Genomic DNA, 230686 nt, shown 5'->3' with positions numbered 1-230686 from the left:
AGATCACCAAGCACCTGTCCCACAAAGGCATTCAGTTTTTCTTCATCAAATGTCTGCATTGCTTCCATCATGTTTCTTCCAATTAGGTAGAGATGTGAGGTTGTCCCTGAGGACATGGTTATGATGGGAGCATCGGCATTGTGGATGAATGATCATTCGTCCAGCGTTGATGACTGAAATACCTGAGTTCAGGAAATGGCTGGCGGAACCGAACGCTCACGACGCCAGGCGGCGGGCGATAACCCGACGGCACGCTTGAATGAACGGCTAAACGCCTCTTCGGATTCATATCCCACTTCACCAGCGATGGTTGCTATCTTGGCTTTGGATTCGACCAGCAAGTTGGAAGCGACCTGCATCCGCCAGCTTCTGAGGTATTGCATGGGGGGCTGTCCGACCAATTCCACGAATCTGTCCTGTAGCGCAGAGCGGGAGAGGCCCGCATAGTCCGAGAGCTTTTCCAGCGTCCAGGCGTCTGCCGGAGATTGGTGCATCAACCCCAGAACCCGACCAACATGACGATCACGCAGCCCCGCCAACCATCCGGTCTGGCTTTCCGGCATTTTGCCGAGATAAAACCGGATCAGGTCCACAAACATCATTTCGCTCATACGTTCAAGGACCACTTCACCACCGGGCCTCCTCGAACGCGATTGTGCTTCGACCAGTCTGGCAAGTTGCCCGGACCAGCTACCGTCAGTCAACTCATGGGCACGAGCATGCATCACTCTTGGTAATGCGGTCAGCAACGGGTTGAATGGCCCCTTGTCGCAACCCAGAAAACCACAGAGCAACGCAGCGCCAGAGGCGCTTTCCGGCCCTTCTGTTGATACTGTTGCAGGCCGAGCCCGAAAGTCGTCCTCCTGGCAGAGCATGAACGGCAATCCCGAACACTGTTTCAGCGTAGCAACCAGATATTCGAGATCCGGTTCCGCTCGCAGTCCCGGGATACTGGACATCACATGAGGATCGCCGTGAGGAAAGAGGATCACATCCCCTTCATTCATTTCAAACGGTGCCTCGCCTGTTATACCTGCCCAACAAGATCCCCTTAACACCACGTGATATTCCATCATGTGTTCGGACGCCGGCATCACGGCATGGGCGATCAGATGAGCGGCCGGTGCCTCAGTCACCCAGGCGCCGACACATTCGACGTGGAAAAATAATGCTCCGCGCAAACGGACACAGCGCAGCAAGCCGGAGAGCGTATCTTCATTCATGACGGCTGCACCGGTAGATGAGAAATAGTCCGGGTTGCTGAATCATCCCGGATACCGTTCTACTCAACTCTATTAAAGACGGGAAATCGCTGAATAACCAGAATCCTGTGAGATCCAGATTAGGGATGAATCCGAGATGACACCATGATTGAATTACCTTAATACTTGACCGCATGTCTGTAATTGGCCAAACACCGAGGGTCATATATGCTAGATATAGGCGTGCGAAAGGAGGAAACACTATGCGTTATATAGCTGCACTACTATTTGGTCTGTTCCTTGCCGGCACTGTGGCAGCTTCGCAGTGTCCCAGTCTCGTTGCCAAGGTGGATTCGAAACTGGAGTCCATGCAACAACTCGACAGTGAAACCGCCAATAACATCAAGGCACTCCGTGATCAGGGCCAGAGCCTGCACGAGCAGGGCAACCATGGTGAGTCAGTCAAGGTTCTGAAGGAAGCTCTTTCGATGTTCCCTGATAAATCCTGAGCTCGAAATATAGTGGCAAATGGTCCGCTCACCCTACCATCTGGGTGAGCGGTACCAAGAGGCCATCGATCAACCTCGACTTACAGTTTTAGCCGCTACACGCCGACGGAAGCAGCTTGGCTTTCAGATTCTGCCCAAAGCAAACCCAACTGATCTCGCCTTCGACAACTTCGGGTTCCAGAATGATGTACTGCGACTCTCCACTGGCATCAGTTCCCACCTCAATACCAATCAGGCCGTTTTCATAGATATCTATCTCATAACCCAACTCAGGATCCGACAGGGTTGGCTTCGTATACCCCAACTCTTCCATTGTGGTTGGCCATGCCTGGTTCTCATAACCATAGGCGGTGACCTGCTCCTGGACGGGCTGGGCCGCTGAATAGGCAGAGGAGTAGCGTGCCCGATCCTGATACTCCTGATAGGCCGGGATGGCAACCGCGGCAAGTATGCCGATGATGGCAATCGTCACGATCAGAGAGGCCGCACCGCCGGCTCCAGCCCCCACCCGAGGCACAAACATCGACAGGAACCAGGCAAAGCCGTGGCGGCGTGGATGGTTTATTTTCTTTCCCTGCGCCACGGCAACCGCGGTCGCCATTCGCTTGGTCAGCCAGGGATAATCGCCAGTCAGTTCGTTGAACGACATCCAGAACCCATTGGTCGTGGCAACCTGATTAATGTAGGCATCAACGTTGATTGTCTTCCAGCGCGTATCACCTGCCGCAATCGCGGCAATCGCAGCCTGGATGTCGCCTTCGGACCGGCAACAGGCAACCCCGTAACGGTCACACGTGTATTCTTCGGCACGGCGCAAGGCCGGACCGACAATGGGCAACAGCGACCCCGGCATCACGAAGGCACGCCACGAGAGGTGCTTACGGTGGATATGCCCGAGTTCATGCCCAATATAGAAATCGATCGCATCTGGTTGATCTTCCAGGGCATCGATGACATCCGTGAACAACACAACGAAATGCCGGCCAAGAAATTTTGTGGCTAGCGCATTAAAGAAGTCCGTGCGCAGCAGGTAGGCTTCAGGGATCTCCTTAACCCCGACCTTTTCACAGCTTCGAACGAGGCGCTCGTACAGGTCGGGATACTGATCCTGACTGATCCGGACACCAGACCCTTTCAGGTGAGAAATAAACGCCGAATGGGCAAACAGAAAAAACAGATAACCGAGGAGCAGATACAACAAGGCAATGCCCAGAGTGCCCACAATCAGAGCCAGCCAGAATATGGCGGAAAAGACCGCCACAATGAGTAACAATGGTTTTTCATTCTTATAAACCAGATCCATCCTTTTCCCTCAATTAGATGACGACAGGGTGACAGAGCCACAGGCTCCATGAACGACCGAATGAAAGCACGGGGCAACGAACATAAACGGTCCAGGGAACCAGGGTCATTGAGGTGCTTCCATGCAGTAGAACTGGGAAGTATAGGAATGGAGTACAGAGGCGTCTATCGGGATGTCTTGAACCTTGATCAAGTTCGCTTATCAATCAGTAAACACAGATGATTGGATGGGCTCATGGCATTTCAATATCATGAATAGGATGATTTTTATCAAAGTGCGAAAAAAGGGATATTGATCAAGTGACGACTGCCATTGTCGACAACAACACTGAGCCAACTGCTCCCGAAGAGTTTGAGTACATGGAGCTCGGTGACACCGAAATGAACGGTGCGTCAGCGCTCGCCAGCGAGACGGCTCTGGCCATCAACTATAACGGTATCAGTCATGCGGTGATGATGGTGTCGCCAGGACACTTCGAGGATTTTATCCGGGGGTTCAGTATCACCAGCGATATTGTTCATTCCCTGGATGAGATTTACGATATTCAGGTGACGAAGTCCGGTGATTCACACCTCGCCGAGGTGGAGATATCCAGCCGCGCTTTCTGGGCACTGAAGCGTTCACGCAGGCAATTGGCAGGAACCAGCGGCTGCGGAATCTGTGGCATGGAAGCCATTGACCAGGCTCTGCCGCAATTAACCGGACTTGCGCCTGTTCCTATCCCGGATGTTGATCTTTTCAGGGATCTTCGCAATCGAATCTCGGTTGCACAGGAGCTGGCCCAGTGTAGCGGCGCATTGCATGCTGCGATTTATATCGATACGGAAGGTCACGTCAGACTGTGTCGCGAAGACATTGGCCGCCACAATGCCCTGGACAAGCTCATCGGAGCAATGGTCCATGCCGGCCAGAATCCCCGTGACGGTTTTGTGGTGGTGACCAGTCGCTGTAGCCTGGAGCTCATTCACAAAGCGGTACGGGCACAAATCGGAACGCTCGTGAGCTTGTCCGCACCCACAGCCCTGACCGTTCAATGGGCCCGTCGATACGGCCTGAACCTGATTCATGTACCACATCGCAACGCCCCGAGAGTATACAGCCCTACCCGAGGCTGACAGATAACCCCAGTGCAGGAAGGGCCTGAAGGATTTTCCAGTCAGTCAACGGCTGACGTCGGAATCAAATTGTCCGGCGCTGCCCTCTCAAGCCTGATCGCGATGAATTTGGAGGTTGGCGTGAAGGTTCGATCACCATAACTGTCCAGTGGTACCAGGGGATTGGTTTCCGGGTAGTAGGCAGCGGCCTGTCCTACCGGTGTGTCATAGGCCACCAGCAGGAAGTTGGACACACGGCGCTTGCGCCCGTCATCCCAGAGTGAGACAAGATCCACCTTGTCACCCGGCTCAAAACCCAACCGACGTATATCTTCCTCATTCACGAATATCACATCACGCAGGCCAAATACGCCTCGGTAACGGTCATCCAACCCATACAGGGTCGTGTTGTATTGATCGTGTGAACGCATGGTCTGGAGAATCAGGTCCGGTTTATCCCCTCTCTTCAGCACGCCTTCATTGACCAGTGCCCCGGGCAGGACACTGGGCGTAAACCGGGCTGTTCCGATATCGGTTTGCCATAACCGCTGGGCTGCGGGGTTCGCCAGATGGAAACCACCCGGATGTTTCAGCTTTTCGTTGAAGTGCTCAAAACCCGGAATCGTATCAGCAATCAGGTCCCGTATACGGCTGTAATCCGCAACCGTGTGTTCCCAGTCAATGGGGTGGTTTCCAAGGGTCGCACTGGCCATGCCCGCAATGATGGCGGGTTCCGACCGGAGGTGTGGGGATCGCGGCTTGAGCTGCCCGTAGGAGATATGAACCATGCTGAAAGTGTCCTCGACGGTGACCCCCTGAGCGCCCTCCTTCTGCATGTCGATCTCGGTGCGTCCCAGGCACGGCAGTATCAGCGAATCCCGCCCTGTGACCAGGTGAGATCGATTGAGTTTGGTGGAGATATTAACGGTCAGATCGCAGTTGCGCAGCGCTTCGTGGGTGCGAGGACTGTCGGGGGTTGCCTGTGCAAAATTCCCTCCCAGGGCTATGAACACCTTTGACCGCTTTTCTTCCATGGCCTTGATTGCGAGCACGGTATTGTGACCATGCAGTCGTGGCACCTTAAACCGGAAACGCTGTTCCAGCGAGTCTAGCAGCCACTCTGGAGGCTGCTCATCAATGCCCATGGTACGGTCGCCCTGGACGTTGCTATGGCCCCGCACCGGGGACAGACCCGCACCGGGCTTGCCTATGTTTCCCCGCAGCAGCTGCAGGTTGATAATTTCCTGTACCGTCGGGACCGAATGGCGATGCTGCGTGATCCCCATTGCCCAGCACATGATGACGCGCTCAGCACGCCGATACATTTGTGCCGCCAGCTCCAGGTCGTCGATACTTAATCCCGACTGTTCCACGATGTGTTCCCAACTCGTCGCATCGACGACCGATAAATAGTCACCGAGGCCAGACGTGTGCTCATTTATGAAGTCATGATCGAACACCGGCGGTTGGCCCTGCTCTTTGGCTTCACGTTCCCAGGTTAGCAGGAACTTGGCGATACCCCGCATGACAGCCATATCGCCCCCCAGCGCGGGCCGGAAATAGGCCGTACTGGTAGGTTCCGAACCGCTGCTCAACATTTCCAGCGGGTGTTGCGGGTGCTGGAACCGCTCAAGGCCCCGTTCTTTTAGTGGATTGAGGCAAACCACCTGGGCACCACGCTGAACCGCTTCACGAAGCGGCTCCAGCATACGGGGATGGTTGGTACCCGGGTTCTGGCCGATCACGAAGATGGCATCCGCCTTCTCGAAATCTTCAAAGACAACGGTGCCCTTACCTGTCCCAATGCTGTCTGTCATCCCTATGCCACTGGCCTCATGGCACATGTTTGAGCAGTCGGGGAAGTTATTGGTGCCAAATGCACGAACAAATAACTGGTAGAGAAAAGCCGCCTCATTGCTTGCGCGGCCGGAGGTATAAAACTCCGCCTGATTCGGCGAATCCAGGCTTTGAAGATGGCGGGCAATCAGGCTGAATGCTTCGTCCCATGTCGTTTCGACGTAATGATCGGTGCTCGCATCGTATCGCATGGGATGCGTCAGCCTTCCCTGATACTCAAGCCAGTAATCCGTTTGACGGGCCAGGTCCGATACGCTGTGTCTGGCAAAGAACGCAGGATCGACGGAACGCCCTGACGCCTCCCAGTTCACGGCTTTGGCGCCATTCTCGCAGAACTTCACCAACCCATCCTCCGGAGACTCCCCCCAGGCGCAACCAGGGCAGTCAAAGCCGGTGTCTTGGTTCGTTTTCAGCATTGCCCGGATGTTCCTGACGGCATTATCGCTTTCCAACCAGCTTTTGGTGACGCTCTTCAGCGCCCCCCAGCCGGCAGCCGGGCCGTCGTAACTTTTTATGTGCTCGTTATCGCTCATCCGGGCTCCTGAGTTTTCCGCCAACGGTGCTCCTTTTATATTCCTTTTTAATCTCAGTATCTAATCGAAATAAGTGAATGAGTGATAAGGGCCATCTATCGTCACCGTTTGCTCATTCCTGGGGGATAGGTAAGAATCAGAACAAATGGGGAAGCGCTGGCTGGATTGGCGGCCCCCACGAACTATCGTCAGGTGCCCATGGATATCAAACAGCTCAAGTTTCTGATTGCTCTGGATAAAACTCGCCACTTCGGAAAGGCGGCGGAGCTTTGTCACGTTACCCAGCCGACCCTGTCAATGCGGCTGCGCGCCCTGGAAGATGAACTGAATCTTGTACTGGTTGCCCGTGGGCAACGCTTCGAAGGGTTTACTGAAGCCGGAGAGCGGGTGCTGGCCTGGGCCAGAACACTGATGACCGCCTATGACGGGCTACAGGCAGAAGCCGCGAACTGCAGGGGGCAGTTGGTGGGGAACCTGAGGCTGGGCATGGTTCCCCTTGCCAGCCTAAATCCCATGGAATTGGTGAAACCGCTGGCCCAACGGTATCCGGAGCTGTCCTTTGAGTTGCTGTCGATGAGTTCGGAGCAGATCATCGATGGATTAAGCCGTAATCAGCTCGATCTGGGCCTGTGTTACCTCGACCACATCAATATCGATCTTTTCGAGGTGATCGAACTGACCTCAACCGGTATGGGATTATTGTACGATGTGCGCTATTTCCAGTTCGATCAGCCGGAGTTGACGTGGGAATCCCTCAATGACCTTCCCTTGGGGATGCTGACCAGGGGCATGCACTATCGGCAATCCATCGCGTTCAACTTCAGAAGCCGCGGGCTTGATCCGCACCCCGTATTGGAAAGTAACTCCACATTTCAGCTGGTACAAGCGGTCAGTGCCGGTATCTGTTGCGCCGTCATGCCACTTCAAAGCGGGATGGAAGCGTTGCAAAACGACCTGCGCCTGATACCCATATCCGATGCTCGCACAGCGGCGCCCATGGGCATACTGATGCGCCGAACCGAGCCACGCTCGGCGTTGGCGGAAAAGTGCTTTGAGGAGGCTCGGTCAATTTTCGCCCCTGCAGACGCCTGAAACCACAGGGGCTGACTCCACTATTCCCGATCAGGTGCGGTACATTCGGACGCTGTCGGGTTGCTGCTGCAGCGAATCTTTGCCATCAACGCCAACATTTTCGGGTCATAGACGGTTGGCGCTCCGTTGGTGCCGTCCCTCATCTGAATCCGGTTCTGGCGAAACATTTCCTGATACCCCTCAACGTCTTCTTTAGATATCGAAATCCAGCTCTCATCGGGAATGGCTGATTCCTGTCCCCCTATCAACTCCATGGTCTGTGGGAACATAGACCAGGCGATGGTTCGGGCCTTTTGTGCGGTTTCGTCATCCAGCATGTCATCATGGACAATGAGCTGAACGGTTAACTGGGCCAACGCATAATCAACGATACCGCCGTTTGGCTCGATTCCCTTGTAGAGTTCCAGCGCTTCATACGCAAAGGCCGGCGCGTAGGCGGTGTCGACGGAGCCATTATTAAACTTTCCCGCAAAATTAGTGATATCGGAGGGAACCACGGTGGCCTTAACATAGTTCACCATGTGGATGGCGTCTTTCTGGTAATCCAGCGTCGCCATCCGTTTGCCGGCCAGCGCGGCGGCGGAATTGATACTGCGATCGTCGACGAACAGGTACCCTGCCCCGATCGGAAATATACCAAGCACCTCAAAGCCTCCGGATTTCATGAGCGGCGCTGCTTTAGGTTGGGCCAGCGTAGCCAGCATGGTTTTCAGGTCATCGTAGGTCGGCAGAGCGCCAACGGCACTGATGGACCCAGTGAAACGGTTGAAAGGTCTGGTTCGCAAATCCGTGGCTGCGACGGCATCGCATTGTCCTGCATTGAAATCACCCACTGCCACACCTTCATCGGTGTATGGCTTCAGTTTGAGGTCCAGACCAATGGACTTTGCTTCCAGCGAGAAGTCCTTCATCAGGTTATATACATCACCATTGGCGCCGATGACGTCAAACACACAAACAGAAAGCGTGTTAGCTGCGGCAAATGGGGCGACACACGATAAAGTCAGGGCACTGATAAATTTACGCATTTTTCCTTTCCTTTTCTTGTTTATGGACTTACTGGCTTGCATGCTTCATCAGAGCAGGAATCCCGCTTCTGGCATTGGCTTGCGCCGCAAGGATGCGTTCTTCCGACGAGGCATATTTTTCATCCCACTCCAGGACCTTTGGCGTCATGAGCTTGTGCCAGAGCGGCGGAATCATCGCGACCACAATGGTGGTGAGGTAGCCGCTGATCATCATGGGTGAATCTGGAAACGGCTTCAGATCCTGGTACGGCACCTCGCCCTGGGCGTGATGATGGGAATGGCGGGTCAGGTTAAACATGGTCCAGGAACTGATGCGCTTGTTGGTATTCCAGGAATGCCGTGGCTGCACCGGGGTTTCCGGGTGACGCACCATGCCGTAATGCTCCATATAGTTAACGATCTCGAGTAAGGCCTTGCCCCACAGAGCGCAGGCCACGAAATACACCATGGCGCCAACGCCTCCCATGGCGAAGGCAATAGCCACCAGCAGCGCGCTCATCAGATGCCCCCGGATCACGGCATTACGCCAGGACATTGCGGAATGACCTTTACGCCTGAGCCGGCGTTGCTCGATATTCCAGGCGCTGACGTTGCCTTTCAGGGTGGATGCCAAGACGTGGTGATAAACGTTTCGTCCGCGTGGGGCCGTCGCCGGGTCTTCGGTGGTCGACACGTAGCGGTGGTGCCCGTAGACGTGCTCAATCGAGAATATCGTGTCGAAACTGAAGGCCAGCAACCAGCGGCCAATCAGCATCGATACCGGGTCCCAGGTTCTGTGGGTCAGCTCATGGCCGGTAATGGTGCCGATGATTCCAATCATCAGTCCGGTCAGTACGACACCGGAGATGTGGTGAATAAAGGGCGTGGCATCGCGGGCCGCGATCGCATCGTAGCCCGTCAGTTCGGTGATCAGGGCGCCAAATCCGGCAATATCCGTTGCACTGAAACTCCAGACGGAAGCGAACACGATCAGGCACAGCAACGGCAGCGCCATCCACAGCTGTACGGTCAATATTGTGGGGTATCTGAATTCCGGTGTGGTGGTGTCATCACCGCAAAGGGCGTCACCGGCAATGTAGATCACCAATACCGCCAGCAGTCCCAGGCTGATCCAATGGCCGCCAGCCACCAGCGAAACGAAAGCCAGGAGACCAATGCCGTGAAAGAAAAAGAACTTCAGATAGTGGAATAACATCATCTTTCAACTCCCTAATAATTATGATTATTTGATCAGGCGGACAGAGCCGGGTCGGCAGCGTCCGGAAGGACATCCCGTGTGGTTGTAAATCGGTCGGCATGAATGTTTGTCCGCTTGACACCACCCTCAATAAGCCTGGCTTCGGCGGCATCGATCATGCCTGGCGGGCCACACAGATAGGCTTCCGATCCTTCCAATGAGAGCGCGGGGATGACGTCGGTCACCCGTCCGCGGGCTCCGGTCCAATCCGAACCGTCGTCCTCCCGGGATAAAACAGGTATGAACCTGAACTCTGAAGACCATTTGACTGCCAGATTCCGGATGTCCTCCAACCGGTACAGATCCTGTTGAGACCTGGCGCCAAACAACAACGTCACCGGCCTATGGCTCTGCCCTTCCATCGCATCCGTAAGGAGCGCCAGAATCGGAGCGAGACCGCTGCCGCCGGCAACCAGAATCATTGGCGCGTCCGATGGGCGTAACCAGAATCCCCCTGCCGGGCCATCCACCATGACGGTCTGGCCCAGTAAATCCCGGTCATTCACTTCCGTTGAGAACAGGCCGCCAGGTACTTTGCGAACGAAGAAGGAAAGCGTCGCATCCATCTGGCAAGGGGTGGCAAAAGAATAGCTCCGGGCCCGCCCCGGTAACGAGTCCAGGGACAGGTCCGCGTACTGGCCGGCTTTGTAGTTCAGCGTCTGATCGAGCTGTAGCTTGAGGTGCGTAATATCGTGGGTTAACCGTTCCTGCAGGACCACCCGTCCCGGCACGGTCTTACGCTGCTTTTGTGCCGTCAGGTCCACCGCAATGGTGACGTCGCTCGTCGGGACACTCTGGCAAGCGAGGATATAGCCCTGATCGAGCTCGTCGTCACTGAGGATATAGCCAATATCCGTCAGTTCTTTCACCGTCCCTTTGACCAGGCGACATTTGCAGGTCGCGCAGCCCCCGACACGACAACTGTGAGGGAAATCGATGTTCTCCCTCAGTGCCGCGTGCAGGATGGTTTCTTTCGGAAATACCCGGACCGCTTCACCATTGATCTCTGCGCAGTGCTCTTTCGGTGTGCTCTTCCTGAATAAAGAAAACATGATCTGCCCCCGTTTTTGGTTCGCACGGGATACATGCTAATGCGCCGCACCGAACATCGCGGGGTCATTTATTGACAGCCATGGGTGATAAATTGACAATCATCAAATGTCGAACTCGAAAATCACTCTGCCCAATCACTACATTCTCCAGATCATCAATATCGTCTCGGATCTTGGCATCCCGACAGAGGGCTGGCTGCGACATCTGGGAGTTGCCCCGAATGAGTCGGAGGAATCCCTGATCACCATGCCGTGGGCGACATTCCGGCAGTTGCTGTTGGACGCTGGCCGTTTCTGCAACGACAAAGCGTTGGGATTGCTGATCGGAGAACGGCTGCTGATCAATACCCACGGCATTCTCGGCTACGCAGCGTTAAGCAGTGGCACCACCCGGCAGGTGGTGGAGTTACTGGAGCGTTATCTGGTCCTCAGGACCGATATGGTAACTATGGAGTCCGTCCAAAAGGGTGATCGGCTATGGGTGAGTTTCTACGAGAACCGGCCGCTGGAGGACGTTCGACGACCGGTCACCGAAGCCATTGTCCTGGCGATTCGGAACATTCTGGACTTCACAACCATGGGGACCTGCAACATCAGCGAGGTCACCTTTCCTTTCGATGGTGATGAAAAGCTGGCGGAAGCGATGTTTCGCTGTCCGGTTGCCTACAACCAGGATGCAGCTGGCTTTTCCCTACCCCTGGCGACCATTGACCAACCCCTGAAACTCGCGAATACCGTCAGCTTTCAGGAAGGGCTGAAAGTCTGCCAGCAGGAACTGGAGAAGCTGTCCTCGGAACAAACCTGGGCTGTCCGCGTGCGTCGGATCATGCTGCAGAGCACCCATGGTTTCCCTTCCCTGGAAATGACCGCCAGGCGGTTTCATGTCACCCCTAGAACCCTCCACCGCCGCCTGATCGAGGAAGGCACATCGTACAGGGACATTCTTGAAGATGTCCGCCACCAACTCGCAATCCGGTATCTGGAAACGGGACAAATGACTGTTCAGGAAATCTCCTACGCATTGGGCTACTCGGATATCGCCAATTTCCGCAAAGCCTTCAAGCGCTGGGAGTCAGTGCCACCGTCTATGTATGGGGCTCGACTTTCCTCATAGCGCCATAGCGTCCGTCTTTGGTGCCAATGATCGGTGCCCTGGATTTTCGGATGATGAGCCACAGTCAACACCTTCGATAGGGGATGACCACTCGGTTGTCATTAAATAACCCCAAAGTGTCATTAAATAACCCATTTCCAGCCTCGAAGAGCCGGTACCATACGTGAAGACCGGCTCGGTCAGGGGATTTCAGGACCACGAGTCAACAAAACAACAACAAGGGCGCGAGCCAGGTTATTCACTCCTGGCGGTTACGCGGCGAAAACAGGAATGCTATGAGCAACTATGATTTTGACTACCTGATTATCGGTTCCGGTTTCGGCGGCAGTGTTTCAGCGCACCGGCTGGCAGAAAAGGGCTACTCAGTCGCTGTTATGGAAATGGGCAAGCGTTGGCGAGCCGAGGATTTTCCCGAATCCAACTGGAACGCTCGCCGTTTTTACTGGCGTCCCCGCCTTGGCCTGAAGGGGTTCTTCAACCTGCGCCCGTTTCGCCATGTGATGGTGATCTGTGGCAATGCCGTTGGCGGTGGCTCGATCACCTATGCCAACACGCTTCTTGTACCGCCGGAATCAATATGGGACGAAGGTACCTGGGCCGGTCTGTCAGACTGGAAAGAAGAGATGCCGGCGCACTTCGCTGAGGCCGAACGCATGCTCGGCGTGACCGAGAACGAATTGTTTGGCCCTGCCGATAATTTGTTGAAAGAGATGGCGGAGCTGGAGGGCGTTGGCGATACGTTCAAGCCCACGCGAGTGGCTACGTTCTTCCCTCCCCAGGGTGACCCCGGCGGCAAGACCTACCCCGACCCCTACTTCGGCGGCGAAGGTCCCGAGCGCGCTACCTGTACCGGTTGCGGTGGTTGCATGACCGGCTGTCGCTATAACGCCAAGAACACCCTGGACAAGAATTACCTGTACTTTGCCGAAAAGAATGGTGCCGAAGTATTCGAGGAAACCCGCGTGGTGGAGGTGCGCCCCCTCAACGGCCAGGCCGATGGCCGTGATGGCTACGAAGTCACTACCGAACGCTCCACCGCCCGATTCAACAAACAGCGTCGGACCTTTCGTGCTGGCCACGTCATTTTCTCTGCCTCGTCGCTGGGTACACAGGAGTTGCTGTTCAAGCTCAAACAGAACGGTTCCCTGCCGAATATTTCCGATGACCTGGGCAACCGTGTTCGGACCAACGCGGAATCCGTGCTCGGTATCCGCTTCCCTGGCAAGGAGGTCGACATGAGTCCCGGTGTCGCCATCGGCTCGGGCATCCATATTGACCAACACACCCACATTGAAGCGACCCGTTACGGCAATGGCCACGACCTGAACAGTACCCTGACCGCGCTGATGGTTGGTGGCGAAGGGCCCATGCGTATACTGCACTGGCTGTGGGCACTGTTGCGCCATCCGGTGACGTTTTTCCGCGCCGCCAATCCTTTTGGCTGGGCGCGACAGTCACTGATTTTCCTGGTCATGCAGACCGTGGACGCCTCACTGTCGATGCGGCTGAAACGCCGCTGGTACTGGCCTTTCAGCAAGCTCCTGTGCAGTGAAGGCGACCGGATTCCGACCAACATCCCGCAGGCCAACGAGTTTACGAAAAAGATGGCCTCGCATTTCAATGGCATCCCGTTCACCACGGCGACGGAGATTTTCTTCAACGTGCCCTTTACCGCTCACTGCATGGGCGGTTGTGCGATGGCGGATAGCCCTGAACACGGCGTAATCGACTCGCAAAACCGTGTTTTCAACTATCAGAATCTCTACGTCATTGACGGTTCAATGCTCGGCGCCAATCTTGGTGTAAACCCGAGCCTGACAATCACTGCACTGGCTGAACGTGCCATGAGTTTTATCCCCCCAAAGGAGGATTCCAATAATGGAAATGGTTAAACAAGACATCCCCACACTTGAGCTAACGGCCACCAATCCGGCGAACGGCCAGACGCTGGGCACCCTGCCCTACACGCCACCTCACCAGATTCCTGAAATGTTCAGGCAGGCAAGGGAGGCCCAGGCCATATGGGCCGAGAAGTCCTTTGCGCAGCGCCGCCAGCACATGAAGAAAATGCAGAACTATATCCGTGACAATGCCGACGAACTGGCCCGCATCGTCAGTGACAGCAACGGCAAGACACGCATGGATGCCCTGGCCACCGAGGTATTGCCCTGCCTGATGGCCTGTGACTGGTACGGCAAGCACGCCGCCGGGGTGCTGAAACCGGAATACCGGGGCCCTTCCAGTCTGCTCTGGATTGGCAAACGGTCGGAAATCCGTCACGAGCCCTTGGGGGTGGTGGGCATCGTCAGCCCTTGGAATTACCCGTTGTCGATTCCCTTCGGCGAGGTAGTCATGGGCCTGATGGCCGGTAATGCCATCATCCTGAAAGTGGCGGCCGCGACGCCACTGGTAGGCAAGGCCATTGAGGAAATCGTGGCTGCCGCCGACTTACCGGATGGCCTGTTCCATCACATCGTCGGCTCCGGCGGGCAGGTGTCCAGCGCCATGTTCGAAAACGGTATCGACAAGCTGTTTTTCACCGGCTCGGTCCCCACCGGCAAGCAGATCATGGCCCAGGCCGCCGCAACGCTGACCCCGGTCTCGCTGGAGCTTGGCGGCAAGGACCCGATGATTGTCCTGGACGATGCCGACCTGGAGCGAGCCGCCAATGGCGCCGCCTGGGCCGGCTACCAGAACGCCGGACAATCCTGTGGTGGGGTTGAGCGGGTCTATGTTCACGAATCCGTGTATCACCGGTTTGTCGAGCTGATGAAGGAGAAAACCGAGGCGTTGCGCCATGGCGTTCCCGATGACAAGTGCTCCGTGGATATCGGCGCAATGACCACCGCCAAACAACGCCAGTTCGTTGAAGGACAACTCGCCGAGGCTGTCAGGGACGGCGCCAGGATCGTGGCCCAATCCAGGGCTGTCAGCGATCAGGAAGGCGAATTTCATCCTGCCACCCTGGTGACGGACGTACATCACGATATGTCACTGATGCGTGAAGAAACCTTTGGGCCCGTGATACCGGTCATGTCGTTCAGGACTGAAGACGAAGCGGTAGCGCTGGCCAATGACTGCACGATGGCTCTGACTGCTTCCATCTGGACGCGCAACACCAATCGGGGAAAGAAACTGGCGGATCGAATTAACGGCGGCGTGGTGGCGATCAATGATCACCTTTACACCCACGGCATGTCTGATCTGCCCTGGGGTGGGCCCGGTGAGTCCGGGATTGGTCGTACCCACGGGCCGGAGGGGCTGATGGAGATGACCCGTCCCAAAGTGGTTAACTGGGACTGGCTGAAAGCCAAACGCAACCTCTGGTGGTATCCGCAAGACGAGGCCAGTAACAACGCCATCCACAATGCGTTGCACCTGGTGGCTCCCCGTTCGCCAGTCGATTTTGTACGGGCGAGCTTGCGTGTCATGCCGGCGATGATCCGTAAAATGTACTTCTGACGATTCCCCGTCTCGATGATTAACGGGACGGATCACAGCCTTTTCCTGATCCGTCCCTTGCTACGCCACCTGTATCTGGGGACCTTCCTCACTCAGTATTTCAGCCAATACCGAAATCGCCAGGCGGTGCGGATCTTTCATCGGGCCCACGAGCCCTATGGGACCACGAATTCGATCCAGGTCTGTGGCACTGTGTCCCAAATTCAGTAACGCCGACAGTCTGGCCTCATGAGTGCGATGACTGCCCATGGCGCCAATGTAAAACGCCCTGCTCGCCAGCGCCTTATCCAGTATCGGAATCTCATAGTCGTGATCGTGAAACATTGCGACAAACGCAGTTCTATTGTCCAGAAATGCCCCATCGAAGCTCCCAGGGCTGATAACTTGGGCCGCAATGCCCTGAGCTGTCAGCTGTGCCACTTCCTCCACTCCCGGCAGGTACATCTCCACTTCAAACCCCGAAGCATGTGCCATATGAGCCAAAGCTACGGGCTCGGTGCCTCTGCCGCAAATGGCGAGTTTTAATCGGGGCTGATATTGAATCCGTGGGTAAGGTTCAGTGAGATCCTCATGTTCGGGAAGAATGTCCCGGATATCGAGAGTAAAACTTTTTCGGCTTTGGAGGCAGGTTATGGCCTTATCCAGCCAGGATAAGGAAGGATTGGGAATGATAAGCAGAGTGACCGCACCACCGCAGGGCAGTTGGATATCCAGATAGTCACTGCCAGCGCCATAGCGAATATGTCTTATCTGATCCGCTTTCATGGCTTCCAGAGCCTGGGACACCACGTCCGATTCCAGACATCCGTTCGATAGCGACCCGACATATTCTCCGTCATCCCTCACCGCCAAAAGGGTCCCGGGAGATCGCGAAGCTGGCCCTTCCACCTCGACCAGAATCACCAGCGCACAAGAGGAATGGGTCGCCCAGGCGGTGGTGAGATACTCCAGTACGGAGAGAGGATCGCTAGTTATCTGTGGAAACATCGGTAAAGCAAACCTCCAGGCCTTCATGGTATGAACACGATGTAGCTGACATCGGTTCATTCTGCCATTCGATACCTCTTAATACACGCTGTAATGCCAAGGCCTTATACAGGCCTGTTCGCCATCACGACCCCGACCATTAGCAATGCTACGCCGCCCCATACAGCCCAGCCAAAAGATTCGTTAAAAAACAGAATCCCGAACAACAAACCCGCGGGCGTAATCACAAATCCAAGCTGGCTCAAAAAGGTGGGGGACGAGCGTTTCTGTAACTGAAAGAATCCTCGATACCCTATCGCTATTACCACAGACTGAAGGGCCAGGATTCCCCACAACGTGGGATCACCAACCAACAGAGTGGCAGCCTCCCCGGTATCAGGACGACAGCGAATATCATAATGCCACCACCCAGAAGCATGCCCGGGGCCAACTGTTCCGGAGAGGCGCCCCTTGACCACAGCCCCAGGTCACTGAATGCTCCCATCTGCTGGTGTTTGCAACCATGACGAATCTGGACGCGCCGTTGGTTGATCAATTCATACAACTGACCGCTTAATAACGGGGCGCCTCAAGGGTGTGGAGTACTTCAAACGAATCTATGAACTGGGATCGTTCACGGCAGCAGCGAACGAATTCCGTTGCTCGAACGCCGTGATCTCCAAGTACGTCAAGTTCCTGGAATCCTGGACCGGCGCCAAGCTGATTCTCCGCAACACCCGTACAATCAGCTTCACCGATGAGGAGCACCCATGTCTGATCTACAGCCTGAGTTCCGATGCTAACCGCTGGGAGTTTTCCTCCCTAACGGATGACACCGCCGTGCCGCTCTCGGTACCGGTTTCTACTGGGCCTTCAGAACCTCCAGAACGGTGTTTTCAGGCGCTGTTCAACAACCTCCGGCGGATAACCTGCGTCCATAAGCAGACGAGGCTCAGTGATGTGAACGAGGTGGAGGAAATTACGCTTCATTCTCCACCCTTTGTACAATAATGCAGCTTTTTTCATAGTAACCGTCCATTTCCAGGTAACGATAAAGGCAAACCGTCACCGGTTTAATTAGTTACCTATTTTATGAAAAAAGCCTTTCCGACCCCATACTTGGAAACCACTACGCCACTTGGCTACTGAGCCGGAAGACCTACCTGTTTGTACTTATCCCTGGCCGTTGGATTTCTTAACGAGTGTCTGGTAGAGGTCATCCTTGAGCTGTAGACGCTGCTGTTTCATCCGGTGCAGCTTGTCGTCACCTATCGGTGAGTCCCTAAGCTCCAGCCCTTCGATTTCCTGGTCCAGCGCGGTATACCTTTTAAAGTATTCCTGGAACTTCGGGTCATTCTTGTTCAACTCGTCGATCAAATCTCCATACTGGGGAAATTCGTTGTGAAGCTCGTGGTTCGAAATGCCCATTACCTCGTCTCCTTTTTCTCGCAGCGTGTTTATTCAGGATGCCATTCCTGCTCAGGATTTGTGAATAGCCCTGAAAGGCTCAAATCCGTCGCCCTACAAATCCGATTCCAAGCGCCCCAGACCCAGTGACGCCTTGAAGTTCTGGTATTCGTCCCGGTAAACAATTGCTCCCAGCGCCATCACCGCCTTGGTCGTCATGCGGTCAAAGCTCTCCCGTATCAACAAGGGAATATTTGGCTTCAGCCGCACGCTGGCGGTTTCAATCAATACGGCGCCCATCACCAACAGAGCATCAATCCTCCGGTTATTCCTGTCACCATCCATGATATGGCGCGCCAGTATCCTGGCATCCTCCAGTATTACCCGCTCTTCCTGGTTCAGGCTAGCGCCATCGAACCTCATGAAGCTCTGATAGCGTCGCGCCCTTTTGAGCATGAAGGATTCCTGTACGGCGGGGTCCGGTTCGTCCGCTGCCGGCCTGGTATTGAGAATACCGTGGAGCCGGAAGTCGACCTCTCCTGCCGCTCGCTTCTGCTCAAAGACATGCCTGATGTCGGCCCGGGCCACCTCGGATGTACTCTCCATGGCCTCTGCAATAACCGCATCAAAGGTGGTTTTCTCAACCATATCCAATACCCGGCGAATGGTATGAATGGCTTTCATGACATCCGGCCACAAGCGGGGGTCCGCTTCTTCCGGCTCGTCTGGCAGGCGATTCCCGATTGCCCGGGCGCTGAAAAACGCCTTCTCAACATCACGAATCGCAACACCGGATTCGTTGGCCACCCATCTGACGCCATAATCGTTGAGGTCTTCAATCAGGCTGGAGGTGAGGATTAGCAGGTAATACTTCATGCCGAGTGGAAGGTCTGTCATCAACACTCCTTCTCATCAGGGTTTCCTCTATAAAGGTATAGCTTATTATGGCCCGAGTACCAGCTCTATGGATTACGGCGTTCGCCTTTGACAAAACGCTAATAGCTAGGGCCCATCAATAGGGTATAGGATGATTAAAAGAACATGAGCATTGATCCGTTTACCCTGAGGAAGATTGAACATGACGTACGCGCGAATAGTCGGCACGGGCTCGTATCTGCCCCAGAATGTCATGACAAACAAAGACATGGAAAAGATTGTCGACACCAGCGACCAATGGATTCGTGAACGTACCGGAATTGAACAGCGACATATAGCCGTAGAAGGGGAAACCACCGTTGACCTCGCAGAAAAGGCATCAAGGCTCGCCATTGAAGCAGCCGGACTCACGCCCGAGGACATTGACCTGATCATTTTTGCCACCTCGACGCCGGACAAGATTTTCCCCAGCTCCGCGTGCATTCTCCAGGCCCGACTTGATATTCATGGCTGCCCTGCGTTCGATATCCAGGCGGTGTGTAGCGGGTTTGTCTATGCCCTTTCCGTGGCCGACAAGTTCATCAAGACTGGTGGCAGCAAAAAGGCCCTGGTGGTGGGAGCAGAACTGTTCTCCCGTATTCTGGATTGGGAAGACCGTGGTACCTGCGTCCTGTTTGGCGACGGTGCCGGCGCCGTGGTACTGGAAGCCAGCGAGGAGACCGGTATTCTCTCCACCCATATCCATGCCGACGGTCAATATGAAGAACTGCTGCATGTGCCCTACGGCATTGGCGATGGCTTTGATCAGGTGCGTGCCGGTAAAGGCCACGTCCACATGAAAGGCAATGAAGTCTTCAAGATTGCGGTGAATACACTCGGCAAGATTGTCGATGAAACCCTGGAAGCGAACCAGATGCAGAAATCGGATATCGACTGGCTGGTTCCCCATCAGGCAAACCTGCGCATTATCGCCGCCACAGCCAGGAAACTGAACATGTCGATGGACCAGGTGGTGGTCACCGTCAACGAACACGGTAACACCTCGGCTGCCTCGATTCCCCTCGCCCTGGACGTAGCCGTTCGCGACGGTCGCATCAAAAAGAACGAGGTCGTCCTGCTGGAAGCATTCGGCGGTGGCTTCACCTGGGGATCCGCCCTGCTCCGTTATTGATCGTTCTGACCACCCGGTTTGCACACATCAGCCATCCCTGTTCCCTTGTTGTCGCTATATACTCATTGGTAACAATGTAGTTAACAGCAAACAGGGTTCAGGTGATGACGAACAAGGCAAGTGCCAAGAAGCCATCGGTGATAATCATCGGAACCGGCTTCGGTGGTCTGTGTATGGCCATCCAGTTAAAACAGGCCGGTTACGACAGTTTCGTCATGCTGGAGAAAGCCGGGAACGTTGGCGGAACCTGGCGTGACAACACCTACCCGGGCGCCGCCTGTGACGTACAGTCACACTTCTATTCCTATTCCTTTGAGCCGAAGCACGACTGGTCCCGCAAGTTCGGGCTCCAGAAGGAGTTGCTGGGCTATATGGAAAGCTGCGTGGAGAAATACGGTCTCGGGAGTCATATCCAGTTTCACCAGGAAGTCACACGTGCCGCCTTTGATGAGGCCAGCAATACCTGGACCGTAACCACTCAGGATGGACAGCAGCGCATCGCTGATGTCGTCGTGTCCGCCACGGGGCAGCTGAACCAGCCTGCCTACCCCAATATCCAGGGCATGGACCGCTTCAAGGGTAAACTGTTCCATTCTGCGCGCTGGGATCATGATTATGATCTGACCGACAAGCGGGTAGCTGTCATCGGCACCGGAGCAAGCGCCATTCAGTTTGTGCCGGAAATCCTGAAACAGGTGAAGTCACTCAGCCTGTTCCAGCGTTCCGCTGCGTGGGTACTGCCCAAGGCCGACCGGCCATTCAAGGCCTGGGAACAGGCCTTGTTCAAATCCGTCCCCGCATGGGACCGGATCTATCGCTACATGATCTACTGGAAAAACGAGAGCCGCGCGCTGGCCTTCACCCGCTTCAGTGGTCTTCTGGAACTGTTTGCCAGGCAGGCCAGGAAAGAAGCCCGTAAGCATGTGACTGATCCGGACAAGCTCAAGCGCATCATTCCCGATTACAAGATTGGCTGTAAGCGGATTCTGATTTCCAACGACTGGTATCCGGCCATTAACCAGTCTCATCTGGATCTGGTGACCACGTCGATAGACCATATTGACGAGTCGGGCGTAGTGACCTCTGACGGCAAGCACCATGACGTCGATGCAATTATTCTGGGCACTGGCTTTGCAGCGTCAGAATTCCTGGCGCCGATGACCATCACCGGTCGTGACAATACCACCCTGAATGAGGCCTGGGCGAAAGGTGTCGAAGCCTACAAAGGGATTTCCGTCACCGGCTTCCCTAACCTGTTTGTGCTTTACGGCCCCAACACGAACCTGGCCCATAACTCCATCGTGTACATGCTGGAGTCACAGGTCCGTTACGTCATGAGTTGTCTCGACACCCTGGAAAAATATCCTGGATCGGCCATGGACGTGTTGCCCGAACGACAGAAGGCGTTTTCGGACGCCGTCCAGACCGGACTTGAAGACAGTGTCTGGAATGCCGGCTGCACCTCCTGGTATCTGGACAAGAACGGTCGCAACACCATCAACTGGCCAGGCTTCACCTTCAGCTACCGGCTCGCGACGCGCCGTGTGGACACCACCGATTACCAGCTGCTGTATCCCGCCGAAGCCCACTAACCAATCCAGCCCCCCCCAAAAGACTCCCGCACTGACCGGCGGGAGTTGACGTCTATCCATATTCATAGGATGATTGGTTCATCACTTTACCGGATCATAGACATGCCTCTTGTACCGATAAAAAAAGGCTCCCTTGTGGAAACGGCCATCGAGAGCCTCCGTACCGCGATAGAGCAAGGGCAATGGCCTATCGGCACCCGCCTGCCCGTGGAAGCAAACTTGTCCGAAGCGCTCGGCGTAAGCCGTAACACGGTTCGGGAGGCTGTGCGGGTGCTGGTGCACGTGGGCATGCTTGAGACTCGCCAGGGAGACGGCACCTACGTGCGTGCCACCAAAGACGCCGGGGAAACCCTGCGCCGTATTGCCCGGGCCCAACTGGGTGATCAACTGGAAGTGAGAATCATGCTGGAAACCGAAGCCTCCCGGCTTGCGGCCCGTCGACGCACGGAATCTGACCTGGTCGCCATGACCAAGGCGCTGGATGCCCGCGCCCGGGCCAGAGACAACCTGGCAGCTCGCATTCGCCACGATGAGGCGTTTCACCATGCCCTGGTCGCCGCGTCCCATAACCCAGCACTGACGGAGCTGTACGACTACTTCGCCCATGCTGTCTCCCGCACCATCGAGAGCACGGAAACCGAACCTGATCTGCCCGAGCCCTCCCAGGAAGATCATGAGTTACTCCTGGCAGCCATTCGCCGCCAGGATGAGGAGCAAGCGGAAACTCTGGCAAAAGCGCTTCTTAAGCCCAGCCTGGATACTTTAAGGGAGCGTCATTGATGAAGTTGAGGGTTGATGCATTCACTTTGCTGTTGCTGGGCGCCATTGTTCTGGCCTCTTTCCTGCCGGTTAAAGGCGAAGCGGCAGACCTGCTCGCCATGGTCGGTACACTCGCTGTTGCACTCTTGTTTTTCTTTCACGGAGCCGCACTGTCCCGTGAGCAGATTGTCGCAGGGGCCACACACTGGCGGCTGCACATACTGATCACCTCCCTCACCTTCGTATTCTTTCCCCTGGCCGTGCTCCCTATCAACAGCATCAGCGATATTGCCCCACAGTGGATGCCGCAAGATCTTGGCCTGGGTTTCCTCTACCTGGGTGTTCTGCCCTCGGCAGTGTCATCGTCCATCGCATACACCGCCATGGCGAGGGGCAATGTGCCGGCGGCCATTTGCAGTGCCGCAGCCTCCAATGTGTTCGGGATGATGTTGACACCGTTCCTGTTGTTACTGCTGGTCAGTACATCCGGTGGTGGCAACTTTTCGGTGGCCGAGGCGCTGAAGGACATTGCATTGCAACTGTTATTACCGTTTGCAGCCGGGCACGCCCTGAGGCCGGTACTGGGGGGATTCCTGGCCCGTAACGAGGGCCTGATGTCACGGTATGATCAGTGCGTTATCTGGATTATCGTGTACTCCGCGTTCTCCCATTCGGTGGAAAGCGGCCTCTGGCGGAACTTGCCGATCCCGGCCATTGTACTGGCTGTCGCGTTGTGTTTTGCCCTGCTCGGGTTCTTTATGGTGATGGCACGTTTCCTGGTAAGGCGCTTCGGATTCAGTCTGGAGGATGAAACGGCGGTGGTGTTCTGCGGATCCAAGAAGAGCCTGGCATCGGGGTTGCCCATGGCCAAGGTGCTGTTTTCGGGTCACCCCGGCTTCGGCATGATTGTGCTGCCGATCATGTGCTACAACCAGATTCAGGTAATTGTTGGGGCCATACTCGCCCAGAAGTATCGTGAAAAGATTGAGGCGGCCTCAGCCGCCGCCTCCCATGCCACCGAACAGGGTCGCCAGAACGGCTAGGCCGACAATCCAGCCAATCACCGCCGGCCAGAAGTTCACCATCTGAGGTGGCAGCTCTTCTGCCGCCTCCTGCTCCTGCGCCCCCCGTGCGGCCTCCTCTTCTTCCCGGTTTTTCCTGACCACTTCAGTCAGGCTGTACCAGTTAAACCACTCGCCCAGAAATCTGGCAACGGGGTCCGGAAAGCTTCCATTCTCCGCCATTGGCCGCACCTGGTGTTCCAGGGACAGGCCTATCTCACGCCTCAACCGGGGCTGATCCGCGGGAGGCTCTCCCAGGATTGCCTTCCAGATTTGTGGATCCTTGCTGCGTACGGAATCGTTCAACAGCGCATTCACCTGGATCACCACTTCGCGAACCACCTGTTGCTCATTGGCGTCCAACGGTTGCTCGTCGGGAGCGGGCTCTTCACGCTGCGACGGCCGTGGCTGCGCCAGAGGAGCCTCTTCCCGCCCCAGCGCTTCCCGGTACGCCTGTTTCAGGCGCTCGGCTTCCTCGCCTGTGGCAAATTTACTCTGCTGCTTATAGGCTGCTTCGATTTGCCGAGGATCGCGGGTCGGTTCAATACCTAGGATTTCCCAACATGTCATAGAGGTGTAACTCTCAAATCAGAGATTCATTAGAATATTGAGAGACAAATGCAGTGTCGTCACCTACGATACACAAAAGACTTTCAAGCACGACACTGACCATCCCGTACTCAGCCGATTATAAAACGACTGCCATGCCTGTTACGAATTCTGTTACCAAAACGTCACCCGGCCAGCACCGGTCCGCCGCGCCGTTGTTCTGGCTGCCCCTGATTTTTGCAGGCTCGGTGCTGGCTTCTCCCCTGACCCAGGCGGACGACCAGGAGCCCTCGACGGATTTCTCCGGACTGTCAGTCATTGAGCCACCTCTGCCGGAAGTTCTGACGACTACCCGACTCCGCCAGCCCAAACCCCGGGTGCCCGGTACCACCACCATTATTGAAGGCGATCTTATCAGGGATCTCGGGGTGATGAACCTTGTGGAGGTGTTCCGCCTGGTCCCGGGCATGACGGTTGCGGAAGTTGGCAGCAATAACCCGGTGACGAGCTACCACGGTACGGTACACTACGAGCAGCGCCGACTTCAGGTTCTGGTAGACGGTCGCACGTCCTATCGCGCCAGCCTCTCTGATACAGACTGGCATACCATACCCGTTCCGCTGGAGCTCATTGAACGGATTGAAGTCAGCCGTGGGCCTAACGCGGCGGCTGATGGCATCAATGCATTCCTGGGCACCATCAACATCATTACCCGCTCACCAGATGATACGGCGGGTGTCCAGCTCGGCGCAGTCTCCGGCTCCCGCGGCCATCTCCGAACTTTCGGTTCCGTTGGCGGTGCCAGCGATCCCTACAGTTGGCGGCTGGCCTATGAAAAACGCAAGTCCGATGGTTTTGACAAACAGGTAGATGATGATCAGTTTTTCCCCTTCCATGATGGGTTCGACATCAACACATTCAGTTATGACGGAGTTGTCCGCACCTCGGACAGCACTAATCTGGAACTGCGGGGTGGCGTTGTAGACGGAATCAACGAAGAAGACCTGAGGAAAAATGGCAAATTGGGAGCCACGGATAACCCGGACATCATCGTTGATGATTACTATCTGCAGGCGCGACTGAACGTGAGCACGTCTGAAAACCACTTCTTCCATTTCCAGGCCAACTATCAGAATTATCAGCGTCGCCAGCGTTGGCCTATGTGTATTTCCGGACCGGTGATCGACGATATCCTTGCCGGCAATTCCCCCGAGTTCGAATTTGAGCCAGGTGACTGTATGCCTGGAGACAGCCCGGCGCCCTTCATTGCTGATCTCAACGAAGACATCGAAGAGTCCCGCCTGGAGTTCGAGCTTCAGGACACCCTGTATTTCACGCCTGACATTAAACTGGTATCAGGGCTTGGGTACCGCAAAGATACCTATCGTTCCGAGACCTTCTTCAACGGCAGAGGTAATAATTATCAATCCCGGCTGTTTGCCAACCTGGAGTATACGCCGGTTGAATGGGTCACTTTCAACGCCGGTGGTAACTGGGAAAGCACCACAACCACCGATGAAAACTATCTTTCGCCCCGGGTTGCAGCCAACTTACTAATCACAGAGAACCAGGCCCTGAGATTCGTGTATTCTGAAGCCGTTCGCACCCCGGACGCTTTCGAGCAGACACCGGACTGGGGATACACGATCAGAAACGTACGCGCACCCTACGACTTTCTGGAAGGCGTAAGAGTTGACGTGGAAGACCTGGTTGATCCACGAACTTCAACGTTTGGGGAAGAACTTGAAGAAGAGCGTATAATTTCCCGGGAAATAAGCTATTTTGGCCAGTTCTTCGTAAACCAGGCTTTGCTATCCCTGGAAATTCGCTACTTCAACGATCATCTGACCGACATGATCAGCGGCGTCATCAATGAAGAAGAGTGGTTTATCGCCAACAATGTTGGCCTGGACCAGGAAGGCTTCGAGGTAGAATCGTCCATCGATTACGCCGACACCAAACTTCGCGCCACCTATGCCTATCTCGACCAGGATGGCCGTTATACTGGCGACCCAGAAAAACTTGACGCCGGCGATCAGGAATACGTGGTGGAGCTTCTTGGACGGTTGTCCGTGCGCCACTCCGGAAGTTTTGCCTGGATTCAGCAGTTACCTTTTAACCTTACATCGTCTGCGACATTCTACTGGGCGGACGAATTTCGGAGAGCGCATTTCGAGCGTGCGGATTTCAGGATTGCGCGTAGAATATTCGCCTCCAGCTACAGTTACGAACTGGCTTTTACCATGCAACACTATCTCAACAGGATTCCGGACCTGAGTCCGGATAACATTATTCAGAACCATAACCAGTTTTTTGTAGAAGCTGGTATCCGCTTCTGATTCAGCCAATGGAATGTACTGAACCCAGGATGGTATGAGAGCCAAAATTCAGTCAAACAACGCCTTTTGTACAGGCAGGATGCCAGTAAGCGCCGCTTTTTACCTGCTCTTTTTCAGCCTGCTGGTGCTCTCACGTCCGACATTCAGTCAAACACCCCCGACAACGGCTGTTTACATCGCAGGCACAGACAACAATGCCCCGTTAACACAGCACATGACCAGCCTGCTCCGAAACGAACTTGGCGACGGATTCAGCCTGCGGCCGTTCAAGGCCGGTCAGACTTCCCAGGATGAAAACAGCCTGATCGTTACCCTGGGACCTGAAGCCTTTACCCTTGTCCGCCAGGAAAGTCGCAACGTTCCGGTCCTTGCCCTGCTTGTGGATGAGCCTTTCATCAAAGATCACAGCAACGACCTCGGGGAACGGCGCCTGGGAGCGATTTTCTATGCGCCGCCACTGATTCGTCAGGCGGTAGCCGGTAAGGTCATCCTTCCGCACGCAACGCGGGTCTCCATGCTTGCCACACCTGACAGTGTGTCGTTATATCAACAATTAACAGAACAGCTTCCTGCTTTCGGTATGGAGGGCCAGGTTTTTGTTGTCAGCAGTAGCGACAAGCTCATCCCCACACTGATCCGGGCACTGGAGTATGGGGACTTTCTCCTCGCAGCACCCGACAGGAACATCTATAACCCGCAAACCATCAAGCATATCCTGTTAACGACCTACCGGCGAAACCGGATTGTCATCGGCCCGAGCCAGGCTTATGTCAAAGCAGGTGCGTTGGCCTCTACCTACGTTCCCCTGACGGTTGTCGCCGGGTTGGCCGCAGACCTCATCAATGAATATCAGATTTCAAACCGGTTTCCGCCACCGGTTTACCCGGAGGCATTCAGGCTGGAGGTCAACGAGCAGGTTGCCCGATCGCTGAATATTCCGCTTCCTTCCAGGCAGGAGCTTGCCGCAGAGATTAAAGCCAGGCTCTCCTCACCCATGGAGGGCTCCAATGACTGAGCCAGTACACAAGCCCGCGCCTCTTGTCAGAAAACTGATGATTCTGGGCGCAGCACCGGCCATCGTCATGTTTATTGTGCTTATGGCTTTCTTTACATCTGCGCGACTTGATGATGCCCGGAAAGATCTGGCAAACAGCAGTCAGATGCTTGCCAACAGCCTGGCTCCGGCGGTGGAATATGCGGTCGTTTCAGGCAATACCACAGCCTTGCAGCAGATTTTGACCCAATCCCTCCAACGGAGCCGGGCACAATGGATACGAGTATCCGACGTGATGGGGGACGAAGTTGGATTCGTGGCCAGCATCGATGATGAAGCCGTGAGCACCGATGCCACATTTGACATTTTTGAAGCCGAGATACTTCAACAGCCACTGGATCTGGGCGGTAGCCGTCAAACCGAATGGTTCGAACCGGATTACAGTTTCGGCAACGGAGCGCTGAGAGTTGGAACCGTCCAGGTGGGCGTCAGCAAGGAACAGCTTGCCGCACGGCGTAATGATATTCTCTGGACTTCCCTGGCGGTTGGCATTGCCTTGTTACTGTTCACCATGCTGATTGTGAAACAGACCTTGTCAGGCATATTGGCACCGATACGCAGGCTGTCTGATCGGGTGACAAGGCTTATAAACCTGGACTATAGCCAGGTGTCTGTCAGCAGGCATCACAACACTCGGGAAATCCAGGAACTGGAAGAAAATCTGAATGCCCTGGCCGCCCACCTCACAAACCTGGAAGAGTCCAGAGCTCATACACTGGCCGCCTCTGAAAGCGCCCGCGCCAAAGCCGAAGCCGCTAATCAGGCCAAGTCAGAGTTCCTGGCGACAATGAGTCACGAACTGCGCACCCCGCTGAACGGGGTGCTCGGCATGATAGAACTGATATCCGAAGACCCCCTGTCCTCCCGTCAAAAGGACTACTTGCTGACAGCCCGACAATCGACGGAGGATTTGCTGACAGTGATTGGAGATATACTCGATTACTCACGGGTCGATCGTGGTCAGTTGAAGTTGGAGAGCCGTGAGTTTGACCTTCGCCAACTACTCACAAACTGCACAGCCAGTTACAGGCTGCTGGCTGAACAACAGGGGCTCGAGTTGACACTGAGCTTCCGTGGTGACTGGCCGGAAAAACCGTATGTGGTCGGTGATGCCCCGCGGCTTCGGCAGATCCTCGCAGGGTTGACCGACAATGCCATCAAGTTTACCAGTGCCGGCTACGTCAATATCCAGGCAGGCTGGTTCTCTCTCGAAGAAAACTGCATGTTACTGAACTGTTCGGTCAGCGATTCCGGAGCGGGCATCCCAATCGATCGCCTGAATGATATTTTCAACTCCTTCGAGCAACTCGGCAGTGGTGATAACCGGGATTACGGTGGTACTGGCATAGGATTATCACTGGTTCAGAGACTGGTCGAATTAATGGGTGGCCATATTCATGTGGAGACCGATCCGGGTAAGGGGTCGTCATTCAGTTTTGAACTGCCGTTCGAGCTGAGTAACGTCGCCCCGCTACCCCGTTCAACCGGTCGTGAGATTAAAACCCCGGCCATTGAGAGCACCGTCGCAAAAGCGTTGGTGGTTGAAGACAACCCTGTTAACCAGAGAGTGGCCACCGCCCTTCTCAAACGTCTGGGATTCGAGACCGATGCCGCCAGTAACGGAAAGGAGGCGCTGGAGTTAGTCCAGACCAATCATCATGGCTATGATGTCATTCTGATGGATTGCCAGATGCCGATCATGGATGGTTATGAAACCACTCGGTGCATCCGCGAATGGGAGCAAAGCAACGGCCAGTGCGGTACACCGATCATCGCACTGACCGCGGACGCCCTGCCCGGCACGGAAGCCAATTGCCATAGTGCCGGTATGAATGATTACCTGTCCAAACCGGTTCGCAAGGAAAGCTTGAGGGCGGTGCTCAACCGCTGGGCGAAGCTCTGACCAGCGGCTGGGCAGGCGCATCGGATCAGGCGACCGGCTCACGCATGGTAACAAACTCTTCCGCAGAGGTCGGATGAATCCCCAGGGTGCTGTCAAACTGGGCCTTGGTTGCCCCCGCTTTCATGGCAACCGCGAGCCCCTGGGTAATTTCACCTGCGTCCGGCCCTACCATATGAGCGCCCAGGACCTTGTCACTCTCTTTGTCCACCACCAGCTTCATCAGACAACGCTCCTGCCGACCACTCAGGGTGTGCTTCATCGGCCGGAATTCCGAGCGATAGATGCTGACCTTGTGACCGGCTTCCCTGGCTTCAGCTTCAGTCAGCCCGACCGTTCCGATATTGGGCTGGCAGAAGACGGCGGTTGGAATACAGTTGTAGTCCATCTCGCCCTGACCATCGCCAAACAGGCGGCGGGACAAAACCATGGCCTGAGCCAGGGCCACCGGTGTTAGCTGAGGCGTACCGATAACATCACCCAATGCGGTAATGGAAGGAACAGAGGTCTGGAAATGGTCATCCACCGCCACATGGCCAGAATCACTCAGTTCGACGCCCAACGCCTCCAGTCCGAGCCCCTCAACAAGCGCACGGCGGCCAGTCGCCGCCATTACCAGGCCGGTGGTCAGATGAGTACCATCATTCAAGGTGATATCGTAGTGGTTTCCGTCACTTTCCACGGCTTCAATAGTGACACCAAACCGCAGATCAACGCCCTTCCTGCGCATTTCGTTGGCGGTAAACTCACGAACATCATCATCAAACCCACGAAGAAACAGTTCTCCCCGGTATAACAACGTGGTTTCAACACCAAGCCCGGCGAGGATCCCGGCAAACTCGACGGCAATATAGCCACCGCCCCAGACCACGGCCTGACGTGGCAGCTGTGGCAGGAAAAACATCTCATTGGAAGTAAGAATGCACTCTTTTCCCGGAATGTCGGGAATCACCGGCCAGCTGCCAGTCGCCACGGTGATATGCGCGGTGGTATAGCGTTGATCACCAACAACCACGGTATTGGCGTCAGCCAGCGTTGCCGTACCTTCGATGATCGTGACGCCGGCATTTTTCAGGAGACGACCGTAAATACCATTCAGCCGTTCAATCTCTGCATTCTTGTTGGCCACCAGCGTCGGCCAGTCAAAACTGACCTGGTCATGGGGGACGTTCCAGCCATAACCCGCGGCGTCTTCAAGATCCTCACTGACATGGGAACCATACACAAGCAACTTCTTCGGAACACACCCGACATTGACGCAGGTGCCACCAAGGTAGCGGGACTCGACAATCGCGACCCGGGCGCCCCGCTGAGCGGACATTCTTGCCAGCCGTACACCTCCCGAACCAGCGCCAATTACTATCAGATCGAAATCCTGGTTGTCAGACACAGCGTCTCCTGAACATTGTTAGGTCAATAACGTCAACCGGGCGCCGCCTGTTTTTCCGCAGGGCTTACTTCCCGGAACAAAACATGGTCCTCAAAGTCTCCCAGCCGGATTTTTCCGAGACTGCGAAACCCTTCGGACTCGTAAAATGGTAGATAGCGGCTATTACCAGTGTCCAGCACCAGACCACTGCCACGCGGATTATCCGCACACAGGCGCTCAACCGCGGCTAACAGCTTACGGCCGTAGCCCCGGTTCTGGTACTGGGGGTTCACCCCCATCAGCGGTAACTGATGGGCCAATGGCTGAGGCAACATTTCCGTTATCTTGTGGTGGTAGTCGAGGTAACGGCGCGTACAGGCAAAACCGGTCGTCAGAACCATCCGTATCCGCCAACTGATCTGATCGGCCAGATTCAGGCGCAATTCGGGCTCTCCAATGAATGCCACCGCAACCAGTGTATTATCCAGCATGACACCGATCGCTTCCTGATTCAGGTCCAGATACAGGTCAATCAGCTCCCGAATGGTGGCTCTTACCCTTTGTTCGTAACCGGGGCGCCGGTGATCAAACAGATACTGGAACGTTGGCTCACGAAGGTAAGCATGAAAAAGTATGGATTTCGCCTCATTGTGCGCACTCTCGTCGAGTCGGACGATCACCGGTTCCGGATTGTTTTTATTGTCTACGCCGTCACTCATCAGGTTTCTCCTGTTTACCCACCGCTCACATTCAAACCCTTTCCGGCTCAAGTGCTCAGATCGTAAGGGTTAGCCGTACCGATACAATGCCCGGGGCATCCTTTCTGTCCATCGCCGCCTGATCGATGACCACGCCATGATCGGTGCTCAAACTCTCCAGCCATGCTGCTACGTCGGCAAACGGCACATCTTCAAGCCAGACCCGGATCGCGCTATTGCCACTGGGCTCAAACCGTTGCAGGGACAACCCGGATTCACCAGCACTACGAGTGACCAGCGCCATAAGCGCGCGCCCATCCTGCGGCGCATTGGGCGCCGGGCTACCGGCTCCTTCACTGGCGGCGAGACGCTCAATATCAGACTGATTCGCCCGCATCCAGGCCAGCAGTTCTTCTGCGTTTTCCCGCGAACTTGCGGCCTGGTCGTGGAATCCGGTGATGGGGCGCCAGATCAGGAAATACAACAGCCCCAGAAACACCGCTATCGCCAGGACCGTCAGCGCCTGCTGGTCCCTGCGCGGGAGTTGGTCATACTGGGCGATAAGCTTGCCTACGGAAGGCTGATCTTTCAGTTTCGTCAGCATCGTCTCAACCTCCCGATACGGTCAGACGCCCGCGGGCGCCGGTGGATTCATTGACAACCGAACCGATCTCGGCTTCGAGCCCCTGCTTTGCCAAACCGTTGCGCAAGGCGCTCATGCGGTTGTAGGTATCCGCCCGGATGTCCACGACGAGCTCCCCCCGTGAGCGGCTGTAATTTATAGAATTAAAGGTCAGGGACTGGTTTTGCGGAACCTTGGTGTACTGATCACCGGTGTATTTCATCAAGGTAATGAAATCTGCAGCGGGTCCACCGGATCCGATTGAACGCAGTTGTCCCTCGATAACCCGGCGAACGTTGCCTGCATGGGTGCGGCGGTCGTCGGGGAACGCTTCGCGGTAGATCGTCATGGCTTGCGCGCGGGTTGTATCAGCCTGTTGCTGGTGATAGAAGCCCATTCCCAGCTCTACTCCCAGTTGAATGACAAACCAGACACTGGCAACCGCGATCAGGGGTTTCCATGCCCGCAAGGGACTCACCTGGCCACTGCTGACGCCGTAACCACCCTGACACAGGTTGATCGGGTGTGACAGATGGTGGTGATGGGCGTGTGCCAGCAATTCCAGCGGCATGAGCTCAATCACTTCCTGCTTCACCACAAGGCGGCCGGCGGAAAGAAGCTCACTGATCGCCGATTGTTGCTGTTCCAGCTCCTGTTCCGTACCGAAAATGGTCACCGGCATTTCTGCAACAACGTCTTCGGATGGCGGAGCCGCCAGGGTGTGGGCAAACATGCCAAGATTCCGTGACTGGATACTGAGCCACTCACCCCGGTCACTGATCAGCATGGCGTTTTCGCCGTCCAGGCAGACAGACCAGCCTCCATCAGTTTCTGGCAACAGGGCAGCATCGGGATAGATGGCATCCAGCCGGGCATGCTCCCAACCACTGAACAGATCCACCCAGTCCGACATTCGATCCCGGTCAATCGCGGCCACTCTGAATCCGCTCTCCGTCCTGCTTCCCAACGCCAAGTGTACGGTGTCAATATCCTGGGCAATTTGCTCCTCTACCGCATACGGCAGGGCCTGGAGTATGAAGCGGGTTTGCTTGGCAGGAATGTCAGCCACGCAGAACAACGCCTCGTCCCCGGGCACCAGACCAATCAACAGGACATTGTCCAGCGCATTCTGACCAAGGGTTTGTTCAATAAGATCGCGGGTATCCCCTCGCCCGTGGGCCTGAGTGTCACCACTGGCATCGTGGAGCACCCAGTCATAAAGCTGCGCTTCCGGTGTTTGCCCGGGGTCGGCAAAGGGTGGCAGAGGCCGGACGTAGAGGCGGTAAGACATGTCTATCCTTCTGAAATAGTGAAAGGCTCTTTGGTAATTCGGTTCTTTTGTCCGGTATCACGATCAACCGTCTGCAGCTCACCTTCCGGACTCCGGAAAACGGTGCTCACCAGATTCGCAACCCGGTCATCATAGGTAACACGCGAAACGACCTCAAAAAAACGGGTCTGCACGCCAAGTCCGGTGGCCTTCAACCCGAGGCCCGAAAATTCCGGCAAGGCAAGAAAATCCTGAACATTTTCAAACCGCTCTTCTTGTCTCTTCTCAAGAATAGACTCTGCCTGTGCCTGTGTCAGCTCCGCGTGCAGCGAACGCAGAACCGGGGCTGTTGCGGTATTCACGTTGATCCCGATACCAGTCACTGGCAGTGCTGTCACATGTGGCCTCAGGGCACGGTAAGCCTCTTCGGTCATTCCCTCAATAAGCCTGAGTTCGGTCACACTGACAAAAGGTTGATTGGCCGCCCTGAAACCGGGGTCCGCCATCAGATACTGTCCATCTTCCGCCCCATAGGCGCTCACCGTCTGGTCATCCGGGTCAATCCAGTCTATCAGGGCATCAACCAGGGTTTCGGGGATGTCCAGCACCACCAGCATCCGTGCAAGCTGATCCCGGACCAACGGATTCACCTGACCGTTGGCCGACACCAGATCGTTCAGGTTAATACGGCCACCAAGACCGTCAATCTGGACTTCGACCACACCGTTATCGTCCAGAGGCAAAACAGCGGAATTCGCAGCCCAAAATTCGTCCAGGCTGTCTACCATCAGGTTGTCTTCCTTGTCCTGTTCAAAGTCCCGGTACAGGATCTGTCGTGCGAAGGCTTCCGCACCAAGGGCAATGCTTTGTCCCTGCTGCTGAGCCAGATAATGCCCTGCCCGAAACACCCTTACGCTTTGCTGCTGCGTCATCCCTGTGGCCAGCATCACCACCAGGGCCATGGCCAGCAGGACCATAATCAACGCAACACCGCGTTGACGGGGCCGAAGGGTCACCGGGCGAAGCATTATTGGGGGTCTCCCAGGGCAGACGGGCCACTCTGATCTTGCTGGGTTTGGCCCTCGTTCTCTTCTTCGTTGTCAGTGTCCGAGTCCGCAGCGGCTTCGTTAACGGCATTCACCATTCCCTGGGCCTCGCTGGTGTCAAAATCGGGCATCGCGAATGTGCGCGTCAATTCGCCGAATCGCTCGTGTTCCAGGCTAATTTCTATACCCATAGGAAGTGGCAGGTCCGGCCGTGTCCCCGGGCTCAGGCTGGCCATCAACTCCTCGGTGGGCCAGCCATCGGTCCAGTTCCGCTGTTGATCAAGAAAACGGATCTCAAAGGAATTCACGTCTGACAAAAGCAGCACATCCTGACTGCTTTCCTCCTGGCCCTGATCCAGGGTGATCCAGTGCCGGCGACGGAGCTCCTCACCGGTGTACTCCCAGCCCGCTCGCTGCAGGGAACTCCGTCGCATTCCCAGAGGGTTCCGCCATCCCTGCCGGGTCAGGACCAGAGCAAAACTGTCTTCCCGGCTGGTCAGCGCTGGCTTGTAATCCCCGTACATATCCCGCACCGGACGATTAACAACCTGTGTCAGATCCCTTTCGAGCAGCAACATGGTGCGCTGCAACTGGTCAAACTCATCAGCCACCTCGTTCACCCGATCCCGGGACAAGACGACACCACTGAGAACCTGCCACACGCCCAGCCCGATGACCGCAGTGATCGTCACTGCAATCAGCACCTCCATCAGAGTGAAGCCCTTTTGCGACATCAATTCTCTCCAATGAAGGCAGACAGTGTATGAACAGGTAGCGGTTCGCTACCATCCCCCCTGAAACGGGCAACCGTCACCTCAATACGGCGCATGGTGGGCTCTTCAGTACCAAGAACGGCCGTGGTTACCTGCCAGCGGAAAGGGCCGTAATCCAGATCATCGGAGTTTTCGGAGATGCCGGGTAACTCTTCCTGAAGACGGAGTTCACTGATGCGGTTATCGGCAATCCACCCCGCCATGGTTTTATCGCGAATGCGCTCATAGCTGGCAATGTACTGACTGCCGACCTCGGCGGCGGCCGTAGCGATCAGCCCAAACACCAGCAGGGCCACCAGTACTTCAATCAGGGTAAAACCACGCTGATCGCTCACGGCTCGTCCCCATCACTGCCTGGACGGCGCCATTCCAGGGGAGACACACCATCCGAAGCGAGTACGTGCATGTAAGAACTGTCATTACCGATGGTGAATTCCACCTCGAATGGCGTGGTTTCACCGCTGGAGAAAAACACAATGTCCGGACGCAGCCGATCTTCTTCGGAGGCCAGCCTTGGCGTATCGCTCTCGATATACTCTGTCATCAACAGCCATTCAGGAAAACCGCGTTGCCGGAACATCCGTTCTCCTGACTCTTTCCACTCATTCGCCTGCTCGTCAAACGTCACGAACCGGAAGCCGTCTTCCTCCAGATCCAGGCCCAATTCCTTGTTATTCAGCACGGCCTGTTCCGAGGCAGTTTGCATCAACAGAAACATTTCGCGGACATGGTTTTCCAGTTCCCGCTGTTGAGACCCACCCCCCAGGTTCATCACCGCCAGGGCAGCCAGTAGCCCGACAACGATCAGTACTACCAATATTTCGATCAGCGTAAACCCGGAGACCGTTGCCCGCTTCCCCATCGTCTATTAGTCCCGAGTCTTCCAGACACTGATGTCGGCTGCATCGCCTTCACCACCTTCCTGACCATCAGACCCGTAGGAATAAAGATCGTAAGGCCCTTCTGTACCCGGGCTAACATACTGATAATCAGAACCCCAGGGATCTTCCGGAACATTCTTCAGGTACCCATCCGGATTCCAGTTCTTGGGTTCCGGGCTGCCGCTGGGCTTGCTGACCAGTGCCTCCAGCCCTTGCTGGGTCGACGGATAATGGCTGTTGTCCAGACGATAGAGATCCAGCGCGTTGGCGATGTTACTCAGTTGGGTTTCTGCCACCGTGACCTTGGCCTGATCGCTTCGTCCCATAATGTTCGGAGCAACAATCGCAACCAGCAGACCGAGAATGACCATAACCACCATGATCTCGATCAGGGTGAAACCACCTTGTTTGTGATGGTTGTCGCGTAGATTCCGGGTAATGTCTGGCTTCATAGTTAGACTCGTCATTTGTAAAGGCTCTCTTTCCATTGTCTGGGGAGTATGGCTTCTGAGGTCAGCCGACCAGATTGCTCATATTGAGTATCGGCAGCATGATGGCCAATACGATGATGAGGACCACCACGCCCATGAATAACAGCATCATCGGTTCGAAAAGACCGACTATCGCTGCAATTTTTGACTGCAGGGTGTTCTCCTGCATTTTCGCGGTGCGCTCCAGCATGCTGTCCAACTCACCACTCGCTTCACCACTGGCAATCATGTGAAGCATCATCGGCGGGAAATACCCCGTCTGATCCAGCGAGCGATGAAGCGCTCCACCCTCGCTGACTTTTCGGGCTGCGTCCCGCAGTTCCTGGCGCAGATAGTCGTTGGACAGAACCTCACCCGCAATTCGCATGGCGTCCACCAACGGCACACCGCTGGTGGTCAGGATACTGAGTGTGCTGGCATAACGGGCGGTGTTGACTCCCCGCACCATGCCGGACAACAGCGGCATGTTCAGCAGCCAACGGTGGAACTTTAGCCGGAAGGCGGGCTTACGCAAGGCCATCCGGAATCCGATGATACCAACAATGATCAGTATGAGGAGGTAGACACCAAAGTCGGCGAGAAATTCCGAAACCGCCAGCATGGCAACGGTCAGACCGGGCAGATCCTGCCCCTGTTTCACAAACACCTCGATGATGTCGGGAACCACGTAGGTGAGCAGGAACACCACAATGGCGATCGCCACCACACTCAGAATAATGGGATAAATCGCAGCAAGCTGGATTTTCTGGCGGGCCTCCTGCCTGGCTTCGGTGTAGTCCGCCAGCCGGTTCAGAACCAGGTCGAGGTGCCCCGCATGTTCACCTGCGGCAACGGTGGAGCGGTACAGTCGTGGAAATGCCCGCGGGAACTCCCCAAGACTGTCTGCCAAGCTGTAACCTTCCATAACTTTGGCACGAATGGCAATCAGCATACTGCGGATACGCGGTCGGGTGGACTGCTGTGCAGCCGCCGACAGGGCCTGCTCAACCGGAATACCGGATTGAATCAAGGTTGACAACTGTCGGGTGACCAGTGCCAGATCCGCAGCAGCCAGGCTCCCCCGGCTGCTGAGCGGGTTCCTTCCATGGGCCTGCTTTTCCGTCGACGGCGCCACTTCCAGCGGGGTCAGCCCGCGTTCCCTGAGTTGCTGTCTGACGGCCCGTGGGGCATCCGCCTCCAATACGCCCTGCTTTTGTTTGCCCCGGGCATCCAGGGCCTTGTAGTCAAATGCCGGCATGAGGTTATTGGCTCCGGTGGGTCACGCGCAGGACCTCTTCAACGGTGGTAACACCGTCCAGAATCTTCTGTACACCGTCAGCGTGGATACTGGGGCCGGACAGTCGGGCCTCATGTTCCAGATCCAACTCCCCTGCCCGTTTGTGGATGAGTGCACTGATTTCATCAGAGATCTCCACCACTTCATAAATACCGATTCGACCGCGATAACCCAGCTGATTGCAGTGCTCACAACCGGTCGCCCGGTAGATGGTTGGCGGGTTGGCCGCATCCTGCTGCAGAAACTCGCAATGTTCTTCAGTCGGCGTATAGGGTTCGCGACACTCCTTGCACAATACCCTCACCAGGCGCTGAGCCACGATACCCACCAGACTTGACGAAATCAGGAACGGCTCGATGCCCATATCCATCAAGCGGGTGATAGCACCGACGGCCGTGTTGGTGTGGAGAGTGGAGAGCACAAGGTGACCGGTCAGACTCGCCTGAACAGCAATCTCAGCAGTTTCCAGATCCCGGATCTCACCGATCATTACCACGTCCGGATCCTGACGCAGGATCGCCCGCAGCCCGCGGGCAAAGGTCATATCAACTTTGGTATTGACCTGGGTCTGACCGATACCCGGCAGGTTGTATTCAATCGGGTCCTCAACTGTAAGGATATTGCGACTGCGGTCGTTAATCTCCTGCAACGAAGCATACAGCGTGGTCGATTTACCGGAACCGGTGGGACCGGTCACCAGCAGGATCCCGTAAGGGCGGTAAATCAGTTTACGAAGAACCTTGAGATCCCGCCCGGCCATACCAAGGGATTCCAGGCGAATATTTCCGGCTTGCTTATCCAGCAAACGGAGCACCACACGCTCACCGCTTGAGGACGGCATGGTGGATACCCGGATGTCCACCTCCCGCCCGGCAACCCGCAAGGCAATACGGCCATCCTGAGGCACACGCTTCTCGGCGATATCCAGCTTCGCCATGACCTTGATACGGGAGACCAGCAGCGGTGCCAACGCCCGTTTTGGTTGCACCACTTCCCGCAACACGCCATCGACACGGAACCGGACTACCAGGCGTTTTTCGTAAGTTTCAATGTGGACATCCGAGGCGTTGGTTTTGACCGCTTCAGTAAGAATGGCATTGATCAGGCGAATAATCGGCGCGTCGTCTTCCTGCTCCAGCAGATCTTCCGTTTCCGGCACCGAGTCCGCCAGGGAAGCCAGATCCATGTCATCCCCGATGCCTTCCACCATCTGCATGGCTTCGGCGGAGTCGTTCTGGTAGGCCGCATTGAGGGCTGCATCAAAACGATCGGGATCAATGGTGGAGAACCGGGCTCGGCCACCACTGATACGGTTGGCCTCGGCCAGGGCCGAATGACTGGCTCCGGGACGTACCAGAATAACCGGCTCACCGTCTTCCTCGCGGGTCAATATCACGCCATTGCGTTTGGCGAAAGCGAAAGGAAGACGGCCCAGCGGAGAATCCTGCGGCTGAAGTTCGTGTTCTGTATCCAAGGTCGTCCTCGTTTTGTTGCCAGGCACGGATGCTTATTATCCGGAAACCCTTTTTATTCAATTAATTCAGAAAGGCTACCATAGGATATGGAACCGCTGAATAACTCTATACACTATACTGCCATTTAACCTTTGCAGTCTGATAACCTGTGATCTTTTTACAGGGTTGTAAATTCATTATCGGGATATCCAATGTCTTTTAATAACACCCGGTTACCCATGCTCCTGGCGCTTGCCGCCGTCGTGGCCATGATTGCCCTGACATCATGGCAGGCCTACCGCTTCTGGCAACAGGAATCCCAGCGGGGCAACCAGCAATTACGCACAGCCGCTGAGATGAAAGCGGTATCGGATGAGCAGCAAGTACCAGAGGTGACACTGGCCTCCCTGGACCTGTTTGGCGAAGCTGGAGAATCCACGGAAAATCAGCAAATCGACACTGAGAACCTTCCCGAAACCAACTTGCGACTGTTCCTGCGTGGCGTACTCGCCGCAGACGGCGATTTCCCGGGCAGCGCCCTGATTGAAGACGAAAAGAATCAGACCGAAGCCTATCTGGTCGGGGATGAACTGCCCGGAGACGCCAAACTGCGCTCGGTTCATGCCAACCGTGTCATCATCGAGCGTGGCGGAAAGCTGGAGAACCTGTACTTTCCGGAATCCGAAGACCAGACCGGGCTCGAGTTTGCCGCGGATAGTTCGACCACTCCCGAAACGCGGGGATCCGAACCCGCTGACTCTCCAACCAGGGCAACCCCCTCACCGGCTGCCGACGATCAGCGCAGAGAAGAAATCCGCCGCCGGCTTGAACAGCTCCGCGAACGCCTGCGGAACAACAACAGCTGAGGCCGATCATGCAAACGGCAGCCCGGACGTTTTGTCGCCGAAGCCTGCTGTTTCCCGTGTTGCTACTGGTGACCACTGTCGCAGCCTTTGAGCTCAGCGACCGTCTGATGAACTACGTACGGGAGGAGTTTGGCCAGGAGGCTCACAGTCGACTTGAAAACTGGCAAAACCTTCATCGCATGGCCGAAAACGCGCCCAGGGAGCGACAACTGGCCCTGGTGAACTCATTCTTCAACCGTGCCCGCTTCGTTACCGACATGGAACACTGGGGTGAGGAGGACTATTGGGCAACCCCGGTGGAACTGCTGACCACCAACGGTGGTGATTGTGAAGACTTCTCCATCGCCAAGTACCTGACCCTGAAATCCATGGGCGTGCCCGACGAAGAGCTCAGAATTGTCTATGTAAAGGCACTGGAACTGAACCAGGCCCATATGGTCCTTGCCTGGTACCCGGAACCGGACGCAGACCCACTGATCCTGGACAACCTGATCAACGAGATCAAGCCCGCATCACAACGAAGCGACCTCGAACCGGTCTACAGCTTCAATGGTGAAGGCCTGTGGCTGAACCGGTCCGGCGGAAGACAAAAGCGCGTGGGTGAAGCTGGTAAACTTCAACACTGGCAGGACATGAACAAGCGCCTGACCGAAGCACTGCGCTAATCCGACCTGTGTATTTTTCACCTTAATAGGCTATAATGTGAAAAATAGACATAGACGACGGAGGGCGTATGACCACCGTTTCAGACATAAAACAGCAAACCACCGACCGTGCACTGCTGGGCAAAGCCGTGGTCAATGCCGGCAAGGCCATGGGCCTGACCCAGACAGACGTGGCCGAGATTGTGGGTCGCAACCGCTCCGGCCTGGTCCGGGACGGCATCGATCCCTCCAGCAAGGCCGGCGAACTTGCCCTGCTTTTCATCCGCCTGTATCGCAGCGTGTATGCGCTTGTAGGTGGGGATGAGGAGGCCATGCGGCATTGGCTCAACACCGAAAACCGGTACTTCTCCGATGTACCCAGAGAGCTGGTTCGCAGTGCAGAAGGGCTGGTGCGGGTGCTTTATTACCTTGACGCCATGCGAGGCAAGATTTGAGCCTGCGCGATCGCATCGAGTCCAGCATCACCGTGGTGCAGGGTACGACCTACCGGGTGGTCGAATCCCAGGAAGAGATAGCCACCACGGAACTGGTGGCTAACATTCAGGAGCAGATGAGGCTTGAGGAACTTCTGGAGCAGAGCAAACCGCCGCGACCGGAAGGCACCGAAGGCCTCCACTATTTGTTGGCAACACCCTTTCGCTACCCTCCCCTGAAATACGGTTCGCGTTTTGGTCGCCCCTTCGAGAAAAGCCTGTTTTACGGGGCCATGACGGTTAATACCACCCTGGCAGAAGCCGCGTTCTATCGCTTTGTATTTATCAGCGATATGGTCGTACCCTACCCCAAGCCCCTGAAAACCCTCCATACCCTTTTTGCCACCCGGGTGCGCACCAGTCGCGGTGTTCGCCTGCAGGATAAGACCTGGGAAGATCTCCACGACGCGTTGACCAATCCCGCCAGCTACGATGCCTGCCAAAATCTCGGGACAACCATGAGGGAATCGGGAATCGAGGGGTTTCAGTTCCTGTCAGCCCGGGCACGCCAGGCCGGCCTCTATGAGTTGCCATACTCACCGGCAAAAGGCCTCGAAGGTGTCAACGCAGCGTTGTTTTCACCACGGGCACTGAAAGACAGGAAACCCAGGAGTCGCTATCGCCTGATTATGATGGCAGACCCGACCACCGTGACCATGAGCCTGACCAACGAAGAGGGCAGGAAAACTGCCTCAGCTTTCAGTCGGGACACCTTTCTGGTGGATGGCAGGCTGCCGTGCCCGGCGAGCTAGGAACCCGATCCGCGCTCGCATTGTGACAGTATCGGCGGGCCAAACGTGGTATATATGCTGCGACGTTGTTATTTCATTGCCCAGCCCACTCCAGGCCCTGCTCCAGATCAACTGACGATTAACCAGAAAGGTTTTATGAAAGTACCGAAGAGATTACAGCCCCTTGTCAATGACGGCATGGTGGACGAAGTGATGTACCAGCTTATGAGCGGTAAGGAAGCACAGGTTTATGTGGTGCGCTGCGGTGACCACCTGCGATGCGCCAAGGTGTTCAAGGAGGCGCAGAAGCGCAGCTTCAAGCAAGCCGTGGAATACCAGGAAGGCCGCAAAGTTCGGAACAGCCGACGCGCCAGGGCCATGAGCAAGAAAACACGCTATGGCCAGAAAGAGCAGGAAGATGCCTGGCTCAATGCCGAGGTCGATGCCTTGTACCGATTGGAATCGGCCGGCGTGCGGGTGCCCCAGCCTTTGGGATTTGTGGATGGCGTGCTGTTGATGGAAATGATCGCCGATGAGGACGGCAAAGCCGCACCACGACTCGATGACGTCACGCTTACGCCGGACCTCGCCCGGCTTTACCACGACCGGGTCATGACCGAGATTGTCCGCATGCTCGCCGCCGGCCTTATCCATGGCGACCTGTCCGAGTTCAATGTACTGGTGGATGCCCAGGGCCCGGTTATCATTGACCTGCCCCAGGCCGTCAACGCAGCGGGCAATAACAATGCCCAGCGCATGCTGCTGCGGGATGTCGATAACATGCGCCGCCACTTTGGCAAGTACGCACCGGACCTGCTGGCAACGGATTATGGCCAGGAGATCTGGGCACTCTACGAGGGCGGCGAACTAAGCCCTGACAGCAAGCTGACCGGCTGCTTCGAGCAGGACACCCACAGCGCGGATGTCGATGAACTCATGGCGGTAATCGATGCCGCGAAGCTGGAGGAGATGGAGCGGAAGGAAAGAGCGCAAATGGAAGAGGACGATTGAGCCGTTCGGGAAAACCACGAGCGCACAGGCATCCGCTGCCAACATAAACCTGCATTACGGGCTAATGTAATATCGGGTCAGAACAGGAAAAATTGGAGGCGCGGGTCGGAATCGAACCGGCGTACACGGAGTTGCAGTCCGCTGCATAACCACTCTGCCACCGCGCCGGGGAAAAGTCCGAAGGAATTTTAAGGACTTTCATGCTCTCAGGTGGGCTGTGAGAGACTGTGTTGACCTTTAAACCAGTTAAACTGGAAAAATTGGAGCGGGAAACGAGATTCGAACTCGCGACCCCAACCTTGGCAAGGTTGTGCTCTACCAACTGAGCTATTCCCGCTTGGTCAACGAGGGCGTATTCTACGGATTCGACCGTTTGCGTCAACCACTTTTTTCAACTTTTTGTTTTACCAGCGTTTTATGGATAATAATTGAGCAACTCCAGGGAGCACCATGACGTCAACATCTCCGTCGTCCAGTTCCGCCGGAACAACGTCCACGCCAAGCGTGTGTGGTGAAATTCTGGCAAACGGCAGCCAATTGACGATCCAGGGGGATTGGATACTCGATCATTACTCTGAGTTGCAGGCCAGGGTGAGCCGGATTCTGGGCACCCTTTCCTCCAGTACCCTGCAAGGTGACATATCCAGTCTGGGCCGTGTCGATACCGCTGGCGCAGCCCTGTTGGCGGAACTACTGGGGGCGCAGGCCCTGGCGGATCTGGCGGACACCGCCTCCGGGCTCACCAGGGAAAGGCGCGCCCTGCTCCATGCGGTGGCTACGGCCATGGGTAACCGGGGTGAGCCACAGCCACCCTCGTATAGCCCGGTGAAGGTGTTCCTGGCCGCTACCGGACAACGGGTAGAGGAACTGTACGACCTGCTCCGGCTTCTTGTCGCCTTCATCGGTGAAACCCTCGCCGTACTGGCCTACAACCTGCCGCGGCCTCGTCGCTGGCGGGTAACGTCCTTCGTCGCCTCGGTTCAGGATACCGGCCTCAACGCCCTGCCCATTGTGGCACTACTGACGTTCCTGGTGGGTGCGGTCGTGGCGTTTCTCGGTGCCACTGTGCTGGAAGCTTTCGGCGCCACCATCTACACCGTCAATCTGGTGGCCTTTTCCTTTCTGCGGGAATTCGGGGTGTTGCTGGCCGCAATCCTGCTGGCTGGCCGTACGGCAAGCTCCTTTACCGCCCACATTGGCGCCATGAAGGTTAACGAAGAGCTGGATGCCATTCGCACCCTTGGCCTCAGCCCAGTGGAGCTGCTGGTGCTCCCAAGGGTGTTGGCGATGATGATCAGCCTGCCTCTGCTGACCTTCGTCGGGATGATCTCCGGAATAGCGGGCGGTGCGGCGGTGTGCGCCCTGGTGCTGGATATTTCTCCCACCCAGTTCCTCGCCATTGTTGAGCAGGATATTGCCCTCAGGCACTTCCTGGTGGGACTCAGCAAGGCGCCAGTTTTTGCCTTCCTGATTGCCGTCATCGGCTGCCTCGAAGGATTCAAAGTTAACGGCAGTGCTCAATCCGTAGGCGAACACACCACTTCCAGCGTGGTGCAATCGATCTTCATGGTGATCCTGCTGGATTCGATCGCTGCGCTATTCTTCATGGAGATGGGCTGGTAAGCATGGAAGAGGAACGCATTCTGGTAGAAGTCAGAGGCTTGGGAAACCGGTTCGGCGCCCATGTCGTGCACGATGGCCTGGACCTGGATATCCGGCGCGGTGAGATTCTCGGTGTCGTTGGCGGGTCGGGCACTGGAAAATCCGTGCTGCTACGGAGCATTGTTGGCTTGCACCATCCCTCTTCGGGTGACATTCGGGTATTTGGTCAAAACCTATGGGCGTTGCCGGAGCGGGAGCGTTCCCGGACAGAACAGCGTTTTGGCATTCTGTTTCAGGGAGGCGCCCTGTTCACATCCCTGAACCTCAGGGAAAACATTGCCGTGCCCCTGATGGAGCACGCAGGCCTGACACGTCCCATGGCGGAACACCTGGCCCAGATGAAGCTGGCCCTGACGGGACTGCCACCCGAGGCCGCGCTTAAGTACCCGGCGGAACTGTCCGGCGGCATGGTCAAGCGTGCCGCCCTGGCGCGGGCCCTCGCCCTGGACCCGGAAATACTTTTCCTGGACGAGCCGACAGCCGGCCTGGACCCCATCGGTGCGGCGGCTTTTGACCGGTTGATCAAAACCTTGCGGGATGCGCTGGGACTGACGGTCTTCATGGTGACCCACGATCTGGATACGCTGTACAGCACCTGCGACCGGGTTGCGGTTTTGTCACAGAAAAAAGTACTGGTAGCCGATAGCCTTGAGGTGGTTGAAACGACCGATGATGCGTGGGTACGGGACTATTTTCACGGCCCCCGCGGTCGCGCAGCCGCTTACTCGGCAACAGGCGGGATTCAGGAGCAGTAACTATGGAACCCAAAGCTCACCATGTGATTATCGGACTGTTTACCGTGGTGACCGCCGCCGCGGCCCTGGTGTTTGCGCTCTGGCTGGGTAAGACAGCAACCGACCGGGAGTGGGCCTGGTATGAGATCGGATTTGATCACCCCGTCAGCGGTCTATCCAAGGGCAACCCGGTGCAATACAGTGGCGTGGAGGTCGGTGAAGTCATGGATCTGACCCTGGATCCCGACAACCCCAGTCACGTCCGGGTTCTGATCCGTGTTGACGACAACGTCAAGATACGTGAAAACACGCGGGTCGGCCTCGTGCTTGCCAATATTACCGGCAGCATGAGCGTGCGCTTCCGGGGCGGCACCAGTGACAGCCCTATCATTGAAGGCAGCCGCAACGACCCGCCACTGATCATGGCCGAACCATCGGTATTCACCTCACTGCTGGATAATGGCGAAGCACTGCTGAGCAAGGCCGAACGTTTGCTGACAAACGCCAATGCGCTGTTTTCTCCGGAAAACAGTGAGAACCTGACCACCATCCTGCGTAATACACGGACAGCCACCGATGGACTTATGGCCCGAAGGGACGAACTTGAAGATCTGATGGAGCGCATGAATGACGCCAGCGTGCGCGCGGCTGAGGCATCAGAACGGGTCACCGCGTTTGCCGATAATGCCGACAATCTGCTGCAGAATGAAGGCAAACAGACCCTGGCGGCGCTCAACAGTGCCATTGCCTCAATCCAGACCACGGCGACCCGAATTGAGCAGCTGACAGCCAATAACGAGGGCGCGCTGGATGAAGGCCTCCAGGGACTGGGCGAACTGTCCCCCGCACTTCGGGAACTGCGCAGTACGCTCAGGAACCTCAATCACTTCACCCGCCGTCTTGAGGACGACCCCACCAGCACGATCTGGAGCCGGGAAACCATTCAGGAGATACCGCAATGACAGCCCGTCTGATCGTCATAATGACCGCCATTGTAATGATTGGCATGACAACAGGGTGCACGGTCTTCCCTGATCACGAACCACCCCGGGTGATGGACATTCCGGCAACGGGACTGTCAGCACAAGACAGTGCACCGCCTCTGGATAAAACCCTGCGGGTCGACACACCCCAGGCCACAGAACCCTTCGACAGCTCGCGGATACTGACAAAGCCCGCGCCCCACGAATACCAGATTTATGGCGGCGTCCGCTGGCGCGATACCGCTCCGGTTCTTTTGCGTGAAATGATGATCGCTTCGATACGGCAGGACGGGCGCTTCCAGGGGGTGGTCAACGAAACCAGCCCCACCGGCAGCGACGTCACGCTCATCAGTGATCTTTATGGTTTTCACAGCGAATCCGGAAGCAACGGTGTTCAGGTGCTTGTTTCCCTGTATGCCCAACTCATGGACAACCGTTCGCGGACTACCCTTTGTACAAGAAATTTCAGGATAACGACCGACGCCAGCGGTGCAGATATCGATCAGGTGGTTAAGGCCTTTGGCCGTGGTAGCGAGGAACTGAGCCAGCAGTTACTTGGCTGGCTCAGCGAATGCCTGGGAGATTAGGACTCCTGTCTGGGGAACAGGTCCGGCCAGGCGGCCTGAAGATAAAGAATCATCGACCAGAACGTCAGTACCGCAGCAACGTATAATAATCCGACGCCGACCCAGGACCACAGAACACCTGGCGGAAAAGCCAGCAGGGTAATGATCGAGACCATCTGGGCCGTGGTTTTGATCTTGCCGATGTAGGAAACCGCAACGCTGGCACGACTGCCAATCTCGGCCATCCATTCACGCAAGGCGGAGATGACAATTTCCCGGCCAATAATGACCGTGGCCGGTATCGTCAGGATCAGGCTGGCGTGCTCTTCTATCAGCACAGTCAGGGCAACCGCCACCATCAACTTGTCGGCGACCGGGTCCAGGAACGCTCCAAAAGGTGTGCTCTGGTCAAGTTTTCTCGCCAGGTAGCCATCCAGCCAGTCGGTGACACCGGCAAGGGCAAAAATGGCCGCGCTGACCAGATAGCTCCATTGCACCGGCAGGTAAAAAATCACCACAAAGACCGGGATCATCACAATGCGGGATAGCGTCAGTACGTTCGGTAAATTCATGCTGTCCTTACTCGTCGTGCAATGCTGCGTAGATGGTTTCCGCCAGTGACTTGCTGATGCCCTGGACCTTGGCCATCTCATCAACGCTGGCTTTACGAAGTTCCTGTATGCCACCGAAGTAGCGAATGAGGTCCCGCCGGCGCTTCGGCCCCACACCCTCGATACCTTCCAGAGTCGACTGCCGGCGTTTCTTGTCCCGCCGGGCACGGTGGCCGGTAATGGCAAAGCGATGGGATTCATCCCGGATGTGTTGTATCAGGTGCAAGGCGGGTGAATCCGCCGGTACCCGAAACACATCCCCCGTCATCGCATCGATCAACTGCTCCATACCCGCCCGACGGGTCACGCCCTTGGCAACACCAATCAGCGGAATATCGGAAATACCCAGCTCATCAAAGACTTCCCGGGCAATATTCAATTGCCCCTTACCGCCGTCAATAAACACCAGGTCCGGACGCTTACCCTCTCCGGAGACCATCCGCTTATATCGGCGAGTCAACACCTGGCGCATGGCAGCGTAATCGTCGCCGGCGGTGACACCTTCAATGTTGTACAGCCGGTAGTCACTCTTAAGCGGCCCATTTTCATCGAAAACCACGCAAGATGCGACCGTGTTTTCGCCATGACTGTGGCTGATGTCGAAACATTCCATCCGTGACGGCGTCTCCGCCAGCTCCAGCATGTCCCGCAACGCCAGCAATCGACGATACACGGTTTCCTTACTGGCCAGATGGCTCAACAGGGTCTGGCGCGCATTGGTCACCGCCAGCTCCAGCCATTTACGACGCTCACCACGAACGTTGCGGCGGATGCGGGTGTCCCGGCCGGCCGACTCGCTCAGTGCCTGCGCCAGCAACGACTCGCCCTCGACCTCCACCGGGACCAGGATATCCTGGGGAATCTCCCTGCGGGTGTTGCCACCAAAATAGTACTGCCCCAGGAACGCACTCAGCAGCTCACCTTCCGACTGTTCTATCGAATAGCGGGGAAAGTAATCCTTGGTGCCCAGCACCCGACCACCGCGCACAATAATCACCACGATGCAGACGACACCGGCATCCTGGGCAATGGCAACCACATCGGCATCACCGCCCTCCCCGTCCACGGACTGCTGCTCCTGCACGTGACGGAGATGGTTAATCTGGTCGCGATAGGCGGCCGCTTTCTCGAATTCCAGGTTCTGTGAGGCTTTCTCCATCGCCTCCATCAGGTCGTGGATAATGGCGGGATTTTTCCCTTCCAGAAACATCGTGGCGTGGCGCACATCCTCGCGATAGTCTTCCGGAGATATGTATTCCACGCAAGGTGCCGTGCACCGATTGATCTGATACTGAAGACAGGGGCGGGTTCTGTTCCTGAAATAACTTTCACTACAAGACCTTATGCGGAAGACCTTTTGTAGAATATTAAGACTTTCCTTGACCGCTCCCGAGCTGGGAAACGGTCCGAACCAGGTACCGCCGCCTTTCTTCGTGCGCCCTCGGCGAAATGTCAGCGAGGGGTAGTCCTCATGGGATGACAGGTAGATATACGGGTAGGATTTATCGTCCCGAAGCAGGATATTGTAGGGTGGCCTCAGAGACTTGATGAGGTTCTGCTCCAGCAGCAGAGCCTCGGTCTCACTGCCGGTAATGGTCACCTCTATGGACGCTATCTTTGCCACCAGCGCTTCGGTCTTTGGCGCCAGACCAGACTTGCGGAAGTAGCTGCCTACACGCTTCCTCAGATTGCGGGCCTTGCCCACATAGAGCACCGAACCCCCTTCGTCGTACATTCGGTAGACGCCAGGTCGTTCGGTGAGCTGCTTCAGGAAACTTTGGGAGTCGAATTCAGACTTGGTCGGCATCAAGCAACCCGAGCCGTACCGCCATTAAAGCGAGCTCAACGTCACTGGAGATTTCCAGCTTCTCGAATATCCGGTAACGGTAACTGTTGACGGTTTTTGGACTGAGACAGAGCTTGTCGGAAATGTCCTGAACCTTCTGACAGTCCACGACCATCATGGCAATCTGCATTTCCCGCTCTGACAAGCGATCAAACAGGGAGAGAGCGCCGTCTTCACCGTTAAGATCGCCCCCCAGTTGCTTAAGCGCCATTTTCTGGGCAATCTCGGGGCTGATATAGCGCTGGCCGGAATGAGCCATACGGATAGCTCGCACCATTTCCTTGATATCAGCACCCTTGGTGATATAGGCCGACGCACCACTTTGCATCACACGCGTGGGATAGGGATCGTCGGCGCAGGCAGTCACGACAATGACCCGAATGCTGTCATCAATCCGCAGGATCCGGCGTGTTGCTTCCAGGCCACCGATACCGGGCATACGGATGTCCATCAGGACAATGTCCGGTGTTTGCTTGCGCACAAACTCAATGGCGTCCTCACCGGATGAGGCCTCGCCGATGACGTCTATGTCGGGGTTATCCGCCAGCATCCGGGTAATCCCGGAGCGCACCAGCTCATGGTCATCAACAACCAATACCCTGATCAAAACTCACCTCGCACACGGCTGCTGGTAAAAACAGCGGGATTGTACCGTTTAAAGAAACCCCGGGGTAGCTATTCCCGAGGATTCATGAAACATGAATAAACGCTCAAGCAGGAACACCCAGTCCGGCCGTGTTCTCCACCGGATCGAACCACACCACCAGATCCCCCCGCTTGACCGCGGATTTTACCCTGCCCCGCTCATCCATCGGGTTCTCTGTGTCATTCAGGCCGTGATAACGAGTGCAATATTCATCCACAAGTCCGTCTATCTGATCATCGGAGAGCAACTCCGTATCAACCACGAACTTTTCCTGCCTGGGGTCGGCCTGAGGGTACTGGCTGGCATCGTCGATCATGATTCCTCCCTTTCAAGGACTTATCATAAGGCCTGGGGAAGTCTCGGTGAAGGGTTGTTACTGTTAAGTTGTGCGAAACCTTGCAATTAATTGTCGCATCGACACGGACTCCTGACCGAGCGCCTCACTGATTTTCCGGGTGTTGTCCACGCTGCGACTCAGTGCATCGGCACTGTCGTCCAGAACCGCTGAGCGCCGGCCAACCCGCTGAATTTCTCCCCGCTGATGACAGACCGCAGCGTTAATCTCATCCGTTCGCGTTTGAAGGTCCTTGAAACGGGTACCCAGTTCGATCAGGTGATCCTTGAGGGCGTCAAGATTGTTCCGGTTGCTCATCCCGGCCTCCCTCATCTCAGCGAGCAGTCCGTCCACGTTGCCAACGCCTTGCACCAGATCCCGCACCCATTGACTGATTTGAGTGGTGGAATCGGCAGTGCGCCTGGAAAGCGTTCTCACCTCATCTGCAACAACCGCAAACCCCCGACCGTGCTCCCCTGCCCTGGCCGCCTCAATGGCGGCGTTCAGCGCCAGAAGGTTGGTTTGCTCCGCGATATCGGCGATGACACCGATGACCTGCTCAATCCTGACGGTTGAACCACCAAGTTCCTGAATGGCCGACGACACTCGTGCAATGACCTCGATGGCGTGCTCGGCCCCGCTTTCGCTTTGGCGGAGGCCTTCCTGAACACCCTCATTCGCCGTTGCCGCCTGGCGCACGGTATCGGCTGCATTGGCTGAAGCGGCTTCAATGGCCGTCGCCTGATCGGCAATGGCAGACATGGACTGACTGACGTCCGTGATCTGGGAGCGAGTGCGATCAGTAGAAGCCTGAACATCCCCAGCCTGGACATCCAGCGATGCCGAGCGATGGTCCAGACTGTCAGACGCCTTGCGTATGTCGCTGATAAAGCCTTCGAACTTCACCACCAGGCCACTCAAGGCCGCACTGACGCCAGCCACCTCGTCCCGCCCCGATACGGCAGGCACCTTCGTCAGGTCTGCCGTTGCTTCCATGAGATTCAGGTCACGCTCTATCCGCCGTAGCCTGATAATGACTGTTGCCCTCAACCACAGGGTCATCAAAAGCACTGCCAGCACAAACGTGACAGATCCCGCCACAAGATAGGCTTGCTGGGTTGCCAGAAAGGCCAGCAAATCCTGTGCGCCGGCGTCGATCTGCTTGCGGCTGGCCTCCCGACGATCAGCAATGGACTCAAGCATCGGCTCCAATGCCGGGAAAAGCTTGAAATCAACAACCTGCCCCACCCGATAATAGCTCTGCTCTTCAATCCCGGAAGACAGGTCAGCCAGCAGTGACTGCACTTTGGCAAATCGGTCACGGTTTTCTTTCGCCCAGGCTGCCAGCAAGGGGTTGGCGTCTATCGCGCTCCAGTGTTTTGCAAGCGACTGCTGAACAGACTGGAACTCATCATCGATCTCATCCCACAGCAACAATTGCGCCTTTACTTTGTACGCCAGGTCCTGAAGCCGTCGATGATCGGCTTCCAGGTCTTCCAGTAACCAGGATTCCGCCAGATTGTCCTTGATCAGTTGCTCCGATGCCTGCTCCGCCTTCGTGATGATGGCCCAGGACAGCAAACCCAGGCCAAGCACGGCAAAGACTGAGAGGCAGGAGAAAAACAGGATACGACTACGGACAGTTCTGAGCATGACAACTCCACATGCAGGCTTTGCGGTGGAGGTTATGCCAATTCCGTGACACTTTTATTGCAGCGGTGGCGCCCGCCAGTTACTGGCAGGCGGACTAGCCGGCCTGCCCTCGAGATTGGCCACCAGTCGTGAGTCTCTCAGCGCCGCTGTGCGATGCTTGACGACTCCCTTGTATTCAGGGCTTTCAATCATCGTCATGAACGCATCAATGGAGGGGTAACGAACCAGCAATACCTGATCCCAGGATTCATCCGGAGGTGCAATCAGCGACCCGACGCTGCGACCGGACCAGATCACCTCAGCCCCAACCGCACGAACACAGTCGGCAGCCTCCTGCATGTATAACGAATACGCCTCCCTTCCCGAACGGTCCGCAGACTCGTCCTCGTAGTCGGCGCGCTCGCGAAAACGCAACAGGTTCAACATGACGACCGGTTGATCCTTTGGCGTATTTGCCAGCACTTTCTGAAGTTGTTCCGGGGTCGGATTAACGGTTTCCATGAGTTTCCTTGATTCGTCAGGCTCTGAACTTTCGTTATATTTTGTAAATATCCGGCTAACTATAGCCCAGCATGCCCCTTCGAGACCAAAACCTTTCAATTACATTTCATTCAGCCTGAACATCCGCCTGGGCAGCACCATGGGATCTTGCCCGGATAATCTGTATGCTTGCTACCATTTTCTCGCCCGAGATCAGAAACATGACGCTCCTGGACATCTTTCGCCAAACTCTGGAAACCACCCTGCCTGTGTTCGCCATGGTGTTTATCGGGCTGGGATTGAGACGAGTTGGGTGGATCAATGGCGAATTCGTCAACACAGCCTCTGCCCTTGTATTCAAGGCCACCCTGCCAACCCTGGTCTTTCTCAGCATCATTCGCGCGGATCTGGAAACAGCCCTGAACGTTCACCTGCTGGGGTTCTTTCTGGCGGCGACACTGGCGAGCTTTGCCCTGGTGTGGGGCTGGGCAGTCTGGCGCGTGCCACGGGAGGACCGCGGCGTGTACGCCCAGGGCGCGTTCAGGGGTAACTGCGGCATTGTGGGGTTGGCCCTCGCCGCCAGCCTATACGGCGACTACGGGCTGTCCGCTGGCGGCATCCTGCTGGGCCTGGTGATTATCTCCTACAACGCACTTTCGGTGGTGGTCTTGCTGGCTTACCAACCCGGAAAGTCCGCCAGTTGGCGGCGCATTCTCAGGGACATTGTCCGCAACCCGCTTATTATTTCGGTCATCCTGGCCATTCCCTTTGCCTGGTGGGAGGTGTCCTTTCCGACCTGGGTTATGATCAGCGGAGACTACTTTGCGTCCCTGACACTGCCTCTGGCCCTGCTCTGTATCGGGGCGACCGTATCCCTCAGTGCCATACGCAGCGACAGCCGTGTTGCCATCAGCTCCAGCCTGATGAAAATGGTTACCCTCCCCGCTCTGTGCACCGGCGCAGCCTGGCTGTCAGGGTTTCGGGGCGCCGAGCTCGGCCTGATGTTTCTGTTCTTCGCCAGCCCCACGGCCGCAGCCAGTTTTGTTATGGTCAAGGCACTCGGTGGGAATGATCGGCTGGCCGCCAACATCATTGCGCTTACGACGTTGACGGCCAGTGTCACGATAACCCTGGGCGTGTTCCTGTTGCGGAGCCAGGGCATCATCTAGTCAGCAGAGGTGGTTTATGAATCACGGAAAACCTTACTCACAGGCGTGCGAAAACAACAAGCCGTTCATTCTTGAAAAACTGAGCCTGGTCTTCAACAAGCCAGGCACCATTCTCGAAGTGGGTACGGGAACCGGACAACATGCCGTTTATTTTGCCGAGCATAGTCAGCAGAGGTGGTTTATGAATCACGGAAAACCTTACTCACAGGCGTGCGAAAACAACAAGCCGTTCATTCTTGAAAAACTGAGCCTGGTCTTCAACAAGCCAGGCACCATTCTCGAAGTGGGTACGGGAACCGGACAACATGCCGTTTATTTTGCCGAGCATTTACCCCATCTGACCTGGCAACCGAGTGACCATCCGGATAATTACCAACTCTGCCTGCCCTGGCTTGAAGAGACCCGGCTGACCAACATCCGGGCCCCGGTGCCCCTCGACGTCGGTAATACCGATTGGCCGATACCGGATATACAGGGTGCTTTTTCCGCCAATACAGCACATATCATGGCCTGGGAGGAAGTCGAGGCCATGTTTTCCGGACTGGCCGGGCGATTACGTGAGGGGGATGCGTTCTGCCTCTACGGCCCTTTCAACTACCAGGGCACCTGGACCAGCGAAAGCAACCGGCAGTTTGACCACTACCTGAGGGCACGCAATGCGCACATGGGCATTCGTCATATCGAGGACATGCAAGAGATGGCGGCCCGTACTGGCCTGGCGCTGGAAAACGACTTTGACATGCCGGCCAATAACCGGTTCCTTGTGTGGCGTAAACGCTGATCAACGGATATCGGCCAGAATACCAAAGCCCCGACGGCAACCGCTCAGGTAGCCCCCGCCAAACAGGTTATAGTGATTCAGGTAGTGGTAGAGGTTGTAGACCTCCCGTTTTAGCGGGTAATCAGCGCTGCGGGGCCAGACCGAATCGTAAGCGCGGTAGAATGCAGCCCCAAAGCCACCGAACATTTCCGTCATCGCCACATCCGCTTCCCGGTCACCAAAATACACAGCCGGATCGATCAACCACGGAACTTCCCCGTCAAACAGGGCATTCCCGCTCCACAAATCACCGTGTAGCAGGCTGGGTTTTGCGCAGCGGGCATCCAGCCAGGCTTCCAGCTCAGTTGCGCTACTATCCAGAATGGCCTGAAACTCCTGGCGCACAGTTTCGTTTCGGATCAACTGCACTTGGTAGCCAAGCCGGTGCGTCACGAAGAAATGGCCCCAATGCTCAAAGCGGCCATTAATCTGTGGTGACAGGCCAATGTAGTTGTTGGCATCCAGGCCATAGAACGGCTGCGGTAACTGGTGCAGTCTGGCAAGCCCCTCCCCCAGCATTGCCAGAGTGGCATCGGATGAAGGCCCTGCCTTGACGGCCTCCATTTCCAACACCGAATCATCAACATGGAAGACCTCTGGCACGCGAATCCCCGGGAACGGGCCGGCAGCCTGCAGCCCGGAACGAAGTAACTCAAGCCCTTCCGATTCGCGGATCAGGGCGTCCGGATACCCTGAGTGATTGTGCTTTCGGTAAATCGCCATTTCCCCATTCCCGCTCTTGAGCTCTCCCAGCCAGGGCTTTACATTGATAGTCAGCGTACCACGCCACAAAAAACAGGAAAGACCATCATGTACAAGCGCTGGATAATGTTGGTTTCAGGTAAGGTTCAGGGTGTGTATTACCGCGCCTCCACCGAGGATGTGGCCAGGCGGCTACACCTCACCGGATACGCAAAGAATCTTCCTGACGGCCGGGTAGAAATTGTGGCGGAAGGCTTGCAGGAGGACCTTCAGGCGTTAAAAGATTGGTGCGAGGAAGGACCACCGGCAGCCAGAGTCACGAGAGTGGATGTTGCGGAGGCGCCGGCATCCGAGGAATTTCGGGAATTCAGGATAAAAAACTGAGGTACTGAAATAAAAACCCCAGCATTGCTGCTGGGGTTTTGTATTGGCGGAGAGGGAGGGATTATTCGGGCCTTCGGCCCTCACCCCTTCGGGGCCGTCGTCGCTTTGCTCCGACGTTCCTCAGCCTGCTTTGCAGGCTTCGGTCGAACCCGCGAGGGTTCTTCTTACCCTGCCAATCAGCCAATAAAAAACCCCAGCGATGCTGGGGTTTTGTATTGGCGGAGAGGGAGGGATTCGAACCCTCGAAACGCTATTAACGTTTACACACTTTCCAGGCGTGCGCCTTCAGCCACTCGGCCACCTCTCCAATAAACTGTTCCAAATCAGTGATGTCGTCACTCATTTGAGGGCGCAAACTCTAATGAATTTTCAGGCGTTTGGCAACTCTCTTTGGAAAAATCATGGAAAAAATTACACTGTAGGTTGAGATCGGTTAACGATTGAGCGCTTTCAGGGCTATCGTTACTGTAGGAACTGTAGTGGGAGGAACAACAGAGCCGCACCTCAGCCTCATACAAGGAGAACAACAATGCTGATGAAAGCCGACCAGTCCATCCTGATACTCATTGATCTGCAGGAAAAGTTGATGCCCTCGATTGCCTTCGGCGGAGACGTCATTAGCCAATGTACGACATTGGCCACCATCGCCGGCTTGCTGGAGGTGCCTGTCGTGGGAACGGAGCAACTCCCTGAAAAGCTCGGGCATACTGTCCCGGACGTTCGTGAGCTATGTGATCAGGTCGTTGAGAAATACCATTTCGACGCCTGCCCCGACGGGTTGATCGATCAGTTACCCGAGGGACGCCAACAAATCGTTATTGGTGGCTGTGAAACCCATGTTTGCATGATGCAGACCGCACTGAGCCTGGTGGATGCGGGATACAAGGTCTGGGCAGTTGCAGACGCCACAGGCTCCCGCGATGATCTGGACCGGGATATAGCCCTGGATCGCCTGCACCAGAGTGGCGCCAGGATTGTGACGGTGGAGATGGTGGCGTTCGAATGGCTGCGCCATTGCAAACACCCACGTTTTCGCGACATTCAGGGGTTGATCAAATAGCACCACACCCAATATCCACGACGTATTCCCAAAGGTGCATTCGCCGGTACCAGGGAATTGTGCTTAAATGAACCTGTCGCTATTGGATGCACTGACTGGTATCAGGAGTCGCAGGTTTTGGGCAGTATCAAAACAGCCGCACCGGCAATGCTGAACGACCTATACGGTGGCGCCATGAATCCGGACGGCTGGCCGATATTCCTCGAAAAGCTCGCCAGACTGTTCCATACGGGGACTGCTTCATTGAGGGTAACGGACATCCGTGACCCCGTGATTCACCGCTCTTTTACGGTGGGTTTCGATGACACAGTCAACGCCACCTATCACGACGGGGCCGCCCATTACGACCCATTCCGCATCCCGCTTTCTGAAGGCCCACTGGGCAGGATTCAAGTCAGCCACCAGATTATTGCGGATCGGGAATTTGAGCAAAGCTCACACTACCAGACCATTTTCCGGCCTAACGGCAATTTCTACGCCATGGGCGCACAGTTCGATCGGGGTCGACAATGCGCTATGCACATTGGCGTTCATCGCTCCCGGCGGGCGGGAGCTTTTACTCCGGACGAGCAGCAAACCCTTGAGTTTTTCTCACCACACCTGAAAAGAGCTGCGGAGCTGACGCGCCTGATCGGCGAGTTTGAATCAGCCCTCCAGCAGGCCCACGCCGCGCTCGACCGCCTGCCCTTTGGTATCTGGATTCTGGATCATCATTTACGCTGCCAGTGGCTGAATGAGGTTGCGGAAGAATGCGCGAGAACCCAGGCCTTTGGGCTGGGAGTTCACAAGAAAAAGCTCGCATTCAGCAACGAGAGCATGCATAACCAGTTGCGCGTCGCTGTCCGCCTACTCCAGGAAGGAACCAGTAACACCCAAAGCATTTCAATCTTCCCGGGAGGTGCCTCACTGGTTCTGGTTGACTACCGCCAAGGGCCATCGAATTTTGGCACCACTACATACGGTGGCAATACAATACTGGCCTTCCTTCTAGACCCGAATCGCCCCGTGACCCTGGATGCGAACCATCTGATGACGATCTATCGCCTGACCCCCGCAGAAATCAGACTGGCCGGGGAGCTGGTCAGAGGTCATGATCTCAAGGAGGCCAGCGCCAGCCTGAGCATTTCGATTCATACCGCGAGAACGCAACTCAAGTCGGTGATGCAGAAAACGCAGGTAACTCGCCAGGCCGACCTGGTTCGCTGCCTGCTTCTGGGCTCGGCCTCCCTGGCGCCGGAGCTGCGCCGTGCTTGAGAGGGACAATGACCGATGGCTATCGTGGTCTGACCACGGCCCCCGTGACGGCAAACCGGTATTTTTTCTCCACGGCATCCCCGGATCACGAGTGGTGCCCGCCGGTTTGGCAGCAAAAGCCAGCGCCGTTGGCCTTCGCCTGATTAGCCCTGAAAGACCGGGATACGGTGCTTCTACCCCCACCAGACACTATGGATTGGACGATCACACCGACGACCTTCTGTCCCTGGCAGATTTTCTCGAACTGGAGCGCTTTTCAGTGCTGGGATTTTCCGGCGGTGGGGTATTCGCTCTCGCCTGTGCGCTGGAGGCGACTGCCCGAATGGATAGCCTGGTGATTGTCGGAATGCCGGCCATTCCCTTGATGGAGGATCCTTTTTCCCACGGCGGGGAGCTGTCGGCAGGCACGTGGCGCCTCGGGCGGGATAATCCTGAAACTCTTCCAGCCCGCCTCGAGCCCCTTCTGGCCAGCGCCGAATCCCTCCGCGACGCCATGCACCAGGCCATGTCGGCCGATGACTTTGCTGTGCTCTCACAAGAGTCTTTACAGTCCGCCTATCTCGACGAAATCAGAGCAGCAACAGTACAGGGCCCCCGGATCGCAGCCCAATCATTTGCACGGGATATTGCCCTTATGGCGAAAGACTGGCCTTTCAAGACCGAGCAAATCAAGCATAAGGTCCATGTGGTTCACGGTATGCACGACAACCTGGTATTTCCCGAGCATGCCCGCTGTTTGGCAAGCCGTCTTCCCGACGGCGAACTCAGTTTGCTCGGCACAGCCGGCCACTATACCGCGCTGATCGCGCCGGATACCTTGCGGCTACTCAGCCAATAGTGCAATGCTGGCGCGCTATATTGGGCGCGGTATCTTGAGCACCTCACCAAAGGTGACGTATTCGCTGCCCCCGAGCCGGCCAATCGGATCAATGGCCGCGGCATCAAACACCAGGCGTCCCTTGTCGTCGTGCTTCGCGGCCTCATCAGCCACGTAGACATTCAGTATTTTGCCAAATACGAGGGTCTGTGGCGTCGGGCCGATTTCCTTTATGTCGTACAGCTCACAGGCCATCGCCACCCGACAATCCTTGAGCCTCGGTAGCTCGAATCCTTCAAAATCCGTCAACTCAAGATCCGTGTTGGCAAGTTCGGACTCGCCATGAGGCATGGTACGGGAGGTTTCCGTCATCGCCGGTGCCAGCTCCCGATGCGCTATATGGACCACGAAGCGTTTGCGCTGTTCGATGTTGACCCTGGTGTCCTTGAAAGCACCATCCGTCGGTTTTTTACCCACTGAGAACATCAACAACGGCGGGTTACTGGTAATCGGTGTGAAAAAAGAGAATGGCGCCAGGTTGTAGTCACCGTCCGGGTTTTCACTTAATACCCAGGCCACCGGGCGTGGGATCAGCGTCTGGGTCAGGATGTGATAGATGTTTTGCGGGGCCATACCCTCGAAATCGATATGCATCAGGCGCTCCTGTCAGATTAGTCGGTTGACGATTCAGGGGCGGTCGGTGCCCTGGAATGGATAAGCCAGACCGCCATCAAAATCGCATGCAGTATCAGCAATGGAATCGAAACCAGCAACAACCCGGCCCAGCCAACGGCCGTCAGGACCGCCCCCGCAGTGAGAGCAGCCGTCGCCTGGGAGCTGAAGACCATAAGATCGTTCAACCCCTGAACACGAAAACGTTCCTCGTCCCGATAGCCACTGGGCAACAAGGTAGTACCACCAACAAACAGGAAGTTCCAGCCGATTCCAAGCATAATCAACGCGAACAGATAGTGGTGGAAGGAAATACCACTGAATGCCAGTAGTACGCACCCCAGGTAGGCGAGCAACCCGACGGCCATCATCAGGGGAATACCCAGCCTCCTTGTCAGCCAGCCACTGATCAGTGACGGCAGGTACATGGCAACGATATGAATCTGGATCACCCGCTTGGCATCCTCCAGTTCATGGCCGGCCATCTCGGTCATACTGAGCGGGGTTGCCGTCATGATAAAGCTCATAACCGCGTAACCTATGGCGGCACCGCTAATGGCAGTCCAGACGACAGGGGCTCGCAGGATCGCCCTCAACGGGCGCCCTCCACCGGCCGGCGTCTCCCTGGTCAGCTCCCCCTTCGCCCGGTAGCCCAGAGCCAGCACAATCATCGCCAGAAACTGGACAGCGCCCAGGCTCAGCCACCCCTCAAGAAAGGGATGCTCCCCCTGCCCGGCGCTACCGACAAGCGCGATCTCCGGCCCCAGCCACGCCGCAATCAAACCACCCAGCAACACCCGGGCAGCCGCTGACCCGGCCATCTCCGGTTTGACGGATTCCATGGCGGCAAAACGGTACTGATGGACGACAGCAAGCCCCGCACCACCAACCACCGCAGCCAGACAAAGCAGAGGAAAACTGGATAACCAGGCGGATGCCCCGCCAATCATGCCTGCAAGCACGCCCGTCAATGCCCCCAGGAGCATCACTGGCTTACGGCCGATGCGCTCCATCAACCAGGTGGCCGGCTTGATGGCCAGCACCGTGCCGACCACCACCAGCCCGACGGGCAAGGTAGCCAGCTCCGGAGACGGCGCCAGGATACGGCCATGGATACTGCCGATGAAAACAATAAAGGGGGCCGTGCACATGGCCAGTGCCTGGGCGGCAACCAGTATCCAGACGTTTAGGGGCATGGGCGGGTTATTTCTTCCTGTAAATAATGCCCGGGTGGCACTGCACCATTTCGTACAGGTGGGGCAATCCATTGAGTGATTCCGACGCGCCCAGGATAAGATAGCCGCCCGGGTTCAGGGTAGCGTGGATACGCGTCAGGATGTCCTTTTTAAGTTCCGCGGAAAAATAGATCAACACGTTACGACACATGACAATGTCAAACTTGCCCAGCATGTACCGCTCCAGCAGGTTGAGTTCCTTGAACTCCACCATGCCCTTGATCTGAGGCCGTATCTGCCAGCCACCGTTCAGGGAGGGGGTGAAAAACTGTTTCTGGCGCTCCGGTGAAAGGCCACGCCCAATGGCGATCATCTCATATTCACCCCGGCGGGCTACTTCCAGCACACTTTTCGAGATATCGGTCGCTGTTATCTTTACATCCCGCAGCTTGCCCGGGCGTTGACGCCGGAACTCCTCAATGATCATCGCGACCGAGTAAGGCTCCTGTCCAGTGGAGCAGGCGGCAGACCAGATCCGCAATGGCTGCATCGTGTTTCGCTCGGCAAACTCTGGTAGCAGTTTTTCCTGGAGAATACGAAACGGGTGGTTGTCACGAAACCACAGCGTCTCGTTGGTGGTCATCGCATCAATGACCACCTCCTTGAGGCTACTGTGACTGGCACGATTGAGGCGGTTCAGGAGCTCCCCAAGGGTGCTGAACTGATGCTCCTCCAGGATGCGACGCAGACGGCTTTTCACCAGGTACTGCTTGTTATCACCAAGCAGAATGCCACATGCATCCTGCAGGAATGTCTTAAAAGCCTCGTATTCCTGTGGCGTAATATCCGCTTTCATTGAATCTCTGCGTCGGGTGAATCAGGACTGATCGCCGGCACTAGGCCCGATCAATGATCTCCATAACCTTTTCAGCCAGTTCGTCTGCACTGAACTTGGCCATGAACTCGTCAGCGCCCACCTTTTGAACCATGGCGGTGTTGAACACGCCACTCAGTGAGGTGTGAAGCATGATAAATGTATCCCGTAACGCCGGATCGTTCTTGCACCGTGTAACCAAAGTGTAGCCATCCATCTCCGGCATTTCGACATCGGAGATCACAAGGGACAGATGATCACTGGCCTTTGAACCATCTTCGGTGATTTTTTTCAGATAATCAAAAGCCTGCTTACCATCGTCCCGGGTGATGACTTCCATGCCGATGGCTGTCAGACACCGTTCCATCTGTCGTCTCGCGACGCTGGAATCATCCACCACCAGCACTGGCAGGTGCGCCTGCACACGCCCGGCACTTCGGGTCACCAACTCTTCGTTGACATCTTCCCTGAGCGGAGAAACTTCTGCAAGAATCTTTTCTACGTCGATGATTTCCACCAACTTGTCGTCAATCCTGGTTACCGCTGTCAGGTAAACTTCGGTCCCGGCACCCCTTGGGGGCGGCAAAATATCCTCCCAGTTCATGTTCACGATCTGGTCCACCCCCGTCACCATGAACCCCTGGGTTTTGCGATTGTATTCAGTGATGATGACAAAGCTGCTCGCCAACGCTTCCTTGGGTATACCCGGAAGCCCGATGGCCATGGCCAGGTCGATAACCGGAATGGTTTCTCCACGAATATGAGCCACACCCCGCACGACACTGCGGCTCCGGGGAATGGAGGACAGTTTCGGGCACTGCAGGACCTCTTTGACCTTGAAGACATTAATGCCATACATCTGCCTTCCCCGAAGGCGGAACAACAGGAGCTCCAGGCGATTCTGCCCTACCAGCTGCGTTCGCTGATTTACACTGTCGAGTACTCCTGCCATGACTTTATCTCCCGGGCCTGCCCGCCAATATGCCGGCATGCATTTTGCTGGTTAACTATTGAGAGCTATTGAAACTGGCACTTCGCCAGTATTTTGACTCATTGTTTGGGTTTAACGGCGGGCATGCCGAATCCTGAAGTGCTTAGGAGGCATCGCCTGAATAATGACAGCATAGGACAAACCGCTGCGTATGCGCACCACCATTTTTGTCGTCACACTGTTACTGTCTGCCGCAGGCCTTGCCCGTGCGGAAAGCACCACGGCCGAGCAGATCAAACATGCTGCCGACTCGTTTCTGGAGACTTTCGCAGAGCAACAGGCGAAAAAAGGGTTTGATGTCACACATAAAACCGGTCGACTGGACAGTCGGCTGGCCCTGGCAACCTGTGAGCAGCCGCTGGCAGTCAGCTTCAGTGGCGACCCCTGGCAATCCACCCATCCAACGCTTCAGGTCGCCTGCCAGGGTGAGCGCCCGTGGCGGATGTTCCTGAACGCCTCCGTGTCCATTCGTGGCGAAGGGTTGGTGGCTGCCCGCCCCCTGGCTCGCGGCGAACGCATCATGGCCAGCATGATCGCTGCGGAACCGGTCGTGCTGAACGCGACCCGCAAGGGCGTGATTACTGACATTGATCAATTGGTGGGCATGGAAATGCGTCGCGGCGTCAATGCCGGCACAATGATGACCCCTGACCTGCTCTCCGCGCCGGCGGCGGTCACCCGGGGAGATCATGTTATTATTACCGCACGCAAGGGCAGCTTTACTGTCAACTCACGGGGTAAGGCCATGGCCGATGCCGGCGTGGGTGACCAGGTAGTGGTTGAAAACCTGTCCTCGTCCCGAACGGTTAAAGCACTGGTCACCGCCCCGGGACAGGTAGAGATTCCAATGTAAGTCATCGAAACAACAAGTGTACGGCGTGCTTTTTCCGCAGGCGGCAAGATCTTGCCACCTCCCGCGAAACAAATGACGGATATGTAATCTTTTGTAGCTAAAATAGCCTAAAGCTTTCGAATCAACCGCCGATAAGCAAGTATAAAATTCGCGAACGCTGCCCTTGGGCAGCCTATTAGAGTAAGCAGGTACCGATATGTCAGTTGACTTTAATGGAATTGGCCCCGGCCAGGTCAACACTCACAGAACCACGGCCGACAAGTCTGGCTCCACACAAAGTACCCAGCCACAGGCGCCAGAGCAGGCCAAAACCCAGGCTCAGGGTGCGCGGGGGGAAAACGTTAACCTCAGCAGCCAGGCGAAGAACCTGAAACAGCTGGAACAGAAGCTGGGTGATTATCCAGAGATGGATGATGACCGCATTGAGCAGATCCGTGCGGCCCTGGCCGATGGTTCATACAAGATTGACGCTGAGAAACTGGCCCAGAAAATGCTTGAGATGGATGAAAGCATTTTCGGGTGAGTAAATCATGGCCGCAATCGATGAACTGAAAGACCTTCTTTCCCAGGATATCCGCCAACTGGAGTCGCTAGCGGACATTCTGGAGCAGGAAAAGTCCTGCCTCTCCTCTTCGGATATGCAGGCATTGCAAACGATAACGACCGAGAAGAATACGGTTCTCGATCAGATTCGTGCGCGCGCCAAGCAGAAAATCCACGTCCTGGTTGCCATGGGATACCGTCCCGAGGGCGGTGCGCCTTCCCGCTTCATTCGAAGCGCGGGGTTATCCGATCTGGCGGAGCTGTGGACACAAGCCAATGAACGACTGACGTTCTGCCAGGAAATTAACCGCAATAATGGTCGTGTCATCAGTCATATGCAGAAACGTTTGTCACGCCTGACGGATATCTTCCGCGGTGCCAGCGGCCAGCAGAAACTTTATGGCGCTCATGGCGAGCAAACCGGCGATTCTCAGAGAACCATTCTGGCCAGTGCCTGATCGGTCAGATCAGGCTCCGGAGCCCTGCCTTCCGTTTCATCTGGTGTAGATCGTCATTCGTGAATCCGGATCGAAGCGGATATCACTGATACTGACATTGCCAATGGGGGGCGTGTGCCCACCACTGACACGGATATTATCCATGCGGATCTCCTCGATTCGCTCGGGAAATGCCAGCGTAAGCCTGCCATTGTCACCAACATGGTGGCGAGGACCATCGTCGCGATAGTGAACCCCGGTTATCGTCAGATCGGAATCCAGGAAATTCAGCACTGGAACAAAGATATGGGCCGTCAGTTTGATCCCTTCGATGACATCCGGCTCCTCACCGGTATCACTTCCGCCTGAAACCATGGCCTCGACGGCAGCAATACGTTGAGCGAGCGTCTGATCCCCCTGCCCCGAGACCCCGGCCATATCCTCATCACTCAAGGGTGAAATCCCCTTACGCTGCTGCATTACCGGCCCTGACTCCGAAGAGGTGGCCTGGGAAGCACTTACCGCCGGGCTTGCCGCAAAACTCACCAGGGGCTGCAGCGGCAGAGTCACCATAGTAAACACAGCGGCAGCGTTGCGGAAACGAGCCTGTTGTCTCAGGACTCTGAAAAGCTCGCGTTCGGTGATCCACCCGGTCTGGATCAGTACTTCCCCGAGGCGCTGCCCGGTTTCCCTCTGCAAGCGCAACCCCTCGTCCAGCTGCCGGGTGGACAAATACCCCCGATTAACAAGCAGTCGGCCAAGCCGTGATTTTTCTTCAAATCCCTGACGGATATCCACTGACGCCCTCCATTCCATGAATACTGCAGCCGTACCACCCAACCCGCCGCACCTTTTGTTAAACAATCTTATGACAGGTTAGACGATCAATACCCGATCTGCATGGGGGAATACCCGTTACTGGCGGAATTTCTGTTAATATCCCGGCTGACTCGTATCTTTCGCTGCACGATTGCCAGCGCCGTCCACGGAGCAAACAAGGTGAACCCGAATCAGTCGACATTACCGGTAATCCCATCACTTTCCGTTACTCATCTCTTGCTGGTTTTATTGGCCTCACTGGCCATCAGCTTCCCGGTTTTGGCGGGTAGCGACACCGTGGATCAACCACTGCCCCAGGTGCGCATGGAAACCAGCGAAGGAGTCATTGAAATCATGCTGCGGCCAGACGTGGCGCCGAAAACCGTGGAAAACTTTCTCAGTTATGTGGACAGTGGTTTCTATGAGGGCACCATTTTCCATCGGGTTATCCCGGGATTCATGATTCAGGGCGGCGGCTTCGACCGCAACCTTGGTCGCAAGGACACCCGCACCCCCATTCCCAATGAGGCCAGCCCCACCCTGCGGAACCTCCGGGGTACGTTAGCCATGGCACGAACCAGTCAGCCACACTCGGCCACCTCGCAGTTTTTTATCAATGTGGTTGATAATCCGTACCTGAATGCGTCCGATAACCCCAGGAAATGGGGCTATGCGGTCTTTGGCAAAGTGACCGAAGGCATGGGCGTGGTGGATGCCATTGCCCGCAAGCAGACCGGCTATTCCAGTGGTATGGCGGATGTGCCGAACGACCCCATTATCATTCGCAGCATCACTGTTATCGATAGCGGCGACGCATCCGGGAAGTAATGGCAGAAGAGACTGTGCCGGCCATAGAGCCGGCTGACATTCGCTGGCAAGATGGGGTACCGGAGTCAAGACTGTTCGGCGATGTCTACTTCAACCGTGATAACGGGCTGGAAGAAACCCGGCATGTCTTTATCGGGCACAATCAGTTGCCGGAGCGCTTTGCCACCCTACCGGATCACGCGTCCTTTGTGATTGCGGAATCCGGCTTTGGTACCGGCCTGAACTTTCTTGCTGCATGGCAGGCCTGGCGCAACACGCCTGCCAGCCAAAGCACCATCCTGCACTTCGTTTCCGCCGAGCGATACCCCCTGACCAGGGATGATCTGACACGTGCACTGGCACTCTGGCCGGAGCTGCAGGATCTCGGCGACGAGCTGATCCGACACTATCCACCACTGGTAAGGGGTGTTCACCGTGTCTTGCTGGACGGCGGGCGGGTCCGGCTCACCCTGTATTTCGGAGACGTACTCGATGCGTGGCGGGAACTGGAGTTCACCGCCGATGCCTGGTTCCTCGATGGCTTTGCCCCTTCCCTGAACCCGGGCATGTGGCTGGATGATGCCATCCACCAGATCCGGCAACACAGCAAACCCGGGACCACCCTCGCTACCTTTACCGCCGTAGGGCGTATTCGTCGTGCCCTCGCGGACACCGGCTTTTCGATGACCAAGGTGGCCGGGTTCGGGCGCAAACGGGACATGCTCACCGGCGTAATTCCGGAATCCGCTTCCGAAACCGGGGTAACGGATGTCAGCAAGCCCGCCTCGATTGCCATTGTCGGTGCCGGAATCGCCGGCAGCTTGCTGGCTCGCAACCTTGCCGAGCGCGGCGTCGACGTCACCCTGGTTGACGGTGCCAACAAGGCGGGTACCGCAGCCTCCGGCAACCTGCAAGGCGCGCTTTATGTGAAGCTCGGGGTCGAGTTCAACGCTCAGACTCAGTTGGCGCTGACATCACTCCTGTTCAGTCAGCGCTTCTACGCGCCCTACCGGCACAATGGCTGGCATCCCACCGGTCTGTTGCAAATGGCCTGGGGCGAGCAGGAACAACAACGCCAGGAGCGTTTTCTCGACCGTAACCACTATCCACCAGAAGTGCTGGTACCCGTGGATGCGGCAGAGGCCAGCAGGCGGACCGGCGTTCCTGTTGCAACCGGCGGCCTCTGGTACGCCGACAGTGGTTGGCTTGAGCCAGCCGCCCTGTGCAGGACCCTGGCAGACCACCCCAACATTCGGCACTGTTTCGGCATGGAGGTTCAGAGACTTTCCAGACAGGAGGACGAGTGGGTAATCGCGGGCACCGGGCCAGACATCCATGTCGACAGGGTTATTCTCTGCTCCGGTCATCGGACACCGGAACTTGTTCCCCTCGAGGGCATGAGCGGCGCTTTCCGTTTCAAGGCGATACGGGGCCAGGTCAGTCATCTGCCCAAAGAGCGCATCCATGCGCCAGAGGCGGTGATTTGTGGCCCCAGGTATCTGAACCCCGCCCACCAGGGGATATGTGTAACCGGCGCCACCTTTGATCTCCATGACCTGTCGCCTCAGGAAAGCGCCAACAGCCATCGGGAAAACCTGAGAGAACTGAACGCCATGCTACCCGGACTCTGGAATAATGAGCCACCAGCCGACTCTGAAGCGAAAACCATTGAGGGTCGGGTCGGGTTTCGCTGCACCACCCATGACTACCAACCCGTGGCCGGGAGTCTCGACAACCTGGAAGGTGACAAGCTCAACGGGCTCTTTCTGTTTACCGGCCTGGGCAGCAAGGGCCTGACCTATGCGCCATTGCTGGCTGAATTTCTTGCGGATAAGCTTACCGGGCAGCCTGCGTGTTTGCCTCGTTCGTTGGAAAAACGGGTAAACCCGCATCGATGCTATAGAATGGAAGCGGCTAAGGCCCATTGACGAGCTTAAGGTTTCCGAACGCCGGCCGATAAGTATTTAAAGGGCGTTACGATCCCGGAGATATCCATGGCCATATTTGTCAGTGAACCCGGCAGACCCGTCGGAACCCGATTACCGGAAATATTCCGGGGGCGGCGCGTGGGTGACGTCACCGAAATGACCGAATCACACGCTATTAATACTGGCCACAGTGAAGTCACGGACGCAGAGTTCCAGCACGCGCAATACGCATCCGGCTTTCACCGTGCGATGGAGGAGTATGGCTCCGCCGCATACGATGAGCCCCGGGAACAACGCAGCTATCTTCCGGTTGCAACTATCTGTACCCAGACGCTCTATTCACTGCCGGCAACCGCCACCCTCTCCGAAGCTTTGACAATGATGGATGATAACGGTGTTCACCATCTGGTTATCACTGCCCAGGACAACGTTGCCGGACTCATCGACCTGCGCTGGCTGCTCGCCTGGCTACATGAACACAATGGCAATGCCATGAGCCACAGCATGATTCACATTGAGCTGCCGGCATTTCTGACAGCTTCACCGGAAACCGACGCCCATCAATTGGCCCGACTGATGCTGGCCCATCAGTTGAACGCAGCGCTGGTGGTGGATAAAAACGGCGCACCCACCGGAATTGTCACCAGCACCGACTATCTCAAGCTGTACGCCAATGCCGGTCGTCAGCAGGGTACGGTTTAAGGGTACGGTTTAATTCAGCCGCGTACCCTCACCCGAAAACAGGACGATCTTCCATTCACTCTCTGCCCCCACCGTCTCCCGCACTAAAGTGACGATCTCATCATCACGGTAGTTGGCCAGCGCAGCGATGTTCGCATCATCAATACCTGGCTGAACCCGCCAGATATCCCACGAGTCCGGATTCTCATCACCGTTGGTCGCAAAATCTGCCGGAGATATCCGCGCGAGAACAGGCTGCCGAATACCACTGTCCACAGCCTTATCGGCAAAAGCGCCGGTAGTGGCGCCCCCAGCAATCAGGTCTTCATCAAACGCCAGTAATGCGGCAAAAGTCTCCTTACCTGTCCGCGAACCATCAGCGTAGGAAAACGCGACATCCACTTCACCGGAGGAGGAATAACCGAGAACGAACCCGGTGGTGCCGGCCACCGGCTCGCCGTTAAGACGCTTCGTGTCATCGGAGTCATCAATGGTATACAAGCGGTCACTGTTTCCCAGCAACCAGAGGTTATCGACGCCATTAAGGCCATCCACGACCGCCTCGCTGCCATCGGTTCCACGCTGGTACACGTTAACAGTGATGTCAGCACCGGCGACACTATAGAAAAAGACGTCTGTAGAACCGGCACTGTTCTGGGTTGCTACCGCGCCCTCTGAAGCACCAAACAGGTAGGGGATGGCGTTCACTGTACTGCCGGACACCACGGTTTCATCCTGACTGGAACCTATCTGTCGAGTCCAGGCGAGCCTGGGGACCCGGTTATCACCGTCGATTTCGGTATCTATCCGCTGCAGGAAACTGTCGACACCGCCAGCCCGGGACTCCCCCGGCCACCGCCCACCGGTTTCCCCGGCAATCGCCACGAAGCCGCTATCCTTATTGATGCCAACCCAGCGGGGTACATCATCGGCCGACGTCCCCGTGCGAATGGTCCAGACTTCCGAGTACTCATTACCTGCGGCAGCAGCTGAGTCAAACCAGTACAGGCTCGCCACCATATCCATGCCGCCGTGGGAGGTGTGGCCAGGCATGTCGGTGCCAGCGCCGTACGCCACGACAAATTCGAAACGATCCACTCTGGTGCTGCCCTGCGTCACCTGGCGCTGGGCAAAGTGAATCACCGGGTGAGGCTTGTCCAGAACAGTTGCACCATCCGACACCGCCACCTCCTGTAACAGTGCCCCTTTCTGATTGAAGATGCGTACCAGTACCTGATCGTTATTGGCGTCGTCGTATCCAGCGACATACAGCCGCCCTTCATGCCCCACGGCCAGGTCGGTGGGGACGAATGCATCCTCGTCGTTGAGAATCAGCGGAGCAACCAGCTCATTGATATTGATCCGCAGTTCACCGTCCTCCGCGGTCCCGGCAAAGCCTGCACGACCGGCCTGGTAATCCTGGTCAACACCGAGTATCAGGAAACGATCCTCCATACCGGCATTGCTGTATTCCTCTTCATCAGGAATCTTCACCCGGAAGCGGACTCTCGCCACGTCCTCCGGGAACCGGAGCACATCGTTATCCTGCCAATTGCCGTCTTTGTCCTGGGTCTGAATACCATAGTCCCCGGTCTTGGCGAGGGAGTCCACAGTCTCTCCGAGCTTGACCCGAACCGTCCCTGCCCTATCGCCAGACAGCACGGCCACGTACTGTCGTTGTGTTCCCACGCTGAGCGCGTCGCGCTGCCGCCCGCCAACGGTTTCCAGGCGCACCGTCGGTTCGTTGTCATCAATATTCAGGGAAACTTCCATTCCGCTGTCCGAGGGCCCCAGGGACGCCAGACCGCTACGGACTTCGGTCAGGGTCAATTGCAGCGATTCACTGGCTTCCGGCAGGGTGTCATCCACAACTTCCAGGCGGATGTAACATTCGGTAATACCCGGCTCCAGTGTAATTACCCCTCTGGAATAGACGCCATACCCGTCCTGCTGGTAATTCAGATAGTCGGGTACCGGTAAGGCGCCTTCACTGCCGCTGCCAAGGGCCACGATGTCCTTGCCAATAACAGCCTCATCATGGTTGGCCTCACCTTCTTCGCAACGCTGATGTTCCGGATCAAATCCCTGGTCACAGACATCGGGATCAAAGTCGGAGGAGAGCTCAAAAGCCACGGCAACGCGGGTGACGGACGGCTGATCCAGCAGGACTCTGACCAGCACCGGATGGGTATCCGAGGTACGGACCTCGGTGTCGGTTACGGCTCCGTCACTATCGTAAAGATTAGCGGTATAGCTGTGTGCCCCGGTGTCACCCAGTTCCGGAGCCTCACACCGGTTATCGCTGGCTTCCGGGCTACCCGTGGATTGACCTTCCACGAAGGTGTCTGCATCCAGGGACAACGGGTTCCGCTTCACCTCGATACCAAACGGTTGCACCCCGGTCCGTTCGCCGTCAGTGGTGATCAGATTGATGTTTTCAATCTTGCCAAGATCCGCATCCCCGCGGTTACCTCCGCTGAGCCCCGGCACCCCCCTGATGATGACGCCCGGGCGGGCCTTGTTGCGGGTTTCTTCCAGGGCCAGCCAGGACGGTGCGTTGGTCAGGGAAAAATCCAGTATTCGCTCGCCACCATAGGCCCCGAAATTATAGTAATACTCCACCCCCAGGTAGGCTTCAGAGGGTGGAACACCCAGGACGGTGGGGTCATCAGCACTCTTTTCGGTTTTGCATCCGGTCGTGATCAATACCAGGAGCAACAACAGCCCCTGACCTCTGACCAGGGAGACAATGCGTGATAGCGAGTCGGCGCGCATGAAAAAGTCCGTTTCGAAGCGTTGTTATTATGGGTGTTCAGGCAGGACAACCGGTCCGCTTTACACACCGTTACAGAACAACGCCATGGTAATCAATTTGTACACGGGGGGATCTGCGCGAGTTCTCAGATTCACAGGCCGGGAGCCCTGCCGTGGATCCCGGCCTGATTGGCTATGCGCCGTGGGATTCCAGGAGGGCACGGAAACCGTCTTCATCCAGCACCCTGACCCCAAGGGACTCGGCCTTGGTCAGTTTGGAGCCGGCTGCCTCTCCGGCGACGACACACGCGGTCTTTTTGGAAACACTGCCGGCAACCTTGGCACCCAGTTTTTCCAGACGCTCTTTAGCCTCGTCCCGGGTCATCTCCGTGAGAGTGCCGGTTAACACCCAGGTTTCCCCCTGAAGCGGCCGCTCCTCCGCGGTGATCTCTTCAGTCTGCCACTGGACTCCCGCTTTTTTCAGGGAAGCAATGGTCTCCTGGTTGTGGGGCTGGTCGAAAAAGCTGCGAATGTGGCCGGCGACGATGGGCCCGACATCCGGAACCTGCTGGAGCGCTTCCTCGTCCGCTTCGCTGATCGCTTCCAGGGACCCAAAGTGGCTGGCCAGGGACTTTGCAGTTGCCTCCCCAACTTCGCGGATTCCCAACGCGTAGACAAAGCGCCAAAGCACTGGATGCCGTGATTTATCAATGGCCGCCAGCAAGTTGGCCGCGGACTTATCGCCCATGCGCTCCAACCCGGTGAGATCTTCCTTGGTCAGTCCATACAGGTCCGCCACGGTCTTTACCATGCCCCTGTCAACCAGTATGTCGATCCATTTATCCCCCAGACCTTCGATATCCAGGGCCTTGCGGGAGGCATAATGCCGGATCGCTTCCTTGCGCTGTGCGGGACAAAACAGGCCACCGGAGCAACGGGCCACGGCTTCGCCTTCGATCTGGATAACATCCGAATCGCAAACAGGACAGGTCTTTGGTAACTCTACCTCACGAGCGTCCTGCGGCCGTTTCTCCAAAACCACCTTGACGACCTGGGGAATGACATCACCGGCGCGCCGGATAAACACCGTGTCCCCGATCCGGGCGTCCAGGCGACGAATTTCATCCATATTGTGCAGGGTGGCATTGCTGACCGTCACACCACCCACAAAGACCGGTTTCAGGCGAGCCACCGGCGTCACCGCACCGGTCCGCCCGACCTGGAACTCCACATCCTCGATAACCGTAAGCTCTTCCTGGGCAGGAAATTTCTGGGCGATCGCCCAACGCGGCGCGCGGGAGACAAAACCCAATGCCTGCTGAAGCGCCAGGCTGTTGACCTTGAATACGATACCGTCAATTTCATAGGGCAACTCGCCACGTTTGTCCATCAGCGCCTGGTAGGCCGCCAGGCATTCGTCCGCGCCTGTAGCCTTACTCATTTCCGGGTTGATCCGGAAGCCCCACTGCCCGACCTGCTGCAGGCAATCCCAATGGGTGTCAGGCAATACCGATTCGTCGGTAACGGCAACACTGTACGCGCACATTTCCAGGGGCCGACGCGCGGTCACCGACGGTTTTTTCTGCCTGAGGCTGCCAGCTGCGGCATTACGCGGGTTGACGAAAGTTTTATCGCCCTGATTGGCCAGCGTCTCGTTCAACTTCTCGAACCCGGCTTTGGGCATGTACACCTCGCCCCGGACTTCCACCATTTCGGGCAGGTTACTGCCCCGAAGCTTCAGGGGCACGGACGGAATAGTACGGATGTTGGCTGTGATATCCTCGCCGGCGTAACCATCGCCCCGAGTGGCCGCCCGGGTGAGCACGCCCTTCTCGTAATGCAGGCTGACGGCCAGGCCGTCGAGCTTGGGTTCACAGACGTACTCGATCTCATCCCCGGTTTTAAGGCGGTCCCTCACCCGACGGTCAAAATCCCTTAGTTCTTCCTCGTTGAACGCGTTGTCCAGGGACAACATGGGTACCCGGTGCACCACCTCTTCAAAACTGGTCTCTACATTGGCACCGACCCTTCGGGTGGGCGAGTCATCGGTGACCAGCTCGGGGTGACTGGCCTCGAGTTCCTGGAGCTCCCGGAACAGCCGGTCGTATTCGGCATCCGGCACCTGGGGATCGTCCAGCACATAATAGCGATAGTTGTGCTCATCTATGATGTTGCGGAGTTCCTGTACCCGGTTTATGGTCTCGGGAGTCGCTGTGCTCATACCTGTAATCCCTTGGATCTACAAAAAAATACCCGGATTTTACCGGGTATTTTACTCTCATCGATAGCGGGAAGCGTCAGTGCCGCGGCGATCGTTGCTTGCGTTCAAACTCGCGGATGCGCTGACGGCAATGCTCGATGGTTTGTGGGGTCATCACACTGCGCCGCTCGTCTTTCAGCTCCCCGCCCATGTTACGAACCACGCACTGAGCGGTTTCGAGCATAAACTCAAAGGCCTGAAGCGCGTTGGACGGCCCCGGCATGCTCATGAAAAAGCTGATGCCCGGTGTCGACAGAGTCGGCATGTCCTGCGGCCGGAAGGTTCCCGGTTCTACCGCGCTGGCCACGCTGAACTGTACCGGACTGGTGGTGTCTGACTCTTCGTGACGATGGTAGATGTCCATGTCACCGTATTCCAGACCACAGGCTTCAAACAGTTCCTTCAGCACGCTGCCCTTAAAATCCTCGCCATTACGCGCCAGCACGTTAATGACGACAACTTCTCTCGCCTCCGGACGATTGGCTCCGGCCAGGGGTTGCCCCGAACGCTTCGGGGATTGATCACGCCGGGCAGTGTCCTCCTGCACCTCGCTGGTCACCGTGGGAGGCGGGCTGGCAACCGTTTGTTCTGATTGCTCCGCAGGCCGTGGCTCGCTGGCGATGCCCTCATCAGGTTCAGGCTCATCGTCATTCGCACCCCAACCGGTATCAGGCGCTTCATAATCATCACGCTTATCGGCCTGGAGTGCTGTGTCGTCCTCAGCGGCTTCCGATTGGGGCGGCTCTTCCTCCGCCACGGTCCTGTTAGCTTCATCACTGATGATCGGGCGCGTTGGCTTCTGCACCGGATTACCAAAACGACTTGGGCGCTCCCGCTTCAAGTAACCTCGCTCTTCGAGCGTGTCCCGGGAGATTGTACGGGCCCCGCCGTTCGGAAGCTCCGGGTTGTATTCCTCGTCCAGTGGCGATTCATCCAGGTCGTTGGCTCCCATACCTGACGAAATCGCCATGGATTCCTTGCGTGCCCGGCGCATTCGACGAAGACCGTCGATGACAATGCCGATGATAACCAGGGTACCTATGGCAATTAACCATTCCCTTAGTGACATAGTGATGCTGTCCTGTTTGCAGATCGGATATCGTTGCTACTCTAAGAAAAGCCTGTAATGAATACAACGCACAGGCGGGCCAGATGGCCGTTTTGTCATATTTGGCGGCATTCCGGCACCCTGACAACAGGTGCCTTACGCCTCCGCCAGGGCGGCCGCTTCGTCCACATCCACTGATACCAACCTCGAACAACCTGGTTCGTGCATGGTGACCCCCATCAACTGGTCCGCCATTTCCATGGCGATCTTGTTATGGGTAATGTAGATGAACTGAACCTGCTTTGACATCTCCTTCACCATATTGGCATAGCGGCCTACGTTGGCATCGTCCAGTGGTGCGTCCACCTCATCCAGCATACAGAACGGCGCCGGGTTGAGCTGGAAGATGGAAAACACCAGCGCGATCGCGGTCAGCGCCTTTTCACCACCGGAAAGCAGGTGAATGGTGCTGTTTTTCTTGCCAGGCGGCCTCGCCATGATGGCCACCCCGGTTTCCAGCAAATCTTCACCGGTCAGCTCAAGGTAGGCGTTTCCGCCCCCGAAGACTTTCGGGAACAAAGCCTGTAGCCCGCCGTTCACCTGATCAAATGTTTCCTTGAAGCGCTGTCGGGTTTCACGGTCAATCCGCCGGATTGCATTATCCAGCGTTTCCAGCGCTTCCATCAGGTCTTCGTGCTGACTGTCCAGATAGGTCTTCCGCTCACTCTGGACCTGGTATTCCTCAATGGCCGCCAGGTTGATGGCACCCAGCCGCTGGATCCGGTTACCAATCTTTTCCAGCTCATCCGCCCATGCCTGCTCCGTGGCATCTTCAGGTAGCTGCTCCAGCACCTCCTGCAACTTCACATCCAGCTCCTTGAGCTGTTCGATGTGGTTACCCGAACGGATTTCCAGTGCCTGGGATTCCATCTTCAGTTTTTCGAGCCGGGCGCGGATGTCCTGAACCTCATGCTCCGTGCGGCTTCGGCCCTGCTCCTTTGCCCGAACCTCACGATCGATTTCTTCCAGCGCATCCCTGGCAACACCCAGCTTCTCTTCTTCCGCCAGTCGCCGGTCCAGCAACCCTTCCAGTTGCATCTGCAGATCTTCCACCGGTTCTTCCACGCTTTCCCGGGATTCACGAAGAATCTCCAGCCGCTCCTCCAGCCGCTCTTTCTGCATTTGCATGCGGTCGATGGTCTGGCGCAAGCCATCCCGCTGACTGTTCAGGGACTGCAATTGTAACTGAAGCTGATGGGCCCGGTCCCGGTCATGGCGGGCCTCCTGGCGCAGATGATCCAGGTTTTCACGGAGCGAGTCCCGGCGTTCCAGCAGCTGTTCTTTCTCTTCGTCATTGTCTTCCGTGGATGCCAGGGCTTCCTGCCACTCTTCCCGGACTTCCTGAAGCTGTTCGAGTTGCTCTTCCAGATTCAGTGCCACGTCCTCAGCATCCTCCCGGATCCTCTGGAGGCGTGCGTCGATCTGTTCCGCCCTGGCCTTCAGGCCACTGATCTTCGAGGACAGCCCACCAAGCTCCCGTTCCGCATCGCTGAGACGGCCCTGGGCTTCATCCCGGTTGGCTTCTGCCCTTTCCGATTTTTCCTGAAGGCCTTCCAGTTCTTCATTGGCCTCCTGCAACAGCGCCTCAGCCTCACCCAGCTCTTCCGATAGCTGGCTCACTTTCTTTTGGCGTTCAATCACCCCCACCTGAGCGTTGTCGGAGTCCGGCATCAGAATCCAGTCCCGCGAAACCCACACTCCTTCCCGGGTAATGACGGACTCACCATGATTCAGGCTGTCCTGTCTGGCGAGCGCATCATCCAGCGCATCCGCGGTGTCTATGCCGGCCAAAAGTCCATGCACGGCTGCCGCTCCTGAAACCCGGGCGGCGAGTCCGGAGGACGGTTCCACACTCCGAGTTTCAGCATTGACCAGCGCCAGACCTTTGGGGGCGCCCGACATGGCGTGATGAAATGAGTCCATGCCCGCCACACTCACGCCCTGACTGAAACGGCTGATCACCTGCTCAACGGCAAACTCCCAGCCATTATCGATGGTGAGCTGCTGGGCGACCCTCGGTGCGGCTTCCAGCCCGAACTCGTGCAACCAGGATTGCAGCGCGTCATCCTGCCCGCCCATCTGCTCGTCCAGCATCGCCTGATGGGATTCCAGCGAGGCGCGAAGACTTTGCACCTTCTGGCGGTAGTCAGACACCGTCTGCTCGGCATCTTTCTGCTGCTGACGGACATCAAACAACTCGTCCTGAACCGCAGCGATCCGGTCAGCCGCCTCCTCACGCTGTAACTCGAGGGTTTCCTGCTGCTCCAGCAACTCGTCCAGTTCAGCGCGATCCAGCTGCCCTTCAAGCAAGTCCTGTTCATCCTTCAGGCGCTGCTGTCGGTTCTTGAGTTCGGTAATCGCATTCTCGAGCGAGTGTATCCTTGACTGAGCCAGTTCGGCCTGACGCCGGGCATCCGAAGAGCGGGAACTGAACTGTTCCCACGTCTGCTGCCATTCGCTCATGGCATCTTCTGCAAGCTGGAGCTTCTCCCCGGACTCCTCGGCACGCATGGCCAGTGCTTCCTGCTCCGGCTCAATCATGTCCAGCTCTTCCTGGATGCCGGACAATTTCTCTTCATCCTGCTCCAGTTCCCGCGCGAGTTCCCGCTGGTTGGCCATGGCCTGGTCCAGCTCGGTGGCAATCTGGCGGCCACGCTCACGCTGATGCTCCAGGCTTTGCTCAATACGGGCAATGTCGGCACCGGCCTCATAGTAACGTGCCTGAGCCCGGTTAAAATGCTCGGTCCGTTCCTGATGACTGTCCCGCAGGGATTCCAGTGACGTTTCCAGGTTGACCCGCTCAGTCAGGTACTTCTCGAGTTCCAGCTCGGTGTCACGAATTTTCGACCGCCAGGTCTGCAGATCGTTGTCCAGTGACTTCCAGCGCAGAACCGTCAGTTCCGCCTTTTTCTGACGCTCTTCCTGCTTATAAGCCTTGTATTTCTCAGCGGCAGCGGCCTGACGTTCCAGATGCTGCAACTGGCGACCGAGCTCTTCCCGGAGGTCGGTGAGGCGCTCCAGGTTTTCCTGGGTCCGGCGAATGCGGTTTTCCGTTTCCCGGCGCCTTTCCTTGTACTTGGAAATACCGGCAGCCTCCTCGATGTACACCCGCAGTTCTTCCGGTTTGGCCTCAATCAACCGGGAAATCATCCCCTGCTCAATTATCGCGTAACTTCGGGGCCCCAGGCCGGTCCCCAGGAACAGGTCGGTAATATCACGGCGGCGACATTTGGAGCCATTGAGAAAATATTCAGACTGACCTTCGCGGGAAACCCGACGGCGAACAGAAATCTCATTGAATTTGACAAATTCACCGGGGGCGGAGCCGTCGCTGTTGTCAAACACCAGCTCGATTGAAGCCTGCCCCACAGGCTTGCGGGCGCTGGAGCCATTGAAAATAACGTCGGTCATGGATTCGCCACGGAGATACTTGGCGGAACTTTCCCCCATCACCCAACGCACGGCGTCAATGATATTGGACTTGCCACACCCGTTAGGACCTACCACAGCCGTCATATTGGTGGGGAAAGGTACCGTGGTCGGATCGACAAAAGATTTGAAACCAGACAGCTTGATGGATTTCAGGCGCATATCAGGCGCTTGCCTCCTCCCTGAGTATTCTTAACACCTGGTTGCGTTGATGCTCGCCGAACCTGATGATCGCCGCCTCAACCCTGGCGGCATCCCCGCTGGCCGCGGCATCGGCCACATCGCTAAAGAAGCGACCGGTCTCTGCCAGTTCCCCACGAAAATGCTCAAGCGCAACGAAGTATGTCCGGCTGATAGCCGGCCGGAAGTTCTCCAGGGTTTCTTCCAGGAACGGATTGTCCACCAGGGTATAGGCGTAGCGCATTACACCGAAGCCAGCCTCAATCACCTGTTCGGCCGCATCGTCACCTGAAGAGTTGAGGGCGTCGGTGACGGCCTGGAGTTCCCGGGCATGACCCACAATGCTTGCCAGCTCCTGCCGTGACCAACGTTCCATCACCTTTCGGCCCAACATGCACAGCAGATCGATGTAGATATCGTAAAGGCTGTTAACAAGCTCAGGCGTCAGCCTGGAAACGACCGCACCGCGGCGGGGGAAGATCTCAATCAGGTGGCGGCGCTGGAGAATCAACAGCGCCTCACGAACGGAACCGCGACTGACATTCAGCTCGCCTGCCACCTTGAGTTCCTGCACTCGTTCTCCGGGTTTGAGATCACCCGTCATGATCCGCTGTCCCAGATGCTGGGCGATTTGTTCGGAAAGACTTTCGGGAGCCTGAAACCTCATAAAGTTGGTCGCTCACTTGCTGCAGACGGCACGATTTTAAGCGCAAAAGTTTACCACAGGGATTGGCTGACCCCATCCCCTTGCCGGACATTTCGACCACATCCCGAGAGTGGCAAACAATCGCCGGAATTCTGACACCCGACAAAAAACCAAAACCCGAATCTATAAATAATGTTAAATCAACCTCCTATCAAGTTGTATATAAAGATATTTATTTTTCTAGGTATAGTTCATGCCTGTTAATGGGAAACTCTTTACCAGGGCAGTACCCAGTGAAACATATACCGTCGATTGCCAAACCTGGACCACAGCCACAAAAACTTGCCGCCTTGCGACAGGCTCACCGGGATTGGAATGAGTCGCCTGACCCCATGACGCGACTGACCAGGAGACTCTCTACCACACTGTCCCTGGAGAATCAGTTGGCTATTATAACTGAGGAGATCGGCGGAACTGTTCCCTTCGACGCACTTCACTATCGTCACCATATTGGCGGAACTGACTTTGTGTATGCTTCTGGGATGGGTGGCCCTCACCAATGCGAGTACCGCCTGAATCTCGAGGGCGAGCACTATGGCACCCTGTCACTGAGACGCCGGCAAAAATTCACGGAACAGGAACTGGAAGCAATCGAGATGATGCTGGGAGCAGTCATTTGCCCGATCAGGAACGCTTGCCAATTTCTGGCCATTGAACACGCTGCGTTGACCGACTCCCTGACAGGCACTCCCAACAAGCGCGCCATGGATGCTGCCCTGAATCAGGCCTGTCAGCTGTCTGATCGACACGGTGACCAGTACTCGCTGATCCTCTGCGACCTGGACCACTTCAAGGCGATCAACGACAGCTACGGCCACGTTGTGGGTGACCACCTACTCAAATTGACAGCCAATGAACTGGAAAAAGCGGTACGCAGTTCTGACTCGGTGTACCGTTTCGGTGGTGAGGAGTTTGCGATACTTCTGCCACATACCGATGAGTTGGAAGCACGCGACGTGGCAAACCGAGTTCGCGATTATATTGGCGGCATTGTCGTTAATTGTGGGGACATTGACGTTTCAGTAACAGCTAGCTGCGGCGTGGCCATGCATCTGACCCACGAAACTTCGGAGCAATGGCTCGCACGCGCCGATGAAGCCCTGTATCGGGCAAAAGACCACGGCCGCGACTGCACCCGGGTCTTTGCCAGTATTAGCTAGCTTTTCTTAACGCTTCGTATTGGTTTGCGGGCCGGCTTCTTGCCCTGGCTTGCAGGTTTGGTTGAGCTCACATCCCATTTGCGCCCCCCGGTTTTTCGTGCCGGTCGGCCTGGTTGTTTCTTGCGCTTACGATCCAGTGCCGCCTGCTCGTTCGGGGTCTTGGCGGGGATGGCAACGGTCTCCAGGCCGACAGCCTTGCTGAGCGTATCGACTGCCTTCTGATCCAGCTCTTCCCATTTACCTACCGTCAGGCGACTCGGAAGAAACACCGGTCCATAGCGAACCCGCTTCAAGCGGCTGACCCTGACTCCCTGGGACTCCCACAAACGGCGAACTTCACGATTCCGTCCTTCCAGCAGAGTGACATGGAACCATCGGTTGATACCGCTACCGCCAGCCGGCGTGATATCGGTGAACTTGGCCATGCCGTCTTCCAGCAGCACGCCGTCCATCAGGCGCTGCAGCATCGCATCGTCCACTTCGCCAAATACCCGGACTGCGTATTCCCGGTCAATCTCACTGGATGGATGCATCAGCCGGTTGGCCAGCTCGCCATCGGTGGTGAACAGAACCAGCCCGGTGGTGTTGATATCCAGACGACCAATAGAAATCCAGCGATGATCCTTGAGCCTTGGCAAACTATCGAACACCGTTGGCCGTCCTTCCGGGTCACGGCGGGTGGTCACTTCCCCTTCCGGCTTGTTGTAGATCAGCACGCGGCGGACCACTTCCGCCCCGGAAGCCAGATCAAGGCGCTTGCCATCCAGTTCGATGCGATCGCTAATAGTCACCTTCTGGCCGGGCTCCGGCAGCTGACCGTTGACGGTCAAACGACCGGCCTCCACCCAACCTTCCACCTCGCGACGGGAACCTACGCCCGCCCTGGACAGCAGCTTCTGAATTCTTTCCGGACCACCAGCGGCGGCCATCGGTGTTTTACGGGGAGCGGAGGGTTTGCCTCCAGACTTACCGGGGCGCTCTGACGCCATGAACTTATCCTTTCAGTAGGCTGATGCGGGCCCAGGCCCGCGGCATCAGTGAAGTGTCTGATTCGATGGGGCGTCCTGCTCCGGCTCACCGGAACTGCCTTCCCCATCGCTGGCCGAAGATCCGGATTCAAACTCAATCTCCGCCTGCATATTCTTTTCTATTTCACGACCAATCTCTTCCAGATCCCGTACTTCCGACAACGGCGGCAACTGGTCCAGCCCCTGCAGGTTGAAGTAATCCAGGAACTGTCGCGTCGTAGCGTACATGGCGGGCCTGCCGGGTACATCCCGATGGCCAACCACCCTCACCCACTCGCGTTCCAGCAGGGTTCGCACAATGTTACTACTAACGGTAACCCCGCGAATATCCTCGATCTCACCCCGGGTGATCGGCTGACGATACGCAATCAGCGCCAGGGTTTCGAGCAAGGCCCGGGAGTACCGCTGGGGCTTTTCCTCAAACAACCGCCCCACCCAGGGAGCAAACTCCTCACGCACCTGCAGACGGTAACCACTGGCGACCTTTTTCAACTCAAACCCGCGGCCCTCACAAGCACTCTCGAGCAACACCAGGACATGCTCCATGACTTGTCGCGCAGGCCGCTCGTCTTCCGGGAAAAGTTCCCTCAGTTGATCAAATGACAGTGGTCTGCCCGCCGCCAGCAGCGCGGCTTCGATAATCGCCTGTATCTTTCTCAGGTTCTCTTCGTTCATGGAACTCGCGCTTTCGCTTAACTGGACGCTCTGGCCCTGACATGAATGGGACCAAGGACTTCCCCCTGGACAACCTCTATCAGCTGTTCCTTCACCAACTCCAGAGTCGCCAGGAAGGTCACAACCACACCCAAGCGACCTTCCTCCGGTGTAAACAGGCTTTCAAAGTTAACAAAGCGATCGTCCTGCAGTACCGAAAGGATAGCCGACATACGCTCCCGGGTAGACAGCCTCTCCCGCTCGACATGGTGGCTGGTGAACAGGTCTGCTCGCTTGAGCACGCCCTGTAGCGCCAGAAGCAGCTCTGAGAGCTCCACATCCGGATGCGGCTGGCTGGAGGGCAACCTCGGTAACGCAGCCGATCCGGCAAAGGTATCCCTTTCCTGACGCGGCAGCTGATCCAGGTCCTCCGCCGCTTTCTTGAAGCGTTCATACTGCTGCAACCGGCGGATCAGCTCCGCGCGAGGATCCACCTCTTCCTCGTCATCGCTTTCCTGCCGGGGCAGCAGCATTCGAGACTTTATTTCCGCCAGTGTAGCTGCCATCACCAGGTACTCTGCCGCGAGCTCAAACCGCATCGCTTCCACAGCACCGATGTAGTCCATGTATTGGCGGGTAATTTCGCTGACGTCGATATCGAGAATGTCCATGTTCTGGCGGCGGATCAGGTACAACAACAGATCCAGGGGCCCCTCAAAGGCTTCCAGAAACACCGCCAGCGCATCGGGTGGAATGTACAGGTCCCGCGGCAGGTCCACCACGGGTTTACCGGACACCAGAGCCAGAGGCACCTGCTCGGGGGTAGACGATGACGTCTCTTCTCCCGTTTCGGCCTGCGACGTGCCCACCGTGTCATCGGTCATACTCTCTCCCATCCGGCAGCGCTAACTCCGTTTCAACGGTAGTTCAGACCCATGGCGGTGCGAACTTCCTCCAGGGTATCCCTGGCAGCATCACGGGCCTGCTCACACCCCTCTTCAATAATGGACCGTACCAGATCCGGGTTACCTTCGTACTCCCTGGCACGTTCATGGAGCGGGCGCTGCTCCTCAATGATCGCATCAATAAGCGGCTTCTTGCAGTCCAGACAGCCAATCCCGGCACTTCGACAACCGGTTTGGACCCATTCCTGAGTATCCGCATCGGAGTAAATCTTGTGCATGCCCCACACCGGACACTTCTCGGGTTCCCCCGGATCGGTCCGACGGACCCGTTGGGGATCGGTCTGCATGGTGCGAACTTTCTTGGCAACCGAATCCTGATCCTCACGAAGGCCAATGTAATTGTTGTAGGACTTGGACATTTTCTGTCCGTCCAGGCCCGGCATCTTCGATTCCGGGGTCAGCAGCGGCTGGGGCTCCGGCAGAATCACCTTGCCACCACCTTCGATGTAACCGTACAGCCGCTCGCGATCGCCCAGGGAAATATTCTGCTGCTCTTTCAACAGTGCGCGGGCGGTCTCCAGGGCCTCCATATCGCCCTCTTCCTGATACCGCTTTTTGAGATTGCGGTACAGTTTGGCGTTCTTCTTGCCCATCTTCACGATGGCCCCTTCCGCCTGCTCCTCGAAGCCTGGCTCGCGACCGTAGATATGGTTAAAGCGACGGGCGACTTCACGGGTAATCTCCACGTGGGATACCTGATCGGCTCCAACCGGAACCTTGCCCGCCCGGTACATCAGGATATCCGCACTTTGCAGCAGCGGGTACCCCAGGAACCCGTAGGTCGCCAGATCCTTTTCCCGCAGCTTTTCCTGCTGGTCCTTGTAGGTGGGAATGCGCTCCAGCCACCCCAACGGCGTAATCATGGACAGCAACAGGTGCAGTTCTGCATGCTCCGGCACCCGCGACTGGATAAACATGGTGGACGATCCCGGGTTTACCCCGGCTGCCAGCCAGTCGATAACCATGTCCCAGACACTCTGCTCGATACCGGTGGTGTCTTCATAATCGGTGGTCAGGGCATGCCAGTCAGCGACGAAGAAGAAGCACTCATACTCATGCTGGAGTTTCACCCAGTTTTTCAGAACACCATGGTAGTGGCCAAGGTGAAGCTTGCCGGTTGGACGCATCCCGGACAAAACCCGTTGCTGGGAATCTACAGAACTCAAAGCATGAACTCCTTCTGGTGTTATGGAATCAGCCCATCTTAGTGCAGGCTGACCGGGCATTATAGTCTTATGTAACGCTGGCGTTAAGAAGCCTTTGAAAAACAGCCATCAAGCACAGGCCGTAAAACGAAAAAGCCCCCGGCGCCTTTCGGCAGACCCGGGGGCTTTTATCACCGGTGGTAACGACTTACCAGCCAGTTGCTTCCTTCAGTGCCTTGCCGATTTCGGCCAGGCTACGCACGGTTCTGACACCGGCGTCGTTCAGTGCGGCAAACTTCTCGTCCGCGGTACCCTTGCCACCGGAGATAATCGCACCGGCATGGCCCATACGCTTACCAGGAGGCGCAGTCACACCCGCGATGTAGGAAACCACCGGCTTGGTGACGTTTTCCTTGATGAAAGCTGCGGCTTCTTCCTCGGCGGTACCGCCGATCTCACCGATCATGACGATGGCCTCGGTCTGCGGGTCTTCCTGCAGCAGCTTGAGGATATCGATGAAGTTGGAGCCCGGAATCGGGTCACCACCAATACCGACACAGGTGGACTGACCGTAACCGAAATCGGTGGTCTGCTTGACCGCTTCGTAAGTCAGGGTGCCTGAACGGGATACGATGCCCACCTTGCCCGGCTTGTGGATGTGGCCCGGCATGATACCGATCTTGCACTCACCCGGCGTGATCACACCCGGGCAGTTCGGACCAATCATCCGTACACCCTTGTGATCCACATACTCTTTGGCGTAGAGCATGTCGATGGTCGGGATACCTTCGGTGATGCACACAATCAGCTGGATGCCAGCGTCTGCGGCTTCGATGATGGCGTCCTTACAGAACGGCGCCGGCACGTAGATAACCGTGGCTTCGGCACCGGTCTTTTCAACGGCTTCACGAACAGTGTTGAATACCGGCAGGCCCAGGTGCTCGGTTCCGCCCTTGCCCGGGCTCACACCGCCAACCATTTTGGTGCCGTACTCGATCGCCTGCTCAGAGTGGAAAGTGCCCTGTGCGCCGGTAAAGCCCTGGCAGATAACCTTGGTGTCTTTGTTGATCAGGATGCTCATTATTTACCCCCTGCAGCTTTAACGACTTGCTCTGCGGCATCCGCCAGACTGGTGGCGGCAATGATGTTCAGGCCACTGTCAGCGAGTACCTTGGTGCCGACTTCGGCATTGTTACCTTCAAGGCGAACAACCACGGGAACCTTGACACCCACTTCCTTGACCGCACCAATGATGCCTTCCGCAATCATGTCGCAACGCACGATGCCGCCAAAGATGTTGACCAGAACGGCCTGTACATTGTCATCGGACAGGATGATCTTGAACGCTTCGGAAACGCGCTCTTTGGTGGCGCCGCCACCAACGTCCAGGAAGTTGGCAGGCTGGCCGCCAGACAGCTTGATGATGTCCATGGTACCCATGGCCAGACCAGCGCCGTTTACCATGCAGCCGATGTTACCTTCCAGAGCCACGTAGTTGAGCTCCCACTTGGCTGCTTCGGCTTCACGGGAATCTTCCTGGGAAGGGTCGTGCATCTCGTGGATTTTCTTCTGACGGTACAGTGCGTTGCCGTCAACACCAATCTTGGCATCCAGGCAATGCAGGTCACCGGCCGGAGTAATGACCAGCGGGTTGATTTCAACCAGAGCCAGGTCGCAATCTTCGAACAGTTTGGCCAGGCCCAGGAAGATCTTGGTGAACTGACCGATCTGCTTGCCTTCCAGACCCAGCTTGAATGCCAGCTCACGACCCTGGTACGGCTGACCGCCGACCAGCGGATCGATCTCTGCCTTGAGAATCTTTTCCGGAGTCTCTTCGGCTACCTTCTCGATCTCGACACCGCCTTCGGTGGAGGCCATGAAGACAATACGACGGGTACCACGATCAACAACCGCACCCAAATACAGTTCCTGGTCGATATCGGTGAGGGATTCAACCAGAATCTTGCTGACCGGCTGACCGTTTTCGTCGGTCTGGTAGGTCACCAGGTTCTTGCCCAGCCAATGCTCGGCGAACTCGCGAATCTCGTCTTTGCTCTTTACCAGCTTGACACCGCCGGCCTTACCACGGCCACCTGCGTGTACCTGTGCCTTGACAACCCAGGCGTCACCACCGATCTCATCGGCAGCAGCGACGGCTTCTTTCGGAGTATCGCAGGCAATGCCCTTGGATACTGGCAGGCCATATTCAGCGAACAGCTGCTTGCCCTGATATTCATGCAAATTCATAGTTAATGTCCCGCTTTTTGATGGAGGATAACCACGTACGGAAATGAACCCGCCGGATCCTGTCGGATTTAGGCCGTAAATCCGACAACAACCTGGTGCGAATTCGGCCAGGTGTGCCGGGGATCGCCTCAGCACACCACTGACGCAGTCGGAAACCAACCGTTTTATGGTAGTGGGGCGCCGTCATTGGCGCCCCTGTTTCCTGCTCTGCGTTACTTCTTTTTGCGACGGTTGGCGATGTGAATCGCGCCGCCATCGACAGCCAGGGCTGCTTCATGCACAGACTCGGACAGAGTCGGGTGCGCAAAACAGGTCAGAGCCAGGTCTTCTGCACTGGAGCCAAACTCCATCGCAATCACGCCCTGCGCGACAATCTCGGATGCCTGGGGTCCCACAACGTGGAAGCCAAGGATGCGATCGGTCTTTTCGTCAGCGATAATCTTGACCAGGCCGGACGCCGCATTGGCGGCCATGGCACGGCCATTGGCGGCAAATGGGAAAGTCCCCACCTTGTAAGCCTCGCCTTCGGCCTTCAGGTCTTCTTCGGACTTACCAACCCAGGCCACTTCCGGTGCCGTATAGATGACGTTAGGAATGCAGTCGTAGTTGACCTGCGGCTTATGGCCAGCGATCCGTTCAGCGACCATGACCCCCTCTTCGGATGCCTTGTGTGCCAGCATCGGACCACGAACCACGTCACCAATCGCCCAGACACCCGGAGCTTCAGTCTTGCAGTTATCGTCCACGAAAATGAAGCCACGCTCATCCATCTTTACACCAGAGTCCTCTGACAACAGATTATCGGTGTAAGGGCGACGACCAACAGCCACGATCAGCTTGTCGAATTTCTTCTCTTGCTTGCCGTTCGAGTCTTCATAGGTCACGTTCACCAGCTTGCGCTTGACTTCAGCACCGGTCATGCGTGCACCCATGACAATATCCAGTCCCTGCTTCTTGAACTGCTTCTGCGCGTCCTTGGCAACCTGCTGATCAACTACCGGCAGGAATGTATCCTGGGCTTCGATCACAGTCACTTCCGATCCCAGACGGGACCATACACTGCCCAACTCAAGGCCAATAACGCCGGCACCAATGACGCCAAGACGCTTGGGTACTTCGGTGAACTCCAGTGCACCCTCGGAATCCACAATGTAATTACCGTCAAACGGTGCAGGCGGAATCTCGATCGGCTTGGAGCCGGTCGCCAGGATGACGTTGTCCGCCTCGTAAGTGGTGGTCTTGCCATCCTTGTCAGTGACTTCAACCTGCCGATTGGCCAGCAACTTACCGTGGCCATGAATGGAAGTTACACCGTTGGCCTTGAACAGACCGGCGATACCGCCGGTTAACTGCTTCACAATACCGCTCTTACGCTCCATCATCTTCGCGATGTCGATTTTGACATCTTTGGCGATGATGCCCTGCGTCTCGTAATCGTGGCTGGCTTCCTCAAATTTGTGGGAAATCTCCAGCAGCGCCTTGGAAGGAATACAGCCCACATTCAGACAGGTTCCACCAAGCACCTGGGCTTTGCCGTCCTCAGAGGTCCAGGACTCCACACACGCAGTCTTCAGGCCGAGCTGGGCGGCTTTGATAGCGGCTACGTAACCACCAGGGCCCGCACCAATCACAATGACGTCGTACTTATCAGACATATTTGATCCCGTTTTCCGATTCGTTAAGTGTCAGCTCAGATGTCCAGCAGGATACGCGCCGGGTCTTCAAGCATTTCCTTGATAGCCACCAGGAACTGCACGGCTTCCTTACCATCAATCATGCGATGGTCATAGGACAGCGCCAGATACATCATAGGCAGGATTTCAACTTTGCCATTGACCGCCATCGGGCGCTCCTGGATCTTGTGCATACCCAGGATTGCAGTTTGCGGCGGGTTCAGGATCGGCGTAGAGATCAGGGAGCCGAAAATGCCGCCATTGGTGATAGTAAAGGTGCCACCGGTCATCTCCTCGATGCCCAGCTTGCCGTCTTTGGCCTTGGTGCCGTACTCAACGATTTTCTTCTCAATATCCGCCAGGCCCAACGCATCGGCATCACGCACCACCGGCACCACCAGACCACGGTCTGTGGAGACGGCAACGCCAATATCCTGGTAACCGTGGTACACCATGTCATTACCATCAATGGAGGCGTTTACAGCGGGGAAACGCTTCAGAGCCTCGGTAGCGGCCTTGGTGAAGAAAGACATGAAACCAAGCTTGATGCCATGACGCTTCACAAAGGTATCCTGGTACTGCTTGCGCAGCTCCATGATCGGCGCCATGTTCACCTCGTTGAAGGTGGTCAGCATGGCCGCGTTCTGCTGGGCACTGACCAGACGCTTGGCAATGCTTGAACGCAGACGGGTCATTGGCACACGCTTTTCCGGACGCTCGCCGGCAGCCAGTTCCACCTGCGGCATTTCACCGGCTGGCTTTGCAGCTCCAGCAGATGCTGAAGACTTAGCGCTATCTACATGTTTCTGAACATCTTCTTTTGTTACGCGACCATCTTTTCCGGTACCTTTGACGGCATTCGGATCAACGTCATTCTCTTCGGCCAGTTTACGGGCCGCAGGGCTGAGAATCGCGTCACCGGACGGAGCCTCACTCTTGGCCTCTTCCTTGGGAGCCTCTTCTTTCTTGGTCTCGGCCGGCTTGGATTCGCCCGCTGCACCTTCCTTGAATTTGCCAATCACTTCACCGCTTTCCACGGTGTCGCCTTCACCTTTGACAACCTCTTCGATCACGCCATCTGCCGGCGCGACCACTTCAAGAACAACCTTGTCGGTTTCGATATCGACAATCAGTTCATCTCGGGAACAGGCTTCACCCGGCTGCTTGTGCCAGGTCGCGACGGTACCCTCTGCGACCGACTCTGGAAAAACGGGGGCTTTAATCTCAGTTGACATCTCGGATCCTTAGTTCGGTAGCTCGTCAGATTTGAAACGCGTCGTTAACCAGTTTCTTCTGCTCTTCAATGTGTACAGACATGTGTCCACACGCAGGAGCAGCAGAAGCATCACGACCGGCATACTGAAGATACAATTTCGGGTTCTTGCGGTGCAGCGCATTGCGCATATGGTGCTGGCTGCAGTACCAGGCGCCCTGATTCATCGGTTCTTCCTGACACCAGACTACGTGCTTGAGCTTGGGGTACAGGGCCAGAACTTCATCCAGGTCATCGCCCGGGAACGGATACAGCTGTTCAATACGAACAATCGCCACATCTTCCCGTTCGTCCGCCTTTTTCTTTTCAAGCAGATCGAAGTAAACCTTGCCGCTGCACAGGATCAGGCGGGTGATCTTCTTCGGATCGGACGGCTCTTTCTCCTGCAGCACGGTCTGGAACGTTCCGGAGGTCAGGTCGTCCAGATCGGAGGTAGCCTCTTTGTGACGCAGCAGGCTCTTCGGCGTAATCGCTACCAGCGGCTTGCGCAACGGACGCTTCACCTGGCGGCGAAGCATATGGAAGACCTGGGACGGCGTTGTTGGCACACATACCTGGATATTGTGCTCGGCGCACAATTGCAGGAAGCGCTCCAGGCGTGCGGAACTGTGCTCCGGCCCCTGCCCCTCATACCCGTGCGGCAACAGCAGAGTCAGGCCACACAGACGACCCCACTTGTGCTCCCCACTGGTCAGGAACTGGTCGATAACCACCTGGGCACCGTTGGCAAAGTCACCAAACTGGGCTTCCCAGACAACCAGACCATTGGGCGCCGTCGTGGCGTAGCCGTATTCGAACGCCATCACGGCTTCTTCCGACAGCAGTGAATCGTAGATTTCAAATTTCGGCTGATTCTCCCCCAGGTGCTCCAGGGCAATATGGGTCGAACCATCTTTCTGGTTGTGCAGTACCGCATGGCGGTGCGAGAAGGTCCCGCGCCCCACGTCCTGCCCGGTCAGACGAATCGGGTGCCCCTCATCCAGCAAGGTGGCGTAAGCCATAATCTCGCCATAACCCCAGTTGATGCCCAGGGCGCCGGCTGTCATTTTTTCGCGGTCGCTGATGATCTTGGACACCTGGCGCTGAACACTGAAACCTTCCGGAATATGAGTAAGTTTCTTACCCAGTTTCTGGATGGTTTTCAGTGCCACACTGGACTTGCACTTGGCGGTCCACTCATGGCCGAGGTAAGGCGTCCAGTCAACGTAGAGCTCTTTGTTGGGCTCCTTGACCAGGGACTTCACCACATGATCACCTTCATCCAGCGCATCACGGTAGTCCAGGTCCATCTGCTTGGCCTCATCTTCAGAGATGACGCCATCAGCAATCAACACGTCCGCGTAGAGCGCACGGGTGGTTTTCAGCTTGCGGATCTTTTCATACATGACCGGCTGGGTGGCCGCCGGCTCATCCGCCTCGTTATGTCCGCGGCGACGGTAGCAAACCAGATCAATCACCACGTCCCGCTTGAACTCATTGCGGTAGTCCATGGCCATCTGGGTAACAAACATGACCGCTTCCGGGTCATCCGCGTTGACATGGAGGATAGGCGCCTGAACCATCTTGGCGACATCGGTGCAGTATTCCGTCGACCGCGCATCTTCCTGTTTGCTGGTGGTGAAACCAACCTGGTTGTTGATCACGATATGGATCGTGCCGCCGATACCATAGCCACGGGTCTGGGACATCTGGAAGGTTTCCATCACCACACCCTGGCCGGCAAACGCCGCATCGCCGTGCATGATGATCGGAACCACCTGGGTACCATCGTTGTCGTTACGGCGGGTCTGACGAGCCCGAACAGAGCCCTCAACAACCGGAGACACAATCTCCAGATGGGAGGGGTTGAATGCCATGGCCAAATGAACTTCGCCACCCGGCGTCATCACGTTGGATGAGAAGCCCTGATGATACTTCACGTCGCCGGAGCCGGAATCGGCCAGTTTTTTGCCTTCGAACTCATCAAAGAGTTCTTTCGGGTTCTTGCCAAGAGTGTTCACCAGGACGTTCAGGCGGCCACGGTGAGCCATGCCCAGAACAATTTCCTTGGCACCGTATGAGCCGGCACGCTGAATCAGCTCATCAAGGCAGGGGATCAGGCTTTCGCCGCCCTCAAGACCAAAACGCTTGACGCCGGGGTAACGGGAGCCCAGATACTTCTCCAGACCTTCCGCGGCTGTCAGGCGCTCAAGAATATGCTTGCGGGTTTTCGCTTCGTACTCCGGCCGTGAGCGGACCGGTTCCATGCGCTGCTGAAACCAACGCTTGATTCGGGTGTCGACCACATGCATGTACTCGGCACCAACACTCTCACAGTACGTCTGGCGCAGACCCTTGATGATATCGCCGAGCTTCATGGTTTCGGAACCAAAGCTCAGGGACCCGGTCTGGAACTCCAGATCGTTGTCAGCTTCAGAAAGTTCGTGGAAGGCTGGGTCGAGATCTTCTACCGTGGGACGTTGCCATACGCCAAGCGGATCCAGCTTTGATTCCTGGTGACCCCGGAAACGAAAGGCATTAATCAGCTGAAGAACACGAATCTGCTTTTTATCAGCATCGGAGGTTGCGCTGGCCGGAACACCACTGGCCAGGAAACGCTGATTGCGGGAGATGTGTTCGAATTGTTCGCGGATGGAAGAGTGGACAATATCGCGACCTTTATAGCCGTCAACACTGGGAAGCTTGTCGAAGTAGCTGCGCCACTCTTCGGGAACGGCATTGGGGTCTGTCAGGTAGGTTTCAAAAAGCTGTTCAACATAGGCCAGATTTCCCCCCTGCAAGTGGGAAGTCTGCCATAACTGCTCCATTATGCTTTCGTGCATTTTGAATAGCTCACCTTGGGCTGGTGCGGGGGAGCTCAGTATGGTCGGCCAGGGGTAAATCTCAGTCAATACGGGTTTTTACGGGATCGACTTTGGCCACCACACCCAGCAAGGATGTTTTCCGTTCCCCGGTGGTTTTGTACTCAGCGAAACCGCGAGACAACCTTATAAGTTCCCGTCACGGCCCGCGTAGTGTGCACCCTGTTAAGACTTTTGACTATAAGCCTTTGGTTGAAGGCCCCGCGCCGTTGCGGGGCCTTCCGGATGCTAGCTGATCAGAACAGTATAGCGTTTGTTTTATTTTCTGCTTTTAAGTCGCCCGCTGGAGCAGAAGATTCCGGATATGGCCGATTGCCCTTGTGGGGTTCAGGCCTTTCGGACAAACGCTGACACAGTTCATGATGCCCCGACAGCGGAAGACGCTGAACGGGTCATCCAGATTTGCAAGACGCTCGGCCTGGGCAGTATCACGGCTGTCCGCCAGGAAGCGGTAGGCCTGAAGCAGGCCGGCCGGACCAACGAACTTGTCCGGGTTCCACCAGAACGACGGGCAAGCAGTGGAGCAGCAGGCACAGAGAATACACTCGTACAGGCCGTCCAGCTTCTCTCGGTCCTCCGGAGACTGCAGACGCTCAATGGCGGGTGCGGGCTGATCGTTCACAAGGTACGGCATGACCTTTTCGTACTGCTTGTAGAACAGACTCATGTCGACCACCAGGTCACGGATAACCGGGAGCCCTGGCAGCGGGCGAAGAACAAGCTTGTTTTTCTTGAGCACCTGGGACATGGGCGTGATGCACGCCAGACCATTCTTGCCATTCATATTCATGCCGTCAGAGCCACAAACACCCTCGCGGCAGGAACGACGATAGGCGATAGACGGATCCTTTTCCTTCAGCAGGTTCAGGACATCCAGGACCATCAGGTCCTTGCCTTCCGGAAGCTCCAGCTCCACGTCCTGCATATAGGGCGCGTTGTCAGTTTCCGGGTTATAACGATAAAGGCTTACCAACATTTTGTGCGTCCCCCTTAGTAAGTCCGGATCTTCGGCTGGAAGGTGTCGACGGTCTTCGGTGCGAAGTTTACGTCACGCTTGCCGACACGCTTCTCGAGCGGGAAGTACACGGAGTGCTTCAGCCAGTTCTCGTCATCACGCTCGGTGAAGTCGTTACGGGCGTGGGCACCACGACTTTCTTTACGCTCAAAGGCAGAGATAGCCGTCGCCAGGGCGACCTCATACAGATTGTCCAGCTCCAGTGCTTCGATGCGCGCGGTGTTGAACGCCTGACTGGTATCGGCCAGCTTGGTCTTGCGTACACGCTCACCGATAGCTTCAAGCTTCTTCAAGCCTTCTTCCATGCTGCTTCCGTCACGGAATACGCCGAAATACAACTGCATGCAGTTCTGCAGATCCTTGCGAACCTCGGCAACGCTCTCACCTTCGGAGGCGGAGTTCAGGCGATCCAGGCGAGCCATGGCACGCTTGATGTCTTCCTCGCTGGCACCGTCAACCTCAAAGCCACCGCGAAGCTGCTCTTCAATATGCAGACCCGCCGCACGACCGAAGACCACCAGATCCAGCAGGGAGTTACCACCCAGACGGTTGGCACCGTGCACAGACACACAAGCCGCCTCACCACAGGCAAACAGGCCGGGTATCGGCTTATCGTTGCCATTCTCGTCCTGGGTCAGTGCCTGACCACCGACGTTGGTCGGAATACCACCCATCATGTAGTGACAGGTCGGTACAACCGGAATCGGCTCTTTCACCGGATCCACGTGGGCGAAGGTGCGAGACAGCTCACAGATACCCGGCAGACGCAGATTCAGGGTTTCTTCACCCAGGTGATCCAGCTTCAGCAGTACATGGTCCTTGTCCGGACCACAGCCGCGGCCTTCAAGGATTTCGATTACCATGGAGCGGGCAACCACATCACGACCGGCCAGGTCTTTCGCGTTCGGAGCATAACGCTCCATGAAGCGCTCGCCTTCAGCATTGATCAGGTAACCGCCCTCACCCCGACAACCTTCCGTTACCAGCGTACCAGCACCGTGGATCCCGGTCGGGTGGAACTGCCACATTTCCATATCCTGCACCGGGTAGCCCGCGCGCAGCGCCATGCCAATACCGTCACCGGTGTTGATCAGGGCGTTGGTGGTGGACGCGTAGATACGACCGGCACCGCCAGTGGCGAGAACCGTTGCCTTACATTTGATGTAGGCCACTTCGCCGGTTTCGATTTCGATGGCGACAACACCAACGACTTCATCTTTGCTGTTCTTGACCAGATCAACGGCGTACCACTCGTTAAGGAACGTGGTGCCGCCTTTCAGGTTGGCCTGATAAAGTGTGTGCAGCAGCGCATGACCGGTACGGTCGGCCGCGGCACAGGTACGGGCAGCCTGACCACCCTTACCATAATCCTTGGACTGACCACCGAACGGGCGCTGGTAAATACGGCCCTGCTCGGTACGGGAAAACGGCAGCCCCATGTGCTCCAGCTCGAAAACGGCCTGAGGGCCTACCGAGCACATATACTCAATGGCATCCTGATCACCGATGTAGTCCGAGCCCTTGACGGTGTCATACATATGCCAGCGCCAGTCGTCGTTGGGATCGGCGCTTGCGATGGCGCAGGTGATACCACCCTGGGCAGACACCGTGTGGGAACGGGTCGGGAATACTTTCGTGATACACGCAGTGTTGACGCCTGACTCGGTAAGCTGCAGGGCGGCTCGCATACCGGCACCGCCACCACCGATAACAATCGCGTCGTAAGACATGGTCTTGATATTAGCCATTGATTAAAGCCCCCAAAGAATCTGAATGCCCCAGACCACATACACGAACATGGTCAGACCACAAACCGCCTGAACCAGAAAGCGCGGTGCCATGGCCTTGATGTAATCGGTTGTGACGGTCCAGAGCCCTACCCAGGCGTGGGCACCGATAGAAAGCAGCGCCATCAGGGTAAAGATGCGGAACCAGGTCTGTCCGAACAGTGCCGACCAGGTCTCATAATTTACGTCGCTGAACACCATAAAGCCCAGCAGGAACAGTGTGTAGAGCGCCAACACATAGGCCGTGACACGCTGGATCAACCAGTCATATACACCGCTACGCCCCAGATTCGTTACACTATTTACGCTGCCCATACCCAGACTCCTGCCAGAACGATGAGAATGACGGAAACCACAATCGTGATCTTCGCGGCGAGGCGGCCACTTTCAAGCTCTTCACCAATGCCCATATCCATCAACAGGTGTTTGATACCTGCCACCAGGTGGTAAAGCAGAGCAGACAAAATGCCCCAGATGATCAGCTTTGCAAGGAAGCTGTCCAGCAATTCATTGACGCGGCTGAAGCCCTCTTCCCCGGACAGGGAAAGCTGAAGTCCGTAAAGCAGGAACGCAACACCAACAAAAATGATGATGCCGCTGATACGGTGCAATATGGACGTAATGGCTGGCAGCGGAAAATGAAACTTGCCGAGATCGAGATTAACTGGTCGTTTGCTATTCACAGCGCTCTCACACTCTCTCTTGGTTCCACAATCGATCGAAGTGACCGGTGCGGATAGTTGGTATGTAAGGATCGGCGTGCTGATACGAAACCGGCACACGATTGGCTCAGGAGGGAGAATACACCCTACCCACCCGGCGCTACCGACGTTGGAAGGCGCCCAGGCAAGGTCTATCCCCGATTCCGGGCTACGGATTATAAGGAGTACCCCTGTTAATTACAAACACGCAACTCGCCCAAGCGCCTGTAATCAGCGGCCTCGCACCGGCTATAAGGATTATTGACAAAATCAATTCTGCCCGGAAAACAGCCTTATTCGTGTATTCCCTGATTTACACAGAATGTCAAATAAAGGTTTTTCCGCCCTCTTCCATTGACAAAAAAAGCCAACGCCCTATATTTTGCCGCCAGTTTTGCGATAATACGCGCCTTCTAGCGCATCCAAATACTGAAAAGCTGTCAAAGCTGATATATAGGAGAGCACCATGACCGACAGGAAAGCCACGCTCTCGGTGGGTGACAAGTCCATTGAGCTACCGGTTTACTCAGGCACCGTCGGCCCCGACGTTATCGACGTACGGAGTCTGGTCCAGGAAGGCGTATTCACCTACGATCCGGGTTTTGTATCCACAGCAGCCTGCGAATCCAAGATCACCTACATTGATGGGGCTAACGGTGTATTGCTGCACCGCGGCTACCCCATCGAGCAACTGGCGGAAAACTCCGATTACCTGGAAGTCTGCTACCTCCTGCTGAAAGGCGAACTGCCAACCGCGGAAGAAAACCGGAAGTTCCACGACACCATCAAAAACCACACCATGCTGCACGACCAAATGCGCAATTTCTTCCAGGGCTTCCGCCGGGATGCGCATCCGATGGCAATCATGTGCGGCGTCGTAGGTGCCTTGTCCGCGTTCTATCACGACCAGATGGACGTTACTGATGCCCATCAGCGTGAAATCACCGCGCACCGCCTGATCGCGAAGATGCCGACAATCGCTGCCTGGTGTTACAAGTACAGCATCGGCCAGCCGTTCATGTACCCGCGCAATGACCTCTCCTACTCCGAAAACTTCCTGCAGATGATGTTCGGCGTGCCTTGCGAAGAGTACAAGCCAAACCCGATCCTGGCGAAGGCCATGGACAAGATCTTCATCCTGCACGCTGATCACGAGCAGAACGCCTCAACCTCTACCGTGCGCCTGGCTGGCTCCACCGGCGCCAACCCATACGCCTGCATTGCCTCCGGCATTGCCGCCCTGTGGGGCCCGGCTCACGGCGGCGCCAACGAGGCCGTTCTGGACATGCTGGCAGAAATTGGTGACGAGAAAAACATCGAGAAGTTCATCGCCAAGGCCAAGGACAAGGATGACCCATTCCGCCTGATGGGCTTTGGTCACCGGGTATACAAGAACTTCGACCCGCGCGCCAAAGTCATGGCACAGACGGCACACGAAGTGCTGACCGAACTGGGCCTGGAAAACGATCCGCTACTGAAGATCGCCAAGCGCCTGGAAAAGATCGCGCTGGAAGACGAGTACTTCGTCCAGCGTAAACTGTACCCGAACGTGGACTTCTACTCCGGCCTGATCCTGAAGGCCATCGGTATCCCCACGTCCATGTTCACCGTCATCTTTGCCATGTCACGCACCATCGGCTGGTTCTCCCACTGGAACGAGATGGTGTCCGGCGACTACCGCATTGGTCGTCCACGCCAGCTGTATACCGGTCCCGAAAGCCGCGATTACGAGAAGAAGTAATCGCCCGGGAAACCGGAAAACCCGAAAAGGCCGCTGACTCAGCGGCCTTTTTTGTGTGTGGGGTACGGGGCCTGTGATAAGTTAACCCAGACACAACAACGTTCAGGAGAGGATGAATGACCACCACAGCCGTCTTTATCGGACTGGGCGTCATGGGTTACCCCATGGCCGGACACCTGGCAAATGCCGGATATAACGTCAGGGTTTGGAACCGAACCTTTTCCAGGGCCGAAGCCTGGGCAAAAGATCACTCAGGAGCCGCCTGCCAGTCCATTGCCGAAGCCGTCCAGAATGCCGACATCGTGCTGACATGCGTAGGAGCTGACAAGGACCTTCTGGCCGTCTATGAGGGCGGCGATGGCATCATTGCCAATGCCCCCGAAGGCGCGATCCTGGTGGACCACACCACCGCATCCGCAGGCATCGCTGAACAGCTCGCGCAATCCGCGAAAGCCAGAAACCAGGGCTTTATCGATGCACCGGTTTCCGGCGGTCAGCAAGGTGCGGAGAATGGCCAGCTCACCATTATGTGTGGTGGCGAGCCGGAGGTATTCGAACGGGCAAAGCCGATTCTGGAATGCTACTCTAGGGCCCTTAACCTGATGGGCCCTGCTGGCAGCGGCCAGAAAACCAAAATGGTCAACCAGATTGCCATTGCCGGCTTGGTGCAAGGCCTTTCTGAAGCCCTGCATTTCGCCGAGCAGGCCGAGCTTGATGTGCGCAAGGTGGTGGATGTGATTTCCAAGGGGGCGGCCCAGTCCTGGCAGATGGAAAACCGCTCCGGGACCATGATTGACGGCAAGTTCGATTATGGCTTTGCCGTAGACTGGATGCGCAAGGATCTTGGGATCTGCCTCGAGGAAGCCCGCCAGAACGGCGCCAAGCTGCCTGTAACGGCATTGGTGGACCAGTTCTATGGGGATGTCCAGGATATGGGAGGGCGCCGCTGGGATACCTCCTCGCTGATTCAGCGCTTGCGGAAGTCCCGATAGCCCCCCTCTCCCCAAACCCCTCTCCCGCGAGGGGAGAGGGGCTTTCCGGAGTTAGGCTTGAATTGGTGAGTAACCTCCCCTCTCCCCTCGCGGGAGAGGGGCCGGGGGAGAGGGGGAGAACTCCTACTTCTTCTCCTTCGGCTGCCACTTCCCGTTCACATACCACGCCGACCAGCCCGTCGCCTTGCCCTCTTTCTCGGACATGACGTACTGCTCCTTGCTCTTGCGGCTGTAGCGAATCACCGTTGGGTTGCCCTCGGGGTCACGCTCGGGCGCGTCCATCAGGTAATCGTATTTTGGGTCGATTTCCTTGCGATGCGGCTTGATTTCCATCACCAGCGGCGGCCGGGTTTCCCGGTTCTTCGGGAATTTGCTGGCAGCAAGGAACAGACCGGAGGCACCGTCCCGCAGCACGTAAGTATCATCCACCTTCTGGCACTGAAGTTCCGGCATCGGCACCGGATCCATCTTGGGCGGCGCCGGCTCGCCACTCTTGAGTAGCTTACGGGTATTCTTGCATTCAGTGTTGGTACAGCCGAAATACTTGCCGAAACGGCCGGTTTTCAACTGCATCTCGGAACCGCACTTGTCACATTCCAGTGTTGGGCCTTCATACCCCTTGATGCGGAAGGTGCCCTTCTCCACTTCGAAGCCGGAGCAGTCGGGGTTATTACCGCATACATGAAGTTTGCGGCTTTCATCCACCAGATAGCTGTCCATGGCCGTTCCGCATTTCGGGCAACGGCGTTTCTTGCGCAACAGGAGGGTTTCGCCCTCACCTTCCACGTCATCGTCGGCACTGACCACCTCATCCCCTGACACGAGGTTGATGGTGGTTTTGCAGCGCTCTTTCGGCGGCAGGGAATAACCGGAGCACCCCAGGAATACGCCGGTGCTGGCGACACGAATCTGCATCGGGCGACTGCAACTCGGGCACGGAATGTCCGTCTCCGTGGGCGTGTTGGCGCGCATGCCGCCTTCGTCACTGCCTTCGGCGGTCTCCAGTTGTTTGCGGAAACGGCCATAGAAGTCATTCAGTACTTTCTTCCAGTCCACTTCACCTTCGGCGATGTCATCCAGCTCATCTTCCATCTTCGCGGTGAAGTCGAAGTCCATCAGGTTCGGGAAGGACTCGGACAGGCGTTCGGTGACGATTTCCCCCATTTTCTCGGCGTAGAAACGACGGTTCTGCAGCCTGACGTAACCGCGGTCCTGAATGGTGGAAATGATGGAGGCGTAGGTGGATGGGCGACCAATCCCCTGCTTTTCCAGTTCCTTGACCAGACTCGCTTCCGTGTATCGCGGGGCCGGCTTGGTAAAGTGCTGGCTCGGCTCCAGTTTGGCCAGATCCAACGTCTCATCAACCTTGATATCCGGCAATGCCACATCTTCGTCTTTCTTCGATGACTGGGGCGCCGCCTTGAGGAAACCGTCAAACTTGATAATGCGGCCACGGGTACGCAGCTCATAGTCGCCGTTGGCCACTACGATTGAAGTGCTCAGGAACTCGGCGTCAGCCATCTGGCACGCGATAAACTGTCGCCAGATCAGATCGTAGAGCTTCTCAGCATCCTTCTCCAGGCCACTGATATCGGCGGGCCTGCGGCTCACCTCTGTCGGGCGAATGGCCTCGTGGGCCTCCTGAGCGCCTTCCTTGCTGCCATAGACCCTGGGCTTCTCCGGCAGGTAGCGGTCGCCGAACTGCTTCTTGATAAAATCCCGGCAACTGCCAACCGCATCCTGACTCAGGTTGGTCGAATCCGTCCGCATGTAGGTGATATAGCCAGCCTCATAGAGCCGCTGGGCCAGCATCATGGTTTTTTTGACGCTGAAGCCCATGCGGTTACTGGCCGCCTGCTGCAGCGTGGAGGTAATAAAAGGCGCTGACGGTCGGGACTTTGTCGGCTTGTCTTCGCGCTTGGCAACGTGGAACGAGCCGCCTTTCAGGCGATCAACATGCTCGTTGCTTTGCTGCTCGTTAACAGGGCGGTAGGGTTTGTCCTGATAACGGGTGACCTCAAAGCGTACTGGCTCTTTGGCCTGCCTGGCACCAAGATCCGCGTGCAATTGCCAGAATTCTTCCGGAATGAACTTGCGGATCTCGCGCTCACGCTCGACGATCAGGCGCACCGCCACGGACTGGACACGACCGGCCGACAACCCCCGGGCAATCTTGGCCCATAGCAGCGGCGACACCATATAGCCCACAACCCGGTCGAGGAAACGCCGGGCCTGCTGGGCATTGACGCGGTTATTGTCCAGGGCGCCTGGATCTTCAAACGCCGCCTGAATCGCGCGCTTGGTGATTTCGTTGAAGACAACGCGGCGGTACTTGTCAGAATCACCGCCAATGGTTTGCTGAAGGTGCCAGGCAATCGCCTCCCCTTCGCGGTCCAAATCCGTTGCCAGATAGATATGGTCCGCGGATTTCGCCAGGCGCTTGAGTTCACTGACGACCTTTTCCTTGCCCGGCAGAATCTCGTAGCGGGCGCTCCAGTCCTGGTCCGGGTCCACACCCATGCGGGCCACCAGCTGTTCCCGGGCCTTGCGCTTTTTGTGCGCGGCTTTTTCTTCCGGGCTCATCTTGCGCGTTGCCGCCGCCTGTTTCGCACGTTCTTTGGGATCTGACTGAGAGCCACTGCCGCTGACCGGAAGGTCACGAATATGCCCGACGCTCGACTTTACAATAAAGTCGGGGCCCAGATATTTGTTGATGGTCTTCGCTTTCGCTGGCGACTCGACAATAACGAGACTTTTACCCATATCGGAGATCTGTATCCTTGGCGATAATCGGTTAAAAAATCAGCAAACCGTAAACTCGCTGTAAAATCAGTCGGCTAGAAAACACTTATTAGCCGCCACATTGTATAGGTGCATTGTTTTACAGGGTCAAGAAAAGCAAGACAACCCATTCTTTCGTTTCCGCCCTGCTTTTTTTAAAGGAAGCACAAACAGGAAGGCCCGGCAATTGCCGGGCCTTCAGGACAGCGTTACCGATTCAGCCTACCGAATCAGAGACGCTCCCAGACTGTCGCGATGCCCTGACCCAGGCCGATACACATGGTGGATACACCAAGCTTACCGCCCTTGGCCTGCATGACGTTCAGCAGGGTTGTGGAGATACGCGCACCGGAGCAGCCCAGCGGATGGCCCAGGGCAATCGCGCCGCCGTTCAGGTTCACCTTCTCTTCCATCACGCCCAGCAGTTTCAGGTCTTTCAGGACCGGCAGGGACTGACCAGCGAAGGCTTCGTTCAGTTCCCAGAAGTCGATGTCCTCGACTTTCAGGCCTGCACGCTTCAGCGCCTTCTTGGTGGCCGGAACCGGACCGTAACCCATGATTGCGGGATCACAGCCGGCAACGGCCATGCTGCGGATCTTGGCAATCGGCTTCAGACCCAGCGCTTCAGCACGCTCTGCGGACATAAGCACCATGGCAGCGGCACCATCGGTCAACTGGGAAGAGGTACCTGCAGTCACGGTACCGTTCTTCGGATCGAACGCCGGCTTCAGCTGGCCCAGGGACTCAACGGTGGTCTCCGGACGAATGGTTTCGTCGTTCTCGATCAGCACCTTGAAGCCATTCTCGTCGTGACCCTCGATGGGCACGATTTCATTCTTGAAGCGGCCTTCAACAGTCGCTTCATGGGCCAGGCGGTGGGACCGCGCACCAAACTCGTCCTGCTGCGAACGAGTGATACCGTGCATCTTTGCCAGCATTTCCGCGGTCAGGCCCATCATGTTGGATGCCTTGGCGGAGTACTTGGATGCAGCCGGGTTGTGATCAAAACCGGCCGTCATGGGCACATGGCCCATGTGCTCAACGCCACCGATCACGAACACATCACCGTTACCGGTCTGAATTGCCTGGGCGGCTGTGTGAATCGCGGTCATCGCGGAACCACACAGACGGTTGACGGTCTGTGCCGCAGACTCGTGCGGGATACGGGTCAGCAGTGAAATCTGACGCGCCACGTTGAAGCCCTGCTCTTTGGTCTGGTTTACACAGCCCCAAATCACGTCTTCAACTTCTTTCGGGTCGAGCTTCGGGTTGCGCTCAAACAGTGCTTCAATCAGCGCGGCGGACAGAGTCTCGGCACGCACGTTTCGGAAGCAGCCGTTTTTGGCACGCCCCATCGGAGTCCGCACGCAATCGACGACGACAACGTCTCTCGGATTAAGGCTCATAGATCTTTCTCCGTTCGGAAATCTCGTTCAGGGTTAGCCAAAGAACTTTTCGCCAGTCTTGGCCATTTCACGCAGCTTCTCGGTCGGATGATACAGAGGACCAAGATCTGCAAACTTGTCTGCCAGTTCGACGAACTTGTCTACACCCATGTCGTCGATATAGCGCAGGGCACCACCACGGAACGGCGGGAAGCCGATACCGAAGATCAGACCCATATCAGCATCTGCCGGATCCTCGACAATGCCATCTTCCAGGCAGCGAACGGTTTCCAGACACAGAGGAATCATCATGCGGGCGATGATGTCTTCGTCGCTGAACTCGTTCTTACCCTGAACAACCGGCTCAAGCAGCTTGTAGACTTCTTCGTCGACAACCTTCTTCTGCTTGCCCTTGCGATCCAGTTCGTACTTGTAGAAGCCCTTGTCGTTCTTCTGTCCGTAACGGTTGTTCTCGAACATCACTTCCACGCCGGACTTGAAATCAGACTTCATGCGATCCGGGAAACCTTCTGCCATCACCTCGTCGGCGTGCTTGGCAGTGTCCATGCCAACTACGTCCAGCAGATAAGCGGGGCCCATCGGCCAGCCGAACTTTTCCATGACCTTGTCGACTTTCTGGAAGTCCGCGCCGTCACGCAGCAGGCCAGCGAAGCCACCGAAATACGGGAACAGTACACGGTTCACCAGGAAGCCCGGGCAATCGTTGACCACGATCGGGGTCTTGCCCATGGCCTTGGCGTAAGCCACGGTGGTCGCGATAGCACGATCACTGGTCTTGGAACCACGGATAACCTCAACCAGCGGCATCATGTGCACCGGGTTGAAGAAGTGCATGCCACAGAAGTTTTCCGGACGCTTCAGGTTCTTGGCCAGAAGATCGATGGAAATGGTGGAGGTGTTGGAGGTCAGGATGGCGTCATCACGAACCATCTCTTCAGTTTCGCGCAGAACCGCATCTTTCACTTTCGGGTTCTCAACAACCGCTTCAACAACCAGGTCTACGTTCTTGAAATCACCATAGTTCAGGGTCGGCGTAATGCTGTTGAGTACGTCGGCCATCTTGCCGGCGTCCATCTTGCCCTTGTCTACCCGCTTGGTCAGAAGCTTCTTGGCTTCCTTCAGGCCCAGGGCGATACCATCCTGGTTGATGTCCTTCATGATAATCGGCGTGCCTTTCAGTGCGGACTGATAAGCAACACCACCACCCATGATGCCGGCACCCAGTACAGCGGCCAGTTTCACGTCAGCGGCTTCCTTCTCCCAGGCGCTGGCTTTCTTCTTGAGCGCCTGGTCGTTCAGGAACAGGCCAACCAGGCAGGCCGCGACGTTGGTCTTGGCCATCTTGGCAAAGCCCTTGGCTTCCACCTCGATTGCCTTGTCACGGGTCATACCGGCGTGCTTCTGCATCACCTTGATGGCTTCCACCGGCGCCGGATAGTTCTTGCCGGCCTTGCCAGCAACGAACGCCTTGGAAATCTCGAACGCCATCATGCTTTCCATGGCATTGAGCTTGATCTTGCCCTTCTTCTCTTCGCGACGGGCCTCGTTGTTCAGCTTGCCTTCGTTGCACTGATTGATAATGGCAACAGCCGCTTCTACCAGCTTGTCGGCTTCTACAACGGCATCAACAGCGCCTACTTTCAGAGCAGCGTCAGCGCGATTTTCGGTGCCACCGCTGATCCACTCGATGGCATTGTCCACGCCCACCAGACGGGACAGACGCACGGTGCCGCCGAAGCCGGGGAAGATGCCAAGTTTGACCTCTGGCAGACCTACCTTGGCCTTCGGAGCCATAACACGGTAGTCAGTTGCCAGGCACATCTCGAAACCGCCACCCAGTGCGATACCGTTGATGGCGGTAACCGTCGGGAACGGCAGGTCTTCAATAGCGTTGAAAACTTCGTTGGCCTTAAGGTTGTTGGCAACGAGGTCTTCTTCGGAACCGGCAAACAGCTCGGTAAACTCGGTGATGTCAGCACCGACAATAAAGCTGTCCTTGGAGCTGGTTACCACCAGCCCTTTCAGATTCTTCTGGGATTTGAGTGCTTCAGCTGCGGCGCCCAGTTCTTCGATGGTGAGACGGTTGAACTTGTTGACTGACTCGCCCTGCAAGTCAAAGTTCAACTGAGCGATCCCGCCTTCGATCTCTTTAACCGTGATGGCTTTACCTTCGTAAATCATCAACTGATCTCCAGTCTGTGTTTGGAACTGCTTGCAGACTTCTCGCCATTTCAGATGGTGGCAAGCGCCTGCGGATGCAGCGAGATTTCGGTCACTGCCCGATAAATCGATTCAAAATTCATACAGTCGTTTGAATCGTGAGGGCACACGATGAAAAAAAACAGCTCGTTTGTCAATTTGTTTCTGGAAGAATCGGCGCAAAAGTCTTCAAAATCAGCGAAGGCACCGGAAAACTGGCGATTTGAATTCATTATTTTTCAGTGCGGTATATCCGTGTTTTAACAAAAACCGGAACTGCATCACGCAAATTTGGCAGCACTTTACATTTACCCGGGTAACAGGCTGTAAAACCGCTTGATCGGCTGGCTGAGTTACTTTACCTTCGGATCGAGACTTTAGTCTACAACAATAAAACACACGTACGGAGATCTATCCGATGACCGACGCTCGCCTTCGGGTACGCTCACTCGTTGCAGCCCTGATACTGCTCGCACTCACCTCTCTCACTGCACGAGCAGAAACCGGAGACGGATTTCTTTCCGACCTGCACAAATTCCGGGTAAGCAACTATCTTGCCCTGGATGCCTACTATCGTTTCAGCGCCAACGGCGACACCAACACCCTCAATGAAATCGTAGGCAATATTAACAACGCCAATACGTCGATGAACAACCTTGCCGACAGCACAGCGGGCGTTCTCAGCGATGAGGATATTGAAAAGCTGAACCGCGAATTCGATTCCTTCAAGAATCTGATGCGGGACAACATCAACGATGTGCGCAACACCGGCTATCCGGACCTGCGACTGGTTTCCGACATGGCTAACCAGGCGCTGACGATGAGCGAAATGGCAACGGAGTTTTACAACCTTTCCAGGGAAAGCAGCGAAACGTCCACCAATTCCCGTGTGGAAGCCGCCAGATCTGCAGCCATCACCCTCGCCCAGATGATGGCCAAATATTCTGCCCGGACCCACTCGACGGTATCGCAGACATTTCAGGGCTCCTCGACAGAGGAACCTCTGGATCAGCAAGCGCTCAGGTTTGACAACCTGCTGTCAGAAATTAACAGTGGTACCAGCAAGGGCGAGCTGAAAAGTACACTGGAGGACGTTACGTCCAAGTGGGAGTTCATCCGCGGTTCCTACATCAATTACAACGAGAACAATGTGTCTTTCGTGATTGATCGCTACTCCAAGGGCATTCTCCGCGGCCTGGACACAACCATCACACTGCTTCAGCAGAGCGCATGACCTGTCACGGGTACCGGCTGGCGAGAGTGCAGCCCGTACCCGTACATCCGGCATCCCGGCATGATCACCGCTTTTTGACCCCCATCAGTTCCGAACATCCGTTTTTCGACTATCCTGAAGTCATGGTTATGCTGTAAGAACCACTTGTTCATTAAGGAGCAATGCAATGTCGACCTATCAGAAGATGCTGGTGGCCATAGACCTGACAGAAGAAGCCCCGCAGGTTCTTAACAAGGCACAGGAAATCAGCAAGGCCCATGGTGCTGAACTGCTGCTGGTGCACGTCGTGGAACCCGTTGGCTATGCCTATGGCGGTGACATCCCGATGGATTTGACAGAGCTGCAGGATCAACTGGACAAGGCTGCCAGGGAGCAACTGGCTGCCTATGGTAACCAGTACGGTGTTACCAGCGACAATCAGGTGATAACGGTGGGCAGGCCGGAGTCCGAAATCCACAGACTGGCGAAAGAACAGAATGTTGATCTGATTATCGTTGGCAGCCATGGCCGCAAAGGCTTTCAGTTATTGCTGGGTTCAACCGCCAACGGTGTACTTCACGGCACCGAGTGCGATGTCCTCGCCGTCCGGATTCACTGACGGCTCCGCATACTGGGCCCCGGATTTTCCTGGCAGCCTGGTGACGTACAGGGTGGTGGAGTTTACCCTCCACCCTCCATCCTGCTTTCAAGTTTCCTTAACTGGCTTTCGAGGGAGAAGCTGACGCTCGACGCCATGGAAAAGAAGTTCAGCAACGCCTTCAGGTTGCTGTCCCCTTTGCATACCGAATGAATCCGTTGCCACAACGCCTGGTTTACCAGCTGCAAACGCTGGTTTCTTTCCACCAGTCCCTTGAGTTCCCAATCAGGTTCCCGATGATTGCGCCGGGCAAAATATTGCTGGAGCAGGTAATGGGAGACGCTTCTCATGATGAACTCATCGGTATTGGCAAACGGCAGGTGGTGAATCGCCATGGATTTGAGCTCCCCCAAAACCGGGCAGCCACTGGTTGCCATTTTCAGCCCGAGCAGGGACCGCAAGGCTTCCTCCAGGGAGGTGGATTTGGAATAGGTGCGGCGCTCATCGGTCACCGTTACCTCGACCTTCTGGTACGCTTCCTCCGCCTGGAAAGCGTTGACCACCGGCAGTATCTCCGTCGCTGCGGGACAATGGGGAGAGTCCGCCGGTTTCAGAGGACAGTTTGTACATTGGCAATGTTCAAGGCGAGCCCAGGACGGTATCGGAGAAACAACCTCGGCGGGCTGGTTTGTTACCTTGAACTCAACCTGCCGACCGTCCTGAAACCTGAAATTGTAATTAACGTTCATTGATTGGCCTGTTCTTCCAACTCCATCCACCGCTCGATTACCTGTTCCAGACGGGCTTCCTTGTCCGCCAACTCCGCCAGCGTAGCCGAGACTTCGTCCGGTGGGCCTGAATAGAATTCCGGATCAGAAATTCGCCCCTGAAGCGCAGCGACCTCCGCTTCCAAGGATTCAATCTGGCCCGGTAGTGCTTCAAGCTCAAGTTTAAGCTTGTAACTTAACTTTGTGGGTTTCGATTTTGTGGATTCCGCCACAGATGCGACATTTTGCCGGGGCGGCTCCACCGGTTTCGAGGTTTTTTCCGGCTTTTCCGGGCGAGCCGCTTTGCGTTCCGCCGGGAAAAAACCACCTTGACGGCGCCAGTCACTGTATCCACCCACATATTCCCTGACAGCTCCGGAACCATCCAGGAAAATGGTATCCGTTACCACGTTATCCAGGAATTCCCGGTCGTGACTGATGACGATAACAGTGCCCTTGAACTCCACCAACTGAGCTTCAAGCAATTCCAGGGTTTCCACGTCCAGATCGTTGGTTGGCTCATCAAGCACCAGAATATTGGCTGGCTTGCTGAACAACTTGGCGAGTAACAAACGCGCCCTCTCCCCCCGGAGAACACACTGACGGGTGATCTGGCTCGCTGGGGACTGAACAGGAACTCCTGGAGATAACCGAGAACGTGCTTGCTCTGGCCGTTAATCTCGATGAATTCACGCCCTTCGGAGAGGTTATCAAGGGCATTGCGCTCCAGATCCAGCTCACCCCGAAGCTGATCAAAATAGGCCACTTCAAGATTCGTACCCAGTCGAATCGAACCTTCCGTTGGCTTGAGGTTACCAAGCAGAAGTCTGACCAGCGTGGTCTTGCCGGTGCCGTTTTCCCCCACCAGACCGATCTTGTCACCACGGAGGACCGTCAGGTTCATATCCTTGATCACCGGGCTTCCGTCCGGGTAGTGGAATCCCGCCTCTTTCGCTTCGACAACCAGCTTGCCTGACCGGTCCGCATCTTCGACAACAAAGCTGGCGGTACCACCACGGACCCGACGTTGGCGATGTTCTTCCCGCATGGCTTTCAGAGCCCTGACCCGCCCCATGTTACGAGTTCTCCGAGCCTTGATGCCCTGCCGGATCCAGGCTTCCTCCTGTTTCAGGCGCTTGTCAAACAGCGCGTTCTGCCGTTCTTCTTCCTCTAGCGCCTTTTCTTTCAATTCCAGGTACTTGTCATAAGTCGCCGAAAAACTGACCAGTTTTCCCCGGTCCAGCTCCACAATCCGGGTCGCCATCTTGCGGATAAATGCCCGGTCGTGACTGACAAACAGGATGGCCCCGCGGAACTGTCCAAGCGCCTCCTCAAGCCAGGCAATCGCGGGCACATCCAGGTGGTTAGTCGGCTCGTCCAGCAACAGGATATCCGGTTCCGCTACCAGAGCCTTCGCCAGCAGCACCCGCCGCTGCCAGCCCCCGGAGAGAGTGTTCAGGGTCTGCTCAGGGTCAATGCTGTACTGCTCAAGAATGGTGTTAACCTTTTGATCCAACCGCCACCCGTCCAGGGCCTCCAGGCGCTCCTGAACCTTCATCATCTGATCCAGGCTTGCCTCATCCGCCTGCTGCGACAGGGTGTGAAAGCGCGCCAGCAATTCGCCGGTTTCAGGGAACGCGCTGGCGACCACCTCGTAGGCCGTACGATTGTCTTCCGCAGGCAGGTTCTGCGGCAATACCGCCAGCCTCGCCCCCTCGTCCAGACGCACGATGCCGCCCTCTGGAGTGACTTCCCCACTGACAATCCTGAGCAGCGTGGATTTACCCTCGCCGTTACGACCAAGCAGACACACCCGCTCCCCCGCTTCCATATTCAACGAGGCCTTATCCAGCAGCGGCTGCATACCAAAAGCCAGGGAAATGGCATCCAGCGATAACAATGGCACCGTGTTATTACTCCTTATTACCCGTGTTACTGATCAGTAGTTCTGTTGATGACCGGGTCGCCGACGCGAACAGTGCCCGGCCCCTCGTGAATGGCATTCATTCCAAAAATGACGCCGTCAACGGTGCGGCGATACTGCCCCAGGGTCCGCAACGGCTGTAGATCCGACCCTTTTACACCGGTATCCGGATCCACCGTGGTCATAACACATCGGGAACAGGGTTTAACGAGACTGAATTCCTGCTTGCCGATCAACAGCCGTCGCCAATCGTCCTCGCCCCACGCCGCGGCTCCCTCAATAACGATATTGGGACGGAAGCGGCGCATCTCCACCGGCTTTTCGAGCCGGCCATTCAATTCATCCAGGGAGGACAGATTGGTGACCAGAAACGGAAATCCATCCGCAAAGCTCACTCGGCGCTCTTCGGTGACCCGGCCAGCGTCCACTCTCCGAAAGGATGTATCCGGCATGTAGACAAAACGGAAATCAGCACCGCAGAAGCGGCTCAGGGCTTCCGAGGCCTCCGTCGTGCTGTATACGGCCTTGACCCAGTCACGCCAGACCAGCACCCGCGCCTCTTGCTCACCCGGGTGCAGCAGATATTCACCCTCGCCCGGGATGCTCACCCTAACACAATCCCCCTCAAGCGCCGTATGGACCCTGGCCAGCATCGGGTAGTCACGTTGCGTGACGAATCGCCGCTCGGAATCGACAATCATCCAGCGACGATCGTTGCGTGGTCCAAAGTCGTCCATATTGAAGGAACTGACAGGAATCCCGGCAAGGGACTTCACCGGATAGATATACAGGGAATGGACTCGCACAATGCCTCCCGCAGCCGCAAATACTTAAAGATCGGGCAAAGAGTATAACCGAGTTAAACCGGGAAACGACGAAATGCAGTGCCTGAAAACGAAGAAACCCGGCCGTTTTAATGGCCGGGTTTCCGGAATCTGGAGCGGGAAACGAGATTCGAACTCGCGACCCCAACCTTGGCAAGGTTGTGCTCTACCAACTGAGCTATTCCCGCTTATGGTTGCAGGCTTGATGCCGACAACGGAGGCGTATTCTACGGATTCGTTCGCGGGCGTCAACCACTTTTTGGCAAGTTTTTAACCCCGGCAACTCCGGGTGATCAGCTATTATCCAACCCGCCCTTTGCGACACCCGCAATCTGGCCAGCCTCGCAGTTCAGATACCCGGATGACTGCAGCCATTTCTGATCCGGATAGTATTTGAACACCAGTTGCCCGCCTTTCAGATTATCCACCACTTGCTGGATCACCTGCTGGTCAACCGCCGGGCAGCCGTGACTGCGCCCGATGCGACCGTAGTCACGAATCCAGTTGTCATTCACATAGTCCGCCCCGTGAATAACAATGGCACGTTGTCGCGCCAGGTCATTAATGCCGGGTTCCAGACCATCAAGCCGCAGGGAATAGCCGTGCTTGCCCCGGTAGGATTCACTGGCCTGGAACAGACCGATACTGGACTGGTGACTCCCCTCAATATTGGAGAAGGCAGTGGACTTCAGGTTTCCAGAATTCTTGCCATGGGCAACCAGATCCCGCAGCACCAGTTTGCCGCTGGTCAGATCGAAAATCCACAGACGCTCCTCACTGGATGGCAACGAGAAATCGATCACCGCCAGCCTGTCGGGCATATCTACCCCGTTCGACACTGCACAGGACGATGCATTCAAAGCCCGCTGCAGAACCTCAACATTCAGGTTTGGGGCCGCACTGGACAGTCGTGTCAGGAGTGAATGATCAAAGGATGTTGCAGAACCCTGCGTGGGAAGAAAAAGCGCCGTCACCAGCACAAGACCGAAACCAAAACGGCCAGCAATTCGATTTTTCAGCATTCGATAAACCCTGTCAGATCAGCTCAGCAAATAGCAAAACGGGTAAAAAGTCCGCGCCTGAGCCCAAGAGTCGGGCATTCTAACAGAGAAAACCGGGAGCTCCGTCAAGATGTACGAAATTTATACAAAACACCACAAATAGCGACGCCAGCCCCTACACCCCCAGAATCATGCAAATGATCCTGTGCACCGACGCCTCCAGGGTTCTTGCGTCCGCCACGCTCCGGTTCAACAAGGTGTCGTATCCCAGGCCCAGCACGACATTGACGAGCAGCGAAGCATCCCTTGCTGGCGCAGGCGAATCAAGCCGGTGGAGAATCTGTTCCAGGCCGGCTATCCAGGCACCGCGATAGCTCCGCGCCAGACCCGCAAGCCTCTCATCGCGCAACGATTCCATAAGGAATACCTGCTCCGCCAACACTTGCTCCCGGCGATCGGAGAACTGCTCTGTCAGATACGCCGTGGTAATCGCCGTCAGCCGTTTCGCCAGTTCGCAGCGACCTTTGCCGCCTCGCTTACGGGTCTCTTCAGGAATGTTGTCGAGCACCAGGTTAATGGTGTCGTAAAAGCGGCCAAGATCCTCCCGGGCCTTTTCCGCAAACAGCATGAAGGAATCACTGATCAGCTCATCGATGTCACGGAAATAGTAGGTGGTCGACGCCAGGGGAACTTTCGCTTCGCGTGCAACGGCCCGATGTTTGATTCCCCGCAAACCGTCCCGGGCCGCAATGCGCAAGGTGGCCTCAAGAATCTGTAGGCGACGGTGCTCACTTTTCGCCCGTGCAGTCTTACGGCCGCTGTAATTGATGGATTCCCGAAAAAACTGATCCTCGGGGAGTTCTGCAGATTTCCATAGTCGCAGAGCCTGTGCGTGCCCCATGGTTGCCACCTTGTTTCGTCGTCCTGACGCCCGGAACGAACCGGCCGTATGGAGGGATTACCCCGATTTTATTGTTACTTTTTGTAAATGGTGGCGGAAACCGGAGCCATAAACGTTGACGGAGTCGACATTTTTCACGGACACAGTGTGTTTGGGGTGTCGACGGCGGCCATTACTGACCGAAACGCCTGCCCTTCTTCAAATAATCCTCTTCCTCAGGGGTGGAAGGACGTTTAAGAACTGCATTGCGATGGGGGAAGCGGCCAAATTTACCAATAATATCGCGATGATCATGGGCCGCCTGAACGAAGCTCTCCATAAAATCGCCCAGGATCCCGCCCGCCGATGCCGCCAGCTGTTCGTAACACTCGACCGACAGGTCCTGATCCTCAAGGCGCTCGGAATGCTGCAACGGCATGTACAGAAAGGCTCTCTGTACCGCTGGCAACATCATGTCCTGACCTTTGTCCATGGCCTGTCTGGTCAGCGTTCTTGCCACCTTGTCATTGTCGTAAGCGAGAGCACTGCCTCGGTAGATATTCCGTGAGAACTGATCCAGCAGGATAATTTCTGCCAGCGAGCCCCCCGCCTGTTTCCTCCAGTGTGCAAGCCCGCTCTCGGATGCGAACAGCACAAGAGACAGAAAGCGGTAGCGGATTTCCTGGTCAAACCCGCGGTCGGAGCGGAACCAGCGATTACGATGAAAGCGGTCAGGCAACCCTTCCTCATCGAGTTCACCAAACCAGAAATCCAGAATGTCATTCCAATCGAACATATGAAGCTACACCCACACGCCAGTCACAGGCCCTATCCTGCTACACTTTATGACATTGGGGCCAGCACTGTTCACAGGAGAGATCATGCCCGGAGAACACCGTATTATTCTTCTTGCACACGGCAGCAGCGACAAGCGTTGGTGCGACACGTTCGAACAACTCGCCGCACCGACCGTCAATTCGGTTCCGGGATCCCGTATCGCCTATATGGAACTGGCCACGCCTTCGCTGGAGAAGGTGGTCGAACAGGGCGTTCAGGACGGTATCCGGAGCTTTACTGTCGTGCCTCTTTTTCTGGCCGCCGGACGCCACCTCCGAAAGGATGTACCGGCAATGATCCGCTCCCTTGAGGATAACCACGGTATTTCCATCCATCTTGCACCACCGATTGGAGAGAATCCTCAACTCGGTGAAGCCATTCGCGACGTGGTTACCCAGGGGCTTGCAAAATAAACGAGGCCGGCACTCAGGGCCGCGATAAGGGAGTTATCCAATGAGCCATCGTATTCTAGTCACCGGAGGTACCGGATTCATCGGCCAGGTACTGTGTCCGAAGCTGCTCGCCAAAGGCTATAAACTGACGGTACTGAGCCGCCAGAGCGAAGCGGACGTTCTGGCTGCCTGTGGCCGGGTGGAAGCCATTTCGGATCTGGACCTCCTGAAGGGCCACCCGGGTTTCGACAGCATTATCAACCTCGCCGGGGAAGGAATTGCTGACAAACGCTGGAGCCAGCAGCGGAAACAGGAGCTCAGGGACAGCCGCATCGGCCTGACCCGCCAACTGGTATCCGTGGTCAAAAGCTGGGACTCCGGGCCCAGCGTACTCGTATCCGGCTCAGCAGTCGGTTACTACGGCAATCAGGGCAGCACGCGGGTTAACGAGGATACCCCACCTAGCGATGAGTTTACCCATCGCCTTTGCAGGGACTGGGAAGCTGAAGCGGTCAAGCTTGAAGCCGAAGGGGTCCGTGTCTGCCTCTCGCGAACCGGTGTGGTCGCGGGCCCTGGAGGAGGCTTTCTCCAGCGCATGCTGTTACCGTTCCGCCTTGGCCTTGGTGGTCGCCTGGGTAGCGGAGATCAATACATGCCATGGGTTCATCGTGATGATGTCGTCGCCGCCCTTATTTTTATGCTGGAATCGGAGAATGCAACCGGCCCTTACAACGTGGTCAGCCCCAACCCGGTAACCAATCGCGAGTTCACTCGCTGCCTGGCCAGCGTCCTCAACAGGCCCGCCATTTTCCCGGTACCCGCCCCGGTCCTGAAGCTGGCGCTCGGTGAAATGTCGCGCCTCCTTCTGACCGGACAGCAGGCCATCCCGCAACGACTGATGCAGCAGGATTTCCAGTTTACCTATCCCGACCTGACAGGCGCGTTAGAGAACTGTGTCCGATGAACGCATTACCAACTCATCGTAATTTTTTAGAAAAACTGTTTGACAGCGAATTAAGCCTTACTTAATATACGCGCCACCTCGACGAGGCAAGTCAGTAAGAACGTTGCGTCCCCTTCGTCTAGTGGCCTAGGACTCCGCCCTTTCACGGCGGCAACAGGGGTTCGAACCCCCTAGGGGACGCCAATCTTACCGACGCTAAACAGTCTTTCCGGACTGATGAGCACCTACCTTTGCACTCTTTTCCCTGGAGCGCCTGGCATCTTTCATAACAAAGATCCCAACGCCCACAAAGAACGCCAATATCAACAGCACCGTTAAAATTCCGGCAATCACCACCGCGTCCATATACATAATCCGATCTCCACTAATCATTTCATCCGATTAGCCTCAGATTACGCTCAACACGCGAGTGTCTTATTGACCTGCATCAAACCAACGAATTCAACGCGGCTTTTTTGAAAGTCGGAACCGGACCACATTTCTCCCGAGCTTTCCTTTATCCGCAAAGCACTTGGGAACAACTGCTGCTATAGTCCTCAGGATAAGGAACCGTTCGTTTCACGAATATCTGGTCAGGGTGCTGAAGTAACGACATGCAAAAACTGTCGACGCGTCTCCAACGTTTTCGAACGGGATCTCCCCTGTCGTTCCGGCTACTTGCCTGGATACTTCTCTTTAGTTCCGCCTTCACACTGATTGCCTCCGCCATCCAACTTTATTCCGACTACCGAAAGGATCTTCAGCAAATCGATAACCGCATGCTCGTGGTGGAAACAGGCTACGCCTCCAGTCTCGCCCGCAGCCTGTGGGCCCTGGACCAGAAGCTGCTTCAGACCCAAATGGAAGGCATCCTCAGCCTACCGGACATTGTCCACCTGAGACTCCGTATTGAACCCGATTCGGAGCTGGTCATGGGAGAAATACCACCCGGCGCTCAAACAGAATCCCACAGCTTCGACCTCATTCATCGAGGTGACGAAATGTTCAAGCTCGGGGCATTGACGGTGACCGCCGATCTGGGCCGTGTGTATAACGAAATGAGACGTAAGGTCGGGGTTATCCTGGTGACCCAGTTCTTCAAGACATTTCTGGTTTCCATTCTGATTATCTGGATTTTCCAGCATTTCGTGGCTCGCCACCTGTCCACCATGGCGAACTATGCCCGTCATTTTTCCCTGACCAACCTCGCGGAACCACTCACCCTTGACCGACCGGACACACCGTTAAACCGTCGGGATGAACTTGCCCAGGTAACCGATGCCATCAACCAGATGCGTGAACGACTGAATGAAGATGTTGCCCGGCAACAGCGAGATGCCGCACAAATCCGCAAGTTTTCCAAGGCCATTGAACAAAGCCCGTCGTCAGTACTGATCTGTGACCGTCAGTGGAGGATTGAATTTGCCAACCAGAAATTCACCCAACTGACGGGCCACGATGCCAACGACATTATCGGTAAACACCCCGGCGCCATCTCCGACAACGCAATGGATCACCGGGAATCACGACACCTCTGGCAGTCCATTCGTCTGCAGGTTCAACGGGTCGGTGTCTGGCAGGGGGAAGTGAACAGCATACGCCGCAACGGTGAGCGATTCTGGGAACAGCTGATCGTAACCCCCATCAAGGACTCCAATGGCGAAGCAACGGGGTACCTGATCCTGGGTGAAGACATCAGCATCCGCAAACGTTATGAGCAGCAACTGCTACGCCAGGCCAACTATGACATCCTGACCGGACTGCCGAACCGAATGCTTGCCCTCGATCGCCTGAAGCTGGCGCTGGCTCAGGCCAGACGGGAAAACTCACTGGTTGGCGTGATGTTCCTGGACCTCGATAACTTCAAGCATATCAATGACACCATGGGGCACGATGCCGGCGACAATCTGCTGATCGAAGCAGCGCGCCGTATTTCCAGTTGCCTTCGCGGCACCAGCACCGTCGCCCGGCTCGGCGGTGATGAATTCCTGGTGATCCTGCCAGGGCTGACAGACGCCGATGCCACATCCCAGGTAGCGGAACGGATACTGAAGACGTTTGAACCTGCCTACCTTCTCGATAATCAGGAAGTCTTTGTCACGACCAGTATTGGCATCGCGATTTTCCCGACCGACTCCGATAACAGTGGCACGCTGCTACAACACGCTGACGCAGCAATGTACCAGGCCAAGCACAAAGGCAAGAGTTCCTATGCCCGCTTTGTACCGGAGATGACGGAAGTCTCCCACGACCGGCTTCAGATGGAATCGCGGATGCGCCGCGCACTGGAACAGAACGAATTCGAGCTCTACTTCCAGCCCATCGTCCGGACCGACACCGGCGCCCTGAGCTCGGCGGAAGCCCTGATTCGCTGGAACAATGCCAGCATGGGCATGGTCATGCCGGATCGCTTCATCCCCCTCGCTGAGGAAACCGGACTGATCATTCCGATCGGCGAATGGGTGCTCCACGAAGCCTGCAACCAGGCCATGAAATGGCATGAAATCACTGGCAACAAAGTCGGTGTCTCGGTTAACGTATCCCCTCGGCAGTTTCGGGACCCGGGTTTCAGCGCCACCGTCATGAAAGCGTTGGAAGCCAGCGGCCTGGAGGCCGAGTGTCTCGAACTGGAAATTACAGAGCGGTTGATACTCGACAACACTATTGAAACCGCAGAGATTCTGAAATACCTGGACCAGGCCGGAATCCGATTATCAGTGGATGATTTCGGCACGGGGTACTCTGCCCTGAGCTATCTCAAGAGCTACCCTTTCGACACCCTGAAAATTGACAAATCCTTTGTCCAGGATGTCCTCAGGGAGCAGGATGACGCATCCCTGGTCAGGGCCATTATTAACATGGCTCACAGCCTGGGCTTAAAGGTTATTGCAGAGGGGGTGGAAGAAGAGGCCCAGACCCATTTCCTGCAGCTCGAAGGTTGTGACTACTCCCAAGGCTATTTTTACAGTCGTCCGATGCCGGAAGAAGCATTTGAAAAATGGCTAAGTACCAACCATCGCGCTAAAGCCTGACACATACCAGAACGGACCACCCATGGAAGACACCATACTCGTTGTTAACTGCGGCAGCTCTTCCCTGAAAGTTGCATTGTTTGATATTAACCTCAGGCAGCTCACATCAGCCCTGGCCGAGAGAATCGGCAAAAGCGATGCCTTCGCCAGAATTACGGGACATTCCCGGGACATTCCACTGCAAAGTGGCGCTGGTCACCGGGACGCCCTTCAGGCCCTGGTGTCGGCCTTTCGTGAGCTCAGTCTGCTGACGTCGCCTCCCGTGGCCATTGGCCATCGCGTGGTGCACGGCGGCGAAACCTTCCGCGAGGCCGCACTGATAGACGATAGCGTCCGTCAGGCCATCGAGGATTGCGCAGGCCTGGCCCCGCTTCACAACCCGGTCAACCTCACGGGTATAGACGCCACCACCGAGCTGTTTCCGGATGTTCCTCAGGTGGCGGTGTTTGATACCGCCTTCCATCAGACGCTGCCACGGCACGCCTATCTCTACGCATTACCCTACCGGTTCTACCGCGACTGGGGTGTTCGCCGTTACGGCTTCCACGGCACCAGTCACAACTTCATGGCCACAGAAACGGCCCGCCTGCTGGGCAAGGCGCCGGGTGAAACCTCCATCATCTCGGCCCACCTTGGTAACGGCTGCAGTATTACCGCCATCCGTGACGGCATCAGTGTGGATACCAGCATGGGACTCACTCCCCTGGAAGGCTTGGTGATGGGCACCCGTAGCGGTGACATCGACCCCGGACTGTTTGAGTTCCTGGAAACCAAGGACATCAGCGCAGAAAGCCTCCACCGGATTCTCAACAACGAAAGCGGATTACTGGGGCTCTCGGAAAAAACCAATGATATGAGGACCCTCAGCGAACTGGCCGACCAGGGCCATGAACCCTCGATCGTGGCCATTGAGGTGTTCTGTTTTCGTCTGGCCCGTTACATCAGTGCCATGATGGCCTCCCTCCGGGAACTGGATGCCCTGGTCTTTACCGGAGGGATTGGGGAAAACAGCGCCATGGTCAGAGCAAAGACCCTCAGCCATCTACACCTGACCGGCTTCGCCATCGCCCCTTCCCTCAACCGGCAGCACGGAAATAAGACGGATGGTCGTATCAACCGGGAGGACAGCCGTTTCAAGGTGATGGTCATTCCCACCAACGAAGAACGGGTCATCGCCCGGGAAGCCCTCGAAACCAGCGGCACCGTGAGCCACAGCTGAATACTGCATCACCTGCAAGGATACCTGTATGGCAAAGAACCTGTTTATTGCGCCAACCTCCATGGATTCAGGCCTGACCTCCGTCTGCCTTGGCCTTCTCAGGGCTCTGGAGCGAGTGGGCGTCAGCGTCGGATTCTATAAGCCCTTCAGCCAGTCAGTTCATCAGGGAGAATCCCAGCATAACGCTGGCAAGGATCCCTCGGTGGCCTTTGTGCGGGCACGCAGCCATCTCGAACCGCCGGATCCCATGAGCCTGAGAGAAGCGCAGCAGTTACTGAACAAAGGCAAAGCCGACCTACTGATGGAAACCGTCGTCGGCGAATACCAGAAAGTCGCCAAGACCGTTGATGTCGTGATCATTGAAGGCCTGGTACCGGACCGGAGCGAAGCCTACATCGCCCGGCTGAACGTCGAGTTGGCACGCAACCTGGGGTCGGAAGTTGTGCTGGTGAGCACTCCGAAGAACTCAACGGCACAGGAGCTCGACGAAGAACTGGATTTCTCCTCACGCCTGTTTGCCAATCCTTCTGACCCCGATGTCATCGGCATCATCCTGAACAAGGTGGGCGAGCCCGAAAAATCGGAGTTTACACCCAGGGTCAACTCGGAAGCTGCCAACACCCCCATTGATTTCCAGAACGACTGCAAGGTGTTTGCAAATGGGCGATTCCGCCTGCTGGCCTGCATCCCGTGGCAACCGGAGCTGCTGGCCGTTCGGGTGTCGGACATCGCCAGGGAACTGCAGGTACCGGTACTGCATGAGGGCCAGATGCAGTCACGCAGGGTACAAAAGGTATCGGTTTGCGCACGTACCATCAGGAACATGATCGATACCCTGAAACCAGGCACGCTGATGGTCACTCCGGGTGACCGGGAAGACGTTATCGTGGCCACTGCAGTGGCGGCACTGAACGGCGTTCCCCTGGCGGGGCTGATGCTCACCGGCGACCTGATGCCCGATAATCGGGTGGTTGATCTGTGTAGAAGGGCCCTGGACACCGGACTTCCGGTACTGCGGGCGAAAACCAATACCTACGAGACCGCCCACCGCCTGGCCAACCTGTCAGCCGCCATTCCGATTGACGATCCCGATCGCATCGAGAAGGCGATGGAAGCCGTTGCTACCCGGGTGGATACCGACTGGCTCCAGGAACACCTGAAGGTTCAGCGCCAGAGCCGGCTTTCACCCCCGGCCTTCCGCTACCTGTTGTCCGAGCGTGCAAGGGCCGCCGCGAAACGCATTGTCCTGCCGGAAGGGAACGAGCCTAGAACCGTACAGGCGGCGATCATCTGCCACCAGCGAGGCCTGGCACGGTGCGCCCTTATTGGCAGCCCCGGCGAGGTCGCAAACGTCGCAAAATCCCTGGGGCTGAGCCTGCCCGAGGACATCGAGATCATCGATCCCGCCAAGGTTCGTGGCCAGTACATTCAACCCATGGTGGAACTGCGCAAACATAAGGGCCTCACCCCCGATATGGCCGAAGCCATGCTTGAGGATAATGTCGTGCTTGGCACCATGATGGTGGCCATGGATGAAGCCGATGGATTGGTGTCAGGTGCAGTCCACACCACCGCTAACACCGTGCGCCCTGCCCTACAGCTGATCAAGACCCATGATGAGGCCAAGGTAGTTTCATCCGTATTCTTCATGTTGCTGCCCCAGCAGGTCGTGGTCTATGGCGACTGCGCCATCAACCCGGACCCGAATGCCGAGGAGCTGGCAGACATTGCCATCCAGAGTGCCCAGTCAGCAGAAGCGTTCGGTATTGAGCCCGTCGTGGCGATGATCAGTTACAGCACCGGAGAATCCGGCAGCGGTCAGGACGTGGAGAAAGTGAGGGAAGCGACCCGCATTGCCCGGGAGCGTCGCCCGGACCTGCTGATCGACGGCCCGCTGCAATACGACGCGGCGGCCATCGACAGCGTGGGCAGGAGCAAGGCACCGGACAGCAAGGTAGCCGGTCGCGCAACGGTGTTTATCTTCCCGGATCTCAACACTGGCAATACCACCTACAAGGCGGTGCAACGCAGTGCGAACGTGGTCAGTATCGGCCCCATGCTTCAGGGTCTCAGGAAGCCGGTCAATGACCTGTCACGGGGCGCGTTGGTGGAGGACATTGTCTTTACCATTGCCATTACGGCGGTTCAGGCAAAGCAGGTCAAGAGTGCGGGGCTGGCTTGACCGCCCCGCCATCGTTTACCGTTTCTTGCTCTTCATTCGCTGTTTCTTCGGACGACGGCCGGCTTTCAGGTCGTTGTCTTTCTTGACCCGCTGACGCGGTGTCAGACGGTCAACCTTGCCAGCGAAAGGGTTCTCGCTGGAGCGGAACTCAAAGCGGATCGGGGACCCGGTGACATTAAGGACCTTACGGAAGGTATTTTCCAGGTAGCGCTTGTAGGAGCCGGGAAGCGCATCCGTCTGGTTGCCGTGGACCACAATCACTGGTGGATTCGAGCCCCCCTGGTGCCCATAACGCAACTTGATGCGCCGGCCCTGCACCATCGGCGGCTGATGCTGGGCAATGGCATCCTGAAGAATGGCGGTGAGCCGGTTGGTCGGCCATTTTGCCATCGCCGATTCGTAACAGGCCTGCACAGACTCATACATCACGCCAACACCTGAACCATGCAGCGCCGAGATGTAGTGCTTGTCGGCATAGTCGAGAAAGTCGAGCCGACGCCGGACCTGCTCCTTCACACGGGCACGCTCCTCCGGATCCATGCCATCCCATTTGTTGACCGCAATCACCAGTGACCGTCCCGCATCCAGCACAAACCCGATCAGGTGCAGATCCTGGTCCACCAGCCCTTCCCGCGCGTCAATGACCAGAATCACTACGTGGGCGTCTTCGATGGCCTGCAGCGTCTTGATAATGGAGAACTTCTCGACCACTTCACGGACATTCTTGCGGCGGCGAACCCCGGCGGTATCGATCAGCGTGTACTGACTGCCCTGACGTTCGTAAGGGATATAGACACTGTCCCGTGTGGTACCCGGCATGTCGTACACCACAACACGGTCTTCGCCCAGCATGCGGTTGACCAGGGTCGACTTACCCACATTCGGGCGCCCGACCACACCAATGCGGATGCCAGGATAGCGCTCGGCACGATCCTGCTCTTCCATCTCTTCCGCAGAGGGCAGCAAGCTTTCCAGCAGCGAACGAATGCCGCGGTTATGGGACGCGGCGATCAGGAACGTGGACTCGAAACCAAGACTGTAGAAATCAGCGGCGGCAATATCCGGGTCCTGACCGTCGGTTTTGTTGACGACCAGGTGCGCCCGCTTTCCGGTCTTACGGAGATGATTGGCAATCACCTCATCACCGCTGGTGAGGCCAGCACGGCCGTCCACCAGGAACAGCACAATGTCCGCTTCCTCAACCGCCTGAAGGGACTGGCGCGCCATTTCCGCATCTAGCCCTTGCTCATCATCACCGGTCAGACCGCCGGTATCAATGACGATAAACCGTTGGCCTTCATAGGTGCCTTCACCGTATTTACGGTCGCGGGTCAGCCCGGGGAAATCGGCAACCAGCGCATCCCGGGACCGCGTCATCTGATTGAAAAGCGTCGATTTACCGACATTGGGGCGGCCCACGAGGGCGATTACAGGAATCATATAGTTTCGCTACAAAAGAGTGACCGGGCCCTTATGGGCCCGGAGAAGGACGCGCTCAGTCGCGTTCCTTGAGTTCAAAAACGGTCATCTTACCGCTATTTCCATAAACCAGCAGATTACCGTTACGCAGCCGCTGGGCTGGCACGCGTAGTCCGTCATCGTCGAATTCCAACTGCCCCTGCAATGAACCGTCTTCGAGGGACATTATGTGAATGTACCCCTCGAAGTCACCAACAAGCAGATAGTCATCATAGACAACCGGCTGGGTAGTCTGGCGCCAGGACAGCCGGTCCTGAGTCCACAATTCGCGACGGTCCGAGCCGCGAAAGGCCTTGATATCACCATTCGCAGACGACACGTAGATGTTACCGGCGCCGATCATCGGAGAGTGCAGACTCGATGCCTCCCGACTCCAGATTTCGTCACCGTTGCGCAGGTTCACCAGCGCCAGCTTACCCTGATAGCCAACAACCAGCGCTGCGTTCTCCAGAATCAGCGGCTGACTGGTCACGTCCACCAGGCGCTCGAGTTCCGTACGACCTTGCGGCTGCCCCACTTCATATTGCCAGACTGGCTGGCCACTGTCCGAGGCCAGTGCCATTAACCTGCCGTTGGCAAAACCGGCCAATACCAGCTCGCTGCCAACCAGCGGCGGAGCCGCAGCCCGCATGGACAAGACCGGCACCACACTGTCGTACTGCCAGGCTTTTTCGCCGGTTTCCGTATTAAACGACAACACCTTGCCGTCCGTCGTCTGAACGACAACAATCGTACCATTGGACTGCGGTGTGGCCAGAACCTCATTTGGCAGGGAGGCCTCCCACATTACCTCCCCGTTTTCCCGGGACAGGGCCATCAGGCTGGCATCACGAGTCACCAGATAAAGCTGTTCCCGGTCACCGCCAACACCGGCGAATACCTGGGCATCCAGATCCTTGAACCAGACAACCTTTCCATTACCGGATTCGACTGCATACACCTCGCCGTTTGCCGAAGCGGCATACAGCAGCTCGCCCGTATTCAGCGGAGTCAGGTAGAGGAACTGGTCCCCATGGCCGTCGCCCACATCCATGGTCCACACCCGCTTCAGCTCAACGCTACCCTCTATATCGGGCACCGGTGCCGGTTCTTCAAACGGCTCATTGGTACTGCAGCCCACGATCAGCAACGGCAAAACCATCAGGGCAGTCAGGCGTGCAAGCGATGACCCACTAAACAAGCCGGGCATCAGGCACCCCCCTGTACACCGAGGTCGGACAGCTTCAGGTCCAGCACACCGCTACGACCCTGCCGGCTTTGTTCCCTGGCCGCCAGGTATGCTTCGCGGGCACCTTCACGGTCGCCCTTGGCCAACAGGATGTCGCCCTTGAGCTCGGAATAAATGGCGGCAAAGGACTCATTGTCACCGGCACCCTCAAGGGTACTCAGCGCCTTGTCGTACTCCTTCGCGGCAAACTGTGCCCGGGCCAGGCGACTACGGATAATAAACGACAGGCCACTGCCCTCCTCTACGTTCTCGCTGGCCCACTCCAGGGAGGCGATAGCGGCATCGGTGTCACCGTCTTCGAGCAGTTGCTGACGGGCAAGAATGAGCATGCCGTAAATTGCATAGGCACTGTCGGAAAACTCTTCCTGAAGTGTGCTTGCAACAAACGCCACCGTTTCACCACGCTGCTCATCAGACTGATCGCTGTAGGCGTTCAGCAGGTTAGCAAACTGGTTGGCGGCTTCAGTACGCTGCTGCGTCTGGTGGTTCTGCCAGGCCTGCCAGCCAAATACAATCGCCAGCGCTGCACCGATACCGATCAGAAGCGAACTGCCGTTCTTCTTCCACCAGTCCTTGATCGCCTGAATCTGTTCTTCCTCGGTACGCATTTCGGCCATGATGACTCCTGTAGTCAGCGTTTTTGTAGGTTCGCCCGGATACGCCGATCAGGCGCCCAGCAATTTATCCAGTGTATTGGCAAGTTCGGCCTGTTCCAGTTCCTGCTGTCCTTCATCGGAACGAAGTGGCTTCAGGCCAACGGTGCCGTTCGTAATTTCATTCTCGCCAAGAATAACCGCATAACGGGCCCCGCTACGATCGGCTTTCTTCATCTGACTTTTGAAGCTACCACCGCCGCAGTGGGTGACAATAATCTTGCCTGGCAGGGCAGCCCTCAGGGATTCTGACAGTCCCAGCGCCACCGGAACTGCCTGATCTCCCATGGCGGTCACGTAGACATCGGCATTGGCGTTGACGTGGTCGGGTATCAGCTCCAGGGTTTCCAACAGCAGGATCAACCGCTCAAGCCCCATTGCAAAGCCGACCGCAACGGTTGGCTTTCCGCCCAGCTGCTCAACCAGGCCGTCATAACGACCGCCGGCACAGACAGTGCCTTGCGCGCCCAGACTGTCGGTAATCCACTCAAAGACTGTCTTGCCGTAATAGTCCAGACCACGAACGAGTCGTGGATTTACGGTGTACGCAATGCCGGCTGCATCCAACAGCTCCCGCAGACGACGGAAGTGCTCCAGGGATTCCTCATCCAGGTAGTCATCCAGTTTCGGAGCTTCTTCCAGAAGCTTCTGGGTATCCGGGTTCTTGCTGTCCAGTATTCGTAAAGGGTTGCTCTCAAGGCGACGCTGGCTGTCAGCATCAAGCTGGTCATAATATCCGGAGAGATAGCCGACCAGGGCTTCACGATATTCCCTGCGGGCAGCCGAGGTGCCAATGGAATTAATTTCCAGCCGGGTGTGAGCGTCCAGGCCCAGCTCTTTCCAGAGTCGCGCGGTCAGGATCAGCAGCTCGGCATCAATATCCGGGCCACTCATTCCGAAGCATTCCACCCCAATCTGGTGAAACTGACGATAGCGCCCCTTCTGGGGACGCTCATGGCGAAACATCGGGCCGGTATACCAGAGCCGGCGAGTCTGGTTGAAAAGCAGACCGTGCTCTTCCGCCGCACGCACACAGCCGGCGGTACCTTCGGGACGAAGCGTCAGGCTGTCGCCATTGCGATCCTCAAAGGTGTACATTTCCTTTTCGACGATATCTGTTACTTCACCAATGGAACGCTTGAAAAGTTCCGTCTGCTCCACGATGGGCATACGGATTTCCTGGTAGCCATACCCGGAAAGAACCTCACGGACCTTGCCTTCAACAAACTGCCAAACGGGGGTCTGATCCGGCAGGATATCGTTCATCCCGCGAATTGCCTGAATCTTAGCCAAGTTAAACCCTTAATCTCGAATCATTGAATGGGACGGCAGCCGATTATTCACCGGATCGCGCGATAATCGCGTCTTCCTGTTCCTTGCGACGGGCGACCTCCTCGCGGATCAGACGCTCAAGATCCTCCGTCAGGGTCGAGTTATCCAGCTTCTGGTTAGGCTTGCCATCCATATAAAACAGGTTCTTGGGGCTACCACCCGTCAAACCGATATCCGCCACCTTTGCTTCACCGGGACCATTTACAATACAACCGATGATGGCCACATCCATGGAGGTATTCACATCCTCCAGGCGGGCTTCCAGGTCATTCATGGTCTGGATAACATCGAAGTTCTGGCGGGAGCAGCTAGGACAGGCAATAAAATTGATGCCGTGGCTACGCAGGCGGAGACTTTTCAGAATGTCGTAGCCAACTTTTATTTCCTGCACCGGATCAGCCGCCAGGGAAACACGAATCGTGTCACCAATGCCATCCATCAGCAGCATCCCAAGACCAATGGAAGATTTGACCGTACCGGAACGGAAACCACCGGCTTCGGTGATCCCAAGGTGCAACGGCTGTTCAATCTGCGAAGCGATCTTGCGATAAGCAGCCACCGTCATAAATACTTCAGACGCTTTGAGGCTTACCTTGAAGTCCTGGAAATCGTAACGGTCCAGGATGTCAATATGACGCATGGCGGATTCCACCAGCGCATCCGGCGTCGGCTCTCCGTACTTGCGTTGCAACGCCTTTTCCAGGGAGCCGGCATTAACACCGATGCGAATCGGGATATTGTGGTCCCGGGCGGCGCTGATGACAGCGCTCACCCGATCATCGCGACCGATATTGCCGGGGTTGATTCGCAGGCAATCAACGCCAAGCTCGGCGACCCTCAAGGCAATCTTGTAATCGAAGTGAATATCCGCCACCAGCGGCAGGGACACGCGGGAGCGAATCTGCCCAAACGCTTCGGCTGCTTCCATGCTGGGCACAGAAACCCGAACGATATCCGCGCCGGCATCCTGCAATGCCTGGATCTGCCCAACGGTGGCCTCCACATCGCAGGTATTGGTATTGGTCATGCTTTGAACAGCAATTGGCGCATCACCACCTACCGGCACATTACCCACCATGATCTGACGGGATTGACGTCTTTTAATCGGAGATTCCTGTTTCATCTCGTGTTAACCAACATTAGTGTGTTCGGTAATATCAGATTTCCAGCGTGAACTGGGCACGGTTATTCACCACCGGATAATCCGACAAATCAATCGGTTCGCCCTGAAAACGGATGTCGGCGACCGCGTTAACAGCACCAATCACCACGTTCAGTGGCATCTGTCCTGAGACATCTATGCGATCCCCCTCCCGCTGGAGGGAGCTCACCAGCCTGATGCCCGCAGCGTCGGTAACCCGAATCCAGCAGTCACTGGAAAACGAGACCTGGAGGCGACCGCGATCAATCCCGTCCGATTCCGGAGAGCTTTCTGCCACCGCCGGATCAACAGTACCGGTCACCACAGGTTCCCGGGCTTCCTCCGGCTCATCGACAGATTCCGCATCACCCACTCCGGTCACCGGCGTTTCGATTGTGGAAGCCTCTGGTTCCGAAACAGCGGACGTCTCTTCGATAACGTCGATCGCAGTCACATCATCCGGCTCGCCGACATCGGATTCCAGCGCTGACTGGTCCTGTTCCCCGCTAGCGATTCCGGTTTCACTATCGACAGCAGGCCCTTCCTCCGGTTCCTGAAGGGCACCGGTTTCCTGCGTCTCATTCGGTGTGGCTTCGCTGTCTCCCGGGCCGTCGTCGATAAAGCGGAACACCAGGTAGGCAGCCACCAGCAAGGCAATCAAAACAATCAGGATTTTCGCAATGCGCCGTTTCTGCCGCCGTCGGCGCTCGATATCGACCAGCGGATTTGCTTCCAGTGCCTGGGCCCTCTTGAGACGGAGAGGTTCCAGTTCCTTGTCGAGAACCGCAACCACCGAGTCGGCTTCCAGCCCCACCTGTTTTGCGTAGGCCCTGACGTAGCCTTTCAGAAACAGTTCGCTGTCAATCTGCTGATAATCGCCATCTTCTATTGCCTGAATAACGGCGGGCCGAAGATGCTGCACATCAGCAACATCCGATACACTGAGCCCTTTCTTTTCCCTGCCCTGCCTGAGCAGCTTGCCGGCCGATTCACCGACGGGTTGTTGAGCGCTTTCTTCACTAGTCATTAGAAATCAGCACCTTATATTGTTGGTATTCGACTGACTCCGGGAAGTTGTTCCTCAGTTGGAGAGCAAGGCTGGATTCCCGATCCCGCTCATCAAAATAGCGGGCGATCCGGATTCCGGTAAGCAGGCTTTCAGGAGAATGCCGGTACCTGGGATTCTGTTGCATGAGCCTGATCAAGCGGTCGTAATAACGAGAGGCAACTGAATAATCGCCTTCCTTTACCAGAGTCCGGGACAGTGCCAGCAAGGACTTTGCGTCCCCTCTCGACAATTCCACTGATCGACGGTAGGCAGCCACCGCAGCGTCATTGTTGTCCAGGCGCTCTTCGCTCATCCCCAGGTTAAAGAATACTGAGGCCCTGTCTTCATATTTGGTATCTTTTGACGCCGCCAGGAATTGATCACGAGCTTCCCCGAAACGCCGCTCACCATAGAGGAACGCTCCGTAATAGACCCGTCCCCGCGTGTAATCCTGGTCACTGGACAGCGCTTTACGGAACGATTCTTCAGCCAGTTTTGACTCACCGTCACTGTTCTGTAGTAGCGCCATGGCTGAGAGCGCCCCGGCGTTATCCGGTGACAGTTCAAGGGCCCGGTCCAAATGCTTTCTTGCACGCTCGAGATTGCCCTGACCAATGTACGCCGTTGCGAGCTGAACATAGTTGTGAACCGCTTTGTCGCGATCCTCTTCCCGGGAAAAACGACTGTCAGAAACCGTGACACAACCCGAGACAAGGAACATCACCAGTACAACGGTCATCACTGCTCGGACACGATTCACTGGAGTAAATGCCACGGCTCTGTATTCCTCACGTTGTCAGTTCGATTCAATACAATCAGGGGTTAACCTGCTGAACGGCTATGTAGCGCTGGCTCCGCTTGGTCCGATCCTCAACCTGCCCCACCAACTGGCCGCACGCGGCGTCAATATCGTCCCCGCGGGTGGTGCGCACGGTCGAGATATAACCAGCTTCGTTCAGGATGTTCTGAAAGCGCCGGGTAGCTGACATTTTCGGGCGGCGAAAGTCACTCTCGGGGAACGGATTGAACGGAATGAGGTTGATCTTGCAGGGCAGACCGCGAAGAATCTTCGCCAGTTCACGGGCGTGCTCAGGCTGATCATTCACTCCTTCGATCACCGTGTACTCAATAGTGGCTTTGCGCTTGTCCGGTAACCGGGCCAGGTACCGCTTTGTCGCTGCCAGCAATTCCGCGATCGGGTACTTTTTATTTAATGGCACCAGCTGGTTACGCAGCTCATCATTAGGGGCATGGAGCGAAATGGCCAGTGAAACATCCGTAACTTCCCCCAGGCGATCAAGGGCAGGCACCACACCAGAGGTGCTGACGGTCACCCGACGCTTGGATATCCCGTAAGCCAGGTCTTCCATCATCAGGTTCATTGCATCGACAACGTTGTCGAAGTTCAACAGCGGCTCCCCCATGCCCATCATCACCACGTTGGTGATGGGTCGGTCAGGACCCGGCTCGAAGGGCATGAAGGCCTTTCTGGCAACCCACACCTGTCCAATGATTTCGGCAGCGGTCAGGTTACGGTTGAAACCACGTTTACCGGTTGAGCAAAAGGTACAGTCCAGGCTGCAACCGATCTGGGAAGACACGCACAGGGTGCCGCGCTCGCCATCGGGAATGAGCACGGTTTCAACGCTGTTGCCATTGTCCATGCGCATGACCCATTTGCGGGTTCCGTCTTTGGAGGTTTCATCGTAAACCACCTCCGGCCCGCGAATCTCAGCCACTTCCTTGAGCTTTTCCCGCAGGACCTTGCTCATATTGGTCATTTGATCGAAGTCATCAGCGCCACGCTGGTGAATCCACTGCAACACCTGGGTGGCACGGAAACGCTTCTCCCCCAGGGTTTCAAAGAAAGCCTCCATCTTGGCTTTCGGCATCCCCAGCAGGTTGGTTTTTTCAGCGGCCGCAGTCATTTCATAACCTCGATCAGATAACCAATCCGAAACGGGGGAATCTCCCCCGCTTCGGCAGCAGAATCAACCGCGCGGGCAGATTTCGCTGTCATTGAAAAAGTACGCGATTTCGCGCTCTGCGGAAGCGGCAGAGTCGGAACCGTGTACGGCATTTGCGTCAATGGACGTCGCGAAGTCAGCACGGATGGTGCCGGCTTCGGCTTCTTTCGGGTTGGTCGCGCCCATCAGGTCGCGGTTCTTCAGGATGGCGCCTTCGCCTTCCAGAACCTGAACCACAGCCGGACCGGATGTCATGAAGGCAACCAGGTCGTTGAAGAAAGGACGTTCTTTGTGCTCGGCGTAGAAGCCCTCAGCCTGCTCCTGGGTCAGGTGCATCATCTTGGCGGCAATGATGTTGAGACCGGCCTTCTCAAAACGGGTGTAGATTTCACCGATCACGTTCTTTGCAACCGCGTCGGGCTTGATAATCGAGAGCGTGCGCTCGTTTGCCATGTCATTTCTCCAGTATGGGTTCAGGTTAAAAATTCAGGGTTGGGATTATACGCAGTCCGGAGGCTACTGCCTACCGCACGGAACGGAGACGCCCAACAACTTCAATGATTTGTGACGTCGCAAAGTCCACTTCTTCTTCAGTGGTGAAGCGCCCGAGCGAGAAACGCAGGGCGCGGTGGGCCTGCTCATCATCCAGACCGATGCCACGGAGTACAAACGAGGGCTCGATGGTCGCCGACGCGCAGGCCGATCCTGAGGACACGGCCAGTTCCCGCAAGCCAAGCATCAGGGACTCCGCGTCAACACCGGCAAACGATAGATTCATGATTCCCGGCACCCGCGCTTCGCCGCTGCCATTGAAAGACACGCCCTCCAGAGAGGAAAGCCCTTCCAGGAAACGGGACCTCAAGGCCTCCAGCCTTGCCATATCGTCATCCAGCAGATCGGCGGCCAGAGCAAACGCACTGCCCATGCCAACGATCTGATGGGTCGGCAAGGTTCCGGAGCGCATTCCCCTCTCGTGTCCGCCACCGTGGATCTGGGCTTCAATTTTCACGTCCGGTGAGCGACGGACATACAACGCCCCCACACCTTTGGGGCCATAGACCTTGTGACCGGACAGCGACAACAGATCCACCGGCATTTCCGAGACATCCACCGGCATCTTTCCGGCGGCCTGGGCCGCATCCACATGGAACAGTATCCCGCGCTGACGCAACAACCCCCCGATGGCCGCTATGTCAGTTACACAACCAAGCTCGTTGTTCACCATCATGAGGCTGACGAGTACGGTTTCCGGCCGGATGGCCTCCTCAACCTGCGCCGGGGCAATGCGGCCGTCCGGCTGTGGCTTCAGCCAGGTCACCTCAACGCCCTGCCCCTCAAGCCACTTGCAGGTATCCAGTACCGCTTTATGCTCGATCATCGACGTAATGACATGGGCGCCGGATTTCCCGGCCACCGCGCCCTTGATGGCAAGATTGTCAGACTCCGTCGCCCCGGAGGTCCATACAATTTCCCGGGGGTCCGCATGGATCAGTCCGGCGACCTGTTTACGGGCATTTTCAACGGCGGCTTCGGCCTGCCAGCCGTAGGCGTGGGAACGGGAGGCGGGATTTCCGAATACGCCATCCAGGGTCAGACATTTGACCATTTCTTCAGCAACAGCGGGATCAACGGGCGTCGTCGCCGCGTAATCCAGATAGACGGGCTTCTTCATAGTGGTATCAGATTAATTGGGTTCAGGCCGGCGTCTGCTCTGTCAGGCGCTCGGTGTTGATCGTCTGGGAGTCAGCATCCGACTGACGGCGATCCTGTCGATCCGCCACCATCTGGATTTCCCGTTTTTTCATCAGGTCAGCAAGACTGATCTCACTGAGGAATTGGTGGATCTGATCGCTCAGGTCCGACCACAGGTGGTGAGTCAGGCACTTCTCGCCATTCTGGCAATCGCCTTTGTTCCCACACCGCGTTGTGTCCAGGGACTCGCTGACCGCATCAACCACCTCGGCGATGAACACGGAGTCGGCACCGCGGCTCAGGCGATAACCTCCACCTGGCCCCCGGATACTGACAACCAGCTTGTGCCTGCGCAGACGGGAAAACAGCTGTTCAAGATACGAGAGGGAGATTTCCTGCCGGGCTGATATATCCGCAAGACTGACCGGCCCCTGATCCCCGTGAAGGGCCAGATCCAGCATCGCCGTCACGGCATAGCGGCCTTTGGTGGTCAGCTTCATAGTCTCAGCCCCGACAAGGGAATGAATCAGAATTCACAGCGCCGAGTATGAATTGACCCACCAAAACAGTCAAGTATTCACTTATCCTCAGGCCGGTCTTCCCGGACACAGTCAAAATCCTCTTCCTGCAACGGCGGCAACTCACCATTCTGGTATTCAATGTTAACCTTTCGCAACGCCTTGCACATGTTTTCAATACGGTCGTCCACAGCGTGCATATGGTCCAGCAAACTGCGCATGGCACGGGCGACAGGGTCCGGCATCTCTTCGGTTACACCATAGGCGTCGAAGCCCATACGCTCTTCCATTTCCTTACGGCGCACATCGTCGCCTTCCTCTTCGGGCTTACGTTTCACAATGATCCGGCCGGGAATGCCGACAACCGTGGCGCCCTCGGGAACCGCCTTGGTGACCACCGAGTTTGACCCCACTTTGGCGCCTGCACCTACCTCGAAGGGTCCGAGAATCTTGGCCCCGGCACCCACCACCACGCCGTTTCCGATCGTGGGGTGTCGCTTGCCTTTATTCCAGCTGGTTCCACCCAGGGTCACGCCCTGATACAGGGTGACATCATCACCAATGACGGCCGTCTCCCCGATCACCACCCCCATTCCATGGTCAATAAAGAACCGACGGCCAATCGTCGCCCCCGGGTGAATTTCAACCCCCGTGAGCCAGCGAGCAATGGTCGAGATGGTACGGGCCAGCCATTTCAGCCCCAGATTCCACAACCAGTGAGAAAGCCGGTGAAAAAGAAGCGCATGCAGCCCAGGGTAATTGGTCAGCACCTCGAAAGTATTTCTCGCGGCAGGGTCCCGATGGAACACGCTGCCAATATCTTCCCTTAATCGTTCAAACATGATTTTTATTCCTGGCCAGTGGCGGCTTCATCGGCCTTTGAAGCGATCCCGGAGGACGCGTTACCTGCCGACGATTTCTGCACCGCCGTCAAAATACCCCTGAGAATATTAATTTCCATCTGATCCAGTCTGGCCCTCTGAAACAGTCGACGCAAACGGGTCATCAATTGACGCGGGTTCTCCCGGCGGTGGAACTCGATATCGACGAGCACCTGTTCAAGGTGCCTGAAAAAACCTTCCACATCGTTCACCGGTGCGGGAGGCACATCCCAGCCAGCATCACCCGGTGCAGTCATGGCTTTTAGGTATGGGCTACCCTCACCTCCTTCAAGTCCTCGCAGGTAATGCATGCGCAATTCGTAGCAGACAACCTGAACGGCCATCGCCAGATTCAGGGAGCTGTATTCCGGATTGGACGGAATATGGATATGGAAGTGACAGCGCTGCAGCTCATCGTTGCTGAGCCCATGATTCTCGCGGCCAAACACCAGCGCAACCGGGCCTGCCGGTGCATGCTCCGAAGCCTTGGCGGCCGCATCAGGCGGCGCAATCACCGGCCAGGGCACCTTCCGCCCCCGGGCACTGGTACCCATCACCAGCACGCAATCGGCAATGGCCTCATCCAGTGACGACACCACATGGGCATTATCAAGCACATCGGACGCTCCGGAAGACCGCGCGTAAGATGCCTCGTCGGGAAAGGAAGCCGGATTGACCAGCCAGAGGTTGCCCAGCCCCATATTTTTCATGGCACGCGCCACCGCCCCGATGTTCCCCGAGTGGGAGGTTTCCACCAGGACAATCCGAATCTGATCCTGAGATGTGTCGGTGCCTTCCTGAGGAAGTGCAGGCTTATGCATGGGAAATGGTCTCTATCAATGGCTTGGGGTTGGCAATGATAGCAGATTTTCTCACCGCCTTGCCTCTTCGGACTTCCCGAAACCCTGCGCTATCCGTGACATTGCTGAGGCAAAAAACGTACAAGCGGGCTTTATTTTGCTATGATACGCGACCTTCACACACCCGGATAATGATCACTCAGATGCAACCAGCAATTAAAATGGCTCTGCGCGTAGCGCGTCAGGGGTCTGACTATCTGAAAGCACATTTCGAGCGCCAGGAACCCAGCGGCAAGGACGAATCCGACCGTCGCGGTCAACTGGAGCGTGTTGAAACGTCCATTTATGACAATTTCACGGAACAGCTCGAAAAAGCCTACAAAGACCATACCATCGCGCCCATGGGCGAATCCGACGCTAACGGCAGCGAAAAGAGCTGGCACATATTCCCGCTCCTGGGTCGTGACAATTTTCTTCGCGGCATTCCGGACTTTGCTCTGGCACTGGTCCAGAAAAAGAACAACCGGGCGGAAAATCTATTGCTGATCAACCCGATTACCGGAGAGGAATACTCCGCCAGCCGTGGCCACGGTGCCGCGCTGAACAGCCGTCGGGTACGCACCAGCGACATCAAGCATACCCAGCAGTCTGCCGTTTGCAGCAACCTCCTGGACCAGGCCCGCACCGGCGATGATCCCCTGCTCTGGGGTGAAATGGCCTCCGTAATCGCCAGGGAATCCAGCATGTTCCGCACCTCCGGATGCGTGGCACTGGACATTGCACGGGTTTCCGCAGGGCACCTGGACGCTGCCATCATTTTCAAACCGGAAGCAGCAGACCTGGACATTGGCGTCACCCTCGCCATGGAATCCGGCGCCCTGACCGGTGACTTCTCCGGTAACCCGTCTACCGGAAAGGCTCGCCAACTGGTCGTCGCCAACCCGAAGCTGTTCCGGGAAGTGCTGAAAGTCCTTCACCCGTTTCGTGGACGACTGCCCCGCTAGCCTCTGGCGGACTTCAGCCACAACCAAAAAAGCCGCAGCCTGTATTGGCTGCGGCTTTTTTGTGGGAGATGGACCCCGGTACTGGCTGCCTGTTGTTGGATTGCGGCCCTTTGGGCCTAATCCAACCTACTGGACTGGCCACCCCTACCGTAGGTCGGATTAGGCGAAGCCGTAATCCGACAACAGTTGAGCGGCCTTTACATACGGTTGAGCCACTCCGGCGGCTGCTCTTCCTCTTCCTCGCCAACAACCCCTTCCTTCGCGGGCACCATCAGGTCTTCACGAGATATGTTCAGGGCCATCAGCATATTGGCGGATACGTAGATGGATGAGTACGTACCAACAACCACGCCGATCATCAGGGCAATGGAGAAGTTGTTGATAGCTTCCCCGCCAAAGAAGTACAGCGCCAGCAACACCACCAACGTGGTACCAGAGGTGTTAATGGTACGGCTGATGGTCTGATGGATGGACTCGTTGATGATATACCAGGAATCCCCCTCCCTCAGCTTGCGGAAGTTCTCCCGGATACGGTCCGCCACCACGATGGTGTCGTTCAGCGAGTAGCCGATCACCGCAAGCAATGCCGCCAGCACCGACAGATCAAACGTCCACTGGAACAGGGAAAAGACGCCCAGCACGATGAGAACATCATGAGCCAGCGGTAATACAGAGGCAATCCCGAACTTGAACTGGAAACGCATGCCGACATAAATGAGCACCACGGCAAGCGCAATCAACAAGCCCAGCCCGCTGTCCTCTCTCAGTTCCTCACCAACCTGTGAGCCGACGAACTCCGAGCTGACAAGCTCAAGCTCGGCGCCGCCACTGGTCAAAGCACTAACCACTTCCCGGCCAAGCTTGTCGTTTCCGGATTCCCGCATCCGGATCAGCACCGTGGTGTCGGCACCAAAGTTCTGCACCACGAAATTGCTGTAGCCGGCCTCTGTCAACTGGCTCCGGACATCAGCCAGTGCCGGTGCCTGCTGATACTCCAGCTCAACCGACGTGCCTCCGGTAAAGTCCATGCCCAGGTTCAGCCCACGGGTGGCCAGGAGAGCGATAGAGATAATAATCAGTGTAATGGAGACAACGGAAGCAATCTTCCGTGCCCCCATAAAATCAATAGGCTGCTTCTGTGTATCAGACATTAGCCAGCTTCCCCCCGATCGACAACTTCCGAATCTTGCGACCACCGTATACGAAATTCACGATGCCGCGACTGACCATCAATCCCGAGAACATCGACGTGAGAATCCCCAGAGACAGAGTGACAGCGAAGCCTTTCACCGGGCCAGAGCCCATGGCAAACAGGATAACCGCCACCAGCAGCGTCGTGATGTTGGCATCGACGATGGACACAAAGGCCCGGGAGTAACCGGCGTTAATCGCAGACTGCGGGGGCACCCCGGTTTTCAGCTCTTCCCTGATGCGCTCGAAGATCAGCACGTTGGCATCCACCGCCATACCAACCGTCAGGACAATACCGGCAATGCCCGGCAGCGTCAGTGTCGCGGACAGGATCGACATGCAGGCAATCAGCATCATCAGGTTAAGAGTGAGAGCAACGTTGGCGATCAGGCCAAAGCCCCGGTAGTAGATCGCCATGTAGATCAATACCAGCGCAAAACCCAACGCAACGGACATCATGCCGGCGTCGATATTCTTCTGACCGAGGCTCGGACCAATTGTCCGCTCCTGCACAAAATACATCGGGGCCGCCAGAGAACCTGCCCGCAGCAGCAGGGCAAGTTCCGATGCCTCAGGAATGGAATCCAGACCGGTGATGCGGAAACTGCTGCCGAGAGCGGACTGAATCGTTGCGAGACTGATAATGCCCTTCTCAACGACCCGGTTCTCTACTGTCTGGACCTCACCATCGACCACTTTTTCTTCAGTCTCGGTGCGATATTCAATAAACAGAACCGCCATCCGACGCTTGATCGCATTGCGCGTTGCCCGATTCATCAGGTCACCGCCCACCGAATCCATGGTGATGTTTACCTGCGGTTGACCATTTTCATCAAACGCCTGCTGGGCATTGGATACATTGTTACCGGTTACGATAATTTCCCGCTCGAGACGAGCAGTACGCTGGGGCTGATCACGAAACGGGAAGACTTCGGTTTCGGAAGCCGGTGCATCCTGCCTTGCCTCCAGACGGAATTCCAGATTGGCAGTCGCCCCCAGAACACGTTTCGCCTGCGCGGTATCCTGAACCCCTGGCAGCTCCACGATGATACGATCCGCACCCTGACGCTGAACCAGAGGCTCGGCCACACCCAGTTCGTTGACACGGTTGCGGATGGTCGTCAGGTTCTGCTCCAGCGCATAGTCCTGAATCTCCTTTACTGTCTGCTCAGACAGGGATAGAACCAGCTTGAACTCGTCACCATCGGTCTGTTCGTCCAGCAGGAACTGGTTGTACTGATCACGAACCAGGTCAAAGGCTTCGCTGCGGGCACTCTCGTCACGGAAGCTCAGAATGATCTCCCGACCTTCGAGGTCACCACCACGGTAGCGAATTCGTTCCTCCCGAAGCTCTCGCTTGATCTGCCCCGACAAGGCTTCAAGACGCTGCTCCACCGCGGTTTCCATATCCACTTCCAGCAGGAAGTGAACACCGCCACGGAGGTCCAGGCCCAGCTTCATCGGGCCTGCCCCGAGGCTGCGTAACCAGTCCGGAGTGGAGGGCGCCATATTCAGGGCCACCAGATAATCCCTGCCCAGCGCGTTCTGCACAATCGGGCGCGCCTTGAGCTGATCGTCGCCATTCAGTACCCGGATCAACCCGTTGCGTTCCTGCAGACCGCTGCTTTTTATCTCAATCCCTTCAGACTGGAGGGCCTCAACCGCACGGTCGAGTATCCGTTCATTGATCTCGGTACTGCTCCTTGCACCGGTGATCTGTACGGCGTGATCGTCAGGAAACAGGTTGGGTAATGCATAGACAAACCCGATCACCAGGGCGATCAGGATAATCAGGTTTTTCCAGAGCGGGTACTTGTTCAGCATGGGGTTCCTATTAGCCAGCTCAGATATCTTTCAGGGTGCCTTTAGGCAGGGCAGCAGCGACCGCCACTTTCTGAACCTTGATCTCAACGTTGTCAGCAACTTCAACCACAATAAAGTCGTCAGTCACCTTGGTGATACGACCGGCAACACCGCCGGAGGTAACCACTTCATCACCCTTGTTCAGGCCGGACATCAGGGCCTTGTGCTCTTTTGCACGCTTGGACTGCGGACGCCAGATGAGGAAGTAGAAAATCAGGATGAAGCCGGCAAAGAAGATAACCTGCCCCATAACGCCCATGCCCGGGGCACCTGGATCCTGAGCCAGCGCCAGTGAAGGCATGATGGCGATGAGTGCGGCAACAAGCAGCTTGATCGATTTCATTCAATATCTCCGTCGTTTCAGATAACTGTTCAAATGTGAATTCGGCCTGCATTAATGAAGGTCGTCAGTCCGCCAGCGGCGGAACCGTCTCACCCCGGCGGGCGTAGAAGTCGCTGATAAAGTCCGACAATGTACCTGCTTCAATTGCGCCACGCAATCCAGCCATCAGGTTCTGGTAGAACCTCAGGTTGTGGATCGTATTCAACTGAGAACCAAGCATTTCTCCGCACTTATCGAGATGATGCAGATAACTTCTCGAAAAGTTCTGGCAGGTGTAACAGTCGCAGCGCTCGTCCAGGGGACCGGTATCGTGCCGGTTCTTCGCATTACGGATCTTTACGATGCCGGTGGAAGTAAACAGGTAACCATTACGGGCGTTCCGTGTCGGCATGACGCAGTCAAACATGTCTACGCCCCGACGAACCGCCTCGACGATATCCTCCGGGCGCCCCACCCCCATCAGATAACGGGGTTTGTCCTCCGGCATACGCGGCGGCAGGTGATCCAGGATGCGAATCATATCTTCCTTGGGCTCACCGACTGACAGGCCACCGATGGCGTAACCGTCAAAACCGATGCCGGTCAGTCCGTCCAGGGACCGATCCCGCAGCGACTCGTACATACCACCCTGAACGATGCCGAACAGTGCCGCCGGATTTCCCTCATGGGCCTGCTTGCTCCGCTCGGCCCAGCGCAGGGACATCTCCATGGATTCCCGCGCCTCCTTTTCTGTGGCGGGGTACGGCGTGCACTCATCGAAGATCATCACAATATCCGATCCCAGGTCGCGCTGGACCTGCATCGCGATCTCGGGATTGAGCTTGACCGGTGAGCCGTCAACCGGTGAACGGAAGGTCACCCCCTCCTCCGTGATCTTGCGCATTTCACCGAGACTGAAAACCTGGAACCCACCGGAATCCGTCAGGATCGGGCCGTGCCACTGGGTAAAATCATGGAGGTCTCCATGGGCTTTCACCACCTCGGTACCAGGCCGGTGCATCAGGTGAAAGGTATTACCAAGAATGATCTCGGCCCCGATCTCCTTGATATCCCTGGGCAACATTCCCTTGACGGTACCGTAGGTTCCAACCGGCATGAACGCCGGCGTCTCAATGGTTCCACGCGGAAACGTCAATCGGCCCCGGCGGGCACGGCCGTCTTCGCCGAGCTTTTCAAACGACATGAAGCAGGACTGGCTCACGATTTCACTCCGCTTTCCTGACTGGCATCCCCGGCATGCCCTTTCAGCATACCCAGGCTGGGCTCCTGGCCCGTAATAAACATGGCATCGCCATAGCTGAAGAAACGGTATTTCTCCCGCACAGCTTCGGCGTAGGCAGCCATGACATTGTTGTATCCGGCAAATGCGCTGACCAGCATAATCAGCGTGGACTCCGGCAAATGGAAATTGGTGACCATGGCATCCACGGCCTGAAAACGGTACCCCGGATGAATAAAGATGTCCGTTTCACCACGGAATGGCCGTAGTACCCCACCACGGGTGGCCGATTCGAGCGACCGTACCGAAGTCGTGCCCACAGCCACCACCCGACCGCCACGGGCACGGGTACGGTTGACGGCTTCAACAGTCTGCTCCGGCACATGGGCCACTTCACTGTGCATCACATGGTCTTCTATACGATCCACACGCACCGGCTGGAACGTGCCAGCGCCCACGTGAAGAGTTACCCAGGCAACATCCACACCCTGGGCTTTCAGGCGCTCCAGCATGGGTTCGTCAAAGTGGAGCCCTGCCGTCGGAGCTGCCACTGCGCCCGCCTCCCGGGCGTACACTGTCTGGTAACGCTCACGATCCGAAGACTCATCGGGACGATCCACATAGGGAGGCAACGGCATGTGACCGATGCGCTCCAATACATCCAGCACCGCCTCATCGCTGTCACAGAACAGGTGAAACAGCGCATCGTCCCGCCCTGTCATTCGTAGCACAGTGTCGTCTTCAAGCAGGACTTTCTGACCAGGCTTCAACGCCTTGGACGCCCTCACATGAGCCAGAATTTCGTGTTCACCCAGTACCCGCTCGACCAGCACTTCCACCTGACCGCCAGTTTCCTTGCGACCGAACAGGCGCGCGGGAATCACTCGCGTATCATTGAAGACCAGTAAGTCCCCGGGCTGGAGCAGGTCGGGTAAGTTAGTGAACTGAAGGTGCTCAATAGCCCCGGACAAGCCGTTCAGGCTCAACAGACGGGAGGCACTGCGCTCTTTGAGCGGATACCGGGCAATAAGTTCATCCGGCAGATCAAAGTGGAAATCGGAGACGTTCATCGAATGGACTGTTCACGACACCGCATCGAGCGGCTTGTAAGTGGTAGCGGCGGGCGGACTCGAACCGCCACGGGTTTTACCCCAACGGATTTTGAATCCGTCGTGTCTACCAATTTCACCACGCCGCCATCGGAGAGTGGTGGGGATTATACTGAGGTTTGCTCTGAAAGCAATAACAAGCGCCGGACTTCCTTGTACCGGCTAGCTTTTTACAAACGGTCGAACAGTGACAGCCGTGAAACCTGGGCAAATGACTGCTGCGCGGCCTGCAAGACAAAGCTCTGGAAACTCAGATTACTGATCGCTTCGGCATAATCCACATCCTGCAGTTGGGAGCGGATTTCATTACTGTAGACTGAAGAATCCGCCAGGAAATCCTGGGTAGACTCCACCGCGTTCATTCGCCCACCGAGTTCGGTCTGCTTCTTGATAATGCTTTCCTGGGCGTTATCCAGGTTGATCAGCGAATTGGCAATCAGGTCATCGTAGGCATCCTGGCCACCAGGTGCCGACTTATCGATGTTCTCCAGGCCATAGATCAGTTTCTCAATGGAGGTAAACACCGACTGTTTCTGAGCGGTCTTCAACGTGAACTCATCACCGATGGCAGCATCAAAGATCTCCACCTGGGCACCGGCCACCTCAAAACTCCCGCCACTGGTATACGCCGGGGGATCCACAACCAGAGGATCGTTGGTACGCCGGTTAAAGGCCTGCACCTCTAGACCGCCCGCACCGTCATCAACCATGGAGATCGAGATATCGTCCGGATACACCAGGTCGAATTCCGCCCGGTCCACCACCATTCCGGAGCTGATTCTTGCTCCGGAGGTATTGGATGACGATGCCTCCGCAAAGAAGGTCGGCTCGGCAGCCTGCACATCCACGTAGATGCCTTTACCGTGATCGCTGATCGGTACGGTGACGCCATCATCAATTTCCAGCACACGTTGGCCTTCATCTCCGCGATACACCCAATCACCAGACACGTTCTTGGTAAACGCCTGTTGATTGCCCTGAAAACCGCTGAAGATATATTCACCGGAGGCGTCTTTGGTATTGGCAATCGTGGCCAGCTGACCCAGACGCTCCTTCAATTCCGACGCGATGGAGGCGCGGTCATTCGGGCTCAGTGTACCGTTCCCGGCTTGCACCGTCAGTTCCCTCACCCGCTGAATCACGTCAATGGAACTGGCCAGGGCGCTCTCTTCCTGCTTGAGGCGATTGTCTGCAAGCTGGGCATTGCGCTGATAGGTATCCACACGCGCAAGCTCCTGATCAAGCTTGAGAATGCGAGCCGCAGCCACAGGATCATCGGAAGGCCGGTTCACCCGCTTGCCGGTGGATACTTGCTCCGAGGTTTTGTTCAGCCCAACGTTAAGATCCTGGAGGCGGTTAATGCCACCCGAGAAAACCTGCTGTGACGATATTCTGATCATCTCACCTCCCCCTGTTACCGGAAACTCTGCAACAGCGTCGTAAACAAATCCTGAGCCACACTCATGACCTGGGCCGAGGCGTTATAGGCAGCCTGGTACTGAATGAGCTTACCGGCTTCCTCGTCGAGGTTAACGCCCGACACCGATTCCCGCTGATTGGTGGACTGCTCCAACAAGGTCTGGCTGGCATCCTTGTCGAGCTGACTCTGGCGGGTTTTGACACCGACAGCCTCCACCACTCCGGCGTAGCCCTCGGTGAAACTCTGGGTACCGTTATTCATCGTGTTGGCGGTGCCCAACGCGGCCAGGAACTCGGCATTGCGGTTGTCGGACACACCGTTCTGGTTGAAATCGATGGTGAACACGTCACCCACTTCGGGATTGCCGGAAATCTCAAACTGGAAGCCCTGGTACTCCGCGCCGTCACTGGGGTCTTCACTGAACAGCTTGTTGGAAATCCCTTCCTGGTATGGCTTATCGGCAATGATCTCGCCACCGTTGTTGTCGAACACGCTGAACACCAGATTCCCGGCACCATCGTCCTCGAACTGGACTTCCAGTGGTCCGTTTGTCAGCTTCCCTTCAGTGCGGAAACCGGGTAGCAAGGCGTTGGTGAACGGATTACGGACATTCAGCATCTTGCCCTGATTGATCTGCGCCGTACCGCTGTTGCCCAGATCTGACTCGGCACGAACGGGGCTGGCGAAAGCCAGGTCTTCTTCCCGCTCCACTTCAAGGTCAAAGTTGGCGGCGGCGTGTCGCGTTGGCTGAATCAGATACTTGTCGCCAGCGTTAAAGGTGCCACCTTCGATGCGGATGTTGAACCCGGGCATGGAGATCTCGGAATTCACCGGGTCCGGCAGCCGCCCCTGATTCACGATCTTTCCCGTTTCGCTTTCGATCAGTTCGTAACTGCGGCCATCTCCACTGAACTGGAGGGACCAGCTTCCCGATTCCAGCAGGGAGCTATCGGTAATTTCGACGGCCAGTTGCGCATCCTTGGGCGGCAGGTTATTGGCATTCGCCACCACCCGGCCTTGCTGTGCCGCAATGTTGTTGATGTCGGTAAAGAACAGACCACCCAGCTCGCCTTCCAGATCCAGACCAATCTCGTGCTGGTGGTTCATGGTATCCGCGAGGGCAATAGCGACACGGCCCAATTCATCAAATGCCGGCCTCAGCGCCTCAGCCTCAAAGCGGCGTAACCCGCCAAGCTTGCCCCCGTTGATCTGCTCGTCCACCGCCAGGGTGCGACCACCATTAGTCAGGGTAAATTCCAGCGACGTTGGCTCGGAAGCACTCTCACGGGTACCGAACTCGGCGGCATTGCTGCCAACCACCAGGGCCAGGCCATTGTTCAATGCCACATTGACCTGACTGCCCTCGGCCTGGGTCACCTTGATACCGACCAGGTTCGACAGCTCCCTGAGCGCCTCGTCGCGCTTATCGAGCAATTCATTGGGCATCTTGCCCTGGGCAAGCCCCGGGGACTCGGAAATAGCCAGGTTCAGCTCGGCGATACTCTTCAACAGCGTGTTGGCGTCCTTCACGCCCTGTTGCATCTGGGTTTTCACAGACTCGCGCTGCTGAATGAACTCCTGGTTCAAAGCCTGGAACCGGTTCGCAACCTGCTGAGCCTCGCTCAGCACAAGCTGGCGTTGCGGCAACGAGGCCGGATCTTCCGCCGCGTTCTGCAGGCTGGCAAAGAAATTGTTCAGGGCGCTACTGAGTCCGGTGGTCTCTCCGCCAAGCAGGTTGTCCAGGCGGGACAGCTCGGAATTCAGCGTTTGCTGCTCACCGTTCAGTGTGGTGTCTTCACGCACTTGCTGGACCAGGAACTCATTGGCCAGCCGGCGGATGTTGGAGATGCTGACCCCACTGCCGATAGTGCCGGCCCCGGTTTGCTGCCCCGGCTGGGTGTCAAACTGGACTTCCTGCCGACTGTACCCCGGCGTGTTGGCGTTGGTGATGTTGTTACCAGTGGTATTCAGCGCCGCCTGGTGGCTAAGGATGCCTGTCAGACCAATATTAATCAGCCCTGCCATAACCGTTACTCCTCAGCCTCTGTGTTATTGTCCGGGGAGTCTGTATCCCCCATGGACAACGTCATCAGGGAATCGCCATTCATGATCCGGCGGATCTTGGCACCGTATTGCGGGTCGGTGGCGTAGCCGGCATCCTGCAGTTTCTGTGCAAAAACCTCAGGCTGATCGGCGGACGCCAGGACATCCCGATACCTTGGGTTGGATTCCAGGAACGACACATAGTCCCGGAAACTGGCTTCGTAGTCCGGGTAGGCGCGGAACGCTGCCCGCTCACTCATGGGCAGGCCCTCCCGGTATTCCGTCGTGGTGATGTCGACAGAATCGCCCTGCCAGCGTTGGTCCGCCTTGATACCAAACAGGTTGTAGCTGGGTGAGTCGCCCTTACCTTCGATCATGTGTTTGCCCCAACCGGTTTCCAGGGCCGCCTGGGCAATCATCACGCGCGGATCAATTCCACTCTCGGCAGCGACCCGTTCAGCAACCGGCAGTAACTCACGGACAAATTCATCAGGACTATCAAAGCGGCGCGGTAGCGGCGCCGCCTCACGCTCATTGGCAACACTGGTGGTCACTTCCGGCTCAGCGGTCGCCATCCGGTTCACTTCCCGGACCTGCTGCGGCAGCTCCCGGGACGGAACCGGAACGCTGCGATCGTAATCCGCTAGCGTGGCCTTATGGCTGGCGAGTTTTTCACCCCCGTCACTCATCCCGGGGATCTGCCGGCTGAGCTGGCGAACCAGCGCCTCGGCCAGACCCGTGCCGCCCTGCTGACCTGCCAGGGTCAGGCTCAACTGGTTGTCGAACATGTCACGGTAATGCTGGGACTCGTTACTGTTCAGGTAATTGTCTTCAGAGAACACGTCTCCGGCTTTGCGCATGGACTTCAGCATTTCACCAAGGAACAGGCTCTCGAACTGACGAGCCACCTCGGCCAGGGCCGCTTTCTTGTCGGTCCTTGCCTGGGCTTTCAGTTCATTGAGACCACTGAAGTCGGTGTAAACCCGGGCCTGTTGAACGCTGGAATCCTGCATCACGCCACCTAAATCACAATCAGCTCGGCACGCAGTGCGCCTGCCTGTTTCAGAGCTTCAAGAACGGCCATCACATCCCCTGGCGCTGCACCTACCTGGTTAACCGCCTGGACGATTTCGTTCAGGGTCACTGCCGGGCCGAACTGGAACATCCGCGCCGGGTCCTCGGTGACCGCAATCTGGGTATTCGGCTCGATAGCGGTTTCGCCACCGGCAAAGGGATTTGGCTGTACCACTTCCGGGTTCTCTTCAATGGTCACCGTCAGATTGCCATGGGTAACCGCCGCCGGGCTGACCTTGACGTTCTGACCCACCACAATGGTTCCGGTGCGGCTGTTGATCACCACCTTGGCGGCATCTTCGGCCGGATTCACTTCGATGTTTTCCAGAATCGACAGGAAGCTGACCCTCTGGTTAGTATCTCTCGGCGCCTTCACCGACACCGATGTGGCATCGTGGGCGTAGGCCATCCCAGGCCCCAGGGTGCCATTAATCGCTTCGACCACACGGCGCGCTGTGGTGAAGTCCGCACGCAGCAGGTTGAAAGTGATGGTGTCACCCTTGCTGAATGGGGAAAGCACCTCCCGCTCAATGGTGGCGCCATTGGGAATGCGACCGACCGACGGAACGTTCACCGTAATACGCGAGCCATCCTGGCCCTGGGCACCAAAGCCACCCACCACCAGACTGCCCTGGGCCATGGCGTAGATCTGGTCATCCGCACCCTTCAATGGCGTCATCAACAGGGTTCCGCCCCGCAGGCTGTCGGCATTACCAATAGAGGACACCGTAATATCCAGTTCCTGCCCCGGCTTGGCAAAAGGCGGCAGAGTGGCACTGACAGTCACCGCCGCCACGTTGGCCAGGTTCGGGTTAACCCCTTCCGGCAGCGTAATACCAAACTGAGTCATCATGTTGCGGAACGTCTGATTGGTGAATGGCGCCTTGTCGCCGGTGCCATCGAGACCCACCACCAGCCCGTAACCCACCAGTTGGTTATTCCGTACGCCCTTGATTCGGGCCAGATCCTTCAGGCGGTCCGCCAGCACTGGCGACGCCACAACGGAAAGCGCCAGCACAACAATCCAGAACCGAATCAGCCTCATAACGGCCACCACTCACTGTTAAAGAAACGGGCCAGCCAGCCCATCTGGTTCGCCTGATCGAAGTCACCAGTACCGCCATAGGCAAAACGGGCATTGGCGATACGGTTGGAGGCAACGGTGTTGTCCGGCGCAATATCCTGGGGACGAACAAGACCGGTCAGGCGGATGTATTCATCGCCGTTGGTCAGGGACAGCCATTTCTCCCCGCGAATGTGCAATACACCGTTGGGCAACACTTCCGTGACCGTAACCGTGATACTGCCCGCCAGGCTGTTGCTCTGATCCGCCTCCGCCTGGCCCTCAAAGTCACGCTCCTGGTTGATATCCGTCGCCACATTCAGGTTGGTCAGCCCCAGGATTGAAGGTTCCGGCAGGGACATTTCCTGGTCCTTGGTAATGCTGGTTTCCGCATTCTTGCTGGCCCGCGTGGACTCCTCGAGATTCACCGTCAGGACATCACCCACATTGAGCGCCACGGTATCCCCGTAGAGATTGTGATTACGGCTGCTCTGGAAGATGGCCCCGGATTCCGGGTCACGCTGCATCATCGCCTCGGCGCGAACCGGTGCGTAGGCCGGATCGTCCGGAACCGCCCTCGGACGACTCATGGCCGTGCATCCCTGCAGCACGATCAGCATACCGACCAGCGCCAGAGTGCCGGCCGGGGCTTTGCTACCTGTTATCGCGATGCGCTTCATGTCTTAATCCCCTCAGCTATCCGCTCAAATAGCGACGACCGGATCAGCCGATGTTGTTCGTAATAAACTGCAGCATCTGATCGGTGGCAGACACGACCTTGGAATTCATTTCGTAGGCACGCTGCGTGGTAATCATGCTCACCAGCTCTTCCACCACTTCAACGTTGGAAGCTTCAATAGCCCCCTGTTCAATGGTCCCGAGCCCGCCAATACCCGGCTCGCCTTCAGCCGGGTCACCACTGGCATTGGTTTCCTTGTACAGGTTGTTTCCAATCGCCTGGAGCCCCTGAGGGTTAATAAAGTCAACCAGTGTGATTTCCCCCAGATTCACCGGCGCGGCCTGGTCATCCACCACGGCGGTGACGGTACCGTCCTTGCCAATGGTGATATTGGTGGCGTTTTCGGGAACGTTGATGTTCGGCTCCAGCGTATATCCGTCCGGATTCACGATGTCACCGTCGGAGTTGAGCTGGAACTGGCCATCACGGGTGTAGGCAACCTGCCCGTCCGGTAACAGAACCTGCAGGAAACCACGGCCGTTAACCGCCATATCCAACGGCTGCTCGGTAACCTCCAGGTTGCCCTGGGAAAACTGCTTGGTGGTGCCGACAACACGCACACCAGTGCCGAGTTGAAGACCGGATGGCAGCTCGGAATTCTCGGTACTCATGCCGCCAGGCTGTCGATTCACCTGATACAGCAGATCCTGGAACACCGCACGGTCCCGCTTGAAGCCGGTGGTGTTGACGTTCGCCAGGTTGTTGGAAATCGTGGACATCTTGGTGTCCATCGCGCTTAAGCCGGTTTTACTGACCCAAAGTGCTGGATGCATGGTTTTACTCCTTGCCGGGGGATTCTGTCAGGCGGCCATGTTTTGCCGCTTTTTTACCCGTCCGGCGACTGATCCCAAGGTTTATCAGAGGTTCTGCAACAGGCGTGCCGAAGCCTCGGAATTCTCGTTTGCGGTGCTCATAACCTTCACCTGCATCTCGTACTGTCGCGACAACTGCAGGTTGGCGATCATTTCCTCAACGGCATTCACGTTGGAGCTTTCAAGAAAGCCGGAGGCCACGCGCATATTTCCATCCGGCGGTTCCGGGCCGTCCAGCGCCTGGTCCGGCTTGCGGCGCAAGTAGCCATCTTCGCCTTTCTCGAGGGCAGCGGGCGGAGGGTTCACCAGCTTCAGGCGATCCACTTCCACCAACTGGTCCGGTGGCCCACCCACGGGAACAATAGAAATGGTGCCGTCGGTACCGATCTGGACGTTATCAAAAGGCGGCAAGGCAACCGGGCCACCGTTCCCCATGACCATGTCACCGTTGGCATTGCGGACCAGCCCGTTCACATCAATCTGCAAACTACCGGACCGGGTAAAGACCTCTTCGCCCCGCTGGTTCTGCACCGCCAGCCAGCCGTCCCCTTCAACGGCGACATCCAGTTTGCGACCGGTTTCCATCAGCGCACCAGCGGACAGGTCTGTCCCCGGCCGTTCGGTCATGGCATAGGCGCGTGTCGGATGATGCTCACCAAACACCGGCATACTGCGGGCCTGGGCAAAGTCTTTCTTGAACCCTGTGGTACTGACGTTTGCCAGGTTATTGGCATGGGCACGCTGGGCCAGCATGTTCTGCTTGGCGCCAGACATTCCGATATATAGGGCTTTATCCATGGGAAAACTCCTGCCGGAATTTTGACTGTTACCAGTCTTCCTGCAGGAGTTGTGCCAGAATTGGGTTTTGCGGATTACCTCAGGTTGATGATGGTCTGGGTGACCGCATCGGAGGTTTCAATGGTCTTTGCGTTGGCCTGATAATTCCGCTGGGCAATGATCAGATTCACCAACTCGGCGGACAGGTCCACGTTGGAATCCTCTACCGAACTGGCCTTGATGGAACCCAGGGTTCCGGTATCCGGGGCGCCGATAATCGGCTGACCGGACTCGAAGGTCTCCACCCAGGTTGTCTCTCCTACCGGTGACAGGCCATCGGTATTGTTGAATGCCGCCAGGGCCACCTGCCCCAACGCCTTGGACTGGCCATTGGTGTAGCGTGCGAACAGCACACCCTGATCGGACACATCCAGACCGGACAAACGGCCCGTGGTGTAACCGTTCTGATTCTGGTCATTCACGCCAAAGGCGCTGCCGTATTGGGTGGTTTCGCTCAGGTCCACCACAAACGCAGACGTGGTGGGAGGATCAGGAATTGGCGTGACCACTTCCTCCCCCGGTGCAGGAGGGCCATCAGCGCCGTTGGGCAGTCCGTTCGCATCCTTCGGCACCCAGTCATCTACCACGATCTCACCGTTGGGGTCGCCATTGATCGATTGCAGTTCCCCATCCTGATTGAATCTGGCGGTGTAGGGCGTTTCATCGGTACCCGCAACCATCTCGCCGTCAATCTGCATGTAGATAGACCATTCACTCTGGCCCACACCATCACCCGGTGACGGCTCCTTCACGAAAAACTGGGTCAGTTCGTGGGAATTCCCCAAACTGTCGTAGATCGTGGTGGATGTGGCGTGGTTATACGTCCGCTGATCCAGTGGATTGAACTCGTTGGTAATCCGGGTTTCACCTGCGGCAAAGGCGGCCTCGAACGCACCGGTTCCGGCGGGATCCGTCAGCACCCCTGTAACCTCGCGCTCAGTGGTGACAAACAGGTTACCCCGCTCGGGAGCAGAGAATGACTGACTTCCGGCAGAGCCGGTAGTGTAAGCCATATCCACCGTAAACCCGCGGCTGTCGGTGATGGAAATATCATCACCAGTGTCGGAAACCTGCGCTTGCAGGGTATTCAGCTCCGAGTCATTGATGGCCGCGGCCAGCGAATCCAGATCGTTAATACCATCGCTGCCACGGAAGGTCACGTTGTCGCTGCCGTTCAGGGATATGGTCAACTCGAAGTCAGGGTCGGACAGGTCGCTGGCCAACTGGGCCATATCAAACTGCTCGGACAGATCAAACTGTGTCCTGGCGGAAGCGTTAACCCCCTTCTGGGACCCCAACAGTTCGGCCACATCGTTGGCCGGTTGCCCCGTGCCGATATCGATCAGCTGCGATGTGGTGCCATCGGAATACTCTATCTGGAACAGGTCACCATCGAGGTCCGCCACGTTCAGGTCCTCGCCCAGATCACGTATCCGGTTTTCCAGTACACTTTCCCTGGAATCCAGGTTGAGATCCGTACGTAGGTTGGTCGTGCGCCTGGGCGCCAGGTTGTCCGTCTCCACCTGCAGGTCGCCACGGATGCCGGACAGGTTACCGTCATCATCAGCGGTAAAGCCCTGCACACGCATGTTCTGGTTATTGGTTACGAATCCGTCCTTATCGATACCAAACTGGCCGGCACGGGAATAACGAATTTCCCCACCATTGTTCAGAACGAAGAAGCCATCACCGTTGATCGCCATATCCAGCCCGTTATCGGTGAAGCTGATATTGCCCTGCCCGAACGACTGCTTCACGTCCTGAACCCGTACGCCGTCACCCACCGGGTTGTTGCCGGAACTCAGGAAACCGCTGGCATAAAGGTCGCCAAACTGTGCACTGCTGCTTTTGAAACCAACGGTACTGGCATTGGCAATGTTATTACCGGTGACGTCCAGATCAACGGACGCTGCCCTCAAACCGCTAAGCCCTGTATTAAAAGCCATAATTCACCTCGTGGTTCCGCACCGGTAGATCAGTTAATTTGTTCGACATCCGACAGGGCAATGGAGCCCATACCCGACAGGTTCAGTGTGACCTTGCCGCCCTGACCGAGAGAGACACTGTCGACATTGGCACTCACCATCGTCGACAGCTGCTCCGTACCGCCGGGATAAGAACCCTCGGCAACAATGCGGTAAGGTCCGGGTGGCAAGGCATTGCCGTTACCATCTGTGCCGTCCCACTGGAAGGAGGCGACGCCGGCCTGGCTGGCACCAAGATCTATCTGACGAACCCGCTCACCGTTCTGGCTCTCAATGGAGACCCGCAGCCCGCCGGTGGAAGCCGGTACCTGGATTGTGCCGGTGATCTCGCCTTCGTTACCCAGTATGCCAATCTGTGATGGCGCCAGAACGGTCCGACCCACCATCGCCGACGCCTGCAGCGCCTGGGTGGAGCGGAACTGACTACCCAGCTCATCCACGCTCCGCGACACTCCCTGCATTTCCTCCAGGGAGCTGAACTGGGCAAGCTGGGAAATGAACTCACCGTTGTCCTGGGGTTCAAGCGGATTCTGGTTCTTCAGCTGGGCAATCATCAGCTCCATAAACTCGTTCTTGCCGAGCTCGCTGGTGCCGCCGCCGGCACTGCCCTGCTGGTGACGGAAATCGCCCAGCACATCGGAGACATTCGTCGGGTTAATTGCGCTCATCGGTCAGTCCTCGCCCGGTTACTGCTGCCCAAGTGTAAGAATGCGCTGCATCATGGATTTGGCCGTGTTCATAACGTCCACGTTCATCTGGAAGCTGCGGGAGGACGACATCATGTCGGCCATTTCCTCAACCACATTGACGTTGGGGTAGAACACATAGCCGTCCTCGTTGGCGGCGGGATGGTTCGGCTCATAGCGCATCTGCAGTTCCGCGTCGCTCTCAACTATGCCATCCACACGAACGCCCGCGCCGGGCCCCTCGTCACTTGCGAACGCCATCCCCTGCTGGTCAGGGTTCAGCATGGACTGCTGAATGGCCGCAAACACCGGCTTGCGGGCCCGGTAGGCTGTCTCAGTACTGGAACTGGCCGTTTCCGCATTGGCGATGTTGGACGCAGTGGTGTTCAACCGCAGCGACTGTGCGGTCATGCCGGAACCGGCAATATCAAAAATGTTACCCAGGGACATAATGCTGCTCCTCTAGCTGGTGTCTGCGCCCGGTTACTGGCCGGAGAGGGCTTTCTTCAGCCCCGAGAATTTACCGTCCAGGAACTGAAAACTCGCCTGGTAGTCCATGGCATTTCTCATGAACCGGCTCTGCTCCTGTTGCGTTTCCACGGTGTTGCCGTCAACGGAGGGCTGGTGCGGCACACGGTAGAGCAATTCGTTATCCTGGCCGCCGGGCGTGGTATCCATGTGAGCGTCGTGTGTCCGTTCCATGTTGAATCCACTGACGCTCTGTTGCGCCCGCTCCAGCATGGCGCGAAAGTCGACGTCCCTGGCCTTGAAGCCCGGGGTGTCCGCATTCGCCAGGTTATTCGCCAACACTTCACCACGCTTCACCCTTGCTTCCAGGGCGTGCTGGTGAATACCCAGTGCTTTGTCAAAGGAAATTGCCATACTGCCTCCCGAACCTTGTGCCCGGCCCTGCATTGGTTTGCCGGTTCACCTCTTTGCAGTGGATGAAGCAACGTCGATGCCAGTTTTAGGAAAGGCGCTAATTCAGGGGGCTGGAGAAGTATGTAGGGAGAAATAAACAATAAAACTCAGGCGTCAGCGAGCACAGTGATAGCAGAAGCGGCAATGGCTTTCCCCTCCCGGCCAACGAAGGCAAGGCAGATAGGCCCCATCGGAATTGTGAGGGTTCTGTATAACTGTTAACCTTTAGTCTTATGTCCGACTGTTAACAACTATAAAGAGCCGGTAGCAAAACCATGAGCGAACAAACCGACTTTCGGAACTTTTCTGAATTTTACCCGTACTATCTGGAAGAACACAGCGACGTTACCTGCCGGAGACTCCATTTCGTTGGCAGCCTTCTGGTCATCGTTGTTGCACTTTACGCCATTATAAGCGCCAAGCTGGCGTGGCTTCTGCTTTTGCCCGTGATTGGTTACGGATTTGCCTGGGTCGGCCACTTCTTCTTTGAGAAGAACCGCCCGGCCACATTCAAGTACCCGTGGTACAGCCTGATGGGCGACTGGGTCATGTTTCGCGACATCCTCATCGGAAGGATCCGATTCTGATATGATCAGCGCCCCCGTGGATCTGCGCAATGCCAGCAACAGTGCCGGCAAGTCCACGGCTGTGGATTCCCGGATGGATCCCGTCGCTATTCCGCCAATGCCGGATTATAACGGGCGCATCCTTGCCTACACCGCGACGGCCGCCATTATTGCCTCTGGCGTTTTCCAGGGCATTTTTCCCGACTGGATGCTGTGGCTGATTGCCGGAGCCCTGACCTGGCCCCACATCGCCCACCTTCTGAGCCGCCGCACCTTCCTCCGACATTCCCCACGTATCCGCCAGAAAATGCTGATTGTGGACTGTGTGATTGGCGGTGGCTTTATCGGCGCCATTGGCGTGGCCGCCATTCCATCGGTATCCGTTATGCTGATGCTGATGTTCAGCTGCCTGATCATCGGCGGCTTCCGGCAATGGGTGTTCGGGTCTGCATTCATGGCCGCCTCCCTGTTCATCGGGCTGGCCATTTTCGGCCCGGCCGAGAGCTTTCAGGCGCCACTGCTCACCAGCATCCTGTCACTACTGGCAACCGGCCTTTACATCTGCGTTACCGCCTTTTATTCCCACCAGCAGGCCCGGGCACTGATGATGGCGAAGACCCAGATCCAGAATCAGCGGGAGCAGTCCATCGCCCTCTCCCACAAATTATCCAAATACCTCTCACCCCAGGTCTGGCAATCGATCTTTACCGGTGAGCGGGACGTTCGCCTGGAAACCCAGCGCAAAAAACTGGCCATTTTCTTCTCGGACATCAAGGGATTCACCGAATTGTCCGAAGAAATGGAGCCGGAAGCGCTGACCGAACTGCTCAATCACTACTTCAATGGCATGTCTGAGGTGGCCCTGAAGTACGGCGGCACCATCGACAAGTTCGTCGGTGATTCGATCATGGTGTTCTTCGGTGACCCCACCAGCCGTGGGCAGCGGGAAGATGCCTTTGCCTGCGTGTCCATGGCCATTGAGATGCGCAAGCATATGAAGATCATGCGCCAGAAATGGCGGAGCCAGGGCATCAAGACCCCTCTGGAAATCCGTATGGGGATCAGCACCGGGTACACCACCGTTGGCAACTTCGGGGCGGAAAACCGAATGGATTACACCATCATCGGCAAGGAAGTGAACCTCGCCAGCCGGCTGGAGTCCCTGGCCGAACCGGGCGAAATCCTGGTGTCTTACGAAACTTTCTCGCTGATCAAGGACCGCATCATGTGCCGGGACAAGGGCGAGATTACGGTGAAAGGGTTCGGCAAACCAGTGCCCATCTATGAAGTGGTCGACTTCCGCCGCGACATGGGGCCAAACCGCAGCTTCCTGGAACACGAACACAGCGGGTTCGCCATGTACCTGGATTCCGAGAAGATCACCGAGCGGGAGCGCAAGTCGATCCTCGCCGCACTGGAAGACGCTGCCGACAGGTTACGACAGGAAGAGGAAATTCGCTGACCCCCTCCCCTTGATCATTACTGGCGAATCAGCCGGCTCCCGGAGCCATCCTTCGGATCGGTGCTGCGCCAGGGATTGATATCCAGACCGCCCCGGCGGGTATAGCGGGCACACACCATCAACGTTTCCGGTTTACATCTTGCCATGATGTCGGTAAACAGGGTCTCCACGCAGTGCTCATGGAAGTCCTGTTTCTGGCGAAAGCTGACGATGTAGCGAAGCAATCCCCTGCGATCCAGTTGCGGCCCGGTGTAACGAATCATCACCGTAGCCCAGTCGGGCTGGCCGGTGACCGGGCAATTGCTTTTCAGCAGATGCGAGCACAGGCTTTCCGATACGGTCTCGCCAGACGCCGTCAGGGATTCGGGTGCGTAGTCGTAGGTCACGTCGTCAACGGTTTCACCGTCAATCAGCTCATAACCTTGCGGTCGGCCCTCGGCCATGGCGCCCTCGTCGACGCTGCGCATGGTCACCTGCACCGCCGCGCCACTGCCACTGGACAGGTCCCGGGTGATCACTTCCGCAACCTGCTCGGGCGACGAAAACACCGCCTGGTTCAGGGAGTTGAGATACAGTTTCAGGGACTTGGATTCGATAATATTGGGCGAGGCGGCCGGAAAGCGGATTTCCGCCCACGCCACCGCCGGCACGCCATCAGCACGTAACCAGGACACTTCCCAGGCCTGCCAGAGATCCTCCCCGAACCAGGGCCAGCGCCCATCCGCCAAACCAATGCGGCGACGGTTTTCCTCCCGCGGCACGGGGAAAAGCAGGTCCGGATTATAGCGGTCCGGATACTCGCTGGATTTGCCCAGGGGGCATCATTGAGGGCCATGGTGTGTCCTGTTTAAACGGTCCTGAAACTCAGTGGCGAATGCCTTTGCCACGCTCGAGCATCCGTAAGGAAATTGCAGTCAGCAGCGCGATGAACACCAGGATCATACCCAGTGCCACATAGGGATTCACATCCGATACCCCAAGAATACCAAACCGGAAGGCATTCACCATGTACAGGATTGGGTTGATCATCGACACGGCCTGCCAGAAATCCGGCAACAGGTTGATGCTGTAGAACACCCCGCCCAGGTAGGTCAGCGGCGTGAGGACAAACGTCGGCACAATGGAAATATCATCAAACTTGGTGGCCAGCATGGCATTGATAAACCCGCCAAGGGCAAACAGCGCCGAGGTCAGGAACACCGTCAGCACCACCATCGGCAGGTTATGAATGTCCAGCCGCGTGAACGCCAGCGACAGCAGGGTTACTATCAGCCCGATCCCCAGACCACGGGCCATCCCGCCGCAAACATAGCCGGCCAGAATGATCCAGTTGGGTACCGGCGACACCAGCAACTCCTCGATGCTCCGCTGGAATTTCATTGAAAAGAACGACGACACCACATTGGCGTAGGAACTGGTGATCACCGCCATCATGATCAGCCCGGGCACAATGAAGGACATATAATCAAAGCCCCCCATATCACCAATCCTCGAACCGATCAGGTTACCGAAAATGATGAAATACAGCGTCATGGTGACTGCCGGCGGCAACAGGGTCTGCGGCCAGATCCGGGTGAAACGGCGGACTTCCCGAATCACGATGGTGTTGAATGCGGTGACCATGGCCTGGACCTTCATGCGGCACCTCCCTGGACTTCCCGGGCTTCCCGGGCATTCTCTTCCACCATGCGGATGAACAACTCCTCCAGACGGTTGGCCTTGGTGCGCATACTGACCACCTTGATCCCCCGTTGCTCCAGTTGCACAAAGACCTGATTCAGGCCCTGGCCCTTCTCGACCTCCACTTCCAGTGCACCTTCGTCACTCAGGCGGCACGGAAAGCCGTCCAGTGCCGGCACACCCTCAAGCGCGGTTTCCGTATCCAGCACAAAGGTTTCCACATGCAGCTGCTGCAACAGTTCACGCTTGCTGGTGTGCTTCAGGATCCGGCCATGATCAATAATCGCGATATTGCGACACAGCGCCTCAGCCTCTTCCAGGTAGTGGGTGGTCAGGATGATGGTAGTGCCCTGGCGGTTCATTTCCTCCAGGAACGTCCACATGGACCGCCGCAGTTCAATATCAACACCCGCCGTTGGCTCGTCCAGAATCAGCAGTTTCGGCTCGTGCACCAGGGCACGGGCAATCATCAGCCGGCGCTTCATACCGCCGGACAGCATCCGCGCCGGAGTATCTTTCTTGTCCCAGAGACCCAGCTTGCGCAGGTATTTTTCGGCCGACACCTTAGCCTGCTTCAGCGGAATACCGTAGTAACCCGCCTGGGTCGTGACAATGTCGAAGACCTTCTCAAACTGGTTGAAGTTGAACTCCTGGGGCACCACGCCAAGATGCAGCTTGGCGTCGGAGAGGTGGGTATCGATGTCATAGCCAAACACCCGCACCTTGCCACCGGTCTTGTTTACCAGGGAACACACGATCCCCAGCGTGGTCGACTTACCGGCGCCATTAGGTCCGAGCAGGGCGAAGAAATCCCCCTGCCTGACGTTCATGTCGATACCCTTGAGGGCGTGGAAACCATCACCGTAGGTTTTGGTCAGCCCCTCGATCTCCAGTGCGTTGGTCATAAACTACCCAGAATTGTGGCGTGTCGGGCAAACCTGCCCAGCCAAATGCATGATCGGTTAAACCAGAAGTCTTTTAAGTTGTGGCTACAACGGAATTTTCAAGTCAAGCCGGCGGATTCCCCGAAACCGGAAAAGGTTCAAACTGCGACGGGATTCCCGATATCCCCGGGCGCCCCTCCCTATAATGCCGGTTACAACAACTTACAAAAGGCCCGGCGAAGCCAGATGCTTCCGCCCGGCACGCCGCATGACGAAGGAATGCCTGCAACACCATGAGACCCGTTCCCCTTTTTCGATTGTCCCTGCCACTGATGGTCACGCTGTCCTTATCGGGCTGCCTCGGTGGCGACGGCGGAGGCAGCAGCGACGACACCCGAGCCGGTTCACTGACGTATAACGGCATCAGCGGTTTGCACTACACCACCGCCAGCCGCAGCGACCAGACCGACAGCGCCGGCCGGTTTCGCTACTATCCCGGTGAGCGCATCAGTTTCCGGATTGGCAACCTGCCCCTCGCCGCGGACGTTCCTGCCGGCGAATACCTTACCCCACTGGACTTCCTTGCCGATATCCGGGAAAGCCTGAACACCCCCGGTACCGATGACGAGGGGTTGTTAACACACCGGATCACCGAGCAGCAATCGCTGACCGATACCACGCTGCTCAATCTCACCCGCTTCCTGCTCGCACTGAACTGGAACGAAAGAATCACCGAGGGCAACGGCATCGAGATCCGTGACAGAGTGGTGCAGCAACTGAATGAAGCACTACCGGAGCTCTCCGCACCGATCGACTTCACCGTCAGTGAACCCGATTTCACCGCGCTGGGCGCATCCCCTTCCCCGGCCAACCAGTTGCTGGCGGCCATCTGTTTCTATCCGGAGGACGACGAACTCTGCCAGACACCGCCCAGCCAGGAGGAAATCAACAACGCCCCGCCCCGACCTGAGGATGAAGACCAGCGTGATCCCGAAGTGGACTACCAGGAAGACCTGCAAAGCAGACGTGACCGTATCCTGGAAGCCACCCGCAGCCTGGAGGATTTCGACACCGAGGCGGCCCAGGCCTACCTGACCCGGGAGCTCAACGCCATAACCACCGACATCGGCAACCGCTATTACCTGGATAACGAAACGGCCAACCATCCGGCCACCGATACCGGAATCAAGGACGTTAGCATTCGCCGTATCAACGGGGAAACCGACCTCGCCAATGTCGAGGCCATCAGTACACGTAACCAGGATGTGGTGGTTCATGCCTTCAGTTGGCAGACGGCAACGGTGGAATATTTTATTGCAGGCGATAGCGGGGGCGAATCGGAGGTGCTGGTCAACTTTCGCCCGCGGAACACCTATCGCTGGATAAGAAAAAGCCTCAGGGTCATCATCGACTGATCAACCCTGAGGCTTCCGGAAAGATCAGGAACCAACCAACCGGGACAGGTTCCAGCGCGATTCGGTTCCGGTGATATCATAATGCTCGGGGTTGAGCCCTTCCGTGCCATGGGGCAGGCACTCGGCAATCGACAGGGTTTCTTCTGGCCCCTTGCCTTCATTGAAGCTTGCCAAGTCGATGACTTTGGCCATTTTCAATGGCTCCTGATACTGATTCGTCATCACCATCACCTGCGGCCACAACCGACGCTCCGCGGAATGGGACACGACAATCCCCCGCTGCCCGTCATTGAGTTGCACCAGACTACCGGTGGGATAGATCCCGACAGCCTGAATGAACTGTTCGACCAGGTCGCCCTGGAACTCTATGTTGCGCATATCGTAAAGAAGGTTGACGGCTTTTGCCGGTGTCAGGGGCTCGGCATTGTCACGTGGGGTGATTGTGGTTTCGAAGAACTCGGCAAGCCCGCCAACCTTGGCCAGCAATGGAATCCGGTCGCCACGGACACCTTCCGGGAAACCCGAGCCGTTATGACGCTCGCGGTGCCCCTGGACAACGCTGACCACCGCGCGAGACACACCGGTGCCATCCAGCATCGCCACGCCCCGCTCAACGTACTTCCGGTAACGGGCAAACTCGTCGGCATCCAGTTTGCCTTCTCTCTGCAGTAACTCCCGGGGAAGATCTGTCTTGCCCACCTGCGAGAGCAGACACCCCAGGCCCAGATGGTTGAGCAGCCCCTCATTCAGGCCAAGATGACGACCACAGACCAGGGCCCATACGGCGGTATTCATGGCATGATGATAGAGGAAATCGTCGTGTTCCCGGGTACGGCTCAGCCACAACAAGGCATCGGGGTTGCGGATCACGCTGGCCACCATCCTGCGGGTAACCCTGGCCACTTCCCTCAGGTCTGGCGTTTCGTCGCGCCTGACGGCGGTGGCAACCCGGCTCAGGGCAGCTTCTGCATCGGTCAGCACCGTTGCCGAGGCCTTGAGTTCCTTTTTGAGGGTGGACGTGTTTTCGTACCGGACCGGATCCTTGATCTGCAATGGCGGCAGCTGGATCACTTCCCGGTTGTCACCATACTTGTTGTTGGTGCGCTTTCCGAACACCGGGCCTGACGGATTCACCGCATCAAGCTTGCCACGCACTTCCGCAACATCGATCACAACCCACTTGCAGTGGGAAACCACCGAGCGGATGTCATCCTGGGAACGAATGTGAAAGCCCTGAATAGGGAACGGTGTCTGGTGCCAGGGCCGGTCCAGATCGGATACGAACATGCCGATTTCCAGATCATGTACGGCGATTTTCTTTTGACGAACGCCCACGACGTACCCCTTTAATCAAAATTATCGATACTCACCATTCTGACGCAAGCAGCAGAAGAGTCCATTACATTTCTGTAGTCCAAAGTAACCAGAAAGCAACAGGGAGTAACGCTTGCTATCACGGGGAAACGAAATGTAGCAATGTGATGGAACTCACACTTCTGGTACAAATGTGTCAATCTGCGTCACAAATCGAGTCATCCATAACCGGAGGGCCCGCATCCAGTGCGCCGCGGGGAGATGTGCGGAGGTGGACCCTGTACGTCACTGACGACGGACGGAGGTAATCGGTTCCCTCCCGATCATCTCCCTCACCACGATGTGTCGCAACAGGCCATAGTGGGTATAGTAGGACGCACATCCGGTCAGACCGAATGGCAGGAACAAAAACCGTTTATTGATCCGCAAATTGCAAACCGAAGCCGTCATTGCTTTTGCGGACAACTTCCATCTCCAGCACCGGCGCCGGTACCGGCAACCCCTGGACCTGGACTTCCACTTTGTCGCCTATGGCCGGATCAAAAAACTCCCCGTCAACCACAATAAAGATACCGCCATCGGAAATATCCCGAGTCGAAAACAGGAACTCCCCGAAAACACCGTGGCGCACCTTCACCTTTGCACTCATCGCCGTACGACCATGCTCTCTGCGGTCATTCTCACCCATAGGCTGTGTATCCACCGGTTTATACATGGTTTTTAGTCTTTTCGAAGCATAGCACCATTCATCCTGAAAATTGCAATACTCAACTTGACACGACCATTAACACAAATGAGAATGGTTGACGTTTATAGTGCCGCAATCACAATAAGATAGCGGTCATCCCCCCTGGTTGAAAAAGGACGTCACACTATGCGAATGAAACTGGCTGCAGCCGCTACCATGGCACTCTCTGTCATGCCCCTGAGTGCTTCCGCAGATGGCGAAGTGAACATCTATTCCTACCGTCAGGCGTACCTGCTGGAACCCCTGCTCAACGCGTTTGAAAAGGAAACCGGTATCAAGGCCAACGTGGTCTTCGCCAAAAAAGGCCTGGCCGAGCGCCTGGAGCGTGAAGGTCGCAACAGCCCGGCAGATATCGTGATGACGGTCGATATCTCCCGCATCAACGATCTGGTCGAGCGTGACCTGGTTGCCAGCCTGGACAACGAAACCCTGGAAAACAACATTCCGGAAAACCTGCGTCACCCGGATGGCAAATGGTTTGCCCTGACCACCCGTGGCCGCCTGATCTTCGCCTCAAAGGACCGTGTTGAAGAGGGTGAAATCACCACCTACGAAGAACTGGCCGACGACAAGTGGGACAACCGCATCTGTACCCGTAGCGGCAAACACCCCTACAACATCGCCCTGATTTCCTCCATGATCGCCCACCACGGTGAAGAAGAAACCGAGAAGTGGCTGGAAGGCGTGAAAGACAACCTGGCCCGCAAGCCCCAGGGTGGCGACCGTGACCAGATCAAGGCCATCGCCGAAGGTGTGTGTGACATCGCCATTGGCAACAGCTACTACTACGGCAACATGCTGAACGACGAGAACCAGCGTCCGGCTGCCGAAGCCGTCCGCCTGGTGTTCCCCAATGCCGAGGGCCGCGGTACCCACGTCAACATCAGCGGTATCCAACTGACCAAGAGCGCGCCTAATCGCGACAATGCGATTAAGTTGATGGAATTCCTCTCCACCGAGGAAGCCCAGCGCATCTACGCCGAAGCGAACACCGAATACCCGGCCAACCCGAACGTCAGCCCGTCTGGCCAGGTGGCGGAATGGGGTGAGATTAACCCTGACCAGCTGTCATTGCAGGAAATTGCCAATAACCGCAATGCAGCCGTCAAACTGGTGGATCGGGTTGACTACGACAACCTGTAAGCCGGTCGTTGCCTGAAAAGGGTGGGCCTGGCCCACCCTTTTTTGTCTGCAGGGGCCATAAATCCCGTCAACAGGCCACACCAGTCATTGCAGGCGCAGCCGCAGGTGACTAGAATCGTGGCTCTTTTCAGGGGAGCAAAGGAACGACATGACCGAGGCAGGCACCAGCGGTGAAACCGGGCTAGGTCAGCCCCTGCTGGCAAAACGCACCTCAAAACGATGGCTGATATCCGCTGCCCTGACCACGGCGATCGTAGCACTCCCGGTTGTGTCGGTTCTCTTTCTGGCCCTGTTCCCTGAAGAGAACATCTGGCCTCACCTGCTGGAAACCACACTTCCCCGCTATCTGATCACCACCTTCAAGCTGATGCTCGGCGTGGCCGCTATCACCCTGGTGATCGGTCTGGCAACGGCGTGGGCGGTGACCATGTGCGAATTCCCCGGGCGCCGCTTTTTCGAATGGGCCATGTTGCTGCCCTTTGCCGTGCCCGCCTACGTTATCGCCTATGTGTACACCAGCCTGCTGGACTACGCAGGACCGGTCCAGAAAGCCTTGCGGGAAGTGTTTGGCTGGGAAAGCGCCAGGGACTACTGGTTCCCGGAAATCCGCACCCTGGAAGGCGCCACCCTGATGATCGGGCTGGTACTCTATCCCTACGTTTACCTGTTGGCCCGCGCTGCCTTTCTGGAGCAATCCCCGTCCCTGTTCGCCGTCAGCCGCAGCCTTGGGCATTCGGCCATCAGTACGTTTTTCCGGGTGGTGCTGCCCATCGCCCGCCCCGCCATCGCCGTAGGCCTGTCCCTGGTGCTGATGGAAACCCTCAACGATTTCGGCACCGTTGATTTCTTCGCCGTGCAGACCCTGACCGCCGGCCTGTTCGATACCTGGATGAACCTGGGCAACCTGGGTGGCGCGGCACAGATAGCCACCACCATGCTGGTCTTCGTGGTGATCCTGGTCACCCTTGAGCGCTACTCACGTCGCCGACAACAACAGTTCGCGGCGCGGGATAACCGGGACCCGATCCGTCGCTTTACCCTGTCCAGACCCCGGCAACTGATCTGCATCGCCGTGTGCGCATTGCCGGTCATTCTGGGCTTTGTGATTCCGGCCATCACCCTGGGGCAGTATGCCTGGGAATACTTTGACGAAAGCTGGAACTCCGAGTTTATCCGCAACACCCTGAACAGCCTGTTCCTGTCCGGTACCGCCGCGCTGACCACGCTGCTGATTGGTGTCACCCTCGCCTACAGCCGGCGCCTGCATGACACCCGGGGCATGCAGATCATGATGCGCCTCTCCAGCCTGGGCTATGCCATGCCCGGGGCGGTACTCGCCGTCGGTGTGATCATTCCCCTGGCTGGCTTCGACAACTGGCTGGACGGGCTGATGCGCGACACCTTCAACATCAGCACGGGTCTGCTGCTGAGCGGCTCTTCCTTTGCCCTGGTATTTGCCTACACGGTTCGCTTCCTGGCGGTGTCGGCGGGCAGCGTGGAAAGCGCGCTGCAGAAAATCACCCCCAGCATGGATATGGCGTCCCGCTCCCTGGGGCATTCACCCGGCAGCACACTGCTGCGGGTACACCTGCCCATGCTTCGAGGTACGCTGATTACCGCTGCGCTGGTGGTGTTTGTCGACTGCATGAAGGAGTTGCCGGCAACGCTGATCCTGCGGCCGTTCAATTTCGAGACCCTGGCCACCTACGTGTACCAGTTCGCCTCCGATGAACAGCTCGCCCACAGTGCGCTTCCGGCCTTGATTATCGTACTGGCGGGGATCATCCCCATCATTCTGATGAGCCGATCAATCTCCAACACCCGCAGCATTGCCTGACAGCCTGATGCCGGGAGTAGCGGAGCAGAAACGGTTACAGTACGGGGCGTGAGGCGGCGTCCTGGACCACGAAACGCCCCTGGAAGGTGGCGACCGGCGCGCCCTTCGGATCGGTGGTTGGTTCGCCGCAATAAACATCCGCATGCAAGGCTATGCGAGCCTTGCCGTGGCGTGCCAGACTCTTCCTGAACCGGTCCGGGATCTCTCCCCCGGGAAGGCGGCACAGGGCATAGAAGTCCTCCTCCACTGGCATCAGATAATCCATGCTTCCGCTCTGGACCATCACATTGCCTCTCAGGCCCATATCCGCAATCGCCAGCTCGACCAGCCCCCAGGCTGCGGTAACCGCTACGGAATAGACACTGCCACCGAACCCCGTGCCCTGATGGTTGTGGTTGGGCTCGAGCGGTGCACTGACCAACAGGGCATGGCCGTCATAGGAAATCACTTCGAGGCCAAGTGCCCGGGTCAGCGGAATGGATTCGTGGATGCGTTTCTGGAAACGGCCTAACTGAGTCATAGTCCCTCCTGGATTGTCCTCAGTTTATTACCTTGCAGCCGCCTGCCCTATGCGACTTACGTAGGCTTTTTGTGACCAATAATTAACAAGGCCCGGAACAATCCGGGCCTTGTGGTCAGCAGGTGCGGGCCGCCCGCACCTTAATGGCGGGGTTTACTGCCAGATTACCGGCTGGCGCTGGGCGTACCAGCTGTCCACCTTCTCCTGGTAGGCATCCTCCACCACGTTGCGCTTCAGTTTCAGCGTGGGCGTCAGGAAGCTGTTTTCGATGGACCATTCATCGCTGACAACGGTGATGAACGCCAGTTGCTCATGGGGATCCACGGTTTTATTCACTTCCTTGATCAGGTCCTGGAAGCTGGCTTCCAGCTCCTTGCGGAAGGCCTCATCCGCCAGTTTCGGGCGGGTTTCCTCGCCCAGCATCACCAGCGCGTGGGGCTGGGTCTGGTTGGCGCCGGAAACACACACCATCTCAATGGCATCGTGGGACATCAGGCGGTTTTCGATCGGTGCCGGGGCAATGTACTTGCCCTTGCTGGTCTTGAAGATTTCCTTGATGCGGCCTGTGATCTTGAGGCGGCCCATCTCGTCAATCTCACCCTTGTCACCGGTTTTCAGGAAACCGTCTTCGGTGAAGGTTTCGCGGGTTTTCTCTTCGTCCTTGTAGTAACCCATCATGGTGGCCGGACTCTTGATCAGGACCTCGCCCACGTCGCTGATCTTCACTTCCACACCGGGCGCTGCTTCGCCCACATAGCCGGTACGGGAACGACCGGGCTTGCTCATGTGGGAATAGGCAAAGTTCTCGGACATGCCGTAACCTTCCAGCAGCTCCAGGCCGAGGTTGCGGTACCAGTCCAGCACATCGTGGGACAACGGCGCGGAGCCACTGCCAGCCAGCTTCACCTTGTCCAGACCAAGCCCCTTGAGAATTTTCTTCTTAATCAGACCACTTACAACAGGAATCTTGAGCAGTCTGTCAAGTTTCTTCTTGGGCAGTTTCTGCAGCACACCGTGCTGGAATTTCACCCACAGCCGCGGTACGGACAGGAACAGTGTGGGCTGGGCGCGCTGGATATCCTGCACGAAGGTGTCCAGGGATTCCGCAAAGAACAGCTGGAACCCGGCATACAGAGACCCAAGCTCCACAAACGTACGCTCGAACACATGAGCCAGCGGCAGGTAGGACAGCATACGCTCGTCCGGCCCGACACCCAGTACCTGGGTACCACCAGTGGCGGCGAAGGCCATGTTGCCAAAGCTCAGCATCACCCCTTTCGGACGACCAGTACTGCCAGAGGTATAAACGATGGTCGCCAGTTCGTCCGCGTCCCGGGTGGTGTTTTCTTCCATCGGCGGGAACTTGGCCACCAGGTCATTCCAGGTTTCGTAATCGTTGGGCGGGCTCAGCGGGTAGGATACGCAGCGGACACTCTCGGGCACCCCCGGCTTCATCATGTCCCAGTCATCCAGCTTGCCGATGAACACCACCTCGCACTCACTGTGATCGAGGATGTAGCTGACAGTGTCCGCATTCAGCGTCGGGTACAGAGGTACGGAAATGTGGCCGGCCATCCAGATCGCCCAGTCGGACATGATCCAGTGTGCGCAGTTCTTGGAAATAATCCCCACCCGGCTCTTTTCCGGCAGGTCGAGAGACTTCAGGTAAGACGCCATGCGGCGGGCTTCATCAACGGCCCGTTTCCAGGTGTATTCCTCCACCTGACCGTTGCCCATAGGCTGCGTCATATAAAGGGAATTGGCCTTGGCCTTTTCCCAGTAATACACCATATCCAGAGGAAGTTTGTTTGTTGTGTCCATGGACCTTTCCTTGCCTTGCTTAAGGTTACTTAAGTTATTTGAGTTATTGGGATGACCTGTGTCCTGTGAGAGCCGGCCTCTTTGCGGGCTTATTAGACTTTCGTAGGGTATTTCAACACACCACCCTCCGTCAAAACGTGATGGCGGTAAAACTTCCCCTCCCCTACCCCGCATCCTGTTTCCGTGTGGTAAACTTGCGCCCCTTCAAAACTATGAATCACCGCTCAACACTCTCGGGAGAAAGGGCTTATGGCCAAGAAGACTCTGCGAACCCTGATTGGTGCAACCCTGCTGGCCGCAGCGGGACTGGCACAAGGCGACGAACCACGGGTGGTTGCCGTCACCCAGATTGTGGAACATCCGGCCCTGGATGCGGTTTACCAAGGGGTCAGGGATGAGCTGGCCGAAGAGGGATTCACCGAAGGCGAGAATCTCAAGATCATCCATGAGAGCGCCCAGGGCAATGCCGCCATTGCCTCCCAGATTGCCCGCAAATTCGTTGGCGAAGGCCCGGACGCAATCGTTGCCATCGCTACCCCGTCCGCCCAGACCATGGCGGCCGCGGCCCGTAACATCCCGGTGATATTTTCCGCGGTAACCGATCCGGTCGGCGCCAAACTGGTGAAGAGCCTGGAAGCCCCCGGCGCCAACATCACCGGCGTCACCGACATGCTGCCGATCGAGCGCCACATTGACCTGCTGGAACGCCTGGTACCGGACGCCAAGACCATTGGTACCGTCTATAACCCCGGCGAAGCCAACGCCGTTGCCCTGGTGGACTTGCTGGAAGAGCGCCTGCAAGCCCGTGGCCTGACCCTGGCCAAGGCGGCCGCCACCAAAACCTCCGAAGTGCTGGGCGCAGCCCGCTCGCTGGTGGGCAAGGCAGATGCCATCTACCTGACCACCGACAACACCGTGATCAGCGCCGCCGAAGCGGTGGTTTCCGTGGGTGAGCGCGCCAAGATTCCGGTATTCGCAGCGGATACTGCCACCGTCAGCCGTGGAGCCGTCGCTGCCCTCGGCTTTGATTACTACGACCACGGCCGCCAGACCGGCAACATGGTGGCGCGGGTGCTGAACGGCGCCAACCCCGGTGAAATGCCGGTTGAATCCGTCGATACACTGAACCTGTTTGTGAACCCCGCAGCAGCCGAGCGCATGGGCATTACCCTGTCCGACGATGTGCTCAACGATGCCCAGGAAATCGTCAAAAGCGATAAGTAACACCTGACTCAATACGGGCGGGCCTCACAAGGGCCCGCCCGTATTCTTTTACAGCGAATATTACCCATGCTCAGTGACATTGCTCTATACGGCGCCATAGAAACCGGTCTGATCTACGGTCTGGTCGCCTTCGGTATCTACCTCTCTTTCCGGGTCCTGGATTTTCCGGACCTGACCGTCGACGGCAGCTTCCCCCTCGGGGCGGCCGTTGCCGCCATGCTGATCCTTGCCGGCTGGAATCCCTGGATTGCCACCGGTGCCGCGATACTGGCCGGCATGGCCGCCGGTGCGGTCACCGCCCTGCTCAACGTCAAGCTGAATATCCTGAACCTGCTGGCGTCCATCCTCACCATGATCGCGCTCTACTCGGTGAACCTGCGCATCATGGGCCGCCCCAACGTGGCGCTGCTGACCGAGGAAACCGTGCTCACGCCCTGGTACGACCTGGGGCTGGCCTACCACCAGGTGCCGGTGGTGCTGTTCGTGATCGTGGTGCTGGTGTCCCTGATCCTGCTGTGGCGTTTCATGAAATCCGAAACCGGCCTGGCGATGCGCGCCACCGGCGCCAACGCCCGCATGGCGCGGGCCCAGGGTATCGCCACCGGCGGCATGATCGTCCTCGGCGTGGCCCTGTCCAACGGCCTGGTTGGCCTCGCGGGCGCCCTGTTTGCCCAGAGCCAGGGCGCGGCAGACGTCACCATGGGGGTTGGTGTGATTGTGATCGGCCTGGCGTCCCTGATTGGTGGCGAAGCGGTGATTACCCCCTCCACCGTGATTCGAGCGCTGATCGCCTGCGTGGCAGGCGCCATCATCTACCGGCTGGCCATCGCCTTCGCCCTGAACGCGGAGTTCCTCGGCCTGCAGTCCCAGGACCTGAACCTGATCACGGCGGTACTGGTTACCCTGGCGATCGTCCTTCCTGGCGTTCGCACCTCGGTCGCCGCAAAACTCACCCGCAACAAGGCCTGAGAGGTACAGCATGATTAGCGCAACGGATCTCAGACTGACGTTTGGCAAGGGCACGCCCCTGGAAAACCCCGCGTTGCGGGGCATGAGCCTGACCGTCAACCAGGGTGAGTTTGTCACGGTGATCGGCAGTAACGGCGCCGGCAAGTCCACCTTCCTCAACGCCCTCGCCGGTGAAGTGATGGTGGACAGCGGCAAGATCATTGTCGATAACCAGGACGTCACCAAACTGCCGACCCACAAACGCGCGGGCCGGGTGGCCCGGGTGTTCCAGGACCCGCTGGCCGGCACCTGCGAGGGCCTGACCATCGAGGAAAACCTGGCCCTGGCCATCAAACGCGGCCAGCGCCGTGGGCTGACCGCCGCCGTAAAGAAAGAATACATGGAACGGTTCCGTAACAGCCTGTCCTCCCTCAAGCTTGGGCTGGAGAACCGCCTGGGCGACAAGATGGGCCTGCTGTCCGGTGGTCAGCGCCAGGCCGTCAGCCTGCTAATGGCAAGCCTGACGCCCTCCGCCATCCTGCTGCTGGACGAGCACACCGCCGCGCTGGACCCGAAAACCGCCGCGTTCGTGCTGGAGCTCACCACCCAGATCATCGAAGAACAGAAACTCACCGCGCTGATGGTCACCCACAGCATGAAACAGGCGCTGGAAGTCGGTGACCGCACCGTGATGCTTCACCAGGGTGAAGTGGTGTTTGATATCGAAGGCGAGAAACGCCAAGGGCTGGAGGTCAAGGACCTGCTGGGACTGTTCGAAAAGCAACGGGGGCTGGAGATCGACGACGACAGCCTGCTGCTGGACTGATCCGACTCACCTCCGGAAACACAAAAGGCGGGACACACTCCCGCCTTTTGTGTTTTCACACTGCCGATCAGTGACCGTACACCCGCATGGCGGTGTCGGTGATCGCCAGATCGTCCACGAACACCTGACCAATCGACTGCTGACCAATAATCACCTCTTCGATCCCCACATCCGCACGGAACGATGGCATATCAATCGCCAGGGCCGAACCGCCGCCCGACAACCGCGCGCCATGGTAGATGAACAGATCCACCTCCGCGAACAGATCCAGCGGGCTGGAGAACGTCGGGTCGAAGTCGGCCCCGGTGATCTGCAGACCCCGCACGCCCATGGCCAGGAACGGCACATCGAAGTCCATGGTCTCAATGGCAAACGCAGTGCGCAGGCGCATCACGTCGGTGGCGGTATCCACATGCACCGATCCCCGTGCCATCAGACCTTCGGCATAAAAGTTGTCGACCAACCGGGTATAGTCACCGCTGCCATCGGTGGCCAGCAATTCCCACGCCCCGGTGGTCACCCGGAAATCCACGGCGGCAAAGTTGCTTGGCACAATGTTGATGGCGGCATCGCCATCGGCCAGCACATCGACATCAATGCGGATGTTGTCCAGACGATTATTGGCGGTGGGCCCGCCAATACCGGCAAAACCGAAGAAATCCGTCCGCTCCGCACCACCAATACTGATGTCGTTCACGGCGAACGCACCCTCATCGACGTACAGGAACCGATCGATATCAATCCTGGTTTCCAGCTCAATGGAGACACCCGACTGGCCGGTGATCTCCCCCATGGCGCTGTCATCCAGCAGTCGGATGTCAGCCAGCCCCATGGCGGGCAATGCAGAGATGCCCAGCGCAAGCACTGTAGGTTTCAGGCCTTTCATTATTCTGTTCCTTTTTATTCTGTTCCTTTTTATTTGGATCCTTTCATCGTCGTTATCACTTCCTGTGGGCCACTGCAGTATTCGACGCCACCCCACTACTCTAGCGACACGTCTACGGCGGGTACGTGCACCGGTCACAATTACCTGAGTTCGTGAACTACACGCCAATTTTTTTCGGGTATTTTTTAACCACAACATATTGTGCTTTGTAGGCCAAACGCCCAACCTGGCGATTTTCCGGGCAATTCCCCGGATTCAAGCCCTTATCCATTGATTTTCTTTGCCCCAGACACACAACCGATAGTTGTCTTCTTATTCACAGACCACTATATCCTGTTATACTCATTGAAAAGACACCCACATATAGGGTTTTGCGGGTAATTTTTGACCACCGCCCAAATAAGCCGCCCGGGGCGCCATGACTGCAGGCCGCAGCCACGGCCTTTCCCCGGAAAGCGACAAAAAGTCTGGCGAGGTCAACACCACATCTAGTGGTTTTGTGTAAAAAGAGCACAATCCGGCCAGGGCACGCAGCCTGGCCAGCAAAAATCAAAAAGTTCCAAAGGGGTATGGTTGTATTCGGGGTCACCGACAGCCATTTAATAAGACATACTGGAAGATTGAGGGTGGCAATGAACGCTAAAGCACAGGCAGTGGTAACAACAATTCCAATGCAGGAAGCTTCGCTTGATATCTGGAGCAGCAAGTACCAGCTCAAGACCAAGACCGGCGAACCTGTCGATAAGGACATCAACGCGACCTACGAACGCGTAGCGACTGCCCTTTCCCAGGTGGAAGCCAAGGCCAACCGCGCCAAGCACATGAAGGACTTTATCTGGGCCCTTCAACACGGCGCTATCCCGGCGGGGCGTATTACCTCCAACGCCGGTGCCGAGGCCCACAAACCGGCCACCTCCACCATCAACTGTACTGTGTCTGGCTCCATTCAGGATTCCATGAACGACATCCTGGAAAAGAACCACGAAGCCGGCCTGACCCTGAAAGCCGGCTGCGGCATCGGCTACGAATTCTCCACCCTGCGCCCCCGTGGCGCTTACGTTGCCGGCGCCGGTGCCACTACCTCCGGCCCGCTGTCGTTCATGGATATCTTCGACCGCATGTGCTTCACCGTGTCTTCCGCCGGTGGCCGCCGGGGCGCCCAGATGGCCACCTTCGACGTTCACCACCCGGACATCATCGACTTCATCCAGGCCAAGCGTGAAGACGGCCGCCTGCGCCAGTTCAACCTGTCGCTGCTGATCACCGAAGACTTCATCGAAGCCGTGCGCAACGGTGACGACTGGCACCTGTCCTTCCCGGTCACCGAGAAGGAAGTGGAGGAAGAAGGCCTGGACCTGAACGATCCGGAGCAGTTTGTCTACCGCGACTTCCCGATCCTGGACGGCTACGTGGTCAACGATGAAGGCAAGGTGGCGTGCCGTATCTACCGCACCCTGAAAGCCCAGTTCATCTGGGACACCATCATGACCAGCACCTACGACTACGCAGAGCCCGGCTTCATCCTGATCGACAAGGTCAACCAGATGAACAACAACTGGTTCTGCGAAGACATCCGTGCCACCAACCCCTGTGGCGAGCAGCCCCTGCCCCCGTACGGCAGCTGCCTGCTGGGCTCGGTGAACCTGACCAAGTTCGTGGACTACCCGTTCACCGACAAGGCCAGCTTCAACTATGAAAAGTACCGCAAGGTGGTGGGCATCTTCACCCGCATGCTGGACAACGTGGTGGAAATCAACGGCCTGCCGCTGGCCGAACAGCGCCACGAAATCACCTACAAGCGCCGCCACGGCATGGGCATCCTCGGTTTGGGTTCCACCCTTGCCATGCTGCGCATGCCCTACGGTTCTGAAGAATCCGTACAGTTCACCGAAGACGTGGTGCGCGAGATGGCCGTGGAAGGCTGGCGCCAGTCCCTGGCCCTGGCCGAAGAAAAAGGCCCGGCGCCGATCATGGACGACGAGTTCGAGATTACCCCCAAGATGCTGTCCAAGTGCCCGCAGCTGAGCGAAGACGGCTACAAGCTGGGCGACAAGCTCAAGGGCAAGGTCCTGCACGCCAAGTACAGCCGCTACATGCAGCAGATTGCCGGCGTGGAACCGGAACTGATCGAGAAACTGGCCGAGAAAGGTGGCCGCTTCACCCACCACACCTCCATCGCGCCGACCGGCACCATCAGCCTGTCACTGGCCAACAACGCCAGTAACGGCATTGAGCCGAGCTTCTCGCACCACTACGCCCGGAACATCATCCGCGAAGGTCGCAAGACCAAGGAAAAGGTAGACGTGTTCTCCTTCGAACTGCTGGCCTACCGCCACCTGGTCAACCCGGGCGCGATGCCGTTCTCCGAGGACGAAGACAAGAAGCTGCCCAGCTACTTCACCACCTCCGACGACGTCACGCCGACGCAGCACGTGGACATCCAGGCCGCGGCGCAGAAGTGGGTGGACTCGTCCATCTCCAAGACCGCCAACGTGCCCACGGACTTCGCCTACCCGGACTTCAAGGGCATCTACATGTACGCCTACGACAAGGGCCTGAAGGGTTGCACCACCTTCCGCTTCAACCCCGAGGCGTTCCAGGGTGTACTGGTCAAAGAGAAAGACCTGGAAAACACGCTGTATGAATTCACACTGGACGACGGCAGCAAGGTGACCCTGAAGGGCAACGAGCAGGTGGAGTACGACGGCGAGATCCACAACGCCGCCAACCTATTCGACGCGCTCAAAGAAGGCACCTACGGTAAATATTGATCCGGGAACCGACACAGGACAACGAACATGACAGTTAAAATCAGCAACAAAATCGTCGGCTACCGCGTAAAGAAAGCCGACCCCGAAGCCACCGAACACCAGGCACCGGTGCAGGCGGAAACCAAGCCCGTTGAGATGAACGAATACATCGAACGGCCGGACTTCCTGCTGGGCACCACCTACAAGATCAAACCGCCGGTGGCCGAGCACGCGATGTACATCACCATCAACGACATCCTGCTCAACGAAGGCACCGACCACGAAAGCCGGCAGCCGTACGAAGTGTTCATCAACTCCAAGTCGATGGAACACTTTCAGTGGGTTATCGCCCTCACCCGCGTTATCTCCGCGGTATTCCGCAAGGGTGGCGACGTGACCTTCCTGGTGGAAGAGCTGCGCAGCGTGTACGACCCCAACGGCGGCTACTTCAAGAAAGGCGGCGTCTTCATGCCGTCCCTGGTGGCTGAAATCGGCGCCGTGATCGAGAAACACCTGAAGGCCATCGGCCTGCTGGAAAACGAGGAAATGAGCGAAACCACCAAGCGCATCCTCGCCGAAAAGCGCGCCGAGTTCGAAGCCAGCCACACCACGGCCACGAACGACGAAAAAGCCAGCGACTACCCCGCCAACGCCACCATGTGTGGCAAGTGCAGCACCAAGGCGGTGATCGTGATGGACGGGTGTGCGACTTGCCTGTCTTGTGGCGATAGTAAGTGCGGTTGAGGTGATTGACCGGTGATTGATGGGAAGGCCTGGAGTGAAAGCTTCGGGCCTTTTTTGTTTTCGCTTAGATGTACTCGCCTGACCGTTTCGTTATTACGTGGCGACATTACGACAAAGCCAGGAACCCTGTTCGCAACATATTGAAATCTAGACTACTTTTAGACGTATGTTCTATATTTTTGCGTAATAACGACGCGCAATAATGCAGAAGTCACGTGTTTTGGAATAATGAAGCGTTCTGTTAAGTACGCTTTAGCCAATTAAATGGAGGTCGATCTCTTGCTTGAGAATATCGGACTCATCGTTGCTTCGCTCACCGCCATTTACGGGGTAAATGAGTGGAGAAGGGAGTTAAAGGGTCGCCGTGAATATGAGCTAGCCGAGGAAGTTCTTACTTTGGTGTATGACTGCAGGGAGCGTCTGCGGGCGATCCGCAGCCCGTTTTCTCACACCGGAGAAGGCTCAACGAGAAAGGCTGATGCTAATGAAACTCCAGAACAAACCGAGTTGCTTAACAGGGCCTACATTGTTTTTGAGCGTTACGAGCAGCACAGAGAGGTGTTTGCCAATCTGTTTGCGCTCCGCTATCGATTCATGGCTGTCTTTGGCCAGGAGTCTGCTAAACCTCTGGAGAATTTTAGAAAATCACTGAATGAGGTTTTCGTTTCAGCAAATATGCTGCCGACCTATTGGTTGCGTCAGGGCCGCGTTCAGATGGAGAAAGAAGAGTTTGAGCGTCACCTGAAAGAAATGCACGAGCACGAATCAGTATTCTGGGGCACCCTGTCAGAAAAAGATCATTTTAACGACAAGGTTGAGGGGTTCGTTTCTGAAATAGAGTCAGTATGTGCCATGATCATTCGCCCCCAACCATTTTGGCAAAAGTGCGGTAATTTTGTGACCAGACGAAACAATAGCTAACCAAACGCGTCACACAGATGTCCTTTTCTCCGCTTTGCCCCAAAAAGGCCCCCGGTTCGCTCTGCGTTAGCTTCTTTTGAGGGAGGTTCATGATTCTATACAAGTACATGTCCTTCGGTGCCGCGCGAAAGGTGATCGATACCCTATCGCTAGGATTTTCATGTCTTGAAGATTTGAACGACCCTTTTGAATGCACAGCCTTTGGTTTTAAAGATAGCGATGAGTCTATAAGCGCGAAAACCGCCACGGATGCTTGTAGAAACCGTTTCTCGAGAAAATACGGTGTCTTATCGTTGACTCGTCAGCCGTTAAACGCGCTTATGTGGTCGCATTATGGAGACTCTCACCAAGGGGTAGTCCTTGGGTTTGATTGTGATTCGGCCGGCTTTTCAAACCTGCAAAGCAATGTGATTCCAAGCCAGTATGGAGAGATGATCTACTCAGCTACGAAGCCGCACAAGGATCTACCCGTGATTGGCGAGCAGGAGCTAATGGATATTGGTGGTAGCCTTCGTTTTGACTCGAATGTCTTCAATCTAATCAAGAGAGCTTTTCTGTATAAGTCTCTCGAGTGGGCATACGAAGAAGAAGTCCGTATTGTAAAAAATATAGAAAATATCCCCATCGGTTATCACACAGATGGTGGGCGCTATCGTGAATGGAATAAGGTGACTGTCTCTGGTCGGCCTCTATACTGCTTTGATGTGCCGGAGAACTCGCTTAAAGAAATTTACTTGGGGCGACATTTATATAGAAATGTTACCAAAGGTGGCTCTGTTACCGATGAAGAGTTGAAAGGTGTGCTTCAGTCCTGGGGGAGAAAAGATATCAAGATGATGCAATGTGAACCCGATGTTCACTCTTGGAACCTCGTTGCAAAACCATCTATCAACAAAAGCTAACCAGTGCATGTTGGCGGACGCACCTACGCTAGCGCTCCGGCATGCCGCAAAGCCAGGGCGTTAAATTTTCTCCTGATTGGAGGGTAGATGAAATTCATTGATTGGATCGCAGTTTTGGGTGCTCTGGCATGGACGCCACACCTAATTGGCATGATTAAGACTTGGCTCACGAAATCAAGAATTCGTGTCCTTACCAATAGAGCGCCTGAAATTGGATTCACTACTCACGGGTCAATTCTTAATATCCGAATAGCGTTCGCTGTAGAAAACAAGGACATCGTAGTGTCTGATTTAAAAATCCGTTTGAAACATGAGAGCGGAGAGGAGCGAACTTTCGAGTGGCAAGGGATAACTCAGCATGTAGGAAAGATGACAACTCCGGATGCCGGAGTAATGCCATTCGAGAAAGAACAGTCCGTTCTGGCGATAAAACTGAACCAGAAAGAAATTGAAGAGAGGTTCATTCGGTGCCAAGAAGCCGTATATATTTCATCTAAGCAGCAGTATGAAGAAAGCGCGATAAAGAAAATGAGTTATTTAAAGTCTGAGAATAAGTATGACCCAGAGTCCTTTCTTAGAGAACAGGAAATGACCGAGCTATATAGCTTTAATAAGCATGCCTTTCCCTGGAAACAAGGAAAATACCGAGTATCAGTCGAAATCAAGTCTCCAGAAGAATTTGAGATTGTAGATAGCGAGATGGAGTTTCTTCTTAATCCGATAGATGTTGAGGAGCTATCAAAAAACAAGGACTTAATAGAAGGTGAGTACCGTAGGATGTTAATTGGGACAGAGAAAGCCGAGAAGGATGTCGTCTGGCAGTGGCGGTATCCAACACTTACAACAATTTAACCAGTGCAGGCGCGGCCCTATGTGTCAGCGTAGTTGTCCAGTTGGCAAGTCCGTCTAATTCCCAATCACTGGCGCAGACCACCATACTGGCTGAACCAATATTATAGGCATCAGCGCCAAAGCGATGCCCCAAAACACCACAGCCTTTGCCCTGCCCCGCTGGTGTCAGCAACGGTGCTAAAAGTCCGTAAATTGTCAGGATAGATTGTCCTCCCGACCCGCATGGCCTTTTCTTGAAGGTGACGAAACCTGGAAGGAAAAGGCTCATGCAAAGCCGAGAGGACTTTCTCATGATAAAGCAACTACGGGTACAAGGGGCACACATCGTGGACATTGCCCACCGGATTGGCTGTTCAGAACGCACGGTGCGCCGGTATCTGGCCCTGCCAGCACCACCGACCGGCAAGCCCAAAACGCGTCGCCCCAGCAAGCTGGATCCCTTCAAGCCCTTTATCGATCAGCAGTTGGCCAATGAGGTCTGGAACGCCGAGGTCATTTTCCAGCAGTTGCGGGAACAAGGGTACAGCGGCTCCTCGACACTGGTTCGCGAGTACATCCAGCCCAAGCGGCCCTTGCGAGCCAGTAAGCAAACGGTTCGATACGAGACGCAACCTGGCAAGCAGCTCCAGCACGACTGGGGCCAGATCCGGACCGAAGTCGGTGGTCGGATCTGTACCGTCAACATCGCCGTGAACGTGTTGGGTTACTCCCGATACCTTCACGTCTGGGCGGGACCGCGGCAGGATGCCGAACACACCTACGAGTCCCTGGTGCAGGCCTTCCGGTACTTTGATGGCGTCCCGGCCAGTGTTCTGGTGGATAACCAGAAGGCGGCGGTGGTGCGTCATGATCGTGATGGCAGGGTCACCTTCAATACCGGCTTCCTGGAACTGGCCAATCATTATGGGTTCGTTGCCAAGGCCTGCCGCCCTCAGCGCCCCAGAACCAAGGGCAAGACCGAGCGGATGGTGGGCTACGTAAAGCACCACTTCTTCCAGCGCTATCGAAGCTTCGACAGCTACGCGCACCTGAACCAGTTGCTGGAGCACTGGTTAACAACCTGTGCCCATCAACGCCTGCTGAGGCAATTCCAGCAAACGCCGCTGGATCGGTTCGAAACCGAGAAAGCCCAACTGCTGGCAAAACCGGCAACGGACTTCGACACTCGATACTACGATGTCCGCCACGTCAGTTGGGATGCCTACATCGATGTCCGGGGGAATCGGTACAGTGTACCCGCGCGGTGCTGTGGCCAGCAGGTCACGATCCGTATCAGCCTGGACGATGAACTGGCCGTCTACGACATCCGTGGCCAGGAAGTGGCCCGCCACCGACTCACGGATCGCAAGGACGGCTGGCAGGTCCTGGAGGATCACCATAGCTCCTTGTGGCACGACGTGATGCCGGTGCAGCACCGAAGCCTGGCGGTGTATGAGGAGGTACTCCAATGAACCTGGACCAACTCCTCGACCGGCTCAAGATGGATCACCTGCAAGCCACGCTGGATACTCTCTGTGAGCACGCCAGCAAGAAGGACCTGAACTACCGGGAATTCCTCGAACAGGCCCTGGCCCAGGAATGGGGTGGCCGCCACCAGAAAGGCCTGGATACCCGCCTGAAACAGGCCCGTCTGCCCTGGATCAAAACCCTGGAGCAGTTCGACTTCAGCTTCCAGCCGAGCATCGACCGCAAGCTGATCCGGGACCTATCCGGCCTGGGGTTCGTGGAGCGCAATGAGAACGTCATTCTGCTGGGCCCGCCCGGGGTGGGCAAAACCCACCTGGCCGTGGCCCTTGGCGTGAAGGCCGCAGAAGCCGGGCATCGCGTTCTGTTCATGACGCTGGATCGCCTGGTCAGCACCCTGATGAAAGCGCGGCAGGAAAACCGGTTGGACCGGCAGTTGCAGCAACTGAGTTACCCAAAGGTCCTGATCCTGGACGAGATCGGTTACCTGCCCATGACTCGGGAGGAGGCCAGCCTGTTCTTCCGGTTGATCAATCGTCGTTATGAGCGCGCCTGCACCATCCTGACGTCCAACAAAAGCTTTATGGACTGGGGCGAGGTGTTCGGGGACCAGGTCATTGCCACGGCGATACTGGATCGACTGCTGCATCACTCAACGACCCTGAACATCAAGGGCGAAAGCTACCGGTTGAAGGATAAACGGAAGGCGGGGCTCGTTCCCGGTACTACTCAACAACAGGAGGAATCTGACGACCCAGACACTCAAAAAACGGTCACTGAAAACTGATGAAAACCGGACAATCTAAACTGATAAAAAGCGGTCAAAACTCACTGTTGTTGACACTGGTAGTAATATGACGCAGCCCATAACAATGCACTGACAATCAAAACAATCAGGTATAAAAATACTGCGTAAACCCCGACACCCTCTCCAGCAACAATGAACCGGCTGAAGATATAAAAAATCCAGGCTTGCACGGCCGTAATTAGCAGCAACGCCGCCGGATATAGAGCTTTGCGTAGAATCAATGTAATCATTACCGCACTCCCACCTGGTAGAGCTCCTCGGCAAGCTTGCGCCGTCGTTCATTTCCAGCTTCAGAGGGTTCAGCGTAATAGAAATGCCCTTCTGAATCCGGCATCTGCATTGAGTTCTTCATTACCACCAGAAGTATCGCCAACGTCATCAGACTGTCTCGCCGGATTAAGCTACGCGATTTCGCCCTGACCGGAGACACGCCCACGCTGTGATGAGCGGCTGGTTCGCATGGTCCGTCAGATCCCCCGGTTCAGAATAACGGCCGTGCCGACTGGCTAGCCTTCCTGTTGATCCTGGTCTGGCGACTGAAAGCCTACAGTTCCTTGTGAGCTGGGCTTCTGTACGGTCCAGGACTGGAAAAAGTAGTATCTGCGGGTTAGTCTGAATGAAACCACAACAAGGAAGCTCCCCATGAAGGATATAATGAGGCCCATGTTCGCTGGTGCTGATGCACTCCGGCAACCAGACTCACCGCTCCGGCTCCTGCCCCTGAGTTACTTTATCCTTCATACGTCGCCCGATAGCAGTGGCCCTGGCGGCTTAGTCCAATAGACATTTAAAGGTCATCTGCGCACGACCATTAAATGCTTAGGTGTTAGAAGGCAAAAATGCATCCATCATTGAATGCTGAGTTTGATCCCCCTTCGTCTCTAACCCCAAAAAAGGTCATGGGACGAAATGAGTTGTGCTGGTGTGGGTCGGGCAAGAAGTGGAAGAAGTGTCACAGGGATAGGCATCTTCAGCAAGAAGTTCCGGTCGGAAAGCTAATGAAGGAGATGTATCAAAACCAAAAGCAAGGAACATGCCTCCACCCAGAAGCCTCTAAAGAATCATGTTCAAGTAAATTAATCAAAGCTCATACTATTCAAAGGGCGAGTGGTCTTAGTGCAATTTCCGAAAAAGGACACGTTATTTCGCCAAAAAAAGGATTTGAGAATATATTCAAGAATAATGGTCAGATTACTCCTGTTCCAATCGGGATAGGAAATGCGTCAACATTCATGGGTTTCTGTTCATACCATGACAATGCCCTATTTGAGCCGATAGAGAGTACTACGTTTACTCTAAATCATCAGGCTGCCTTTCTCTTAGCATTTCGCGCTCTTTCATATGAGTATCTGACAAAAATGAACTCGATTAAAACAATAGAAATACAGCGCAATTTCGACAAAGGGAAGGATTTTCAAGCGCAGGCCTACATTCAGAATTATCTTCATACACATCGTGCTGGAATCGAGAGAGGCATGAAGGAGCTGGAAGTATGGAAGACCAAATATGACAAGATGTTTTTGGATGAAAACTTCGAATCAATGCCACACTATGCAGTTGAGTTTGATGGAATACTACCTTTTGTATGCAGCGGAGGGTTTTATCCGGAGATTGATTTTGAAGGCAATACTCTACAAAGAATTTCTCGCGGTAATTTTGAGTTTGAGCACGTATGCGTAAATGTGTCGGTAGTTGGTGAAAGATCATTTTTGGCTTTTGGGTGGCATGGGGCTAATGATGGGCCAGCGCGGCAATTCGTCAAATCGTTTAGATCGTTAAAGAACACTGAAAAGGCAAATGCTTCCCTTATCCTGGCTGTTGAACAACTGGAAAACACATATTTCAATCCCACTTGGTGGGATATGCTAAGCAGTAGAAACAGAGAGCACCTTATACATAGAATGAGGTCCGGAATCGGGTTTAATGCAATAAGGTTGGAAAGTACGTTTCAGGATCTAGCCAAGATAATTTCTGGGTTCAATATTGTTAATGAAGTTGGAAGTATGTAGAAATTCCTTCTAACATCTATATAACCTCCCGGCGTCAAGGGACGCTGGACTTCCCCCAACGTTATGCCTCGGAGGGCGCAAATGATTCCTGAAAAAGTGTTCAAAGAAATAGTTGCTCGCGCCAAAAACCAGTGGCCTGACGATAAGGAAATGCAGAGATACTGCATTTCAGAAGAGAAAGAAGGTTACAATAAGCTTCAGAGCATTGATTTTGGTGATCTTGAAAATCTAAAGGATGAATTTATCAAGTCTGCGCTAGAAAGCTTTGAACACTGGACTGAAATCTTTGATTCGGTCGAATCTGAGCTTTCCGCCTATCGCGAATTTCTGGCATTTTCCGCTGATGGCGTGGCGCATGAGGTTATTGAAGAGTGGAAAGCAGAGGCCAAGGAAAAGTACGAGGACTATTACGCAGGGCAGCTTGAGTTCTTGGAGAATAAGTCACAAAAGCATGCATCAATTATCGCTACCCGACAGCAAATTGACCCGATAAAATCTTTGCTTATTGAGCTGGAGCAAATTGTCGGAAACGAGTGCTACAATGGAAACATTCAAAACTATGGAAGCTGGGGCGAACTTGAAAGTGAAGGTCGGCAGTTCCGATATCCGGTTAAGTTCTACTCAGGTTCGGAGGAAAGGAAAAGAAGGACTGTCTCACCAGATATTCCTAGCGAAGAGCTGATCACTGGATATTACGCCTTCGGGGCGAACGAACTAAACATTTACCGTGCCTTGTTCAAAGTCGTTTCGCATCTTCGAGAAAAATATGACCTCAAGGTGTAATTGGCATAGCAACACGCTCCTGCCGGGATTGATCTATGTACGAAAAAATAGTATTGATCGTCTTGGGCGCGGCCCTAGGAAAGGTGATTGACATTTACCTTCAAAGACGAAAGGTATCACATCTACAGACGGCGATCATAGAAGAGCTTGAAGACATCAAAGATCGATTGTTTTTAGTATGCAGAGCGTATGAAAGAGCAATCCAAATATTTGCGCTGGGCGGATTTTCTCCTGACCTTCCGCTTAAATTATCTAATCCTATGTTTAAAAAGCATTATTCGGATATCGCGATAAAATTAGGGGCCTCTCAAAGAAAATCCTTCTCCCTGATCGATTCATATGTCGATGCAATTAATGACGGGATCGCAAAGGTTGAGGCAGCCCATCCTGGGACAGCCGAAAACCTGTCTGAAGATATCTTGGATAGGTGGGGAGACTTGTTGAAAGGGCAATATCACAATGCGGCCACCGCCTATTGGCATGTAAATTATCATTTGTCCAACAAAGAGCTTCCGTACCTTGGCGACGAAGGGTCTGAGGTACACAAAGCATACCTAGCCCAATTGGAATCATCGGAAGACCATTTGAAAAAGTTAATTGAAGGAGCTCGGGGAAACTTAACCAGAGATGATTTCTAATAGATTTAACGAGCCAATGCTGGCCGACACAGCAAGCATCGGCCTTGTGAAAAACAGTACAGATCTATTTTTCTGAAAGGCATTCACTATACCCAATTCCGAAGCTATTGAAAGCCTACCAACACAGGAGGATTATAGAATTTACGCCATGTTCTGTCGCCCGACGGCCAAGCAGCGACAGAACTCCCCTCTGTCACCCTAGTAGTCCAGCTGGCAAGTCCGTCTAATTCCCAATCGCCGGCGCAGACCACCATACTGGCTGAACCAGTATTATAGGCATCAGCGCCAAAGCGATGCCCCAAAACACCACAGCCTTTGCCCTGCCCCGCTGGTAGTAATATGACGCAGCCCATAACAATGCACTGACAACCAAAACAATCAGATACAAAAAAACTGCGTAAACCCCAATACCCTCGCCAGCAACAATGAACCGGCTGAAGACATAAAAGATCCACGCTTGCACGGCCGTAATTACCAGCAACGCCGCCGGATACAGAGCTTTGCGTAGCATCGATGCATTCATTACCGCACTCCCACCCGGTAGAGCTCCTCGGCAAGCTTGCGCCGTCGTTCATTTCCAACTTCAGCGGGTTCAGCGTAATAGAAGTGCCCTTCTGAATCCGGCATCTGGCTCGCAAGTAACGGCAATTCCATGAAAAGCTCGATTACGCTCATTCCAGCGTAAATTGGGTCTCCATGTTCATCGATATCAATAACAACCACTTTGCGAATGTCCGTGATATCTCTCAGCATTCCCAGGAAAGACTGGCTAATCGGGCTGCCAATCAGGACAAGGTGATCAACAACAGTGCCCTGCCTCGCGTATTTGGCGGCTAATTGCGCTGCCACCACTGAGCCGTAGGAGTACCCTATCAAATTGAACTGACTGGCTGTCTGATTTGTGGCAACGCGCAGTAACATGGGAAAGCGCGGATCATAATCCCGGCCCAAAACTGACCCAACAGCCGCATCCATTGCTGTTCCGCCCGACCATTTGTCTCGGTCAACATACATCGCACTGTTGATACCCGCGTCCCTCATGGCCTTGACCATCGGCCTGACATAGGCCCCGTCCATGCCCGCTCCGGGAAAGAAGTATGTACCAGAGATTTGTTCGCCCGGCTGAGTACAGCACTCGCCTTTCAGCGGCCCATAATTCTGAGTGCGATCATCTGTTGTTACTTCAGCATTGAGTTCTTCATTACCACCAGAACTATCGCCAACGTCATCAGACCGTCCCGCTGCATTAAGCTGAGCGACTTCGCCCTGACCGGTCGCGTTCGTCTTCAACTCAGTGTGAGATGCCCTACTCTGCTGCGCTCCCACATCGTTGTTAGCATTTTGTCGGCTTTGTTCCATGTCAGTCGAGGGGACTATCGCCCCTTTGGCCTGAGCTTTCAAAGGGGCTGGAGAGAGGCCAGAAAAAGGTGCTGGCATATAGGTATCGCCGATAACAACACTACCACTGCCAATCGTAATCCCACCACATGTAATGGCGCCGCCTGTTACCGCAGCAGGAATTCCATTTATCAGCACAGTTGCGGACCCCGAGGCAATGGCCCGTGGGTGGGGAGGGTGTTTCGGTTTGGAGTGCGGTGCAAGTGGGTCTCCAACCCTGGCCACGGGTTTTCCATCTACAAGTACGTTGGCGGAACCCGCAATAACAGGGGTTGGCGGAAACCCCTGATGATCCGTTCCTTGATCACCCAGCAATACAATTTTTTTGCCACTCATGCCACTCTCCTTGGCTAAATATCCAGTTGTCCATCACTTGGTTGCCTTCCGGCAATAGGTAGGTGTAAACACTAGAGGAATTTTATCGGGTTTTCGAGCAGTTAGGGCTAGTTTCTCCCACTAATCACATGCGAGAACACCGGAGCTTGGTTTTCCACGAATGGAATCTCCGCCAGAAGAGCATCAGCCTGTTCGTCAAGGATACAGGGTACAGACTGGCGGGCGTGCCAATCGATTCCACAATAATGGCGGTGGGTGCTATGGTAAAAGTTCATGAACCTTCTCCCTTGTAGTGCTTGGTCGCCTTCCAGCTTTAGGGTCAACCGTTGGACTGGGGGAGGCTCTATCAGTATCAAATGCGGTCAACGGACGCTCCTGTCGTCACGCCGTTGCCGCTAACGTTCTAAATAGATTAACGAGGAGATTTCTTGATGCCAGAGAAATCGACGTTACGTAGGTTCGAGCGGCTCGCGACTAAGTTTTCCGACGATGAATTTATATGTTTTGGCTTGCCAGTCAAGAAGCCGACAAGTTTTCGATACAAAGTCAGTGCTAATGTAGCTGACGCGTCAAAGAATAATAATTACAACGAGATACTGCACGTGGAGATGCCGGGAGTTATTTCCTCCCCCGATGAATTTGAAGAATGTTGTTGTGATTTCGTTATCAACTGCCCTTATAAATCCAGTGACATTGAAGATGGATATCTCGGGTTTGGTATGTATGAAGCGGCAATTAATAGATTTTCGTTTTGGATAAGAATATCTTCTTATTCTACCGGAAATGTAGTTAATAAATGGAGCCTAGAAAATGCTTTAGGTTCTGATGTGACAACAATTTTTGGGAAAGAATTTTGGTCAGTAATTTCAGTTAAAACAGTAAACTTTAGGCTAGGTCACAGCGTGCTTTCTGACGGTGAGTTAGTGATTTTTGACATAATCGACGTAAGCTTTTAATTTATAAAAATTATTATTTCCATTCCAAATAGAATTGAAATTCTTCACGGTCTAGAGTCCTATGCGTTAGAGGTGACCGGGTCTCGTTCCGATACAAGGATCACTGGGATCATGAGCAGCATCCATTACAGTTCCGCCCGACCATTTGTCTCGGTCAACATACATCGCACTGTTTATACCCGCTTCCCTCATGGCCTTGACCATCGGCCTGACGTAGGCCCCGTCCATGCCCGCGCCGGGGAGGAAGTATGTACCCGAGATCTGTTTTCGCCCGGCTGAGTACCGCACTCGCCTTTCAGCGGCCCATAATTTTGAGTGCGATCATCTGTTGTTACTTCAGCATTGAGTCCTTCATTACTACCAGAAGTATCGCCAACGTCATCAGACCGTTTCTCCGGATTGAGCTGAGCGATTTCGCCCTGATCGGAGCCATGCCCAAGCTGTGATGAGGGTTTGGTTCGCATGGTCCGTCAGATCCTCCAGTTCAGAAAAGCGGCCGTGCCGACCGGCTAGCCTTCCTGTCGATCCTGATATGGAGGGTGAAAGCCTACAGTTCCTTGTGAGCTGGGCTTCTGTACGGTCCAGGACTGGAAAAAGCGGTATATGCGGGGTAGTCTGAATGAAACCACAACAAGGAACCGCCCCATGAAGGATATAACGAGGCCCAGGCTCGCGGATGCTGATGCACCCTGGCAGCCAGACTCACCGCTCCGGCTACTGCCCTCAAGTTACTTTATCCTTATTCGCCGCCTGATAGAGCGGCCCTGGCGGCTTAGTCCAACAGACATTTAAAGGTCATGCTGCGCACGACCTTTAAATGCTTAGGTGTTAAATTCTAGGAGTCAATAGTGACAGAGTGGTTGTCAAATTTCTTTCTGTCTAAGGTGAGAGCCAAAAATGCAGCAACATTGCTGTTGTGCATTGTAGGAGTCTTTGCTCTCTGGCCTTGGCTTAATAGACTCGCTATTGATCGAGATATCCCATCAGATTATATATTTCCTCTAGCTGTTCTGGGAATTCTGGCACTTTCATATTTATTAATTAGTGTTTCCGTCAAAGGATTTCGAATCCTTAAAGTTTTTAGGGGAAAATATAGTCGGAAAATAGAAGATAAAAAACAACAAGAAGAGTTCAGGGAAAAAGTCCGCGTATCTCTTCCAGCCTTGAATAAAGAAACCTTGGGCATACTGAAAGATCTCGGAGAATCGGAGCAAAAAATTGATATAAGACATAAGGGCGTTGTTTGGTTACTAAAAGAAAATTTGATAAAAAAGGTCCTACAAACATCCGCTACAGAGTTCGTGATTAAGATAGATCAAAATGTGAAAGAGTTATTATGTGAGTTTGAAGCTACAGAATTCACAAAAGTTGTCGAAGAGACGATCAACAATCTTCAAGAAAACCAACGATCATTTCTGGATTTATTTTGGAGCAAGGATGTTCCATATGGTACTCGAGACTCAGGAAAAATGATGCCTAATCAGGTCTACTCCGCAGGGTACGTCCTTGTCGATAAAGGGCTGATTCTGCTTTCTCGTATCACCGAAGGGCGGAACATCGAAGAAACATTTACATTACAAGACGAAGCTGAGTCATACATGAAGAGTCAAATTTATAGAACTCCACCTCAACGTAGGTCATTAATAATTTGCCCTAAATTTGTTAGAGGATCTGGCGCTTCTGGTGGAGGTGCAATTGGCAACATGCCCAGAAAAATTTAAGAATCGCAGTCAAGCCGACGGCTTTTTCGTTCCGCCTATGGCTCCACTACATAGCCGCGGTTGCTGCATGCGTTGAGGCTGTATAAAAAGTCCCGAGGTTTTGGGGGTGGCGCTCCTACGCGAAATCTGCGGAATATTTCGGAGAGAAATGCCCCAGAGTTCACGAAAAGGCGCTATTTGCAGCGCAAAAATTAAACAATTTGAGGCCATAGAAGGGCTCTGGAGTTTTTCTACAGCCTTGTATGGATAAGTCGTGATGAGAAAGAAGACGCCACGAAAGGCAAACGTGCATGATGTACGGCACTACCTCTCCTTAGGATTTAGAGATTACACAGCCGCACGTTTCCTATTACTCAATGATTTCCTCTTACAAGGCGCAACTCTTTCAAGTACTGCAGTAGAAAAGTACTTTAAAGCAATTTTTGCTACAAAAGGTCACCTTATACAGAGTCACCTGGATGATTATAAAAAATTTAAAAGCCTGTTCGGCAGGCTTGATATATCAATTTTCGAAAGGTTGGACGAAAATTATATAAAACTCCTCGGTGAAATTTATAAGCTTAGATATTACGATTCAGTGATCAACAAGGTGAGCTGTGGATTTTTCAAGTGGCAGGTAATCGGTGAGCTTGATTACACGATAGATTTAATTGACAAAACCTGTTATTCAGAATTATCAAAACCTGAAGTACCCACTCGCTACATGCAAAGTGTTAATAATAAGAATGAATATGTGTGGAAAGAAAACTATGTTTTGAATGGTCTGGGAAAGAAAGAGTATATGGAAAGAGTGACCGAGGGGGTGATTATTCACCTTTATAGAGGGAGGCATGAAGTGATAATTGAGCCCAACTCAATAATTCCTCACTATAATGGTCGCATCACTACAGTGAAAGATATCAACATCGATCCTATGGATTTGATGGACAAGTTAGTACAGCAATGAATATGGCGAAGACAGAACAGAGGATATGTAGGCGTTAACGGTAGAGAGCCTAACCAGTGGCTGCTGTCGGACGTGCACTTTCCCCACTTCAATAGACACGCACCGATAACTCCTCGAAAGGATCAAACCTATATCTGGGATCAAAACCAGAAAAAACGAAACCGATCTCTTTTTCCCATAAACGTAATCCGGAACCGCCCATGAACAAAACTTCAAAGGCACTGATAATCTGGCTAAACATACTCACCCTGGCCATCGCTAACGGCCTGTTTCGGGAGGTAGTGCTTCTGCCAGCGTTTAGGATTCCAGCTGCATTTGTAATGAGCGGTCTGCTGCTGTCAGCCCAGATTATTGGCGTGGCGTGAAAAAACCGGGACAGACCCATTTCACGGCTCCAACTCCTCGAAATAACCAACCATAATTAGTCCCTATCGAGCCGGACTCCACGTTGACCAGGAATAACGAATGAAAGGCCAATGCCTCTGCACAGCAGTCCAATTCGAGATCAAAGGCGATCTCCCCAACCTCTATCAATGCCACTGCTCCCTCTGCCGCAAGGCCACCGGATCTGCAGCCACCGCAGCCACCTTTGTCCAGCAGCAGAATTTCCGCTGGCTCTCAGGCCAGGACAGGATCACCTCGTTCCAGAAGCCAACCGGCTATCGCAGTGATTTCTGCTCCGTGTGCGGCAGCCCGGTTCCCAACCAGCTAAGAGGCACCGAGCTGGTCTGGATACCCTCCGGTTTGCTGGAGGAGGCTTTCGATGCGGCAGTGAATGTCCACCTTCATCTCGACTCGGCTGCATCGTGGGAGCGCGATTCTGAGACCTGCGTCCGGCTGGGCGCTGGCCCTGACAGCCTGAATGCTCTATACAAGGCTCTAAAGGAGAAAAACGGCTGAGCCCCACCGGTATGGGTGCGGGATAGCACCCCGGTAAAACAGGAAACTGGATGACAGGAGGTCACCCCCATGAAACGAATCGCGATCTGCTTTGACGGCACCTGGAACCGGCCGGAGGAAAACATCGGCGAGGACTTCCCCACCAACGTGTTGCAGTTTGCCCGCGCCATTCGGCCTGTGGATGGCAACGGGGTGGAACAGGTGGTTTTCTACGACTGGGGCATCGGCTCCTACCACGATGAGATTCGCGCCGGGGCCACGGGCTATGGTCTCGAAAAGAATGTGATGGATGGCTATCGCTTTCTGGTGCACAACTACGAGCCCGGCGATGATATCTTCCTGTTCGGGTTCAGCCGGGGCGCCTACACCGCCCGTAGCCTGTGCGGGATGATCAACAACTGCAGCATCCTGCGCAAGGAAAACGCCTACCTGATCGAAAGCGCCTTCAGGCTCTACAAAACCAGGAAATACAAAGCCAATGGCGATCACTCCATGGCCTGGAAGCGCAAACATTCCCTCGAGGAGCGCACGCCCATACGGTTTGTTGGCGTGTGGGATACGGTGGGCGCCCTGGGGCTGCCGTTCACCTTCTTTGGACTGATCAAGGATAAGGACCTGTTCTACGATCGCAAGATCGGCAGCAATATCCGGGTGGCACGGCACGCGCTCTCCCTCGATGAACAGCGGGAAGACTTCGAGCCGACACTGTGGGAGCCCAAGCCAGGGACCGATCTGGAGCAGGTCTGGTTTGCTGGCGTGCACTCGGACGTTGGCGGCGGCTACGGGCCGGACAAACAGGGCCAGATCCTGGCAGACATTCCCCTGCTCTGGATGGCGGAGGAAGCGGAAAATCACCAGCTGGTGTTCAATAACAATCTGCCAGACCAGACCCACGCCACCGCCGATCAGCACAACGAGTACAAGGGCAAATACAAGCTGCTGGGCAAACTCGTCCGGGAAATACCGGCGCCGGACAGCAACCGTACCTTTGTACATCCCAGTGTGAAAAAGCGGTATGAGAGTGGTTACCGCAGTGAGCCCATCGAGCGGTTCATCCAGAATCATGGCCAGTGGCCGCCTTTGTGGCCCGCTTAGGCCTGGCGAAGATCGCGACGGGTCCATGCCAATCACGGGGTCATGCTGCGCACGACCATTAAATGCTTAGGTGTTATGTCTTTGGGAGAAACAATCATGCGTGATTTCATAGCAATCGACTTCGAAACTGGAAATCCCCAGCGGGTGAGTGCTTGCGCCGTTGGCTATGCCCGCGTAGCCAACGGCGAGATTGTTGAGTCCAAATCTCACTTGGTAAGGCCAGTCGGCGGTCATGCGCCATTTCAATCTAAGATTCATGGCATCAAACACGAGCATACGGAAGCAAGGCCCGATTTTGGTGAGCTTTTCCCTGAGATTAGTGAGATCTTCCAAGCGCCCTTAGTAGCGCACAGCCGCTTTGACCAGCAGGTGCTCTCAGCTTTGTCTGAGCATTTCGGCTTGGGATTGCATTTTGAATACTTCGATACCAGTTCCTTGGCCAAAGAAGTGTTGCCAGACTTGAAGAACCACAAGCTCAAGACTCTGGCGAAACATTTCGGTCTGCCAAAGTTCCAGCATCACGATGCGCGTGAGGATGCAATCGCTTGCGCCAACATTTGTCTGAAGTTGCACGAGATGCTTGGCGGCGCTGAACCGCAAGAAACAGTCAGTGATGAACTATACGAGTTCAAAGGGCTAATTCGCGGCATCCTCGCCGACAACGAAGTCAACTACAAAGAAGCCTACGAGCTGTTGTACTGGCTGCAGGACCACCATCAAACAACCCAACAGTTCCCAGAGCTTTCCCTGGCAGTACGCCAGGTCCTTGAGGATGATGAGCTTGACCACATCGAAGCGGATTTGTTGAGGCGTATGCTGAACTCGGCGGCTAAGGAATTGAGTTAGGCGGCGTCAATCGCATATATAGGCACAGACATAATCGGGTGGCCGAGGGTATCTAACCCCCAGCCCCCACAACAACCTACACCGAAGCGTCGGACCGGCGGGTCCGCACAGGGCGTTTCACCGGGAATGGTGAAGTTTGATCCATCCATCACGCAGTGACACCAGACCTTCGGCTTTCAGGTAGTCATTCGACAGAGCCTGCTGAATGCGCAACGTCTTCGGATGCCAATGGATCTGGGTTCCCTTGAAGGTAAAGCCCAGGAATTTGCTTTCATTGGTTATGACCACCCGGCTCTTGGCCGTGTTGACCGTCAGTTTCAGGCGGTTCCCTGTTTCGCTCCATCTATTCCGGGAGTGCTGGACGCACCCTGAAGGCGACGACCTCGGCGGAGCTCCTGATACGGATGCAAAGTAAATCAATTGAAATCCGAGACAAATCTTTTTCATAACCCGACTGTGGGGCCACCCTATCACCCTCTGTCACTTATTCGTTGGGCCGCAGTTAGCATGCGTAGTAAATGCTGTACATGCGACTTACAACCTTGGCACCAGGACGAGAAATCGGGTCTACACTCAATGTCAGGAAGGGTTAGCTGTACCCGTACTGAATTTGAAAGGAGCCTGGCAATGTCGCGCTACATCTGGATACTTACACTGTCTATCCTCTCTTCGCCATTGCACGCAGAGTTCAATGTTAGCAAGGACTGGATGTGGGATGCCTCCGGTCAGGAGTTTGCGTACGCGGCGACCTCGACCGATGGCGGGCGCATCCTCGGGCAGTATTGTTATTACAATCAGGACTCCTGTGTTTACGTAGTCACCCTCGGGATCACCTGTGAGCAGGGTTCCGAGTACCCGGCACTCGTGAACAGCAACGTCGGGGCGATAGAGGTTCAACTGATCTGTGGCCATAAAGCCGCCACTGATGAAAATGCGTTTTTCATCAAGCCCTTCACAGAAATAGACAACGCCGTCAGACAGGCCTCCAATATCGGTTTTGCCATTGCTATGAAATCAGGCCGATTCAAGGTCACCCGGTTCTCACTGTCAGGCTCTACCTACGCCATCGAATCCATGCGGGAATCCGCCATGAATAAGAGTCGGTCAATACCTGAGAGATCCAACAGCATTGGCTCTGAACGCTACTTATAAGCTGACCTGACGATCCGAATCACATGAAGATTTTTCCCTTGTTCAGCAACACTTTGCCCTGATGGTCGACGCAGTAGGACATCCAGGCTACGGGCGTGCGAATTGATTCCACAACATTGTCAGTGGGTGCTATGTTAAAAGTCATAAGTCTTTTTTTTTTGCTTGTAGCGCTTGGTCGCCTTCCAATTAAGCGTGTAACCGAATGGTTCCTGAGAAGGCTAAATCAGCATCAAATTCAATAATATAGACAAACTCTCTCTGTACCTTATCTTATGGATATTGCAAGCGATGGATGCCTAGCTATGAAACTGAACCCTTCACTTATTGAAGTATTGGAATCTGCCTATGCCCCATGTCCCGCATTCTCGGGGCCATGTAAAGAAATGCGATGGAAGCCTTCCCATGGCCATGTTCCAAGAGGATTTCTCGGCGCCGCAGGCTCGCTCACCGAAATTGAACTGGTACTGGTATTTGCTGAGCCTGGTGATCCGCATGACGGAGAAACACACAACGGGCTAAGATCCGCCTATAGTTACGCCACCTACGCTTTTGAAACAGGCAAAGATCAATTCCATAGAAACGTTCGCGCTATTCTTGACTCCTGCTGGCCGGAGTTGTCGTTCGAAGAACAGATGAAAAAAGTGTGGATGACAGAATCAGTTTTATGTTCTGCCAAAAGAGAGTGCGGTTCTGTAAGTGCCGCAGCCACAGGCGAATGTGGCCGGCGGTATTTAATTAAACAGTTAGAGCTAATGCCGCATGCGTTGGTTGTAGCGCTTGGACGCAAAGCCCAAGATCGGTTGCGTTCAATCGGCTTCACAGATTATTTACCTGCTTCTGCTGTTGCACCACCTGGCTGCAATTTTTCTGGGGCACGAGAATCATGGGCCCGTATTCCCGTTGAGCTTCGGCGGAAATGATTCTACACCTTTCAACTGAACCGAAAAAGCTGGGATAGATCTATTTTCCCGAGGGGGGGGGGGGAATTATGAATCAAGGACCGTTAGTGTTGCTGGGTGTAGCACTGCTGGCATACTCATCAACTGTTATGAGGCATTATGCTATTGCGAGTTACAAACCAGAGCTTCGAGTCAATGTAAACCAGAGTATACTTGGTGGCTTACCCACACTAATAAGTTTCCTTCATATTCCAGTTTTTTTCTGGTTGCCAATTTTCCTCGTCATGCAAGAGGGCTTTAGTGGATTATTAGTATGGCTGGGATTTATGGTGGGGGCTTGGATCCTAACCAGCTTAACGGGAATTGTTGCTATTTTAGTTATACACTTTTGGCTGGCAACAATAGCGTCTGTCGTTGGTATTTATTTAACGGTTTCAACTTTATAAACACATAAGGGTTCTACCCCGTTACTTCGGACACTTCTAAAAAGAGGCCAAAAACCCGCTCGTAACGCCACGCAAAGCCATGATCGAAGCGTCAAAACCGCACCACAGCCGCTTCCAGTGGCGAAATGGCAGAGACATAAAAATCAGGAAGCAGGTGATGGAGGTGGCTCGAAAGTGAGTATCTCGACATTCACCCGTTAGGCGTCATATAAAGGAGAACATATGAGAGCTGCGCTAGTCATGATATTTTCAGGGATAGGTTATCTACTTAAATTTATTGGCGGCTTTGTCTCGGTCGGAATGTTTTTCTATGGCATATATACGTTATTTTTCAAATCCATCGCAGTTGGACTGATGTTAATCGGTGGTGCTGTAGTTGGAGGATGGATAGTCCAGATAATTTCTGGAATATTCATCGCGATAGGCGCTGGTGCAGCAACAATAGGGATTAAAGATGAGGAATAACCTACTATTGATATTTTTAGCATTGTGTATAATTTTGCCTTCAACGCAAGTCGATGCGCGTAAGGGGCTAGGATCACTTTTTAAGCTTGGTCGCGCAGCTAAAGCTATAAATGGTGCCAAGCACTACAATTCTGGAACCTTAACTGTAGAGCAACTCAAGACCTGTTTACTGCTCGAGAAAAAAGTAGGTTCTTCGGAAATTAATTTAAGTTCGAAGCGGGGAAATATTGAAAATAAAGTAGAAAAAATAAAGAAAATTGAACGTGAAATATCCACTGTAAAAAAGTATTTAGATATCAATCAAAGCGCTACATTTTACACGCAGCAGAAGGTCGATGAGTTCAATCTAAAAGTTGAAAGATACAACCAATTAATCCCAGCCTATAACAGAGAGTTAGAAACGTATAAAAGCTTGCAATCCATCTACAATAAATCGGTTGATCTTCACAATAAATTGGCAAATACTTTCCAAGTAAGCTGCGCTGGAAAACGTTATTATACAGATGATTTGGTTTCAGCCAAATCCGCATTGTCAAACTAGCGCCTACAAGCGCTGCACTCGGTAAAAGTCTTACGCTTCGCTCCAAAATTCCCGGTGAGCACGGCGTTAAATCAATACAACAACACGGAGGTTCCCCCTTGAAAACAATAGGTCTTATAGGCGGAATGAGCTGGGAATCAACTCAGACTTATTACCGGCTGATAAACCAGAAAGTCAGAGACGAACTCGGCGGGCTCCATTCGGCAAAGCTCGTTCTCTACAGCGTGAATTTTGCCGAGATCGAGGCATTGCAGCACCAGGGTGATTGGCAGGCGACAGCGGAGATACTTGGATCAGTCGGCCGGTCGGTTGAATCGGCAGGTGCTGATTTTCTGGTTCTCTGTACGAACACGATGCATAAAGTCGCCCCCCAGATTGAGCGAGCAGTGAGCATCCCCCTTCTTCACATCGCGGACGCCACGGCCAAGGTGCTCAAAAAGGACGGGGTAACCTGTGTAGGGCTGCTGGGGACAAGATTTACCATGGAGCAGACGTTCTACCTCGGTCGTCTCCAGGAGCATGGTATCCGGGTTGTTGTGCCAGATGGGCCCCAAAGAGAGCGTATTCATTCTGTGATTTACAATGAACTGTGCCGGGGTGTGGTCAAGCCTGATTCAAAAGCCGTGTATCTGGATGTCGTCGCCTCATTGGCTGAGCGCGGTGCTCAAGGGGTCATCCTGGGGTGCACGGAGATAGGTCTTTTGATCCAGGGCTCGGATACGAATGTCCCACTCTATGACACGACAGAAATACATGCCGAGCAGGCGGTTCAGCTTGCCTTGGGCAGGGTTTAATCAGCACCGAAATTCGAGACAGATTTTGTCCCAAACAATGTGGCCGTGAAACGCGCATGAACAAAGCCTCAAAAGCACTAATAATCTGGCTAAGCATACTCGCCCTGGCCATCGCCAACGGCCTGTTTCGGGAGGCTGTGCTTCTGCCAGCGTTTGGGATTCCCGCTGCATTTGTACTGAGCGGTCTGCTGCTTTCAGCCCTGATCATTGGCGTGGCGTGGGTATCGCTTCCCTGGTTACGCCTGCGCCGTCCTGGGCAACTCTGGCTGGTGGGTTTTGGCTGGCTGGCACTCACGCTTGCGTTCGAGTTTTCCTTTGGACTTGCACAGGGAAAGTCGTGGCCAGTGATACTTGAAGCCTACACCTTCAAGGATGGTAACCTCTGGCCAATCGTGCTTGCGGTGACCGCTTGTGCGCCGTTCATTGCAGCAAAGATCAGGCGCAAGGCCTAGGGCAGATCGAGGCAGGTCCATAATCCTATGATGCCAGAGCAGCCTTTCCAGTACCTCCGAGACAACCTTGGCCAGAGTCTTCTGGCCTCCCCTTTCCGGGCCCCATTGAAGGCCTGGGCACTGGTGCCGGTGTTTGCCATCATTGCGGTGTCGGTCGGTTTTGGGGCCGGGTTATTTCAGTTTGGGTGGCTGGACTCACCCCTCACGCCTTTGCTGCCCTTCCTTTTGTTTGTATTCCCTTCCTTTCTTGAAGAAGCCTTCTTCAGGGGTGTGCTTATCCCGCGAAACATATTGGATTCTGGCGTCGTAAAGGCCGCTTGGGCGGTGGGGATCAGCACGGTTGTCTTTGTGGTGTGGCACCCGCTCAATGCGCTGGCGTTTAATCCCACGGCCATTCCTCTGTTCCTGAACCCCTGGTTTCTGGTGATTACCTGCGCCTTGGGGGTCACCTGTGGCTATGGCTATGCCCTTTCCCGGTCTATCTGGGTGCCGGTGATCATTCATTGGGTTACAGTGACGGTTTGGGTGCTTTTTCTTGGCGGCAGAAATCTCATGCTGGAGCTGTAATTACTATGACGGAATCCAAACAGGTCACCGGCCTTTCACCAGACCACCTTACTCACATTGAAGGCCATCTTGACCGTTGCTATATCCAGCCGGGGAAATTGCCCGGCGCGCTCACTCTGGTGGCCCGGCGTGGGGAAATTGCCTATCTGAAGGCTCAGGGGCTGATGGATGTGGAGCGCAACAAGCCGGTTAGCCGGGATACGGTGTTCCGCATTTATTCGATGACCAAGCCGATTACGTCCATCGCGATGATGCAGCTTTATGAGCAGGGGCGGTTTTTGCTGGATGATCCGGTACACAAGTACATTCCGGCCTGGAAAAACCTGCGGGTCTACAACAGCGGTGTCTATCCCAACTTCCTCACCACACCCGCAACCAGCACCATGACCATTCGCGACCTGTTCACCCATATGTCAGGCCTGACCTACGGGTTCATGAACCGCACCAACGTGGACGCCGCCTACCGGGAGCTGAAGCTGGATGGCAGCCGGAATATGACACTGGAAGCGATGATCAGTCAGTTGGCGGAACTGCCGCTGGAGTTCTCACCGGGTACCGCCTGGAACTATTCGGTCAGCACGGATGTGCTGGGGTATCTGGTGCAGCTGCTGGCTGATCAGCCGTTTGATGAGTACCTGCGCGAGCATATCTTTGAGCCTTTGGCCATGCCCGACACCGGCTTCCAGGTTCGTGACGATCAGCTGGACCGTTTTGCCGCCTGCTATCAGTACGATCCGGTCGATCAGTTCACGCTGCTGGACGATCCGCACACGTCCCCTTTCCGGGAAAAAAGGAAGTTTGTCTCTGGCGGTGGCGGGCTGGTTTCCACCATTGACGATTATTTCCACTTTGCCCAGGCACTCTGTCAGGGCGGCGAGTTTGGCGGGCGGCGGATTATTGGCCGCAAGACGCTGGAATTCATGCGTCGCAATCATCTGCCCGGCAATCAGGACCTGCCCGGCCTCTCTGTCGGTCCGTTCAGTGAAACACCGTATGCCGGAAGCGGTTTCGGTCTGGGCTTTTCGGTAAAGACTGACGTCGCCAAATCCCAGATCAACGGATCGGTCGGCGAGTACGGTTGGGGTGGCCTGGCGAGCACCAACTTTTTTGTCGATCCCGTGGAGGAGCTGGTGGTGATTTTCATGACGCAGCTGATCCCCTCATCGACCTACCCGATCCGTCAGGAATTGCGGGCTATTGTGAATGGCGCGTTGGTGTAGCGGTTGCCAACCGGAAGCAGGGAGACCGAAACTGGTCCGGGGTTCTGGAGTGAGGCAGTCTAACCGTCGCTGCTCACTCGCAGCCCGGTGGTTTTAAAAGCGCGCAGGCCCCGGCCAACAGTAGAAACAGGGCGGCCGGCACATAGAGGAGCCCATAGCCGGACATGCCGACGGCAGACTGGCTGACCATCAACAAAGCACAGAATCCATACACGATGGGTCGAGTTCGAGTCCGCTTCATGGACCAAGCCAGCATGGCGATCATCAAGGGGATGACCAGAAACAGAAAAAATTCGACTTTGCCCCGCCATTCCAGCTGCAACCGTGCCGGCTCCGCCACACTCCGACTGTAGGCCGTGGTGCCATCGGCCAGTCGCTGTACCGATATTTGAATGGTTTCCGGTTGCCAACCGATATGGAAATACAGGGCAGAGGCCAGCACCGCCAGAATACTGGCAATTAGCGCCCCGTGCTCCAGGGAAGTTGGGCGAAATGGGCGTGGGTGAAATCTGAAAACGGCGATGCGTACCGTGGTAATAAGCATCAGGCCAAGCGCGGCGACCGCGCCGAAGCCCGCCAGGTACCACAACACCTCGATTAGAATCACCCCTGCACTGCCCCTACCGATTGCTCGTCAAAGATGCGGCTGCATTCCGGATATATAGCTATATAGCTACACGATGACAAAGGTCAATGGGTTCACCGTTCAATTGCAGCAGCCATCAAGGGAGCGATCTGTTCATCCGTCAGCGCCGGACTGACTTCCATCCGCCTTCAGGATCGTCACGCCGCTATGTTGGGCAACGGCGAACCACACTCACCATCAGCACCTGAAGTTGTCGCTTTTCAACAACCTTAGGGAGATGGACCAATGTCCCGCATGATTTTCGTCAATCTGACTGTAACCGACCTCGACGCGTCAATGAATTTCTAAACGACCCCTGGATTTGAGAACAATCCGCAATTCACTGACCGCCCTATCCCCGCTTCGACGTCCAGCGATGAGGTCGAGGAGATGTTCACGAAACGGCAAAAGCGCCTGAGTTCAGCACACGTTGTCTGAGATGACGCCGCTTGACCCAAACCGTCGCGGCATTTGGTCCCACAACCAGTTTTGCGTAATCGTCGGGGGGCAGTCTCAGCCAGGATTGAGGTTCGTAGTCTTCGCCGTCAACGGTGAGTGTGCCATCAACCACCAGCATTTCGAAGCCCCCGGGGTCGCCGATTCTGACCGACGCCCCGGGCGCTATGGTTTCTAGTTGAACCGTCTCCCGCTCATCTTCGAACAAGGGTGAGACGGCAACATCCGGCCTCTCGGGATCGGTTATGCGGCCGATTCTGTTGGTATCGATCCTGACGAAGGTGCGATCGTCAGGATCAAACTGGTGCAGCTTCACGAACATCAGGCAGCCCTGCTCTGCCCCGGGCGTATGGCGTGACGTCGGCGGGTTGCGCACGTAGGTTCCCGCCGGATAGTCGCCATGCTCGTCCTGGAAAACCCCATGCAGGATCAGGAACTCTTCACCGCCGTTATGGGTGTGGGGTGAGAATGCACTGCCCTTTGCGTAGCGCACCAGGGAGGTGGCTCGCGCCACCTCGTCTCCAATCCGGTCGAGCATCCGCCGGTCGACACCGGGCATGGGGGACGGAACCCAGTCCTGGCGCGCTCCGTGAACCACGGCGCGTTTGTTGAAATCCGCATTGATCAGCATCGGATGCCGTTTCCCCAACCGGTCGCGAAATACCGTCTATTCACGCGGAAGGCGGCCAGACGAAATCAGGCCGCAGCCCCGCATAAACGGGACGACCATCATCAGGAGGAGGCGCGCCCGTGGACTCGTCAAAAAACGCATGGTAAGTCGCGGGCAGGCTCTCTGGATCGTACCCCATAAGGTTCGGAACAATCGCGCGGATTCGTCTTTGCTTGTCATCCAGCATGATGGGTGTGCCACACGTTGCGCAGGTACACAGCTCGAGTGGTCCATCCGGATTCTGATCGTTGAAAGGTTGTCGGTCCAGGCCTTCCAGATTGTCCACTGTCAGGTCACGGTGGTTGAAGAAGACGACATGGGTCGACTCTTGCCCGGTGACACGTTTACAGACAGAACAGTGGCAGATGTGGTTGTCTATCGGATCATTACTTGAATGGCTGTGGATATGCTCACAACCCCCGGCATATTTCGTTGACATGGCTTGTTCCCCTCTATTTGAGGTTATACGCCGTGGATCCCAGAAAGGGATCCTGAGACTCAAAGTATGGAACCTTGCACGGTATGTCACAAGGTCCGTGACAACCCGCGTGCAAACCGGGACGGTCTATTTTTCTGAAAGGCACTCACTGGTTCAGCCCCGAAGCTATTGAAAGCGCCGCGACACGGGAGGATTATAGAATCTACGCCACGCTCTGTCGCCCGACGACAAGGCAGCGGCAGGGCTTTCGACCCTCTGTGAATGAAGGAGAGACACCATGGCCTTCGCACTGTCCACCATGACGGTAACCTGCCCTGACTTCGGTCCGGATGGCCAGCTTCACACACGGCATACAGGAGAAGGCGCCGACCTCTCACCCGCCTTGTCCTGGAGCGGTGCGCCCAAGGGAACCCAATCCTATGCGGTGATCTGTCACGACCCCGACGCTCCGCAGGTGAAAAACGGTTCCTACGGGTTTGTGCACTGGGTTTTGTACAACTTGCCAACCTCGACACCTTATCTGGATGAGGGCTCTGACAAGGGCACCCACGGTACCAACGACTTCGGCACCAGTGGCTATGGCGGCCCCATGCCTCCCAAGGGCCATGGCCGGCATCATTATTATTTCTGGGTGTTGGCCCTGGACGAGCAACTGGACCTGCCCCCCGGCCTTAGCCTGGGCGAGTTTCTCGAAGAGGTGGAGCCTCATTTGATGGGCATGAACCGGCTGGTGGGCGTCTTTCAGCGCGGCTGATGCGGACAACCGGCAAGGTGATCAGTCCCAGTCCGGCTTCTCGGCAAGCCGCTCCACCAGGAAATCCAACAAGGCGCGCAGCGTCGGCGGCATGTGCCGGCGGCTGCCATAGAGCGCATGGATGCCCAACTCCTGCGATTGGTACTCGGGCAACAGCTGCACCAGCGCCCGCGAGCGTAGCAGCGCGCTAACCGAGTAAAGTGGCTGCTGGCTGATACCCGCGCCCGCCAGCGTAGCTTCCAGCAGTACCATGGATTCGTTAGCGCTGAGGTTGCCGTTGACGGCGACAGCGAAGGGCTCGCCGTCGCGCTTGAACTTCCAGGTGCTGCGGCCGAAATAGGCGTAGCTCAGGCAATTGTGGTGCGCCAGATCCTCGGGCCGCTGCGGTGTGCCGTGGCGCTTGAGATAGGCCGGCGTGGCGCACACCGCCGAGCGGCATACGCCGAGTTGGCGGGCGATCACATTGGGGGCCAGTTGATTGGTAATACGCAGTGCCAGGTCGACCCGTGCCTCGACCAGATTGACCGCCTGACTGCCGATCAGCAGATCGATGCCGACCTGCGGATACAGGGCCATGAATTCGTTCAACGCATGCACCAGCCAGGCCTGGGCGAACGACTGGCTGCAGGCGATGCGCAGGTTGCCGCGCGGTGCAGTGTCACCGCTTGGGCTGATGCCCTGCATGGTTTCGGCCACCGCGAGCATTTCCCGGCACTGCGGCAACAGCTGTTCGCCGGTGCCGGTCAGGCTCAGCTTGCGTGTGCTGCGATGCAACAGACGCGCGCCAACCCAGGTTTCCAGCTCGCCGAGATAGCGCGAGACCATCGCCCGCGACATCTCCAGCGCCTCGGCAGCCGCAGTTTGGCTGCCCCTCTCCACTACTTCGACAAATACCCGGGTTGCTGTCAGCCGATCCATTATTCGCTCGATATACGCAATAAACATGCTCAGTTTAAGGGGTTTTTTGCAACAATTGAAGCCACTAAACTCCCTCCACCACTCAAGAAACGGAGGTCAGCATGTTCACTACCCATATCTTCCGCCAACTCGTCGCCGGCGCCGCTTTGCTCGTCAGTGCCTGCGCCGCCCTGGCACAACCGCTCAGCGTCGAGGTGTACAACCCCGGCGAAAGCGCCATCTTCCCGGTCACGTCGACATTGATCAGCGGTGAGCATGACGCGATCCTGGTCGATGCCCAGTTTTCCACCCGCGAGGCCCAAGAGTTGGTCGAGCGCATCCAGGCCAGTGGTAAAAACCTGACCACCATTTTTATCAGCCACGGCGACCCGGATTTTTACTTCGGCCTCGACACCCTGACCCGCGCCTACCCCGAGGCCAAGGTGCTGGCAACGCCAGAGACCGTCGCTTATATCGAGAAAAGCCACGCGCCCAAGCTGGCGTACTGGGGGCCGATCCTCAAGGACAGCGCCCCGGAGCGCACCGTGGTGCCGGAAGTCCTGCAAGGCGATAGCCTGACCCTGGAAGGGCAAAGCCTGCAGTTGATCGGCCACGATCCCAAGCACACCAGCCTGTGGATCCCCAGCATCAAAACCGTGGTCGGCGGGGTGCTCACCTACGCCAACATCCACCCCTGGATCGCCGATGCGCAGACCGTCGAGGCGCGCCAGTCCTGGCTCGAATCCCTCGACCAGCTCGAAGCCCTGAAACCGACCACGCTGATCCCCGGCCACTACCTGGGCAAGCCCAAGCTGAACCTGGACGACCTGCGCTTCACCCGCGACTACCTGCTGACTCTAGAAGCCGAATTGCCGAAAGCCAAGGACAGCGAAAGCCTGATCACGGCAATGAAAGCCAAGTACCCGGCGTTGCTCGACGCCAGCAGCCTCGAACTGAGCGCCAAGGTGCTCAAGGGCGAGATGCAGTGGCCGTGAAGCCAGGGAGGAAGTGCCGTCCGATCATGGTAGTCTGAGTACGAACTACTGGAACGGACCAAGGTACAACTGATGCGAAAGAACATTCTGATTACCGGTGCCAGCACCGGCCTCGGCGAAGGTATGGCGCGCGAGTGGGCCGCCAAGGGCTGCAACCTGGCGCTTTGTGCCCGGCGGGCCGATAAACTGGAAGCCCTGCAGCGGGAATTGCAGCAGGCCAACCCGGGCATTCGGGTGCTGGTTCGCGGTCTGGATGTGTGCGACTACGACCAGGTGTTCGAGGTGTTCCGTGGCTTTCGGGAGGAGCTGGGCAGGCTTGACCGGGTGGTGGTTAACGCGGGCACTGGCGGCTCCCAACCCATCGGCCGCGGGCATTTTGCCGCCAACCGGCATACTGCCGAAACCAACTTTATAGCGGCCATCGCTCAATGCGAAGCGGCCATGGAGATTTTCCGGGAGCAGAACAGCGGCCATCTGGTGCTGATGTCTTCGGTAAGCGGCGTTCGCGGTTTCCGTGGTCCCCTGAACGTGTACGCGGCCACCAAAGCCGCCGTGGCGTCTTTGGCGGAGGGCCTGCAATTGGATACCAGGGGCAAACCCATTAACGTCACCAATATCATGCCCGGCTACATTCTGACGGACATCAACCGCGACACCAGGAATGCGCCTTTCCGGGTCGACTTAGAAACCGGCGTCAAGGCGCTGGTGAAAGCCATCGAGTCCGAAAAACGCCGTGCCTATGTGCCCTGGTGGCCCTGGACACCGCTGAGCTATGTGTTGAAGTCCCTGCCCTTTGGACTATTTGCGAGGGCCATGTAACCGGTTCGGATCTTTTCGAAGAGTTAGGGACGTTGATGTTGATCCCTTGGGTTAATCCATTGAGGGCCGGGAACGGCGAAACTGCAGCACTCGTGCGCTTGTCGGCGCGGATGGTTCAGAGGGGCGTGGCTCAACAAGCAGGGCCTGTCGCAGGGCAATAAGCGAGTCGTACATCATGGCCTGGATATCCAACAGTGCCTTCGTGGGACTGCCGGCTACCCGGCGGCGGGCATCGATCACAAACTGAAGGCCCCGCAGCCGACGTTGATTGCACCCCGAACTGCGGCGAATACAGTCGTCAATCAATGTCGTGCGTAATATCTCGAAGCCTTCGGGGTCACGCTGGAGCAGATCCCTGAGTTCATCGAACGGGGGCACATCCATGACTATCCTCCTTTCCTGGATTCAGGTAGTCAGTGCGGCACCTTCTATAATTTAAGCTGCTGTAATCCGCGTTCGCCAGCCGGGAAACTGATGTACGATACCAATATAGGCGGACATTCATTCACAGATCGGAGAACGCTATGGCAGGTGGTTGGTCACGGGATGGCGCCGTTCAGGATCAGATCGACGCGAGCGTTGAAGACGAAGTGCAACGCGCGCGCAGCCAACTGGCCAGCGGTGAGAGCGCCACCCATTGCGACGAGTGTGACAGTGCTATTCCGGAGGCTCGCCGCAAGGCGATTCCCGGTGTTCGGCTTTGCATTGCGTGTCAGGCCGCGCTCGAAAAGCAGGAAACGCATTCAAGCGGCATTAATCGCCGGGGCAGCAAGGACAGTCAGCTCAGGTAATCTACTGCAATATGAGCCCGATGCGTCGGGTTGGTGCCAGAAAAGACCTGACCCCGCGTGAGCGTTTCCAGTTGTTTTCTCCATCAGTCCTTAACGCGGGCCTCGACGGCAAGGGCCGGTTTGAGGCTGCCGACCAACAGGGCACTCACGAGCGAACCCAGGGTAATCGCCAGCAGGTAGTGAAAGGGACGTTCGACCAGCGGGATGACAAAGATACCGCCATGGGGGGCAGGAAGCTGGCAGCCGAAGTACATCGATAGACCACCGGCCAGCGCCGAGCCGACAATGCAGGCGGGCAGCACCCGGAGCGGGTCGGCGGCGGCAAAAGGGATGGCGCCTTCGGTGATGAATGAGGCGCCGAGCACAAAACAGCTCTTTCCGGCGCGCCGCTCGTTGGCGCCAAAGCGGCTGCGAAACAGCAGCGTCGCCAACCCCATCGCCAGCGGTGGCACCATACCGCCGGCCATGACCGCAGCCTGGGGCAGATGGTTGCCTGCCGCGATAGCGGCGATGCCGAAGGTGTAGGCCGCCTTGTTGACCGGCCCGCCAAGGTCCACCGCCATCAGCCCACCCAGTAACGTGCCCAGCAGGACCAGGTTGCCGATGCCGAGAGACGCCAGCCAGTCCACCAGCGCGCTATTGATGGCGGCAAGCGGCATCAGTAGCAGGTACATCAATCCCCCAACCAGCAGCAGGCCGATCACCGGGTAGATCAGTACCGTCTCCACGCCCTGCAGGCTTCGTGGCATATTGCGGCAGAGATGGCTGACGGCCAGCATCAGATAGCCGCCCAGCAGGCCGGCGATCATGCCGCCGATAAAGCCGCCGCCGGACTGCACCGCTACAAAGCCGCCGACCATCGCCGGCATAAAGCCGGGCCGGTCGGCGATGCTCATGCCAATAAACGCGGCCAGAACCGGAACCATCAGGCCGAAGGCGCCTTCGCTGCCGCCGAGTGTCATCAGCGCGGTGGCCAGTGGATGGTGGTTCGGGCTGTCCGGGTCGAATGCATCGATACCGAACATGAATGAGATCGCGATCAGGATGCCGCCGCCGACGACGAACGGCAGCATATTCGAGACGCCGTTCATCAAGTGCTGGTAGATACCGGGCCTGGTCGTGGCTGGTCTGGGTGTGGCGCTGTCTCCGTCGCCGGAGTAGATAGTTGCGTCACCGCCCAGGGCCCTTTCCAGTAGCCCCTTCGGGTCGCGGATCGCATCCCGTACCGGCACCCTGATGAGTTTCTTGCCGGCAAAGCGATCCATATCGACGCGGGTATCGGAGGCGATAATGATCACTTCAGCGGCGGCGATTTCCTGCTCGGTCAGGCCATCCCGTTCGCCGATTGCGCCACGGGTCTCGACCCGGATCGGTATTTCCATCCGTTCGGCACAGACTTTCAACGCATCGGCTGCCATATAGGTGTGCGCAATGCCGGTCGGGCAGCCGGTAACTGCCAGCACCCTCGGCGGGGCGGCGGCCGCCACCGGAGCGGTGGTATCGGCACCAGCCTCGACGGCGTCGGCGGCCAGCAGCCCGATCAACTCGTTGGCGCTGCCCGCCTGCAGCAGGCTCTGAATATAGTGCGACTCCTGCATATGCCGGGTCAGCGAGGCGAGGATTTCGAGATGCTCCTCGGCCACCGACTCGGTTTCGGCAATCAGAAAGAAAATTCGGCTGGGCTGGTTGTCGAGCGAGCCGTATTCGACTCCGTCCGGAGCGATGCCCAGGGCGATTGCCGGCAATCGAACCGCGTCGGTGCGTGCATGGGGGATGGCGATGCCGTTCTCAAGTCCGGTTGGAAACGTTTGCTCACGCTTGAGAATCGCTTCCCTGAACGCCTTCGGATCGATCAGCTTGCCCGCTTTGGCCAGCACCTCGATCAGCTCATCGAGAATCTCGGACTTGGTGTGTCCATGCAGGCGCAGGCAGATCGTATCGACACTGATCAGGCTGGTGAACTCCATCGCCCTTACCGCGTTAGTATTTGTTTTGGGTTTATATGATTTTCTCAACTGTCATCATAATAGCATGCTGCGGCTCACCCCCCGCTCAAAGCCTGGAATATGTATACGGTTCCGCCATCCTGGACACGGTCACAGAGTGTCTTTCTATCGACCACAAGCGCTTTGTCGATGGCGAGATACACATGCCGACGCAGAGCGCCCTGGTCATCAAGCACGTAATCGGTGAAGCCCGGGGCAATTTCGTTCACGGCCTTCAGGACCTCCGAGACCGGGCCGGCCGGTACCCTGATCGTTCGGTTCTCCAACTGCGGAAAGTACCGGTACAGATGCGATGTCATTTCAACGGTCGTCATGATGTTCACCCAAATCGTACCGAATATACCGGCGGCAGATTGTTCCCTAGGCATTGCCAGGTTTCACCACGGTCTTCCGACAGGTAAACATTACCGGTGGTACTGCCAAAACACAGACAATCCCCCGATACGTCCAGGCCATGCCTCAGGACAACGTCGTAGGCGTTTTTTTGCGGCAGGCCCTGACGGAACGATTGCCAGGACTGGCCGCCATCGATTGTCCGGGCGACAAACAGGCCACCGTCAATCGCCATACGTTCTGAGTCCGCTCGCGCCGGAACAACCCAGGCGGTACGCCCGTCATTCGCATCCGCCGCGATGGGGAAACCGAAGTGCACGCCCATATCCGGCATACTGACTTTTCTCCAGTTCCGGGCGCCATCATCACTGTAAAAGACGCCACAGTGGTTCTGTTGCCAGAGATGGTCCGGCTGCCCGGGGCAACTGGTCACGAAATGTGGATCATGCCCCCACTCCGCAGTGGGGTCGGGCAAGTAGTCCATCAACATACCGCGATTGCGCCCCGTCCAGGTTCGGCATCCATCGGTAGTCTCAAGCACACCGGCGGAGGACACTGCCACATACAGGTGGTCCGGATTGCGAGGATCGACAATGATCGAATGGATACCGGGTTCAAACACGCCATAATCGATACTCGCCGGTGTGCCGCTCCATTGATTCACACCCGTTGCATCACCCGCGAACAGGTCGCCACCACGGGAGTCATGGTTCCACAGAGGGCGGTTGAGCTCCCAACTGTCACCGCCATCATCACTGACGAACAATCCACCGGGGATCGTACCGGCGTACAACCGACCGGGCTGACTGTCACTGCCGAATTCGATATTCCAGATCTTGTATACGGATGAGTCGGCATATTCGGGCTGGCCCGCTGGGGCCTCCGGGTCGAAATCGGGGGTAGGCAGGTATTGGACAATGTGGCGTGCGGCCCTGGGATACTTGACCGACGCCACTTCATCCCAGGTTTCACCGCCATCGCGCGAACGAGCCAGCTTTGGCCCCCAGTGGCCATGGTCCAGGGATGCCCACAGCGTGCCGCTACGTGGATCACGAACCGCGTAACAAACAGAAATGCCTGCATGCAGAATTGGACGAGCGCGCCAATCGGCATTGATGCGATCAAAGATGACAGTCCCCTTGCGGGTGCCCAACAGAATCAAGTCAGCCATACCGTCCCCCATAGATCAAGCATAGACCCTTAGGGCCAGGTTTGGGGGTCTCATGCCCTCGCCATCTATTTATGTCCGAGTTTGACTCAATCCCCACTCGTGGTTAACATCCGTTAACATGAGTTCAACCAAAGACATTATCCTGAACTGCGCGCGGGACCAGTTTCTCAGTGACGGCTACAAAGGCCTGTCCATGCGCAGGATCGCCGCGAAGGCCGATATCAGCGCCACCGCCATCTACCGGCACTTCAGCAATAAAGAAGAGCTGTTCCACTGTGTGCTGGAGAAGGGATTCAATACCTATACCCGCTACCTGACGCCGGCACTGGACGCCTCCACGGCGAAGGAACGTTTCCGGAAGACGCTGGCGTACACCCTTGCGTTTGTTCTGGAGCATCCGCGCTACTTCGAGCTGATCTTCGTGCGCTCAGACACCAAGGACCAACTTGTCCATCACGATGAATTGCGGACCAGGTCCAAGATGTCCTTCGACTTTTACACCGCCCGTATTCGTGAGTGCATGGACGAAGGCTATCTGAAGCAGGACGATCCCAGTGAGCTATCCGTACTGCTGTTGGCCACTTTTACCGGCTTCTTCTCACTGTACACATCCGGGGTACTGCCCCGGTCCCAGGGCGAGATCGAGGCCTTGTTCTGGCGTACCACCGAGCGCATCCTGACTGGCATTGCGGCCTAGCCGGTGGTTTTTATTTGCCCCTCAGTTAACGATCGTTAACAAGGACAACCTCAGCCAACAAAACCAAGCAATAGGAGCAGACCATGTACAAGCTCGATCCTTCCATTCAGTCACGCCATATCCACCTGGATGCGCCGGACTTCAACGTACATTACCTGGAGACTGGTGAGGCTCATCCCAGAGACGAGGTCATCCTGCTGCTGCACGGTTGGCCCACCTCGTCCTATCTGTACCGCCACATGATGGTGCCTCTGGCAGAGCATCACCGGGTGATCGCCCTGGACCTTCCCGGTTTTGGTGGTTCCGACAAGAACCCAGGCGACTCCTTCAGTTTTCGCTATCATGCCGACATTCTGCAGGCGTTCGTGGAACAACTGGGCATTACCAAAGTCCACCTGGTGGTCCACGACCTGGGCGGCCCCATCGGACTCTGGTGGGCCCAGCGACATCCGGCTCAGCTTGCCAGCTACGTCCTGCTGGACACCATCGTCTATCCCGACTTTTCCTGGGCGGTGAAACTGTTCGTGGGCATGACCCTGATGCCGGGTGTGCGGACCTGGTTCAGCAGCCGCTATGGCATCGCCTTCTCCATGAAACTGGGCCTTAAACACAAAAGACGACTCACCCGGGAGGCACTGGCCGGCTACCAGGCGCCTTACACCGGAACCGGCTATGACAAGGCGGCCCGAAAAGCCCTGCTGCGCAGCGCCCACCGCCTGCATGTGGACGGTTTCAAGGCTATTGCCGAGAGCCTGAAGGACATCCATCAGCCTGTCTGCCTGATATACGCTGACAATGACGTCATCCTGCCGGAGGTCGCCCAGACCATGCACCGGGTCGCGGCCGATGTGCCCCAAGCGGCGGTGCACCGGATTCCGGACTGCGGGCATTTCCTGCAGGAGGAAAAGCCCGAGGCGGTGACGGCGATCATGGCCAACTTCTACAACAGCCAATCCCCATCCAGCGAAGTCCGGCGATAACATAAGTTCGTTAGGCAGGTGTGGGTTTTGAAAATATAGCCGCATAATTTATTTACTTTTCAGAGGTAGTTGGCCATAACTTTCTAACGGGCGAAAAGAAATAAGGCGGTCAAGGAGGACAATCCATGATACTGAATATTCTTAGAGCGTTACCGCGCCTTGCCCTGGTTCTTTTGGTATTGGCGCCAATTGCCCTCACTGCAGGTTGCAGCCAAGGAGGAAGCGGAGAAGGCGGCGGGAGGGTCGGTGGCGACAGCGATAGCGCTCCCATTACCACACCCTCCGCGCCAACGATGTCTCTGACTCCCCAAACGGCAAAGATTTTTAATTTTACGTGGAGCGATGTCTCAACCGAAACCGAATACCGCCTGCTGGAAAACCCCGACGGCACTTCGGGCTACACTCCGGTGGCGACCCTTGCGGCCGATAGCACAAACCACGACTACACGGTCTTCCTGCCCGGGCGCATCAACGCCTCTTACATTCTTCAGGCCTGCAACGAAGTCGGCTGCGCTGACTCCGATGCCGAGTACGTGAGCGGCACACTCGCCGCTGCCGTGGGCTACGCCAAGGGCTCAAACACGGAGACAGGCGACGAGTTCGGCGCAACACTAGCGGTCTCTGCCGACGGCAACACCCTGGCTGTCGGTGTCAGTCATGAGGACAGTAATGCCACCGGCGTGGGCGGCGACCAGACTAACAACAGTGCCGGGGGCAGTGGCGCGGTCTATGTCTTCACCCGCAGCGACGGCGCCTGGTCCCAGCAGGCTTACGTCAAAGCCTCGAACACAGACCCGTTGGACGGGTTCGGCCAGGCGCTTGCCCTCTCCGCCGATGGTAATACCCTGGTGGTGGGGGCGGGCGATGAGAACAGCAGCGCCAACGGTGTGGACGGTGACCAGAGCGACAACAGTGCCGAGGACAGCGGCGCCGTTTATGTCTTCACCCGCAGCGACGGTACCTGGTCCCAGCAGGCTTACATCAAAGCCTCGAACACGGAATCGGGTGACTTGTTCGGCACAGCGCTCGCCCTCTCCGCCGATGGCAACACCCTGGCGGTAGGGGCTGTCAGTGAGGGCAGCAATGCCACCGGGGTAGACGGCGACCAAAACGACAACGGTGCCGGGGACAGTGGCGCGGTCTATGTCTTCACCCACAGCGACGGTATCTGGTCCCAGCAGGCTTACGTCAAAGCCTCGAACACGCAGACGGGTGACGAGTTCGGCACAGCGCTCGCCCTCTCCGCCGATGGCAACACCCTGGCGGTCGGGGCTTCTTTGGAAGATAGTAATGCCACCGGGGTGGGCGGCAACCAAGACGACAACAGTGCCGGGGACAGTGGTGCGATTTATGTCTTCACCCGCAGCGACGGCACCTGGTCCCAGCAGGCATACGTCAAAGCCTCGAACACCGACCCGTTGGACGGGTTCGGCCAGGCGCTCGCCCTCTCCGGGGATGGCAACACTCTGGCAGCAGGCGCTGTCCGTGAGCGCAGCAATGCCACTGGCGTGGAAGGCAACCAAAGCGACAACAGTGCCGGGAACAGCGGCGCCGTTTATGTCTTCATCCACAGCGACGGTATTTGGTCCCAACAGGCTTACGTCAAACCCTCGAACACGGAGTCAGGTGACATGTTCGGCGAAGCGCTCGCCCTCTCCGCCGATGGCAACTCCCTGGCGGTAGGGGCTGTCCGTGAGGACAACAATGCCACCGGCGTGGGCGGCTACCCACACGACAACAGTGCAGGAGACAGTGGTGCGGTCTTTGTCTTCACCCGTAGCGCCGGTACCTGGTCCCAACTGGCTTACGTCAAAGCCTCGAACACGGGCACGGGCGACGAGTTCGGCGCAGCGCTCGCCCTCTCTGCCGACGGCAACACCCTGGCAGTAGGGGCTACTTTGGAAGATAGTAACGCCACCGGTGTGGACGGCAACCAAAGTGACAACAGTGCCGCAAACAGTGGCGCGGTTTATCTCTACTGACAATGTTACTTCAGTGGTAATGACGGGGGCCGACGCTTTGGCAAAGCAGCCCCCATCGTCCAGCAAACCGACGTGGCAGCGAGAACAGCCAGCTTCGGTAACTCAACGCTTGCCCAGGCGCCCTATCATCGCCCGCACAAAGTCTCGCCGTGCCCGGCGCTGATCCCGCCTGACCTGTTCAAGATTAACGCCTCCCATTCCATTCCGATATCTGGGCGGTATGCCGCTCCCAGGAATGTTGTCGGCGCTCCGGTCTGAACCATCATCGTTCTCGCGGAAGGCTAACGGGTTGCGGGCGTGGAAATAGGTCATCTCTTGTGAAATCAACATGTCTCTGTCCTCCCGGCGCTGCACCTGGTAGCGAGGCGCCCTGGTTGTCTTGTGAGTTCAGGTACATGCTAATATTGTTCTAAACTGCAAACTATTCCCTACGAGTGATAACAGACTTTGCAAAAACGAACAGACAATCAACCCGAAAAATCTCCCGTCGCGGCGCAGAAAACGCGGAGCAATCTGGCTTGGAATGACTTTGAGCTGGTGCTCGCCATTGCCACTACCGGCTCCCTATCTGGCGCGTCAAGGGCATTGGGCGTGAGCCACGCCACGGTCTTCCGGCGGCTGGGTGATGTGGAACAGCGCCTGGGGGTGACTCTGTTTGAGAGAAGCCGGACCGGTTACCGGCCGACGCTGGCAGGGGAAGAGCTCGCTGACACCGCCAGGGTTATGGACGAGGCCGCCCTGGCCGCCGAACGTAAAGTGGCCGGCCGTGACCTGGAACCCAGCGGCGAGATCTGGACCACCACCACGGACTCGCTGCTGATGGGGGTGCTGGCGCCGCTGTTCACGCAGTTCCGGCATAAATACCCCGGTATCGTGCTGGACGTGGCGGTCTCCAACCAGTTATTCAACCTCACACGCCGGGAGGCGGACGTTGCCATCCGCCCGTCCAACCGCCCTCCGGAGAATCTGATCGGCCGGCCGCTGACCACTATCGGCCAGGCCGTCTATGGGCACAAAGACCTTGGCCTGACTCCGGGTACGCCCATTGAGACCCTCGCCAGCCAACCCTGGATTGGCGCCGGTCCACGGCTGCAGGACTCTTCCGTGGACCAGTGGATGGAGAATAACGCGTTGAAGCAGGCCTGCGTCTACCGTGTGGATACCCTGGTCAGTATTCTCAGCGCCATTCGTTCCCGCATGGGGCTGGCCGTGATCCCCTGTTATCTGGCGGACGAAGACCCCGACATTATCCAGCTCACCGACCCCATCCCCGAACTGGAATACGGCCTGTGGTTCCTGATGCACCCGGACCTGCGGGGTGTGGTGAGGATTCATGCGCTGATGGACTTTCTGACGGACGCCGTCCGGGCGCAGAAGGAGCGGCTGGCCGGTCGGCGTTTAAGTTAGTCTGTTTCGCCGGTACCGAGATTTACTGGGTGCAGTCGTTGCGGTTCTCCTCCACAAACCCCATAACGCTGTCGGCCGTCAGCTTGAACGTTGGTAATATGTCCATACCCGCGCTCTTCAGCGCCTTAGCGGCCCATTTGTTACTGGTATTGAGCAAGTGGTAACGGCCTTCGCCATCATAGAACTGGCTGTCACCGTAGATTCCGCGCTTGAGCGCAACCAGGTTGCCGTTTTCATCCTGAGTAAAGCTGTTGGACAGATATTGCTTCAGGGAATCGAGTTCTGCAGCGTTGAGGCAGGTATAAACAACGTCACTCGCGGGGAAAAACTTGTCGGGAGAAACCGGCAGTGCCACAACGTGCACCACGGTTCCAGGCGACCAGACGATCGCCTGGAGGGTCACGCCTGATGTGATCTCGCTGGTCTGGTAGAACCCCTTGTCACCCCACCCTAGTTCGTAATACTCGGCCCCTGAAAACCGCTCTTTGAGATCCGGAAGAGCACTGTTGAGTTCTTCATCTGCTAGTGCGAGCCCCACATGCCAGCCGTGGCTCACAACGTACAGCTTGATTGTGCGGGCACTGTCAGCCCCGGTATCCGGCTCAACGACATGGGGTTTTCCGGAGCATCCGTATAGGGCGAACAACACGACAAGTAGGCCAATTGTTTTCATCCTGATGCCCCATTCAATGAGACTGCAGTAACCTAGACTAACTTCAACCCATTCGCCAAAGCGAGGATTTATGCTCAAAGGAACCTGCCTCTGCGGTCAAATCCAATATGAATACACCGGCGAACTCGGCCCTATTGCCATGTGCCACTGCTCCCAGTGCCGGCGCGCCCAGGGCTCTGCTTATGGCACGAACAGCCCCATTCAGGCCTCTCATTTCCAGTTTGTCGCGGGTCGCGAGTTGATGAAGGAATTCGAATCAAAGCCCGGCAAAAAGCGGGCATTCTGCCGGGAGTGTGGTAGCCCACTGTATAGTCGTCTGGATTCAAAACCCGAGGCACTGCGGCTGCGAATCGGTACACTGACAACGCCCATAGCTGCTAAGCCCAGTTATCATATTTTTGCTGGCTCGGCGGCTGAGTGGTTTGAGTTCTCGGATGGTCTACCCCGATACACGGAGCTTGAGGACAGCCCACTATTGTAGCCTGGCCCGCCATCGTTCCCATTTGATGGGTTCTCTGTGAACAAACACGAGTACACTAACCCCTCCGGCATGAATCGCTGTCGCCCGGAGCTTTGCCGTGAATTTTCGCAACTACACAGAAGCCGATGCGGAACGCCTGGCAGGCGTGTTCACTTCATCCGTTCACTCGCTGGCAACGGCGGAATACGATGCCAGGCAGCGCGACGCCTGGGCGCCGATACCGCCAGACCTGGACGCATGGCGCCACCGCCTTGGTCAGCTTCACACAATTATCGCCGAGGAGAATGGCCAGTGCCTGGGGTTCCTGTCATACGAACCCGATGGGCACATTGAACTCCTCTACACCGCGCCGGATGCCGCGAGGAAAGGCGTGGCCTCGGCGTTGCTGGAGGAAGCGGCGAGGCAGTTGTCTGAAGGTTTTGGCGTTACCGATCTGTATACAGAAGCCAGCCTGGTGGCCGCACCTTTCTTTCTACGGCACGGCTTTGACACGATTGAAGAGCAAACGGTTTCCCGAAACGGAGTGAACTTTCGAAGATTTGCGATGCAACGGACATTATGAGTTCATAGCCTTATGCACATTCCATTCTGGCTAACCACCACCCTGCTCTTCCCGGTTCTTTGGAATAATCGGCATAACACCGGATCAAGCGGGGCCGTATACAGCGGCCCCAGCCGGGCTCAGTAATGGGCGATCGGGTCCGGCTGGCCGTCCGGATCGTCCAGGGCCGTGCCATCGCTATTGGGCGGACCGTACAGCAAGAGGCCGCACACATGGGGTGTCGCCATGGAGGTGCCGCTCATCTTGGTGGTGCCCCCACCCTTCTTGGTGGACAGCACGCTCACCCCGGGTGCCGCGAAATCCACCGGCGGATTGCCATAATTGGAGAACCCTGCGAAGACGTCGCTGCTGTCGATCGCCGACTGGGTAAACACGTTCATGTGTTCCACATGGGCCGGCTCGTAATCGCTGGCGTCCGCGCTGTCGTTACCGGCGGCAACGGCGAAGTAGATACCCTGTCCGGCCGCATTGGCCACCGCATCATGCAGGGACTGGAAGTGCCCGCTGGCTCCCAGGCTCATGTTCGCACAATCACCCACGGAGGCATGGGCCGCCACATAGTCGACCCCCGCCACCACGCCGTCCACCGTGCCGCTGCCGGAGTTGTCCAGCACCCGGATCGGGTGCACGGTGGCGCCCGCGGCCACACCCACCACATCGATGCTGTTGTCGATGGCCGCGATGGTACCGGCCACATGGGTGCCGTGCCCATGGCCGTCATCCGGCGAATTCTTGCCACGCAGGACGAAGTTGGCGCCGCTGCCCACGTTCAGGTCGGCGTGCTCCAGGTCGATGCCGGTGTCGATCACCCAGGCATGCAGGCTGGTGCCGTCTTTCGGGCCGCCCACGCGGGTAATGCCCCACGGCGTTACCTGTGTGGAGGACGTGTCGTCCCCACCCCCGCCGGCCCAGGGCGGTTTGGCGATGGCCCAGACGACACCGTTGGGCTCGTAATAGGCCACCAGGGGCGACTGCGCCAGCCGCGCCGCCGCTGGCGCCGGCAGGTGCGCAGAAAAGCCACGCAGGACGGTGGAGAAGGTGTGTCGGAGTTGGCCGCCCTCGGTCTGCACCAGCCGACGAGCCAAGGGCTCGACCTGGCCGACGGCGACACCGGTCTGGAATACGAAGATATAGCTGCTGCGCGCGTCTTCCAAGTTGGCACGCACCGGGTTCTCGCTTAAATCCGCTTGCGCCTGTGCCAAAGTACCTGTCAAGGCAAGCACAATGGCAATAAAGAGTTTACGTAAGGCCAACATCGTACCGCCCCTCCTACTACGGAATGTATGCGCTGTGTTGAAGTATAAGTCACCTGTTGCGACAGTATTAGATCGATTCGGTTGAAGCAGGCGAGGCTAAGATTCCCGATCAAAGTTTGAAGGGTGAAAAGCGGGCATTCCGCCGAGAGTGTGGTAGCTCACTATTATCGTCAGCTTCGGTTTATTGATAAGTCCGGTACACTGGCGAGAAAACCAACGAGAGCCCCATGCACATTCCATTCTGGCTAATCACCGCCCTGCTCTTCCCGGTCCTCCTGTATCAGGGCAAACGGGCGCGGAAGAATACGCCCCGGCTGACTGAGGCCCAGGGTTCTCCGTCTGGTCAGCACGGTGAGGGTGCGCTGGATTTCCGTCGTCTGGTCATCGGCGAATCCACGGCAGCCAGCGTGGGTGTATCCAGCCATGAGCTGGGTCTTGCAAGCCAGTTGGCACTGCAACTGCACGAGCGCACGGGCCGACATCCGAGTGACAAGGGCTACCGGGCTATTGCGGAGGTTCTCGCCGGTGACGACTGGATAGGAAGCTGATTCCAGGTACCTGGGTAATCAGGTGCAGTGCGCTCATTGTGTCAACATATTTAACAGCCCCACCATTGCAAGGTTACGTTCGGCTCTCCCCCACCCTGTTTTCAGGAAACTTCTTACCCTGTGGCGCCCAATTTGCCTGCTATTTTGTTTTGGCAGACGTGGCGGGTACTGACAGAGGGTTTGACCATGAGCTGGCTATCTACGACGACAGGCGTCCTGGCTCTGGCAGTCGCATTGCATGGTTGCAGTCCGTCGGGCTCCTCATCGGAGAGTTCAGGTGATGTTGCCGGCGATCAGTTGGTGACACTGGCAGGGCGTGCTGCCGTTGGCGCCCCAATCGCCAACGCACCGGTGGATGCACGATGTGAAGGCGGGAAAAGCTTTATCGAATCTGTAACCACTAATGATTCTGGTGGGTTTCTCGGGCAGGTAGAGTCGTCTGCTTTGCCTTGTGCCTTGCGGGTTACCGGCAACGGTGAGGATCGAATCCTGCACAGCTATGCCGATTCGGGAGATACCATCAACATTACCCCGTTCACCGACTTGATTATTGCCTTATCGGCGTCCATGGCGCCAATGGACTGGTTTGAACAGGATGAGTTTGCGTCGGCTGTAGGAAGCCTGAATCTGGCCAGGGTGGAGTTTCTGAACGCGCTACGGGAGGCAGGCTATAACCTGCCGGGCGACGGATTTGATCCATTTAATTCCAGCTTCCAGATCAACGATGCCGTGGACCAGCTGCTTGATACTTTTTCGGCCGCAGTGAGAAACATGCCCAATGTTGCGAGCTATCAGGCCTTTGTGGACCTGATTTCGAGCGGAAACCTTGAGGCCATTCCCGAGGCTCCAACAGAGTCGGAAGATGATGGGTCTGGCAGCGGCGATGAAGCTGGCGATGGCGGTGATAGCGGCACTGATACCGGCGGTGACAACGACGATGACCGTGATGATGACAATGATGATGAAGATGAAGATGACCGGGAAGGTCCGATTGACATCCTGTTTGGCTAATGGCCCTCAGGAAACGCGATAGGAAACGGATCACATTATCTAGGAAAAGGCAGGCGCGGCCTTTGGTTCCGAATTCGTTCCGTGACTTGCCATTGGATGTCTTGCTCGGGCTGGTAGCGGCAAAACAGCCCCGTCCGTACCGAATTGGACAGGTGACGGCCGAGCGTCGGGTGAACACTTTCGACACGGCGGATGGCATGGCGGATTCGCCATGTCACCGATGATCGGGTACGCTCCGCCAGATCCCCCATACGGCGACTACGGCCACCAATCCCCAGCGCTTTCGAGAGTTCTTCAACCAACCGGTCCAGCTCAGAACGTAGCGTTTCCGCGCGGCCCAGGTCGTTCGCGTCTTCTGCGTCGGCCGCTTCTTCCTGGAGTTCGCGAATCCGTTGCTGGATTTCCTGACGACCACGTTCGTCGAGCATTGCCTCGCTGCCGCCTTCGTCGTCGCGCCCTGCCAGGTCGAGGCAGTGAAACTCCTCCCCTGGTCGGGCCAGCAATCGCGCCAGGTCGTGCAAGCCTTTCAGGTCGGGAAGTGTCGCCTGTATACCGTCGAATTCAAAGCGCCAGCCACCACCCTCACGGAACAAGGCCGCTGAGGACGCCGCGGATCGGCGGATACCAGGCCCGGCTGCCCGACTCTGCAGGACAGTACCTCCGAGCAGACGACAGCTTTCAGTGACGAGCTCAATATCCTCTTCCCGGCGAAAAGGGTTATAAGCGATCAGCCATTCGAAAGCCTCTCCGGGCGCCGGATCTCGGCCATGGGTTATGCGGCGGCGAAACTCCGTCTCAAACAACGCGAGGAAACTCCGTGCTTTGTCCCATTGGCCGAGATGGGCGCAAGCCATGCCAGAGAACGCTGGAATGTCGATAATCATCACGCCGGCTGCCCGTTCAGCTGTCTGAAGCGCCGTCTCGAAATCACGCATGACGAAGCACGGAAAGGCGGCATAGGCGTAATAGTAATTGGGATGGTAGGGGTTGAGGCGCATGGCTTTTTCGGCGTGGGCCACCGCCGACTCGGGGCGCCCCAGATAAACCTCGGCCGGCACAAGCTGGATAAGCAGCTCCGCATCATTCGGAGCAAGTACGAGAGCCCGGTCGATGTACCATGACGCGCGGGCAAACTCGCGGCGATAAAGCAGGATGCGGCCCAGCACCAGATGCAGCCAGGGGTTGCGGTCATCAATCGCCAATGCCCGGTGTGCATAGTCGTAGGCCCGGCGTCCGATCTCCTCGAATTCCTGCCAGAAGTCGCAGCTCCACTCGTTAAACCAGGAGAGTGCCATGCCGCCCAGTGCAGGAGCGGATTGGGGATTGCGATCCAGGATCTTCTGAAAGAGGGCGCGAGCGTCCTCATCGGACTCCCGAGTCCCGTCCTTGAGGAGAGCGACGCCCCGCGCAACGAGTTCGAAATCCTCCAGCGTCTCCGGTGAACGTCTACGGCTTCGCCGCAGTACATCACCAAAGACCTGTGCCGAGAAGGTGGCCGCGAGGCGGGCTGCCACCTCGTCGATCATCGCCAGCGGGTTGTCAGCGTCGAGTTCGAGATTCTCATGCCAGACCTGAGTCGCGTCCACCCCCGCGACCAACGTGACCGAGGCCCTCAGGGCCTCCCCCAGTGCGAAGAGCCGTCCGGTTAGCACATAGTCCGCGCCGAGCCGGGCCGCTGCCTCGGTCTCCGGCAATTCACCTACCGCGGCGGCAGACTGCGCGGCGATTACCTCGATGCCGGCAAAGCGGGTCAGTTCGCCGATCAGGGCCTCTCCGACCATGGTGGCCAGCGAGGCGTTACCGGACGGCGCTCCGTCACTGCGGAAAGGCAGGACAGCGACAACCGGCGCTGGCCGGGAGGCTGCATGGTTCGAGCTCACGTTTCTGTGCCTCACATCGTAAGTGCACACCTCACGCCTTTGTAAGTGAAAGACGGCGAAAGTTCAACGCTGAAAACACTTCTCAGCTTTTGCCGCCTATGACCTTAACCCAAGCCAGAGGAGAACGATGACATGGCGAAATACCGACACCATCTACCGCAACTCGACGGCGGCCTGTTCGCTACCGACGGAGGGATCGAGACCACCCTTATTTTCCATGACGGGCAGGACCTGCCGTATTTCGCGGCGTTCCATCTGCTGAAGGATGAAGCGGGCACGCAGGTGCTGCGGAACTACTTCCGCCGGCACGCACAGATCGCACAGGCAAACGGCACCGGCTTTATTTTCGAAAGCGCCACCTGGCGCTCGAGCCCGGACTGGGGACACAAACTCGGCTACTCGGCTGCGGAGCTCGCTGATGCGAACCGAAAGGCGATCACCATGCTATTGGAGCTTCGCGACGAATTCGAAACTCCGGAAACACCCTGCGTTGTCAGCGGCTGCATCGGTCCGAGGGGCGACGGCTACGACCCCGGTGACGTCATGTCCGCCGAAGAAGCGCAGGCTTACCACGCGACTCAGGCACAAGTCTTCGCGGAGGCCGGCGCCGACATGATCACCGCAATCACAACAACGAACGTTCCCGAGGCCATCGGTATCACCCGCGCCGCGCAGGCCGAGGGCATGCCCGTGGTCATTTCCTTCACGGTGGAGACGGATGGCTGTCTGCCGACTGGCCAGAAGCTGGACGAGGCCATCGGACTTGTGGATCAGGCCACCGGCAACGGCCCGGCCTACTACATGATCAATTGTGCACATCCGAGCCATTTTGCGGGTGTTCTGAATGATGAGCCCTGGATGGAACGGCTACGCGGACTGCGTTGCAATGCCTCGAAGAAAAGTCACGCGGAGCTGGATGAGGCCGACGAACTGGACGCTGGTGACCCGCAGGAACTCGGTGCCGACTACCGGGCCCTGCTGCAGCGTTTCCCGCGGATCAACGTGGTAGGCGGTTGCTGTGGCACCGATCAGCGCCATATCCACCAGATCTGCGTGGCCTGCAAGGCTGCGGCGTAAATGTGCTATGACACTATCAGGCCCCGGCCGTTTACGGGGCGGGGCCTGATGTGGCCGGGATGGCCAGTCACCTGGAGAACCGGGCGAGAGCGACCCGGTTCTTGCCTCCGGAGATATCACTTATTCGAGTTGATTCCCCTGATTCCAGACGCCCCAAAGTACCATGATGGCAACCAACACCATCGCGACCGAGAGCGACATCAAGGCCAGGGTAATCAACCCTTCCTGCACAGCCGATCCTTCAAAGCCTGCGCCTGCTATGGGCATCATGGAGGCGCCTGCACCGATAAACCCGGCAGCCAGCGTAGCCAGCCAGTTGGTATAGGTGCCAAATACAGCAAGACCAAAGGTGATCCTTTCAGCAGTATGGCTCAGCCGAAGCTTCGGCCAGATCACCCCCAACACAATCAGGACCACGCCGTTCATGATGCCCTCAAGGTGGCTCGACAGCCCCATTCTGGCATTCTCCATTAACGGCAATAGAAACCCGGTCAACAGGCCCAAGAGAAACAGGATGATACCGAACTGGTACAGTCGGCGTTCGCGGTTGGCGACGGCCGGCAGCGATACGTTATTCATAAGTTACCCCCTGATTGGAGTCAGCGAAACCAGTCCCCCGACTCGCGTTTCACTCAATTTAGGAATACACTATGTATATTCAATATGAGAGATTATCCCTCGCCCACGCACCTGTCAATATTGAGTAAACAGCCTGTATGTCGATTAAATCCCCAAAACGGATCTACCGCAAAACCACCCGGGCAAAACAGGAAGAACAGACCCGGCGACGGATTACCGAAGCGGTCGTTGAATTGCACCGAACGGTCGGGCCAGCGCAGACAACCATCAGTGATATTGCAAACCTGGCGGGTGTCGGCCGCGTGACGGTGTACAAACACTTCCCGGATGACGCTGCGATGTTTCGCGCCTGCAGTGACCACTGGCTTGCCGATAACCCACCGCCGGATTTTACCCAGGCGCTCACTGAGCCCGATGAGTTAAAGCGTGCAGCTGCGGTATTCCGATTGCTTTATGACTACTACCGTCGTTCCTACGACATGATGGGAAAAGTGATGCGGGACGCGAAAACAATGCCCGCCCTGGCGGATGTGGTTGAAAACGGATGGATGAAACTGCTGCAAGGCCTTGAGGATGCATTGGTCCCAGCCGGGAAGAAAGGCGCCAGCGCGCAGCATTATCGGGCAACGCTTCGGGTGGCTATGGATATCAACACGTGGAGTACCATCTCCGGGATGGGTATTGATGACGAAACGGCAGCAGAGCTGGTGTGCCGTTGGTTGAAGGGATAATGACAATGCCTTAGGCGTTAACGAAACCAGCGGACAGTCGTCGGTTATCGCCGCTGGCATTCCCGGTTGGCAATTTTACCGACTATAGTTGTCACAGATGTCATCTGCCACTGATCAGCGCCTGCCTATATTCTGAATCCTCCATTAACACAACTGGAGGCAATACAATGAAACGATACGTCATTGAACGGGATCTGCCCGGCGTGGGCAACATGACTGGCGAGGAGCTGAAAGTCGCTGCGGCCACATCGAACGACGCACTCGCCAAGCTGGAGGGGAAAGCGCAGTGGGTTCAGTCTTTTGTCGCCGATGACAAGACATTCTGCATCTACCTGGCTGAAAACGAGGAAGCGGTGCAGGAACACGCACGTCTGAGCGGCTTCCCCGCCACTAAGGTGACGGAGGTCCACGGAACCATCGACCCAATGACCGCCCATCAGTAACCAGCAGGTGCCGCTCAGCCGGAAGCGCCGGCTGAGCGGCCCAGTGGTGGAAGGCCCATTCTAGGTTCACAGCATGGTGCCTAAGGACCAGATTGATAATCCGGCTGGCGGTCTGTTTGGTTTATAGGGACTTCAGCGATGAAACAACTTGACGTTACGATCCTGCTTTTGAACGACTGTTTTGTCTCGACCGCGCTGGCACCCATCGAAGTATTTCACTCCGCAGGTCGGTTGTGGAACGAGCTGACCAACAATACGATTGCCCCCCGGTTCCGGGTGACCGTGGCGTCGCTCGATGGCCTGGAGGTCGAGTCGCCCTACTCGGTGCGCCTGTCGCCCGAGGTATCGATCGAAAGCGTCAAACACGCAAATATTATTGTCGTGCCGGCGTCGGGGGTTAAGTTGGATGCCCAGTTCGCCCGTCACGCCGCCTTGTTTCCCTGGCTGCAAAGCTGGCACGATCGCGGAGCTTATATCGCGAGCATCTGCAGCGGAGCGGCGTATCTGGCTGAAGCAGGATTGCTGGATGGGCATGAGGCGACCACGCACTGGGGCACGGCTGACGCTTTCATGGAACGATATCCCAGGGTGAAGTGGCGTCCTGATGTCTTGGTTACGGAAGACCGGCGCATGCTCTGTAGCGGCGGTGTCTACGCGGCAATCGATCTCAGTCTCTATCTTGTGGAGAAGTTCTGCGGCCATGAGATCGCAGTTCAAACTGCGAAGGCTTTGCTTGTCGACATGCCTCGGACCAATCAGTCGGGCTATGCCGTGCTGCCGCTTTCCAAGCCACACCAGGACGACAAGATCCGGGAAGCGGAGCTATTCATACAGAAGAATTTTTCCCGGCAGATGTCTATTGAAAACCTTGCTGAGCGGGTAAACATGAGCCCGCGTACCTTCATCCGTCGTTTCAAGGAAGCGACCGGCCGCCTGCCGGGCAAGTATCTTCAGGTTTTCCGCATCTCAATAGCCAAGGAAATGCTGGAAAACGGCGCGCGATCGGTGCAGATGGTCAGTTCGGCCGTGGGTTATGAAGATGTTGCCTATTTCCGAGCACTTTTCAAGCGACTCACCGGAATGGCTCCCGCGCAGTACCGCGCGAAGTTCTGCGGCGTCCGCAGCACGGACGGGTGCGCCACCTCCGAAAGCTAGGATCATTTGGGCAATTGGCTGATTAAACCTCGCAGTACTCTCAGAACCGACTTCATTGTCCTGTATCAATTCGCCGTTATCCCCTGCCTCCTATGCCCTTCTGACTAGACCGAAGTCCCGCTATATGACGCTGTTATAACGGAGAAGGCAATGCACGTACTGGTTACCGGTGCCCCCCTGTGCTAGAACTACGCCATCAGCAAACTGGCGGATGAGGGCTTTGGCCTGGCCTATGCCCGGGAGCACAACATTCCCGTTATTATTACCCGTTTCTTCAATATCGTAGGCCCCCGCCAGACCGGCCAGTATGGCATGGTAGTGATGTTGCCGGCGATCAGTTGGTGACACTGTCCGGGCGTGCTGCAGTTGACGCCCCGCTCACCAACCCACCGGTGGTTGCACGATGTGGATGTGAAGGAGGGGAAAGCTGCATCGGATTTGTAACCACCAACGATTCCGGTGGTTTTTTGGGTCAGGTGGCGACCTCTGCTTTACCTTGTGCCTTACGGGTTACTGGCAACAGTGAGGACAAAGTCCTGCACAGCTATGCCGATTCGGGAGTGAGGAAAAAACCGAGGTCGAGCTACTATCGTATTCGGTTAATGGCGCTCAGCAAGCGCCATAAGCCTCAAGAAAATTCAACACTTCTTCCGGCTTGTTGGATCTGCAGTCCTCTGAATGGGCTGCAGATCCAGAGTCCGGGAATGGATTCAACCATGACGGCTTTATATCAACTGGCAGCTCCCCTGCCCGAGGCCGAGCGCAATGCCAGACTCTACCGGGGTGAACTGATCGTTTTTCGTGGTGTTGATGCGATGGTCCCGTTTGCTGATCGGTTGTGCTCGTATTGCACCAACTATTTCGGTAATGACCCGACCAGAGTCCACCAATCGATGTCCTCCATCGACATTGAGCAGGCCGCCGAGGCGTTGCGCGCTGTAATCCGAAAGGACAGTGACGTGGCTCTCGCGTGGCAACAGGTGCTTTCCGCGATCAATACCGATCTGGACGAGACCTACGGCGACAGTGTGGTGATTCGTATCCAGCCACCCAGGTCAGGTACACAAGGAGAGCGAACCAAACCACTACACGCCCACCGGGATACCTGGGGCTCCAATCTGCCGGCACAGATTAATTGGTGGGCGCCGCTCTACGACACAACACCAGAACGAACCCTCGCAATTTTCCCCGGATGGTTTACGCGGATCGTCGAGAACGACAGTGCCGACTGGAATTTTCAGGAGATGGTACAGGCCCACCGAATGAACAGGACTCCCGCATACCCGCTTCTGCCAACAGCGACCAACGCACCCAGTTGGGACGACGCCCTGGTCGTCAGTCTGTTACCCGGTGATCTGCTCTGCTTTTCAGGCGCCCACCTGCATGCGAGCGTGCCCAATACAACGGAGCTGACACGGCTGTCTTTTGAGACGCGGACCGTGAATCGCAGTGATATGGCGGCAGGTTCGGGGGCGCCCAATGTCGATGGTTCAGCGCCGTTCATGACACCGCAGATTTTTCGGCATCTCAGGAGTGGGCAGAAGCTGGGGGAGCTGGTGAGAAGATAACGAAGCCCCAGCGGTATTTTCTTGGTCACACAGACAATCAGCACCTACGCTAGAAACATCACTCACGGAATACGACAAGGAGCATGATTATGATACGCCCCTCCGTGGTTCTGATCCTGGCATTCCTCATCGCTCTGTCGGCCTCGGCGGAATCTGTGACACCACGTGAAGGCTGGCGTGTCATCCCGACGGAGCAGAGCTATTCAGAACTGCTCGGTTCTGTGCGCCAGGCCGTCAAGGAAGAAGGTATGGCGGTAGTAACGGATGTCGGTCCAACCGAAGTCGCCGCCCAGCGCGGTGAAGTCATTCCCGGCAACCGGGTGCTTGGCGTGTTCCGCAATGACTTCGCGGTCCGCGCCATCCGCGCCAACGTGCCTGCCATGATAGAGGCCCCCATCCGCTTCTACGTCACTGAGGAAGAAAATGGTACAGCCACACTCTCATGGAAAACACCAAGCCATGTGTTTGCGCCCTATCTTGAGAGCGGTGGTGCTGAGCTCAAGGCGGTCGCAGAGGAGCTGGACGGTATTTTCGAAGCGATAGGCAGCACCGCAACCCAGAAATGAGGCTTTCATTTTTAGAATTCCGGGACAGATCTGTTTTGTGAGGAGGTTTCAATCCCTGTATCCACAGGCATGCGGGCGAGGCGGAGCCCTTCGAGCACACGCTCAGAACCCGGGCCCATCCAGGAGTGGCTGTTGCGCAACGCATTGATCGTGGTTTGATCGCTGTGTGCCTGCGCCATAGTGTTTTCGAGTGACGTCCGCGCATCCTCCATGCGACCGGTCAAGGCAAGCGCGGACGTCAGGGCAAAGTTCGCCAGCGAATTCCCCGGAGCATCTGTAATGGCGCGGTTCAATACTGCGATGGCCTCCGCATCCTGTCCGCTGTATAAATGCGCGAGCCCCATATAGGTATATTTCTTGAAAGGCCGGAACCCTGGATTCAGCCGAAGTGACTGACGAAAGTGTGACAAGGCCTCGGTCGGCTTTGCCAACGCCATATTGGCCAGTCCGGCACACACATAAGCACAATCGTTATTGGGGTTGATCGCCATCGCGGTGTTGCACGAAGCCAGGCCGCGCTCAGGTTGTCCATTCCGAGCATACCCCACGCCAATCATCCAATGCCCCTCCGCGTCCTTCGGATCGATCGAAACTGCCTTCTGAGCCGCTTCCAGGGACAAATCCTTAGAGGCAGGGACCGAGATGCCAGGTATGTGCCCCATGCTTGCCGCGAAATGAACGAACGCCAGTCCACTCCACGCCGACGCAATGTTGGGATCAAGCTGTACAGCCTTATCCAGGAGAGCCTTCGCGTCCTGAAAGTCCTTCGGGCCTGTAGGATTGAACAGTTTCACATTGCCTCGCAGCGCGTAATCCCAGGCTTCCAGGCTTTCCGGTGGTTGCTGTCTCCGGCTATCCGCCTCTCGTAGCTCGGCTTTGAGCACTGCGGCGATCTGTCCCGTCACATCGCTCTGTACCGAGAACACATCCGTCAAGACACGGTCGTACCGTTCCGACCAGAGGTGACTACGGGTTGCGGCATCAATGAGCTGTGCATTGATGCGGACCTGGTCGCCAGATTGACGAACACTCCCCTCAAGGATGTATCGGACGCCCAGCTCTTTTGCCACTGTCTTCACATCCACCGGCTTATTCTTGTATGTGAACGAAGTGCGGCGCGCAATAACGAAGGCGCCCCGAATACGAGACAGATCTGTAATCAGGTCTTCCGTGAAGGCGTCTGCAAAATATTCCTGACTCGGATCACCGGACAGGTTATCGAATGGCAAGACAGCAATGGAGGGCTTGGCGGGCGGTACCGGCGAGGCCTGGAAAACCCCGTTATGGTCAAGCCACCAAACAGCGCCAGACAGCATGAGGAACAGGAACAGAACAGAAAGCCCCACCAAGCTCCCGACATTGTGAGTAGGTGGCGTTTGGTTTGCCTTGGACGGGGCGCCGATTTCGTCACCTGACTCGATACACGCGGTCTCGGCCACAAACTGAAATCCCCGCTTGGGATAGGTCCGCAGGAATGTCTGGTGTTCACGATCGTCCCCCAGTGCTCTGCGAACCGCTCGGATCCTCGTGTTCAATGCGGCGTCGGAGACCACGCGCCCCGGCCAGATCTCCTCGAACAGCTCATCCTTGGAAACAATGCGGTTCCGGTTCTCGACAAGGTACTTCAGCAGACTCAAAACCTGCGGCTCAAGCGGGACAGCCGCCCCCGAATCGAGCAGCCTGGCGGCATCCGGATCAAAAACAAAGTTTCCGAAACGATAGACCATGCGTCACCACGGTGCTCACCATAAATCTTCATAAAATAGTCAACTAAATTCAGCCAATCTTCAAGCGGCCCACGCTCATTAGGAACATCATTGCCTCATACATGGCCTGGGTCGAGTCCCGGTACCAGGCTCTTATGTAATAAACCTGCAGGAGATAACACGATGAAACTCAAAGCGACATTGATTAAAACACTGGCTTACGCAGTGATCGCAGGCTTCTCGTTGACAGTCGCGGCAGAAAGCGCAATGGAGGAGGCTCTGGGTAATGGCGCCAAACAGCTCACTGCGGATGAAATTGCGGGGCGTTTGGTTGGCAACACGGGAACTTGGGTAGCGCCTTCCGGGGATAAGAAGATCGCGATTCACTACGGCGAGGATAATGTTCTCACGGGCAAGCTGCTCGGCGGAGACTGGTCCGGCAAGGGTTACTATGGCATCGTCACCAAGTTCAACGCGGCGGACGGCAGTCTGAATGGCCACTACGAGAAAATCGAAGACGGTAAAGCCTTTTAGTAAGGAGGGCCCGGTAGCAATCACTGAAGATGATGCAACTCAACGTGGTGCCTGGGCCCGCTCTGGGGACACTCGTAGCGCTCTGTGCGGATTGTCCCCGGGCATTATCTATTCTTGGTAACAACTGCGATCACCACCTACGCTAGAAACATCACTCGCGAAAAGCCCCTGGGGAAATCACCCATCATGAATTCTAACGATCTTGTCCTCTGCGTCGCTGCGTGGCCCTGGCTACTGAGGCCCTGGAAAAGGGAGACGAACCTTTTGGTTCGGTGCTGGTCGATGGCAACGGACAGGTTCGCTGGGAGGGCCATAATGAAATTTCCTGCGGACGAGCTTACTGACGAGGTGCGCGCGTTGCATCATCGGTTGCACCGGAAGGCCTGAAAAGTACTGACGGCGGCATGTCCCAACCAACTGCAAAGAGCATTTGACATGAAGCAGATACAACCCGATTTGTGGCAAACAGAGACGGAGAACCCTCTCCCAGGCCTGACGACCCATGCCTACCTGCTCACCCGGGATGACGGAAACGTACTCTTTTACAATACCAGCCATCAGCATGAGATAGACAACATGGCAGAGCTTGGTGGCGTGGCGTACCAGTTTTTGAGTCACCAGGACGAGTTGGGCGAAACGTTAAAGCTGATTCGCGAGCAATTCGGCGCCAGATTGGGCGGCCATGTGAAAGAACTGGCCAAATTCACCCCTATCTGTACTCCGGATATTCTGTTTGATAAGCGCGAAGTTCAACTGGGCAATATTGAAGTGATCCCTACCCCGGGACACACTCCGGGAAGCACCTGCTTCCTTGTGGAGTCTCCTCAAGGCAAACGCTATCTTTTCACTGGTGACACGCTATATCTGGGCAAGGATGGAACATGGCAAGCCGGGTTCATTTCCGGCTACAGTGACCGGGACACCCTGGTTGAGAGTCTGAAAATCCTCCGGTACTTCGAACCGGATGTTGTGCTCTCCAGTGCGTTTGGTGGCGATCCCGGTTTTCAGGAAATGTTGCGCACCGACTGGTGTGGCCATGTTGACCGAGCCAGGGAAAAGTTGGTTGACCAGAAGTAAAACGGAAAACCAGGCAGATTACGTTGAACAGCTTGCTGGCTGACAAGGTGTGTGCTCTGCATTACAGGCTGCACCAGAAAGGACCTATAAATCCAAATGATTGATCACCTGCCCGACTGGTTACCCACTGAGGCTTCGCAGGCCACTCTCAATATCATCTTCTTGGGCGTTATTCTGTCCGCCAGCATTTTCGCGGATACCCTCGCCTGCCGAACCAGGATTCCGCGAATCTCGATTCTGATGCTGGTAGGCATTGGCATCGCTTTCGCTCAACAAGTGTGGCCAGGTGATCAGAACGGTGATTTGCTTGGCGGACTGAGCGAGCCACTAATCCAGTTGGCACTCGTAATGGTGGCTTTTCTGTTGGGCAGTGAGTTGAAAATGGATCGGCTGCGCAATACCGGCCCGCTGATTCTGGTTGTTTCGTTGTCCGTCATTATCGGGGGTGGACTCCTGGTTGGTGCCGGTTTGCTAGTGTTGGGGTTTCCCCTTGTGGTTGCGGTTTCGCTGGCAGCCATTTCAGTAGCAACGGACCCTGCCGCTGTCAGTGAATCCGTTCGCGAGAGCGGGAGTACCGGAAAGCTACCCCGGCTGTTACTGGGCATCGTTGCTATCGATGATGGCTGGGGTATTCTCGTTTTCGGGTTGAGCATGGCAGTGCTCGGTTGGGTACTTGGCGGTGATGGCCAAATAGCCCTGTTGCATGCAATGTGGGAACTGGGAGGCGCGATCCTGATGGGGATTGCCATTGGGCTGCCAGCCGCATGGCTGACCGGTCGCCTCAGGCCGGGAGAGCCCACACAGGTGGAAGCAATCGCGTTGATATTGTTACTGGCCGGGCTCTCTTCGTTACTGGGTGTGTCCGCCCTACTGGCATCCATGATTGCCGGTAGCCTGGTAGCAACCCTGTCCCACCACCATACCCGGTCATTCCGGGAGATTGAGCACATTGAATGGCCGTTTCTTGTGTTCTTCTTTGTGTTGTCCGGAGCAAGTATTGATTTGTTCAAGGTGGACGATGCAATACTGCTGACCGTGGCCTATATCCTTCTTCGTGTGGCTGGCCGGGTGTTGGGCGGCTATCTTGCAGTGATGTTCAACCGGGTGAAACATCAGGCAGTCCCCCGGAATATTGGACTGGCGCTGACACCACAAGCGGGTATTGCGATTGGTCTGGCATTGCTGGCAGCCGAACGATTTCCAGAACACCACGACACCATTATTCCGGTGGTCGTTGCTTCCACCATAATTTTTGAGCTGATTGGGCCGGTACTTGTAAAACGGGTTCTGCGTTGATCAATGTAAGCGGCAATAACCAATCCACTAGACTCTGTGTGGGCTAGTCGCTATTTTGCTCCGAGTCATTAAGTGTTTTTTAAAAAGGTCCGGGATATGAAATTCTTGTTTGTAGCGCTATTCATTACTGCGGTGTTTCTGGTCGTCCGAATGGCACGGAAACAAGACCCGGTCAAGCAGGCCTGTGCCAATGAAATTGGCCAACTCATCCGGAAGGACAGGAACGCCAATCCGAAAGATATAGCGCAGGTGTTCATCAGACATAAAGTCTCCCGCTCGGAAACCTCAAAAGTTGGCAGACTGGTTATGCCGCAATTAATGAAAGTTGGTCTGGAACCCGATGAGGCAACAATGGTTATGCACCAGGTAAGGGAGGCCTATAACTTCGTACCTGAATCCTATACTGATTCATAGACCAAAACCTTGCACAAGGAGGATTGTGATCCGGAGCCCCATGCTGCCTTCCATGACACTGCTTGGGGCTCCGTTTGAACCCGGCATCAAACTCATCCCGGGCGGATGTTCTGATTCACCCGGAAGAAGTTATCCGGATCGTACCTGGTCTTGATCCGCGCCAGTCTCGGGTAATTGGGTCCATAGGTGGCCTGCACCCTTTCGTCCCCCTCTTCCATCATGAAATTGATGTAGGCGCCGCTGGCGTTGTAGGGGTGAACCGCCTCCCAGTAATCACGTGCCCACCGGGTGATGGCTTCCGCATTCTTCGGCTCGGGATCAATTCCGGCAATGACCATGGACCAGTTCGCGTCACGGCAGCTCCACGCCATGGCGTTGCTGTCGGTATCGTGGACCGCGCCGTTGATCGGGTACAGGTGCATCAATGACAGACCGTCCGGTATTCTCGAGGCATGCTCAATATGAACGTCGATGGCCTCGTCGGGCAGTTCTTTCACGAAGTCACCCTTCCAGTACCATTGCAACCCTTTGGGCAGGATGGGATCGAAGGCGGACTGCCACATGGGAAACGGCATCTGCGTCATTCCGTCCAACAGAGGTTCCGGCAGCGCCTCACGTACCGGCCGCATCGCTTCAATGCCCTCCTCCTCCGTGCCGTTATAGCAGGTCATGAGGGCAACAATGGGCCGGCCCCAGAGAGCCTCGGGGAACAGTTCTACCTTCGGTACCCGTTTAAGCCCCAGGAACATCCCCATTTCCCGCGGAGCTGTGGGCAGGAAGTCGCGATACCAAGCCATAATCCGTCGGGCGTCGGCCAGGTCCCAGAAGATCGGATCGACGTAGACGCCTTTCATCCGGGACAGGTCGATCAGCAGCCCGTCATTGCAACTGCCCAGTCCGGGGCCGTTATGGCCGCATCCACGCAGCGCAACAAGCAGGCCCTGGTCGCGCCCGAAACACACGACCGTGACCACGTCTGCCGTATCGCAACAGCGGGCGATGAGTCGGGGGCGTTTGTCGATCATGCCGTTGTAGAGGGCGCGGACATCGTCATATTCGGCATCACCGGGCTCCAGAACGTCGCCCCGGAATGTGCCATTCAGTTGATTGATGGCTTCGGTATCCATGATGATCACCTCTCAGGTCACCGGTAATATACAGTGCCCGGCCAACTGCGGCTGGCCTCAATGATCACGCTACGCGCAGCCCCAACGATCGGCATGAGGCAGTTGTCCCGAATGGTTTGATGAAATGACCTTAAGCGGGACAGTTGCCCTAGTGGTTGCCAAATCCCGCTTCCCTGGCCCTGACAATCAGTTGGGCCCGGGTGGTAATGTCCAGCTTGCTGCAGATGTTACTGACATGATTGCACGCCGTTTTGGCGTAGGTGTTATACAGCACAAGCCTACTGACCCGCTCGGGGTGGCGAGCGGCATACGCTGCAGCGACCGCTCCTCCCTGGCAAATACCCAGCAGTGGAAATCGTCGCCATCCCAGGGCATTGGCCACGGCTTCCCCAGTTTCAGTTCGCTTATCAACACATTCACTCAACTGGGGAGTTTTGATTCATCAGCGTCAGCATTAACCCAGCATCCTCCAGTACAACGACTTCCGGATTTCCTCTGGCAAACCAACCACAACAGGAGTAATTTCGGGGTTAGTAAGCTGCGCATGCAAGGCCAGTAACTGGCAGTATGTATTCAGTCCCTGACCGGTGTATGACATGCCGGCTCCAATAGCAAAACGGTTCACTGGAGTCCTGTCATGAATACAACGTCTCGCTTTGTACTTTTTGCCGCTGCTCTGAGCCTTACCCTTCCCCTTTCGGCACATCAGGAAGCGGCAAACGGTGGCTATTCCGATAGCGCCGGGGATGCGATAGGCACCGTTAACTTTCAAGCCGACTGTCTCGACGATGTGCGTGCAGGTGTCGACCACGCACTGGGAATGATGCATCACATGATGTACACCCGGGCCCGGGCCGAATTCGAGGCCATTACTCAAGCCGATCCCGACTGTGCCCTGGCCCATTGGGGCATCGCCACGACTCTGTTCCAGCCGTTATGGGGAACCACGCCGAGTGCGGGGGATATCACTCAGGGTCGCCAGGCGATCCAGAAAGCCCGTGACACCGTTGAAGATGAGCGGGAACGGCTTCTGATCGACGCCACTGCTGCCTTTTTCGAGCCCGACACCGACCAGCTCCGGGAGCGTCTGACCGGATGGATTGAGGGCATGGACAGAGCTTACCAAGCCTTCCCCGATGATCTTGATATCGCCGCGCTTTATGCATTGTCACGCCTGACATTGGCGCTGTCCGCCGAAGATCGGAAAGCGCTGCACAATGAGGCAGAAAAGGTACTGCGCGAGGCCTGGGAATCCGAGCCCACCCATCCAGGGGCCGTTCATTACACCATCCACGCCACCGATGCCGATGGTCGCGCTGCAAACGCGACTGAAATTGTGGATTCGTATGCGGACATTGCCCCCAGCGTTCCTCATGCCCTGCATATGCCGTCACACATTTATGTACGGCTTGGTGACTGGCCGCAGATGATTGACTGGAACCAGCGGTCCGCAAAGGTGGCGGTTGAACACAAGGTCGATGGCGCTACATCGTTCCACTACATTCACGCACTCGACTATCTGGTCTATGGTCATCTCCAACGCGGTGAAAACAACGCGGCCCGGAGTGTCTGGGAATCTGCCCAGGCCAACGGACCACACCAGGGAAATTTCCCAGGAGCATTTCACCTGGCTTCCATCCCGGCAAGGTTGGCCGTTGAAACACGGGACTGGCAAGCCGCCGCCGCTATTACCCCACGTGCCGTCGACTATATCGACTGGGACAAGTTCCCCTGGCCCGAGGGTCTGAGCTGGTTTGCCCGTGGACTGGGAGCCGTCCACACCGGTGACCTGGAGACCGCCCGGGAAGCCGAACAGCGGTTGGAAACACTGGCGGAAAATGCCAAGTCCGCCGCCGATCAGCGTTTCTCAACTTACATTGAGGTGGATCGCC

Annotated in this window: 225 protein-coding genes, 6 tRNA genes and 1 pseudogene (2 of these 232 cut by a window edge); 106 read left to right on the top strand and 126 right to left on the bottom strand. The window is 56.3% G+C overall.

Features of this window, described 5'->3' with window-relative positions; all coding sequences use genetic code 11:
• Together EHN06_RS09825 and EHN06_RS09820 are read right to left on the bottom strand one after the other, a co-directional pair.
• Positions 1-68, bottom strand: the 5' portion of a protein-coding gene (locus EHN06_RS09825; protein ID WP_228257479.1) for a class I SAM-dependent methyltransferase. Its footprint begins 1006 nt before the window's first position; only the first 68 of its 1074 coding nucleotides appear in the window; the start codon lies at positions 66-68; its stop codon lies off the left edge, out of view.
• A gap of 120 nt (positions 69-188) precedes the next feature.
• On the bottom strand, positions 189-1223 hold the full coding sequence (locus EHN06_RS09820) for an AraC family transcriptional regulator (RefSeq protein WP_127332416.1): 1035 nt from the start codon (positions 1221-1223) through the stop codon (positions 189-191).
• A gap of 242 nt (positions 1224-1465) precedes the next feature.
• On the opposite strand from EHN06_RS09820, the gene EHN06_RS09815 reads away from it, so the two are divergent.
• Positions 1466-1711, top strand: coding sequence for a hypothetical protein (locus EHN06_RS09815; RefSeq protein WP_127332415.1), 246 nt, complete (start codon positions 1466-1468; stop codon positions 1709-1711).
• 88 nt (positions 1712-1799) lie between these two features.
• Here EHN06_RS09815 and EHN06_RS09810 read toward each other — a convergent pair whose 3' ends face one another.
• Positions 1800-3014: a M48 family metalloprotease gene (locus EHN06_RS09810; RefSeq protein ID WP_127332414.1), complete on the bottom strand. Its 1215-nt coding sequence runs from the start codon at positions 3012-3014 to the stop codon at positions 1800-1802.
• A 359-nt stretch (positions 3015-3373) separates the two neighbouring features.
• Between EHN06_RS09810 and fdhD the strand changes: the two genes are divergently transcribed.
• Positions 3374-4129 (top strand): formate dehydrogenase accessory sulfurtransferase FdhD, encoded by a 756-nt coding sequence (fdhD, locus tag EHN06_RS09805; protein ID WP_127334404.1) that lies wholly within the window; start codon positions 3374-3376, stop codon positions 4127-4129.
• Positions 4130-4170: 41 nt separating this feature from the next.
• On the opposite strand, the gene EHN06_RS09800 is transcribed toward fdhD, so the two are convergent.
• Entirely contained in the window at positions 4171-6498 is a 2328-nt protein-coding gene (locus tag EHN06_RS09800; protein WP_127332413.1) for an FdhF/YdeP family oxidoreductase, read from the bottom strand.
• Between the two features lie 198 nt (positions 6499-6696).
• Between EHN06_RS09800 and EHN06_RS09795 the strand changes: the two genes are divergently transcribed.
• Positions 6697-7590: a LysR family transcriptional regulator gene (locus EHN06_RS09795; RefSeq protein WP_127332412.1), complete on the top strand. Its 894-nt coding sequence runs from the start codon at positions 6697-6699 to the stop codon at positions 7588-7590.
• A 20-nt stretch (positions 7591-7610) separates the two neighbouring features.
• On the opposite strand, the gene EHN06_RS09790 is transcribed toward EHN06_RS09795, so the two are convergent.
• From EHN06_RS09790 to EHN06_RS09780, 3 genes are read right to left on the bottom strand one after another with little or no spacing between them, the layout of a single operon-like run.
• Positions 7611-8618 (bottom strand): putative solute-binding protein, encoded by a 1008-nt coding sequence (locus EHN06_RS09790; RefSeq protein ID WP_127332411.1) that lies wholly within the window; start codon positions 8616-8618, stop codon positions 7611-7613.
• Between the two features lie 28 nt (positions 8619-8646).
• The gene (locus tag EHN06_RS09785; protein WP_127332410.1) at positions 8647-9816 is read right to left on the bottom strand and encodes an alkane 1-monooxygenase; all 1170 of its coding nucleotides are present in this window, start codon (positions 9814-9816) and stop codon (positions 8647-8649) included.
• A gap of 32 nt (positions 9817-9848) precedes the next feature.
• Positions 9849-10907 (bottom strand): 2Fe-2S iron-sulfur cluster-binding protein, encoded by a 1059-nt coding sequence (locus EHN06_RS09780; protein WP_127332409.1) that lies wholly within the window; start codon positions 10905-10907, stop codon positions 9849-9851.
• Between the two features lie 106 nt (positions 10908-11013).
• On the opposite strand from EHN06_RS09780, the gene EHN06_RS09775 reads away from it, so the two are divergent.
• From EHN06_RS09775 to EHN06_RS09765, 3 genes are all read left to right on the top strand, one after another.
• Positions 11014-12021 carry an AraC family transcriptional regulator gene (locus tag EHN06_RS09775; protein ID WP_127332408.1) on the top strand — a complete coding sequence of 336 codons (1008 nt, stop codon included), beginning with the start codon at positions 11014-11016 and terminating at the stop codon, positions 12019-12021.
• 275 nt (positions 12022-12296) lie between these two features.
• Entirely contained in the window at positions 12297-13913 is a 1617-nt protein-coding gene (locus EHN06_RS09770; RefSeq protein WP_127332406.1) for a GMC family oxidoreductase, read from the top strand.
• Positions 13900-15483, top strand: a complete 1584-nt coding sequence (locus tag EHN06_RS09765; RefSeq protein WP_206075745.1) for an aldehyde dehydrogenase family protein — start codon at positions 13900-13902, stop codon at positions 15481-15483. The genes EHN06_RS09770 and EHN06_RS09765 overlap by 14 nt, the downstream gene beginning before the upstream one ends.
• Positions 15484-15543: 60 nt before the next feature.
• Here EHN06_RS09765 and EHN06_RS09760 read toward each other — a convergent pair whose 3' ends face one another.
• A complete protein-coding gene (locus tag EHN06_RS09760; RefSeq protein WP_164735596.1) occupies positions 15544-16470 on the bottom strand; it encodes an XdhC family protein in 927 nt (308 codons plus the stop codon).
• Between the two features lie 576 nt (positions 16471-17046).
• Here EHN06_RS09760 and EHN06_RS21445 point away from each other — a divergent pair.
• The gene (locus tag EHN06_RS21445) at positions 17047-17460 is read left to right on the top strand and encodes a helix-turn-helix domain-containing protein (protein WP_228257447.1); all 414 of its coding nucleotides are present in this window, start codon (positions 17047-17049) and stop codon (positions 17458-17460) included.
• 162 nt (positions 17461-17622) lie between these two features.
• On the opposite strand, the gene EHN06_RS09745 is transcribed toward EHN06_RS21445, so the two are convergent.
• Positions 17623-17877, bottom strand: a complete 255-nt coding sequence (locus EHN06_RS09745) for a YdcH family protein (RefSeq protein ID WP_127332400.1) — start codon at positions 17875-17877, stop codon at positions 17623-17625.
• A gap of 93 nt (positions 17878-17970) precedes the next feature.
• Entirely contained in the window at positions 17971-18753 is a 783-nt protein-coding gene (locus EHN06_RS09740) for a hypothetical protein (protein ID WP_127332398.1), read from the bottom strand.
• A 181-nt stretch (positions 18754-18934) separates the two neighbouring features.
• Between EHN06_RS09740 and EHN06_RS09735 the strand changes: the two genes are divergently transcribed.
• The 4 genes from EHN06_RS09735 (at position 18935) to EHN06_RS09720 (ending at position 23297) form a co-directional block, all read left to right on the top strand.
• Positions 18935-19903, top strand: a complete 969-nt coding sequence (locus tag EHN06_RS09735) for a beta-ketoacyl-ACP synthase III (RefSeq protein WP_127332396.1) — start codon at positions 18935-18937, stop codon at positions 19901-19903.
• Positions 19904-20007: 104 nt separating this feature from the next.
• Positions 20008-21495: a flavin-containing monooxygenase gene (locus EHN06_RS09730; protein ID WP_127332394.1), complete on the top strand. Its 1488-nt coding sequence runs from the start codon at positions 20008-20010 to the stop codon at positions 21493-21495.
• Between the two features lie 102 nt (positions 21496-21597).
• Complete coding sequence (locus EHN06_RS09725; RefSeq protein ID WP_127332392.1) at positions 21598-22275, top strand: FadR/GntR family transcriptional regulator; 678 nt, start codon at positions 21598-21600, stop codon at positions 22273-22275.
• The gene (locus EHN06_RS09720; RefSeq protein ID WP_127332390.1) at positions 22275-23297 is read left to right on the top strand and encodes a bile acid:sodium symporter family protein; all 1023 of its coding nucleotides are present in this window, start codon (positions 22275-22277) and stop codon (positions 23295-23297) included. The genes EHN06_RS09725 and EHN06_RS09720 overlap by 1 nt, the downstream gene beginning before the upstream one ends.
• Here the strand turns inward: EHN06_RS09720 and EHN06_RS09715 are convergent.
• Complete coding sequence (locus EHN06_RS09715; RefSeq protein ID WP_127332388.1) at positions 23250-23885, bottom strand: J domain-containing protein; 636 nt, start codon at positions 23883-23885, stop codon at positions 23250-23252. The two genes, EHN06_RS09720 and EHN06_RS09715, sit on opposite strands and share 48 nt — an antisense overlap.
• A 134-nt stretch (positions 23886-24019) precedes the next feature.
• Here EHN06_RS09715 and EHN06_RS09710 point away from each other — a divergent pair, with 134 nt between their 5' ends.
• The 3 genes from EHN06_RS09710 to EHN06_RS09700 all read left to right on the top strand — a co-directional run bounded on the left by EHN06_RS09710 (position 24020) and on the right by EHN06_RS09700 (position 29160).
• Positions 24020-26203 (top strand): TonB-dependent receptor plug domain-containing protein, encoded by a 2184-nt coding sequence (locus tag EHN06_RS09710; protein WP_127332386.1) that lies wholly within the window; start codon positions 24020-24022, stop codon positions 26201-26203.
• A 214-nt stretch (positions 26204-26417) separates the two neighbouring features.
• Positions 26418-27218, top strand: a complete 801-nt coding sequence (locus EHN06_RS09705) for an ABC transporter substrate-binding protein (RefSeq protein WP_228257446.1) — start codon at positions 26418-26420, stop codon at positions 27216-27218.
• The gene (locus tag EHN06_RS09700) at positions 27211-29160 is read left to right on the top strand and encodes an ATP-binding protein (RefSeq protein ID WP_127332384.1); all 1950 of its coding nucleotides are present in this window, start codon (positions 27211-27213) and stop codon (positions 29158-29160) included. The genes EHN06_RS09705 and EHN06_RS09700 overlap by 8 nt, the downstream gene beginning before the upstream one ends.
• A 25-nt stretch (positions 29161-29185) precedes the next feature.
• On the opposite strand, the gene gorA is transcribed toward EHN06_RS09700, so the two are convergent.
• The 11 genes from gorA to gspE form a co-directional block, all read right to left on the bottom strand.
• Positions 29186-30547 carry a glutathione-disulfide reductase gene (gene gorA / locus EHN06_RS09695; protein WP_127332382.1) on the bottom strand — a complete coding sequence of 454 codons (1362 nt, stop codon included), beginning with the start codon at positions 30545-30547 and terminating at the stop codon, positions 29186-29188.
• Between the two features lie 32 nt (positions 30548-30579).
• Complete coding sequence (locus EHN06_RS09690) at positions 30580-31245, bottom strand: GNAT family N-acetyltransferase (protein WP_127332380.1); 666 nt, start codon at positions 31243-31245, stop codon at positions 30580-30582.
• 55 nt (positions 31246-31300) lie between these two features.
• A complete protein-coding gene (gene gspM, locus EHN06_RS09685; RefSeq protein ID WP_127332378.1) occupies positions 31301-31828 on the bottom strand; it encodes a type II secretion system protein GspM in 528 nt (175 codons plus the stop codon).
• Between the two features lie 4 nt (positions 31829-31832).
• A complete protein-coding gene (gene gspL, locus EHN06_RS09680) occupies positions 31833-33137 on the bottom strand; it encodes a type II secretion system protein GspL (RefSeq protein WP_127332376.1) in 1305 nt (434 codons plus the stop codon).
• Positions 33138-33139: 2 nt separating this feature from the next.
• On the bottom strand, positions 33140-34144 hold the full coding sequence (gene gspK, locus EHN06_RS09675; RefSeq protein WP_127332374.1) for a type II secretion system minor pseudopilin GspK: 1005 nt from the start codon (positions 34142-34144) through the stop codon (positions 33140-33142).
• On the bottom strand, positions 34144-34896 hold the full coding sequence (gene gspJ, locus EHN06_RS09670) for a type II secretion system minor pseudopilin GspJ (RefSeq protein WP_127332372.1): 753 nt from the start codon (positions 34894-34896) through the stop codon (positions 34144-34146). The genes gspK and gspJ overlap by 1 nt, the downstream gene beginning before the upstream one ends.
• Entirely contained in the window at positions 34896-35270 is a 375-nt protein-coding gene (gene gspI / locus EHN06_RS09665; RefSeq protein WP_127332370.1) for a type II secretion system minor pseudopilin GspI, read from the bottom strand. The genes gspJ and gspI overlap by 1 nt, the downstream gene beginning before the upstream one ends.
• Positions 35267-35797 (bottom strand): type II secretion system minor pseudopilin GspH, encoded by a 531-nt coding sequence (gspH, locus tag EHN06_RS09660; protein ID WP_127332368.1) that lies wholly within the window; start codon positions 35795-35797, stop codon positions 35267-35269. The genes gspI and gspH overlap by 4 nt, the downstream gene beginning before the upstream one ends.
• A gap of 6 nt (positions 35798-35803) precedes the next feature.
• Complete coding sequence (gene gspG, locus EHN06_RS09655; protein ID WP_127332366.1) at positions 35804-36268, bottom strand: type II secretion system major pseudopilin GspG; 465 nt, start codon at positions 36266-36268, stop codon at positions 35804-35806.
• 61 nt (positions 36269-36329) lie between these two features.
• A complete protein-coding gene (gspF, locus tag EHN06_RS09650) occupies positions 36330-37544 on the bottom strand; it encodes a type II secretion system inner membrane protein GspF (protein WP_127332364.1) in 1215 nt (404 codons plus the stop codon).
• Positions 37545-37548: 4 nt separating this feature from the next.
• Positions 37549-39057 carry a type II secretion system ATPase GspE gene (gene gspE, locus EHN06_RS09645; RefSeq protein ID WP_127332362.1) on the bottom strand — a complete coding sequence of 503 codons (1509 nt, stop codon included), beginning with the start codon at positions 39055-39057 and terminating at the stop codon, positions 37549-37551.
• A gap of 192 nt (positions 39058-39249) precedes the next feature.
• On the opposite strand from gspE, the gene EHN06_RS09640 reads away from it, so the two are divergent.
• The 5 genes from EHN06_RS09640 (at position 39250) to EHN06_RS09620 (ending at position 42783) form a co-directional block, all read left to right on the top strand.
• Entirely contained in the window at positions 39250-39903 is a 654-nt protein-coding gene (locus EHN06_RS09640) for a type II secretion system protein N (protein WP_127332360.1), read from the top strand.
• 8 nt (positions 39904-39911) lie between these two features.
• Entirely contained in the window at positions 39912-40568 is a 657-nt protein-coding gene (locus tag EHN06_RS09635; RefSeq protein WP_127332358.1) for a transglutaminase-like cysteine peptidase, read from the top strand.
• Between the two features lie 68 nt (positions 40569-40636).
• Entirely contained in the window at positions 40637-41002 is a 366-nt protein-coding gene (locus tag EHN06_RS09630) for an MbcA/ParS/Xre antitoxin family protein (RefSeq protein ID WP_127332356.1), read from the top strand.
• Positions 40999-41793 (top strand): RES family NAD+ phosphorylase, encoded by a 795-nt coding sequence (locus tag EHN06_RS09625; protein WP_127332354.1) that lies wholly within the window; start codon positions 40999-41001, stop codon positions 41791-41793. Before EHN06_RS09630 ends, EHN06_RS09625 begins: the two co-directional genes overlap by 4 nt.
• A 135-nt stretch (positions 41794-41928) precedes the next feature.
• On the top strand, positions 41929-42783 hold the full coding sequence (locus tag EHN06_RS09620; protein ID WP_127332352.1) for a PA4780 family RIO1-like protein kinase: 855 nt from the start codon (positions 41929-41931) through the stop codon (positions 42781-42783).
• A 93-nt stretch (positions 42784-42876) separates the two neighbouring features.
• On the opposite strand, the gene EHN06_RS09615 is transcribed toward EHN06_RS09620, so the two are convergent.
• Together EHN06_RS09615 and EHN06_RS09610 are read right to left on the bottom strand one after the other, a co-directional pair.
• Positions 42877-42950: transfer RNA gene (locus EHN06_RS09615), tRNA-Cys, on the bottom strand.
• Between the two features lie 94 nt (positions 42951-43044).
• Positions 43045-43120, bottom strand: a tRNA-Gly gene (locus EHN06_RS09610).
• Positions 43121-43233: 113 nt separating this feature from the next.
• On the opposite strand from EHN06_RS09610, the gene EHN06_RS09605 reads away from it, so the two are divergent.
• From EHN06_RS09605 to EHN06_RS09590, 4 genes are read left to right on the top strand one after another with little or no spacing between them, the layout of a single operon-like run.
• Entirely contained in the window at positions 43234-44406 is a 1173-nt protein-coding gene (locus tag EHN06_RS09605) for an MlaE family ABC transporter permease (protein WP_127332350.1), read from the top strand.
• A 2-nt stretch (positions 44407-44408) separates the two neighbouring features.
• On the top strand, positions 44409-45200 hold the full coding sequence (locus tag EHN06_RS09600) for an ABC transporter ATP-binding protein (protein ID WP_127332348.1): 792 nt from the start codon (positions 44409-44411) through the stop codon (positions 45198-45200).
• Positions 45201-45202: 2 nt separating this feature from the next.
• Positions 45203-46141 (top strand): MlaD family protein, encoded by a 939-nt coding sequence (locus EHN06_RS09595; RefSeq protein ID WP_127332346.1) that lies wholly within the window; start codon positions 45203-45205, stop codon positions 46139-46141.
• Complete coding sequence (locus tag EHN06_RS09590; protein WP_127332344.1) at positions 46138-46749, top strand: ABC-type transport auxiliary lipoprotein family protein; 612 nt, start codon at positions 46138-46140, stop codon at positions 46747-46749. The genes EHN06_RS09595 and EHN06_RS09590 overlap by 4 nt, the downstream gene beginning before the upstream one ends.
• Here the strand turns inward: EHN06_RS09590 and pgsA are convergent.
• The 6 genes from pgsA to EHN06_RS09560 form a co-directional block, all read right to left on the bottom strand.
• Positions 46746-47300: a CDP-diacylglycerol--glycerol-3-phosphate 3-phosphatidyltransferase gene (pgsA, locus tag EHN06_RS09585; RefSeq protein WP_127332342.1), complete on the bottom strand. Its 555-nt coding sequence runs from the start codon at positions 47298-47300 to the stop codon at positions 46746-46748. The genes EHN06_RS09590 and pgsA overlap by 4 nt on opposite strands.
• Before the next feature lie 7 nt (positions 47301-47307).
• Positions 47308-49074, bottom strand: a complete 1767-nt coding sequence (gene uvrC, locus EHN06_RS09580; protein WP_265936926.1) for an excinuclease ABC subunit UvrC — start codon at positions 49072-49074, stop codon at positions 47308-47310.
• Between the two features lie 55 nt (positions 49075-49129).
• Complete coding sequence (gene uvrY, locus EHN06_RS09575) at positions 49130-49792, bottom strand: UvrY/SirA/GacA family response regulator transcription factor (protein ID WP_127332338.1); 663 nt, start codon at positions 49790-49792, stop codon at positions 49130-49132.
• 103 nt (positions 49793-49895) lie between these two features.
• Positions 49896-50147, bottom strand: a complete 252-nt coding sequence (locus EHN06_RS09570; protein ID WP_127332336.1) for a hypothetical protein — start codon at positions 50145-50147, stop codon at positions 49896-49898.
• Positions 50148-50210: 63 nt separating this feature from the next.
• Positions 50211-51818 (bottom strand): methyl-accepting chemotaxis protein, encoded by a 1608-nt coding sequence (locus EHN06_RS09565; protein ID WP_127332334.1) that lies wholly within the window; start codon positions 51816-51818, stop codon positions 50211-50213.
• Positions 51819-51872: 54 nt separating this feature from the next.
• Complete coding sequence (locus EHN06_RS09560) at positions 51873-52319, bottom strand: DUF1330 domain-containing protein (RefSeq protein WP_127332332.1); 447 nt, start codon at positions 52317-52319, stop codon at positions 51873-51875.
• Positions 52320-52519: 200 nt separating this feature from the next.
• Here EHN06_RS09560 and EHN06_RS09555 point away from each other — a divergent pair, with 200 nt between their 5' ends.
• Both EHN06_RS09555 and EHN06_RS09550 read left to right on the top strand, forming a co-directional pair.
• Positions 52520-53467 (top strand): AEC family transporter, encoded by a 948-nt coding sequence (locus EHN06_RS09555; protein WP_127334401.1) that lies wholly within the window; start codon positions 52520-52522, stop codon positions 53465-53467.
• A gap of 16 nt (positions 53468-53483) precedes the next feature.
• Positions 53484-54248, top strand: coding sequence for a DUF938 domain-containing protein (locus tag EHN06_RS09550; RefSeq protein WP_127332330.1), 765 nt, complete (start codon positions 53484-53486; stop codon positions 54246-54248).
• Here the strand turns inward: EHN06_RS09550 and EHN06_RS09545 are convergent, their stop codons facing one another.
• A complete protein-coding gene (locus tag EHN06_RS09545) occupies positions 54249-55010 on the bottom strand; it encodes a fructosamine kinase family protein (protein WP_127332328.1) in 762 nt (253 codons plus the stop codon).
• 84 nt (positions 55011-55094) lie between these two features.
• Here EHN06_RS09545 and EHN06_RS09540 point away from each other — a divergent pair, with 84 nt between their 5' ends.
• On the top strand, positions 55095-55373 hold the full coding sequence (locus tag EHN06_RS09540) for an acylphosphatase (protein ID WP_127334400.1): 279 nt from the start codon (positions 55095-55097) through the stop codon (positions 55371-55373).
• Between the two features lie 216 nt (positions 55374-55589).
• On the opposite strand, the gene EHN06_RS09535 is transcribed toward EHN06_RS09540, so the two are convergent.
• A tRNA-Ser gene (locus EHN06_RS09535) sits at positions 55590-55680 on the bottom strand.
• Between the two features lie 222 nt (positions 55681-55902).
• Between EHN06_RS09535 and EHN06_RS09530 the strand changes: the two genes are divergently transcribed.
• From EHN06_RS09530 to EHN06_RS09520, 3 genes are all read left to right on the top strand, one after another.
• Positions 55903-56433, top strand: a complete 531-nt coding sequence (locus EHN06_RS09530) for an isochorismatase family protein (RefSeq protein ID WP_127332326.1) — start codon at positions 55903-55905, stop codon at positions 56431-56433.
• Positions 56434-56550: 117 nt separating this feature from the next.
• A complete protein-coding gene (locus EHN06_RS09525; protein ID WP_127332324.1) occupies positions 56551-57687 on the top strand; it encodes a helix-turn-helix transcriptional regulator in 1137 nt (378 codons plus the stop codon).
• Positions 57680-58525, top strand: coding sequence for an alpha/beta fold hydrolase (locus EHN06_RS09520; protein WP_127332322.1), 846 nt, complete (start codon positions 57680-57682; stop codon positions 58523-58525). Before EHN06_RS09525 ends, EHN06_RS09520 begins: the two co-directional genes overlap by 8 nt.
• A gap of 15 nt (positions 58526-58540) precedes the next feature.
• Here the strand turns inward: EHN06_RS09520 and EHN06_RS09515 are convergent, their stop codons facing one another.
• Genes EHN06_RS09515 through EHN06_RS09500 form a run of 4 tightly spaced genes read right to left on the bottom strand, consistent with a single transcriptional unit; the run spans position 58541 to position 62177 of the window.
• Positions 58541-59158, bottom strand: coding sequence for a flavin reductase family protein (locus EHN06_RS09515; RefSeq protein ID WP_127332320.1), 618 nt, complete (start codon positions 59156-59158; stop codon positions 58541-58543).
• 17 nt (positions 59159-59175) lie between these two features.
• Positions 59176-60372 (bottom strand): MFS transporter, encoded by a 1197-nt coding sequence (locus EHN06_RS09510; protein WP_127332317.1) that lies wholly within the window; start codon positions 60370-60372, stop codon positions 59176-59178.
• A gap of 7 nt (positions 60373-60379) precedes the next feature.
• A complete protein-coding gene (locus EHN06_RS09505) occupies positions 60380-61207 on the bottom strand; it encodes a CheR family methyltransferase (RefSeq protein WP_127332315.1) in 828 nt (275 codons plus the stop codon).
• A 40-nt stretch (positions 61208-61247) separates the two neighbouring features.
• Positions 61248-62177 carry a chemotaxis protein CheV gene (locus EHN06_RS09500; RefSeq protein WP_127332313.1) on the bottom strand — a complete coding sequence of 310 codons (930 nt, stop codon included), beginning with the start codon at positions 62175-62177 and terminating at the stop codon, positions 61248-61250.
• Positions 62178-62367: 190 nt separating this feature from the next.
• Here EHN06_RS09500 and flgA point away from each other — a divergent pair, with 190 nt between their 5' ends.
• The 3 genes from flgA to EHN06_RS09485 all read left to right on the top strand — a co-directional run bounded on the left by flgA (position 62368) and on the right by EHN06_RS09485 (position 64070).
• Positions 62368-63069, top strand: a complete 702-nt coding sequence (gene flgA, locus EHN06_RS09495) for a flagellar basal body P-ring formation chaperone FlgA (protein ID WP_206075744.1) — start codon at positions 62368-62370, stop codon at positions 63067-63069.
• A 196-nt stretch (positions 63070-63265) separates the two neighbouring features.
• The gene (gene flgM, locus EHN06_RS09490) at positions 63266-63592 is read left to right on the top strand and encodes a flagellar biosynthesis anti-sigma factor FlgM (RefSeq protein WP_127332309.1); all 327 of its coding nucleotides are present in this window, start codon (positions 63266-63268) and stop codon (positions 63590-63592) included.
• Positions 63593-63599: 7 nt separating this feature from the next.
• Complete coding sequence (locus EHN06_RS09485) at positions 63600-64070, top strand: flagella synthesis protein FlgN (RefSeq protein WP_127332307.1); 471 nt, start codon at positions 63600-63602, stop codon at positions 64068-64070.
• A gap of 36 nt (positions 64071-64106) precedes the next feature.
• On the opposite strand, the gene EHN06_RS09480 is transcribed toward EHN06_RS09485, so the two are convergent.
• Positions 64107-64847: a pilus assembly protein PilB gene (locus tag EHN06_RS09480; RefSeq protein WP_127332305.1), complete on the bottom strand. Its 741-nt coding sequence runs from the start codon at positions 64845-64847 to the stop codon at positions 64107-64109.
• A gap of 201 nt (positions 64848-65048) precedes the next feature.
• On the opposite strand from EHN06_RS09480, the gene EHN06_RS09475 reads away from it, so the two are divergent.
• The 3 genes from EHN06_RS09475 (at position 65049) to EHN06_RS09465 (ending at position 68305) form a co-directional block, all read left to right on the top strand.
• Positions 65049-65696, top strand: a complete 648-nt coding sequence (locus tag EHN06_RS09475; protein WP_416332547.1) for a peptidylprolyl isomerase — start codon at positions 65049-65051, stop codon at positions 65694-65696.
• Positions 65696-67603: a bifunctional tRNA (5-methylaminomethyl-2-thiouridine)(34)-methyltransferase MnmD/FAD-dependent 5-carboxymethylaminomethyl-2-thiouridine(34) oxidoreductase MnmC gene (gene mnmC / locus EHN06_RS09470; RefSeq protein WP_127332301.1), complete on the top strand. Its 1908-nt coding sequence runs from the start codon at positions 65696-65698 to the stop codon at positions 67601-67603. The genes EHN06_RS09475 and mnmC overlap by 1 nt, the downstream gene beginning before the upstream one ends.
• A gap of 66 nt (positions 67604-67669) precedes the next feature.
• Positions 67670-68305 carry a CBS domain-containing protein gene (locus EHN06_RS09465; protein ID WP_127332299.1) on the top strand — a complete coding sequence of 212 codons (636 nt, stop codon included), beginning with the start codon at positions 67670-67672 and terminating at the stop codon, positions 68303-68305.
• Between the two features lie 9 nt (positions 68306-68314).
• On the opposite strand, the gene EHN06_RS09460 is transcribed toward EHN06_RS09465, so the two are convergent.
• The 5 genes from EHN06_RS09460 to EHN06_RS09440 all read right to left on the bottom strand — a co-directional run bounded on the left by EHN06_RS09460 (position 68315) and on the right by EHN06_RS09440 (position 78682).
• A complete protein-coding gene (locus EHN06_RS09460) occupies positions 68315-71059 on the bottom strand; it encodes a hypothetical protein (protein WP_127332297.1) in 2745 nt (914 codons plus the stop codon).
• A 172-nt stretch (positions 71060-71231) separates the two neighbouring features.
• Complete coding sequence (gene ligA / locus EHN06_RS09455) at positions 71232-73259, bottom strand: NAD-dependent DNA ligase LigA (RefSeq protein ID WP_127332295.1); 2028 nt, start codon at positions 73257-73259, stop codon at positions 71232-71234.
• Positions 73260-73335: 76 nt separating this feature from the next.
• Positions 73336-74367, bottom strand: a complete 1032-nt coding sequence (gene zipA / locus EHN06_RS09450; protein WP_127332293.1) for a cell division protein ZipA — start codon at positions 74365-74367, stop codon at positions 73336-73338.
• A 135-nt stretch (positions 74368-74502) separates the two neighbouring features.
• Positions 74503-77997, bottom strand: coding sequence for a chromosome segregation protein SMC (gene smc, locus EHN06_RS09445; protein WP_127332291.1), 3495 nt, complete (start codon positions 77995-77997; stop codon positions 74503-74505).
• A 1-nt stretch (position 77998) separates the two neighbouring features.
• Complete coding sequence (locus EHN06_RS09440; protein ID WP_127332289.1) at positions 77999-78682, bottom strand: GntR family transcriptional regulator; 684 nt, start codon at positions 78680-78682, stop codon at positions 77999-78001.
• A 272-nt stretch (positions 78683-78954) separates the two neighbouring features.
• Here EHN06_RS09440 and EHN06_RS09435 point away from each other — a divergent pair, with 272 nt between their 5' ends.
• Positions 78955-79881 carry a GGDEF domain-containing protein gene (locus EHN06_RS09435; RefSeq protein ID WP_127332287.1) on the top strand — a complete coding sequence of 309 codons (927 nt, stop codon included), beginning with the start codon at positions 78955-78957 and terminating at the stop codon, positions 79879-79881.
• On the opposite strand, the gene rluB is transcribed toward EHN06_RS09435, so the two are convergent.
• The 13 genes from rluB to sdhC all read right to left on the bottom strand — a co-directional run bounded on the left by rluB (position 79878) and on the right by sdhC (position 95212).
• The gene (rluB, locus tag EHN06_RS09430) at positions 79878-80870 is read right to left on the bottom strand and encodes a 23S rRNA pseudouridine(2605) synthase RluB (protein WP_127332285.1); all 993 of its coding nucleotides are present in this window, start codon (positions 80868-80870) and stop codon (positions 79878-79880) included. The two genes, EHN06_RS09435 and rluB, sit on opposite strands and share 4 nt — an antisense overlap.
• Positions 80871-80915: 45 nt before the next feature.
• Positions 80916-81584 carry an SMC-Scp complex subunit ScpB gene (gene scpB / locus EHN06_RS09425; protein WP_127332283.1) on the bottom strand — a complete coding sequence of 223 codons (669 nt, stop codon included), beginning with the start codon at positions 81582-81584 and terminating at the stop codon, positions 80916-80918.
• Positions 81585-81601: 17 nt separating this feature from the next.
• Positions 81602-82447 (bottom strand): segregation and condensation protein A, encoded by an 846-nt coding sequence (locus tag EHN06_RS09420; protein ID WP_127332281.1) that lies wholly within the window; start codon positions 82445-82447, stop codon positions 81602-81604.
• A 32-nt stretch (positions 82448-82479) separates the two neighbouring features.
• A complete protein-coding gene (locus EHN06_RS09415; protein WP_265936925.1) occupies positions 82480-83655 on the bottom strand; it encodes a tryptophan--tRNA ligase in 1176 nt (391 codons plus the stop codon).
• A 226-nt stretch (positions 83656-83881) separates the two neighbouring features.
• Positions 83882-84754 carry a succinate--CoA ligase subunit alpha gene (gene sucD, locus EHN06_RS09410; protein ID WP_127332277.1) on the bottom strand — a complete coding sequence of 291 codons (873 nt, stop codon included), beginning with the start codon at positions 84752-84754 and terminating at the stop codon, positions 83882-83884.
• Positions 84754-85920, bottom strand: coding sequence for an ADP-forming succinate--CoA ligase subunit beta (gene sucC, locus EHN06_RS09405; protein ID WP_127332275.1), 1167 nt, complete (start codon positions 85918-85920; stop codon positions 84754-84756). Before sucC ends, sucD begins: the two co-directional genes overlap by 1 nt.
• A 212-nt stretch (positions 85921-86132) precedes the next feature.
• The gene (gene lpdA / locus EHN06_RS09400) at positions 86133-87575 is read right to left on the bottom strand and encodes a dihydrolipoyl dehydrogenase (protein WP_127332273.1); all 1443 of its coding nucleotides are present in this window, start codon (positions 87573-87575) and stop codon (positions 86133-86135) included.
• A 35-nt stretch (positions 87576-87610) separates the two neighbouring features.
• Positions 87611-88828 carry a 2-oxoglutarate dehydrogenase complex dihydrolipoyllysine-residue succinyltransferase gene (odhB, locus tag EHN06_RS09395; protein ID WP_127332271.1) on the bottom strand — a complete coding sequence of 406 codons (1218 nt, stop codon included), beginning with the start codon at positions 88826-88828 and terminating at the stop codon, positions 87611-87613.
• 25 nt (positions 88829-88853) lie between these two features.
• On the bottom strand, positions 88854-91688 hold the full coding sequence (locus EHN06_RS09390; RefSeq protein WP_127332269.1) for a 2-oxoglutarate dehydrogenase E1 component: 2835 nt from the start codon (positions 91686-91688) through the stop codon (positions 88854-88856).
• 310 nt (positions 91689-91998) lie between these two features.
• On the bottom strand, positions 91999-92703 hold the full coding sequence (locus tag EHN06_RS09385; protein ID WP_127332267.1) for a succinate dehydrogenase iron-sulfur subunit: 705 nt from the start codon (positions 92701-92703) through the stop codon (positions 91999-92001).
• Between the two features lie 14 nt (positions 92704-92717).
• Positions 92718-94490 carry a succinate dehydrogenase flavoprotein subunit gene (gene sdhA, locus EHN06_RS09380; RefSeq protein WP_127332265.1) on the bottom strand — a complete coding sequence of 591 codons (1773 nt, stop codon included), beginning with the start codon at positions 94488-94490 and terminating at the stop codon, positions 92718-92720.
• A 3-nt stretch (positions 94491-94493) separates the two neighbouring features.
• On the bottom strand, positions 94494-94844 hold the full coding sequence (gene sdhD, locus EHN06_RS09375) for a succinate dehydrogenase, hydrophobic membrane anchor protein (protein WP_127332263.1): 351 nt from the start codon (positions 94842-94844) through the stop codon (positions 94494-94496).
• The gene (sdhC, locus tag EHN06_RS09370) at positions 94832-95212 is read right to left on the bottom strand and encodes a succinate dehydrogenase, cytochrome b556 subunit (protein ID WP_127332261.1); all 381 of its coding nucleotides are present in this window, start codon (positions 95210-95212) and stop codon (positions 94832-94834) included. Before sdhC ends, sdhD begins: the two co-directional genes overlap by 13 nt.
• 484 nt (positions 95213-95696) lie before the next feature.
• Between sdhC and gltA the strand changes: the two genes are divergently transcribed.
• Together gltA and EHN06_RS09360 are read left to right on the top strand one after the other, a co-directional pair.
• Entirely contained in the window at positions 95697-96971 is a 1275-nt protein-coding gene (gltA, locus tag EHN06_RS09365; protein WP_127332259.1) for a citrate synthase, read from the top strand.
• 116 nt (positions 96972-97087) lie between these two features.
• On the top strand, positions 97088-97963 hold the full coding sequence (locus tag EHN06_RS09360; RefSeq protein ID WP_127332257.1) for an NAD(P)-dependent oxidoreductase: 876 nt from the start codon (positions 97088-97090) through the stop codon (positions 97961-97963).
• A 123-nt stretch (positions 97964-98086) separates the two neighbouring features.
• Here the strand turns inward: EHN06_RS09360 and topA are convergent, their stop codons facing one another.
• The 4 genes from topA to EHN06_RS09340 form a co-directional block, all read right to left on the bottom strand.
• Positions 98087-100726, bottom strand: coding sequence for a type I DNA topoisomerase (topA, locus tag EHN06_RS09355; RefSeq protein WP_127332255.1), 2640 nt, complete (start codon positions 100724-100726; stop codon positions 98087-98089).
• A 248-nt stretch (positions 100727-100974) separates the two neighbouring features.
• On the bottom strand, positions 100975-102150 hold the full coding sequence (fadA, locus tag EHN06_RS09350; RefSeq protein WP_127332253.1) for an acetyl-CoA C-acyltransferase FadA: 1176 nt from the start codon (positions 102148-102150) through the stop codon (positions 100975-100977).
• Positions 102151-102183: 33 nt separating this feature from the next.
• Positions 102184-104331, bottom strand: coding sequence for a fatty acid oxidation complex subunit alpha FadB (fadB, locus tag EHN06_RS09345; protein ID WP_127332251.1), 2148 nt, complete (start codon positions 104329-104331; stop codon positions 102184-102186).
• A gap of 50 nt (positions 104332-104381) precedes the next feature.
• A complete protein-coding gene (locus EHN06_RS09340) occupies positions 104382-104582 on the bottom strand; it encodes a hypothetical protein (protein WP_127332249.1) in 201 nt (66 codons plus the stop codon).
• A 185-nt stretch (positions 104583-104767) separates the two neighbouring features.
• Here EHN06_RS09340 and EHN06_RS09335 point away from each other — a divergent pair, with 185 nt between their 5' ends.
• Positions 104768-105583 (top strand): hypothetical protein, encoded by an 816-nt coding sequence (locus EHN06_RS09335; RefSeq protein WP_127332247.1) that lies wholly within the window; start codon positions 104768-104770, stop codon positions 105581-105583.
• A gap of 166 nt (positions 105584-105749) precedes the next feature.
• Positions 105750-106181 (top strand): universal stress protein, encoded by a 432-nt coding sequence (locus EHN06_RS09330; RefSeq protein WP_127332245.1) that lies wholly within the window; start codon positions 105750-105752, stop codon positions 106179-106181.
• Between the two features lie 62 nt (positions 106182-106243).
• Here the strand turns inward: EHN06_RS09330 and EHN06_RS09325 are convergent, their stop codons facing one another.
• From EHN06_RS09325 to EHN06_RS09295, 7 genes and pseudogenes are all read right to left on the bottom strand, one after another.
• Positions 106244-106909 (bottom strand): DUF6901 family protein, encoded by a 666-nt coding sequence (locus tag EHN06_RS09325; protein ID WP_127332243.1) that lies wholly within the window; start codon positions 106907-106909, stop codon positions 106244-106246.
• Positions 106906-108833 (bottom strand): annotated as a pseudogene (locus tag EHN06_RS09320) (ATP-binding cassette domain-containing protein). Before EHN06_RS09320 ends, EHN06_RS09325 begins: the two are co-directional and overlap by 4 nt.
• A 26-nt stretch (positions 108834-108859) precedes the next feature.
• Complete coding sequence (locus EHN06_RS09315) at positions 108860-109657, bottom strand: MOSC domain-containing protein (RefSeq protein ID WP_127332241.1); 798 nt, start codon at positions 109655-109657, stop codon at positions 108860-108862.
• 130 nt (positions 109658-109787) lie between these two features.
• A tRNA-Gly gene (locus tag EHN06_RS09310) sits at positions 109788-109863 on the bottom strand.
• A 105-nt stretch (positions 109864-109968) separates the two neighbouring features.
• Positions 109969-110697 carry a murein L,D-transpeptidase catalytic domain family protein gene (locus tag EHN06_RS09305; RefSeq protein ID WP_127332239.1) on the bottom strand — a complete coding sequence of 243 codons (729 nt, stop codon included), beginning with the start codon at positions 110695-110697 and terminating at the stop codon, positions 109969-109971.
• A 154-nt stretch (positions 110698-110851) separates the two neighbouring features.
• The gene (locus EHN06_RS09300; RefSeq protein ID WP_127332237.1) at positions 110852-111577 is read right to left on the bottom strand and encodes a TetR/AcrR family transcriptional regulator; all 726 of its coding nucleotides are present in this window, start codon (positions 111575-111577) and stop codon (positions 110852-110854) included.
• A gap of 172 nt (positions 111578-111749) precedes the next feature.
• Positions 111750-112352: a DUF924 family protein gene (locus EHN06_RS09295; protein ID WP_127332235.1), complete on the bottom strand. Its 603-nt coding sequence runs from the start codon at positions 112350-112352 to the stop codon at positions 111750-111752.
• An 85-nt stretch (positions 112353-112437) separates the two neighbouring features.
• Between EHN06_RS09295 and EHN06_RS09290 the strand changes: the two genes are divergently transcribed.
• From EHN06_RS09290 to EHN06_RS09280, 3 genes are all read left to right on the top strand, one after another.
• Positions 112438-112806 (top strand): sirohydrochlorin chelatase, encoded by a 369-nt coding sequence (locus EHN06_RS09290; protein ID WP_127332233.1) that lies wholly within the window; start codon positions 112438-112440, stop codon positions 112804-112806.
• Between the two features lie 40 nt (positions 112807-112846).
• Entirely contained in the window at positions 112847-113749 is a 903-nt protein-coding gene (locus EHN06_RS09285; RefSeq protein WP_127332231.1) for a TIGR01777 family oxidoreductase, read from the top strand.
• A gap of 107 nt (positions 113750-113856) precedes the next feature.
• Positions 113857-113932, top strand: a tRNA-Glu gene (locus EHN06_RS09280).
• A gap of 12 nt (positions 113933-113944) precedes the next feature.
• On the opposite strand, the gene ccoM is transcribed toward EHN06_RS09280, so the two are convergent.
• On the bottom strand, positions 113945-114100 hold the full coding sequence (gene ccoM, locus EHN06_RS21155; RefSeq protein ID WP_164735594.1) for a cytochrome c oxidase subunit CcoM: 156 nt from the start codon (positions 114098-114100) through the stop codon (positions 113945-113947).
• A 242-nt stretch (positions 114101-114342) separates the two neighbouring features.
• Between ccoM and EHN06_RS09275 the strand changes: the two genes are divergently transcribed.
• Genes EHN06_RS09275 through pta form a run of 3 tightly spaced genes read left to right on the top strand, consistent with a single transcriptional unit; the run spans position 114343 to position 120161 of the window.
• On the top strand, positions 114343-116760 hold the full coding sequence (locus tag EHN06_RS09275) for an EAL domain-containing protein (RefSeq protein WP_127332229.1): 2418 nt from the start codon (positions 114343-114345) through the stop codon (positions 116758-116760).
• Between the two features lie 22 nt (positions 116761-116782).
• Positions 116783-117979 carry an acetate/propionate family kinase gene (locus tag EHN06_RS09270; protein ID WP_127332227.1) on the top strand — a complete coding sequence of 399 codons (1197 nt, stop codon included), beginning with the start codon at positions 116783-116785 and terminating at the stop codon, positions 117977-117979.
• A 28-nt stretch (positions 117980-118007) separates the two neighbouring features.
• Positions 118008-120161, top strand: a complete 2154-nt coding sequence (gene pta / locus EHN06_RS09265; RefSeq protein WP_127332225.1) for a phosphate acetyltransferase — start codon at positions 118008-118010, stop codon at positions 120159-120161.
• Between the two features lie 15 nt (positions 120162-120176).
• Here the strand turns inward: pta and der are convergent, their stop codons facing one another.
• From der to trmJ, 13 genes are all read right to left on the bottom strand, one after another.
• Positions 120177-121601 carry a ribosome biogenesis GTPase Der gene (gene der, locus EHN06_RS09260; protein ID WP_127332223.1) on the bottom strand — a complete coding sequence of 475 codons (1425 nt, stop codon included), beginning with the start codon at positions 121599-121601 and terminating at the stop codon, positions 120177-120179.
• A 55-nt stretch (positions 121602-121656) separates the two neighbouring features.
• Positions 121657-122829: an outer membrane protein assembly factor BamB gene (bamB, locus tag EHN06_RS09255; RefSeq protein WP_127332221.1), complete on the bottom strand. Its 1173-nt coding sequence runs from the start codon at positions 122827-122829 to the stop codon at positions 121657-121659.
• Positions 122829-123485 (bottom strand): YfgM family protein, encoded by a 657-nt coding sequence (locus EHN06_RS09250; protein ID WP_127332219.1) that lies wholly within the window; start codon positions 123483-123485, stop codon positions 122829-122831. Before EHN06_RS09250 ends, bamB begins: the two co-directional genes overlap by 1 nt.
• Positions 123486-123533: 48 nt before the next feature.
• Positions 123534-124814, bottom strand: coding sequence for a histidine--tRNA ligase (gene hisS / locus EHN06_RS09245; protein ID WP_127332217.1), 1281 nt, complete (start codon positions 124812-124814; stop codon positions 123534-123536).
• A 43-nt stretch (positions 124815-124857) separates the two neighbouring features.
• Positions 124858-125976 carry a flavodoxin-dependent (E)-4-hydroxy-3-methylbut-2-enyl-diphosphate synthase gene (gene ispG / locus EHN06_RS09240; protein ID WP_127332215.1) on the bottom strand — a complete coding sequence of 373 codons (1119 nt, stop codon included), beginning with the start codon at positions 125974-125976 and terminating at the stop codon, positions 124858-124860.
• A 34-nt stretch (positions 125977-126010) separates the two neighbouring features.
• The gene (locus EHN06_RS09235; protein WP_127332213.1) at positions 126011-127021 is read right to left on the bottom strand and encodes a RodZ domain-containing protein; all 1011 of its coding nucleotides are present in this window, start codon (positions 127019-127021) and stop codon (positions 126011-126013) included.
• Positions 127014-127781 (bottom strand): type IV pilus biogenesis/stability protein PilW, encoded by a 768-nt coding sequence (gene pilW / locus EHN06_RS09230; protein WP_206075779.1) that lies wholly within the window; start codon positions 127779-127781, stop codon positions 127014-127016. Before pilW ends, EHN06_RS09235 begins: the two co-directional genes overlap by 8 nt.
• A gap of 76 nt (positions 127782-127857) precedes the next feature.
• Positions 127858-128970 carry a 23S rRNA (adenine(2503)-C(2))-methyltransferase RlmN gene (rlmN, locus tag EHN06_RS09225; RefSeq protein ID WP_127332211.1) on the bottom strand — a complete coding sequence of 371 codons (1113 nt, stop codon included), beginning with the start codon at positions 128968-128970 and terminating at the stop codon, positions 127858-127860.
• 63 nt (positions 128971-129033) lie between these two features.
• Positions 129034-129462: a nucleoside-diphosphate kinase gene (gene ndk / locus EHN06_RS09220; RefSeq protein ID WP_127332209.1), complete on the bottom strand. Its 429-nt coding sequence runs from the start codon at positions 129460-129462 to the stop codon at positions 129034-129036.
• A 70-nt stretch (positions 129463-129532) separates the two neighbouring features.
• Positions 129533-130681 carry an IscS subfamily cysteine desulfurase gene (locus EHN06_RS09215; RefSeq protein ID WP_127332207.1) on the bottom strand — a complete coding sequence of 383 codons (1149 nt, stop codon included), beginning with the start codon at positions 130679-130681 and terminating at the stop codon, positions 129533-129535.
• Positions 130682-130703: 22 nt separating this feature from the next.
• Positions 130704-131201 carry a Fe-S cluster assembly transcriptional regulator IscR gene (iscR, locus tag EHN06_RS09210; RefSeq protein ID WP_127332205.1) on the bottom strand — a complete coding sequence of 166 codons (498 nt, stop codon included), beginning with the start codon at positions 131199-131201 and terminating at the stop codon, positions 130704-130706.
• A gap of 77 nt (positions 131202-131278) precedes the next feature.
• Entirely contained in the window at positions 131279-132061 is a 783-nt protein-coding gene (gene cysE, locus EHN06_RS09205; RefSeq protein WP_127332203.1) for a serine O-acetyltransferase, read from the bottom strand.
• A 5-nt stretch (positions 132062-132066) separates the two neighbouring features.
• On the bottom strand, positions 132067-132921 hold the full coding sequence (gene trmJ, locus EHN06_RS09200) for a tRNA (cytosine(32)/uridine(32)-2'-O)-methyltransferase TrmJ (protein ID WP_127332201.1): 855 nt from the start codon (positions 132919-132921) through the stop codon (positions 132067-132069).
• 182 nt (positions 132922-133103) lie between these two features.
• On the opposite strand from trmJ, the gene EHN06_RS09195 reads away from it, so the two are divergent.
• Positions 133104-133904 carry an inositol monophosphatase family protein gene (locus tag EHN06_RS09195; RefSeq protein WP_127332199.1) on the top strand — a complete coding sequence of 267 codons (801 nt, stop codon included), beginning with the start codon at positions 133104-133106 and terminating at the stop codon, positions 133902-133904.
• A 197-nt stretch (positions 133905-134101) separates the two neighbouring features.
• Here EHN06_RS09195 and secF read toward each other — a convergent pair whose 3' ends face one another.
• The 17 genes from secF to flgB form a co-directional block, all read right to left on the bottom strand.
• A complete protein-coding gene (gene secF / locus EHN06_RS09190) occupies positions 134102-135055 on the bottom strand; it encodes a protein translocase subunit SecF (protein ID WP_127332197.1) in 954 nt (317 codons plus the stop codon).
• Positions 135048-136919: a protein translocase subunit SecD gene (secD, locus tag EHN06_RS09185; protein WP_127332195.1), complete on the bottom strand. Its 1872-nt coding sequence runs from the start codon at positions 136917-136919 to the stop codon at positions 135048-135050. The genes secF and secD overlap by 8 nt, the downstream gene beginning before the upstream one ends.
• 19 nt (positions 136920-136938) lie before the next feature.
• A complete protein-coding gene (yajC, locus tag EHN06_RS09180; RefSeq protein WP_127332193.1) occupies positions 136939-137301 on the bottom strand; it encodes a preprotein translocase subunit YajC in 363 nt (120 codons plus the stop codon).
• A 64-nt stretch (positions 137302-137365) separates the two neighbouring features.
• Complete coding sequence (gene tgt, locus EHN06_RS09175) at positions 137366-138484, bottom strand: tRNA guanosine(34) transglycosylase Tgt (protein ID WP_127334398.1); 1119 nt, start codon at positions 138482-138484, stop codon at positions 137366-137368.
• 14 nt (positions 138485-138498) lie between these two features.
• Positions 138499-139590, bottom strand: coding sequence for a tRNA preQ1(34) S-adenosylmethionine ribosyltransferase-isomerase QueA (queA, locus tag EHN06_RS09170; protein ID WP_127332191.1), 1092 nt, complete (start codon positions 139588-139590; stop codon positions 138499-138501).
• Positions 139591-139631: 41 nt separating this feature from the next.
• A tRNA-Leu gene (locus tag EHN06_RS09165) sits at positions 139632-139718 on the bottom strand.
• A gap of 81 nt (positions 139719-139799) precedes the next feature.
• Complete coding sequence (flgL, locus tag EHN06_RS09160) at positions 139800-141029, bottom strand: flagellar hook-associated protein FlgL (protein ID WP_127332189.1); 1230 nt, start codon at positions 141027-141029, stop codon at positions 139800-139802.
• A gap of 14 nt (positions 141030-141043) precedes the next feature.
• Complete coding sequence (flgK, locus tag EHN06_RS09155) at positions 141044-143074, bottom strand: flagellar hook-associated protein FlgK (RefSeq protein ID WP_127332187.1); 2031 nt, start codon at positions 143072-143074, stop codon at positions 141044-141046.
• Between the two features lie 5 nt (positions 143075-143079).
• The gene (flgJ, locus tag EHN06_RS09150) at positions 143080-144105 is read right to left on the bottom strand and encodes a flagellar assembly peptidoglycan hydrolase FlgJ (protein ID WP_127332185.1); all 1026 of its coding nucleotides are present in this window, start codon (positions 144103-144105) and stop codon (positions 143080-143082) included.
• An 8-nt stretch (positions 144106-144113) separates the two neighbouring features.
• Positions 144114-145211 (bottom strand): flagellar basal body P-ring protein FlgI, encoded by a 1098-nt coding sequence (locus tag EHN06_RS09145; RefSeq protein ID WP_127332183.1) that lies wholly within the window; start codon positions 145209-145211, stop codon positions 144114-144116.
• Complete coding sequence (gene flgH / locus EHN06_RS09140) at positions 145208-145909, bottom strand: flagellar basal body L-ring protein FlgH (RefSeq protein WP_127332181.1); 702 nt, start codon at positions 145907-145909, stop codon at positions 145208-145210. Before flgH ends, EHN06_RS09145 begins: the two co-directional genes overlap by 4 nt.
• A gap of 43 nt (positions 145910-145952) precedes the next feature.
• On the bottom strand, positions 145953-146741 hold the full coding sequence (gene flgG / locus EHN06_RS09135) for a flagellar basal-body rod protein FlgG (protein WP_127332179.1): 789 nt from the start codon (positions 146739-146741) through the stop codon (positions 145953-145955).
• Between the two features lie 84 nt (positions 146742-146825).
• Positions 146826-147578, bottom strand: a complete 753-nt coding sequence (locus EHN06_RS09130) for a flagellar basal body rod protein FlgF (RefSeq protein WP_127332177.1) — start codon at positions 147576-147578, stop codon at positions 146826-146828.
• 74 nt (positions 147579-147652) lie between these two features.
• Positions 147653-149563, bottom strand: a complete 1911-nt coding sequence (locus EHN06_RS09125; RefSeq protein ID WP_127332175.1) for a flagellar hook protein FlgE — start codon at positions 149561-149563, stop codon at positions 147653-147655.
• Between the two features lie 29 nt (positions 149564-149592).
• Positions 149593-150270, bottom strand: a complete 678-nt coding sequence (locus EHN06_RS09120; protein WP_127332173.1) for a flagellar hook assembly protein FlgD — start codon at positions 150268-150270, stop codon at positions 149593-149595.
• An 18-nt stretch (positions 150271-150288) separates the two neighbouring features.
• On the bottom strand, positions 150289-150738 hold the full coding sequence (gene flgC / locus EHN06_RS09115) for a flagellar basal body rod protein FlgC (RefSeq protein WP_127332171.1): 450 nt from the start codon (positions 150736-150738) through the stop codon (positions 150289-150291).
• Positions 150739-150771: 33 nt separating this feature from the next.
• On the bottom strand, positions 150772-151170 hold the full coding sequence (gene flgB / locus EHN06_RS09110; protein ID WP_127332169.1) for a flagellar basal body rod protein FlgB: 399 nt from the start codon (positions 151168-151170) through the stop codon (positions 150772-150774).
• Between the two features lie 314 nt (positions 151171-151484).
• On the opposite strand from flgB, the gene EHN06_RS09105 reads away from it, so the two are divergent.
• Together EHN06_RS09105 and EHN06_RS09100 are read left to right on the top strand one after the other, a co-directional pair.
• Positions 151485-151796 (top strand): DUF962 domain-containing protein, encoded by a 312-nt coding sequence (locus EHN06_RS09105; protein ID WP_127332167.1) that lies wholly within the window; start codon positions 151485-151487, stop codon positions 151794-151796.
• A gap of 1 nt (position 151797) precedes the next feature.
• Positions 151798-153237 carry an adenylate/guanylate cyclase domain-containing protein gene (locus EHN06_RS09100; protein WP_127332165.1) on the top strand — a complete coding sequence of 480 codons (1440 nt, stop codon included), beginning with the start codon at positions 151798-151800 and terminating at the stop codon, positions 153235-153237.
• A 17-nt stretch (positions 153238-153254) separates the two neighbouring features.
• Here EHN06_RS09100 and queF read toward each other — a convergent pair whose 3' ends face one another.
• The 3 genes from queF to EHN06_RS09085 form a co-directional block, all read right to left on the bottom strand.
• Positions 153255-153998 (bottom strand): NADPH-dependent 7-cyano-7-deazaguanine reductase QueF, encoded by a 744-nt coding sequence (queF, locus tag EHN06_RS09095; protein ID WP_265936919.1) that lies wholly within the window; start codon positions 153996-153998, stop codon positions 153255-153257.
• Between the two features lie 103 nt (positions 153999-154101).
• Positions 154102-154875 (bottom strand): ABC transporter permease, encoded by a 774-nt coding sequence (locus tag EHN06_RS09090; RefSeq protein ID WP_127332161.1) that lies wholly within the window; start codon positions 154873-154875, stop codon positions 154102-154104.
• The gene (locus EHN06_RS09085) at positions 154872-155822 is read right to left on the bottom strand and encodes an ABC transporter ATP-binding protein (protein WP_127332159.1); all 951 of its coding nucleotides are present in this window, start codon (positions 155820-155822) and stop codon (positions 154872-154874) included. Before EHN06_RS09085 ends, EHN06_RS09090 begins: the two co-directional genes overlap by 4 nt.
• Positions 155823-156094: 272 nt before the next feature.
• Between EHN06_RS09085 and EHN06_RS09080 the strand changes: the two genes are divergently transcribed.
• Complete coding sequence (locus EHN06_RS09080; protein ID WP_127332157.1) at positions 156095-157216, top strand: organic solvent ABC transporter permease; 1122 nt, start codon at positions 156095-156097, stop codon at positions 157214-157216.
• Positions 157217-157240: 24 nt separating this feature from the next.
• On the opposite strand, the gene EHN06_RS09075 is transcribed toward EHN06_RS09080, so the two are convergent.
• Together EHN06_RS09075 and EHN06_RS09070 are read right to left on the bottom strand one after the other, a co-directional pair.
• The gene (locus EHN06_RS09075) at positions 157241-158551 is read right to left on the bottom strand and encodes an HD-GYP domain-containing protein (RefSeq protein ID WP_127332155.1); all 1311 of its coding nucleotides are present in this window, start codon (positions 158549-158551) and stop codon (positions 157241-157243) included.
• Positions 158552-158945: 394 nt separating this feature from the next.
• Positions 158946-159218 (bottom strand): PilZ domain-containing protein, encoded by a 273-nt coding sequence (locus EHN06_RS09070; RefSeq protein WP_127332153.1) that lies wholly within the window; start codon positions 159216-159218, stop codon positions 158946-158948.
• A gap of 186 nt (positions 159219-159404) precedes the next feature.
• On the opposite strand from EHN06_RS09070, the gene EHN06_RS09065 reads away from it, so the two are divergent.
• A complete protein-coding gene (locus EHN06_RS09065; RefSeq protein ID WP_127332151.1) occupies positions 159405-160421 on the top strand; it encodes a Fe(3+) ABC transporter substrate-binding protein in 1017 nt (338 codons plus the stop codon).
• A gap of 148 nt (positions 160422-160569) precedes the next feature.
• Positions 160570-162258 carry an ABC transporter permease gene (locus EHN06_RS09060; RefSeq protein WP_127332149.1) on the top strand — a complete coding sequence of 563 codons (1689 nt, stop codon included), beginning with the start codon at positions 160570-160572 and terminating at the stop codon, positions 162256-162258.
• A gap of 34 nt (positions 162259-162292) precedes the next feature.
• Here EHN06_RS09060 and EHN06_RS09055 read toward each other — a convergent pair whose 3' ends face one another.
• Both EHN06_RS09055 and EHN06_RS09050 read right to left on the bottom strand, forming a co-directional pair.
• The gene (locus EHN06_RS09055) at positions 162293-162778 is read right to left on the bottom strand and encodes a thioesterase domain-containing protein (protein ID WP_127332147.1); all 486 of its coding nucleotides are present in this window, start codon (positions 162776-162778) and stop codon (positions 162293-162295) included.
• A 153-nt stretch (positions 162779-162931) separates the two neighbouring features.
• The gene (locus EHN06_RS09050; protein WP_127332145.1) at positions 162932-164599 is read right to left on the bottom strand and encodes an AMP-binding protein; all 1668 of its coding nucleotides are present in this window, start codon (positions 164597-164599) and stop codon (positions 162932-162934) included.
• A gap of 249 nt (positions 164600-164848) precedes the next feature.
• On the opposite strand from EHN06_RS09050, the gene EHN06_RS09045 reads away from it, so the two are divergent.
• The 3 genes from EHN06_RS09045 to EHN06_RS09035 all read left to right on the top strand — a co-directional run bounded on the left by EHN06_RS09045 (position 164849) and on the right by EHN06_RS09035 (position 167597).
• The gene (locus tag EHN06_RS09045; protein WP_127332143.1) at positions 164849-165823 is read left to right on the top strand and encodes an ABC transporter substrate-binding protein; all 975 of its coding nucleotides are present in this window, start codon (positions 164849-164851) and stop codon (positions 165821-165823) included.
• A 66-nt stretch (positions 165824-165889) separates the two neighbouring features.
• Positions 165890-166792 carry an ABC transporter permease gene (locus tag EHN06_RS09040; RefSeq protein ID WP_127332141.1) on the top strand — a complete coding sequence of 301 codons (903 nt, stop codon included), beginning with the start codon at positions 165890-165892 and terminating at the stop codon, positions 166790-166792.
• Positions 166793-166802: 10 nt separating this feature from the next.
• Positions 166803-167597 (top strand): ABC transporter ATP-binding protein, encoded by a 795-nt coding sequence (locus EHN06_RS09035; RefSeq protein ID WP_127332139.1) that lies wholly within the window; start codon positions 166803-166805, stop codon positions 167595-167597.
• A gap of 67 nt (positions 167598-167664) precedes the next feature.
• Here EHN06_RS09035 and EHN06_RS09030 read toward each other — a convergent pair whose 3' ends face one another.
• The gene (locus tag EHN06_RS09030) at positions 167665-168483 is read right to left on the bottom strand and encodes a DUF6160 family protein (protein WP_127332137.1); all 819 of its coding nucleotides are present in this window, start codon (positions 168481-168483) and stop codon (positions 167665-167667) included.
• A 632-nt stretch (positions 168484-169115) separates the two neighbouring features.
• Between EHN06_RS09030 and EHN06_RS09025 the strand changes: the two genes are divergently transcribed.
• From EHN06_RS09025 to istB, 7 genes are all read left to right on the top strand, one after another.
• Positions 169116-171254: an adenosylcobalamin-dependent ribonucleoside-diphosphate reductase gene (locus tag EHN06_RS09025; RefSeq protein ID WP_127332135.1), complete on the top strand. Its 2139-nt coding sequence runs from the start codon at positions 169116-169118 to the stop codon at positions 171252-171254.
• A 27-nt stretch (positions 171255-171281) separates the two neighbouring features.
• Complete coding sequence (locus tag EHN06_RS09020) at positions 171282-171977, top strand: NrdJb (protein ID WP_127332133.1); 696 nt, start codon at positions 171282-171284, stop codon at positions 171975-171977.
• A gap of 279 nt (positions 171978-172256) precedes the next feature.
• Positions 172257-172898: a hypothetical protein gene (locus tag EHN06_RS09015; protein WP_127332131.1), complete on the top strand. Its 642-nt coding sequence runs from the start codon at positions 172257-172259 to the stop codon at positions 172896-172898.
• An 89-nt stretch (positions 172899-172987) separates the two neighbouring features.
• Positions 172988-173800: a DUF2971 domain-containing protein gene (locus EHN06_RS09010; RefSeq protein WP_127332129.1), complete on the top strand. Its 813-nt coding sequence runs from the start codon at positions 172988-172990 to the stop codon at positions 173798-173800.
• Between the two features lie 87 nt (positions 173801-173887).
• On the top strand, positions 173888-174652 hold the full coding sequence (locus EHN06_RS09005) for a hypothetical protein (protein WP_127332127.1): 765 nt from the start codon (positions 173888-173890) through the stop codon (positions 174650-174652).
• Positions 174653-174918: 266 nt separating this feature from the next.
• Positions 174919-176103, top strand: coding sequence for an IS21 family transposase (gene istA / locus EHN06_RS09000; protein ID WP_127332125.1), 1185 nt, complete (start codon positions 174919-174921; stop codon positions 176101-176103).
• Entirely contained in the window at positions 176100-176903 is an 804-nt protein-coding gene (gene istB / locus EHN06_RS08995; protein ID WP_127332123.1) for an IS21-like element helper ATPase IstB, read from the top strand. The genes istA and istB overlap by 4 nt, the downstream gene beginning before the upstream one ends.
• Positions 176904-176944: 41 nt before the next feature.
• Here the strand turns inward: istB and EHN06_RS08990 are convergent, their stop codons facing one another.
• Together EHN06_RS08990 and EHN06_RS21150 are read right to left on the bottom strand one after the other, a co-directional pair.
• On the bottom strand, positions 176945-177154 hold the full coding sequence (locus EHN06_RS08990) for a hypothetical protein (protein ID WP_127332121.1): 210 nt from the start codon (positions 177152-177154) through the stop codon (positions 176945-176947).
• Entirely contained in the window at positions 177154-177303 is a 150-nt protein-coding gene (locus tag EHN06_RS21150; RefSeq protein WP_164735593.1) for a hypothetical protein, read from the bottom strand. The genes EHN06_RS08990 and EHN06_RS21150 overlap by 1 nt, the downstream gene beginning before the upstream one ends.
• A 460-nt stretch (positions 177304-177763) precedes the next feature.
• On the opposite strand from EHN06_RS21150, the gene EHN06_RS08985 reads away from it, so the two are divergent.
• From EHN06_RS08985 to EHN06_RS08975, 3 genes are all read left to right on the top strand, one after another.
• Positions 177764-178933, top strand: a complete 1170-nt coding sequence (locus EHN06_RS08985) for an SEC-C domain-containing protein (protein WP_127332119.1) — start codon at positions 177764-177766, stop codon at positions 178931-178933.
• Between the two features lie 81 nt (positions 178934-179014).
• Positions 179015-179716 (top strand): hypothetical protein, encoded by a 702-nt coding sequence (locus EHN06_RS08980; protein WP_127332117.1) that lies wholly within the window; start codon positions 179015-179017, stop codon positions 179714-179716.
• Between the two features lie 35 nt (positions 179717-179751).
• Positions 179752-180354, top strand: coding sequence for a hypothetical protein (locus EHN06_RS08975; protein WP_127332115.1), 603 nt, complete (start codon positions 179752-179754; stop codon positions 180352-180354).
• A gap of 223 nt (positions 180355-180577) precedes the next feature.
• On the opposite strand, the gene EHN06_RS08970 is transcribed toward EHN06_RS08975, so the two are convergent.
• Together EHN06_RS08970 and EHN06_RS08965 are read right to left on the bottom strand one after the other, a co-directional pair.
• Positions 180578-180877: a hypothetical protein gene (locus EHN06_RS08970; RefSeq protein WP_127332113.1), complete on the bottom strand. Its 300-nt coding sequence runs from the start codon at positions 180875-180877 to the stop codon at positions 180578-180580.
• The gene (locus EHN06_RS08965) at positions 180877-182088 is read right to left on the bottom strand and encodes a type VI secretion system PAAR protein (protein ID WP_127332111.1); all 1212 of its coding nucleotides are present in this window, start codon (positions 182086-182088) and stop codon (positions 180877-180879) included. The genes EHN06_RS08970 and EHN06_RS08965 overlap by 1 nt, the downstream gene beginning before the upstream one ends.
• A 431-nt stretch (positions 182089-182519) precedes the next feature.
• Between EHN06_RS08965 and EHN06_RS08955 the strand changes: the two genes are divergently transcribed.
• From EHN06_RS08955 to EHN06_RS08925, 8 genes are all read left to right on the top strand, one after another.
• Positions 182520-183044: a hypothetical protein gene (locus EHN06_RS08955; RefSeq protein ID WP_127332109.1), complete on the top strand. Its 525-nt coding sequence runs from the start codon at positions 182520-182522 to the stop codon at positions 183042-183044.
• A gap of 248 nt (positions 183045-183292) precedes the next feature.
• The gene (locus EHN06_RS08950; RefSeq protein WP_127332107.1) at positions 183293-183490 is read left to right on the top strand and encodes a hypothetical protein; all 198 of its coding nucleotides are present in this window, start codon (positions 183293-183295) and stop codon (positions 183488-183490) included.
• 402 nt (positions 183491-183892) lie between these two features.
• Positions 183893-184765, top strand: a complete 873-nt coding sequence (locus EHN06_RS08945) for a hypothetical protein (protein ID WP_127332105.1) — start codon at positions 183893-183895, stop codon at positions 184763-184765.
• 256 nt (positions 184766-185021) lie between these two features.
• Positions 185022-185711 (top strand): hypothetical protein, encoded by a 690-nt coding sequence (locus EHN06_RS08940; RefSeq protein WP_127332103.1) that lies wholly within the window; start codon positions 185022-185024, stop codon positions 185709-185711.
• 200 nt (positions 185712-185911) lie between these two features.
• Entirely contained in the window at positions 185912-186076 is a 165-nt protein-coding gene (locus tag EHN06_RS21145) for a hypothetical protein (RefSeq protein WP_164735592.1), read from the top strand.
• 100 nt (positions 186077-186176) lie between these two features.
• Entirely contained in the window at positions 186177-186611 is a 435-nt protein-coding gene (locus EHN06_RS08935; protein WP_127332101.1) for a GFA family protein, read from the top strand.
• 69 nt (positions 186612-186680) lie between these two features.
• Complete coding sequence (locus EHN06_RS08930) at positions 186681-187706, top strand: DUF2235 domain-containing protein (protein ID WP_127332099.1); 1026 nt, start codon at positions 186681-186683, stop codon at positions 187704-187706.
• Positions 187707-187802: 96 nt separating this feature from the next.
• Positions 187803-188552: an exonuclease domain-containing protein gene (locus EHN06_RS08925; protein WP_164735591.1), complete on the top strand. Its 750-nt coding sequence runs from the start codon at positions 187803-187805 to the stop codon at positions 188550-188552.
• Positions 188553-188669: 117 nt separating this feature from the next.
• Here EHN06_RS08925 and EHN06_RS21275 read toward each other — a convergent pair whose 3' ends face one another.
• Positions 188670-188840 (bottom strand): hypothetical protein, encoded by a 171-nt coding sequence (locus tag EHN06_RS21275; protein WP_206075817.1) that lies wholly within the window; start codon positions 188838-188840, stop codon positions 188670-188672.
• Between the two features lie 339 nt (positions 188841-189179).
• On the opposite strand from EHN06_RS21275, the gene EHN06_RS08915 reads away from it, so the two are divergent.
• From EHN06_RS08915 to EHN06_RS08875, 9 genes are all read left to right on the top strand, one after another.
• Entirely contained in the window at positions 189180-189704 is a 525-nt protein-coding gene (locus EHN06_RS08915; protein ID WP_127332095.1) for a hypothetical protein, read from the top strand.
• A gap of 302 nt (positions 189705-190006) precedes the next feature.
• Entirely contained in the window at positions 190007-190624 is a 618-nt protein-coding gene (locus EHN06_RS21270; RefSeq protein ID WP_206075743.1) for a hypothetical protein, read from the top strand.
• A gap of 68 nt (positions 190625-190692) precedes the next feature.
• Complete coding sequence (locus tag EHN06_RS08905; RefSeq protein WP_127332093.1) at positions 190693-191049, top strand: hypothetical protein; 357 nt, start codon at positions 190693-190695, stop codon at positions 191047-191049.
• A 222-nt stretch (positions 191050-191271) separates the two neighbouring features.
• Entirely contained in the window at positions 191272-191514 is a 243-nt protein-coding gene (locus EHN06_RS08900) for a hypothetical protein (protein WP_127332091.1), read from the top strand.
• A gap of 7 nt (positions 191515-191521) precedes the next feature.
• Positions 191522-192055 (top strand): hypothetical protein, encoded by a 534-nt coding sequence (locus tag EHN06_RS08895; RefSeq protein WP_127332089.1) that lies wholly within the window; start codon positions 191522-191524, stop codon positions 192053-192055.
• Positions 192056-192153: 98 nt separating this feature from the next.
• Complete coding sequence (locus EHN06_RS08890; protein WP_127332087.1) at positions 192154-192849, top strand: aspartate/glutamate racemase family protein; 696 nt, start codon at positions 192154-192156, stop codon at positions 192847-192849.
• Between the two features lie 56 nt (positions 192850-192905).
• Complete coding sequence (locus tag EHN06_RS08885; RefSeq protein ID WP_127332085.1) at positions 192906-193301, top strand: hypothetical protein; 396 nt, start codon at positions 192906-192908, stop codon at positions 193299-193301.
• Positions 193302-193430: 129 nt separating this feature from the next.
• Positions 193431-193868, top strand: a complete 438-nt coding sequence (locus EHN06_RS08880) for a type II CAAX prenyl endopeptidase Rce1 family protein (protein WP_164735590.1) — start codon at positions 193431-193433, stop codon at positions 193866-193868.
• A gap of 5 nt (positions 193869-193873) precedes the next feature.
• A complete protein-coding gene (locus EHN06_RS08875) occupies positions 193874-195088 on the top strand; it encodes a serine hydrolase domain-containing protein (protein ID WP_127332081.1) in 1215 nt (404 codons plus the stop codon).
• Positions 195089-195161: 73 nt separating this feature from the next.
• Here EHN06_RS08875 and EHN06_RS08870 read toward each other — a convergent pair whose 3' ends face one another.
• The 3 genes from EHN06_RS08870 to EHN06_RS08860 all read right to left on the bottom strand — a co-directional run bounded on the left by EHN06_RS08870 (position 195162) and on the right by EHN06_RS08860 (position 197278).
• On the bottom strand, positions 195162-195695 hold the full coding sequence (locus EHN06_RS08870; protein WP_127332079.1) for a hypothetical protein: 534 nt from the start codon (positions 195693-195695) through the stop codon (positions 195162-195164).
• A gap of 412 nt (positions 195696-196107) precedes the next feature.
• Positions 196108-196800, bottom strand: a complete 693-nt coding sequence (locus tag EHN06_RS08865) for a cupin domain-containing protein (RefSeq protein WP_127332077.1) — start codon at positions 196798-196800, stop codon at positions 196108-196110.
• A 40-nt stretch (positions 196801-196840) separates the two neighbouring features.
• On the bottom strand, positions 196841-197278 hold the full coding sequence (locus EHN06_RS08860) for a GFA family protein (protein ID WP_127332075.1): 438 nt from the start codon (positions 197276-197278) through the stop codon (positions 196841-196843).
• Between the two features lie 277 nt (positions 197279-197555).
• Here EHN06_RS08860 and EHN06_RS08855 point away from each other — a divergent pair, with 277 nt between their 5' ends.
• Positions 197556-198032, top strand: a complete 477-nt coding sequence (locus EHN06_RS08855; RefSeq protein WP_127332073.1) for a YbhB/YbcL family Raf kinase inhibitor-like protein — start codon at positions 197556-197558, stop codon at positions 198030-198032.
• Positions 198033-198053: 21 nt separating this feature from the next.
• Here EHN06_RS08855 and EHN06_RS08850 read toward each other — a convergent pair whose 3' ends face one another.
• Positions 198054-198950, bottom strand: coding sequence for a LysR family transcriptional regulator (locus EHN06_RS08850; RefSeq protein WP_127332071.1), 897 nt, complete (start codon positions 198948-198950; stop codon positions 198054-198056).
• A gap of 101 nt (positions 198951-199051) precedes the next feature.
• Here EHN06_RS08850 and EHN06_RS08845 point away from each other — a divergent pair, with 101 nt between their 5' ends.
• A complete protein-coding gene (locus EHN06_RS08845; RefSeq protein WP_127332069.1) occupies positions 199052-199924 on the top strand; it encodes an MBL fold metallo-hydrolase in 873 nt (290 codons plus the stop codon).
• A 72-nt stretch (positions 199925-199996) separates the two neighbouring features.
• The gene (locus EHN06_RS08840) at positions 199997-200743 is read left to right on the top strand and encodes an SDR family oxidoreductase (protein ID WP_127332067.1); all 747 of its coding nucleotides are present in this window, start codon (positions 199997-199999) and stop codon (positions 200741-200743) included.
• A gap of 51 nt (positions 200744-200794) precedes the next feature.
• On the opposite strand, the gene EHN06_RS08835 is transcribed toward EHN06_RS08840, so the two are convergent.
• Positions 200795-201127, bottom strand: coding sequence for a DUF3135 domain-containing protein (locus EHN06_RS08835; protein ID WP_127332065.1), 333 nt, complete (start codon positions 201125-201127; stop codon positions 200795-200797).
• Between the two features lie 140 nt (positions 201128-201267).
• On the opposite strand from EHN06_RS08835, the gene EHN06_RS08830 reads away from it, so the two are divergent.
• Positions 201268-201534: a DksA/TraR family C4-type zinc finger protein gene (locus EHN06_RS08830; RefSeq protein ID WP_127332063.1), complete on the top strand. Its 267-nt coding sequence runs from the start codon at positions 201268-201270 to the stop codon at positions 201532-201534.
• Between the two features lie 83 nt (positions 201535-201617).
• Here the strand turns inward: EHN06_RS08830 and EHN06_RS08825 are convergent, their stop codons facing one another.
• From EHN06_RS08825 to EHN06_RS08815, 3 genes are all read right to left on the bottom strand, one after another.
• Positions 201618-203501 carry a PTS fructose transporter subunit IIABC gene (locus EHN06_RS08825; RefSeq protein WP_127332061.1) on the bottom strand — a complete coding sequence of 628 codons (1884 nt, stop codon included), beginning with the start codon at positions 203499-203501 and terminating at the stop codon, positions 201618-201620.
• A 74-nt stretch (positions 203502-203575) separates the two neighbouring features.
• A complete protein-coding gene (locus EHN06_RS08820) occupies positions 203576-203854 on the bottom strand; it encodes a MoaD/ThiS family protein (RefSeq protein ID WP_127332059.1) in 279 nt (92 codons plus the stop codon).
• 5 nt (positions 203855-203859) lie between these two features.
• Positions 203860-205044 (bottom strand): WD40/YVTN/BNR-like repeat-containing protein, encoded by a 1185-nt coding sequence (locus EHN06_RS08815; protein WP_127332057.1) that lies wholly within the window; start codon positions 205042-205044, stop codon positions 203860-203862.
• A gap of 118 nt (positions 205045-205162) precedes the next feature.
• Between EHN06_RS08815 and EHN06_RS08810 the strand changes: the two genes are divergently transcribed.
• The 3 genes from EHN06_RS08810 (at position 205163) to EHN06_RS08800 (ending at position 208703) form a co-directional block, all read left to right on the top strand.
• Complete coding sequence (locus EHN06_RS08810) at positions 205163-205741, top strand: TetR/AcrR family transcriptional regulator (RefSeq protein ID WP_127332055.1); 579 nt, start codon at positions 205163-205165, stop codon at positions 205739-205741.
• Positions 205742-205824: 83 nt separating this feature from the next.
• The gene (locus tag EHN06_RS08805; RefSeq protein WP_127332053.1) at positions 205825-206721 is read left to right on the top strand and encodes an alpha/beta fold hydrolase; all 897 of its coding nucleotides are present in this window, start codon (positions 205825-205827) and stop codon (positions 206719-206721) included.
• Positions 206722-206846: 125 nt separating this feature from the next.
• Entirely contained in the window at positions 206847-208703 is a 1857-nt protein-coding gene (locus EHN06_RS08800; protein WP_127332051.1) for an integrin, read from the top strand.
• 102 nt (positions 208704-208805) lie between these two features.
• On the opposite strand, the gene EHN06_RS08795 is transcribed toward EHN06_RS08800, so the two are convergent.
• Positions 208806-209033 carry a hypothetical protein gene (locus EHN06_RS08795; protein ID WP_127332049.1) on the bottom strand — a complete coding sequence of 76 codons (228 nt, stop codon included), beginning with the start codon at positions 209031-209033 and terminating at the stop codon, positions 208806-208808.
• A 117-nt stretch (positions 209034-209150) separates the two neighbouring features.
• Here EHN06_RS08795 and EHN06_RS08790 point away from each other — a divergent pair, with 117 nt between their 5' ends.
• Entirely contained in the window at positions 209151-210110 is a 960-nt protein-coding gene (locus tag EHN06_RS08790) for a LysR family transcriptional regulator (protein ID WP_127332047.1), read from the top strand.
• Between the two features lie 22 nt (positions 210111-210132).
• On the opposite strand, the gene EHN06_RS08785 is transcribed toward EHN06_RS08790, so the two are convergent.
• A complete protein-coding gene (locus tag EHN06_RS08785) occupies positions 210133-210783 on the bottom strand; it encodes a TIGR02117 family protein (protein WP_127332045.1) in 651 nt (216 codons plus the stop codon).
• Between the two features lie 70 nt (positions 210784-210853).
• Between EHN06_RS08785 and EHN06_RS08780 the strand changes: the two genes are divergently transcribed.
• Positions 210854-211264, top strand: coding sequence for a GFA family protein (locus tag EHN06_RS08780; protein ID WP_127332043.1), 411 nt, complete (start codon positions 210854-210856; stop codon positions 211262-211264).
• A gap of 97 nt (positions 211265-211361) precedes the next feature.
• On the top strand, positions 211362-211826 hold the full coding sequence (locus EHN06_RS08775) for a GNAT family N-acetyltransferase (RefSeq protein ID WP_127332041.1): 465 nt from the start codon (positions 211362-211364) through the stop codon (positions 211824-211826).
• Positions 211827-211945: 119 nt separating this feature from the next.
• Here the strand turns inward: EHN06_RS08775 and EHN06_RS08770 are convergent, their stop codons facing one another.
• Positions 211946-213082: a S8 family serine peptidase gene (locus EHN06_RS08770; protein WP_127332039.1), complete on the bottom strand. Its 1137-nt coding sequence runs from the start codon at positions 213080-213082 to the stop codon at positions 211946-211948.
• 227 nt (positions 213083-213309) lie between these two features.
• Between EHN06_RS08770 and EHN06_RS08765 the strand changes: the two genes are divergently transcribed.
• The gene (locus EHN06_RS08765) at positions 213310-213630 is read left to right on the top strand and encodes a hypothetical protein (protein WP_228257445.1); all 321 of its coding nucleotides are present in this window, start codon (positions 213310-213312) and stop codon (positions 213628-213630) included.
• Between the two features lie 186 nt (positions 213631-213816).
• On the top strand, positions 213817-214641 hold the full coding sequence (locus EHN06_RS08760) for a hypothetical protein (RefSeq protein ID WP_127332037.1): 825 nt from the start codon (positions 213817-213819) through the stop codon (positions 214639-214641).
• A 35-nt stretch (positions 214642-214676) separates the two neighbouring features.
• Here EHN06_RS08760 and EHN06_RS08755 read toward each other — a convergent pair whose 3' ends face one another.
• Positions 214677-216521, bottom strand: a complete 1845-nt coding sequence (locus EHN06_RS08755; RefSeq protein ID WP_127332035.1) for a hypothetical protein — start codon at positions 216519-216521, stop codon at positions 214677-214679.
• A gap of 132 nt (positions 216522-216653) precedes the next feature.
• On the opposite strand from EHN06_RS08755, the gene EHN06_RS08750 reads away from it, so the two are divergent.
• Positions 216654-217598, top strand: coding sequence for a homocysteine S-methyltransferase family protein (locus EHN06_RS08750; RefSeq protein WP_127332033.1), 945 nt, complete (start codon positions 216654-216656; stop codon positions 217596-217598).
• A gap of 120 nt (positions 217599-217718) precedes the next feature.
• Here the strand turns inward: EHN06_RS08750 and EHN06_RS08745 are convergent, their stop codons facing one another.
• Positions 217719-218177, bottom strand: coding sequence for a hydrogenase (locus EHN06_RS08745; protein WP_127332031.1), 459 nt, complete (start codon positions 218175-218177; stop codon positions 217719-217721).
• A 137-nt stretch (positions 218178-218314) separates the two neighbouring features.
• Between EHN06_RS08745 and EHN06_RS08740 the strand changes: the two genes are divergently transcribed.
• The 6 genes from EHN06_RS08740 (at position 218315) to EHN06_RS08715 (ending at position 222640) form a co-directional block, all read left to right on the top strand.
• Entirely contained in the window at positions 218315-218908 is a 594-nt protein-coding gene (locus EHN06_RS08740; RefSeq protein WP_127332029.1) for a TetR/AcrR family transcriptional regulator, read from the top strand.
• Positions 218909-219075: 167 nt separating this feature from the next.
• Positions 219076-219351 (top strand): DUF4242 domain-containing protein, encoded by a 276-nt coding sequence (locus tag EHN06_RS08735; RefSeq protein ID WP_127332027.1) that lies wholly within the window; start codon positions 219076-219078, stop codon positions 219349-219351.
• 138 nt (positions 219352-219489) lie between these two features.
• Complete coding sequence (locus EHN06_RS08730) at positions 219490-220506, top strand: GlxA family transcriptional regulator (RefSeq protein WP_127332025.1); 1017 nt, start codon at positions 219490-219492, stop codon at positions 220504-220506.
• A gap of 195 nt (positions 220507-220701) precedes the next feature.
• Positions 220702-220851 (top strand): NAD-dependent epimerase/dehydratase family protein, encoded by a 150-nt coding sequence (locus EHN06_RS21765; protein ID WP_127334396.1) that lies wholly within the window; start codon positions 220702-220704, stop codon positions 220849-220851.
• A 371-nt stretch (positions 220852-221222) separates the two neighbouring features.
• Entirely contained in the window at positions 221223-222074 is an 852-nt protein-coding gene (locus EHN06_RS08720; protein WP_127332023.1) for a hypothetical protein, read from the top strand.
• Between the two features lie 89 nt (positions 222075-222163).
• On the top strand, positions 222164-222640 hold the full coding sequence (locus EHN06_RS08715) for a DUF302 domain-containing protein (protein WP_206075742.1): 477 nt from the start codon (positions 222164-222166) through the stop codon (positions 222638-222640).
• A gap of 11 nt (positions 222641-222651) precedes the next feature.
• On the opposite strand, the gene EHN06_RS08710 is transcribed toward EHN06_RS08715, so the two are convergent.
• On the bottom strand, positions 222652-224367 hold the full coding sequence (locus EHN06_RS08710; RefSeq protein ID WP_127332019.1) for a winged helix-turn-helix domain-containing tetratricopeptide repeat protein: 1716 nt from the start codon (positions 224365-224367) through the stop codon (positions 222652-222654).
• A gap of 162 nt (positions 224368-224529) precedes the next feature.
• Here EHN06_RS08710 and EHN06_RS08705 point away from each other — a divergent pair, with 162 nt between their 5' ends.
• The 4 genes from EHN06_RS08705 to EHN06_RS08685 all read left to right on the top strand — a co-directional run bounded on the left by EHN06_RS08705 (position 224530) and on the right by EHN06_RS08685 (position 227667).
• The gene (locus tag EHN06_RS08705) at positions 224530-224880 is read left to right on the top strand and encodes a hypothetical protein (RefSeq protein ID WP_127332017.1); all 351 of its coding nucleotides are present in this window, start codon (positions 224530-224532) and stop codon (positions 224878-224880) included.
• 435 nt (positions 224881-225315) lie between these two features.
• On the top strand, positions 225316-225957 hold the full coding sequence (locus EHN06_RS08695; RefSeq protein WP_127332015.1) for an MBL fold metallo-hydrolase: 642 nt from the start codon (positions 225316-225318) through the stop codon (positions 225955-225957).
• 96 nt (positions 225958-226053) lie between these two features.
• The gene (locus EHN06_RS08690) at positions 226054-227253 is read left to right on the top strand and encodes a cation:proton antiporter (RefSeq protein ID WP_127332013.1); all 1200 of its coding nucleotides are present in this window, start codon (positions 226054-226056) and stop codon (positions 227251-227253) included.
• 96 nt (positions 227254-227349) lie between these two features.
• A complete protein-coding gene (locus EHN06_RS08685; protein ID WP_127332011.1) occupies positions 227350-227667 on the top strand; it encodes a hypothetical protein in 318 nt (105 codons plus the stop codon).
• Between the two features lie 92 nt (positions 227668-227759).
• Here the strand turns inward: EHN06_RS08685 and EHN06_RS08680 are convergent, their stop codons facing one another.
• On the bottom strand, positions 227760-228794 hold the full coding sequence (locus tag EHN06_RS08680) for an FAD-dependent oxidoreductase (protein ID WP_127332009.1): 1035 nt from the start codon (positions 228792-228794) through the stop codon (positions 227760-227762).
• A gap of 148 nt (positions 228795-228942) precedes the next feature.
• Positions 228943-229176 (bottom strand): alpha/beta fold hydrolase, encoded by a 234-nt coding sequence (locus EHN06_RS08675; protein ID WP_206075741.1) that lies wholly within the window; start codon positions 229174-229176, stop codon positions 228943-228945.
• Positions 229177-229431: 255 nt separating this feature from the next.
• Between EHN06_RS08675 and EHN06_RS08670 the strand changes: the two genes are divergently transcribed.
• Positions 229432-230686: the 5' portion of a tetratricopeptide repeat protein gene (locus EHN06_RS08670; protein ID WP_127332005.1), read on the top strand. The gene runs 341 nt beyond the window's last position; the window shows 1255 of its 1596 coding nt (coding positions 1-1255); it begins with the start codon at positions 229432-229434; its stop codon lies off the right edge, out of view.

It is taken from the genome of Marinobacter sp. NP-4(2019) (assembly GCF_003994855.1).
Classification (GTDB): domain Bacteria; phylum Pseudomonadota; class Gammaproteobacteria; order Pseudomonadales; family Oleiphilaceae; genus Marinobacter.
This window is presented reverse-complemented; position numbering and strand designations above follow the sequence as displayed.

Bases quoted from the DNA above. Each gene is read 5' to 3' on its own strand.
- EHN06_RS09820 (WP_127332416.1), bottom strand. From the start codon at position 1,223: ATGAATGAAGATACGCTCTCCGGCTTGCTGCGCTGTGTCCGTTTGCGC.
- EHN06_RS09815 (WP_127332415.1), top strand. From the start codon at position 1,466: ATGCGTTATATAGCTGCACTACTATTTGGTCTGTTCCTTGCCGGCACT.
- EHN06_RS09810 (WP_127332414.1), bottom strand. From the start codon at position 3,014: ATGGATCTGGTTTATAAGAATGAAAAACCATTGTTACTCATTGTGGCG.
- fdhD (WP_127334404.1), top strand. From the start codon at position 3,374: ATGGAGCTCGGTGACACCGAAATGAACGGTGCGTCAGCGCTCGCCAGC.
- EHN06_RS09800 (WP_127332413.1), bottom strand. From the start codon at position 6,498: ATGAGCGATAACGAGCACATAAAAAGTTACGACGGCCCGGCTGCCGGC.
- EHN06_RS09795 (WP_127332412.1), top strand. From the start codon at position 6,697: ATGGATATCAAACAGCTCAAGTTTCTGATTGCTCTGGATAAAACTCGC.
- EHN06_RS09790 (WP_127332411.1), bottom strand. From the start codon at position 8,618: ATGCGTAAATTTATCAGTGCCCTGACTTTATCGTGTGTCGCCCCATTT.
- EHN06_RS09785 (WP_127332410.1), bottom strand. From the start codon at position 9,816: ATGATGTTATTCCACTATCTGAAGTTCTTTTTCTTTCACGGCATTGGT.
- EHN06_RS09780 (WP_127332409.1), bottom strand. From the start codon at position 10,907: ATGTTTTCTTTATTCAGGAAGAGCACACCGAAAGAGCACTGCGCAGAG.
- EHN06_RS09775 (WP_127332408.1), top strand. From the start codon at position 11,014: ATGTCGAACTCGAAAATCACTCTGCCCAATCACTACATTCTCCAGATC.
- EHN06_RS09770 (WP_127332406.1), top strand. From the start codon at position 12,297: ATGAGCAACTATGATTTTGACTACCTGATTATCGGTTCCGGTTTCGGC.
- EHN06_RS09765 (WP_206075745.1), top strand. From the start codon at position 13,900: ATGGAAATGGTTAAACAAGACATCCCCACACTTGAGCTAACGGCCACC.
- EHN06_RS09760 (WP_164735596.1), bottom strand. From the start codon at position 16,470: ATGTTTCCACAGATAACTAGCGATCCTCTCTCCGTACTGGAGTATCTC.
- EHN06_RS09745 (WP_127332400.1), bottom strand. From the start codon at position 17,877: ATGGGCATTTCGAACCACGAGCTTCACAACGAATTTCCCCAGTATGGA.
- EHN06_RS09740 (WP_127332398.1), bottom strand. From the start codon at position 18,753: ATGACAGACCTTCCACTCGGCATGAAGTATTACCTGCTAATCCTCACC.
- EHN06_RS09735 (WP_127332396.1), top strand. From the start codon at position 18,935: ATGACGTACGCGCGAATAGTCGGCACGGGCTCGTATCTGCCCCAGAAT.
- EHN06_RS09730 (WP_127332394.1), top strand. From the start codon at position 20,008: ATGACGAACAAGGCAAGTGCCAAGAAGCCATCGGTGATAATCATCGGA.
- EHN06_RS09725 (WP_127332392.1), top strand. From the start codon at position 21,598: ATGCCTCTTGTACCGATAAAAAAAGGCTCCCTTGTGGAAACGGCCATC.
- EHN06_RS09720 (WP_127332390.1), top strand. From the start codon at position 22,275: ATGAAGTTGAGGGTTGATGCATTCACTTTGCTGTTGCTGGGCGCCATT.
- EHN06_RS09715 (WP_127332388.1), bottom strand. From the start codon at position 23,885: ATGACATGTTGGGAAATCCTAGGTATTGAACCGACCCGCGATCCTCGG.
- EHN06_RS09710 (WP_127332386.1), top strand. From the start codon at position 24,020: ATGCCTGTTACGAATTCTGTTACCAAAACGTCACCCGGCCAGCACCGG.
- EHN06_RS09705 (WP_228257446.1), top strand. From the start codon at position 26,418: ATGACCAGCCTGCTCCGAAACGAACTTGGCGACGGATTCAGCCTGCGG.
- EHN06_RS09700 (WP_127332384.1), top strand. From the start codon at position 27,211: ATGACTGAGCCAGTACACAAGCCCGCGCCTCTTGTCAGAAAACTGATG.
- EHN06_RS09690 (WP_127332380.1), bottom strand. From the start codon at position 31,245: ATGAGTGACGGCGTAGACAATAAAAACAATCCGGAACCGGTGATCGTC.
- gspM (WP_127332378.1), bottom strand. From the start codon at position 31,828: ATGCTGACGAAACTGAAAGATCAGCCTTCCGTAGGCAAGCTTATCGCC.
- gspL (WP_127332376.1), bottom strand. From the start codon at position 33,137: ATGTCTTACCGCCTCTACGTCCGGCCTCTGCCACCCTTTGCCGACCCC.
- gspK (WP_127332374.1), bottom strand. From the start codon at position 34,144: ATGCTTCGCCCGGTGACCCTTCGGCCCCGTCAACGCGGTGTTGCGTTG.
- gspJ (WP_127332372.1), bottom strand. From the start codon at position 34,896: ATGTCGCAAAAGGGCTTCACTCTGATGGAGGTGCTGATTGCAGTGACG.
- gspH (WP_127332368.1), bottom strand. From the start codon at position 35,797: ATGGGGAAGCGGGCAACGGTCTCCGGGTTTACGCTGATCGAAATATTG.
- gspG (WP_127332366.1), bottom strand. From the start codon at position 36,268: ATGAAGCCAGACATTACCCGGAATCTACGCGACAACCATCACAAACAA.
- gspF (WP_127332364.1), bottom strand. From the start codon at position 37,544: ATGCCGGCATTTGACTACAAGGCCCTGGATGCCCGGGGCAAACAAAAG.
- EHN06_RS09640 (WP_127332360.1), top strand. From the start codon at position 39,250: ATGTCTTTTAATAACACCCGGTTACCCATGCTCCTGGCGCTTGCCGCC.
- EHN06_RS09635 (WP_127332358.1), top strand. From the start codon at position 39,912: ATGCAAACGGCAGCCCGGACGTTTTGTCGCCGAAGCCTGCTGTTTCCC.
- EHN06_RS09630 (WP_127332356.1), top strand. From the start codon at position 40,637: ATGACCACCGTTTCAGACATAAAACAGCAAACCACCGACCGTGCACTG.
- EHN06_RS09620 (WP_127332352.1), top strand. From the start codon at position 41,929: ATGAAAGTACCGAAGAGATTACAGCCCCTTGTCAATGACGGCATGGTG.
- EHN06_RS09605 (WP_127332350.1), top strand. From the start codon at position 43,234: ATGACGTCAACATCTCCGTCGTCCAGTTCCGCCGGAACAACGTCCACG.
- EHN06_RS09600 (WP_127332348.1), top strand. From the start codon at position 44,409: ATGGAAGAGGAACGCATTCTGGTAGAAGTCAGAGGCTTGGGAAACCGG.
- EHN06_RS09595 (WP_127332346.1), top strand. From the start codon at position 45,203: ATGGAACCCAAAGCTCACCATGTGATTATCGGACTGTTTACCGTGGTG.
- EHN06_RS09590 (WP_127332344.1), top strand. From the start codon at position 46,138: ATGACAGCCCGTCTGATCGTCATAATGACCGCCATTGTAATGATTGGC.
- pgsA (WP_127332342.1), bottom strand. From the start codon at position 47,300: ATGAATTTACCGAACGTACTGACGCTATCCCGCATTGTGATGATCCCG.
- uvrC (WP_265936926.1), bottom strand. From the start codon at position 49,074: ATGTACGACGAAGGGGGTTCGGTGCTCTATGTGGGCAAGGCCCGCAAT.
- EHN06_RS09570 (WP_127332336.1), bottom strand. From the start codon at position 50,147: ATGATCGACGATGCCAGCCAGTACCCTCAGGCCGACCCCAGGCAGGAA.
- EHN06_RS09565 (WP_127332334.1), bottom strand. From the start codon at position 51,818: ATGCTCAGAACTGTCCGTAGTCGTATCCTGTTTTTCTCCTGCCTCTCA.
- EHN06_RS09560 (WP_127332332.1), bottom strand. From the start codon at position 52,319: ATGGAAACCGTTAATCCGACCCCGGAACAACTTCAGAAAGTGCTGGCA.
- EHN06_RS09555 (WP_127334401.1), top strand. From the start codon at position 52,520: ATGACGCTCCTGGACATCTTTCGCCAAACTCTGGAAACCACCCTGCCT.
- EHN06_RS09550 (WP_127332330.1), top strand. From the start codon at position 53,484: ATGAATCACGGAAAACCTTACTCACAGGCGTGCGAAAACAACAAGCCG.
- EHN06_RS09545 (WP_127332328.1), bottom strand. From the start codon at position 55,010: ATGGCGATTTACCGAAAGCACAATCACTCAGGGTATCCGGACGCCCTG.
- EHN06_RS09530 (WP_127332326.1), top strand. From the start codon at position 55,903: ATGCTGATGAAAGCCGACCAGTCCATCCTGATACTCATTGATCTGCAG.
- EHN06_RS09515 (WP_127332320.1), bottom strand. From the start codon at position 59,158: ATGCATATCGATTTCGAGGGTATGGCCCCGCAAAACATCTATCACATC.
- EHN06_RS09510 (WP_127332317.1), bottom strand. From the start codon at position 60,372: ATGCCCCTAAACGTCTGGATACTGGTTGCCGCCCAGGCACTGGCCATG.
- EHN06_RS09505 (WP_127332315.1), bottom strand. From the start codon at position 61,207: ATGAAAGCGGATATTACGCCACAGGAATACGAGGCTTTTAAGACATTC.
- EHN06_RS09500 (WP_127332313.1), bottom strand. From the start codon at position 62,177: ATGGCAGGAGTACTCGACAGTGTAAATCAGCGAACGCAGCTGGTAGGG.
- flgA (WP_206075744.1), top strand. From the start codon at position 62,368: ATGCGCACCACCATTTTTGTCGTCACACTGTTACTGTCTGCCGCAGGC.
- flgM (WP_127332309.1), top strand. From the start codon at position 63,266: ATGTCAGTTGACTTTAATGGAATTGGCCCCGGCCAGGTCAACACTCAC.
- EHN06_RS09485 (WP_127332307.1), top strand. From the start codon at position 63,600: ATGGCCGCAATCGATGAACTGAAAGACCTTCTTTCCCAGGATATCCGC.
- mnmC (WP_127332301.1), top strand. From the start codon at position 65,696: ATGGCAGAAGAGACTGTGCCGGCCATAGAGCCGGCTGACATTCGCTGG.
- EHN06_RS09465 (WP_127332299.1), top strand. From the start codon at position 67,670: ATGGCCATATTTGTCAGTGAACCCGGCAGACCCGTCGGAACCCGATTA.
- EHN06_RS09460 (WP_127332297.1), bottom strand. From the start codon at position 71,059: ATGCGCGCCGACTCGCTATCACGCATTGTCTCCCTGGTCAGAGGTCAG.
- ligA (WP_127332295.1), bottom strand. From the start codon at position 73,259: ATGAGCACAGCGACTCCCGAGACCATAAACCGGGTACAGGAACTCCGC.
- zipA (WP_127332293.1), bottom strand. From the start codon at position 74,367: ATGTCACTAAGGGAATGGTTAATTGCCATAGGTACCCTGGTTATCATC.
- smc (WP_127332291.1), bottom strand. From the start codon at position 77,997: ATGCGCCTGAAATCCATCAAGCTGTCTGGTTTCAAATCTTTTGTCGAT.
- EHN06_RS09440 (WP_127332289.1), bottom strand. From the start codon at position 78,682: ATGAGGTTTCAGGCTCCCGAAAGTCTTTCCGAACAAATCGCCCAGCAT.
- rluB (WP_127332285.1), bottom strand. From the start codon at position 80,870: ATGGCGTCAGAGCGCCCCGGTAAGTCTGGAGGCAAACCCTCCGCTCCC.
- scpB (WP_127332283.1), bottom strand. From the start codon at position 81,584: ATGAACGAAGAGAACCTGAGAAAGATACAGGCGATTATCGAAGCCGCG.
- EHN06_RS09420 (WP_127332281.1), bottom strand. From the start codon at position 82,447: ATGACCGATGACACGGTGGGCACGTCGCAGGCCGAAACGGGAGAAGAG.
- EHN06_RS09415 (WP_265936925.1), bottom strand. From the start codon at position 83,655: ATGCGTCCAACCGGCAAGCTTCACCTTGGCCACTACCATGGTGTTCTG.
- sucD (WP_127332277.1), bottom strand. From the start codon at position 84,754: ATGAGCATCCTGATCAACAAAGACACCAAGGTTATCTGCCAGGGCTTT.
- sucC (WP_127332275.1), bottom strand. From the start codon at position 85,920: ATGAATTTGCATGAATATCAGGGCAAGCAGCTGTTCGCTGAATATGGC.
- lpdA (WP_127332273.1), bottom strand. From the start codon at position 87,575: ATGTCTGATAAGTACGACGTCATTGTGATTGGTGCGGGCCCTGGTGGT.
- odhB (WP_127332271.1), bottom strand. From the start codon at position 88,828: ATGTCAACTGAGATTAAAGCCCCCGTTTTTCCAGAGTCGGTCGCAGAG.
- EHN06_RS09390 (WP_127332269.1), bottom strand. From the start codon at position 91,688: ATGCACGAAAGCATAATGGAGCAGTTATGGCAGACTTCCCACTTGCAG.
- EHN06_RS09385 (WP_127332267.1), bottom strand. From the start codon at position 92,703: ATGTTGGTAAGCCTTTATCGTTATAACCCGGAAACTGACAACGCGCCC.
- sdhA (WP_127332265.1), bottom strand. From the start codon at position 94,490: ATGGCTAATATCAAGACCATGTCTTACGACGCGATTGTTATCGGTGGT.
- sdhD (WP_127332263.1), bottom strand. From the start codon at position 94,844: ATGGGCAGCGTAAATAGTGTAACGAATCTGGGGCGTAGCGGTGTATAT.
- gltA (WP_127332259.1), top strand. From the start codon at position 95,697: ATGACCGACAGGAAAGCCACGCTCTCGGTGGGTGACAAGTCCATTGAG.
- EHN06_RS09360 (WP_127332257.1), top strand. From the start codon at position 97,088: ATGACCACCACAGCCGTCTTTATCGGACTGGGCGTCATGGGTTACCCC.
- topA (WP_127332255.1), bottom strand. From the start codon at position 100,726: ATGGGTAAAAGTCTCGTTATTGTCGAGTCGCCAGCGAAAGCGAAGACC.
- fadA (WP_127332253.1), bottom strand. From the start codon at position 102,150: ATGAGCCTTAATCCGAGAGACGTTGTCGTCGTCGATTGCGTGCGGACT.
- fadB (WP_127332251.1), bottom strand. From the start codon at position 104,331: ATGATTTACGAAGGTAAAGCCATCACGGTTAAAGAGATCGAAGGCGGG.
- EHN06_RS09340 (WP_127332249.1), bottom strand. From the start codon at position 104,582: ATGAATTCAAATCGCCAGTTTTCCGGTGCCTTCGCTGATTTTGAAGAC.
- EHN06_RS09335 (WP_127332247.1), top strand. From the start codon at position 104,768: ATGACCGACGCTCGCCTTCGGGTACGCTCACTCGTTGCAGCCCTGATA.
- EHN06_RS09330 (WP_127332245.1), top strand. From the start codon at position 105,750: ATGTCGACCTATCAGAAGATGCTGGTGGCCATAGACCTGACAGAAGAA.
- EHN06_RS09325 (WP_127332243.1), bottom strand. From the start codon at position 106,909: ATGAACGTTAATTACAATTTCAGGTTTCAGGACGGTCGGCAGGTTGAG.
- EHN06_RS09305 (WP_127332239.1), bottom strand. From the start codon at position 110,697: ATGCTGAAAAATCGAATTGCTGGCCGTTTTGGTTTCGGTCTTGTGCTG.
- EHN06_RS09300 (WP_127332237.1), bottom strand. From the start codon at position 111,577: ATGGGGCACGCACAGGCTCTGCGACTATGGAAATCTGCAGAACTCCCC.
- EHN06_RS09295 (WP_127332235.1), bottom strand. From the start codon at position 112,352: ATGTTCGATTGGAATGACATTCTGGATTTCTGGTTTGGTGAACTCGAT.
- EHN06_RS09290 (WP_127332233.1), top strand. From the start codon at position 112,438: ATGCCCGGAGAACACCGTATTATTCTTCTTGCACACGGCAGCAGCGAC.
- EHN06_RS09285 (WP_127332231.1), top strand. From the start codon at position 112,847: ATGAGCCATCGTATTCTAGTCACCGGAGGTACCGGATTCATCGGCCAG.
- ccoM (WP_164735594.1), bottom strand. From the start codon at position 114,100: ATGTATATGGACGCGGTGGTGATTGCCGGAATTTTAACGGTGCTGTTG.
- EHN06_RS09275 (WP_127332229.1), top strand. From the start codon at position 114,343: ATGCAAAAACTGTCGACGCGTCTCCAACGTTTTCGAACGGGATCTCCC.
- EHN06_RS09270 (WP_127332227.1), top strand. From the start codon at position 116,783: ATGGAAGACACCATACTCGTTGTTAACTGCGGCAGCTCTTCCCTGAAA.
- pta (WP_127332225.1), top strand. From the start codon at position 118,008: ATGGCAAAGAACCTGTTTATTGCGCCAACCTCCATGGATTCAGGCCTG.
- der (WP_127332223.1), bottom strand. From the start codon at position 121,601: ATGATTCCTGTAATCGCCCTCGTGGGCCGCCCCAATGTCGGTAAATCG.
- bamB (WP_127332221.1), bottom strand. From the start codon at position 122,829: ATGCCCGGCTTGTTTAGTGGGTCATCGCTTGCACGCCTGACTGCCCTG.
- EHN06_RS09250 (WP_127332219.1), bottom strand. From the start codon at position 123,485: ATGGCCGAAATGCGTACCGAGGAAGAACAGATTCAGGCGATCAAGGAC.
- ispG (WP_127332215.1), bottom strand. From the start codon at position 125,976: ATGAAACAGGAATCTCCGATTAAAAGACGTCAATCCCGTCAGATCATG.
- EHN06_RS09235 (WP_127332213.1), bottom strand. From the start codon at position 127,021: ATGACTAGTGAAGAAAGCGCTCAACAACCCGTCGGTGAATCGGCCGGC.
- pilW (WP_206075779.1), bottom strand. From the start codon at position 127,781: ATGACCGTTGTACTGGTGATGTTCCTTGTCTCGGGTTGTGTCACGGTT.
- rlmN (WP_127332211.1), bottom strand. From the start codon at position 128,970: ATGACTGCGGCCGCTGAAAAAACCAACCTGCTGGGGATGCCGAAAGCC.
- ndk (WP_127332209.1), bottom strand. From the start codon at position 129,462: ATGGCAAACGAGCGCACGCTCTCGATTATCAAGCCCGACGCGGTTGCA.
- EHN06_RS09215 (WP_127332207.1), bottom strand. From the start codon at position 130,681: ATGAAGAAGCCCGTCTATCTGGATTACGCGGCGACGACGCCCGTTGAT.
- iscR (WP_127332205.1), bottom strand. From the start codon at position 131,201: ATGAAGCTGACCACCAAAGGCCGCTATGCCGTGACGGCGATGCTGGAT.
- cysE (WP_127332203.1), bottom strand. From the start codon at position 132,061: ATGTTTGAACGATTAAGGGAAGATATTGGCAGCGTGTTCCATCGGGAC.
- trmJ (WP_127332201.1), bottom strand. From the start codon at position 132,921: ATGCATAAGCCTGCACTTCCTCAGGAAGGCACCGACACATCTCAGGAT.
- EHN06_RS09195 (WP_127332199.1), top strand. From the start codon at position 133,104: ATGCAACCAGCAATTAAAATGGCTCTGCGCGTAGCGCGTCAGGGGTCT.
- secF (WP_127332197.1), bottom strand. From the start codon at position 135,055: ATGTCTGATACACAGAAGCAGCCTATTGATTTTATGGGGGCACGGAAG.
- secD (WP_127332195.1), bottom strand. From the start codon at position 136,919: ATGCTGAACAAGTACCCGCTCTGGAAAAACCTGATTATCCTGATCGCC.
- yajC (WP_127332193.1), bottom strand. From the start codon at position 137,301: ATGAAATCGATCAAGCTGCTTGTTGCCGCACTCATCGCCATCATGCCT.
- tgt (WP_127334398.1), bottom strand. From the start codon at position 138,484: ATGTCGTTTGAAAAGCTCGGCGAAGACGGCCGTGCCCGCCGGGGCCGA.
- queA (WP_127332191.1), bottom strand. From the start codon at position 139,590: ATGAACGTCTCCGATTTCCACTTTGATCTGCCGGATGAACTTATTGCC.
- flgL (WP_127332189.1), bottom strand. From the start codon at position 141,029: ATGATCAGAATATCGTCACAGCAGGTTTTCTCGGGTGGCATTAACCGC.
- flgK (WP_127332187.1), bottom strand. From the start codon at position 143,074: ATGGCAGGGCTGATTAATATTGGTCTGACAGGCATCCTTAGCCACCAG.
- flgJ (WP_127332185.1), bottom strand. From the start codon at position 144,105: ATGCAGGATTCCAGCGTTCAACAGGCCCGGGTTTACACCGACTTCAGT.
- EHN06_RS09145 (WP_127332183.1), bottom strand. From the start codon at position 145,211: ATGAGGCTGATTCGGTTCTGGATTGTTGTGCTGGCGCTTTCCGTTGTG.
- flgH (WP_127332181.1), bottom strand. From the start codon at position 145,909: ATGAAGCGCATCGCGATAACAGGTAGCAAAGCCCCGGCCGGCACTCTG.
- flgG (WP_127332179.1), bottom strand. From the start codon at position 146,741: ATGCATCCAGCACTTTGGGTCAGTAAAACCGGCTTAAGCGCGATGGAC.
- EHN06_RS09130 (WP_127332177.1), bottom strand. From the start codon at position 147,578: ATGGATAAAGCCCTATATATCGGAATGTCTGGCGCCAAGCAGAACATG.
- EHN06_RS09125 (WP_127332175.1), bottom strand. From the start codon at position 149,563: ATGGCTTTTAATACAGGGCTTAGCGGTTTGAGGGCAGCGTCCGTTGAT.
- EHN06_RS09120 (WP_127332173.1), bottom strand. From the start codon at position 150,270: ATGAGCGCAATTAACCCGACGAATGTCTCCGATGTGCTGGGCGATTTC.
- flgC (WP_127332171.1), bottom strand. From the start codon at position 150,738: ATGTCCCTGGGTAACATTTTTGATATTGCCGGTTCCGGCATGACCGCA.
- flgB (WP_127332169.1), bottom strand. From the start codon at position 151,170: ATGGCAATTTCCTTTGACAAAGCACTGGGTATTCACCAGCACGCCCTG.
- EHN06_RS09105 (WP_127332167.1), top strand. From the start codon at position 151,485: ATGAGCGAACAAACCGACTTTCGGAACTTTTCTGAATTTTACCCGTAC.
- EHN06_RS09100 (WP_127332165.1), top strand. From the start codon at position 151,798: ATGATCAGCGCCCCCGTGGATCTGCGCAATGCCAGCAACAGTGCCGGC.
- EHN06_RS09090 (WP_127332161.1), bottom strand. From the start codon at position 154,875: ATGAAGGTCCAGGCCATGGTCACCGCATTCAACACCATCGTGATTCGG.
- EHN06_RS09085 (WP_127332159.1), bottom strand. From the start codon at position 155,822: ATGACCAACGCACTGGAGATCGAGGGGCTGACCAAAACCTACGGTGAT.
- EHN06_RS09080 (WP_127332157.1), top strand. From the start codon at position 156,095: ATGAGACCCGTTCCCCTTTTTCGATTGTCCCTGCCACTGATGGTCACG.
- EHN06_RS09070 (WP_127332153.1), bottom strand. From the start codon at position 159,218: ATGGGTGAGAATGACCGCAGAGAGCATGGTCGTACGGCGATGAGTGCA.
- EHN06_RS09065 (WP_127332151.1), top strand. From the start codon at position 159,405: ATGCGAATGAAACTGGCTGCAGCCGCTACCATGGCACTCTCTGTCATG.
- EHN06_RS09060 (WP_127332149.1), top strand. From the start codon at position 160,570: ATGACCGAGGCAGGCACCAGCGGTGAAACCGGGCTAGGTCAGCCCCTG.
- EHN06_RS09055 (WP_127332147.1), bottom strand. From the start codon at position 162,778: ATGACTCAGTTAGGCCGTTTCCAGAAACGCATCCACGAATCCATTCCG.
- EHN06_RS09050 (WP_127332145.1), bottom strand. From the start codon at position 164,599: ATGGACACAACAAACAAACTTCCTCTGGATATGGTGTATTACTGGGAA.
- EHN06_RS09045 (WP_127332143.1), top strand. From the start codon at position 164,849: ATGGCCAAGAAGACTCTGCGAACCCTGATTGGTGCAACCCTGCTGGCC.
- EHN06_RS09040 (WP_127332141.1), top strand. From the start codon at position 165,890: ATGCTCAGTGACATTGCTCTATACGGCGCCATAGAAACCGGTCTGATC.
- EHN06_RS09035 (WP_127332139.1), top strand. From the start codon at position 166,803: ATGATTAGCGCAACGGATCTCAGACTGACGTTTGGCAAGGGCACGCCC.
- EHN06_RS09030 (WP_127332137.1), bottom strand. From the start codon at position 168,483: ATGAAAGGCCTGAAACCTACAGTGCTTGCGCTGGGCATCTCTGCATTG.
- EHN06_RS09025 (WP_127332135.1), top strand. From the start codon at position 169,116: ATGAACGCTAAAGCACAGGCAGTGGTAACAACAATTCCAATGCAGGAA.
- EHN06_RS09020 (WP_127332133.1), top strand. From the start codon at position 171,282: ATGACAGTTAAAATCAGCAACAAAATCGTCGGCTACCGCGTAAAGAAA.
- EHN06_RS09010 (WP_127332129.1), top strand. From the start codon at position 172,988: ATGATTCTATACAAGTACATGTCCTTCGGTGCCGCGCGAAAGGTGATC.
- EHN06_RS09005 (WP_127332127.1), top strand. From the start codon at position 173,888: ATGAAATTCATTGATTGGATCGCAGTTTTGGGTGCTCTGGCATGGACG.
- istA (WP_127332125.1), top strand. From the start codon at position 174,919: ATGCAAAGCCGAGAGGACTTTCTCATGATAAAGCAACTACGGGTACAA.
- istB (WP_127332123.1), top strand. From the start codon at position 176,100: ATGAACCTGGACCAACTCCTCGACCGGCTCAAGATGGATCACCTGCAA.
- EHN06_RS08990 (WP_127332121.1), bottom strand. From the start codon at position 177,154: ATGATTACATTGATTCTACGCAAAGCTCTATATCCGGCGGCGTTGCTG.
- EHN06_RS21150 (WP_164735593.1), bottom strand. From the start codon at position 177,303: ATGACGTTGGCGATACTTCTGGTGGTAATGAAGAACTCAATGCAGATG.
- EHN06_RS08985 (WP_127332119.1), top strand. From the start codon at position 177,764: ATGCATCCATCATTGAATGCTGAGTTTGATCCCCCTTCGTCTCTAACC.
- EHN06_RS08980 (WP_127332117.1), top strand. From the start codon at position 179,015: ATGATTCCTGAAAAAGTGTTCAAAGAAATAGTTGCTCGCGCCAAAAAC.
- EHN06_RS08975 (WP_127332115.1), top strand. From the start codon at position 179,752: ATGTACGAAAAAATAGTATTGATCGTCTTGGGCGCGGCCCTAGGAAAG.
- EHN06_RS08970 (WP_127332113.1), bottom strand. From the start codon at position 180,877: ATGAATGCATCGATGCTACGCAAAGCTCTGTATCCGGCGGCGTTGCTG.
- EHN06_RS08965 (WP_127332111.1), bottom strand. From the start codon at position 182,088: ATGAGTGGCAAAAAAATTGTATTGCTGGGTGATCAAGGAACGGATCAT.
- EHN06_RS08955 (WP_127332109.1), top strand. From the start codon at position 182,520: ATGCCAGAGAAATCGACGTTACGTAGGTTCGAGCGGCTCGCGACTAAG.
- EHN06_RS08950 (WP_127332107.1), top strand. From the start codon at position 183,293: ATGTACCCGAGATCTGTTTTCGCCCGGCTGAGTACCGCACTCGCCTTT.
- EHN06_RS08940 (WP_127332103.1), top strand. From the start codon at position 185,022: ATGAGAAAGAAGACGCCACGAAAGGCAAACGTGCATGATGTACGGCAC.
- EHN06_RS21145 (WP_164735592.1), top strand. From the start codon at position 185,912: ATGAACAAAACTTCAAAGGCACTGATAATCTGGCTAAACATACTCACC.
- EHN06_RS08935 (WP_127332101.1), top strand. From the start codon at position 186,177: ATGAAAGGCCAATGCCTCTGCACAGCAGTCCAATTCGAGATCAAAGGC.
- EHN06_RS08930 (WP_127332099.1), top strand. From the start codon at position 186,681: ATGAAACGAATCGCGATCTGCTTTGACGGCACCTGGAACCGGCCGGAG.
- EHN06_RS08925 (WP_164735591.1), top strand. From the start codon at position 187,803: ATGCGTGATTTCATAGCAATCGACTTCGAAACTGGAAATCCCCAGCGG.
- EHN06_RS08915 (WP_127332095.1), top strand. From the start codon at position 189,180: ATGTCGCGCTACATCTGGATACTTACACTGTCTATCCTCTCTTCGCCA.
- EHN06_RS21270 (WP_206075743.1), top strand. From the start codon at position 190,007: ATGAAACTGAACCCTTCACTTATTGAAGTATTGGAATCTGCCTATGCC.
- EHN06_RS08905 (WP_127332093.1), top strand. From the start codon at position 190,693: ATGAATCAAGGACCGTTAGTGTTGCTGGGTGTAGCACTGCTGGCATAC.
- EHN06_RS08900 (WP_127332091.1), top strand. From the start codon at position 191,272: ATGAGAGCTGCGCTAGTCATGATATTTTCAGGGATAGGTTATCTACTT.
- EHN06_RS08885 (WP_127332085.1), top strand. From the start codon at position 192,906: ATGAACAAAGCCTCAAAAGCACTAATAATCTGGCTAAGCATACTCGCC.
- EHN06_RS08875 (WP_127332081.1), top strand. From the start codon at position 193,874: ATGACGGAATCCAAACAGGTCACCGGCCTTTCACCAGACCACCTTACT.
- EHN06_RS08865 (WP_127332077.1), bottom strand. From the start codon at position 196,800: ATGCTGATCAATGCGGATTTCAACAAACGCGCCGTGGTTCACGGAGCG.
- EHN06_RS08860 (WP_127332075.1), bottom strand. From the start codon at position 197,278: ATGTCAACGAAATATGCCGGGGGTTGTGAGCATATCCACAGCCATTCA.
- EHN06_RS08855 (WP_127332073.1), top strand. From the start codon at position 197,556: ATGGCCTTCGCACTGTCCACCATGACGGTAACCTGCCCTGACTTCGGT.
- EHN06_RS08850 (WP_127332071.1), bottom strand. From the start codon at position 198,950: ATGGATCGGCTGACAGCAACCCGGGTATTTGTCGAAGTAGTGGAGAGG.
- EHN06_RS08845 (WP_127332069.1), top strand. From the start codon at position 199,052: ATGTTCACTACCCATATCTTCCGCCAACTCGTCGCCGGCGCCGCTTTG.
- EHN06_RS08840 (WP_127332067.1), top strand. From the start codon at position 199,997: ATGCGAAAGAACATTCTGATTACCGGTGCCAGCACCGGCCTCGGCGAA.
- EHN06_RS08835 (WP_127332065.1), bottom strand. From the start codon at position 201,127: ATGGATGTGCCCCCGTTCGATGAACTCAGGGATCTGCTCCAGCGTGAC.
- EHN06_RS08830 (WP_127332063.1), top strand. From the start codon at position 201,268: ATGGCAGGTGGTTGGTCACGGGATGGCGCCGTTCAGGATCAGATCGAC.
- EHN06_RS08825 (WP_127332061.1), bottom strand. From the start codon at position 203,501: ATGGAGTTCACCAGCCTGATCAGTGTCGATACGATCTGCCTGCGCCTG.
- EHN06_RS08820 (WP_127332059.1), bottom strand. From the start codon at position 203,854: ATGACGACCGTTGAAATGACATCGCATCTGTACCGGTACTTTCCGCAG.
- EHN06_RS08815 (WP_127332057.1), bottom strand. From the start codon at position 205,044: ATGGCTGACTTGATTCTGTTGGGCACCCGCAAGGGGACTGTCATCTTT.
- EHN06_RS08810 (WP_127332055.1), top strand. From the start codon at position 205,163: ATGAGTTCAACCAAAGACATTATCCTGAACTGCGCGCGGGACCAGTTT.
- EHN06_RS08805 (WP_127332053.1), top strand. From the start codon at position 205,825: ATGTACAAGCTCGATCCTTCCATTCAGTCACGCCATATCCACCTGGAT.
- EHN06_RS08800 (WP_127332051.1), top strand. From the start codon at position 206,847: ATGATACTGAATATTCTTAGAGCGTTACCGCGCCTTGCCCTGGTTCTT.
- EHN06_RS08795 (WP_127332049.1), bottom strand. From the start codon at position 209,033: ATGTTGATTTCACAAGAGATGACCTATTTCCACGCCCGCAACCCGTTA.
- EHN06_RS08785 (WP_127332045.1), bottom strand. From the start codon at position 210,783: ATGAAAACAATTGGCCTACTTGTCGTGTTGTTCGCCCTATACGGATGC.
- EHN06_RS08780 (WP_127332043.1), top strand. From the start codon at position 210,854: ATGCTCAAAGGAACCTGCCTCTGCGGTCAAATCCAATATGAATACACC.
- EHN06_RS08770 (WP_127332039.1), bottom strand. From the start codon at position 213,082: ATGTTGGCCTTACGTAAACTCTTTATTGCCATTGTGCTTGCCTTGACA.
- EHN06_RS08765 (WP_228257445.1), top strand. From the start codon at position 213,310: ATGCACATTCCATTCTGGCTAATCACCGCCCTGCTCTTCCCGGTCCTC.
- EHN06_RS08760 (WP_127332037.1), top strand. From the start codon at position 213,817: ATGAGCTGGCTATCTACGACGACAGGCGTCCTGGCTCTGGCAGTCGCA.
- EHN06_RS08750 (WP_127332033.1), top strand. From the start codon at position 216,654: ATGGCGAAATACCGACACCATCTACCGCAACTCGACGGCGGCCTGTTC.
- EHN06_RS08745 (WP_127332031.1), bottom strand. From the start codon at position 218,177: ATGAATAACGTATCGCTGCCGGCCGTCGCCAACCGCGAACGCCGACTG.
- EHN06_RS08740 (WP_127332029.1), top strand. From the start codon at position 218,315: ATGTCGATTAAATCCCCAAAACGGATCTACCGCAAAACCACCCGGGCA.
- EHN06_RS08735 (WP_127332027.1), top strand. From the start codon at position 219,076: ATGAAACGATACGTCATTGAACGGGATCTGCCCGGCGTGGGCAACATG.
- EHN06_RS08730 (WP_127332025.1), top strand. From the start codon at position 219,490: ATGAAACAACTTGACGTTACGATCCTGCTTTTGAACGACTGTTTTGTC.
- EHN06_RS08720 (WP_127332023.1), top strand. From the start codon at position 221,223: ATGACGGCTTTATATCAACTGGCAGCTCCCCTGCCCGAGGCCGAGCGC.
- EHN06_RS08715 (WP_206075742.1), top strand. From the start codon at position 222,164: ATGATACGCCCCTCCGTGGTTCTGATCCTGGCATTCCTCATCGCTCTG.
- EHN06_RS08710 (WP_127332019.1), bottom strand. From the start codon at position 224,367: ATGGTCTATCGTTTCGGAAACTTTGTTTTTGATCCGGATGCCGCCAGG.
- EHN06_RS08705 (WP_127332017.1), top strand. From the start codon at position 224,530: ATGAAACTCAAAGCGACATTGATTAAAACACTGGCTTACGCAGTGATC.
- EHN06_RS08695 (WP_127332015.1), top strand. From the start codon at position 225,316: ATGAAGCAGATACAACCCGATTTGTGGCAAACAGAGACGGAGAACCCT.
- EHN06_RS08690 (WP_127332013.1), top strand. From the start codon at position 226,054: ATGATTGATCACCTGCCCGACTGGTTACCCACTGAGGCTTCGCAGGCC.
- EHN06_RS08685 (WP_127332011.1), top strand. From the start codon at position 227,350: ATGAAATTCTTGTTTGTAGCGCTATTCATTACTGCGGTGTTTCTGGTC.
- EHN06_RS08680 (WP_127332009.1), bottom strand. From the start codon at position 228,794: ATGGATACCGAAGCCATCAATCAACTGAATGGCACATTCCGGGGCGAC.